Origin of the sequence: Ruegeria sp. HKCCA4633 (assembly GCF_013034605.1) — a bacterium.
GTDB lineage: Bacteria > Pseudomonadota > Alphaproteobacteria > Rhodobacterales > Rhodobacteraceae > Ruegeria.
Genome location: NZ_WQGJ01000001.1, coordinates 225,391 through 454,316, shown reverse-complemented (window position 1 = coordinate 454,316; position 228,926 = coordinate 225,391). Strand labels below are relative to the sequence as shown.

Below are 228,926 nucleotides of genomic sequence, written 5' to 3'. Positions count from 1 at the left end.
AGTTATTCCGGTTGTAGAAAAAGAAAGCGCAAAGGCGGGTTTCATAATCCGGAGGAACCATAATTATCATCGTCAATGCAAACGACTTTGCATTCGCAGACCGACATTAAAGCAGGAACCCGCCGAGGGAAAGAAAAAGGCTGGGTCTGCTCTTGTATGGCGACGGTCCGCTAACCCATCTTAAAGTAGAACAAATTGGAGTGATAACCTTGAAGACATTCGCTTTTCTGGCCGCGATGATGGCGGCAACAGCCGCAGGCGCAGCCCATGCGGAAGAACGTCGCATCACCGTGGACGCCAGCGGGACGGTGCAAATCGCGCCGGATATGGCGACGATTACCTTGGGTGTAACAAACGAAAATGCCGAGGCCGGGGCGGCCATGCAGGCGACCTCGGACGCGGTTGCCAAAGTCCTTGCGCGGCTGGCCGATATGGGCATCGAAGACCGGGACGTTCAAACCCGAGATTTGTCGCTGTCACCAGTTTGGTCGGGACGGCATGGGCAGAATGGCGAAAAGCACGAAATTACAGGGTTCACCGCGTCGAACCGGGTTTTTGTGCGGGTTCGCGATCTGACACAGTTGGGGACGATCATGGATGTGGTCATTCAGGACGGTGCCAATGATTTCGGCGGGCTGAGCTTTGGTGTGCAGGATCCCAAACCGCTTGAGGCGCAGGCCCGTGCGCAAGCCGTAGGAGAAGCCACCGCCAAGGCCGAGCAGTTGGCGCAGGCGGCCGGTGTCACGCTTGGCGCGGTCCAGACAATCTCGGAACGTGTGGCTGGTGTCCGCCCGATGGCCGAGATGCGCGCCATGAGCATGGCTGATGCGGGCGGGGTCCCTGTTGCAGGCGGAGAGGTTTCAGTCTCGGTCAGTGTCTCGATGGAATTCGAGATTTCGGACTAAGATAGTGCCTTCGCACGGGCCATCAGCGGTTTGCGTTGTTGGCCCGCTGCATCGAAATTGTCCGGTGAAAGCCAGGCTTCGAACGCATCCCGAATGCGCGGCCATTCGCTATCAATAGTCGAATACCACGCAGTATCACGGTTGCGTCCTTTGTAATGGGTCGCTTGCCTGAAAATCCCTTCAAAGCTAAAGCCCAGCCGCTCTGCCGCACGGCACGATGGCGCATTGAGTGCGTCGCATTTCCATTCATAGCGGCGATAGCCCAATTCATCGAACACCCGCTTCATCATCAGATACATGACTTCGGTGGATTGTGGTTTGCGCTGAAGCAGAGGTGAGAAGTGGATATGCCCCACCTCAATTGCGCCTGCAGCGGGCTCGATCCGCAGGTATGAGGCCATGCCGACCGGTACGCCTTCGCCGTCCAGAACGGTGTGAAACATCGGGTCCGCATCCATGCAGTTGGTGCGCGCCCAGTCTTCGAACTTTGCCTCACTGTCAAACGGGCCATAGGGCAGGTACGTCCAATTTCGACCATCCCTGTCATTGGCAAACGCCCGGAAAAGTCCGGGCGCATGCCTGTTCACGTCCAAAGGCACGACAGAACAGTACCGTCCTTCCATCGGAGTGTACGGCGGGGTCGGGCGCGGAAACTCGCCCGAAACCGGCAGGCCGATGGGCTGGCCAAGGTCGTTAGTGTCATGCCCGGCCATCGTCAGGCGCTTGCCTTAGCCAGAGCTTGATCAAGATCGGCGATCAGGTCGTTAGCATCTTCGATTCCGATGGACACGCGCACAACACCCGGACCTGCGCCAGCGGCTTCTTGCTGTTCCGGGGTCAGCTGACGGTGGGTGGTCGAGGCCGAGTGGATAATCAACGAGCGTGCATCGCCCAGGTTGGCCACGTGGCTGAAAATCTCGAGCGCGTTGACCAGTTTGATGCAGGCGTCATAGCCACCTTTGACGGCAAAGGTGAACAGCGCACCGGCACCGCGATTGTACTGCGATTTGACCCGGTCGTGATATGGAGACGAGGGCAGACCCGCATAGGTGACATATTCCACGCGGTCATCCGCTTCCAGCCAGGCCGCGATCTTCTGGGCGTTCTCAACGTGGCGTTCCATGCGCAGCGATAGGGTTTCGATCCCCATCAGCGTATAATGCGCGGCTTGCGGGTTCATTGTCATGCCCAGATCGCGCAGACCGATGGCAATACCATGGAAGGTGAATGCCAACGGACCAAAGGTTTCGTGGAACTTCAGCCCGTGATAGGCCAGCTCCGGTTCGCTGAGCGAGGGGAACTTGTCATTTGCCGACCAATCGAACTTGCCCGAATCCACGACGCACCCACCGGTGACAGTTCCGTTGCCGGTCAGATACTTGGTGGTCGAGTGCACAACCAGTGTCGCACCGTGTTCAATGGGACGGCACAGGTAGGGCGTGGCCGAGGTGTTGTCGACGATCAGCGGAATGCCAGCTGCATCAGCAACGTCCGCCAAGGCACGGATATCGGTGACATAACCGCCTGGGTTGGCAATGGATTCGCAGAATACAGCACGGGTGTTTTCGTCGATTGCGTCCTTCACCGCGTCCAGATCATCTGTATCGACAAACTTGGCTGACCAGCCAAAGCGTTTAATGGTTTGGCTGAATTGCGTGACCGTTCCACCGTACAAACGGGTTGAGGCGACAACGTTGCAGCCCGGTCCCATCAAGGGGAACAGCGCCATGATCTGTGCCGCGTGACCAGATGAGCAGCACACGGCCCCAACACCGCCCTCAAGCGTGGCCACGCGTTCCTGCAACACCGCGACGGTTGGGTTGGTCAGGCGCGAATAGATAAAGCCCACTTCTTGTAGGTTGAACAGTGCCGCCGCATGGTCGGCGTCGCGAAAGACATAGGCCGTGGTCTGATAGATCGGTGTCTGGCGCGCTCCGGTCGCCGGGTCGGGGCGGGCGCCCGCGTGAATCTGCAGCGTGTCGAAACCGTAGGTGGGGCCGTCAGACATCTTGAAAATCTCCTGTTGGAACTTGTGTTGCTGAATCTTTAGGTGAATGCGCGCTTGCGCACAACGATCCTGTCAGCGCAGCCACAACCCTTTGCTTTTGATCGTGTTGCGAATGGCCTGTTCGCGCCGCGGAAGATTGTCCTGATCAAACAGAGCCCGGATTCTTGCGCCTTTCCCTTGCAGGACCAACTTTTTCAGCGGGTCATACTGTTTGAGGACCTTCTTGACCTTGTTCGGAGCCACAACGGCCTCCAGAACGTCGATCACATGATCACTTTCGCGGGCGTAGAGCAGTGGGAACAAGCGGTAGTGACAACTGACAGAGCCATCAAGCAGGCCTTCGGGCAGCGCATCCCGACCTCCGCCGAATGAATGTATCACAAGCGGAAGGGCAGCTTGATCCAGCCATGGATCAAGGTTTTGGCCCGTCAGTTCGGGTATGTGTTCATCTCGGATCGCTTTGGCATAGTCCAGATAGCGTTCACCAAAAACCCTCGGGCATTTGTAAAAGAAATAGCCTGCGTTGAAATACAGATACCGCCGCCAGTAATCATGGGGTTGGCTGACATATATTGAGCTTTCAAAATCCAGCCCGAACCGCTGATATAGCGCCCGCCAGATGCCGTCGAGGCCGGGGCCGTAGAGCGTTGGTTTTGGCCATGTCCCCTCAACCTTCAACGATGCGCCAGGACGGTCGAAGTCAAAGGGTACAGTTGTGATGTCACCGGTGATCAGCGTGTCGGTGTCAAAGAACACAAAGGGCTCATTTTCGGGCAAGGCCAAAAGGGCCTCGATCTTGTTGCCGTATGGGTAGCTTTCGCCAAAGACATGCGAATCAAAGGGAAGAACTTCGGCATCCAATTGCGTCAGCGCTTTGAGAACGTCTTCGTCCTGAATGCTGGGGTTCTGGTTCCAACGTGGTCCCGAATTGGGCGTGGCAATAAACAGTTTGCCTTCAAATCGCGGCGAGCTGTGCCGCAATGATGCGGCAAACAGCAGGGCTTCGTATTGCAGGCGATTATTTTGTCCGACAACAGCAATGTTAAATTTCTGTGTATTTGCCTGCATCTGCGCCCGTTCCTGATGTGTGCGCGATCCGGCACCCTTCGTCCCGGAGTACAACACCTGACCCGAACCGTCAAAAGCCGAAAGCTGAATGCACTGCCGGGTAATCTCATTTTTTCAAGGTGGTCATGTGAAACAGCTGAATTGAGCGCTGACCAAGGCACAAAGGCCTTTGTCATTGACGGCAGATCAACCGAAAAGGACGAGATATTCGAGAAATGGATCGGTTGCACTTACCGCCTGGTACGCAAGCGCCGGCCATCGCGGCGCGCGGGTTGGGACCGAGTCCGATCATCTCATCACAATGACTGAGGTTTCTTAGTCTCAAAATTACACAAAGCCGGAGGAAAACCGGCTTTTTGCCCGGGTTTTTCACTTTTTTGACCTTTTGATAAATTTTACCAATTGATAAAAAATTTTTTTGTGGCAAGCTGAGGTCATAACAAACATATCTACAGGGAGTAGAGTGATGGCACAGGGCCAGATGGCACCCGGCATCGTCGCTGGGCGGCTTTCCAGCGATGAGCTGACCTCGAATTTCACCGATCTGCATCCGCCACTGGCCCCGCATGAGGCCGCCGTTGCCGCTGATCGATGCTATTTCTGCTATGACGCACCATGCGTGACAGCCTGTCCGACGGATATCGATATTCCGTTGTTCATTCGCCAAATTCAGGCGGGGCAGCCACAATCGGCAGGGCGGACCATTCTGGAACAGAATATTCTGGGCGGCATGTGCGCTCGGGTCTGTCCAACCGAAACCCTCTGTGAAGAAGCCTGTGTGCGCGAGGCTGCAGAAGGCAAGCCGGTTGAGATCGGTAGACTGCAACGTTTTGCGACCGATGACATCATGGCCTCTGGCGCGCACCCGTTCGAACGGGCGGCGCCTACGGGCAAGACTGTTGCTGTTATCGGGGCAGGGCCTGCAGGGCTGGCTTGCGCCCACCGTCTAGCCATGCTGGGCCATGACGTGGTGATCCACGAAAGCAAGCCCAAGCCGGGCGGTTTGAACGAATATGGGATCGCCGCTTATAAATCGACCAATGATTTTGCGCAGGCCGAGGTGGATTGGCTGCTGAAAATCGGCGGGATTGCGATCGAGACCGGATCGGTGCTGGGCGACAGTGTCTCGCTGGATGGCCTGCTTGAGAATTACGACGCGGTGTTCCTATCCATCGGCCTGGCTGGGGTGAACGCCCTGCGCGCAGGCGGTGTTGAAAAGGATGGCGTTCGTGCTGCCGTTGATTTCATCTCGGATGTGCGGCAGGCAGATGAACTGGTAAACCTGCCCGTTGGTCGCAACGTTGTCGTCATTGGCGGCGGCATGACAGCGGTAGATGCTGCTGTGAAATCCAAGTTGCTGGGCGCGGAACATGTCACCATTGCCTACCGCCGGGGCCGCGACGCCATGGGCGCCAGCCGGTATGAACAGGACCTTGCCGCCTCGCACGGCGTTCGGATCCTGACCAATGTGCAGCCGGTTGCCGTGCATGGAAACGGAACTGCTGCTGAGATCGAACTGGAATATACCTCCAGCCAGAACGGTCAACTCACTGGAACCGGCGAGACAATCCGCCTACCAGCAGATCAGGTGCTCAAAGCCATCGGTCAGACGCTGGATGGCGCGCCTGAAGGGATGACGCTGGACGGCAATAAGATTGCTGTCAGCGGGGCTGGACGCACCTCAATGCCGGGTGTCTGGGCTGGTGGGGACTGTGCGGCGGGGGGTGAAGACCTGACCGTGACAGCGGTTGCCGAAGGGCGGGATGCAGCGATGGACATCCACGCGACACTCGTTTCGTGATAGGGTGGGGTATTCACCCCATTCCTTTCGCTGCTGAGGTATTCTCATGTCCCAGATCGAACAAGCTGTTGCTCAACACTACACCACCGGTGCCCTGACCGAACGCGTCCGCGCGGCGCTTGAGGCCAGCGGTATTGACCCGGACGCGGCCACCGTTGCTGATCTGAAGGCAGGGGATGAGTTCCACACGGGCGGTGTTCTGGCGACCGATAACCTGTTTGCTCAATTGTCGCCGACCCATGCAACCCGCGTTCTGGATGTGGGGTGCGGTATAGGTGGCACCTCGCGTTATATCGTGGATCGTTTTGACTCGTCGGTAACCGGGGTCGATCTGACGCCTGAATTTGTGGAAACGGCCACCGTGTTGAGCGATCTGGTCGGGCATTCGGAAAAGGCCACTTTTCATGTGGGCAGTGCCTTGGACATGCCTGTGCCGGATGCGGGTTTTAACCTTGCAGTCATGATGCATGTGGGCATGAACATCGAAGACAAGGCCGGACTGTTTGCTGAAGTGTCGCGGGTGCTGGCCACGGGCGGAACTTTTGCCTTGTTCGATGTTATGGGCGGAGACGTGGACGAGCCGCTGGCTTTCCCACTCCCTTGGTCCACTTTGCCGGAGACTTCGTTCGTGCACGCGCCGGATGTGTACAAAGACGCAGCAGTGGCGGCGGGGCTGGAACTTGAGACCGAAACCGACCGCACCGATTTCGCGCTTCAGTTCTTCGAAGATGTCTTTGCCAAGATCGCTGAAAGCGGCCCCGCGCCGCTGGGGATCCACCTAATGATGGGCGAGACGGCGCCCGAGAAATTCCAAAACTACGTCACAAACCTCAAAGCCGGGCGCATTCGCCCGACCGAAATGATTTTCAAGAAATCCGGCTGAGCCGGGAAGGGAGAAGCCATGGCCGATCTGACGACAAACTTTCTGGGCATTTCCAGCCCCAACCCGTATTGGCTGGCCTCTGCGCCGCCCACCGACAAGGAATACAACGTCCGCCGCGCCTTCGAGGCCGGGTGGGGCGGTGTTGTCTGGAAAACTCTGGGGGCCGAGGGTCCTCCGGTCGTGAACGTGAACGGCCCGCGCTATGGCGCGATATACGGCGCGGATCGGCGGTTGCTTGGCCTGAACAACATAGAATTGATCACGGACCGACCATTGGAAGTGAACCTTGAAGAAATGGCGCGGGTCAAAGCGGATTACCCGGATCGCGCACTGATCGCTTCGATCATGGTGCCCTGCGAGGAGGAGGCATGGAAGGCCATCCTGCCGCGCGTTGCCGAAACCGGCGCGGATGGGATCGAACTGAACTTTGGCTGCCCGCACGGTATGAGCGAGCGCGGAATGGGCTCGGCTGTGGGACAAGTGCCGGAATACATCGAAATGGTCACACGCTGGTGTAAGCAGTACTACGACCGCCCGGTCATCGTGAAGCTGACGCCGAACATCACCGATATCCGTAAACCGGCAGCTGCGGCAAAGAACGGTGGCGCCGATGCGGTGTCGCTGATCAACACGATCAACTCGATCACAAGCGTCAACCTGGATACGTTCAGCCCCGAACCCTCAATCGACGGCAAGGGCAGCCATGGTGGCTATTGTGGCCCTGCGGTGAAGCCGATTGCACTGTCGATGGTGTCCGAGATCGCGCGGGCCGAGGCCACGCATGGCCTGCCGATTTCCGGTATTGGCGGCGTCACCACATGGCGCGACGCGGCCGAGTTCATCTCATTGGGTTGTGGCACAGTGCAGGTTTGCACCGCTGCGATGACCTATGGTTTCAAGATCATCGACGAACTGACCGCCGGTCTGTCCGAATGGATGGATGAAAAAGGGTACAGCAGCATTGACGAGGTGATCGGTCGAGCCGTGCCCAATGTCACCGACTGGCAGTATCTGAACCTGAATTACATCGCCAAGGCGAAGATCGACCAGGACCAGTGCATCAAATGTGGTCGTTGCTATGCGGCTTGTGAAGATACCAGCCACCAGGCGATTTCGATGTCGGAGGACCGCGTGTTCGAAGTGATCGACGAAGAATGCGTGGCGTGCAACCTGTGCGTTGATGTCTGCCCGGTTGAAGACTGTATCTCGATGGTGCCGATGGCACCGGGTGAGGTAGATCCGCGCACAGGTAAAGAGGTGCAGCCGACCTATGCGAACTGGACGACGCATCCGAACAATCCGATGGCCAAGGCAGCCGAATGAACCGATTTGGAAAGATCATCAAGGGGCCGTTCTTGCGGCCCCTTTTTTCAAGGGGTCAAAAGCTTTCGGTACAGGGTGTCCACAAAAGGGTCGGCCCCTTCAAACGGATCCTCTTCCCCCAAGATCGCACGCACCTGAACTTCGAAATCTGCGTAGTGCTGGGTCAGCGCCCAAATCGAAAACATCAGGTGATAGGGGTGCACCCGCGCGATTTTGCCCTGATCCATCCAGCGCGTCAGGATCACGGTTTTTTCGTCAACCAGTTCCTTGAGATCCTTGGACAAAGCCTCGTGGATACGTGGCGCGCCCTGAACCAGTTCATTGGCAAAAAGGCGGCTTTCGCGTGGTAACTCCTGACTCATTTGCAACTTGCGCCGAATATAGGCCAGGATTTCTTCCATCGGATCGCCATCCTCGTCCAGATCGTGCAAAGGGGCCAGCCAGGTTTCCAGAAGACCCGATAGCAGTTCAGTATGGATCGCCTCTTTCGAAGGGAAATAGTACAGCAGGTTTGGTTTGCTCAGTCCGGCTTCGGCGGCAATCTGATCCACGGTCGATCCGCGAAACCCGTGGGCTGAAAACACGTTCAGGGCGGCCTCGAGGATCGCAGCACGGTTCTTTTTCTGAATGCGAGTCGGTGCGCGGTCTTTCGGCATGTTTTCGGCGTGTCTCTTTTTTCGACTATAGGCGCGGAATTCAGTGAAAATTCAAGCTGTGCCGCGCAATTTCTTGACTGATCTCGAACCCGTGATAGCGTGAGTTTGACCAGATGGTCAAATCAAGACACCAAAAGCGAGCCAAATCGCAAGCAAACAGGGAAGATGAACATGGCAGCTCCGGCGCAGAATCTCAGGATCAATGGCGACAGGTTGTGGGACAGCCTGATAGAGATGGCCAAGATCGGCCCCGGTGTTGCCGGTGGCAACAACCGCCAAACCCTGACGGATGAGGACGCAGAAGGCCGTGCTTTGTTCCAGAAATGGTGCGAGGAAGCTGGTTGCTCCATGGGCTTGGACCAGATGGGCAACATGTTCGCCCACCGTGAAGGGGCGGACCCTGACGCGTTGCCGGTCTATGTCGGTTCGCATCTGGATACGCAGCCGACCGGCGGGAAGTATGACGGTGTCTTGGGTGTTCTGGGGGGGCTCGAGATCATCAGGACCCTCAACGATCTTGGGATCAAAACAAAGCATCCAATCGTGGCGACCAACTGGACCAATGAAGAAGGCACGCGATATGCGCCCGCCATGCTGTCTTCGGGCGTGTTTGCAGGAATGCACACGCAGGATTGGGCGTATGATCGCGAGGATGCCGAGGGCAAAAAGTTTGGGGATGAACTGAACCGCATTGGCTGGCGCGGCGATGAGGAAGTCGGCGCGCGAAAAATGCATGCGTTTTTTGAGCTGCATATCGAACAGGGCCCGATATTGGAGGCCGAGGGCAAGGATATTGGCGTTGTCACGCACGGGCAAGGGCTGAGCTGGACCCAAATCACCGTGACCGGCAAGGATGCCCATACCGGGTCAACCCCGATGCCGATGCGTAAGAACGCGGGCCTTGCGATGGCGCGTATTCTCGAGAAAGTGGACGAGATCGCGTGGTCTCATGCGCCGCACGCAGTGGGAGCGGCTGGTCATATCGATGTCCATCCGAACTCACGTAACGTGATCCCGGGAAAGGCAGTGTTCACGGTCGATTTCCGCTCGCCCGAATTGGATGTGATCACGGACATGGAGAACCGTCTGCGGGTGGCGGCCGAAGACATTGTGGAAGACATGGGCTTGCAGATCGAATTCGAAAAAGTTGGTGGATTCGATCCGGTGAAATTCGATGATAGTTGTGTGTCCGCCGTACGCAACGCGGCCGAGCGGTTGGGATATTCGCATACGGATATCATCTCGGGTGCGGGGCATGACGCCTGTTGGATCAACCGCGTGGCCCCGACCGCGATGATCATGTGCCCATGCGTGGACGGGTTAAGCCATAACGAGGCTGAAGAGATCAGCAAGGAATGGGCTTCGGCTGGGGCGGATGTTCTGTTGCACGCCGTCGTCGAGACGGCTGAAATCGTGGAATAGGGGGCTCTGCCCCCGTCGCCCGATGGGCGACTCCCCCGAGGTATTTTTAGCCAGATGAAGCAAGCGGCGCAGACCGCATCAGGGAGTTTGAAATGAGCACTGTTATCAAGAACGGAACCGTCGTCACTGCGGATTTGTCGTACAAAGCGGACGTGCTGGTCGAAGGTGGTGTGATCACTGAAATCGGAATGGATCTGAAGGGCGACAAGGAGTTGGACGCCACCGGCTGTTATGTGATGCCGGGTGGGATCGATCCTCATACTCACCTCGAGATGCCCTTTATGGGCACCTATTCCAGCGATGACTTCGAAAGCGGCACGCGTGCGGCTTTGGCTGGTGGCACAACAATGGTGGTGGATTTCGCTCTGCCCAACCCCGGTGAAAGTCTGCTGGATGCGTTGAAACGCTGGGACAACAAATCGACGCGTGCGAATTGTGATTATTCGTTCCATATGGCGGTCACCTGGTGGGGCGAGCAGGTGTTCAACGATATCAAGACTGTGATTGAGACGCGTGGCATCAACACGTTCAAGCATTTTATGGCCTATAAAGGCGCGCTGATGGTGAATGATGATGAGCTGTTTGCGTCGTTCAAGCGTCTGGCCGAATTGGGTGGAACCGCAATGGTTCATGCCGAAAACGGCGACGTTGTGGCCGAGTTGAGCGCCAAGCTGTTGGCTGAGGGCAATACAGGACCCGAAGCGCACGCCTATTCCCGTCCGCCGCAGGTCGAGGGTGAGGCTACCAATCGGGCCATCATGATTGCCGATATGGCCGGGGTTCCGCTTTATGTGGTGCATACTTCTTGCGAAGAGGCACATGAGGCTATTCGGCGCGCCAAGATGCAGGGCAAGCGGGTGTGGGGCGAACCACTGATCCAACATCTGACCCTGGATGAGAGCGAGTATTTCCATCACGACTGGGAACACGCTGCGCGGCGGGTCATGAGCCCTCCGTTCCGCAACAAGCAGCATCAGGACAGCCTGTGGAACGGTTTGCAATCTGGAACGCTGAGCGTTGTTGCGACGGACCATTGTGCGTTTACGACTGAGCAAAAACGTTATGGCGTAGGGGATTTCACCAAGATTCCGAACGGGACCGGAGGGTTGGAAGACCGAATGCCCATGCTGTGGACCTATGGTGTGAATACGGGACGACTGACGCCGAACGAATTTGTCGCTGTTACATCAACAAACATCGCCAAGATATTGAATTGCTACCCTAAAAAGGGTGCGGTTCTGGTCGGCGCTGATGCTGATCTGGTGGTTTGGGATCCAAACAAGGCCAAGGTGATTTCGGCTGAGACGCAGCAATCATCGATCGACTACAACGTCTTTGAGGGTAAGGAAGTGCGCGGGTTGCCGCGGTTCACGCTGACCCGTGGTGCGGTAGCGGTGCATGATGGAGAGATCAGGACTCAGGAAGGTCACGGGAAGTTTGTGGCGCGTGACGCCAACACCCATGTCCATAAGGCTCTGAGCACCTGGAAAGAGCTGACGGCACCACGGCCCGTTGAGCGGACGGGTATACCGGCCACCGGTGTTTGATCTGTTTGGGCCGCTTTGCAGGCGGCCCTGACACCACTCTTTTCAAGGCAAAGTAATGAACACTGAAAGCACGACCCAGCCCGTCATCCAGGCAAGGCAGCTGGACCTGACGTTCCAGACCAACGATGGGCCAGTTCACGCGCTCAAGGACGTGAACCTGACAATCGACAAGGGTGACTTTGTCAGTTTTATCGGGCCGTCCGGATGCGGCAAAACCACGTTTCTACGCTGTATCGCGGCGTTGGAAACACCTACGTGTGGCACGCTGACTGTAAATGACATGACCCCCGATGAGGCGCGTCGGAAACGGGCTTATGGGTATGTGTTTCAGGCGGCGGGTTTGTATCCGTGGCGTACCATTTCCAAGAACATCAAGTTGCCGCTTGAGATTATGGGATATTCCGCCGCCGAACAGGATGAGAGGGTGAATAAAGTCCTGGAACTCGTTGATCTTGCTGGCTTTGGGGGGAAGTTTCCCTGGCAACTATCCGGTGGGATGCAGCAACGCGCAAGCATCGCGCGGGCCTTGGCATTCGATGCCGACATCCTGCTGATGGACGAGCCGTTCGGCGCGTTGGATGAGATTGTGCGCGATCACCTGAATGAACAGCTTTTGGCGCTGTGGGCACGGACCGAGAAGACAATTGGCTTCGTGACACACTCGATCCCCGAGGCGGTGTATCTTAGTACCAAGATTGTGGTCATGAGCCCAAGACCGGGGCGGATCACGGATGTAATCGATAGCCCTTTACCCAGAGAACGGCAATTGGACATTCGTGACACGCCGGAATTCATCGAGGTCGCGCATCGCGTGAGGGATGGGCTGCGGGCGGGGCATTCCTATGACGACTGAACTGAACGCAGATAAGATCAGACGCGCCGTGCCAAGTGACGTCAAGTCCTGCGCCAAGGTCGTTCACGACTGGGCGACGCAAACAGATTGGATGCCCGAGGAATTGCCGGTGGAAGAACTGGCGAACCTGATCCGGGATGCATTCGAAAGTCGTGAGATCTGGGTCGCCGGTGATCCGGTCGATTGCTATATGTCGGTTGATCCCGAGCAGCAGAAGATTGGCGCGCTGTATTGCAGCCGAACGGGGCAAGGCATCGGCAAGCGGTTCATCGATATCGCCAAAGAGGGAAGAGGGTTTCTTTGGCTGACGACCCACAGGCCCAACACCGCGGCGCAGCGCTTTTACCGCCGCGAAGGGTTTGAAGTGACCGTAGAGGAGCCTCCGGTACCGCCAGACACTGTGCCCGTCTATCGCATGGAGTGGCACGCATGAAGCAGGTCGTTGCCATACTCACAGTTGTCGCTGCAATCGCCCTGATTTGGTACGCGGCTTGTGTTCCGATGAATATCAAAGGTGTTCTGAGTGAGCTTGAGCGTGGCGGGGCCGAGGTTCAGCCGCCCACTGCAAGCGCGCGCCGCGACTTGGGCGAGTTTGGGCTGGTGGTAAACAACACGTTTGCGATCCCCGCCGCGTGGGAAAAGAAAAAACCCCGTTTGCCTTCGCCCCATCAGGTCGTGATTGAATTGTGGGAAACGACTGTCGAGAAGAAAATCACCTCGAAACGATCGTTGATCTATCATGGTTGGGTGACGCTCAGCGCGACGATGCTTGGCTTTGTGATCGGCACGGGGTTGGGCATCTTGCTGGCTGTGGGGATCGTTCATAGCCGCGTGATGGATTTGTCTGTCATGCCATGGGCCATTGTGAGCCAGACGATCCCCATTATTGCACTGGCACCAATGATCATTGTTGTCCTGTATTCGGTTGGCGTTCAGGGGATAATCCCCAAGGCCATCATATCGGCTTACCTTAGCTTTTTCCCGGTTGTCGTTGGTATGGTCAAAGGGCTGCGCAGCCCCGATGCGATGCAACTGGACCTGTTGCAAACCTATAATGCCAGCCGGTCGCAAGGCTTTTGGAAACTGCGCTTGCCTGCGTCGATGCCTTACCTTTTCACGTCGTTGAAAATCGGTATCGCGGCGTCTTTGGTCGGCGCAATCGTGGGGGAACTGCCGACAGGGGCCGTCGCCGGGCTGGGTGCTCGTTTGCTGGCTGGCAGTTACTATGGCCAGACGGTGCAGATTTGGTCGGCCTTGTTCGCGGCCGCCATTCTGGCTGCCTGTCTGGTTGGATTGCTCGGATTGGTTGAGCGGATGGTCCTGAAGCGGATGGGGATGGCGCAATGATGTTGGTTATCTTTGCTCTGCTGCTGTGGGCTTTTGGCTGGTGGTTGAACAGCCGCCTGGCCAGTGGACCGCAGGCGGACAGTCGGATCGTACGCTTTCTGGCGCCGGTGATTTTCGGGCTGACCGTCGTAGGTGCGTGGGAGCTGTTGGTGCGCGGACTAGAGGTTCCGTTGGTCATCCTGCCAGCACCTTCCGCCATCGCGCTGCGCTTTGCCGGTAGCCTTGACATTCTGTGGGCGGATTTTGTTCAGACAATTCTGAAAGGTGCGCTCAGCGGATATGTCATCGGCTGTGGATCGGCATTTCTTATGGCCATTGCTGTGGATCGGTGGGACTTCCTGCGCCTCGGTCTTTTGCCTGTGGGGAATTTCGTAGCAGCTCTACCCATCGTTGGAACGGCGCCGATCCTGGTCATGTGGTTCGGGTTTGATTGGCATTCCAAAGCGGCGGTGGTCGTTGTGATGGTGTTCTTTCCGATGCTGGTCAACACCGTGGCCGGGTTGCGTGAAGCCACGGCGATGCAGCGCGATCTGATGGAGACTTATGCCGCAACCTATTGGCAGAGTTTTGTGAAACTGCGTTTGCCTGCGGCGATGCCTTTCATTTTCAATGGGTTGAAGATTTCAACAACTTTGGCTTTGATCGGAGCCATTGTGGCAGAGTTCTTTGGCTCGCCAATCGTGGGGATGGGCTTTCGGATTTCTACCAGCGTAGGCCAGCTGTCGCTTGATATGGTCTGGGCCGAGATCGTGGTGGCAGCGCTTGCCGGCACCGCCTTTTATGGCCTCGTCGCAGGCATCGAGAAGGTCGTGACGTTTTGGCATCCGTCACAACGTGGATAAGAAAAGGAATAATTCAACAGACCTCGAAAACGGGGCAACCAAAAGCAACTAGGAGATATGAAGATGAACAAGCTACTTAGCGGGGCGGTTGCCGCCTTCAGTTTGGCAGCCACTACGGCGCTTGCGGCGGACGAAGTGACGTTGCAGTTGAAATGGGTCGGGCAGGCGCAATTTGCTGGCTACTTTGTAGCAGAAGCGAAAGGTTTCTACGACGAAGAAGGGCTTGATGTCACAATCAAACCGGGCGGTCCGGACATCGCACCGGAACAGGTTATTGCTGGAGGTGGTGCCGACGTCATCACCACTTGGATGGCCGCTGGTTTGGCTGCGCGTGAACGCGGTGTTCCGCTGGTAAACATTGCACAGCCGTTCAAAACCGGAGGGCTTCAGGTCAACTGCCTGAAGTCCACCGGCGTTGAAACGCCCGAGGATTTCCCCGGCCGCACCATGGGTGTTTGGTTCTTTGGCAATGAGTATCCCTTCTATGCCTGGATGGCGTCCTTGGGCATCGAAACGGATGGCGCGGACGAGAACGGGGTTACTGTTCTAAAACAGGCGTTTTCCGCAGATCCCCTGATTCAGGGGCAGGCGGATTGCATCTCCACCATGACGTACAACGAGTACCGCCAGATCCTTCAGGCCGGTATCACGCCCGAAGAGCTGGTGACTTTCAACTATCTTCAGATGGGTTTTGGGATGCTCGAGGACGGCCTGTATGTCATGGAAGAGAACCTGAGTGATCCTGAATTTGTCGACAAGATGGAACGGTTCGTTCGTGCCTCGATGAAGGGCTGGAAATATGCAGCTGAAAATCAGGAAGAGGCCGCCGAAATCGTGCTGGAATTCGATGAGACCGGCGCGCAGGAGCTGGACCATCAGGTTTACATGATGGGTGAGGTCGCAAAACTGATTGAAGGATCAGACGGTGCGCTGGATCCCGCTGACTACGAGCAGACAGTGAAAACACTGCTCTCGGCCGTTTCTGCAGAGAACCCGGCAATTACCAAGCAGCCCGAAGGTGCCTGGACGCACCAGATCACGGATGCAGCCTTGAACTGATCCAAGTTGTCAATCCGAACAATTTCAACGCGGTCCCGATTGGGGCCGCGTTTCATATTTCCTATGCCGGATTTGTGTCTGTACTCATTCGAAAAACAGAGTAGTATTAATCTGAAAATAAACGCATTTCGTACGAAACGCAGGCATCACGGTAGAAAATGCAAAGTTTTGCATCAGAATTCAACTCTGCAATTTCTCTGATCCTGCATGGGGACTCAGAGCTTTGGGCGATTGTGCTGTTGTCTCTGAAGGTTTCACTGTTTGCCGTGCTGATTTCCGCGCTGATTGGGATGCCTGTGGGGGCTGCTTTGGCCGTTGCCCGGTTTCCTGGAAGACGCATTTTGATCGTGCTGATGAATGCACTGATGGGGTTCCCGCCCGTGGTCGTGGGCCTGCTGGTCTATCTGATGTTGTCCCGTTCAGGCCCTTTGGGTGTACTGCAACTTTTGTACACGCCGACTGCGATGATTATCGCGCAAGTGGTGCTGGTCACACCAATCGTCGCGGCATTGACGCGGCAGGTGATCGAGATGCTGGCCGAGGAGTATTCGGAACAGTTGCGATCCCTAGGCGTGTCCAGGCTGGCTTCGGTTCCGGTTTTGTTGTGGGACGCAAGGCTGGCCTTGGTTACGGCCTTGCTGGCAGGCTTCGGACGCGCCATCGCCGAGGTTGGCGCGGTGATCATTGTCGGGGGCAACATCAACCACGTGACGCGCGTGATGACCACAACCATCGCGTTGGAAACTTCAAAGGGAAACCTCGCATTGGCGTTGGCATTGGGGGCGATCCTGATCGGGATTGCTGTGGCGGTGAACGCAATGGTCAGCGCCGTAAGCTTGAAGGCCGAGCAAGAGGGGTTGCGCCATGCGTGATGGCATCTGCAACTTGGTGAGCCGCCTTGAGGTCAAAGATCTTCGGATTCGCAGCAAAGGCCGTTCGTTGCTGGATGTGCCGTCGCTGGTTCTGGATGGTCCCGGACCAACCCTCATCCTTGGTCCAAACGGCGCAGGCAAAAGCCTGCTGTTGCGTTGTTTGCATGGTCTGATCGCACCGGATCGTGGGCGCGTCGTCCAGGACGGACTTCCGCTGTGCACGGCACAAAAGGCGCGCCAGGCTATGGTGTTCCAGCAACCGGTTTTGTTGCGTCGTTCGGTCTCTGCAAATCTGGACTTTGTTCTAAAGCGTCAGAGTATGGGGCGCACAGACAGAAAAAAACGCATCGCCGAATTGCTGGTCGAAGGGGGGCTGGACGGCAAGGCGCGACAGCCGGCTCGCTCACTTTCCGGGGGTGAGGCGCAGCGGCTGGCAATCCTGCGCGCCCTGGCGACTGAGCCCGAAACTCTGTTTCTGGATGAACCGACCAGTGCCCTGGACCCGAGCGCCACACAAATGATCGAGCGGATGATCCGGCGCGCCTCGGCACGTGGGGTGCGGATCGTTATGGTGACACATGACATCGGACAGGCGCGACGTTTGGCTGCGGATATTGTCATGATGCAGGGCGGTCAAGTGGTAGAACATGGGCCCGCGAAACAGGTATTGGATGCCCCCGAAAGCGAAGCATCGCGTCGCTATCTGGCGGGTGGGTTGGTTACTTAATAAGAAAAGACGGAGAACATGATGTTCCGGGCATTTATTCGGGCAGCAGCAGTTGCACTTGGCCTATCGGCAGGGGGGGTTTCAGCAGAAACGCCGTTCATTGTTGTTCAATCCACGACATCGACGCAGAATTCTGGACTGTTGGAACACATATTGCCGTGGTTCGAGGCTGAGTCTGGCATAGATGTGCGCGTTGTCGCGGTTGGAACAGGTCAGGCCATTCGCAATGCAGTCAACGGGGACGGGGACGTTCTGCTGGTCCACGCCAAACCAGTCGAAGAGAAATTTGTCGCGGACGGCTGGGGCGTTGAGCGAAAAGACCTGATGTATAACGATTTTGTTCTGGTCGGCCCAAAATCTGACCCGGCCGGTATTCGTGGAGGCACCGATATACTGGTTGCTCTGACGGCCATTGCAGAGGCCGAAGCCCCTTTTGCATCGCGTGGCGATGACAGTGGGACGCATAAGGCCGAGCTGGGCCATTGGTCGTCTGCCGGGCTTGATCCAAAGGGTGCTTCCGGCACGTGGTATCGTGAAACCGGATCGGGTATGGGCGCGACCCTGAACGTGGCCGGGGGCATGGACGCCTATACACTTACAGACCGGGCCACGTGGCTGTCTTTTGGCAACAGAGGCAATCTAGAGGTGTTGGTCGAAGGCGATCCGCGCCTGTTTAATCAATACGGTGTGATCCTTGTGAACCCGGAAAAGCACCAACATGTGCGGGCGGCATCCGGTCAACGCTTTATCGACTGGTTGACGGGGCCGGACGGGCAGGAGGCGATCGCGTCCTTCAGGCTGGAGGGACAGCAGGTGTTTTTCCCCAATGCCCAATAAGTTGGCCTGCAGCCAACACCTGCGGGGCGAGTATTTCTGAAAAGATGAAGCGGTTGGCGGAGGATCAGCCGCTGGCACCATTGTGATGGATCGTACCGAGGCCCGACAGGTCATAACCGCCGAATTCGCGGGCCCGTTGTGTGAAATGATCCGAGCGTAGCAGCGACATCAGTTTTTGCATCGGTGGATCGAAAAACGATCTGCGCCAGATCGCCAGGTCCAGTCTTTCGGAATGGGTGGGGACAAAGCCGAGGTTGTAAAGCCCGGCCAAAGCACCCAGGCCAAAGCCTGCTTCGGCCTTTTGATCGTGCAGGGCGATGGCCAACTCTTCTTCGGTGCGGGCGCGGCCGGGAAAAGTGTCAAAATCGTCGTAAGTTAGGTTATGTGCTTCAAGTTGCGCATTGAACAAGTGCTGGCTGGCTGCACTGTCTTGCCGCAGGATGATGCGTCGCGATTTGAGGTCCTGGAACGATCTGATGTCCAATGCGCCCGGTGCCAGTAACAAACCGCGTTCTCGACGGGCGACTTCATAGAGGATCACCGGGGCTTCGCCCAATGAGTCGCGCAGGGATTTGGTATTGAACCCACCGTCCTCGTGGATGTGCAGCACAGCGGCCTGCGCGCTGCGCTCGCTCAATCGTGTCAATCCGTCGAAAGAGCCATCATAATACGTTGCCAGCCCCGATCCGCTTTCGCGCAATGCCCAGTCCAGAAGGGGATCATGGCTGCCAGCAACGATCGGGGGCAGGGGCGGTTCCGCCACTTGAGGCCCAGACCGTGACGCGTTGAGCCAGGCGATGATCTCGGCCCGTGGGAACAAAAGCTTGCCCATGGCGCGCACACAAGGCACCTCGCCGGATGAGGCAAGGTCATAGGCTTTACGCTCGCCAATGCGCAAAAGATCGGCCAGTTCGCGGGTGGTCAGGTATTGAGACATTCAGTCCAGGCGCACCGCAGAACCAGATGTGCTGTCCGCGGCGCTGAACCCGATCTGGTCCAACGTCGTCGGGGCTGCAACTGTAATCACGACCATCGCGACAACCGCGGCTAAAAAGGCTTTCATAGTCTCCTCCGGTTCAGTTCTGGTCGTCCGTCGCACGGCGCAGAAAAGCGATCAGGTCGTCCCGGTCCTGCTGTTCTGTAATCCGTTGCATCGGCATCTTCGACCCCGGAATGTAATGATCCGGCCCCTTATCGAAAAGGGCATTTATTGTTTGTTCATTCCAAACAATATCAGAGTCTTGCAGCGTATCCGAGTACAAATATCCCGGCAGCGATCCGGCGGGTCGCCCAAAGATACCGTGCAGTGTTGGACCCGCCCGACGTTCGCCTTCGGGTGTCAGGCTGTGGCAGATCGAGCATTTGCGGGCGAATTGACGTTCGCCATTCTCCATTTCGTCGGGATCTTTCAGAAAACTGGGCTCGGTCGAAGCCATTTGCTGTTGATCCGACAGCGCACCCACGGGCCAGCTGTACATCGCCGCGTCTATGCCCCCTGCATGGATGTTCTGGCCATCATCAGAGAATGACAGCGCCCAGACCGGTCCGCGCAGCGTTGCGCGGAAATCCTGCGTGATGCGCCATTCGGTCGTGTCGATCATCATGATATAGCCTTCGCCGTCACCGACCGCCAAAAGGCTTCGGTCCGGGCTGAGCGCAAGGGCCAGGATCGGGCGGCGGTCCAGAGTGAAGTCGCGTTCTTCACCGGTTGTCAGATCGAGGATGCGCGTCACCCCGTCCACCGCGCCATAGGCGATCCAGTTTTCCTGCGCGTTGAAAATCAATTCGTTGATGCCAAATCCGTGCTCAACCAGCCGGTCCGTTTCTTCGCCGGTTGCGACATCCCACACGCGTAAGGACCCATCGACGCCAGCGGAAAAAAGCTTTGATCCATCCGGTGAAAAAGTGACCGCATTCACGCCACTGCCCGTGGGGCCGAACAGGGCGGGGGCAGTGCCATCGACGGGCCATAATCCGATTGTTCCGTCCCAACTGGCCGTTGCGACATGCGTTTTTGAGGCAGCTACAGAAACGATCTTGCCTTTGTGTTGGCCGACGATCTCTCCGCCCGGCCAGCGGCGGAGGGTAAAATCGTCTCCGGCGGAATAAATTGCTGTACCGTTGAAGACGACCGCGTTGACGGCTGCTTCGTGACCTTCCAGCCATTCGGGTGTCTGGTCCGACCATAGCCCGACAGAATTGTCGAAACTGGCTGTTGCGATCCGTCCATCAGGGGCCGTTGCGATACCCATGATCGGCCCGCCATGACCTTTGAGCGTGAAGAACTCCGCCCATGCGGGCAGGGGGATCAACGCACAGGCAAGGATCAGCCAGCGCATCTATTCGGCGGGTGAGGCCGCTGCCTTGCCAGCCTCTTTTTCCTGCACCTCTTCCAGCCACAACGAGTGGTGTTCGCGCGCCCATTGCTCTTCGACTTCACCAGTACCCATTGCATCAAACGCGCCCTCCATCCCGACCGAGCCGAGGTAGATATGCGCGATGATGATGGCGATGAAGACATAAGCGACCATCACGTGCCAGACTTGGGCGTATTGCATCTCTTCCTGAGGCGACATTTGCACGGGCAGGTTCAGACCAAGCGCCTGTGGAATGCCGGTGGCATTGGCAACCGAGAAGGTCTTGGCGAACATCGGCAATTCAAACGGAAACAGCAGCGACAGGCCGGACAGGCTGATCGAGACTCCCAGCAGTATGCAGGCCCAGAAGATGATTTTTTGACCTGCGTTGAATTTCTTGGCGGGTGGGTGGCTGTTTTTGCTGAATAAACCCCCACCGGCAGCCAGCCATTTCAGGTCTGTGCGGTTGGGGATGTTATGGGCAATCCAATTCACCGTGATGATGATCAGCCCCAGCATGAAGGCCCATGCCAGATTGTTGTGAAGCCATTTGCAGCCTTGCGCGATGGTTGCGAAACCTTCCTTGCCGAAGATCGGAATCAGGAAGTCGCGGCCATAGAGTGTCAGCAGGCCGGTGATCGCAAGCACGATGAATGATCCTGCAAACAGCCAATGCCCGAAACGTTCAAAACTGGTGAAGCGCAGAACGGTACGGCCGGTCTTTTCTCCGTCGATGCGAATCTTGCCTCGGATCAGGAAAAACAGAACGATGATGGCCAGCATTCCAGCGATGATGTAACCGCCATATTCGCGTAACGGCCCTGTGCGGAATTCCCACCACCAAATGCCGCCGTCTTGGATCAGCACACTGTCGGCAGGTCCGCGCGAGGACACGGTGACGTCCGCCGAGCCAAAGCGCAGCGCGCGGTATACATCACTGTCGGACGATACGCCGCTGGGTCCAAACTGGCCCAGAAGGCCTTCGACATTGCCTTGGCCAGTGTTTTCCGAGCGATAGGTGTTATCTACTTTTTCGCCGCGTTGACGCGCGAGAATATCCTCAAGCGTGGTCGCACCACCGGTCGAGGCGCGCTCATTCGTGGTGGCTGGTTCCCCAGCTTCGTTTGTTTGCGCAACGGTGGCCTGTGCCAGCCCAATGGTGAACAGCAATGCGATGAGTAAGCGGAACATCTGAACCTCGGTCAAAATCCCTGATCAGGCGACCCACGGATGCGGGTCGCCTGTTTGGTTCATCAAAGACGGTCCTAGCCGTCTTTCTGGTCGTAGGCGGTGCCCCAACCCCATGCGCCGGACCCGAAGCCACGGGCGACAACACGCTCGCGGTAGATGGCCGACACAACGTCGCCGTCACCAGCGAGCAGGGCCTTGGTGGAACACATTTCGGCGCAGATGGGCAGTTTGCCCTCGGCGATCCGGTTGCGACCATATTTGGCGAACTCTGCGGTCGAGTGCGTTTCCTCGGGACCACCAGCGCAGAAGGTACATTTGTCCATCTTTCCACGCGATCCGAAGTTGCCCGCCTGCGGGTATTGCGGCGCGCCGAACGGGCACGCGTAGAAGCAATAACCACAACCAATGCACAGGTCCTTGGAGTGTAGGACGACCCCTTCTTCATTCTGATAGAAGCAGTCGACCGGGCACACCGCCATGCAGGGCGCATCCGAGCAATGCATACAGGCCACCGAAATCGAGCGTTCGCCCGGGTCACCGTCATTGATCGTTACCACCCTGCGGCGGTTCACGCCCCACGGCACCTCGTGTTCGTTCTTACACGCGGTGACGCAGGCATTGCACTCGATGCAGCGTTCGGCGTCGCAGAGAAACTTTGCTCTTGCTGCCATGTTCTCTTCTCCTCCCTTACGCTGACCAGATTTTGCAAAGAGTCGCTTTGGTCTCTTGCATCTGGGTCACGGAATCATAGCCATAGGTCTGGGCGGTGTTGGTACTTTCACCCAGCACATAGGGATCGGCACCTTTCGGGTATTTCTCCCTCAGGTCCTCGCCCTGGAAATGGCCGCCAAAGTGGAACGGCATGAAGGCCACGCCGGCACCGACCCTGTTGGTCAGCATCGCCATCACCTTGACCTTGCCGCCTTCAGGACCTTCGACCCAGACCTGTGATCCGTCGCGAATACCAAGGTTGTTGGCATCGCGTGGATTGATCTCGACGAACATGTCCTGCTGAAGCTCGGCCAGCCACGGGTTCGACCGTGTTTCATCCCCGCCGCCTTCATATTCGACCAGACGACCTGACGTTAGGATTATCGGGTAATCCTTTGAAAAGTCGTTCTTCTGAATCGAAGCATAAAGGGTGGGCAGGCGATATGCGTGCCGGTCCTCGTAGGTCGGATAGTCCTCCACCAGGTCGCGCCGGTTCGTATAAAGCGGCTCGCGATGCAGTGGGATCGGATCCGGGAAGGTCCAGACAACCGCGCGGGCTTTGGCGTTCCCGAAGGGCGCACAGCCATGCTCGATCGCGACCCTCTGGATACCGCCGGACAGGTCGGTTTTCCAGTTGGTCTCTGGTCCCGCAACGGCGTCGATGGCTGCGCGTTCCTCGGCCGTCAGATCGCCATCCCAACCAAGGTCCATCAGCATCTGCATCGTGAACTCGGGATATCCATCCTGAATTTCCGATCCAACGCTATAGACCCCTTCGGCCAACAGGTTGTCGCCATCCCGCTCCACGCCAAAGCGCGCACGGAAGGTCAGGCCACCTTCGGCCACCGGTTTGGACATGTCATAGAGGTTTGGTGTCCCCGTATGACCCATCTCCGGTGTTCCCCAGCAGGGCCAGGGCAGACCGTAATATTCGCCGTCGTTGGGCCCACCAATGGCTTGCAGCGTGGTTCTGTCGAACGTGTGCTGGTTGGCCATATGGCTTTTCAAACGTTCTGGCGATTGACCGGTATATCCGATGGTCCAGAGACCCGCGTTGAACTCACGCGTGATGCTTTCAACATTGGGGGTTTCCGGATCGTCCATCTCGATATTGCGGAACAACCGATCCGCCCAGCCAAACTTGTTGGCGAACTTGGCCATAATGACCTCGTCCGGCAGGCTTTCGAACAGCGGTTCTACCACCTTGTCGCGCCATTGTAGCGACCGGTTCGATGCCGTGACCGAGCCACGGGTTTCGAACTGCGTACAGGCGGGCAACAGGTAGACGCCATCGGTGCGGTCATGCAGCACGGCCGAGACGGTGGGATACGGGTCGATCACGACCAGCATGTCCAGCTTCTCCATCGCCGTCTTCATTTCCGTCATGCGGGTCTGCGAGTTGGGCGCGTGGCCCCACAGAACCATGGCGCGGACATTGTTGTCCTGATCCATGTTGGCCGGGTCTTCCAGAACACCGTCGATCCAGCGGGAGACCGGGATGCCGCGCTCGTTCTGAAGCGGTTTATCCTTGCCTTCCTTGTCCTTGATCGTGGCGAACTGGCCCGCCAGCCATTCGGGATCTTCACCCCAGACACGAGCCCAATGACCCCATGCACCCTTGGACAGGCCGTAATAGCCAGGCAGGGTGTGGGACAGAACACCAAGGTCCGTTGCGCCCTGCACGTTGTCATGACCACGGAAGATGTTGGTGCCACCCCCCGAAGTGCCCATGTTGCCCAAAGCAAGCTGGAGCACGCAGTAAGCGCGGGTGTTGTTGTTGCCGTTGGTGTGCTGCGTACCACCCATACACCAGATGACTGTGCCGGGGCGGTTGTTGACCATGGTCCGGGCAACGCGCTTGAGCTGCGAGCCGGGCACGCCGGTTACACGCTCGGTCTCTTCCGGGTTCCAGTTGGCGACCTCGGTGCGGATCTGGTCCATTCCCCAGACACGGGTGCGGATGAACTCTTTGTCCTCCCAGCCGTTGTCGAAGATGTGCCACAGAATGCCCCAGATCAGAGCAACGTCTGTACCGGGACGGAAGCGGACATATTCATCCGCATGCGCCGCGGTGCGCGTAAAGCGCGGGTCGCAGACGATCAGCGGTGCGTTATTCTGCTCTTTCGCGCGCAGAACATGAAGCAGCGAGACGGGATGCGCCTCGGCCGGGTTGCCGCCGATGATGAAGATGGCCCGTGAGTTGTGGATGTCATTGTACGAATTGGTCATGGCGCCGTAGCCCCATGTATTCGCAACACCCGCAACAGTGGTCGAGTGGCAGATACGGGCCTGATGGTCCACGTTGTTCGTGCCCCAGTAGGCGGCGAACTTGCGGAACAGATAGGCCTGTTCGTTATTGTGCTTGGCCGAGCCCAACCAGTACACGCTGTCCGGCCCGGATTCCTGGCGGATGTTCATCATGCCGTCGCCGATCTCGTTGATCGCCTCTTCCCAGCTGATGCGCTTCCACTCGCCGCCTTCCTTTTTCATCGGATACTTGAGGCGGCGTTCGCCATGGGCGTGCTCGCGGACCGAGGCCCCTTTGGCGCAATGCGCACCCAGGTTGAACGGGCTGTCCCAGCCGGGTTCTTGCCCGACCCAGACACCGTTCTGCACTTCGGCAACAACGGTACAGCCGACCGAACAGTGGGTGCATACGGATTTAATATTCTCAACGGCGGTGTTGGCCGCTGTTTGGGCGCTGGCAGGCGTCACGGTTCCACCCGTGGCGCTGATCGCGGCAAGGCCGCCGATCGTCAGGCCCGAGCCACGCAGGAATGCGCGGCGATCGACGGTTTTCTCGCCGATCTGGGACAGGATACTTGTCCGCTGGGGGCGTCTCGCAACCCCGTTGGTCTTTTTCCTAAGCATTTCTTTCCTCCCTTGCTGGCCATGAGGATCACGGCTGGCTTGGTAACTGCGAAACCGACGTCAGGGCCAATCGCAACCGTCAGTCGGGTAAGTGACATCGTCCGGCTGGTGCGCCGGGCGCAGTCGAGGCGGCTTAGAAGCGCGCGCTTTCCAGATATGCGCGGGTATGCGCTGTATCTTGCATGCGGGTCTCGTCCGTCGGCAGCTCGGCTGCTTCGGCTTGACCGCTCAGGCTGGCGGCGGCAACGGCAGCGGGCGCTGCGGTTCCGGCCAGTTTGAGGAAGTCGCGGCGCGTTGCGCCTTCTTCCTTGGTCTTGCTCATGGGCTTCTCCTCTCCCATTTGCGATCTAGCGCCAATTCAGGCGCTGGCGAGTGGCGGGTTATGCCGCCATCATTCGGAAGGCCTCGCGTTCGATTTCCATGAACACTCGACCGGCGGTGCCGACCGAGGCATAGAGAACCGACGCTTCGGCGGCTTCCAAATCCGAATAGAAATGTGCGGCCCAGGGGCCGATATGTTTGTTCCAGAACGTTTTCTGGTCTTCTAACGTCGCCGGCGATCCGAAACGGCCTACGATCATGCCTGCCATCATCTCCATCAGTGAGGCAACGTTGTCTTCGGGTTCAAAAACGTTCTGCGTACGGGTGATCCCGCGAACAGCCATATCATTGCGCAATTGCGCCAAAGGTTTTTCGTTCAGGAACCCGGTCAGATAAAAACTGGCGTAAGGCAGTAATTCGCCACGTCCCAAACCAATGAATAGCGCGTTGAACTCACGCTCGGCAGCGGCGGGCTTGGTCACCTTGGCAACACGCGCCATAGCCTGAATGGCTTGGCCCAGATCAGTGTCGTCTCCGCTCAGCCCCGACATCTGGTCCAGAAGCAACTGATCAGGCGGGCCGGCCAAAAGCAAACCCAGAAAATTGTAAAAATCCGCGCGCAGCCGGTCTTCGGCTGAAATGTCTAAAGTCTGCGCGTTATCTGCGGTCATGGGTTATCCTTCGAATTCAAATCTCATGCGGCGCGGGGACGGGGGCAGTTCGACCTCTTCCCGCGTGTAGGCTTCGGCCAAATCCACTTCAGGTGTTGTGGGGGCGGCTTCTGTTTCTTCCATGGCGACCGAGGGTTCGGACATTGGTTCATCCTCCGAGGGGGTTTCCTCTTCGGTGTCGTCTTCACTTGCGGCCAAGGCCTCGACATGGGCCAGCATCCCTTTGCCCACCTGGTAGGCGGTCTGAAGGTTTTCGATCACACAAGCTGCGTCGGTATAGTCTTCGCCGTAATCAACCAGACCGTCCACGTTGGCCAGAACCGGATTCAGTCGCCACAACCGGCGCAAGGCCCGGCGACGCAACCGATCAGGCACCGCCTTGGCCATGAACCCCGTGACATCGTCGCCCGCCTGTAATTTATCCGGGTCAGGCAGGTTTAACTCGGCCAGAATGTCGGCGTCAGTCTTTTCTTCCAGTTCGGCGTGTTGTGCGGCTATGACGTGTTCTTCTGCCGCTATGACCTCAGCCTCGGCTTCTGCCTGTACGGCGGCCTTGCGACGGGACCAGAAATCGCGCGCCTGGGTCATTGCACAAGCCTCCGAGGTGCGCGGTAGACATCCGAGGCCTGTCTGATCCGTGGGTCGCCCTTGCCGTCCTCGACCAAATCCGTGCGTTTCTTGTCGCGGCGGCGCTTGATGAAAACTTCGTCTTTATGATGTTTGAGCGCGAAATCCCGCACCCAGGCAATCAGCCCTTCGGTCATGGGGATCTTTTCGACGATCTCTTCACCTGTGTCGGCATAGTCCTGCCCCTCAAAAGGCGAGGCCGTGATAAGCACCGCGTTCAAAGGGACGTCCCCCTTCAATTCATCCCGCAACACCAGATAAAGCGAGGGTTGTCCGTCTGACAGGTTGACCATGTAGGCTTCGGTCTCATCCGCCCAAAGGGTCAGGGGCAGGGTGGCTGCATGGTATTCAACCGCATCGCCTTCACGACGCAATTCCTGCCAAACGGCAGGACCAGCACCCGGCAAAACGGCTATGGCACGCCAACTCCATCGGGCCCAACGTGTGATCCCGGGTTTCTTGCGCACGATGACGCCAACTGGCATTTCGATCTGGCTTGCGGCCTTGGCCACTGGCTCCTCCCCGAAAGGCTCTCCCCTGCCTTTGCATGAACACTATGGTACACATTGTGTCTTTGTGCCAAGCCTGTGTCCTTAGACTTTGGTCGTATGTTTTGGTCGCAACTGCGTGAACGGAGCCGAAAACGCGTTTGTTTCCTTCGATTTTCTGCGCGAATGAGGGGTAAATAACTGCGCACGGCAGGGGGTTGAAGTTGCCGGGATGTGCGTACAGCCTAAGGTTCATGGGATGGGGAGAGCATCCCGCGGGAGGGAAAATGGGCACCAAACTACTGCTATGCGATTGCGCAGGAACTCAGGAATTGGATCCCGACAGGATCGAAAGCGCCTGTGGTGTTAGTTGTTCTAAGGTGCATACGGCGCTTTGCACGACCCAACTGCAATCTGCTGCCGAACTGATGCAAGACGGAGATACCGTGATCGCCTGCCTGCAAGAGCAGGACGTGTTCCAGTCCCTTGCCGAAGATTTGGATATCGACGTGCCTGGCTTCTTCGACCTACGCGACCGTGCGGGTTGGTCTGAACAGGGTACGGATGCAACGCCAAAGATGGCTGCACTGGCGGCTGAGGCGCTGTTGCCGCAGCCCGTCACACCCAGCGTCGATGTTATCAGCGAAGGAACTTGTTTCATCGTTGGCCCCGGCGCGGTGGGTTTTGATCTGGCTGAGAAGTTGGTGGGAACTTTGGCCGTGACTGTTCTGGCTACGGATCAGGCAGAGCCGACCTCGCGCGCTTTCGATGTGGTACGCGGACGGGTGAAGTCCGTGTCAGGGGCGCTGGGCGGGTTTTCACTGCGTCTGGACGCCGTGCAACAGGTCGTGCCGGGCGGGCGTGGTGCCTTTGCCTGGACCGAGCCCAGGAACGGAGCACAATCTGCCTGCGACATTATTCTGGACCTGACAGGCGGCGCGCCGTTCGTCCAGGCCCCCAACAAGCGCGAAGGGTATCTGAGGGCTGATCCAAAAGACGTGGTGGCCGTTGAACGCCTGGCTTTTGAGGCCATTCAGCTTGTTGGTACCTTTGAAAAGCCTTTGTACGTGAGATTGGAAGAATCCTTGTGTGCGCATTCACGGGCGGAACAGGTGGGTTGTACAAACTGTCTGGATATCTGCCCGACCGGGGCGATAACACCAGCGGGTGAGCATGTGAGCATCGACCCGATGGTATGTGCCGGATGCGGTGCGTGTGCCGCACTGTGTCCGTCGACGGCGATCACTTACGAGGATCCGACCGTTTCGGCGCTGTTGTCCCGGATGCACGTCCTGGCGCGCACCTATCGACGAGCAGGAGGGGCCGCGCCCCGGCTTTTGATTCATGATGCGCATGGGGCAGAGATGATCCGGTTGGCTGCGCGCTTTGGTCGTGGTTTGCCTTCGGATGTTATCCCGCTGGAACTAAATGTTATATCCGGTTTTGGCCACGCCGAGATGCTTGCCGCTTTGGCGCATGGTTTTGTCCGTGTGGATGTATTGCTTGCACCCACAACCGAACGGGATTCGCTGGACCACGAGATTGCTCTGGCGCGCGCGATCGCAGGCGCTGATGGGATTGGACTGATTGATGAGGCTGATCCGGACGCCATGTCTGATCTGCTCTATGGTCAAGACGTGCCGCAACCTTTGGCCGAACCGGTTCTTCCATTGGGGAACCGTCGACAGATCACACGCTTGGCCGCGCAGGCGCTAAATCCGCAGGCAGACACTCCATTGCCACTGCCCGATAACGCGCCTTATGGTGCGGTTGCAGTGAACACGGACAGTTGCACCCTGTGCCTCAGCTGTGTGTCGCTGTGTCCATCAGGGGCTTTGATCGACAATCCGGACAAGCCGCAGCTGAACTTTCAGCAGGATGCCTGCCTGCAATGCGGAATGTGCAAGACGATCTGCCCCGAAGAGGCAATCACTTTGGTTCCACAGCTTGATCTGAGCGATGCGGCCCTGTCCCAGCAGGTACTCAACGAAGAAGAACCTTTCGCTTGTGTTGAATGCGGTGCGTTGTTTGGGGTGAAATCCACTGTGGAGCGGATCATGGAAAAGCTTTCGGGCACACACCCGATGTTTGCCAGTTCGGATCAGGCGCGGATGATCCAGATGTGCGACAATTGCCGGGTTAAGGTGCAGTTTCAGCAGCAGGACAATCCCTTCCAGTCAAAGCCTAAACCACGGGTCGTTACGACTGACGATTATTATTCAGATAGAAAAGATCATTGAAGCTGCAGCGGAGCCCCCAAATCTGCGGCTTTCATCCGCGAGACAAACGCGAGGATTGCATCGAGATCGTCCAGAGTCATCTGAACAGGATGGATCGGAGAAGGGCGCTCGGGGTCAAATGGCGGCGTCAGTCCGTCGATCTGTGTAAACGCAGGATGGGGGTTGAGAGCAAAGAAAGCCTCGAACCGTTCGGACCAGTCCGGCATCGCGCGCAGGACGGCAAACGATGGGGTCGAGCCCAGCCCGTTCATTCGGTTTTTGGGTCCGATCACATGGCATCGTCCGCAATGGGTCATCGACAGTTCTTCGCCAAGCACGGTATTACCGTCAACGGTTTCCTCCGACTCAGTGACCGTCAGATCGAAGCTGGCGGTAAAGGGCGCGCCTTGTGCTGGCGCAAAACTTTCAACGGTGCGCTTTCCAATATCCGAACGCAGCCAATCGCGAAAGCGGGCCTGCCGCTTATTGTCTTCGATGGTCAGATGGTAGATCACATCATCGCGGGCAAAGACCGGATCGCCGGGCGGAGCGGGATTCAGGACCATAACACCTGTGTCATCCGCAATAACGCGAATCCCGGTCTTGAGAGAGAAGCGAGGAAGAATATGTTGCAACAGACCCGAGTCTTTCACCTCGGCCGGGGCCGCAAGGCCAATCGCCTCCTGAGACAAGGAGGGGGTGGCAGAGAACGTGAGGCTCAGGCACAAGAGGACAAAGCGCATGGCTCAGCCTAACGGGGCAGGGCGCGGTGCGTCAAATAAACTGAAAGAGACGGAGACACATGCAATGAGCGGCGACCAGAATTTGGTGACACGCACGCCCCTGTCACACGGGCATATCGAAGGGGGCAAGGCATGAGTGTTCGTGACGCGGTTCTGGCGAACCTGAAAAAGATCACTGACCCGGTGTCTGGTCAAGATATTGTCAGCGCAGGTATCGTGCGTGCGCTGAATGTCGAAGGTGATACCGTACGATTTGTGCTTGAGATTGATCCAAAGCACGCGGAAAAGATGGAGCCCGTGCGAGCGACGGCCGAGAAAGCCGCGCAGATGGTCGCCGGTGTGGCCAATGTATCGGCGATGATGACCGCGCATTCCGACAAGGCTCCGCCGGATCTGAAACCGAAACCCAAACCGTCGCAAACCGGGCCGCAGGCCGTTCCGGGTGTTGATCGGATTATTGCTGTTGCTTCGGGTAAGGGCGGTGTCGGTAAGTCCACTGTCTCTGCAAACCTTGCCTGTGCGCTGGCCGCTGAAGGACGGCGCGTCGGTCTGCTGGATGCGGATGTTTACGGTCCGTCGCAGCCCCGGATGCTGGGTGTGTCCGGTCGCCCGGCCAGCCCCGATGGCAAAACCATTCTGCCTTTGCGCAATCACGGCGTGACCATGATGTCCATGGGGTTGATGACCAACGAAGGTCAGGCTGTTGTCTGGCGTGGACCCATGTTGATGGGCGCATTGCAACAGATGATGGGGCAGGTGCAGTGGGGCGCGTTGGACGTTCTGATCGTCGACCTTCCACCGGGAACGGGCGATGTGCAGCTGACGCTGAGCCAGAAGTTCCAGGTGGACGGTGCCATCGTGGTCTCAACCCCGCAGGACGTGGCTTTGATCGACGCCCGCAAGGGGATCGATATGTTCAATCAGCTCAAAACCCCGATCGTGGGCATGATCGAAAACATGTCGACCCATATCTGCTCCAACTGCGGGCACGAAGAACATGTGTTTGGTCATGGCGGTGTTGCGTCCGAGGCGGAATCTCTGGGTGTACCGCTGCTGGGTGAAATCCCACTGCATCTGGACATCCGCGTGGCCGCTGACGGAGGCGCGCCCATCGTGGTCAGCAAGCCCGATAGTCCACAGGCCGAGTCGTTCCGCAAGATCGCACGCGACCTGATCTCAAACGGTTTCGCATGAGCCAGCCGGTCTTTCCCCCTTTGCTGACGGGTCACCCGGTTCAGGGTGGGGAAGACCCGTTTGACAGGGCGCAGGCAATGGCCGCGCTGGGATGCGACGCGGGAACGGTCGTTTACAACATTCAGGCCGACCGTCTGCGCGTTGCCATCGTCTTTGCGCCTGAGGTGCCGTTGCAGGACGCGATGGCAATGCTGCCACTGTGTGCCGTAGGGTTTCAGAACGCGCTGGGCGCTCTGGCCCCGCCAGAGGTTGCTGTGCATTTGGGCTGGGACGGATTGATCTGCGTGAATGGCGCAAAATGCGGGAAGTTTCGGGTGACCTCTTCGGATGTGTCCGCTGATCAGGAGCCGGACTGGTTGATCGTAGGTTGGGAACTGGCGCTGCTGCAAACCAGCGAGGCCCCGGGTGAAACACCAGATGTCACCGCGCTTTACGACGAGGGATGTGCAGACGTATCCGCCACACAATTGGTAGAAAGCTGGTCGCGTCATACTTTGACCTGGCTGAACCGCTGGCAGGAAGATGGTAACGCGCCGCTGCACGCTGAATGGATGGGTTTGCTGCGCGGTGTAGGAGATCCGCTGGATCATGGCGGTGTTTTTTTGGGTACGGATGAACGGTTTGGAATGTTGATCCGGGACGGATCCGAAACGCACCTGCGTCCCCTGACCGAAGTGTTGGAGAACGGAAGATGAAACTGGCCCGAGCAATTCACTTCGACGAAAGCGACATGAACGTGTTTCATTCTCCGGCGCGCACCGGGGAATGGTGTGTGTCTGGCGGGTTCGAGTTCTCGAATTGGAGCGATGCAGATCTTGAAGGCAAGGCGCGTCAGGCCTTTGCGAATGGCTGGCTGGGTCTTGAAACCTTTGGCCGCGTGACATTTGTGGCCGTGACGCAGATCGAACCGGCAGAGAAAGATCAGATCGCCCGCAATCTGGCCGACCATTTTGTGCAGTTCTATGGTGCGCCTTCAGTTGAGGCAGCGCTTGGCGTGGCGCAGGCGGAAGTCGATCATATGTCAGAGCTGTGCGAAGATCATGCGCCCAACACGCTGTTGACCGTGGCCAGAGAACTGTCTGAAACTGGCGTGCACGAAGCCTATCGTGTGATCACGCCGCAGGATGCGCAGCTTGAGGCTTTGGCAGTTCATGGATCCCTCGACGACTAGATCAGATCGACAAACCCGCCGAACTGGCCGCGTTTGAAAATCAGGCCCTTTCCTGTGCGGTACATAACCTGTTCCACTTGTCCCACAATGATCAGATGATCACCAGCGTCGTGCCGCGCGTGCAGACGGCAATCGAACCGCGCCAGACATTGGGTCAATTGCGGGCGACCGGTCTCATCCTCAGTCCAATCTGCATGTGAGAAGTCTGTGCCGTCACGCGCAAAGAGCAGCGCCTGCTCTTGCTGATCCTGTGCCATCACATGAATCGAATAGTGTTCGCAGCTGCTGAAAGCGTCGAAACGGAACGATTCCTTGGCCAGACACCACAACACCAGCGGAGGGTCCAATGAGACCGAGGCAAAGGAATTCACGGTGATCGCGCGCGGTCCACCTTCGGTTTGCGTGGTAATCACAGTGACACCGGTGCCAAAACACCCCAGGGCCTCGCGAAAGGCCGGGCTTTGTTCCGGGGTGGGTATGAAAGTCTTTTCGGTCATTGCGCGCGTATTCCTTGGCCGCGCATCAGGTGCCACGCGAGGCTCGGATTGTCCATGAAAAGCTGACTGCTGCTTGCAATTTAAGCTGTCAGTTCAGGTCTTCCAGCAAGCGCCCGTGTTTTCGTGTTTCGATTATGACTTCACCGAAGGTCGTCATGCCGCGTGCCTGCAGAATCGGCAGCATCTTGACCAGCGCTTCGGCCGTGGCGACCGCATCGCCCAGCGCAGTGTGGCGCAGGGCCTCGGGGATCGTGATTTCCAGCCGTTCACACAGCGCGTCCAGCGTGTGTGTGTCGCTGGCTCCGAACAGCACGGCAGACAGCAGAACCGTGTCGAGGATCGGGTGATCCCATTCGACCTCCATCCGCTTGGCGTGACGACGCAGGAACGCCATATCGAAGGGTGCGTTATGCGCCACGATCACCGCGTCGCGGGCGAACTGATGAAATACGCGCCCGGCCTCAGTGATGTCGGGTGCGCCCTGAACCATACGGTCACTGACCTTGTGCACTTTGGTCGAAGCAGGTGGTATCGGGATGCCCGGATTCACCAGCATGTCCAAATGTTCACCCTGAACGATCTTGCCGTTGAGCACGCGCACCGCGCCGATCTGAACGATTTCATCTTTATGAGGAAGCAGCCCGGTGGTCTCGGTGTCGAAGACGACGAAACACAGATCCGACAAGGTGCGATTTTCAAACGCGTCATCCCCTGGCGTGTCGAGCAGCTCAAAATCGTAAACCAGAGGCCGCGCCTCATCAGGGGACATTTGGGCGGCACTGTCTTCGAAGACCAGCATGTAGCCGGGCGCGTCGCCCAGGGGCTTCATCCGCGCAGAATAGGTTTGCCGGCCATCTACGCTGTTCAGCGTACAATAAACGTCTTTGCCGGTTTTTCCCATTTTGGCATAGGCATCCGTCAGGCCTGTGGCCTCGATGTACTCGAAAAGCGACGCGTTCAGTCGAGGATGTGCAATCTGGGCCAGAACCTCGGCGGCCTGACCATCATACAGCACAATCTGATGCTTTGGGCTGGCCAGCAACATAGCGACCGGTATCTCGGTCAGCAGGGCGGTGAGACGTTGTTTCTCTGCTGCTAAGTACGCGGTTTCCGATGCTACGGCTTCGGCGGTTCGCATGGCGTTTGACGCCAGTTGTTCCGCCAGACCTGCCGCTGCGGGGGCCAGATCCCCCAGATAGCGCGCAGCCTGCATGTCCAGATCCGTACTGACCCCGGCATGCGCTCGGGCCCGTAGTTGGGCCGACAGGCGTTCAATTGGCTTGGCAATATTGTCGTCAAACAGCAGCCAGACACCTGCGATCAAAGCAAGCAGCCCAAACGCGATCAGGATTTCTGCAAAAATGAAGTCACCCAAAAGGTCGGGATTTCCTGCGCGGGCATAGGAAATCCACAGCGCAACTGCGCTGATCGCAATCCCGCCGAATGCCAGCAAGCAGAAGAACAAAAAAATCCTGAGCCTAAGGCTCAAATTGGTGAGCATGATCAGACCCCGCAGGTGGTCTCGATGATTGGATCGTTGGCCTCGGCTGAAATCCAGTCCGCGTTAATCAACAGACCATCATCAGCGAATTCAGCACCGTCTGCTAGATTGGCGCGGCTATTTTCAACACAGTTGACAGCCACCGGCACTTTTGAAACTGGAGCCCAGCGGCCAAAGAAGTATAGGTCGACAAGTCTTTGATCTGGAACATTTTCATTGCTGCGAACCGATATCGTGTCAATGGCGGCAAAACGATCTACGAAGGGCACCGCGTATGTCCAGGGGCGATAGAAAGCACGGCTTTCCACCTCTTGCACGATGGCCATTTCATCCGGCAGTTGATCGCGGGTGCGGTCGTACCAGGAATACTCGCTGGCAATGGTCATGCCGATCATGCCCAGACCCGCCGCAACCGGAGTGGTCCATTTCGGCAAGCGCCCACCGGTCAGCTTGTTCAGCACAAGCACGACGCCCGCAAACGCGAAGCCCGCAAAGATAGTGCCGATCAATTCCAGAAACATGTGGTCTCTCCGTTCTAGGGGGTCTTAGCCCAGCATACCCTTGCCGTGGCCAACCGCCGATTGCATTGTTTTTACCACAACAAATGCATCGCGTAGATGACTTCGCTCAAAGTCCGAAAGATCGGACGGTGGCAGATAATTGTCGGGTTTTTCACCTGACTTAACCAGCCGAACCTGATGCTCCAGGCGGGTTTCAGCGATCAGGTCGTAAGCGTCCAGCAGATCCCGAGCCCCAGACGGGCTGAGGACACCGCTGGCCTCGGCCGCTTTCAGGCGGGCACGGGTGTTGGCTTCGGTCAGCTCGCCCTGCAACGTGTATATCCGGGCCAGATCTACGACGGGCACAACACCATTGTGTTTGAGGTCCAGCGTATTGCGGTGTTCGCCCGAGCGAATGGTGGCGAACCCGCGCAACAGGCCAAGCGGGGGCGTGTGTTTCAGCGAGTTCGAAATCATATGCGCCACAAAGATCGAGTTCGCTCTGGCCGCTGCCAGTGTGTCGGCCTGAAGGTCGGCAAACAGCTCAAACGCGCCGCCGATAGGGCGCAGGTCGAACATGACCGAGGCCAGCATCTGCGCCTCTGGGTTTGGTTTGGCGATCCATCCTGTGAAATAATCGCGCCAGACGCGCACCGGCTGACACCAGCGCGGATTGGTCGCCATCATGTCGCCGGGGCAGTAGAAGTACCCGCAAATGTCCAGCCCGTCCGAGACGAATTTCGCCAACCTGGTGAAATAGGCCATGTCTTCATCGGTCACGCTGTCATCCAGCATCAGACAATTGTCCTGATCCGATACGCCGGTTTGTTCCTGCCGTCCCTGAGACCCGCATGCAAGCCACAGATAGGGTACCGGGGGCGGGCCCAGTTCAGCTTCGGCGAGTGCTAATAGGCGTCGCGTGGCGGTATCCGCGATATCGGTGATCAGTCGGGTGACAATTTCGTGCCGGTTCCCGCCGGCAACCAGCTGCACAAGAAGCTGCGGGATCTCTTCGGTCACGCGTGCCATTTCTTCGGCCGTGTCAGCCTGCGCAATGCGGCGCACCAGCTCGGCCGAGTTCACGGCCTGATAATGGGTCAGATCGGTCTGCGTCACGATCCCGACCAGCCGACCGCCTTCGGAGATCGGGATATGGCCAATGCCGCGCTCCATCATGATGTGCAGCACATCCGACCCGATATCGCTGGGCGACAATGTAACCGGGTTCGCGGTCATGATTTCAGAAATGGGCGTGGAGGCGGGTAGGCCGTCTGCAACGTATTTGCCCGAGATATCCCGCAGGGTCGCAATGCCCTGCAAGCTTTCACCGTCCGTGATGCAGAGCGACGAAATATGTTTGTCGCGCATGATCCGCGCGGCGTCCTGAACCGACGTGTCAGCGGGGCAGGTGGCCGGGTTATGCGCCATCAATACGTCGATCGAACTGGTAGCCAGGCTTTGCGGACCACTGCGGTCGCCACGTGTGCGGTCAAAGAACTTTGCCACAACATCATGGTTATCGATCAAACTCCGGACCAGATCCGGTGGCAGAACCATTAGAACTGACGGCGTATGCGCGCGGGCTTTGGTGGCGGCTTTGCCGTCTTTCAGCAGGCCCCTTTCGCCAAAGGAATTGCGCAGACCCAGATGAGAGACGATGGCACCGTTCTCATCGGTAATTTCGACCTGTCCTTCATAGATCACGAACACCCCGGGTAACTTGTGGCCCAGCTCATAGACCGAGGCGTCTTCCTCAACTTCCCAGACCTCGATCTGTTTGACGATCTGATCCAGGGCGTCGGAAGGCAACGCGTCATAGGGATGAACGGATTTCAGAAACCGGGCTATTTCGTCATGGGACAGGGGCATGTGTCGTCTCCGGTGTTCTGGTTAAAAAATCCCGCCCAGTGATGTGCTGGGCGGGAACAGTGGATCGAAAGACGCGGTCGAAGGCAAGAACCAACGACCGCATCAAGCTCATTTGTTCTGAGCTGCGCCCGCACCACGGGGAATGCGTACGCTTTCGACCAGATCCTTGATCTCCTGCGGAGTCTCTTTGGTCGCGCCTGCAACAACGTAGGCAACCGCAAAGTTGATCATCGCACCGATTGCGCCGAACGAGGTCGACTTGATCGGACCCAGCAGCGGGTCAGCATCGGTGAACGAGTTGGTACCCGGAATGAACAACCAGCCCTTGTGCAGGAAGATGTAGACCAGGGTCACAACCAGACCAGCCAGCATACCTGCAACCGCGCCGGTGTTGTTGATGCGGGTCGAGAAGATCCCCATCATCAGCGCCGGGAAGATCGAGGCTGCCGCAAGACCAAAGGCCAGGGCCACGGTTTGCGCCGCAAATCCGGGTGGGTTCAGACCCAGGTAGGTTGCGACAACGATGGCGACGGCCATTGCGATACGAGCAGCCAGCAATTCACCCTTTTCAGAGATTTGCGGGTTGATCGCACCTTTGACAAGGTCGTGGGACACCGCTGACGAAATCGCTAGCAAAAGACCCGCAGCGGTTGACAGAGCAGCCGCAAGACCACCGGCAGCGACCAGACCGATCACCCAACCCGGCAGGTTGGCGATTTCGGGGTTGGCCAGAACCAGGATGTCACGGTTGAACTTGGTCAGCTCGTTACCGACCCAGCCGTTTTCTTCCGCAATGGAAGCCATGGCTTCGGACTTGTCATTGTAGTACTGGATTTTGCCGTCACCGTTCTTGTCTTCCCAATCCAGAAGACCGGTTTTCTGCCAGGTTTTCATCCAGTCATAGCGCGGATCGGTGTCGATTTCCTCGACCGAGACAGCGCCACCTTCGATGCCACCATTGGGCCACATCATGTCGGTGATGTTCAGACGTGCCATTGCGCCAACCGCAGGGGCGGTCAGGTACAGCAGCGCGATGAAGACCAGAGTCCAGCCAGCCGACCAACGTGCGTCAGATACTTTCGGCACGGTGAAGAAGCGCATGATCACGTGCGGCAGACCGGCGGTACCGATCATCAGCGACAGCGTGAACAGAACCATGTTCAGCGTGTTCGAATGGTGGGCGGTGTACTCGTTGAAGCCCAGCTCGGTCACGATTGCATCCAGCTTGGTCAGCAGGGGCTCACCGCTTGCGGTGTCACCAAACAGACCCAGAGCAGGGATCGGCGTGCCGGTCAGCTGCAGCGAGATGAAGATCGCCGGGATGGTGTAGGCTGTGATCAGCACGCAGTACTGAGCAACCTGGGTGTATGTCACACCTTTCATCCCGCCAAACACCGCGTAGGCAAAGACCACACAAGCACCGATCAGCAGACCGGACGTGTTCGACACCTCAAGGAAGCGGCCAAAGGCCACGCCAACACCGGTCATCTGACCGATAACGTAGGTCACCGACGCAACGATCAGACAGATCACCGCAACAACGCGTGCGGTCTGGCTGTAGAAACGGTCGCCGATGAATTCCGAGACAGTGTATTTGCCGAACTTGCGCAGGTAAGGCGCAAGCAGCAGAGCCAGCAGCACGTAGCCACCGGTCCAACCCATCAGGAATGTCGAGTTGTCATAGCCGGTAAAGGCAATCAGGCCCGCCATCGAGATGAACGAGGCCGCAGACATCCAGTCCGCCGCTGTCGCCATACCGTTGGTGACCGGGTGAACGCCGCGACCGGCGGCGTAGAACTCCGATGTGGAACCCGCGCGGGCCCAGATCGCGATGCCGATGTATAGCGCGAATGATGCGCCAACAAACAGCAGGTTGATGGTAAACTGATCCATAATCCCCGCTCTCCCTTATTCTTCGTCTACGCCGAATTCGGCGTCCAGCTTGTTCATGCGCCAGGCGTAGTTGAAGATCAGCACCAAGAAGACCAGGATCGATCCCTGTTGTGCGAACCAAAAGCCCAGATCGGTTCCGCCAACGGCGATCCCCGACAGCAATGGACGCAGCAGAATGCCGAATCCAAACGACACCAGCGCCCAGATTGCGAGGCTGATGTAAATGAGGCGCAGGTTGGCTTGCCAATAGCCCTTATCGGCTTCGGACGCCTGCGCGGAGTTTGTTGAATGATCCGCCATCGCGGGTTCCTCCTTCGCTTCCTCGTTGGGCGGCCCGTGCCCAATTCCTCCAGTGACGCGGACCGCTTCTCGATTGTACCAAACGCCCCGTGACGTCCGGCAAAACTTCTCTGTTCCGCCAAGGCGGTTCATTGAAGTATTCTTTTAAGGATCAAGGCCTTGCGGCCGATCTCCTCCCCTTACTTCATCGCGCCGCTGACGATTTCCTCCAGGTCGCGGGCGATGTCTTCAATCTTGCCCATGGCGTTGGTGCGTTGCAGCACGCCATGGCCTTTGTAATAGGTGATCAATGGCGCGGTCTGTGCGTGATAAGCTGCCAACCGCGACGCCACGGTTTCGGCATTATCATCCGCACGGCGCTTGAATTCAGTGTGACCACACTTGTCGCATGTGCCGTCTTCGACAGGCTTTTTGAACGTGTCGTGATAGCCTTCGCCACAGCCGGCGCAGGTGTAGCGACCCGAGATGCGGATCACCATTTCGGCGTCTTCGACCTCAAGGCTGATCGCAGCGTTGATCTTCTGATTGTTCGACGCAAGCAGTCCGTCCAGCGCTTCGGCCTGAACCGTAGTGCGGGGGAAGCCGTCCAGAATGACGCCCTTGGCGCAATCTGGCTGGGCCATACGGTCGCGTAGGATGGCGATGACGATGTCGTCACTGACCAGGTCGCCCGCTTCCATGACGGCTTTGGCGGCAAGACCTGCTTCTGTACCAGCCGCGACAGCCTCGCGCAGCAAGTCGCCGGTGCTGAGTTGAACCAGCCCGAATTTCTCTTCCAACATACGGGCCTGTGTGCCCTTCCCGGCGCCCGGAGGGCCGAGAAGGATCAGAACGGCGGGAGTGGTGATCGTGGCAGCGTCCATCACGTCCTCACTTATTCGCACGGTTTTCGATCAGGTCTTCGACAACCGACGGGTCGGCCAGTGTCGACGTGTCACCCAGGCTGCCAAAGTCGTTCTCGGCAATCTTGCGCAGGATACGGCGCATGATTTTGCCCGAACGTGTTTTGGGCAGGCCAGGGGCCCACTGGATCACATCCGGCGAGGCAATCGGGCCGATTTCCGTGCGGACCCAGGTGCGCAGCTCTTTCAACAGCTCATCCGAAGGCTCGCGGTCATTCATCAAGGTGACGTAGCAATAGATGCCTTGCCCTTTGATTTCATGGGGATAGCCGACCACGGCAGCCTCAGCGACTGCGGCATGAGCGACCAGCGCGCTTTCGACCTCGGCCGTGCCCATGCGGTGACCGGACACGTTGATCACGTCATCGACGCGGCCGGTGATCCAATAGTCACCATCTTCGTCACGGCGGCAGCCGTCACCGGTGAAGTAGTAGCCTTTATAGTCCGAGAAATAGGTCTTCTCGAACCGCTCATGATCGCCCCAGACGGTGCGCATCTGACCGGGCCAGCTGTCTTTGATACACAGAACACCCTCGACGCCGTTGCCCTCGATCTCGACACCCGACTGAGGGTCCAGAACGACAGGCTGGATGCCAAAGAACGGCTTCATCGCGGAACCGGGCTTCATCGCATGTGCACCGGGCAGGGGGGTCATCAGGTGACCGCCGGTTTCCGTCTGCCACCAAGTGTCCACGATGGGGCATTTGCCCTTGCCAACGACGTCGTTGTACCAGTTCCAGGCTTCGGGGTTGATCGGCTCACCCACTGTGCCCAGCGTGCGCAGATCGCTCAAGTCGCATTTCTCGACAAACTCGTTGCCCTGTCCCATCAGCGCACGGATCGCGGTTGGCGCGGTGTAGAACTGATTGACTTTGTGCTTTTCACAGACCTGCCAAAAGCGCGAAGCATCTGGGAAGGTCGGAACGCCTTCGAACATCAACGTGGTCGCGCCATTGGCCAGCGGGCCGTAGACGATATAGCTGTGGCCGGTGACCCAACCCACGTCCGCCGTGCACCAGTACACGTCGCCTTCGTGGTAATCGAAGGTGATCTCATGCGTCATCGAGGCATAAACCAGATAGCCGCCAGTGGTGTGCACAACGCCCTTGGGCTGTCCGGTTGAACCGGATGTATAAAGAATGAACAGCGGATCTTCGGCGTTCATCTCGGCGGGCGCGCAGTAGTCGTCCGCCTCAAGCGCCATTTCGTTGTAGTCAAAGTCGCGCCCGTCGATCCAGGTGGTCTGACCACCGGTGCGCTTGACCACCAGACATTTCACACTGTCTTTGCAGTGTAGCAAGGCCGCATCCGCGTTGGACTTCAGCGGTGTCTTGCGACCGCCACGTGGCGCTTCATCCGCTGTGATCACAACCTTGGCGTCGCAGCCATTGATCCGAGCTGCCAGCGCGTCGGGCGAAAAGCCAGCGAAAACAATCGAGTGAATGGCGCCGATCCGTGCGCAGGCTAGCATTGCATAAGCGGCCTCGGGGATCATCGGCAGGTAGATGACAACACGGTCGCCTTTGCGCACGCCCAGCGATTCCAGGATGTTGGCCATCCGGCAGGTACGGCGGTGCAGTTCGGCGTATGAGATATGCTGCGCCGGATCATTTGGATCGTCCGGCTCCCAGATGATGGCTGTTTGGTCGCCACGTGTCTTTAGATGGCGGTCCAGGCAGTTGGCCGAAACGTTTAGCGTGCCATCAGCGTACCAGTTGATCTTGACCGAGCCGAAGTCGTAGTTGACGTCCTTTACCTGTGAGAAGGGCTTGATCCAATCGACGCGCTTGCCTTGCTCACCCCAAAACGTGTCGGGGTCAGAGATTGAGGCGGCGTACATGTCTGCGTATTTCGCAGCATCGACATGTGCACGAGCAACAGTGTCTGCGGATGGCGGATAGGTCTTGGCATCTGCCTGGGCAGCGGTGGTCATCTTTGAGGCTCCTCCCTCTGGACTGGATTACGTTGGGTCGTTTTTGCCCGATTGTTCAGCAAAGTCGATCCCGTTCCTCCCCGGTCAAAGTATTACCGGGTTCAGAAAATAAATAAATAAATTGCCGTAATCTTTGGATTTGTTTGTAAAGAAATTTCGGCGCGTTGCTTATTTTTGTAAAAATTTACGGTCTAAATTGAATAAATTACTATTTAACAGAGACATAAATGTAACGATTACTCCTGGTGGTTTCGCGCGTTTCTACGGTCGGCAAACTTGGCCAGGTGTTCCTTGTGGTCTCGGATCTAGGAACACATGCGACCCTGAGGGTTGGCACATCCGAATGTTGGCGCTAGCTTCGTTGCAAGCGCTTCGGGAAGAGGCGCACCAAAGGGAGACAAAATCATGAAAAATATGTTGAGCGGTGCTGCCGTCGCCGCCTTGAGCTTTGCGTTTGTCAGCGAGGCTGCCGCGACCGAGTGGAATGCATCCGTCTGGGGCAAGCGCCGCGCATTTACGGAACATGTCGAAAAGCTTTCCGAGCTTGTCAGCGAAAAGACAAATGGAGAGTTCACGATCAATGTCAGCTATGGTGGCCTGTCCAAACCACGCGAAAACCTGGATGGTATCGAAATCGGGGCCTTTGAAATGGCTCAGTTCTGCGCTGGCTATCACCGCGACAAGAACCGGGCGATCACCGTTCTGGAACTGCCGTTCCTTGGTGTAAACAATCTTGAAGAAGAGGTTGCTGTAAGCCACGCTGTATATGATCACCCGGCGGTCAAAGATGAGATGGCGCAGTGGAATGCCCGTATCATCATGACCTCGCCCATGCCGCAGTATAATATCGTGGGTACGGGCGAACCCCGCGACCAATTGGCTAAGTTCGACGGAATGCGTGTCCGTGCAACGGGCGGTTTGGGCCAAGCGTTCGAGGCTGTGGGTGGTGTGCCAACTTCAGTCCCGGCAACCGAAGCTTATAATGCAATGGAATCGGGTGTTGTGGATACAGTGGCCTTCGCCCAGCATGCACACTTGTCTTTCGGCACGATCAACGAGGCTGATTGGTGGACGGCCAACCTGAACCCTGGCACGGTGAACTGTCCCGTGGTTGTGAATATCGACGCCTATGAAGCACTGCCTGCCGAGCATCGCGAAGCGCTGGACAGCTCAATTGACGAGGCGATTGATCACTACCTAGCGAACTATGGCGGTCTGCTCGAACAGTGGGACAGCGTCCTCGAAGAAAAGGGTGTGCAGAAGGTGATGATCGACGACGCCGTGATCGAGGAATTCCGCACCAAAGCCGCAGATCCGATCCGAGAGAAATGGATTGCAGACATGACGGAACAGGGGCTGCCGGCGCAAGACCTGTATGATCTGGTTCAAACCACTTTGAAGCAGCAGCGCGGCGGTAACTGATCTTTTAGACCGGGTGCCCCGTCGGGTGCCCGGTTCACTTTCAAGAACAAGGAACCACCGGAATGGCAGGACAGGCCACGGTGCTGGAAGACGGTAGCCGTCTAAGCCAGCTGGACCGGCATTTGTTAAAGCTTGAACGCTTTCTTGCATTGATCAGCGGCATAGCGGTTTTTGGATTGATGGTTCTGGCCGTCGTTTCGGTCAGCGGGCGCAACGCGTTCAACGCGCCGTTGCCCGGTTATGTCGACTGGATCGAACAGGCGATGCCACTGATTGCTTTCCTGGGCATCTCTTTTGTGCAGCGCGACGGCGGGCATATCCGCATGGATATCGTCATCTCGCGGCTTCACGGCCGGGCCTTGTGGCTGTTCGAGCTGATCTCGGTCCTTCTGATCTTGGTGTTGATGCTGGCACTTGTGTGGGGCAGTTGGTCCCATTTCGACCGGTCCTTCGACTTTGGTGCGCCGCTCTGGAGCAGAGACAGTTCCATCGACATCGGTATTCCCTTGTGGCCGGCCAAGCTGTTGGCGCCCGTAGCCTTTTCGGTGTTGTGCGCGCGGCTGGTGCTTCAGGTGTGGGGCTATGGGCGTGCATTTGTGCTGGGGCTCGAGACCCCTGTGGCGGTTCCACTTCTTCAGGATGCTGCGGCCCAAGCGGCGGCTGAGGCCGAACAGTTCGAAGGGCAGGACTAGAACATGGACACGATTGATATTGGCCTTTGGGTCACAGGCGGTCTGCTGGTTCTGGTCGTTGCCGGCATGCGAGTGGCTTTCGCAGCAGGGCTGGCGGGATTGGTTGGGCTGGTCTGGATATTCTGGGCCAAGTTTGGCTATGACCCGGACCGGTTGGGCAAAGCCTTGACGGTTGCGGTCAAGACCGCGGGGCAGGTTCCGCATTCTAAGGTTGCAGCTCATACGCTCAGCCTGATCCCGACCTTTATCCTGATTGGCTATCTGGCCTACTATGCTGGCCTGACGCGCGCATTATTCGAAGCCGCCAAACGCTGGGTGGCCTGGGTTCCGGGTGGGCTCGCCGTGTCCACAATTTTCGCCACCGCCGGTTTTGCTGCCGTATCCGGGGCATCGGTTGCCACATCTGCCGTCTTTGCTCGCATTGCTATCCCTGAGATGTTGAAGGTGGGGTATAACAAACGCTTTGCAGCGGGTGTTGTCGCTGCGGGTGGAACACTGGCCTCGCTTATCCCACCCTCGGCCATTCTGGTGATCTACGCCATCATCGTCGAGCAGGATGTCGGCAAGCTGCTGCTGGCCGGATTCATACCGGGTGCGTTCTCTGCAATCATCTATGGCCTGCTGATTGTCGGGATTGCAGTGATCTTCAAAACCGTCGGTCCACCTGTTACTGGCTTCACCTGGAAAGAGCGTTTTTCCGCTTTACCAGGCGCCATTCCGATTGTGGCCGTGATCCTGATCATCATTTGCTTTGTCTACAACCCGTTCGGAGACAAAGCCTGGGGCACCCCTACGGAAGGCGGCGCAATCGGGGCCTTCATTGTGTTCTGTTTCGCCCTGTTTCATGGAATGCGCTGGAAGGAATTCAAATCCGCGCTTTTGGAAACGGCCAAGCTGACGGCCATGATCTTCTCGATCATCTGGGGCGTTCTGATCTATGTGCGGTTTCTTGGCTTCGCAGACCTTCCTGGTGCGTTTTCCGACTGGATTACCGGGCTTGAGATGTCCCCGATGATGATCCTGATCTGCATCCTTCTGGCCTATGCGGTGCTGGGCATGTTCATGGATGCAATCGGGATGCTGTTGCTGACATTGCCCGTCGTCTATCCAGCGGTCATGGCGCTGAACGGAGGTGAAACTGTGAGCGCAGCCGACAGCGCCTTTGGCATGTCCGGCCCGATGTGCGCCATCTGGTTTGGTATTTTGGTGGTCAAGATGGCCGAGTTCTGCCTGATCACGCCGCCCATTGGGCTGAACTGCTTTGTCGTGGCCGGGGTGCGCCCGGACCTGAGCGTTCAGGATGTGTTTAAAGGCGTGACGCCGTTTTTCATCGCCGATGCGATGACCATCGCATTGCTTGTGGCATTCCCGGGGATTGTTCTCTACCTGCCGTCGCTTGCGGGTTAGCAGGGGAGCGAGGCTCTGCCTCGCGCTCCGAGGTATTTTTGGGCCAGATGAAGCAAGGGATCCGATCTTCATCTGGCCGAAAATACCTCGGGGGAGGCGCGCGCAGCGCGGCGGGGGCAGAGCCCCCATGACTGCGTTTTACCCGGCTCGCATCAGCATTCCGAACAGATCGCGCGGATCATCCGGATCGGCCAGCATGTCCAAAGGCTCAAAGAAACCTGTGCCTTCAATCGCTTGTTTCACATAGCGCAGGGCCGAGAAATCTTCGATCGCGAAACCTACGCTGTCGAACAACGTAATCTGGCGATCATCTACGCGCCCTTTGGCGGTACCGTTGATGACCTGCCACATCTCGGTCACCGGATGATCCTCGTCCAGCGCCTGAATTTCTCCTTCGATACGGGTCTGTTCCGGGTATTCAACGAAAATGTCCGAGCGGAGCAGGATATCGCGGTGCAGTTCTGTTTTGCCCGGACAGTCGCCACCGATGGCATTGATGTGAACACCGGGGCCAACCATGTTGTCGGTCAGGATGGTTGCGTATTTTTTGTCTGCCGTGCAGGTGGTGACGATCTGGGCACCTTCGATGGCCTCCTCTGGCGTCGTGCAGGGAACAACAGTCAAACCCTTGCCCCGCAGGTTTTTCGAACATTTTGCGGTTGCGTTAGGGTCAGTGTCGTAGAGCCGGACTGTACTGATGCCGCACATTGCCTTAAATGCCAGACACTGGAATTCAGACTGCGCGCCGTTGCCGATCATTGCCATGGTGGTTGCGTTTGTCGGGGCGAGATAGCGCCCGACCAGTGCCGAGGTTGCCGCTGTGCGCAGTGCGGTCAGCAGCGTCATTTCGGTCAGCAGTGTTGGATAGCCGGTATAAACATCCGCCAACAGACCAAAGGCCGTGACCGTTTGCAAACCTTCCGAAGTATTTTTGGGATGGCCGTTCACGTATTTGAAGCCGTAGGCCTCACCATCCGAGGTTGGCATCAGCTCGATCACACCATGCGGTGAATGCGCCGGAATGCGTGGGGTTTTGTCGAAGCTCTCCCAACGTTTGAAATCGGCTTCGATCTGTGCGGCGATCTGCGTGATCATCTGTTCGACGCCGATGTGATGAACCAATCGCATCATGTTGTCGACGGATACAAACGGCACGAGGGCCTTGTCAGAAGGTTGGGTCATCAGAAACTCCGGGTGGGGCGGTCAAAGATGCGGCGGCCCATAAGTGAGGCGGCCAGATCGACCATAAGTTTGGCGGTGCGACCGCGTTCATCCAGAAACGGGTTCAATTCAACAAGATCCAGCGAACTGACCAGCCCGCTCTCATGTAGCAGCTCCATCGCCAGATGGGCTTCGCGCTCGGTCGCTCCGCCTGGAACCGTTGTACCTACGGCTGGAGCTATAGCGGGATCGAGGAAGTCGACATCCAGCGACACGTGCAGCAGAGCGTTTTCTGCGCGCACACGGTCCAGAAAGGCCATCAAAGGGGCCTTGATCCCGTGTTCGTCGATGCTGCGCATGTCGGCCAACATCGCGTGATTCTGCTCCAACGCCAGCCGCTCAGCCGGGTCGACAGAGCGTAGGCCGATCATGCCAACGCGATCCGTCGGGACCACCGCAGGCAAGGGCGGGAAAGCGTCAAAACCCGGTCTTCCAGCAAAATATGCCACGGGCGTTCCGTGCAGGTTGCCGCTGCCTGTGCTGTCCGGTGTGTGAAAGTCGCTATGCGCGTCCAACCACAACACAAACAAAGGCCGATCCACCTGATCGGCGTAGGCTGCCATGCCCGCGACAGTGCCCATGGACAGCGCGTGATCACCGCCCATAAAGATGGGCACGCCCCGACCAGCGGCCGCTTGTGCAGCTTGGCTAAGAGCCCGAGTCCAGCCGACACATTCCGGCAGGGCAAAAAGATGCGGGTGTTCGGGCATGCCAGTTTCTTCGGGGGTCACGTCGCCCTGGTCCTGAACAGAATGGCCAAGATCGGTCAAAGCTTCTTGCAGCCCGGCCACACGATAAGCGTCCGGACCCATCCGGCATCCCTGACGACGTTTTCCAGCGTCCATTGGCGCGCCGATGAGAATTATTTTCTTCATGTCCATGTGTCCATTTAGGCTGGCAGAGTGTCTTGCGTGAAGGCAGCAAATTGCTCAAAATGGGTCGAGAAAATCCTTAACGGGAAAAAGATATGGACGATTTGGATAATAGACTGCTCAATGCGTTGCAACGTGATGCGCGTGCCAGTCTGTCCGAGCTTTCGGAAACCCTGGGTGTAACGCGCACCACGGTGCGCAGTCGGTTGCAGCGCCTGAAACAATCCGGAGAAATCGTCGGTTTCACTGTCCTGACTCGCAGGGATCTGGCGCAAAGCCCGGTACGCGGTTTGATGATGCTTGAGATTGAAGGGCGCGGGACAGAACGCGTCATGGCGCGGATAGCAGCCTTGCGGCAGGTGACAGCAATACATTCGACCAATGGCAGCTGGGATCTGATCGCAGAAATCAGTACCGAAACCTTGGCCGAGCTGGATGAGGTCCTGTTTCAAATCCGCCGCTTTGACGGTATCACGCGATCCGAGACGAATTTGCTGCTGTCCACGCGCAAGGGGCGGCTCTAGCACTTTGAGATGAAAACAATTTGTGTCAGAGTTTTAGGGCAGATGATGTCTGAATATTCAGCAGACTGTCTGGCGCGGCAAACAGGCAGGGACGTGCAGGATGACCACTTCGCAGAAAACTGACGAACCTCTGGCTGTGCATTGGGCGGAACGTATGACGGCGATGCTGGAAAAGCCTTGGCTGCGCATCGCAATACCCGTTGTGATCACCGCAATCGCCCTGACTGTTTTGCACGATCTGTCGGCGCATGTGAAATGGTCGGATGTGCAGACCGATATCGCTGGAACGTCATGGAAGCTGATGCTATTCGCGCTTTGCTGGACGGCGTTCAGCTTTCTTTCTCTGTCGCTCTATGATGTTTTTGCGGTGCAAAGCGTGGCAGAGGGCAAAGTGCCCTTGCCTGTGGCTGGAATGGCAGGGGCAAGTGGTTACGCCGTATCAAATTGCCTTGGCTTTTCCTACATCACCGGTACTGCGATCCGGTACCGGATTTATGCGTCGCTGGGGCTGGATCTGGGACGTGTGGCCGGAGTAATCGCGACCTCTTGGGTGGCGTTCTGGATGGGGCTGGTGTTGATACTGGGCCTGCTGTTGACCCTGCATCCTGACGGCATATCCAAGGTGGTGCCGGTCAGCCCGACGGTGGAAACAGCCATCGGGCTGTCGCTGCTGGGGGCATTGGTCGTCCTGTTTATTTGGCTGTCGCGCGGGGGCAGGCGGTTGTCCTTCGCAGGCGTTGGTTTCGATTTGCCGGGTGGAAAGCTTGCCAGCCTTCTGACGCTGGCCGCGATCGGCGATCTGTTTGGCGCGTCCATGGTGCTCTATGTTCTGATGCCGGACGATCTGGGGGTTGGCTATCCGTACTTCTTCACAATCTATATCGCGGCCATTGCTGTGGGCATCCTCAGCCACGCTCCGGGCGGGATTGGCGTGTTCGAGGCTACGCTGATCGCGGGGCTGGGTGCATCGGGGCGGTCGGATGTTATTGCCGCGCTGCTGCTCTATCGTGTGGTTTACACGTTTGTCCCGTTTGTTGTTGCGAGCCTGTCAATTGCGGTAGCGTCGGCGCTGACGCAACGCCAAAGGATAAGTGGGGCCGCGACCTGGGTATACCGGGCCATCCGCCCCATGGTGCCCATTGTTGCCGCCGGAGTCGCAGCGGTGGCCGGGGTGATCCTGCTGGTGTCAGGGGCGTTGCCTGCCGGTTCACAGAACCTTGGTGTTTTGAAAGACGTTTTGCCGCTGTCCTTTGTCGAAGCCTCGCATCTGGTAGGAAGCGCCATCGGAGTTCTGCTTTTGCTGGTGTCACGCGGATTGTTCCGCAAGCTCTACCGCGCTTGGATAGTTGCGATGTTGCTGATGGTGGCAGGATTCTTTGCCTCGCTTGCCAAGGGCTTGGACATGCACGAAGCGGTGTCGATGTTGGGAACGATAGGCGTTTTGGCCTTGTTCCGTGGCGCGTTTTACCGGGTCAGTGGGGCATCAATTTTCCGCCTGAACATCCCATGGCTGATCAGTGTCGTGGTGCTGCTTGCCGTGATCTTCTGGATCGGGCTGTTCGCGTATTCCCATGTGGAATACCAAAACGCTTTGTGGTGGGAGTTTGCATGGAATGGCGACGCCTCTCGCTTTTTACGCTCGAGCCTCGTTGTTGCCGTGATCGTTGGCGTGGTCGCTGTGAACTCATTGTTTGGGCGTGAGATCCCGACACCGCAACGCACCGAAATTCCCGAGGTCGTCGAGCGTCTGGTGATGGAGAGTGATGATACTGAATCCCAGATCTCGTTGACCGGTGACAAGCAATTCCTGATCTCACCGGATGAAACGGCCTTCATCGCTTACGCCGATACCGGCAACGCGGTCATCTCAAAAGGCGAACCGGTGGGGGATGAGGCCGCTGGCCGCCAATTGATCTGGCAGCTTCGGGAAATGGCGGACCGTGAAGGAAAGCTGTGCGCGTTCTATAGTGTCTCGACCAAATACCTGCCGACCTTTTTGGATTTGGGCCTGTCGATCCTGAAAATTGGTGAGGTCGCGCGGGTGCCGCTGCAAGATTTCTCGCTGGACGGAAAGTCGCGCAAACGGTTCCGGCAGGCCAAGAACAGGGCCGAGCGGGAAGGCTATGTGTTCGAGATTATCCCAAAGGAAAACCTGGTACCTGTCTTGCCAGAATTGCGCGAGATTTCAGATCATTGGCTCGAGCAAAAGGCCGGCGCCGAAAAAGGATTTGCGCTTGGGGGCTTTGACGATCAGTACCTGTCTTATTTCGACCACGCGGTATTGCGCGATGGAAACACAGGCAAGATCAAGGCGTTCGCCAACCTATTCCAAGGCGGCAACAAATCCGAACTGTCGCTGGACCTGATGCGGTATGAGCCGGACAGCCCCAGCTTTGTGATGGATGCGCTGTTTGCCGAGATGATGGTTTGGGGTGCAGAGCAGGGTTTTCACTGGTTCTCGCTGGGGGCTGCGCCGTTTTCAGGCATAGAAAACCGGCAACATGCCTCGCTCTGGAACCGGATCGGAGGGTTCGTTTATGAGCACGGCGAACAGTTTTATCATTTCGAAGGCTTGCGCAGCTTCAAGCAGAAGTTCGACCCGGAATGGAGCCCGAATTATCTGGCCAGCCCCGGCGGGTTGGCCGCGCCGCGTATCCTTTATGAGGTCAATATCCTGATCTCAGGCGGGCTGCGCGGTCTGACAAAGTAGGTTCAGTTCAGGCTGGCACCGGTTGGGGTTTTCTGCAGCAGATCCCCCCAGTCGGTACGATAGGCCATTTCGGCCAAGACGGTCTCGGGCAGAAACTCCTGATTTTGACGGATCTGCCAACCGCCGCCTAAACCTTTGTAAACCGCGACCAGATTGCTGGACACTTGCTGACGCGCTTCGATTAGATTGGCTTGTGAGCGTAGCAGCGCGGTTTGCGTGTTCAGAATGCGCGAATAGCTGGCAATGCCGTCCGTGTACTGGCTGACTGCAATCTCAGCCGCCTTGCGCGAAGCGTCGACGCTTTGCTGATAGAACCCAACCTGTTTGCGTGCCTGCGCATAAGCGACCATTGCGCTTTCAACCTCGGAATACGCAGTCAGCACGGTGTTCTGGTAATTGGCGATCAGCGCCTGATAGGCGGCATCCTGCGCGCGGACATTGTTCTTGATGCGGCCATAGTTCAGCACGTTCCAGACCACACCGGCGCTGGCCAGACCGGTGGTGCTGTTGCCACTGAACAGGTCGCGCCCGCCCGAAGCCTGTAGGCCAATCGAGCCGGACAGCACGAATTGCGGATACAGATCCGCCATCGCGATGCCCACCTGCGCCGATTGCGTTGCTGCGGCCAGCTCCGCGGCCCGCACATCCGGGCGGCGGCGCAGCAGTTCGGCGGGTACACCCACAGCCACATTTGTCCGCGCGGACGGGATGCGGCCCGAGTTCCCCAACAGGCTGGTCATCCGGGACGGCGTGACACCCAGCAGCACGGCCAGGGCATTCTTGGTTTGTTGCAGGTCACTTTCCAGCTCGGGCACCAAAGCTTTGGTGTTGTTGAGAAGGGCGGTAGACTCCTGCACGTCCAACTCGGTGGTGACACCGTTGTTGAAACGCAATTGGGTCAGATCTGCAGATTCCTGCTGCAACTTGATGTTTTCGCGGGCGACCGCAAGCGACTCCTGTAACGCACGAATATTGACGTACAAGGCCGCCACATCCCCGGTCAGTGTCACCAAAGCGTCGTCGTAATTGGCCACCTGAAGTGCCAGGTTGGACCGCGCGGCCTGCACCCCGCGCCGCTGCGCGCCCCAGACGTCCAGCTCCCATTGGGCATCGAAACCGACTTGCGAAGTCGAAAATTCCGTATCCAGCGGAATGATGCGGTTGATATCAGCGATGGGTCCAAGATTGTCGCTGATTTGTCGGCGCTGCAACGACCCGCCAATGGCCTGGGATTGCGGGTAAAGCTCACCAAATGCGATGCCCAACTGTGCACGGGCCTGCAACACACGTGCACCCGCAACCTGAAGGGTCAGGTTTTGCGCATAAGCTTCCGCAATCAGCTTGTTGAGGGTGGGGTCATTGAACGTCTCCCACCATTTCACCACGGGCGCGCTGCGCGATGTCAGGCCGCTTTGGCCGGTGCTGGGGGTGTTCACCTCGATCCATTGCTTCACGACCGGAGAGTTCGGGCGCACGAAATCCGGCCCCACTGGCGCACAAGCCACCAGACTAGCAGCGCAAAGGGCAGTTCCCAGCAACCGGCGGAGTGTCATGGCGCGCATCCTCAGATATCCAGCGGGCGGATGAAGTTGGCGAAGGAATAGAGGCGGATATTGATGCGCCTCAGGAACTCAAAGCTTTTGCCCATACCGGTATAGATCGCTACGGCCGCATGGCCACCAGCAGGGAAAGTGTGGCCTTCAGGCAAGTCGACCGTGATCTGTACGGCAATCCGACCGGGCAGTTTGGGCAGTTCAAAACCGGGCAGGCGGCCCGACGGGATGAGTTGCCCTTGCCGGGTGGCCCACCAGATCGCCTCGACCTTGCCTGTCAGGATTTCACCGGGATAGAGGTCCAGCGCTACTTCAACTTCTTGTCCTGGTTCGACAAATTTCAGGTTCTGTTGACGGAAGGTGGCAAGGATATAGGGGTTGCCTTCGGTCACGAAGCTCGCGATTGCGCCCAATCGGACGTCGCCGACAACCAGACCGGGACGTGCCTGCTGTGACACGATCATCCCGTTTTCAGGCGCATAGATGGTGGTGTTTTCCAGAAAGTACTCGGCCTCGGCCAATTGGGCCTGAGCCTGAAGAATACCCGTGTTCACGCCGTCAATCTGCGATTCCACAGCCAGTTGTGCCTTTTCCAGATTGGCCTGCGCTTGTTTGACGGCAGCCAGATCTTCGGTCACCTGCTCGTTCCAACGGTCCAGATCGTCTTGCCGCGCTCCGCCAGCGGGCACCAGGTTCTCATAGCGGGCTTGTTGGGTCTGCGCATAGGCTAGTTGCGCGTTTGCGCGTTCCACAGCTTCGGTCGACGCGATCACATCCTGTTCCAGGATTTTGGCATTCTGCTCGGCCGCGACCAGTTGGGCCTTTGCATTGTCCACCGCCAGAGAAAACACCGTGTCATCAAAGCGATAAAGCGGATCGCCTTTTGTGACTTGAGTGTTCGGCTCGACCAGTACCTCGGTCAATATTGTTGGCTGCGTCAGTTTGGGCACGATCTGTATGGTCGAACGCACCACGTGGCTGTCTGCCGAGAAGGGCTGAAAAAACCGAAGCGCCACCAGAAAGATCAGCAGCAGATGCGCGCCCACCCAGAACGAGACGATGCCCCAGGCAATATTGAATTTCAGAAGTTCCAGCTTGAAGAAGATGAGCCAGACAAAAATGATGTAAAAAAGCGTGATGCCGAGGGCAACGAACATAGGTATTTCTTTCCTTCGGCCTTAGCTTTTCTGCGTGTTGTCTGTCTCCAGACGATCCTTATACTCAGGTCTGACCTTGCCGCCCAGACGTTTGATTTCGTCGCGAATGGCGTCTTTCTCTTCATCCGGGCCCCGGCGAATGTCCACTGTAACGCCATCATGGAACGCCCACATAAAGGCGTGAACCCATGGAACCACGGCCAAAAACCCCATCCATCCCATGATCTTGACGGCTTCGGCATGCGGGTGATTGCGCTTGATAGCGATCCGCCCCGGAAGCCCCATGAGAAACAGAAACACACCCATCACCGCTGCAAGAAGCAGGATCAGCGCAACAAATGTCAGATAGTCGTAATAGCCTAACGGCTGCCCCAATAGTCCCATGCTCGTGCCTCCTCTTCGGGCGAAGGTTGTCTTATCCTCCGTCGTCCGCGTCCAGTTCGTCAATCAATTTGTAGCTTGTAGGCGGGTCAGCGCAGATGCCGGGGCCGCATTCCAGAAGGGTTGACCCGGCATTCAGCACAGCCAGCGCCAGCATGACGAAAAAGGCAGTTTTGGCCAGTTTGTTGCCTCCAAATTTCGGCTCTGCAGACGCGTCGTGGTCGTACTGACGCTCAAACAACAGCATGACTGCCGTGCCCAGCAAGACGAGGAAGAAGGCGATTGCTGCCCATGTGTAATAGTGAAGCCCCAGAACCGGTGATCCGTAATGGCCTGTTCCGGGTACGATATGCAGCAGGATCTGACGGATCGAAACCGAGACCCCATACAGCGCAGCGATCAGAACAATCGCATAATGGTGGGGTCTTGCGCCGTATAGCAGGTTCAGGCCAAGCCCAACCCCCACGGCCACAAAACCGACCCGCTGCAACAGGCAAAGCGGGCAGGGCAGTTCATAGAGCGCAAATTGGTAAACATATGCCAGAACCAGAACGAGGCTGACAGCAAGCATTCCGATCGCATTGAGGGTTCGGGACAGTTCAGGTGTCATAACGGTCCCTTTACAGTTGAATGGTCAATTGGCTGGTGGCGTGGAATTTCAACCAATAGATGCTGAGCGCCAACGTGGCGAAAAACAGCAAACCCCCGGTCTTCGTCAGGTTGAAATAGTTGAGCCCCATTGTGACGGTAAACAGCAGAAACAATAACGCAATCATGGCCCGGTCCTTCCTTCCCGTGCACATTGTAATTACAGTGAATAGTGTCAGGTCGATCGGCATCTGACAAGCTGCGCAATTCACCCAAACGTTGAAGCGTGAAAGCTACTGCGCGCAGAGAACGACCTCTGTTTGCCATTCCCGACAGTGTTGCGGCAGATCACCCGGCAGATGAACGTCTGTGTAAATCCTGTCGATTTCGGACATCGATGTGATCCGCGCAGGGGCTGAACGTTGAAACTTTGAATGATCTGCCACCAGAAAGGTACGCCGGGCTTGTGCGATGATCGTTTGGCTGACCTGAACCTCTTGGAAGTCGAAATCCAACAGATCTCCGTCTCGATCCAGTGCCGAGCATCCGATGACGGCCAGGTCAAACTTGAACTGCTGTATCGTCGAAACAGTCAGATTGCCGATCAGCCCGCCATCCGAACGTCGCAAGACGCCGCCCGCCACGACGATCTCGCAGTCGGGGTTTTCAATCAGGATGTTGGCGACGTTCATGTTATTGGTCACGACCATCAGATTCTTATGGCTCAGCAATTGCCGTGCTACGGCCTCGGTTGAGGTGCCGATATTCATGAAGATTGAGGCACCATCCGGAATATCAGAGGCGCAGGTCTGCGCGATGCGGGTTTTGGCATCCGCATTCAGCGCGCGCCGGTCGTCATAACCGATATTGGACACGCCCGAGCGTAGAACCGCGCCGCCATGAACCCGGTCAAGTTTCCCGGCATCCGCAAGTTCCGTCAGGTCGCGCCGGATCGTCTGTACGGTGACGCCAAACCGCTCGGCCAACCCTTCGACCGTGACGCGCCCTTCAATGCTGGCGATGTCCAGAATGTCGGATTGGCGGAACGAAAGAGACATGGGGCAGATCCAAAGCAATGCGCTCTTTCGTTTTTGTTCTTTTCTAGGGAATTGGCAAGAAGGGCTGTGAAAATTTCATATCAGCGTTGCAAAAAGAAAATAAACGAACATAAATATTGACCATACGAATGGTATTCTGGCTAATACGCCTGATCAGGCCTTGCGAGGAATCAAGGGATATGCAGCCGACGGATAATCAGATCACAGACCTTTTCATCATTGGTGGCGGCATTAATGGCTGTGGCATCGCACGGGACGCTGCTGGGCGGGGCCTGTCCGTTATGCTTGCGGAAATGAACGATTTGGCGTCTGCTACGTCTTCTGCTTCGACTAAGCTGTTTCATGGCGGGCTGCGATATCTGGAGTTTTTTGAAATCCGGCTTGTTCGCGAGGCACTGATCGAACGTGAAACCCTGCTGCGGGCCATGCCTCATATCAGCTGGCCGATGCGCTTTGTATTGCCTTACCACGCGGATATGCGGTTCGATTCCGAGACACCGACATCGCGATTGCTTAGCACAGTTATGCCGTGGATGCGCGGGCGGCGTCCGGCTTGGCTGATCCGGTTGGGGTTGTTCCTCTACGATAATCTGGGCGGGCGCAAAATTCTGCCCGGAACCACGTCGCTGAACTTGCGCACGGCCGCAGAAGGAACCCCTCTACAGGATAGATTCGAAACGGCTTATGAGTATTCCGATTGTTGGATCGAGGATTCCCGCCTGGTGGTTCTGAATGCACGCGACGCTGAGGCGCGTGGTGCGCAGATCATGGTGCGGACCGAGGTGATTTCGGCCGAGCGGGTGGACGATCTGTGGAGGGTAACTGTTCGGGATCGTGACAGCGATCAGACCCGTGTAATTCAGGCCAAAATGCTGATCAACGCCGGTGGCCCGTGGGTCGGCGACATCATACAGACGAAGATCCGCGTGAACTCGCGCGAGGGCGTCAGGCTGGTACGTGGCAGCCATATCGTGACGCCCAGGCTGTACGATCACGACAAGTGCTATTTCTTTCAGGGTGAAGATGGCCGTATTATTTTTGCCATTCCCTATGAACAGGACTTCACCCTGATTGGCACAACCGATCAGGATCATCCGGATCCGTCCACCGCGCCGGTATGTACCGAGGCCGAGCAGGAGTATCTATGCGCCTTCGCTTCGAAATACTTCCAACGCGCCGTGACCCGCGACGATATTGTCTGGACCTATTCCGGCGTGCGCCCGCTGTATGACGATGGGGCCAGCAGCGCGACAGCAGCGACGCGCGACTACACGCTGAAAGTTGACGCTCAGGGTGGGGCACCGGTCCTGAACGTATTTGGCGGTAAGATCACCACCTATCGCAGGCTCGCAGAAAGCGCGTTGGAAAAGGTGGCTGAGTTCTTTCCAGACCTGCCCAAACCCTGGACTGCCGGAGTTGCCTTGCCCGGCGGCGACTTTCCGGTGGATGCCGTAGATGCCCTGAAAAGCAAACTTCTGGCGGAGTATCCTTTTCTGAACGCAGCATGGGCAGCTCGGTTGATCCGCGCCTATGGGACCGAGGCGTCCGCAGTTATTGCTGGCGCTAAACTAGCGTCTGACCTGGGTGAAGATTTTGGCGCAACCCTGACCGCGCAAGAGGTTACTTGGTTGATGGACAAGGAATATGCGCGCACCGCCGAAGACGTCGTCTGGCGACGCAACAAGCTGGGGCTTCGGCTAAACGACGAACAGATCGCGCGGATCGATGGTTGGATGGCCGAGCGCCGCGCCGCGTAACAGGGGCGCATGCCCCTTGGCGATCGACCGCTGTTATGCTAGCCATCGGGCACGGTCGGCAGACACCGAGGCGCCGCTGCTCTGTTTCAGAGCGCTAAACCTGCCTTTAGGACAGGATTGACATCGCAACACTCAGGGCGTTGCTTCGTCAGGTCAGCGGCCAACGAATGCGCAGAACGCCCGATATGGATGTGTGATGAGCAAGACACCAGTACCTTTGCATGTGGATGATCTAACCCCGTTTGTTCGTACCCTGGCCATCCAGTTGGGAGGGGCCAGCCCTTCGCACTTAAAACTGATGAACATGGTGGCACGCGCAGCCGGTTATCAGAATGTGCAACATATGCGAGCCGACAGCGCCGCCAGTCGCCGATTACAGGCGCGCTCGGACCCACCACCACCCAATGCGCGAGCAGTGGAACGCGCACTGCGTTTGTTCGATTCAAACGGCAGGTTGCAGCTTTGGCCTTCGAAACGTTCGGTGCAAAACCTTGCACTCTGGGCTGTTTGGGCCGCTTTACCCTCAGGTGCATCCTTGCATGAGGCCGAGGTTAACGCGTGCCTCAACGCTGAACATTCCTTTGACGATCCGGCCACCTTGCGGCGCACGATGATTTCTTGCGGGCTGCTTACACGGCGCAGGGATGGATCAGAATATCGCAGAATCGAGCAGGAACCTCCAGCCGATGCGAAACAGGTGATCCACGAGGTTACCAGCCGTCGTCGCGCAAGATCACCCTAAGAAAAAACCCCGCCGTTGAGGCGGGGTTTTTGAGGATCAGGTGGCAGTCTCGGTCGGGCCGGGATCGTTTTTGCTGCCCTTCAGCCATTCCCTCATGCTTTGCATGAGGGCATACAGCACCGGAACCACGATCACACCAATCAGCGTCGCCGCCAACATGCCGCCGAACACCGCCACGCCAATCGCTTTCTGGCTTGCAGCACCGGCTCCGTTCGCCGCCAAGAGGGGCACAACACCCAAGAGGAAGGACAGGGCGGTCATCATCACGGCGCGGAACCGCTGATGCGCAGCCTCGGTTGCAGCCTCTTTGATTGACAGGCCATTGGCGCGTTGCTCCATTGCAAACTCAACGATCAGAATACCGTTTTTTGAGGCCAGCCCAACAAGCATAATCATACCGATCTGCGTATAAAGGTTGATGTCACTGCCGACGATAGCGACAGCCGCAACCGCCCCAAATAGGGCCACGACCACAGATAACAGGATCGAAACCGGCAATGTCCAACTTTCGTACTGCCCCACCAGGAACAGGTATCCGAACAGGATTGCGAGGCCCAGGATAATGATCACCAGACTGCCTGAGGCCAGCTGTTGCTGCGCCGTACCGGTCCATTCGAACGTGTAACCAGGGGGCAGGGCGGTGGCCGATTCCTCAGTCATCACTGTGATAGCGTCACCACTGGAAAGGCCTGGTGCGGGCACTGCCGTCACTGTGGCCGAGCGAAACAGGTTATGTCGCTTCAACAGAACCGGCCCCAACACGTTTTCAACGTCAATCAGTGTGCCCAACGGAACCATATCGCCCTTTTGCGAGCGGACATAAAGGTTCGCAATATCATCGACATTGTCCCTATAGGTCCCATCTGCCTGTATCATGACGCGATAGACGCGTCCGAACAGGTTGAAGTCGTTGACATAATACGATCCAAGCTGTGCCTGCATCGTCTGGAATACCTCGGCGACGGACACATCCAGCGTTTTGGCTTTTTCACGATCCAGATCCACGAATAGCTGTGGAACGTTGGCCCTGAAGGTGGTGTAAGCCTGCCCAATCTCGGGCCGCTGGTTCGCAGCATAGACAAAGGACCCCACGGCTGAGGCCAGATCCTGAGGCGAGCCGCCGCCAGTTTGCTGTACCTCCATCTCGACACCAGCCGACATGCCCAAGCCCTGAATAGGCGGTGGGTTGAAGGCCACGATCGAGGCCGCGGATTCGGCATTGGAGATGGCAAGGACCTTGGCCAGGATCGCATCGGCGCTTAGGTCTTCCTCTTGCCGTTCGCTCCAGTTGTCGAGGTTCACGAAGATCGCAGCGCCATTGGTGATCGTGCCGTTCAGCAGCGAAAAGCCATTGACCAGAACCGTGCTGGCCACACCTGGGATTTCGCGCAATTGATCGTCAAGGCGTGCAGTCACGGCCTCGGTCCGTTCTAGCGTGGCGGCGTCGGGCAGTTGGACATCAACAAAGAGATAGCCGTTATCCTCAAGCGGAATGAACCCGGCTGAGGTGTTCGACATGATCGTCCCTGTACCCATGCCAAGTCCAACCACGATGGCCAGCGCAATGGCAGGAAAAACCAGCAGTTTGCGCACAATGGCGACATAGCCGTTGCGCATTGTGCCGATAAAACCTTCGAAGACAGCCAGCAGCCCCTTGGGCGGGCCCGAGCGCGCACGCAAAACCAGCCCACAGAGTGCAGGGGACAAAGTCAGGGCGTTGATGGACGAAATCACAACCGCGGTCGAAATAGTGACAGCAAACTGTGAATACAATCGTCCCGAAATGCCAGGCATGAAAGTTACCGGTACAAACACGGCCAGCAACACCAGTGTGGTTGCAATGACTGGACCGGTGATTTGGCCCATCGCTTTACGCGTTGCCTCGGCAGGGGGCAGACCTTCGTCTGCGATGATGCGCTCTACGTTCTCGACCACGACAATGGCGTCATCCACCACGATTCCAATGGCCAGAACCAGCGCAAACAGAGAGATCGTGTTCAACGACATGCCGAAGGCCAAAAGGAATGCAAAGGTCCCGATCAAAGACACCGGGATTGCGACGGCCGGGATAATCGTGGCGCGCCAACTGCCCAGGAACACAAACACAACCGAAATCACCAGAATAAAGGTCAGGATCAAGGTCGAGACCACGTCACTCAGCGATGCCTCGACAAAATCGGTGGTGTTGAAGGGCACTTCATATTCCACGTCCGTCGGGAAGGAGCGGGACAGGCGTTCCAGTTCTGCTTCCACGCGCTCGGACACGGCCAGCGCATTCGCGCCGGGTGCCTGATAGATACCGATCACAGTAGCTGGAACGGCCTGGAAATAGCCCGAGGCCGAATAGAACTGCGCGCCAAGTTCAGTTCGGGCGATGTCTTTCACGCGCACGATCGCGCCATCTTCACCTGTGCGGATTACGATATCGCTGAACTCTTCGGCGGATGTGAGGCGACCCTTGGACTTGATCGTGTATTGAAACGTCTGCCCTTCGGGCACCGGAGGGGCGCCGATCGAACCCGCCGATACTTCTATGTTCTGTTCGCGGATCGCATTGATCACGTCGCCCGGCGTGATGGACAGAGCGGCCATCTTGTCCGGGTCCATCCAGATCCGCATGGCGTATTCCAGGTTGGTCAGAACGTCCGCCTTACCAACGCCCTGCACACGCGCCAGCGCGTCTCGCAGATTGATCGAGGCGTAGTTGGACAGGAACACGCTGTCATAGGTGCCATCGGGCGACGTCAACGTGACCAGCATTAGCATGTTGGTCGATGATTTCTGTGTGACCACACCCGACGATGTCACTTCGGCTGGCAGCGAAGACATTGCCTGCGCCACCCGGTTTTGCACGTTGACCGATGCGATGTCGGGGTCGGTGCCGACCTCGAAGGTGACATCCAGCGAATAGGATCCGTTATCAGACGATCTGGACGTCATATAGATCATGTCGTCCACACCGTTGACCTGTGCCTCAATGGGCGCGGCGACAGTGTTTTCCACGGTTTCCGCATTTGCACCGGTGTAAGTGGTAGAGACGTTGACCACGGGCGGAGTGATATCCGGGAACTGCGCCACCGGAAGAACCAAATAGCCAATGCCGCCCATGATGGTCAGCACAAGCGAGATGACAAGCGCCAGCTTGGGCCGGCTAATGAACAGGGCTGAGAACATCAGTTATTCTCCTGGCTGTTCAGAGGCAACGACCGCGTCAACAGCCACGCCGGGGCGAACGCGTTGAAGGCCCTCAACAATCACACTTTCACCTTCGCGCAGGCCTTCTTTTACAATGATGGCCGTGCCAACAGCGTCGCCGGTGGTGATGTAGCGTTGCTCAACCATCTGCTTGTCGTTGACCACCAGAACGAACTCGCCGCGCTGATCACGCTGCAAGGCGGCCTGAGGCACCAGAACTTGCAAGGTTGGCTCCAGCGCTTCGATTTGTACGGTCACGAAGGCGCCGTCCAGGATCAGACGGGCGGCATTGTCGAATTGCGCCCGGACCCTGATTGCGCCTGTCAAAGGGTCGATGCGGTTATCGACAAAGACAATTTTTCCGGTTTCATCCAACTCGCTTCCATTTGGCAGGATCACGTGAACATTGGGGCTTTGCGGGCTTTCCGCCAAAGAGGCCGAGTTTTCGCCATAAGATTCCAAAACCGTCGTGAATACTTTTTCATTGAGGGAAAAATTCACGTAAATTGGTGTTTCGCTAACGATATTGACCAATGGAGGGTTGGTTGGACCGACCACGTCACCAACGCTGGTCGTGATGCTGCCGATACGCCCATCAAATGGCGCATGGATCTGCGTATAACTCAGGTCAAGCTCGGCTTGTTGGATCGCGGCATTCGCTGCCTTGACCTCTGCTTCTGCAACCAACTCGTTGGCGCGCGCGATGTCGCGTTCCGACTCTGGTGTGGCATCGCGTTTGTAAAGTTCTTCCTTGCGCGCAAGATCGACTTTGGCGAGTTCCAGATTGGCCTCGGCCCGGTTCAAATCGGCCTTGCGAGCTTCAAGCGTCGCTTCATACAGGTCGGGTTCGATGGTGAAGAGCAGGTCTCCCTCTTTGACTGTAGCGCCATCTTCGACTTCCCTGCTGTTGAGAAACCCGTTCACTCGGGCCACGATGTCGACCTTGTTGATTGCCTGAGCACGCCCGATGAACGAGGCTTCATCCGTGATTTCTTGGGTATAGGCTGCCGCAATTGAGACTTTGGGGGGTGCGCCTTCCTCTTGTGCGACAACCGGATACGCCAATCCGAGAGACAACAGCAGGGACGCTGTGGCCAGAGGCCTGCTGATCCGGTTGGATGAGAAACGTGTTGGGAACATGGCGAAAGCCTCGTGCGTGACAGAAACAAATGATGCCGGGCCCGCCGTATTGGAGGCCCGAGTCGGAAGAACTTCGCATCAGGATGACTTTTTTGACATGGTTTCTCAAGCGTGATGACGCCTGAACCTGTTGGCACTGGTGCGAAAAATTACTTCGCTTTGACCATGTTAGGTGTTCACTTTGATCATGCCCAAAAGCAAAACAGGGGCCACGCGGGCCCCCGAATACTGTCAGCATGCAACAAGATTAGTTGCGTGTGCCAGCGAATTTTTCCTGCCAGTCTTCACGCTGCTCATCCAAGACTTTGGCGAACAGTACATCAGGCACAGTAAACGCGTGACCCGCAGGCAGCGCGTCCAATGCGGCGGCCAAGTCATCGGGCCATCCCGTGTCCAGCGTGTTCATCGCGCTGAGCATTCGGGCCGAGGTATCGGGAATGAACGGCGCGCTGAGAACAGCATAAAGGCGGATCAGGTTCAGCCCCAGACGCACCTGAGCCGCAGCTTGTTCCGGATCTTCCTTGAAGGTTGACCATGGGGCAGCGGCCTGAAGATATTCATTGCCCGCAACCCAGATCGCCCGCAATTCCTGAGCGGATTTGCGAACCTCCATTGTTTCCATGTGGTCCTCATAAGCGCGGACGCGGCGGGTCAATTCGTCGATCAGAGCGTTTTCGCGTTCGCCAAAACTGCCGCCTTCCGGCACGGCTTCACCGAATTTCGAGCGGCAGAATTTGGTGATGCGGCTGACAAAGTTGCCGAGTACATCCGCCAGGTCCTTGTTCACCGATTGCTGGAAGTTTTCCCACGTAAACTCACTGTCGCTGCTTTCAGGCGCATGGCTCAGCAGCCACCAGCGCCAATAGTCGGCGGGCAGGATCTCAAGCGCCTGATCCATGAACACGCCGCGCCCCTGGCTGGTCGAGAACTGGCCACCATCATAGTTCAGGTAGTTGAAAGACTTGATGTAATCGACCAGCTTCCAGCGCTCGGATGATCCGGTGTCTTCATTGTGCGAGTTCGTGCCCAGGATGGTGGCCGGGAAAGACAAGGTGTGGAAGGGGACATTGTCCTTGCCCATGAACTGCACATAACGCACGTCTTCTGCGCCTTTGTCGGTGCGCCACCAGCGCTCCCAATCGGCATCGGTTCTACCGCTGGCATCCGCCCATTCCTTGGCACAGGCGATGTATTCGATGGGGGCGTCGAACCAGACATAGAAGACCTTGCCTTCCATGCCGGGCCAGTCCTGGTCACCCTTTTTGACCGGAACGCCCCAGTCCAGATCGCGGGTGATGCCACGATCTTGAAGACCGTCGCCATCATGCAGCCATTTCTTGGCAATTGATGTGGTCAGGACCGGCCAATCGGTCTTGCTGTCGATCCACGCATCCAGTTGATCCTTCATCGCCGACTGGCGCAGATACAGATGCTTGGTCTCGCGCACCTCAAGATCGGTCGAGTCACTTATCGCGCTGCGTGGCTCAATCAGGTCGGTCGGGTCCAACTGCTTGGTGCAGTTCTCGCACTGATCGCCGCGTGCGCGGTCGTACCCGCAATTGGGGCAGGTACCTTCGATGTAGCGGTCGGGCAGAAACCGACCATCCGCGTTGGAATAGACCTGTTTCTCGCTGACCTCACGGATCAGGCCGGCGTCGTCCAGCTTGCCCGCAAAATGCTGGGTCAGGCGCTTGTTCTGTTCACTGGACGAGCGGCCAAAGTGATCGAAGCTGAGGCCGAACCGGTTGGCGATATCGGCCTGAACCGCGTACATGTCAGCGCAGTATTCGGCCACGGGCTTACCGGCTTTGGCAGCCGCCAGTTCCGCGGGCGTGCCGTGTTCATCCGTGGCACACAGGAACATGACCTCATTCCCCCGGCCACGCTGGTAGCGTGCGTACAGGTCGGCTGGCAGTTGCGAGCCGATCAGGTTGCCGAGGTGCTTGATCCCGTTGATGTAAGGGATCGCCGAGGTGATGAGAATCCGAGCCATTTTGCGTGTCCACGTAACTGTCTGCGCGCTCGTCTACCTTATGTAACCCGCCAGCAAAAGGCCGGGTTTTGCGTGGATGTCCTGAAATGCCACGATCCAGTCAAAAAACGCTTTATCAATTGAGTAGCGATTGCAGTTAAACAGGTGTCTACACTACCCATAGGTTGAAAATAGAATCACGATCTCTTGTATTTTTATTATGACTACCCATATTGAGTGTATACAAAAGTATACAAAAACGAGGGCATATTCCTAATGTTCGACTTCCTGCTTGAGGGTGCATTCGTGCCCTTTACCATGGCGCTTGCGCTGCTGTTTGGCCTGCTGGCCCTGGAGCTGATTGCTCTGGTGCTGGGTGGAAGCCTGCTGGCAGGTGAGGGCGAGGTCGATCTGGATGCTGTGGATGTTCCGGATCTGGCTGTTGCAGACTTCGATCTCGACATAGATGCTGACATTGATCTGGGCGAATTCGAACTGGCCGAGATTGAGACGGACGTGCCTGATGCCGCCGCTGCCGGGCCGATGGCATGGTTGGGGATTGGCAAAGTGCCATTCATGATTTGGCTTGTGGTCCTGCTGGCGGGTTTTGGTCTGTCGGGCATCGGCCTGCAATTGGCGCTGCGTGATTTGTTGGGCTTTGATCTGCCAAGCTGGATGGCTGCGATCCCGGCAGCTGCATTCGGTCTGTGGTTTGCGCGCGGCTTTGGTACCGTGTTCGCCCGCCTGTTGCCGAAGACCGAGACTGAGGCGATGTCCGAAAGGATGCTGGCCCGCCGTCGCGGCGTGATCTCGCAAGGGACGGCGTCTCGCGGACGCGCGGCAGAGGTGAGGGTGATGGACCGGTTCGGAAACACCCATCACCTGCGCGCCGAGCCGCTGCAAGACAAAGACATCCTTGAGCAAGGCACTGACGTTCTGGTGCTGCGCGACAGACAGCGGGACCGGTTCGTTCTGGTCGGCTTGTCGGACTAACCAAATTATCAACTCTTAAATCGGAGGATTTTGCATGGAAGTTTCATTCCTGGCGATTACGGTCGTCACCATTCTGGCCGTCCTGCTATTCATCGGCCTTGTACTTGGCCGCCTTTATAAACGCGCGACCCGCGAAGTGAGCCTGGTGAAAACCGGGGCGGGCGGTAAAAAAGTTATCATGGACGGCGGTGTGGTCATCGTGCCGCTGTTGCACGAGGTCAGCCCCGTCAACATGAAGACCCTCCGCCTTGAAGTGCAACGCAGCGGCGAGGCTGCACTGATCACTCAGGACAGGATGCGCGTGGACGTGGGTGTCGAATTCTACGTCTCGGTCATGGCGACGGAAGAGGGCATCGCGCGCGCCGCGCAGACGCTGGGCTCACGCACGTTTGACGTCGAACAACTGCGCGAGATGATCGAAGGTAAACTGATCGACGGTTTGCGCGCCGTGGCCGCGCAGATGACTATGGACGGGCTGCACGAAAACCGCGCTGACTTTGTGCAAGAGGTGCAGAACGCAGTGTCCGAAGACCTGTTGAAGAACGGCCTGTCGCTGGAATCTGTGTCGCTGACTGCGCTTGACCAGACGCCGTTCGAAGCACTGGATGAGAATAATGCCTTTAACGCGGTGGGTATGCGCAAACTGGCCGAGGTGATTGCAGCCTCGAAAAAAGAGCGCGCGCAGATTGATGCGGATGCCGAGGTTGAAGTACGCCGGGCCGCGATGGAGGCCGAGCGTCAGAAACTGCTGATCGAGCAGGACGAGGCACAGGCGCGGATCGAGCAGACTCAGAAGGTTGAAACCCTGCGCGTGGCGCAAGAGGCCGAGATTGCGGCGCGGACCGAAGATTCGGTGCGCGAAACCGAACGTGCCCGGATCGCCCGTGAAGAAGCCATCCGCGGGGCCGAGATCGAGCGCGAGCGCAAGATCCGCGATGCTGAGATTGCGAAAGAACGTGAGATCGAAGTGGCCGAGCAGGAGCGTCAGATCATCATCGCGCAGAAATCCGAAGAGGAAAGCCGTGCGCGTGCATCTGCTGACCTCGCCCGGGCCGAGGCGACAAAGGCGACCGAAGCCGTCGTGACCGCCCGCGAAGTGGCCGAGGCCGAACGCCAGAAACAGATCGTATTGATCGAAGCGACGCGCGAAGCGGAACGTCAGGCGACCGCGATCCGTCTGGCCGCGCAGGCCGAGAAAGAGGCAGCCGCAGACCGTGCCGAAGCGCGTCGTGAAGAAGCTCAGGCCGAAGCAGATGCGTTGAACATCCGTGCCGAGGCGAAGAAAAATGACATGCTGGCCGAAGCGGAAGGTAAGCGCGCCATTGTTGAAGCCGACAACGCTCTTTCTGCTGCGCAGATCCGCATGAAGGTCGATATGGCCAGGATTGAAACCATGCCGTCGATCATCTCGGAAATGGTGAAACCGGCCGAGAAGATCGATTCGATCAAAATCCATCAGGTTGGTGGGATCGGTGCCGGTGCTTCAGGCGGTGGCGCGGCCAACAGCGACAAGCCGGTGGTCAATCAAGCGTTGGATTCGATCATGGGCATGGCTGTGCAGATGCCCGCGCTCAAGAAGCTGGGCGAGGAGCTGGGTCTGTCGATGGAAAACGGTGTCGGCGGAGTAGTGAACGGCGCGCTAGAGGCGACGCCGGAACCCGCAGAAATGGTCGATGTTGTCGAGGAAGAAACGCTGCCGACTCAATAATATGCGAACAAACAACAAAAGGGCCGGGGATTTCCCGGCCCTTTATTATTCTTCCCGAGAGCGTTTCAGAAGGCGCCCGACGGTAAAGGATGTGCGCGGAGCGTAAACATAGTTCGTCCGCTCTTCTGGCGTTGGGCGAGAGCGCATCCGCGCAAGACCAAAGATGATCAATCCCAGATGTCCGACGGCCACAAATGCAAACAAAGCGCCGGGGCCGAACTGTTCGATCAGTGTCGAGGAAATATAGGGCGATGCAATAGCGCCCAAAGCGTACCAGAACATCAATGCAGCGGACAGTTCGACCCGTTCTTCACTGGTGGCAAAGTCATTCGCGTGGGCCGAAGACAGCGAAAAGATCGGAAAGGTCGTCAGACCAAAGAACCCGGCGGCCAGCATCACCCCAACCGTCCCAGCGCCGCTGGCGGCCATCGTGATCCCGCAGCTCAGTACAGCAGCGGCCGACAGCCAGATCAGAACCCAGCGTCGGTCATACTTGTCAGCCAGCCAGCCTAACGGGTATTGCGCCAGGGCTCCGCCCAAAACAAACGAAGCAAGGAAGAAAGCAATCTGGTCAATGCCCAGACCAACCTCTTGCCCGTAGACCGGGCCAACCATTCGGAAGGACGCAGAGCTGAGCGCTGAAACGATCACACCCGCGACGGCCAGAGGGGAACAGGCCCAAGCCAGCTTGGGCCGCAAGCGCTGTGTGTTGGGTGTTGGCGGCTGGTTCGCTCGGGTCAGCGTCAGCGGCAGCAGCGAGGCACAGCACAGGATCGCCAACAGGTTATAAGACACGTAAGATGCTGGCGGCAGAACCGCGATGATCATCTGTGCGCCAAGCGAGGCGCCCAGGTCAACAAGCCGGTAGATGCCCATCGCCCGTCCGCGTGTTTCATTCGTGACCTTTGCGTTCAGCCAAGCCTCGATCACAGTGTAGCAGCCTGCTATACATGTTCCTGATGCGATCCTGAGGATGGCCCAGATATAGGGATCGTTGGTTAGGGTGTGGCCGATCAGCCCCATCGCGCCCAATGCAGTACAGACGGCGAAGGCGCGGGAATGTCCGACACTGCCCATCAGTCGTGGGGCCCACCAACACCCTACGAAAAAGCCGATAAAATGAGCCGATCCCAGCAGACCGATCTGTTCGGTCGTGAATTCCAGGGTGATGCCGGATATGGCGTCAAGCGGGCCAACCCCGCCTGTCGACAGTTGCAATAGAATGGCTGAAAGGAAAAGGGCGGCAAAGGAAATAATGGTACGCATAGTGATCTCAGATTGGCGTCATTGCCGCACAATGCGCGCACCTATTCGACTTTATCGAGTCGTTTTTGCGCTTTGTGGATCAACTTGCACGACTGATCTCGGCGTGGATGTTCAGACCGACATTGTCCCGAACAAGATCGGGATAACCCGACGCGCCAAAATCATGCCTGTTCAAGGCCCCCGTCAGACCGATAGACAGGTTTGTCAGGTCGTCAACCGTAGTGCCTGCCTTGCGATAGAGATTGGCGTTCAGCGTGATGGGGCGCGTTACACCGCGGACGGTCAAATCGCCGGTTATGCGGGCCCCGTCCGAGATACGCCCTTGCGCGCCAAGCTCAATTTTTGTTGAGACAAAACGGATCGTCGGGTGCTGTTTGGCGTCCAGTACGCTGGGGCTAAGCATGGGCATTCGGGCAAAGGGCAACCGAGTTCTGGCCTTGCTGACATCCAGCACTACGGTGACCTGGCTGTTTTGTAGTTGGCGCGTATCGACCTGGACGTTGGCGAAGCGTATCGGCATGGATCCCGACTGCATCACGCCTGAAAGGTTGAAACTGAAGCCAACCCTGGTGTCCGTTGTCGACAGAACATAGGGGCTAAGTGCGGCAAGCGACGGTCGGGCGAAGGGCAGGGATGCAAGCCCGGCAAGGACAGTACGGCGGTTTACAAACGTCATGCCATGACCTTTTCCCGTCTGGGGCGGGATCGCTTGAGAAGCATCAGAACGATCGCGATGTTCAGCCCGTTCCAGAGAATACCGTTCACGAATGCCAGTTGGTAGCTTCCGGTGAGGTCGTAAATCCAGCCCGACATCCAGCCGCCAAGGGCCATGCCAAGAATGGTCATCATCAAAACAAATCCGACCCGCGCGCCTGCCTCTTGCGGAGGCATGTACTCGCGGACAACCAAGGCATAGCTGGGCACGATGCCGCCCTGGGCCAGCCCGAACATCAGGCTGATAAAATAAAGCGAGACCATCCCGTCATAGGGCAGGAACAAGAACAGCGCGATGCATTGCAGGACTGAGCCAATCAAAAGGGTCATGACCCCACCAAGGTGATCGGCCAGAAGGCCCGAGACCAAGCGGCTTACGACACCACCCAACAACATTAGTGACAGCATCTCGGCGCCCACCGCGGGGCCATATCCCAACCCGACGCAGTAAGAGACGATATGGACCTGCGGCATGGACATAGCTACGCAACAGCCAATGCCAGCCAAGCCAAGAATATATTGCAGTGTGCGAGGTGATACACCTGCACTGCGTGCGTTGATCTGGGCAGAGGCTTCGGCCGTACTGTGTGCCTCGACCGGGACCCGGCGGCGTAGGAGTAGGGACAGTGGGATAACGACGAGCAGTGTTAGAACGGCTAATGTCACATAGACCTGTTGCCATCCATCGCGCGCCAGAATGCCCGACAGCATGGTGGGCCAGATAGCTCCGGACAGGTAATTTCCGCTGGCCACCAACGCAACGGCAATACCGCGTCGTTTCATGAACCAATGCGATATATCGGCGATCAGTGGGCCAAATCCAATTGACGTGCCTAACCCAAGCAGAAGATGCGCGGCAGACAGCAGCATGATATTTGGTGCCAGCGTTGCCAGCACATAGCTTAGGGCACTCAAGATGGCTGCGCCGATCAGGGCCATGGTTACACCCAGCCGGTCTACCAACTGACCCAACCACATATTGCCCAGGGCAAAACCGATCATCGTAAGCGTGTAGGGCATCGAAGCTTCTGCGCGACCAGCGCCGAATTCAACCTCGACTGCGGGCATGACCACTATCACCGCCCACATCCCCACATTCGCCACTGTTGCAATGGCGAGTGTGATCAGAAGGCGAAGCCAGGAATAGCGGCTGTCGTGGATCGGGTGGCTCATGCGGTGACGCTAGGGTGCGGTAGGTGTTTTGACCAGTCACATCTTGCGTGAGCTATTTGTGTTCACGTCACAGCGTCTTCTGTTTCGGTGCGCTTCAGGTGTAAACCGGCGCGGGCCGCAGTCATGGTGGCCTGCCATGTGACCGGGGGCAGGGCGCGGGCCCGGCGGCGGGTCAGGGTCCAGCGTCTTGCTTCGCCCTGATGGGCGGCAGCCATGTGCCAGCGTGTCTCGACCCCTTGCGCGCCACCGTCACCGGGTGTCAGCAGCAGGCCAAGCGGAGCCCGCCCCATCGTGCCGCCCTGTTCGGCGGCCAGATGCATCCGGCGCACCGGTGTCAGATCCGGCGCGCCCGGCAGGTCGCCGATGATCAACGGGATCGCCCCGCTGCGCAGCGCCTCTTCCATGCACCACAACAGATCTTCGGCGCGGGTGGGGTGGACAAAGATGAACCGGGCCGGATCGGCAAAGGGCATCATCCCGTCCGGGTTCAGCTGGCCGGGCTCCCACGCGGGAGAGATCCACAGTACGGGCCCCTGCGCCTGGCCAGCCAGCCACATAGCAAAGCTGCGCCGGGCGGGGCCGCATGCCTCGTGCACGCGGCCCAGTTGCAGGGTGATCTGATTATGCAGGTTTAACCCCGGAGCAGCACGCGCGGGTTTTTGATCGAGAAGATGGGCAGACATGCGGGCAGATTAGCATGTTCTTATTTTGTTCTCAATGATCGAATGCAGCCCTGAAGAGGTCAGCGTGACAGGATCATGCGCCCGTCTGCGAACTGGATGTTCGAAAACCGATGCAGGTAATCCATCCCCAGCAGGGATTTGTGCAGCTCACCCTCATTGACCCAGGCCGAAACGTTTTGATCGGTGATGGGGCCAACCGTCAGGGTTTCCAGCCGGATCGGAGCCGTGCGCACCTCGCCATTGGCAGTCAGGGCGCGCCCGAAATAATTCAGTTGATCAGGATTGATACCTGCACGTTCCGCATCCTGCGCGCTCAGAACAATCTGGCTGGCACCGGTGTCGACAAGAAAGTTGATCGGCTCACCATTCACCAAAACGGGTAGGTAATAATGGCCATCATAGGCGCGGGGCACCTCGATCGTCTCGCCTGAAACGGTCATCTGCGGGGCGGGGCCAACCGAGGACCGGATATCCTCCCACAGGCCGATGACGGCAATGACTCCGACAAAGATGAACACCCAGGCCATTACCTGCTGCAACGTCTTGTTCAGGGACTGGCGGTTTTGCGAGACGAACCAGAAAGCAACCGCCAGGCCAAGCACGACCAGATAGACCAGTTGTCCTATGTTGACGTCTTCCATTCGGGTATCCCCACTTCGGTCAGTACTACGGTATATGGGGGTTTATGCGGCAAAACCAAAGGCTTTGAGGCCATCCAGAATGAACTGTACCGAAAGCGCCGCCAGCAACATCCCCAACAGCCGGGTCAGAACGTTCAGACCGGTCTTGCCCAGAACGCGCGCCACTGCGCCGGATGTCAGATACATCACGAATACCATCGCCAGAACGACCAGCATGACGCCAATAACAACGGCAAGACCCTGAATGCCAGGCTGCTGGCCCGCAAGCAGGATCATCGTTGCAATCGAGCCGGGGCCAGCGATCAGCGGAATGCCCAGTGGGAAGACTGATGGGTCCGGGTGCTCCTCTTCTTCGGCGCTGCTTTCACGGCGTTTGGTGCGGCGCTCAAACAGCATGTCGAGCGCGGTCAGGAACAGCAGAACGCCCCCCGCAACGCGAAACGCCTCCATCGAGATGCCGACAAATCCTAGAAGAGCTTCACCGAAAGCGGCAAACAAAGCCAGAATGAAGCCTGCCGTCAGGCACGCCCGGATCGCAATGGATCGGCGCGTGTGCCAATCCATCCCCTGAGTCAACGCCACAAAGATCGGTGTTTGCGCAGGTGGGTCCAGGACAACGAAGAGCGTTGTGAACGCGGTAATTAAGAATGCACTGTCCATTTTAATTGCTGCTCCGTTGCAGTGCCTGCAGGATTTTCAGGGCGTCTTTCGACCGGTTTGAAGGCACATAGACATGATCGTGGTGATACCCAGCGACCATGTTTGCAGGAATGCCAGCCTGAGTCAGCGCGTCGGATACGGTTGCGGTCAAACCGACACCTTCCAGCGAAGAGTGAACCTGCAATGTGATGCAACGAATTGCGACGGCATCCTGCGGCGCCTGTGCGGTTGGCACGATGAGAGACAACCCCTCAGCCTCGACACAGCTCGCACGCGTGCCTTCTGGCCAGGGTTCGTTTTCTGACCAGACAACAAAGGCAAACTCACCAGGCTGTAAAACAGGATGCATACCGGCAATCATAGCGTTGGTATCCTTGATCGGTGTTGTCATGCTGTTTCTGCCTGTTCCAGCCGTTCTGCCGCAGCAACCCATAGTGCTTCGGCCTTTTGCATCGCCTCGGTCACTTCCGCGAATTTGCGGTTCCAGGTTTCCAGATCGTTGATCCTGTCGTCTTCATACAAAGCCGGGTCCGACAGTTTGGCCGAAAGCTTGTCATGCATATCCGTCAGCTTCTCGATCCGATCCTCGCATTTGCGCAAATCGGCCCGCAAGGCCAGCATAGCCTCGCGCGAGGGGCGTTTGGACTTGCTGACTTGCGGCTTTTCTTTGACCGGTTTGTCCCGCGCCAACAACAAAGATCGGTACGCTTCAAGGTCGCCGTCGAAGGGTTTGACTGTCCCGTCCGAGACCAACCAAAGCCGGTCCGCGACAAGGCTTAGAAGGTGCATGTCGTGGCTGACTAACACGACTGCACCGGAATAGGCGGTCAGTGCTTCGACCAGAGCCTCGCGGCTTTCGATATCGAGGTGGTTGGTCGGTTCATCCAGGATCAGCATATGCGGCGCATCAATCGTGGCGATCAGCAGCGAAAGGCGTGCTTTTTGGCCACCGGACAGACGACCAACCTCGGTTTCGGCCTGATCCGCGTTCAGTCCAAATCCAGCCAGCCGAGAGCGCCACTTGCCCGGCGCTTCGTCAGGACGCAGACGGCGCAGGTGGTCCAATGGCGTTTCGTCCACATAAAGCTCATCCACTTGATGCTGTGCGAAATAGCCGATGCGCAGCTTGTTGGAACGGCTCATCTTGCCCGCCATCAGGGGCAGGCGGTCAGACAAAAGCTTGGACAAGGTTGATTTGCCCTGACCGTTCTTGCCCAACAGGGCAATCCGGTCATCCTGGTCAATCCGCAGGTTCAGGCGGCGCAGAACCTCAGTCTCGCCATAGCCTGTCGCACCGCCCTCGATCTGGATGATCGGCGGCGACAGTTCTTCGGGTTCGGGGAAGGAAAACGCGCGCAGGGCGGCCTCTTGCGGGGTCGAGACAAGTTGAATGCGCTCGATCATCTTCAGGCGGGATTGGGCCTGAACGGCCTTGGACGCCTTATAGCGGAAGCGATCTACAAAGCTTTGCAAATGCGCGATGCGTGCCTTCGCCTTGGCGTTCTCGGATTCCGCCTGCGCCAGACGTTCGGCGCGTCGTTCGGCGAACTTGTCATAAGGCACCGCGTAATAAGTCAGCTTGCGGTCCTCGAGATGCAGGATCGAGCCGACAGCACGGTTCAACAACCCTCGGTCGTGGCTGATGATGATCACCGTGTGCGGATATTTGGCCAAATAGCTTTCCAGCCACAGAGCACCTTCAAGGTCCAGATAGTTGGTCGGTTCGTCCAGCAACAGCAGATCGGGCTGCGAAAACAACACCGCCGCCAAAGCGACACGCATCCGCCAGCCGCCCGAGAAATCGGAACACGGGCGCAACTGGTCTTCTTCGTCAAAACCCAACCCCTTGAGGATTGAGGCTGCGCGCGCCTCGGCGGACCAAGCGTCGATATCGGCAAGGCGGGTCTGGATCTCGGCAATGCGGGCCGGGTCATCCGCCGTCTCAGCCTCGGCCATCAGGGTGCTGCGTTCTGTATCAGCGGCAAGAACCGTGTTGATCAACGAGACGCCAGACGAGGGCACCTCTTGCGCCACACCACCAATCCGAGCGCGTTTGGGGACCAAGATATTGCCGGACTCCAGCGCCAGTTCACCCCGGATCAGGCGGAACAGAGTGGTCTTGCCGGTACCATTCCGGCCCACAAGGCCAACCTTGTGCCCGTCTGGTATGGTCGCGCTTGCGCCGTCAAATAAAGGGCGGCCTTCAACGGCATAGGTGATGTCTTCGATCCGTAGCATGGGCCGCTCTTAGCAGAGGCGTGATGCCGCCGCCAGCGGCTTGGCATGTTCAAGCCTCATTCAATGTGTTAGCGCTGTGTCGTTTGCTTTTCTGATCGGTTTTTCCAATGCGCGCGGCCCAAACGCCCCCTCATCTGATCACGCTGATCTTTGCCACTGCGTTGTCGGTGCTGTCGCTGAACTTGTTCCTGCCGTCGCTGGCCCACATGAGCGAAGATTTCGGCGTGGATTACGGCCTGATGAACCTGTCAGTTGCCGGGTATCTGGCGGTTTCAGCCGTGCTGCAACTGATCATGGGGCCGCTGTCTGATCGCTTCGGGCGCAGACCGATACTGTTGATGTGCATGACCTTCTTCGTCATCGCCTCAATCGGATGCACACTGGCCCAGTCGATCTGGGTGTTCTTGGGGTTCCGTCTTTTGCAGGCCGCAGTGGTGGCCGGGTCGGTTCTGTCCAGCGCATCAATCAGAGACCGGTATCCGCCGAACGAGGCGGCCAGCAAACTGGGTTATGTGACGATGGCCATGGCTTTGGCGCCGATGCTTGGGCCGATGCTGGGCGGCGGGCTGGATGTGCTTTTTGGTTGGCGCTCGGGGTTTGTGCTTTACACGTTGCTGGGTGCAGGGGTGCTGGTTCTGCTGTGGTTTGACATGGGCGAAACCAACACGAACCGTTCTTCTACCTTTACTGCCCAACTGCGCGAATATCCGGATCTGTTTCGCGCCCGCAGGTTTTGGGGTTACGCCTTGTGTGCGTCGTTTTCGATTGGTGGATTCTATAGCTTTATCACTGGCGCGCCTCTGGTCGCGGCTGCTTGGTTCGATCTAAGTCCTGCGATGTTGGGTCTTGGGATTGGCATCATAACCGGTGGGTACATGGTCGGGAATTTCGTCACCGGCCGGATCGCGGCGCGGACACGCCTGACCACGATGATCCTGATCGGCCGGGTTGTGGCTTCGACCGGGCCATTCCTTGGATTACTGCTGTTTCTCACTGGCCTGGGGTCAATCTGGGTGTTCTTCGGATCGGCCATCTGCGTTGGATTCGGCAATGGCCTGACCAATGCAAATGCCACTGCAGGTATCATGTCCGTGCGCCCTAAGTTGGCGGGCAGCGCAGCCGGGCTGTCTGGGGCAATGATCGTGGCGCTTGGGGCTATCCTGACCTCGGTGACGGGTGCATTTGTCAGCCCTGAAAACGGGCCCTTTCTGGTTCTGGGCATGATGTGGGCGTGCAGCTTTGCCGGGTTGTTGGCCGTAGTTTATGTTCGTCGTCTGGATTGGATCGACCCGCTGCCTGACACAATCTGAACCCCAAAGCGGCAAACGGGCCATCATAACACTTTTCATAAGCCAAAGACCGTGATACGCGGCGCGCGATGGATTTCGGCGCGGGCCCCGCGCCACATTGTAAGGAGAGGCCGACATGGCACTGGAACGCACATTCTCGATCATCAAACCCGATGCAACCCGCCGCAACCTGACTGGCAAAATCAATGCCAAGTTCGAAGAGGCCGGCCTGCGCATCGTCGCGCAAAAGCGCATCCACATGACCAAAGAGCAAGCTGGCAAGTTCTACGAAGTGCACGCCGAGCGTCCGTTCTATGACGAACTGTGCGAGTTCATGTCGTCGGCTCCGGTCGTTGTTCAGGTTCTGGAAGGCGAAGGCGCCATTGCAAAGAACCGCGAAGTCATGGGCGCAACCAACCCCGCAGACGCAGCCGCTGGCACCATCCGCGCCGAGTTCGCGGAATCGGTTGGCGAAAACTCGGTCCACGGTTCGGACGCTCCGGAAACCGCAGCGGTTGAGATCGCGTACTTCTTCTCGGGCATCGAACTTGTTGGCTAAGCCAACGCTTCTGCCAAATCATTGGGCCGCTCCAACTGGGGCGGCCTTTTTTGTTCAGATTTGCTTTAGATCTTGTGGTGCAACGCGCACGCCAATGGCATCCAGATCGGCGATCATCTTATTTTCCGGCGCGGCACTGTTGCCTGACTTTATGGCGTCAAAGCGTTGACGCAGGGCCTTCTTTTCTTCACCCTTGCAATCGTTCCACGGACGGCCCTGCAAGCCCATCACCAGCACGTAGTAACCGATGAAGTGGGCCTTAGTGCCTGCTTTGAGCAGGCGGGCATAGGCTTCATCCGGCCCGAGATCACGCAATTCTTCAGCCGAGTGAATACCCGCACGGGCGCAGGCTTGTTCGAAAGCCGGGCCAAGGTTTCGGATCGATGAAACAGGGTCGCTCATTCGTTCGTTTTACGTTTATCCCTGACCCCTGTCACCCGGGGATTACGCATGGTCAAAGCGGAATGTCTTGAAGTTTTTCCAAGCTTGAGATTGCATAAGGCTATGCTATCGCGGAGGGTCGAGTGTCAGAACACAAAAAGACCAGAGGTGGATCAACCGCAAGGAGGATGCCCGGGGCGTCTGAAGACCTGTTTTTTCTGCCCTCTGTGATGGACACGTTCGCTGTTGAAGCCGCCTTGCCGGGGTTCTCTGTTGTTGTTGAACAGGACAGCGAGGCCAAACCTTTTTCATTGCTGGATTGCCATGATCAATCTTTGCGGGCCAAGGGTTGGATGCTGATCGAAATCGGTGATGCGTTGCAATTGCTGCAAAAGGAACAGCGCCCATTGTTCCAGAACTGCTCAGGCAAGGGGCGGTTCATTCAGGATCTGCCGAGCGGTGAAGTGCAGGCGGCGTTGCGTGATTTTCCAAAGCTCAGAGCCCTCATGCAGATTGGGGCCGGTAAGTTAGAAGAAAAAAACTTTGTTGTGCTGGATGAATTGCAAAAGACCCAGGTCAGAGGGGTGATCTGGTCAATGACTTCAACCTCGGGGCAGGCCACGCTTGTCCGGCTTCAGAGGTTGCGCGGGTACGAACGGACATATCAAAAGGTCAGTACAGCCTTTGCCGATCTGCCAGACTGCGCGAAGGATGTTGAAGCGCTGTATGCCGGGTTGTTTCCTGGCATGGAGACCTATCGCGCCAAGCCCGATATCCAATTGGGAAGAGCGGAACCGTCCATCGAAGTCGCAGCAGATATTATTCACACATATCTGAAGGTTGCCCGGCAAAACGAAAGCGGTATGGTTGCCGACATTGATACAGAGTTTTTGCACGATTACCGTGTTTCGCTACGTAAGATCCGGTCTGTGATCAGCCTGTTCAAAGGCGTCTTTTCCGAAGATCAAACCGTCGAGCTTAAACGAGTGTTTTCAGATATTATGGCACCGACCGGGCGCATGCGTGATCTGGACGTGTATCTTTTGGAAAAAGATATGTATTTCAATCTAATACCAGAGCATCTTCATTCTGGTTTGCAAGCGATGTTCGACCGGTTCCAGTCAGAGCGCGGGCAAGAATTGTCGCGCTTGTCTCGCAGATTGCGCAGCAAAGCCTATGCCACCTCGATGAAGCATTTGATCGAAACGTTCGACGGCATCGGTCAACTGCAACCCGGGCCAAATGCGGATCGGGGCGCGTACGACTATGCCTGCGCGCTGATCTGGAAACGCTATCGCAAGGTATGCAAAATCGCACGCGGCATCACCGATGACACCCCGGACGAAACGGTTCATAACCTGCGCATCGACTGTAAGAAACTGCGCTATCTGATGGAATTCTTTGCACCTCTCTTTGACGCAAAGGGATTTAAATTGATCCTCAAGCCTTTGAAAAAGCTTCAGGATAATCTGGGTCTTTTTAATGACTATTCCGTCCAGCAAGAGGCTTTGCTGGCCTTTGTCTCTCAGCAAAGCAACACGCAGGGCCGTGTGGACGCCCAGGTTGGCCTGGCCGTTGGTGGATTGATTGCCGTGCTGGATCAACGCCAAAAATCCGAACGCAGCCGTGTGATCGCCAGTTTCCAACACTTTGACAGCCCCGAAACCCGAAATCTGTTCCGCAGTTTGTTTCACGACAAAGAGGAGTGAGGAATGAAGATCATTGCCTGCTACAGCAACAAGGGCGGTGTCGGCAAAACCGCGACCTCGGTGAACCTGGCTCATGCATATGCACAGGCAGGCAAGCAGGTTTTGCTGTGTGATCTAGACCCTCAGGGCGCGTCGGGTTTTTATTTTCGCGTGAAGCCGTCCAAAAAGTTGACGGACGCGCGGTTTTTCGAGGACGTGGAACGGTTTACCAAAGCGATCCGGGCCAGCGATTTCGAAGGATTGGACGTGTTGCCCGCAAATCTGACCTTCCGCGATTTCGATGTTTTCTTGTCCCGAATGCGCAACAAGCGCTCACGCTTGAAAAAGGCGCTGGTGTCCGCCGGCAGCGATTATGACGTGGTCCTTCTGGATTGTCCGCCGAACTTTTCCACCCTGTCTGAAAACATCTTCAAGGCGGCAGATGAAATCGTTGTTCCCGTCATCCCCACGACTCTGTCCGAGCGAACGTTTGATCAATTGGTGCGCTTTTTCGACGAACACAAGCTGCGCAAGAAGAAGTTGCGTGCGTTCTTTTCGATGGTGCAGAAACGAAAGGTTTTACATCAGGAGACAATGGCCTCGATGCGCAAGCTATATCCTAAACGGTTTTTGCAAACGGCGGTTCCATTTGCTGCGGATATTGAAAAGATGGGTCAGCATCGAGCGCCCGTCAGCACCTATGCCGGGCGCAGTGCAGCCTGTGTGGCCTATCGGGCGCTGTTCGACGAACTGGAAAACGGAGTGGTTTCAACCCAATGAGCAAAGAAATCGAGCGCAAGTTTCTGGTGGCAGCCGCGCCGGACCTGAGCAACGCGCAGAAATCCGTTGTGCGACAGGGTTACTTGACCGCGCCTGACGACTCGACTGAGTTGCGGTTGAGGCAGAAGGACGATGCGTTTTTCCTGACACTGAAAGGCGGCGGTGGTCTGGTCCGTGTTGAGCGCGAGGCACAAATCACAGCGGAACAGTTTGAAACCTTCTGGCCCGAAACAGAAGGCCGCCGTGTCGAGAAAGAGCGTTACACCGGGCGTTTGCCGGATGGGCTCATGTTCGAGCTGGATATTTTTTCCGGTGATCTGGCGCCGTTACGCCTGGTTGAGGTCGAATTCGACTCGGAGGATGATGCCGAAGCTTTTGTACCACCTGATTGGTTCGGGGCGGATGTAACAGAAGACAAACGCTTTAAGAACAAGACGATGGCAACAAACGGTATCCCGATTTAGGGATTCTGCGCCAGATAGATCGTCGCCTTCAGCCCAGGATCACAATTTTGGGCTGCAAACCTTCCGCCATGCATATGCGAAATCGCTGCGACCAATGCCAGACCCAGCCCGGCGTTTCGCTCCGTACGCGCAGGGTCAAGCGTTACGAAAGGCAGTTGCAGGCGATCCAGTTCTTCAGGTGGGACGCCCGGGCCTTGGTCGCGCACGTGCAGACATGCAAAACCGTTTTCGGTATCCAGCGAAATCGTGATGGTCGACTCCGCAGGCGCATATCGCATCGCGTTTTCAAGCAGGTTGGACAGGGCCTGTGACAATAGAGGGCGGTGCCCTTCGATTGGGGGGGCTGAGCCAGTCACCTCGAGTGTTATGCCCTGATCGGCAGCCACCGGGTCGTAAAGTTCGACAACATCGCCGACGAGGTGCTGCAAGTCGATGGTTTCAAACTGTTCGCGCCCAAGCCCGGCTTCGGCGCGCGAAATCTCGGTCAGCTGTGCCAGCACGCGCAGCACGTGGTCAATTTCTGCCGTAGCGCGGGCGACATCGATTTCTCGTTCCAAATCGATTTTTCCCGGCTCTGACAGGGCTTCAACGCGCTGGCGCAGGCGTGACAATGGAGACCGCAGGTCATGCGCGATGGAATTCGACGTGGTGCGCAGGTTGCTGATCAATTCTTCGATCCGGTCCAGCATGTTGTTCAAAGTGCCCGAGACCTGGTCGAATTCGTCGCCGGTTCCGCGCAGGGGCATTCTTTTGGATAGATCGCCTGATACGATGTTTTCTGCTGTGCTAGCTATGTCCGAGAGGCGTGCAAAGACCAGGCGTGTAAACAGCCAGCCGGTAATCACGCTCAGCACAAAGGCAATCCCCAGCGCCAGTGCAACGGATCGGAACAAGACGCGGTCAAACTGCTGACGCGTGGCGGCGTCGCGCCCAACCAGAAGACGCTCTCCGCCGGGCAGGCGGATCGATGCAGCAGAGACCGGAACAAGCTGGTCATTGTCGGCGCGGCGAAGCTCCAGATCGACCCAACCACTGCCTGCTGCAACATTGACAGGCCAGGATTTCAGGTTGCCCACCAGCTTGACCCCAAGCCGGTCGGTCAACAGGTAAAGCGCGTCGCGTTCAGAGGCGCTTGGCAGACGACGTTCGATTGCGGTGATCAGCCCAAGCAGGCCTCGCCGTTCATATTCATCCGCCAACCCGGTCAGCTCGGCCGAGACGACCGAGCGTGTCTCGGCTTCAATGCTTCGGTTCGCGGTGACGTACACCACGGCCAGTACCGACGCAGTCAGAAAGGTGCTGAGAAACATGCTGGTCGCGACCAGCCGTGTTCTGGAATTGTTTAGGGAAAGCCGAAGGTTATCCATCGGACATCATGTAACCCGCGCCGCGAACGGTTTCAATCAGGGGGGCATCGCCGCCTTCATCCAACTGCCGCCGCAGCTTTGAGATATGGACGTCGACAACATTTGTGTTTGGATCGAAGTGATAATCCCAAACGCCTTCAAGCAGCATGGTGCGAGACACCACACGGTTCTTACGGCGCAGAAAATACTCGAGGATCTGGAACTCGCGCGGGGTGAGGGTGATCTCATGCCCGTCGCGGGTAACCTTGCGGGTCAACAGATCCATCTCAAGGTCTTTGCAGGTGAGTGTCGGAGTTTCTTCGGATTCCTGAGGACGACGCAGCAGAGCCTCGATGCGGGCGTGCAACTCCTGAAAGGAAAACGGTTTGACCAGGTAATCGTCTGCGCCCGAGCGCAGGCCCTTGACCCGTTCATCCACCGCGCTCATGGCTGTCAGCATCAGGACGGGTGTTTTCAAACCGGCTGCCCGCAGTGACTTGATCAAGGACAGCCCATCCAAGCCCGGCAGCATCCGGTCCAGTACAATGGCGTCAAACCCGCCATCTGTGGCGTGATACAACCCTTCGCGCCCATCTGCGGCGGTTTCGACCACATAGCCTTCTTCGCCGAACCCTTTGGCGATGAAGTCCCTGGTGTCAGCGTCATCTTCCACGATCAACAGGCGGCGGCTCATGGTCTGGCTCCTTTCTATCGGGATTTAAACACAATTTTCAGGTGATGCACATGGAATTCGGGGGATCTTGCCGGGTGCTGGGCACGCACCCGGCAAGCCCGGCAGACAGTGGACAATTCTGATCTGCCGGGTGAGGCGCGCCGAAAATCCCCATCAAGCGGCGCGCCCGGTTTCCTGATCAGGCGAGTTCGACTGCGACGAAGATCTGACTACCGCCGCGATTGATCAGCACCAGAGCCGGATCGGTCTTTTCGCTGTCCAGCGCCGCCTTCAAAGCATCGGGTGTGAACGTCTCTTGGTTGCCCAGTTTGACGATCACGTCACCACGCTGCAGACCGGCCTTTGCGGCGGGGCTATCGGGTTTCAGATCCGTGACGACAACACCGTCGACAGTCTCGGGAATGCCCGTCTCGGCACGGACCGTTTCAGTCAGCGGGGCTACAGTGACACCCAGTGTCGTACCTGCAACCTCAGCCTCGACCGGTGTATCAGGTTGGGCAGACGCCGCCTGATGCTGACCGACTGTCAGAGTCAGCGTTTCCTGCTTACCATCACGCAAAACCGTCAGAGTGCTGTCCGTGCCAACTTTGGTCGTGCCGACGAGAATGGGCAGGTCACTGCTTGAGTCTACGGCTTCATCGTTGAACGTCAGGATCACATCGCCTTGCTTCAGAACACCATCCGCCGGGCTGTCGGAAACAACATCGGACACCAGCGCGCCAGAGGAAGCATCGATACCCAAAGCGGCTGCAAGTTGTGGGCTGACATTTTGGATCGAAACGCCCAACCAGCCACGGCTGACCTGGCCATCGTCACGCAGGTCGGCTGCGATATGCTGGACGATATTCGAAGTCACCGCAAAGCCCAGGCCAACGGATCCACCGCTGGGCGAATAAATGGCTGAATTCACGCCAATAACTTCGCCTTCCATATTGAACAGGGGGCCGCCCGAGTTGCCCTTGTTGATCGCAGCATCGGTTTGAATGAACTCTGCATAGGGGCCTTCAGAGATGTTTCGCCCTTTTGCCGAGACGATGCCGGTGGTCACTGTGGAGCTGAGGCCAAAAGGATTGCCGATGGCCACGACGTCTTCGCCGACACGGATGACATCGCTGTCGCCCAGTTCAACGGCCTGAAGCGCGGTGTCCGGGTCGATTTTCAAAACGGCGATGTCGGTCAGCGGGTCGGTGCCGACCACCTCGGCTTCATAGCTGCGATCATCACTCAGCCGAACGGTCACGGTAGAGGCGTTGTCTACGACATGATGATTGGTGACGATATATCCCGCCTCATCCAGCACAAAGCCCGAGCCCAAGCCCTGTGCCGGACCGCGCTGGGGTGCATTGAAACCTTCGGGCACACCAAATCGCTTGAAGAACTCGCCAAACGGGTGCCCGTCAAAGTCGAAGTTTTGCCCAGGCGCTGCGCTAGGTACATTGTCCTGCTCCGCGATGATGGTCACCACCGAAGGGGAAACGGTTTCAACCAGATCAGCCAGTGCCTCGTCCGCCACGGACGGAATGGCTGTTGTCGCCAACAGCGCGGCCCCTAGGGCGCTGATGCCCATCCAGTTGGAGGTTCGGGGAAGTAAAAGCGATGATTTGCGGATGCTCATTTCTGTCTCCTGTATGTGTCGCGCAGATTCGACTGCGCGTTAAAGCAAGAGATGCAGCACCAGGATTGGTCTTTCCTGAGGGATACGTGAAGAAATCTTAATTTCGCCACAAAGGCGATGTTCTGTGACGGTCGACGTCAGACTGGATTCGTCGAAATTGACGGGTCGGAGTCGTGCGAATCGGAGGATTGTTGCTGAAATCGACGTCAAACTCTCAAAACCGTTGAATTATTTTTGTTTTGTTGACAATGATTGGTCAGCAGGATGGGGGAAATAGCTGCTCCCTCAATGGTTGTGTGTTTGAAGGCTGCTGGTCGGCCTTGACACCAAAAATGTAACGTGTGCGAGGTGAAATCGCGAATAAGTTTGCGCATAATCTCGAATCGTTATCTTGTGCATAAATTCGAAATCGCCCTAGGGTTGATCGTCGTAAATGGCGTTGTTGCCCAAAAACCATTCAGAGTTGAGCCAAGTTAACCATTCCCTCCAATTTTACATTGTTTTGAACGATCAGATCAGTGAGGATGAACATGCCCAAGTGAGGGGGAGCCAAAAGCGCTAGGGGGCGCTGCTGGTTCACTCGATCACCGAGAGTTTTAGCGGCGTGTTAACGAGGGGGTCTTGTTTAGGTTTGGCGGCTATTTAGTCAGCGTGCTTTGACGGCGCACTGGCCGGACTTTTGGGATTGAGGAAAGTGGTAGTCCTGTTTTGGGCAACGGCCCGGTCTTAACAGACCGGGCCGAGTTTATTCTGGGGCACGGTTTTTTTTCCAAGCGTCCCAGTCTTGGGGTGTATCCAAGTCCAGCAACGCATTTCGGTCGGGCAGGCGGTGCAGGTACACTTTTTGTGCATGTGCCTGGACCACCTTTTGCGCGCCTTCATCGCCCCGTAGGCCCGAGAGTTGATCAAAGAGCGATTGGTCAAAGACGACTGGATGGCCCGGCTTGCCATTTGCAGTGGCCCCGCGCCAGATGAGGTTTTCCGGGTGGGCATCGCGTGCCTGTAAAACCGCGCGCAGATCGAGCTGAGTCAGGTTAGGCAGATCTGCAAGCAATACCATGACAGCTTCTGCACCCGGCGGAACATGTCGCATCGCCGCCCGTAAGCTTGCATTCACTCCCTCTGCGGCTTCAGCGACCGGCACCGGAAGAACGTCCAAACCCTTTAGCGCCTCATATCGAGGATGCGGTTTTGGGGGCAGGGCGACTAATACGGGACCTACAGCTCGCGCCGTGCGTGCGGATCGCTTCAGCAGCGGGGTGTCGTCGATTGGTTGCATCAACTTGTCCTCGCCGCCCATGCGGCTGGATTGACCGGCGGCCAGCAGTATGATGGGAACATCAGTCATGCAGCCACCATGCCGCCGGTAAAGCGCAGTGTCATCCCCTCATGCGTGCCCCGTCCGGATCGAACAAGGGCGTCGAGATCACCCGGGCCTTACGCATCTGCCCCAGGATTTCGATTTCGACCTGAAGCCCGTCTGACACACGCTCAGAAGGCAAGAACCCCATCGCAATGGATTTCTGCGCGAAGTGAGAAAAGCCACCCGACGTGCAGAAGCCAACCACCGAACCGTCCAGCCAGATCGGCTCATAGGCGTTGACGTCTGCATCTTGTGCATCGACTTCAAACGCAACCAATGTGCGGGCGCTTCCGTCCGCGCGGTCTGCCTCGGCGGCGGCGCGGCCGATAAAGTCGCTGTTCTTGCGGAAGGAGATGAAGCGGTCCAACCCGGTTTCCGCAGCGGTGTAATCAGGCGAGAACTCTCGCATCCACGAGCCAAAAAACTTGTCCAACCTCAGGCTCATCATCGCGCGCATCCCAAAGGGAACCATGCCATGTGTTTGCCCGGCTTCCCACAATGCCCACCAGAGTTGTCGTTGGGCCATCGGATCGCAATAGATCTCGTACCCAAGATCGCCGGTATAGCTGACACGTTGAACGATACAATCGGTCATGCCAACTGTCATACGGCGGACATCGAGGAACTGGAAATCACTCAGATCGTCACGCGTGCAGGCGGCCAGCACCTGTGTTGCCTTGGGGCCTGCGATCTGAAACCCGTTCAAGCGGTCGCTGATGTTCTCGATGGATACACCTTCCTGCACATTTTGTAAGAACCAGCGCATGTGGAACGCTTGGCTGCCGTATGAGGCCGTAAGTCGAAACTCGTTTTCGCTCAGACACGACACGGTGAAATCGCCGATCAGTTTGCCTTTGGGCGAGAGCATCGGTGTCAGGGACAGGCGGCCGGGTTTTGGCATACGTCCAGCCATGATCCGGTCCAGCCAATCCCGCGCCGATGGTCCGGTGATCCGGTATTTACCAAAGTTGTGGACCTCGTTGATACCCACGTTCTCGCGCACAGCGCGCACTTCGCGACCTGTCGCATCGAACGCGTCAGACCGTCGGAACGATGGGGTCTCGAACCCCGGCTCCTCTCCTTGGGCAAAGTAGTTGGCGACTTCGAGCCCGTATTGCTGGCCCCAAACCGCGCCCAGATCACTGAAGATGTCGTACATCGGCGTTGTGCGGTTGGGACGCGCTGCGGGCAGTTCCTCGTTCGGGTAGGCGACGCTGAAGCGTTTCTGATAGTTCTCGATCACTTTGGGGCGGGTATAACCGGGGCTGATCCAGTCGCCGAACCGGGCCACGTCCATGGCAAACACGTCGCGTTCGGGCTCGCCTTCGATCATCCATTGCGCCAGCGTCAGGCCAACACCGCCGCCCTGGCTGAACCCGGCCATCACGCCACAAGCCGACCAGTAGTTGCGCATTCCGGGAACCGGCCCGACCAGAGGGTTTCCGTCGGGTGCGAAGGTGAACGGCCCGTGGATTACAGACTTCACACCAGCTTCGGCGAGAACTGGGAAACGTTTGTAGGCAAATTCGATGCTGTCGGTGATCTTGTCATAGTCATCAGGCAGCAGTTCATGGCCGAACTCCCAAGGTGTTCCATCGACGGCCCAGGGTTTACAGGGTTGCTCGTAAAACCCGATGCAAAGGCCGCGCCCTTCCTGCCGGAGATAGCTTTCGCCCGCCGGGTCCATCACATGGGGATGCTCGCCACCGGCGTCGATGATCGCCTCGATCTGAGGGATCGAGTCCGTGACAAGATATTGGTGTTCCATCGGGTGCAGAGGGAAGTAGATACCCGCCATCGCGCCCACCTCGCGCGCCCAGAGACCGCCTGCATTGACCACATGCTCCGTGTGAATCGTCCCCTTGTCGGTCACCACATCCCATGTGCCATCCGGGCGCTGGTTGGTTTCTCGCACCATGCAATGGGTTTCGATCGTGGCCCCACCCATCCGCGCCGCCTTGGCGTAGGCATGTGTGGTGCCCGAGGGGTCAAGATGCCCATCGAGAGGGTCGTAGAGCGCGCCGATGATGCCATCGGTATTGGTGATCGGGGCGATTTTTTTGATCTCGTCCGGCCCGACGATTTCTGTTTCCAACCCCATGAAACGGTGCTTGGCGCGCTCGGCCAGCAGCATGTCAAAACGGTCCTGATTGTCGGCCAGGGTCACGCCGCCGACATGGTGCAACCCGCAGGACATGCCTGTGATTTCTTCCAGCTCTTTATACAGTCGGATGGTATAGCCCTGCAGCGCGGCCATATTGGTGTCGCCGTTGAGGGTGTGAAACCCGCCCGCCGCGTGCCAGGTCGATCCGCTGGTTAACTCGGAGCGTTCCAGCAGCATGACATCCGACCAGCCCAGCTTGGTCAGGTGATACAGGACTGAACAACCGACGACACCGCCGCCAATGACCACCACGCGGGTTTGCAGTTTCATAAAGACCTCCGATTGATTTCCGCCAGTGTGCGCAGGGCGCTACTGAGCGCAATGCCAAACGCGACAAAACTTGTCGTGGAAGTCATTCGTAAGGCTGGATAAACGCACCCAAGGTCGGTCACGCGCCCGTTACAGAATCAATCTAAAGGCGCTGCGACTGCACCTTCGTGAGACTCTCAGTCAGGAAATGAAATGAGTAAATTCGAACTCAACCCCCAAGCGTTGAGCCGCCGTGAGTTCATGGCGAAATCTGCGGCCCTGGGCCTGAGCGCGGCTGTAGCCAGCACCATTTGGGCTGAATCCGGGCTGGCGGATACGCCCAAGAAAGGGGGGCACTTTGTTCTGGGTCTGAAAGGAGGAGAAAGCACCAACACTCTGGACCCGGCCCTGTCGACGTCGCACGTGACTGCGAAGGCTTTGCGCGCCTTTGGCAACACTTTGACGATTGTCACCGCAGATGGCGACATTGCCCCCAGCATTGCTGAAAGCTGGGAAGCGTCCGGGGATGGCAAGGTTTGGACTTTCCGCATTCGCAAGGGAGTAGAGTTCCACAATGGAAAGACCTTGACGCCAGAGGATGTTCAACAGACGTTGGCGCGTCACTCGAACGAGGATGCTCAATCCGGTGCGTTAGGGATCATGCGTGGGATCGAGGATATCCGGGTCGACGGTGACTATGTGGTCGTCACCTTAACCACCCCAAATGCGGACCTGCCGTATCTGATGTCGGATTACCACCTGGTCATGCAACCGGGTGGCGGCATGGACAATCCGGCCGAAGGCATTTCGACCGGGGCATACAAGGTCGTCGCGGACGAACCGGGCGTACGCTATGGGTTCGATAAATTTGCCAACCACTGGGATGACAGCGTCGGCCATTATGACAGCCACGAGATTCTGGTTCTGAATGATGACACCGCTCGTTCGGCGGCTTTGCAGTCAGGTCAGGTTCACGCGATGAACATCGTCCCACCACGGACCGCGAAACTGTTCGGGCGCGCGCCTGGCATCAACATCAACGCCACATCGGGCCGCGGGCACTACATCTTTGTTATGCATTGCGACACCGCTCCGTTCGACAACAAAGACCTGCGTCTGGCGCTGAAATACGCGATCAATCGCGAACAGATGGTCGAGAATGTATTGCGCGGCTACGGCTCGGTCGGGAACGATATACCGATCAATGAAGCCTATCCTTTGTTCGATGATACGATGGAACAGCGCGCTTTTGATCTGGCCAAGGCTTCCGAGCACTACAAAGCGTCGGGCCATGATGGCTCGCCTATCGTACTGCATGTCTCGGATGCCGCTTTTGCAGGTGCCGTTGACGCCGCGCAACTGTTCCAACTGTCAGCGCAAGAGGCGGGTATCCCGCTGGAGATTCAGCGTGAGCCCGCAGATGGGTACTGGTCCGAAGTGTGGAACAACAAGCCGTTCTGCGCGTCCTATTGGGGTGGTCGCCCGGTGCAGGATCAGATGTGGTCGGTTGGTTATCTTTCCACTGCCGACTGGAACGATACGCGTTTCAAAAACGAACAGTTCGACGCGTTGCTCTTGAAGGCGCGTTCCGAGTTGGACGAGACCAAGCGCAAAGAGCTCTATGGTCAGATGGCCCGGATCGTCTGGGAAGAAGGTGGTCTGATCAACCCGATGTTCAACCAGTTCATCGATGGCTACTCGGATAAGGTGACCGGCTGGGGCGCGCACGCCAATGGCGACCTTATGGACGGCTATGTCGCCAGCCGTACCTGGTTCGCCTGAGGTAGAGATTGCGACCGGTGCCCTGATTTGGGGCACCGGTTTTCGCGACGCCTTACAGCGGGCGGACTTTCAAAGCGGTGATACGATTGCCTTCGCGATCGGTCACTTCGAAGCGGAACCCGTGGAACGAAAACACCTGACCCACGACGGGGATCATTTGTGCTTCGTGTATGACCAGCCCAGCAAGTGTATTGGCCTCTTCATCCGGCAGTGACCAGTCCAGCGCCCGGTTGGCATCACGGATGGTCATTGCGCCTTCGACAAGGTACTGCCCGTCTTCGGTGCGGGTGACAGGCACTTCTTCATCAATGTCAAATTCGTCTGCGATTTCGCCTACGATCTCTTCCAGAATGTCTTCCAGCGTGATCAGTCCGCGCAAAGATCCGTATTCGTCGACCACCAGTGCAAAATGGCTGTGCATCCGCAGGAATTCACGCATCTGGTCGTCCAGAGTGGTGGTTTCCGGCACGAAATAGGGGTCATTGGCAACTTTACCGATATCAAAGCTGGCCAGACGGTCAGTGCCGCCATCGCTGCCACCGGCTTGCGCATACATCGCTCGGAAAAGGTCTTTGGCATGCACAACACCCACAATGTTTTCCGGCTCATCCCGAAAGACGGGAAGGCGCGTATGCGGGCTTTCCAGACATTGCTTAAGGATCGCTTCGGGCGCGGCGTCGGCGTCAATCATCTCGATATTCGAGCGGTGCAACATGATCTCTTCCACCGCGCGGTCACCCAAATCCAGTGCGCCCAGAATACGGTCGCGGTCTTCCTTTTCTACCACGCCTTCGGAATGGCCCAGTTGCAGGGCGCCGGCAATTTCTTCACGAACAGCCAGAATGTTGCTGTCGGGGTCGATCTGCACCCCAAACAGGCGCAAGACACCGCGCACCAGCAATCGCACAGCGGCAACGATGGGCGAAAACACCGTCACAACCACGCTGATGATTGGTGCAACCGCAGATGCAGCTTTTTCAGAATTGGTGATGGCGTAGGTCTTCGGCAGCACTTCGGCAAAGATCAGAACCAGCAATGTCATCACCAGTGTCGCCAAGGCCACGCCGCTTTCGCCGAACAAGCGTGTGAACAACGCCGTCGCCAGCGACGCCGCCAAAATGTTGACCAGGTTATTGCCCAGTAGAACCGATCCGATCAGACGTTCGTTGTCATCGGTGATCTCGAGCGCCTTTTTTGCCCCGCGTGATCCTTTGTCGGCCTGCGCCCTGAGTTTTCCGCGAGAAGAGGCCGTAAGCGCTGTTTCCGAGCCAGAAAAGAAGCCGGACAAGACGAGCAAAAGGAGGATAGCACCAGAGGTAAACCAGAAAGTGCTGTCGATCAGAGAAGGTGAGGGTTCCATAGGTCCTTGAAAGCTAGAGTTCTGCATCCGTTATGGGGATGCGACCCCGCCGGATCAAGGGCTTAGCCCTCGTCTTTCTTGGGGTCTTTACTCAGCGGGTGATGCTGCAACACCAGTTCCGCCAGACGTTCGTCCAGAACATGGGTGTAAATCTCGGTTGTTGCGACGTCGGCGTGACCCAACAGTGTCTGGATCGAACGCAGATCAGCGCCATTTGCCAGAAGATGCGTGGCAAAGGCATGTCGCAACGTGTGCGGCGTAACCTTTTCGGGTGAAACACCACCGTGCACGGCCAGTTCCTTGACCAGCAGAAAGAACCTGTGTCGCGTCAGATGGCCCGATTTCCCGCGCGACGGGAACAAAAAGCGGGACCTTTGGCCACCTTTCTCAACGGTCTGCTCTTCGGCTTCATCCCGTTCGGTCAGCCAATCGGCCAATGCATTCCGCGCAGGTGGGGACAATGGCACCATGCGTTCCTTGCCACCTTTGCCCAGCACCAGCAGCATACGCGGATCGCCGCGCGCCGAGGAAACGGGCAGGGACACAAGTTCGGTCACGCGCATTCCCGTGGCGTAAAGCAGTTCCATCAGGCAAGTGTTACGCAACCGGTCCGACTGGGTGCGTCCGGTTTGGCGCGCTGCTTCAAGAAGGCGGTCCACCTCGGGCACACCCAAAGTTTTGGGAAGACGTTTCTGTCGCCCGGGACCTTTGATCTGAATGGCCGGGTTCACATCGTGCCAACCTTCCTCGAAGGCAAATCGATAGAGTTGTTTGATGGCCGAAAGACGTCGCGCTCGGGTGGAACGGGACAAGCCCTGCGCATCGCAGTCGATTAGGTAGGCTTCGATTTGGTCGCGGTCGGCCTGTTCAAACCCTGTGGCTCGGTGCTCCAGCCACGCGGCAAGATCTTTCAGATCACGCCCATAAGCCAGCAACGTGTTTGTCGCCGCGCCAAGTTCAGCCGCCTGCGCTTGCAGGAAGGTTGAGATCCATAGCTCGTTGGATGCTGGGCCGCCCATGGTCACCGCTCTTGCAGGATCAGCAGCGTCAGCGCGGCACGGCGGGCCGTGTCCTCAAGCCCCACCTTTCGGAAGGTTGCGATTGCTCCGGCCAGATCCACCAGATTGCCGCGCGCGCCATGGGCAAACAGTTGCATCGCTTCCAAAATGGCTTCGCCCAACTGACCGTTGGCTAACAACGCGTCGATGTCGCTGGGCACAGGTGCCAACCACTCGAATCCCTGCGCGACGGCATCTGCCAAGGGGGAAGGGGAAACAGCGCGTCCGGGATCGCCTTGCGCAAGTGCCGCAAGGAACAATGTGTCGGTCCCGTTGTTGGGCGTAGCAAGGGCTGCACGCTCATACATGTCGGACAACATGAGGATGCGCCAGCGCAGGTTTTCGGTGGCGGGCACCGGCAAAGTTACCTGCGACAAGCGCTCGGCAAAAAGGTCGGCAAAGGATACTTCAAGTCCCACGCTGCGCATCTGTTGCCAGACTGTAGGCAGAGTCTTTCCGATGGCGTCGGCATTGCCCGTATTCAGCGCGCTTTCAAATTGTTGGATGGCTGCGACACGATCCCAGACTGCACCAGAAGCAGCGGGATCACGTTCGGTATACAGGCCCAAGAGCTGATTTGGGGTCAAAGCACCGATCCGCGTCAACCGTTCTGCGGCTTCGATCTGAGCCTTCCAGCCCGCGACGTCCCGCAGATCTGCATTGGCAAAAGCACGCGGCAAAGGGGCGGATGGCAGGCGTTCCCCGATGGCTTCGAACAGCCGGAAACTCAGCGGGTCCGGGTCTTCGGGCTGCGGCAAATAGGCTGCGCCCTCATAAAGCTCGGGGCTTAGAAACCGATCAAGAACAGCAAGTTCTTCGGGCGGCAGAAGTTCTAGTGCGTGCGCCGCTTCGAGTGTCAGCGCCGCAGACGCCCAATCCCCGCGACGTGCTTTGCAGAATATCTGCACCGCATAGTTCTGCGACAGATGAGGTTGGGCAATCAGGGCGGTGCAGCTGCGATCTTCGTCCCCGGTCAGCAGAGTTGCGTCAAACCAGCGTTGAAACCGCTCCTGGGTATCCGTCGGTCCTGCCAATTGCACAAGGGATTGTACAGGATCTGCTGCACCCAACTGCATCAGCCGATCCAGGCGGGCCAAAAGCAGCACCTCTTGCGCATCAGGCCCGGACGGGGCGCGGGATTCGGACAAGAGCAACGTGAACAGCAAGCGCTGCATGGCAGGATTGTCACGAACAGGGATTTTGGAGATCAGCTCAGCCAGGCGAGCGGGGTCACTGCCTTTCCAAAGGTCGATCGGCAGTCCCGTAACGGTGGACGAAACAAGACCCAACGGCCGCGACAGAGCCTCAAGCGACGTCACCTCGATGTCCGGTAATGCGCCGTTTTGGGCGACCGGGGGCTCTAGCAGAACGGTTCCGGGAAGGTTTTCGGGCGGATTTGACAGCCAATCGATGGCTGACAAAGGGTCCTGCGCCTGTGCCGATCCTGCCAGAAAGACGGCAAAAAGCGCCTGTTTAGTCGACATCCAGCACGACCGGTTCGCGGATTTCACTTTGGGGTGCTGAGAAATCCGCGCCAAAGAAAGGACCGACATAGGCATAAGCCACCAGCCCAATGAAACCCAGGCAAAGAACATATATCACGAATTTGATCAGACGGCCCATGGCCCCACGCTGCCTCAATTTTTGATTTTGGCCAAGTTATAACTGGCATTTTTCCTAAGATCACGTCATTCACAGAGAAATGAGCGAAATTAAGCATAACACGCACATCGCAGACGCACAGGGCAGGTTTGATCTGCACAAAACCGTGGTTTTGGTCGGGATGATGGGGGCAGGCAAGACTGCTGTGGGCCGCGCTTTGGCGGCGCGCTTGGGCGTTCCGTTTCTGGACAGCGACGCCGAGATCGAATCAGCGGCCAACATGACCATCCCGGAAATTTTCGAACGGGACGGAGAACCGTTTTTTCGGGCAAAGGAAGCGCAGGTTATCGGCCGCTTGCTGGAAGAGAAGAAGGGTGTCCTGTCCACTGGCGGCGGGGCATTTCTGCAACCGGGAAACCGGCGAACGATCAGCCAGCAGGGCGCCTCGGTATGGCTACGGGCTGACCTGAACGTGTTGTGGAACCGGGTGCGCCACAAGGACACGCGCCCGTTGCTTCGAACCGCAGATCCGTATGCGACATTAAAAGCCCTCTACGAGGCGCGCGTACCGGTTTACGCCGAGGCGGATTTGACGGTCGAGTCCGATGGCGAAACCTCGATCGAGAATATGGTGGACAGGGTTGTCGCAGCGTTGCTGGCGCGCCCCGATGTTTTGGAACAGAAGTAATGCATCAAACAGTACATGTGGATCTGGGCGACCGTTCGTATGATGTCGAGATCGGCCCGGATCTTCTGGCGCGGGCAGGAGAGTGGATTTCCCCACTATTGCCGCGCCCCAAAGTGGCCGTCCTGACCGATGAGAACGTGGCTGAGTTGCACTTGGACGCTCTGCGTGCGGGTCTCAACGCCGCCGGTGTCGAGATGACTGCCTTGGCCTTGCCTGCGGGCGAGGCCACCAAAAGCTGGCCACATTTTGAACGCGCGGTTGAATGGCTGCTGGCAGAGAAAGTCGAGCGCCGGGATGTGGTTGTGGCTTTGGGTGGTGGGGTCATTGGTGATCTTGCAGGTTTTGCTGCGGCTGTCCTGCGCCGCGGGGTCAGGTTTGTGCAGATCCCTACCTCGCTGCTGGCGCAAGTTGACAGCTCGGTTGGCGGCAAAACCGGGATCAATGCGCCTCAGGGAAAAAACCTGATTGGGGCGTTCCATCAACCATCGCTGGTTTTGGCCGATACCTCGGTCCTGGGAACCATGACCCAGAGGGATTTTCTGTCGGGCTATGGCGAGGTCGTGAAATACGGTCTGCTGGGTGACGCGGAATTCTTTGAATGGCTCGAGCAAAACGGCCCAAGCGTGTCCGCCGGAGACATGGCGGCACGCGTGCGGGCCGTCACCCGTTCAGTGCAGATGAAAGCCGATATCGTTGCACGGGATGAAACCGAACAGGGTGATCGTGCTTTGCTGAACTTGGGGCATACGTTCTGCCACGCGCTTGAGGCGGCAACAGGGTATTCCGACCGGTTGCTGCATGGCGAAGGCGTCGCCATCGGCTGTGCGCTTGCGTTTGAACTGTCCTCGCGTCTTGGCCTGTGTTCGCAGGAAGACCCAAGCCGGGTGCGGGCGCATCTACGCGCGATGGGGATGAAAACCGATCTTGCTGATATTCCTGGAGACCTTCCAAGTGCCAACGCGCTGGTGGAACTGATGGGGCAGGACAAGAAGGTTGTGGATGGGCAATTGCGCTTCATCCTCGCGCGCGGCCTCGGTCAGGCTTTTGTTACGTCTGATGTTCCGAAAGACGCCGTTCTCTCAGTCCTGTCAGACGCTTTGGCAGCGGCGTGAAACAGGGTCCTAGCGGCCCTGAATCACCATGAGTTCACCGATATTCTCACGCGTGATATAGCCCACCATGCGCCCGCCATGGGTGACAACAGCGATGGCCGGAGCGCCTTTGTGAAGATGCTCCAGCACCTCTTCTAGCCCAGTGGTCAGGGCGACTGAGGGAATATCGGCATCCATCACCGAAAGCGCAGAGGTTGATCGGGGCTGATCGCTGGCCAGAGCGGCGAACAGGCGATCCCGGGTTACGAAACCCAGCAGGCCAGGATCATCCTCCAGGACAGGAAATTCGTGCTGTGTCGTATGAATGACGGCTTGCGCCGCCGTGCTGAGCGTGTCGCTGGGGGATAAGGCGTGAAACTCGGTGATCATCGCGTCCCGGGCCAAGACGCGGCGGGCGGCGGACCGCAATGCAACATCCTGGCTTTCTGCGTTGGCTGCGATGAAAACGAACACCGCAATCAGGACAAGGATGGGGTTTGCGGTGCTAAGACCAAGAAAGCCAAGGCCGATGGCGACGATCTGGCCACCTATTGCGGCCAAACGCGTTGCCTTGACCCTGTCCATGCGCAAGCACAACAGGGCCCTGAACACCCGCCCTCCGTCCATGGGAAAGGCGGGGATCATATTGAAAGCGGCCAACAGCAGGTTGATATAGGCCAACCTGTCCAACAACCCGGTACCGGGCGAGTCGATCTGCGCAAAAGTTTCAAATGGCGTCCCTGCGCCAAGGGCAACAAGTACGATCCAGATGACAATATTCACAGCAGGGCCCGCAAGCGCCACATAGACCTCTTGCATGGGTTTTTCCGGCATGCGTTCCAGCCGAGCCAGTCCACCGATTGGCAGCAGAGTTATGTCAGGGGTTTTGATACCATAGCGCCGGGCCATGAGGGCATGGCCAAATTCATGCGCAACCACACAAGCAAAAAGCGCCAGAACAAAAATAAGGTTGTCTATGGCGGCGGGCAGACCGCCCGCGGAATAGGCTGCAAAGCCGACCCATGCTAAAAGCAAAAGAAAAGTGACATGGACCCTCAGTTCGGACCCGAGCAACCGGCCGAGAGAGAAGGACCATGTCATGTCGTGTCTCCGTTTCGATTAGAACGGAATCTCGTCGTCGTCGATTCCACCTGATGCAGGCGCTGGTGAGCTGGACGGGCCACCGTAAGGGTCGCCGTAACCGCCACCAGCTTGGCCGCCGCCATAACCACCGCCACTTCCGCCGCCACCTTCGCCACGGCTGTCCAGAAGGGTCAGTTCACCTCGATAGGGGCGCAGGACAACTTCGGTGGAATAACGATCCTGACCGGATTGATCCTGCCACTTGCGGGTTTCCAGCTGACCTTCGATGTAGACCTTGCTGCCCTTGCGCAAATATTGCTCGGCAATGCGGGCCAAAGGCTCTGAGAAGATGGCAACCGAATGCCATTCTGTACGTTCGCGACGCTCGCCTGTGTTGCGGTCTTTCCAGTTTTCCGAGGTGGCAATGCGCAGATTGCACACTTTGCCGCCGTTCTGAAACGACCGAACCTCGGGGTCGCGGCCAAGATTACCTACCAGAATGACCTTGTTGACTGAACCCGCCATGTAATTCCTCGTTCTGTTTCGCGTATATGCACCGAATCCGGCGCGGCTTGTTTCGTGAGACCCTATACGGCCTGCATCGTGGTTGAAACACAGTTGATACAACAGTGTTCAACAAGAGTCTTACTTTGATGTTTACCAAGCTTTCATTTTTGTCGGGAATACCTATACTCCGACTGGTTTCTGATCGAGCAGGATTGGCATTGATGCGTTCTTGGGTTGCTGGGTTTACTGTTGTCTGCCTTGTGCTGGCTGTTGCGCCCGTGCAGGCGCAAACGCTGTCCACCAAAAGCCGTAAGGATATTTTTCTGAAGCAATCCAAAGTTTTGGATTCACGCGCGGCCACTCAGTATCGGGATTCTGAGCGTCTCAAACCCAAAACGTCCCGCGCGCAGGTCAGCAAACGCTATACCGGAAAGTACCGGGGTCAGTATCTGGACCTGGCGAAGCAAGCTGCGAGGCTTCACAACATCCCCGAGGACTTGTTCCTGCGCCTTGTACAACAGGAAAGCGGATGGAATCCGCAGGCGAAATCTCACAAAGGCGCGCTGGGACTGGCGCAGCTGATGCCTCAGACCGCCGAGCTTTTGGGTGTAAATCCGCTCGATCCCAAACAAAACCTGGAAGGCGGGGCCAGATATCTGTCCTGGCAGTATCGCAAGTTCAAATCCTGGCCACTGGCTTTGGCTGCTTATAATGCGGGTCCCAAAGCGGTTGAAAAACATGGTGGTATTCCGCCGTATAAAGAAACGCAGAACTATGTGAAGGTCATCTGGGGCGGGTAAGCCCGGATGCTGCGACGCAGAGCGTCCAATTCTTGATTCCGTGCGGCTCGTCCAACTAACCTGAGAGGGTACCGCCCAGTAACTGGTGAGGCCCCTCATGCCTGTTGACCACCCGCAAATTCCCAAAGAAACACTGGCCAACTGGCAGCAACTGGTTGATCTGGTCGCCGAGTTGGCAGATGTGCCCGCGAGCCTGATCATGAAAACCGATGCGCCTGACCATGCGGTTCTTATCACCTCAGATCATCCCGAAAACCCCTATCCGGTCGGATTGACCTTCCAGTTGAATCCCAAACTCTATTGTCAGGGCGTTCTGCAGCGGGACGGAGAGCTGGTGGTCGAGGATGCCACCTGTGACCCGGTCTGGTCGGACAATGACGATCTGGAACACGGCATGACGTTTTACATCGGTCTGCCGCTGAAATGGCCCGATGGATCCGTGTTCGGAACAATCTGCGTTCTAGATCGCAAACAAAACCGCCGGGCATTGCTGTTCCGCGAAGGGCTGGCGCAGTTTGCGCGCATGGTCGAGTCGGATTTGGCTTTGTTGCAAGAGGTTTATCTGCGCCGCGCGTTGGAAGAGAAACTGAATGAAACACTTGCGCAGCTTGAAACACGGGTCTCGGATCGCACGCGTGAATTACAGGAAACCAACACGGCGCTGCGCGTGTTACTGTCCAGTCTTGAAGATGATCGCAAGAGCCGTGACATGGAGATTGTCGAACAGGTGCGTAGCCGGGTGCTGCCCTATCTGGATAAGGTTCGAGCGCAGTTGGCAGGTGATGAGGCGCAGAGTGTTTACCTCGACCTGGTTGAGAATAACCTGAACGAGATCACGTCGTCGCTGTCCGACAAATTGACAGATGCGTTTGCGGCGATGACCCCGACCGAGATGGAAATTGCCCAGATGGTGATGTTTGGAAAGACTACCAAGGACATCGCAAAGGCGCTGTCGCGCGAGACTTCGACAATCGACTTTCACCGCAACAACATTCGCCGCAAATTAGGCCTTGATGGGCGCGACCAGAACCTGCGCAGCCATCTTCTCTCAATTTCGTGATGGTGGAATATGGGGATTGCCCCCATATTCCACCCCTAATTTTCCGGTCTGAGCCAACATGCTTTGGCTTGTTACCCTCTGTGATGGGGTGCGGGCAAATCGCACACGTCCAACAGAGAGGTACATTAAATGGATCGCAAAGATCTGAAACCGACCATCCTGAACGGGGACAAGGATCACCTGGCACCTGGGCTTTCACGTCGATCATTTTTTATGGCCGCAGGGGCTGCCGGCGTTGGTGCGACGGCTTCAGTACTGGGCGCAAAACCGGCTGAGGCGCAGTCTCAAGCCTGGTTGCAACCGGGAAACAATAACCACGTCATCGATCTGCAGGGATCGACCGGGCAGGCCAGCACCGGAACGGTAGGGATCGACTATTATGGTCATTGCGCCATCAAAATCACGTCACCCAACGGGGCGACCGTTCTGTTTGACCCGTGGCGCGATGATCCATCAGGGGCGTGGGGTTTGTGGTTCCGCAACGAGTTTCCTCAGATCCCGGTGGATATCACGTTGTCGACCCACGCGCATTTTGACCATGACGCCATCGAACGGCCAAGCTCGACCATGGTGCTGGACCGGATGGTTGGCAAATTTGAGTTCGCCGATCTCAAGATCACTGGTTTTGCAGACAAGCACGCCTGCGTTGCACCCGGGTGGTATGATTGGACCAATGCGCTGGCCGAGTTCGGGGCAGAAGCCTGTCCGCCGAACAATGTGGGTCACATGGATATGGTGGTCTATCTGGTGGAAACCGGTGGAATTCGCACGCTGATCTGGGGCGACAATCGTCACAACCCGCCGCAGGAGTTCTGGGATGCCATTGGACAGGTGGATGTTCTGACATTGCCGGTGGACGGATCGGAACATATTCTCAGCTTTGAGCAAGGCAATGATATCGTTTCTAAACTTAAGCCCAAGGTTATCATTCCCACCCATTACCTGAACGAAGTCACATCCTACACACTGACCACGTTGCAATCGGCTGACGATTGGGTGAAGGGGCAGCAAAGCTACAAAATGCTCGAAAGCGCCAGCTTGCAGCTAGAGGCCGGTGACGTTGCCGGAATGAACCAAGAGTTCATGCATTTCGGCAACAATGTCATGACAGGCTGAGGACAATCGGGGACACCACTCACGCATATTCCTAAGCGCCGCCGGTCTCCCCGCAAAACGTGGCGCTACCAGAAAGGGCCGGTCAATGACCGGCCCTTTCTAAGTCTTATTGGCAAGGTTACTCCGCGGCGACTTTGATCACCGGTTCCATCCGCGCCAGAATGTCTTCGGCCAGATGGCATTTCACCTGATGCCCATCTGCCAAGGTCTGCACCGGCGGAACATGTGACTCGCAACGCCCATCCGGCACTTCGGATTTCCAGCGGCATCGTGTCTGGAACGGGCAGCCCGGCGGCGGGTTCATGGCTGAGGGAATATCACCTTCAAGCACGATATGCTGCTTCTCGACCGAAGTATCGGCGATTGGAACAGCGCTCAAAAGAGCTTCGGTGTAGGGGTGATAGGGCGGGGCAAAAACCTGATCGGTCGTGCCCAATTCGACTACATGACCCAGATACATGACCATGACCCGGTCACTGAGATACCGCACGATGGACAGATCGTGGCTGATGAACAGCAAGGTGGTTTTATGCTCTCGTTGGATTTCCATCAGCAGGTCGGTCACAGCTGCCTGCACCGACACGTCCAGGGCCGAGACAGGCTCGTCCGCAACCACGATACGAGCATCACCCGCAAAGGCGCGCGCAATGCCCACGCGCTGTTTCTGACCACCGGACAACTGGCGCGGCATCCGATCCGCAAATGCACGCGGCAGCTTCACCAGATCCAGAAGCTCCAGCATCCGCTTCTTGCGCTCGGCCTCAGAGTTTCCAACCCCAAAAATCTCGAGCGCTCGAATGATCTGACGCCCGACGGTCATCGAGGGGTTCAAGGTGTCAAACGGGTTCTGGAACACCATCTGAACTTCGCCAACCGTCTTGGCATCCCGTTCTTCGATGGGCACCTGTTCGATATTCCGATTGTCCAACAGGATTTGACCATCCGTGGCCGTTTCCAGCCCCATGAGCACCTTGGCAAAAGTAGATTTGCCGCAACCGGATTCACCCACGATGGCCAGCGTCTCGGATTCATGTGCTTCGAAACTGAGCGTTTCGTTGGCTTTCACAACTTTCGTCTCGCCGCCACCGAACAGAGCGTTTGCCGCAACCTCATAGTATTTCTTGAGGTTGTCCATTTTCAAAACAGTCCGCCCGATTTCGCCTTTCTCTTTCTGTTCGCCTACCGTGATCGGTGCGTTCCAGTCGATCTCTTGGAATTTCAGACAGCGCGTATGGTGCCGGTCATTTCCCGGCACAGCCTCCATCAGAATGTCTTTTGCGTCGCAGCGCCCCTCTTCGAAGTAGTCGCAGCGCGGGCCAAAGTTACACCCCGGAGGCCGCTCATGGGGTAGGGGGAAGTTGCCGGGGATGGCCACCAGCGGACGCGAATTCTTGTCGGCCCCCGGCAGCGGGATCGACCGGAACAACGCCTGTGTATAAGGATGCTGCATCTCGTCGAACACATCCTTGATCGAGCCACGTTCGACCGCTTCGCCCGAATACATCACACACAGCCGGTCGCAGGTTTCCAGAACCAGCCCGAGATTGTGCGAAATGAACAGCATAGAGGTGCCGTATTTCTTGCCCAGATCCTTGACCAGCTCAACAACGGCGGCTTCGACTGTCACGTCCAAAGCTGTTGTTGGCTCATCTAAGATCAGCAGCGCCGGTTTCGACATCAGCGCCATCGCAATCACAATGCGTTGCTGTTGACCGCCAGAAAGCTGATGCGGGAAAGAATTCAGCATTCGCTCCGGGTCAGGCAAGCGCACATCCGTCACCACTTCCAGTGCTCGTGAATATGCTTCTTCCGCACTGACGCCTTCGTGGATCATCGGGACTTCCATCAGCTGTTTGCCGATCTTCATCGCCGGGTTCAGCGATGCCATCGGCTCCTGATAGATCATCGCGATTTCGTTGCCGCGAACATCGCGCAACTCTTCCGCCGACATTTCTGAAAGATCCCTGCCTTTGAACTTGATCGTCCCTCCGACGATCCGACCGTTCTTGCCAAGATCCTGCATGACACCCAACGCCACGGTTGACTTACCGCACCCGGATTCACCGACCAATCCCACAGCCTCGCCGGGCTGCACACTGACTGAGAAATCCATCACGGCGGGAATTTCCCGCAGGCGGGTAAAGAATGAGATAGACAGCTTGTCGATCTCCAGGATCGGGCCGTCATAATCCGCCATTTTGCTCATCTTGTTTACTCCTCACCAAATGCGGGGATCCCCTTCATCTGGCTAAAAATACCTCGGGGGTCCGGGGGCAGAGCCCCCGGCCTCGATCACATCAGTCCTTCAGGCTTTCTTCGCGCAGACCGTCAGCCAGCAGGTTCAGACCCAGAACCAGCGACAGCAGGGCAAAGGCAGGCGGAAGGGCAGGGTGCAGGTAGATCGACAGAAGCTTACGCCCCTCGTTGATCGTCGAACCCCAGTCCGGGCTTTCAGGTGGAAGGCCCAGTCCGAAGAAGCCCAAGGTTCCCAGCAGGATGGTCGTGTAACCGATACGCAGACAGAAATCGACGATCAGTGGACCACGAGCGTTGGGCAGGATTTCCCACAGCATGATGTACCACGGTCCTTCGCCACGAGTTTGCGCCGCCGCGACGTAATCACGGGTTTTGATGTCCAGCGCCAGACCCCGCACGATACGGAACACCGTAGGCGAGTTCACAAAGACCACTGAAACGAACACTACCAGAATACCGCCCGGAATGTCGAACAGATCCAGATATGTCGGCAGGCCCCAGATGCGATAGTCATCGGTATTAATCACATACCCACCGGTCGAAATCAGCGATAGGTACAGCCAGACCGTGATCCCCAGCACCGCCACCAGAAGCGGCGTCCGGAATTTCGGACGTGTATAGAACCGAGAGTTCAGCAAAACTGCCAGGAACAGGATCGGGAATACAAACAGCACCGCGGCCATATAGTTCGGTACCCCAGTCGCGACGATCTCGGGCGTTACCAGAAGGTAGAACAGCAGGATCACTGGGAAGGCAAGGATCAGGTTGGCCAAGAACGACAGGAACGTGTCCAGACGACCGCCATAATATCCTGCGGGCAGACCCAGAGTGATGCCGACCATGAAGGCAAACATCGTGGCAAGCGGCGCGATTTGCACCACGATCCACGCGCCCTTTACCATTCGGCTGAAGACGTCGCGGGCCAGATTGTCACCGCCCAGCAGGTACCAGGCATATTGCCCGTCTTCCAGATTTGGCAGAGGCGTGCCAGGTACCTTGTTCTTCATGCCCGAAAGCTGCGTCAGCGGGTCATGCGTCACAATCATGTCCATTGCGCCGAAGATGCCGGTAAACACCCAGAACATCACAAGACCGAAACCGATCATGCCGATGGGGCTGTCATAGAGTTTGCCGTACAATCCAAGACGCCGTTTAAAGGCGATGGACGACGCAAACATGATGATCAGCGCTACCCAAACAGGCAGGAACTGTTGCGACATCGCGCCGATGATCCCTGCATTGGTCCCCATAAAAATGCCCAGCAGCAGATACGCAACCGACAATCCGACGCTGGCCAGAAAGCTGTAGTGAAGCGCCGTTTGGATGAGGCCTCGCAGCCCACCGCTTGAACTGACAGAGCCATCCGAGTTTACGGTGATCTGCTGTTCAGGCAAAAAGATACTCGCGACGATCCAGACTATGATCGAAAGCGCCAGTGCGGCGAGTGCGAGCAACAGGATTGGATTCAGGAAGGCGATAGAGCCGGTCCAGGTAAGTGGTTCCATAATCTATCCCTCCTTAAGAAATGCGAATGCGCGGGTTAAGGTAGACATAGCCGATATCCGAAATCAGCTGAGTCAACAGAACCACAAAGACCGACACGACCGAGATCGCCAGCAGAAGCTGAATGTCGTTGTTGCCCGCCGCCTGAACCAGTGCCCAGCCAAAGCCCTTGTAGTTGAAAAGGGTCTCGACGATCACGACGCCATTCAGCAGCCACGGGAACTGCAGCATGATGACGGTGAAGGGCGCGATCAGCGCGTTGCGCAGCGCGTGTTTCATGACGATGTTGCTGAAGGACACCCCCTTGAGCCGCGCGGTCCGGATGTATTGCGCGGTCATCACCTCGGTCATCGAGGCGCGGGTCATGCGGGCGATATAGCCCATCCCGTAAAGTGAGATGGTCAGTACCGGCAGGAAGAAGTTCTCGAAAGTCGGGTTTTCCATCGCTGATGTCGCTGTTCCCTTGAACCATTTTAGTCCAACGGTCGACGAGGTGAAAATCGCGATGAAGATCACGCCCGACACGTATTCAGGCGTCGCGGTCGTGATGATAGAGAATGTCGACAGCGACCGGTCCAACGCGGATCCTTCGCGCATCCCAGCCAGAACTCCGACTAAAAGTGCAGACGGAACCATCAGGACCAAAACCCAGAACATGAGATAGCCGGTGTTGCCAAGACGGACGCCGACGATCTTTCCGACCTCATCCTTGAAGACAGTGGAATACCCCCAATCCCCTTGCAGGACGCCGCAATAGCGGGGCGTATCTTCTTCGGTCAAACCGGGACGCACACAGGTGCCCTGGAATGTGCCGTCTTCCAGTGTTTTGGTGAAGCCCGGCATCACGCCAAGCCACTGACCATACTTGATCAGCGTTGGCTGAAGGTAGCCACGATTCCCCAGCCATGTTTCGACCTGCTCGTCAGACATCCGCTGGTTGCCTTGCGTTTTGGCAAGCTTTTCAAGGTTCGGGTAGAGGTTGGTCAAAAAGAAGACCACGAAAGTCAGGCAGAGTGCTGTGAGTAGCATCACGCCAAACCGTCGGAGGATAAAAAGTCCCATGTTGGCCCCTGTTGTTCGGGTGTTCCGCAGATCAGTGGACCATTTTCTGGCCTCGGACATCCGACCCCGTGTCGGCAGGTCTGCGGCTGGAAAGGGGCGCCCAATCAGGCGCCCCTTGTGAGAAGCAGGCTGGCGTTAAGCGGCCCAGCCCCACTTGTAGTGATGATGTTCGAACGACACGTGCATGTCAGTACCGACCAGACCATCTTTCATATGGCGATAGAGCGCACGCCAATAGGGCTGGATGGTTACACCTTCTTCCTGGATCAAGGCCTCGCCCTTGGCGACGACTTCGCGGCGCTTGTCCGCATCTGCGATCGCCAGAGCTTCCGTCAGGATTGAGTCGAACTCGGCGTTGGACCAGCCAAATTCATTCCACGCTTCGCCTGTCCGATAGGCCAGTGCCCAGATTTGAACACCAAGCGGACGGTGGTTCCAGTTGGTCGAGCTGTAGGGGTACTTTGCCCAGTCGTTCCAGAAGGTGTTGCCCGGCAGAACGGTCCGCTTGACCTTGATCCCCGCGTCGCGCAGCTGCGCGGCCACGGCGTCGGTTGTGTTCCGGCGCCAGTCGTCGTCGATCGAGATCAGCTCATGTTCGAAATCGGCCATTCCGGCCTCTTCCATAAGGGCGCGTGCACCCTCAGGATCCACTTTCTGCGGTGGCAGTTCGTAATAATCTGGATGAATCGGGCCGACATGGTGGTTTTCGGCAGGCGTGCCGCGGCCACCAAAGCCCAATTCCAGGCAGACCGAATTGTCAACGGCCATTTGCAAAGCCTTACGCACGCGCTTGTCCGCGTAGACTTGCTTGCCATCAATTTCGGCCAGCTGGTTCGGCCGGATAACAATGGTGTTCATCGTGACCACTTCGGACTTCACATAGCCAAGTCCGTCCATCACGTCGATGAACTCGCCAACTGATTCATACAGCATGTCGACTTCGTCGGACTCCAGTGCCGCCAGCCACGCTGACGGGTCGGTTCCATAGTCGGTGTATACGATGCTGTCCAAAGCAGGGCGACCAAAGACCTCTTCTCCCCACCAGGTGTGATCTTCGTTGCGCGTCAGAACCGCTTTCACACCGACTTCCAGCTCACTCATCAGGTAGGGGCCCGTACCGACGTTGTTCAGCAGGTCAGTTTCGCTGAATGAGCTGTGTACGATCGCAGCCGGATAGTCAGCCATACCTGCGATCAGCGAGATATCAGAAGCAGGCAGGTTCAGCTTAACGGTGTTGGCGTCGACAACTTCGATCCCGCCTTCCACGGCCTGACCTGTATCTGCGTCAACCAGCGTAGCAAAACGACCAGCCATCGAGTTGGTTTCCGAACTCTTGTCACACCAACGTGCGATGTTGCGGGCCACGTCATCAGCGGTGAAATCATCGCCATTGTTCCACTTGACGCCCGAACGGACTTTCAGAGTGTAGACCGTTGCGTCTTCGTTGACTTCCCAGCCTTCCAGCAACATGCCGCGGAATGTCCCGTCCGAGTTGTACTCGACCAGATATTCCAGCGTCCCGCGTGAGACGTTCGCGATTTGCGACCAGTCATAAGTGCGCGGATCTTTCAGTGCGCGTACTTCTTGTTGAACGCGAATGGTTCCGCCTTCTTTCTTGGCGTCTTCGCCTTCGGCTTGAGCAGGAGCGGCAAGGCCGATCATGCCATATGCAGCGGCTGCGGTAACGCCCAGACCGGTGGCACGGGTCAGGAACTCACGGCGGCTCAGCTTGCCGTCACGGTATTCCTGTGCGTGCATCTCGGCCGCCCAGTGTACCTTGTCATTGGTGGTTACGTCATTCGTCATAGATGTCTCCCTGTGACATTAGATTTTGTTGATTGATTATGGTTCTACGCGACCCGGTTTTTACCGGTCGCCAGATTGAAGGGTTTTGATTTTTGGTTTCTGTGCATCCCCATGACGGTATTCGGCACCAGAATTCCGCCAACGTCAATGTTCGAATTCGTCATTAAACGTTCAAAAACGACATTCTCGCCAAGTTGAACACGTGGTCTGTCGTCATTAGACGGTAAAGATTCGAGCGCGGCCGTTGTTAAGGGTCACTTGTGGATTTGAAATAAAATCATTAAAAACAGTGTCTTGACGGCGCTTAAGGAGATCATCCCAGCAACGTTAATGTGCTTGGTATCATGGTGAGATTTCGACGTGATTCCATTCTTTCATGCGCGCCCGAAACCAGGTGCGCTGACGCTTAGCGAATTGCCGTGTCGCAATCGTTGCGCGTTCACGAGCCTGATCCAAGGTCATTGACCCGTTCAGGTAGGCCCTGAGCTCGGGTACGCCGATGGCTTTGCACGCGGGCAAGCTGGGGTCAAAGCGTCCCTGCATGGCGCGCACTTCCTCGATGGCACCTTGATCCAGCATCTGATCGAATCGACGCTCTATTCGCGCCAAAAGCCAAGCCTTATCAACGTCGAAGACAATTGGCACTGTGTCGCTTAGGTTCAAAACCGGTGGTGGCGTGTCGACCTGCCAAGACAGCAGGCTTCGTCCGGTGGCGCGTTGCACTTCCCAGGCGCGTTGCACGCGAGCCCGGTTTTGTGTGTCCAGACCGGATCGCGTGTCGCTGTCTATTCCGTCGATTAACTTTTGCAGCGGTATCTGGTCCGCCTCAGACCGGATCGCTTGGGGCGTGGCCGGGATCTGTGCCATGCCCTCGGTCAACGCGGTAAAGTACAAACCGGTGCCGCCCACGATGATTGGGCGCTTGTCCCCGGTCAGCAAAGGGATCACCTCGCGCAGCCAATGACCTGTTGAATAATCCTGATCATATGCGACATGACCATAAAGGCGATGCGGGGCTCGGGCCTCTTCTTCGGCGGATGGTCGGGCAGAGACAACGCGCCAGCAATCATAAACCTGGCTGGCATCCGCGTTAACGATCACACCGCAAAACCGTTCGGCAATCTCAAGCGCTAAAGCAGACTTTCCTGACGCCGTCGGGCCCGCAATCAGCACCGGTTTGTCGTCGGGGATGGCGGGTAAGTGTCGAAATAATTGCGCTGTTGATTGCTGGGCCATGTGCGGTTGCCTCGATCCTCACCAACCGCATTGAACCTGCGGAGCTTTTGCTTCATTTTGCGCCGGAAATTAACCCCGTGCCAGCCCGGAGCGCAATATGAGCCTTTCCCCTTCATCAGAAACCGCAGAAACCCCGAAAACCAAGTATAACAGAGTTATGCTGAAAATCTCGGGCGAAGCATTGATGGGGGATCAGGGATTCGGCTTGCACCCGCCAACCGTTCAGCGCATCGCGCAAGAGGTGAAATCGGTTCACGATCTGGGCGTTGAGATCTGCATGGTCATCGGCGGCGGCAATATCTTCCGTGGCCTGAGCGGATCAGCTCAGGGCATGGAACGAACCACGGCAGATTATATGGGCATGTTGGCCACGGTTATGAACGCGCTGGGAATGCAGTCGGCACTGGAAGAAATCGGGGTGTTCACGCGTGTGATCTCGGCCATTCGTATGGATGAGGTGTGCGAGCCGTACATTCGTCGCCGCGCCGTGCGCCACCTTGAGAAAAAGCGGGTCTGTATTTTTGCAGCCGGAACCGGTAACCCTTATTTTACTACGGACACCGCCGCCACCCTGCGTGCCAATGAAATGGCGTGTGAGGCGATCTTTATGGGCAAGAACGGTGTTGATGGCGTATACGACAAAGACCCCAAAGAACATGCTGACGCGGTACGCTATGATACCGTCTCATACGATGATGTGCTGGCTAAGCGACTGCGTGTTATGGATGCCTCGGCGATTGCGCTGGCGCGGGACAACAACCTGCCCCTGATCGTTTTCGGCTTGGATGAGCCCGGTGGTTTCCGTGGCATTTTGGCGGGCGAGGGGACGTACACCAAAGTTCAGGGCTAAATCCCGTTCCAACGCGCGATGTAAACCTCGGGTTCTTTCCGGGGTTTTCTTTTTTTTGCAGCGACTTGACGGTTATGGAAGCGGCTGTCTAAGTACTACTGCTCTTTCTTATCAAAGAGCTGCCGTGTGGTGCGCCTTTCTTCGGCGTAACAACAGGCTGGGCTGGAAGACCTGCCATGATTTCTGAGGTGTCTGGAAACATGAGCGGGCATCTCATTGATCTGACTGCAAAAACTAAGGAGCAAAGAGGCATGAGCTCTCTTGATATCGATTTTGTTCGGGCGCAATTCCCAGCTTTTTCCGAACCCAGCTTGCAAGGTCAGGCTTTTTTTGAAAACGCCGGTGGGTCGTACACGTGTCAACCGGTGATTGACCGACTGACGCGGTTCTACACGCAACGCAAAGTTCAGCCTTATGCGCCTTACGAGGTCAGCCGTTTGGCAGGGGCCGAAATGGATGAAGCACGAGCGCGTATGGCCGCAATCCTGGGGGTCGACACCGATGAGCTAAGTTTCGGCCCTTCGACCACGCAAAATACCTATGTTTTGGCGCAGGCGTTCCGGCAATGGATGAAGCCCGGCGAAGCCATCGTCGTGACCAATCAGGATCATGAGGCAAATTCTGGCCCTTGGCGTAGATTGGCCGATGAGGGGATCGAAATTCGCGAATGGCAGATTGACCCTGAAACCGGTTCGTTAAAGCCCGAAGACCTTGAAAATATGCTGGACGAAAGGGTGCGTCTGGTCTGTTTCCCGCATTGTTCAAACGTTGTAGGTGAGATCAATCCAGTGACGGAAATCACCGCAATTGCCCACGCGGCAGGCGCGTTTGTCTGCGTTGACGGCGTTTCGTACGCCCCGCATGGTTTTCCGAATGTTGGTGACCTTGGGCCAGATATCTACCTGTTTTCGACTTATAAAACCTATGGCCCGCATCAGGGCTGCATGGTCATCCGACGCACAATAGGAGAGTTGCTTCCCAATCAGGCGCATTATTTTAACGGTGACGTTTTGTATAAACGGTTCACCCCGGCCGGTCCGGATCACGCGCAGATCGCTGCCTGTGCGGGCATGGCGGATTATGTGGAATTGCTGAGTGCGCACCATGGCGGGCCGATCTCTGATGCCGCCGCACAAGGCGCTTTTGTACATGACCTGATGCGCGGTCAGGAAGTGTCCTTGCTGCAGCCGGTGCTGGACGCGGTCAAGGATCGCAACGCAGTGCGTTTGATCGGCACATCTGACGCCACTCGGCGCGCGCCAACAGTTGCGATGTCGTTAAATCGACCGGCTGAAACTGTTGCCGCAGAGTTGGCGCAACACGGCGTTATGGCAGGTGGCGGAGACTTCTATGCCGTGCGCCCGTTGCAAGCCATGGGGGTTGACCCGGCACAGGGCGTGCTTCGGGTCAGCTTTACGCATTACACATCGCAACAGGAAATTGATCAACTTTTAGAGGCGCTTGAACGCGTTTTGTGATCCATTATCCCTGAGCCTTCGTATACGAAGAAAACAGCAGGGCAAACATGGCACACGGGCAAACTCCGATCATTTTTTGGTTCCGGCGGGATCTGCGCCTGTCGGACCATCCAGCCTTAACAGCAGCGGCTGAGAGTGGTCGCCCGGTTATTCCGGTCTTTGTTTGCGATGACCTTGTTGGACGCCTGGGTTCGGCACCAAAATGGCGTCTTGAGTTAGGATTGGGCGCGCTTGCCGAGGGATTGGCGCGACTGGACAGCCGTTTGATCCTGCGAAGCGGAGATGCGCTGGCTCAATTGCAGAACTTAGTGGCAGAGACCGGCGCCACTTCGGTCTATTGGTCGCGTTCTTATGATCTGGCCTCGATTGAGCGTGACACAGAGATCAAGGCCGCGTTGACCGAGCAAGGTGTGACAGCCAAGTCCTTTGCCGGGCATTTGCTGTTTGAGCCTTGGACAGTCGCAACCAAGGCCGGTCAGCCCTTTCGCGTTTACACCCCCATGTGGCGCGCGGTTCAGGGCCGGGACGTTCCTGCGCCCGCTGCGAAGGTGACGCGTTTGCAATCACCTGACACCTGGCCTGCAACTGAGGATCTGAACGCGTGGCAGATGGGGCGTGCAATGAACCGGGGCGCAGCCGTTGTGCGACCTTTCGTTCAACCTGGCGAGCAGGCCGCCCGCGATCATCTGGACGAGTTTCTGGACCGCGTTTCAAAGTATTCCAGCCAGCGTGACCGGCTGGATCAGGACGGAACATCGAACTTATCTGAATACCTGTCGCTGGGCGAGCTTGGCCCGCGCACGGTTTGGCACCGGGTCCACCAAGCTGCTTTGATGGGGGTTTCGGGCACCGAGGCTTTCTTGCGTCAGTTGGTGTGGCGTGAGTTTGCCTATCACCTTATGTACCACACGCCGCATCTGCTAAGCGACAATTGGAAGCCAGAATGGGATAGTTTTCCGTGGAACACGGACCCCGAACATCCGGACGTTATTGCATGGACACAGGCCAGAACCGGTATCCCTGTGGTCGATGCTGGTTTGCGCCAGATGTATGTGACAGGCCGGATGCACAACCGGGCGCGGATGATCGTGGCCAGCTATTTGACCAAGCATCTGATGACACACTGGAAAATCGGGATGCAATGGTTCGAGGAGTGCCTGATCGACTGGGATCCGGCCTGCAACGCGATGGGATGGCAATGGGTGGCGGGTTCTGGCCCTGATGCCGCGCCGTTTTTCCGGATTTTCAACCCTCAGACGCAGGCTGAGAAATTTGACCCGGACGGCGCTTATCTGAGGCGCTGGATTGCCGAAGGCCATAGAAAACCCAGCGCAACGGCCCGTTCCTATTTTAAAGCGGTCCCCCGGTCCTGGAACCTGCACGAGGACGCAGACTACCCAGCGCCAGTTGTTGCTTTGGCAGAGGGTCGAAGCCGCGCGCTTGGCGCTTATGAAAGCCGAAAAACCCACTAAGGAATTGAAAACTTGCCAGAAACAAAATCGCGGCCTAGCTTAATATCGACACCGCAAAGGGGAGAGCGGATGATCCTGACGACGACTGAAGGGCAAAAAGACTTGCCCAGATATTTTGCTCAAGTTTTCAAGATGCTGACCAAAATGGAATACGGGCGGCTTGATATCGTTTTACCCGATGGTCGCACATTCCGCGCCGAAGGAGCCAAGCCGGGGCCGGTTGCTGAGGTCCACGTTCATGACGGCGATATCTTTGCGCGCCTGGTACGAGAGGGCGAGTTGGGCTTTTCCGATGCCTATCTGGATGGCCACTGGAGCACGCCCGACCTGCGCTCGTTCATGGACCTTGTGCATCTGGGATCCGAGACCGTGTATGACGGGTTTACCGGCAAATTCCTAGTGCAAGCCTACGAGCGGCTTCGGTTCTGGTTGCACCGTAACAACCGGACGCAGGCGAAAAAGAACATCTCGTACCACTACGATCTGGGCAATGATTTCTACAGCCTTTGGCTGGATGAAACCATGACCTATTCCAGTGCGATTTTCGAGACCGGGCAGGAGAGTTTAGAAAAGGCACAGACCGCCAAATATGCAAGCCTTGTGGATGAGATGGGCGTCAAACCCGGCGATCATATTCTGGAAATCGGCTGCGGCTGGGGTGGGTTTGCGGAATATGCGGCCAAAGAGCGTGGTCTGCGTGTGACCTGTCTGACCATCAGCCAGGAACAGTTTAAATTCGCCAAGGAACGCATTGACAACGCAGGATTAAATGGTCAGGTGGAGTTCAAGTTGCAAGACTATCGCGACGAAAAGGGCTTGTATGACGGTATTGCTTCAATCGAGATGTTCGAGGCAGTGGGTCAAAAGTACTGGCCGGTCTATTTCGAAACTGTTCGTGACCGGCTGAAGCCTGGCGCACAAGCGACATTGCAGATCATCACCGTGGGCGATCATCGCTGGGACTATTACAAGAACGGTGTTGATTTCATTCAGAAATATATCTTCCCGGGGGGTATGTTACCGTCCCCCTCGATCCTGCGGCAGCAGATCGACCAAGCCGGATTGAGCGTGGTTAAATCCAAAGAGTTTGGCAAAAGCTATGACCTGACACTGCGCCGCTGGTACGAGACGTTCAATTCCAAGTGGGACCAGATCGCTGAAATGGGTTTTGATGAGCGTTTTCGCCGCATGTGGAATTATTATTTGACCGCATGTGGCGCGGCCTTTGACACAAGCAATTGTGATGTGACACAGATCACCATAGCAAAACCAAGTTAACGAACGGACCGTCATATGCCCACTGCCTCGCGTCTTGTTGCCGCTGTTTGCCTTGTCGTGCTGGCCTTCATCGTCTCAGGGATGATCATCGACAATGGTGAAGAAGGTAAGGACTATGGGTACTTTACCTATGTAAACATGGCGCTTGGCGCGGCCTGTGGCTGGACAATCATGGGCAAGCGCGCCGGACGAGGATGGACGGCGGGCATCAACAACGGCCTGACAGGTGTTGCGTCGTTGGTATTTTGGGCCTTGTTCGTACAGGGCTGCTACGAGATGTTCCGCCTTGCCATGCGCAATAGATATGGCGGTCCGTTTGAGGCGGTCATGGCCATTTTCCAGATTGGTATCGAGTATGGCAAGTTGCTGATGGTCCCCGAAATTTTGATCGCATTTGCCGTTGGAGCAGTTGTCGCTGGTCTGGCCACTGAACAGGCCCATCGCCAATGGCGCTGATGCGAAGTGCCACCTGAGAGATTGAATTTGTCTGATTTGTTTTTCTACGGAACGCTTCGGCATTTACCCTTGCTTGAACGCGTTCTGGGACGTCCGCTACAAGATATTTCCGTTCAATCGGCGGTTCTGCCTGATCACGCTGTTCACGCAGTGAAAGGGCAGGATTTCCCGATGATCCTGCCTTTGTCTGGCGACAGCGCGCATGGCGTGTTTGTTCAGGATTTGTCGTCTGAGGATCTGGCCAGGTTGGCATTTTATGAAGGAGCGTTCGACTACGACCTGACCCCTGTGACAGTTGATCTGCGCGACGGAAACAAGCGTGAGGCAAAGGTCTTTTTTCCCGCACCCGGTAGTTGGGAACCGGATGGACAATGGTCTTTGCAGGGATGGGCAGACAGGCTGGGTGACATCACGGCTTTGGCCGCTGAAGAAGAGATGGCGTATTTTGGCAGGATCGAGCCTGAGGTGATGGCAGGTAACATTCGCGCCATTCAAACCCGGGCTTGGGCCAAAATTCTTGCGGACAAACGGCGCACAGGCGACCCAAGAGATACAAATAAGGATGTCATCGTGCATCGTCACGATCGCGCCTATGTCAACTATTTCGGGATGGAGGAAGTCGACCTTCAACACCGCCAGCATGATGGTTCAATGGGGCCTGTGCTGCATCGGGGCAGCTTGATGCAAGGTAGTGCCGTGTCCGTTCTGCCCTACGACCCGGCGCGGGATACGGTGCTTGTGGTCGAACAATTCAGGCCACCCGCTTTTTTGATTAACGACCCCGAACCGTGGCTTTGGGAGGCCGTGGCAGGGATGATAGACCCGGGCGAAGAACCCGAACAGGCCGCGCATCGTGAAGCAATGGAGGAAGCCGGTGTAAAATTCGATCGGTTGGAATACGCGGGTGGGGCCTATTCCTCAAGCGGGTCATCCACCGGCTTCATGTATCTGTATGTCGGATTGGGAGATTTGACCCATACGACAAACACCGGCGGTCTCGATACCGAAGGCGAAGACATTCGCAGTCAGATCCTGCCTTTCGACGCGTTCATCGACATGGCAGACCGTCATGTTTTCAAGGACGTACAATTGGTTGCTCTGGCTTACTGGCTGGCCCGTCATCGCGACAGGCTGCGTGTATGACTATCACGCTTGTGGTCACGGCGGCGCGGCTGTAAATCTTCTTCGATACCAAACGACAAGAGGGCGCCATGCGCATTGCACGAGACCTTGCCGACGCAGTCGGGAAAACACCGCTGATCCGGTTAAAGCGCATCAGTGAAGAAACCGGTTGCGAAATCCTGGGGAAGGCCGAGTTCATGAACCCTGGCCAGTCCGTCAAGGACCGTGCGGCGCTGTATATTATCCGGGATGCGATTGCGCGGGGCGAATTGAAACCCGGCGGAACAATTGTCGAAGGGACAGCAGGCAACACGGGGATCGGCCTGGCCCTGGTCGGAGCTTCGATGGGGTTCAAGACAGTGATTGTCATCCCCGAAACCCAGTCCGAAGAAAAGAAAGACATGCTGCGTCTGGCAGGCGCTCAGCTTGTGCAGGTTCCTGCCGCGCCTTACCGCAACCCCAACAATTTCGTGCATTACTCGCGCCGTTTGGCCGAGAAGTTGGCCAAGACCGAACCCAATGGCGCGATTTGGGCCAACCAATTTGACAATGTGGCCAACCGTCAGGCGCATGTGGAAACAACAGGCCCTGAAATTTGGGAACAGACGGACGGCAAGGTCGATGGTTTTGTCTGTGCCGTAGGATCTGGTGGAACGTTGGCCGGCGTGGCCGAGGCGCTGCAGCCCAAGGGTGTTAAGATCGGTCTGGTCGATCCGATGGGGGCAGGGCTTTATTCCTATTATACCACCGGCGAAATCGCGATGGAGGGGGGCTCGATTGCCGAAGGCATCGGTCAGGTTCGCATCACAAAGAACCTGGAAGGGTTTAAACCGGACTTCGCATACCAGATGAGCGACAACGAAGCGCTGCCGTATATCTTTAACCTGCTGCGCGAAGAAGGTCTGGTCATGGGGGGCTCGACCGCGATCAACATGGCCGGTGCGGTACGTCTGGCCAAAGAATTGGGGCCGGGCCATACCATCGTTACTATTCTCTGTGACTATGGCACACGCTATCAGTCCAAACTGTTTAATCCGGAATTCCTGCGTGAAAAAGAATTGCCTGTGCCGGATTGGATGACAGAGGCCCCCCGTAGTATTCCCGGCGTATTCGAGGACGTGTGATGCTGGCACAGGTCCGCCTGTTTTTGGTCCTGGTATTTTTGTGCCTTGTTGGGTTCACAAGCAGCGCGAATGCGCAGTTGACCGATCGGCAAAGCGAGTACTACCAGGGGTGGCTAAGAACGGCGGACCGAGCTGAATCCGTGATCGAGGCGAACCGCGCCTCGGACGCGGCGTTAGAGAATTTACGTTCCGAAATAAACAATTACAGGGACGACTTCAATCGAGCACGCGGAGCAAATACTGACCGTATCAACACGTTGCAAAGTCAAATCAAGGCTTTGGGTCCAAAACCCGAAGGGGACGCGCCCGAGCCTGAAGACATAGCTCAGCTTCGGGCCCATCTTGAAGAACAGCTAAACAGCCTCCGTGTGCCGCGTATCATATCTGAAGAGGCTTACAGCCGTGCAAATGGGCTGATCAGCGAAATAGACCAAATCCTGCGCACACGGCAAAAAAAAGAATTCTTTGAGCAGGGTCCATCGCCGATAAACCCGTCACACTGGGGCCCAGCATGGGTGGATATCAAAGAAGCAATCCAGAGCCTGACAAATGAAACGGTAACCAATCTGCGATCAGACGTCGTACGTGAACAGATTCGTGATCGCGGACTGGCGATCTTTGTATTGTTGGTCATTGCGGCTGTACTGCTCATCTTTGGTAAACGTTGGTCTGAACGGGGTGGGGATTATTTGAGGTCCCTGGCTGGTGCCGGTACGGGTGTATGGTCTTTTGCCATATCCCTATTTCGCATTCTGCTGCCTTGGGTTGGGGTGTTGGCCGTGGTCGTAGCAATCAGCCTCACCGGCGTGACCGGGTTGAGGGGAAGCTTGCTTCTGGAAAACGTCCCTTATTGGGCAGCGATCATTTTGTTTTATGACTGGATTGGTCGTCAAGCATATGTGATTGGGGCGTCACAAGGGTTCAAAAGGTTGTCTGCTGCGCGAATTTCCGAACTTCGCGTGTATATCGATCTACTCGCTGTGCTGTTGGTTCTGCACGGAATGGCGCTTTTGTTTGAACGTATTGAAAACGTTTCCGACGCGACCCGTGCCGTCGTAAGTTTTCCGATTATCGTCGCAACAGCGTTGTTGCTTTTGCGAATACGCCAGATTCGATCAACAGACAGCTCAGATCAATCTGCTGCAACCGGCTCTGCGGGTTTCAGTCAAGTCGTAGAGTTCTTGCGTCGGGCGTTGTTCCTCTTGGGCATCAGTTCTCCTGTCCTTGCGATCTTCGGGTACACCAATGCCTCTGAAGCCATCGTGTTTCCAGCGGTGAAAACACTTGTGCTGATCGGCGCGCTGGTCATCCTGCAACGATTTATCAGTCAAGTTTACGGTTGGATCACCGGGCAAGGAGACGCGGCGCGGGATTCGCTGTTTTCGGTATTGGTTGGATTTGCACTGGCCATCATCGCGTTGCCTATTCTGGCGATATACTGGGGCGCGCGTAAAACTGATCTGCTGGAAGCATGGTCGCGGTTGCTGCTTGGATTTGACATTGGTGGCGTCACAATCTCTCCCACCAATTTCCTGACCTTTGTTGCTGTTTTTGCGATCGGCTACACCCTGACGCGACTGTTGCAAAGCGGCTTGCGCAATTCGCTTCTTCCGAAAACCAAAATCGACCCCGGTGGTCAGAACGCAATTGTATCCGGGTCTGGTTATGTCGGGATCACGATAGCCGCGCTGATCGCAATCATGGTGGCAGGCTTTGATTTGTCATCGCTGGCCATTGTTGCGGGTGCACTGTCTGTTGGGATCGGCTTTGGCCTGCAAACGATCGTGTCCAATTTTGTGTCGGGCATCATTCTTCTGGTCGAGCGCCCGATCTCGAAGGGGGACTGGATCGATGTGAACGGGATGATGGGTTATGTCCGTGACATCTCGGTTCGGTCGACCACGATTGAAACCTTTGACCGAACCGATGTTATCGTTCCGAACTCGGATTTGATCAGCGGCGTGGTGACCAACTATACACGTGGCAACACGATCGGACGCGTCATCGTTCCTGTGGGCGTAGCGTATGGCACTGATACGCGACAGGTTGAAACCATTCTGGGCGAGGTTGCTAATAACCACCCGATGGTTTTGGCCAACCCTGCACCCAGCGTTGTTTTCCAAGGGTTTGGTGCGGATTCCCTGGATTTCGAGATCCGCGCAATCTTGCGTGATGTGAACTGGGTATTGTCCGTGAAATCGGACATGAACCATGAAATCAACCGCAGATTCGCAGAAGCCGGGATTGAGATTCCCTTTGCTCAGCGAGATGTTTGGTTGCGCAATCCTGAAGCTCTCCAACCTGCTGAAAATGAAAAGCAGGGGCCTGTTAAGCCTGAGCCAAGCACGCCAAACACTCTTTCGAACAGGCCCGTGGATATGACAGAGGCTGATTTGGATCCCGATACCGGGGATGAGGTGTGATTGCGTAACTGCTGCCTCTGAACGGGCAGGTATTTGCGTTGTGAAAGCCGCGTGAGAACTGAATAACTTATTTGTTCCGTTCCCGATTTTTCGCCACATTGGGGCCTTGCAAATCTAACCGCATTGGTCCAAATAACGCCGACACGGAGAGGTGGCCGAGTGGTCGAAGGCGCACGCCTGGAAAGTGTGTAGGCGGGAAACCGTCTCCAGGGTTCGAATCCCTGTCTCTCCGCCATAACCTTCCTAAAATTGACGGCAGTAGGCGAACTGGTGCTGGTCGAGTTGTTTCACTGTTGGCAAACTTCGAAACTTTCGTGATGAACGAACGGGTGGGAGCGGTCATTAAATCTCGGCGCTTGCGTTTGCTACATCTGCTGCATTGATCCCTTGAAGTTGTTCACCCGCTGAAACCTGTGGCGGTTCTGGTTTGTATTCCCCAAAAGTTCTCCGTCGGCCGGATCGGGTAGATCATAAACGTTAACAAAAATATCAAATTGATATAGACTTGTGGTGTTATTGATCAGTAACGCGCGGGTATTCGTGTGGCACAGACACTTTATGAAAAGTATGGCGGCTTCAAAACAATCAGCCGCGTAGTAATGACCTTCTATGAGATGGCATTGGATTCTGACGAAATCGGCCATTACTTCGAAGACATCGATATGCCCCGTCTGATCGACCATCAGACGAAGTTTGTGTCTTCGTTAATCGGCGGTCCTGCATCCTTCAACGACGACAGAATTGAAGCTGTTCATCGGCATCTGAACATCTCGCACGATGAATTCGACGTCATGGCGGAACTGTTCGGCGATGCGCTGAGCGTTCATGGCATGTCGGACAATGACATCAAAACAGCGCTGGCTGCAATTGAGGGCAAACGGTCCATCATCGTCGTCCGGACAGCGGCATGAGCATACTGGCAATCAATGAGCAACTGTTGCGTGCCATTGGTGTTGGTGTCGCCGTGGTTCGTGCCTCGGATCTGGAGTTTGTGTTTCACAACGGACCTTTCGCGGAATGGTTTGGGGTACCAGAAGAAGGCAATACGCTTACAGACATTCTGCCGGACCTCGACTCCAAAGAGCTGGAGGATGTCAAACAATCTGGCCTTAGGTATTCCGTCGAGCTTCAGATCAAACCAAAACGCCGAACGTTGATCTTTGCGGTGGCAGTGTCTCTGGCCAATGGTCTTTCTGAACAGGTGCTGATTGTCGAATGTCAAAACATCACGCGCATTCGCGAGTTGGAAAGCATGATCGACAGCTATTCCACTATGGTCGAGCGCAATACCCGAGAACTTGAGCGCGAAAAGGAGAGGGTGGAGCGTCTGTTGCTGAACCTGATGCCAAAAGCTGTGTATGAAGAATTTAAGACCTTTGGTGTCGTGACACCGCAGCTGTACCAGCAGGTTTCGGTGGTCATGCTGGATTTTGTCGGGTTCACCGATTTTGCTGCCAAAACGGATCCGACCGTGACCCTTAGTGAGCTGAACGATATTTTCACAGCCTTTGACCGCATCGTCGAGCAATTCGGGTGCGAGCGGATAAAGACAATTGGTGACGCTTATCTGGCGGTGTCCGGCATGCCTGACCCAACCCCGGATCACGCCACGGCCGTTGCACATTGTGCCGTACGTTTTCTGCGTTATCTGGAGCGCCGGAACGAAAGCCACCCGCATAAATGGCAGGCCAGGATCGGTTTGGGGATGGGGGCTGCGGTCGGATCGGTCGTCGGTATTCAAAAATATGTCTATGACGTTTTTGGTCCGGCTGTGAATATTGCTTCCCGCTTGCAAGTATTTGCCAACCCGATGAATATCGTGGCCCCGGAAGAGATGAAATATGCGCTGATCGACGAATTTCAGGTTTCTGACCTTGGGTGTGTCGACATCAAGGGTATCGGCGAGATGGACCTGATCAATGTGACCTCAGGTCTGAGCATGCCACAGGGCAACAGGTTGCTCTGACCTGTTTCAGTCGTCCTGCGGAATGAGGCCAAGACCGCGCAGGTAAATGCCAATTCCACTTTCCAACAATTCTTCGGGTGGGAAAGGTGAAGTCGCGCCCGTGTTGCGCGCGAACAGTTCAACAACACCGTGGCTCATCGCCCAGATATGAGCGCTGAACATTGATGCAGGTGGGCGTTTTTCTGGCGGAATATGTTGAGACAGATCCGCCGCTGCTTTTTCCAAAACCGATTTGGCGCGATTGGCCGCCAGCGAGAGCTCGGTCGTCCGGTTTAACGAAATCCCACTCTCGAACATGGCGATGTAATGGCCGGGGTTCTTGCGGGCAAAGGCCAGATAGGCGCGTCCGGTTGCCTCGAATGCCGCCAGCGCTGACGGTTGCCCCTTGTCATAGGCATATTGCATGAGGTCAGCGAACATCTCGAACCCTTGCCGCGCGGCCTCGGCAATCAGGTCCTCGCGCCCCTGAAAATGGCGATATACAGCTGCGGGCGTCACTCCGGCGGTTTTTGCGGCTTCGGACAGAGTGAAACCGGTCGGGCCTTTTACTTCGATCAGGGACAAGGCGGCCTCGACCAAAGCCTGTTTCAGGTTCCCGTGGTGATAACCGCGTTTCGTCATCCAGCCCTCAGTTGTTTTGATTCAGTGTTAAAAAGCAACGAGATAGCGCATACATGTGCGACCGTCCAACCTTTGCCACCATATGGACGCGATGAAACGAGGGTTTATGCATCCCAAATATCCGGGCCACCGCAAATCTTTGGATCAATCCTTCCGATGCTCTTTTTGTCTTTCTCATCATAGTCCAACGCGTGCAGCACGGTGCGAATGGCAGCGAGACGTGCGCGTTTTTTGTCGTCTGAACGTACAATCGTCCAAGGGCATACGTCGGTGTGCGATCTGGTCAGCGTTTCCGAGATCGACTGTGTATACTCATCCCACTTGTTCAGCCCCGCCACATCGATCGGGCTAAGCTTCCACTGTTTCAGAGGGTCTGTTTCACGCGCCAAAAAGCGGTTCAGCTGCTCTGCACGCCCGACATTGAGCCAGAACTTGAAAAGTTGAATGCCGTCATTCGCCAGACCCATTTCCAGCGGCAAAACCTGACGGAAAAACCGCTCACGTTCCTCCTGTGTACAAAACCCGAAAACATTCTCGACGACACCCCGGTTGTACCAGCTTCGGTCAAAGAACACGATTTCGCCCGCAGCAGGCAGGTGAGAGATATAACGCTGAAAATACCATTGGCTGCGTTCCGCGTCTGAAGGTTTGGCAAGTGCTACGTTGCGCGCGCCGCGCGGGTTCAGGTTTTCACGGAACCGTTTGATGGTGCCACCTTTGCCGGCGGCGTCACGACCTTCAAAGATGATCGCCACCCGCTGGTCGGTTTCTTTCACCCAGGACTGCATCTTGACCAGCTCGATCTGGAGAAGATCCATCTGATCGTCATAGTCCTTGGTCTTCATTTTCTCGCGATAGGGGTAAGAGACGTTCAGAATATCCCCTTTTCCTGATTTTTTGATTTCTTCCCGCACCGCTTTGGGAGCGTCTTTTTGATAATATCTTTCGATTGAACCTTTTTCGGACCGGGCCATATGTCACCTCGCGATAAAATCCATATCTTACTATGGATTAGAGCCCTGACTAACGCAAACCTGCGCGCTGTGCCGCACGATCTATTGCGGCTGCAACTTCCGGGGCGGCGACCACCTGTGGCATATGTCCGATACCGGGCAACTCGATAAGTTCGGCCCCGGGAATCTGGTCAATCAGGCGTTCTGAATGCCATTCAAGACCAACCGTATCGTCAGCGGTTCCGTGGATGATTTCCGTCGGTACGGAAATCTCGCTATATCTTGGCTGTAGGCGTGTGATCTCATCCAACAGATTGGCGCGCTGTTTGGCGTTTGCGTGCATCGAACCCTGCCGGATCGTTAGCCCGGGACCGAAGTGTTCGGCATATCCCTTGGGCGCTGATTGCGGTGCAAACACTTTGTCCAGCGCTTGGGTGACATACCAGTCGGGTATGAACGAGCTGATCAGGGGCAGGGCCAGCGCATTGCCTGCGGTGGTTGAGGCCAGCCGGTTGAACCCATCCAAAGGTGTTTCCCACGGGATAGCAGCGGGGGCGATCAGAACAAGGGCCGAGATGTTATCAGGACGCGTCACAGCCCAGGCAAGCGAGACCGACCCGCCATAGCTTTGGCCTGCAACGATGGGTTTATCCGCCCCAAGCTGAGCCGCTGCACGTTGCAGAATATCTGCTTGTTCGATGATAGTTTCACCGTTGGGGTTAAAGCTTTCAGAATAACCCAGACCAGGACGATCAAACACGATGACACGGAAGTTCTGCGCCAGAATGGGGGCCAGCGCGAAGGTCATGTCACGTGTGTTCCCGCTGGATCCGTGGATCAGAACGACATCCGGGCCTTCTCCCATGACAACGGCATGAACGGCGATGCCGTCGACATCCAGGAAATGACCTTCTGGCGGAAAGGCTGCCTCGGCCATCGCCTCATTCCTGGCGCTGCGCCAAGCGGTCAAAACGGCCAGGCCTAAAACGATAAGACCAATGGATATCAAAGCTTTACTTGCCAATTTCACTCATATCAAAAGGTGTGGACTGATAGATCTCGTTGATCCAGTTGCCATACAGCAGATGCGCATGGCTGCGCCATCGGTTCTGTGGCGTCTTAGAAGGGTCATCATCCGGGTAGTAGTTGACCGGCACGTTGATTGGCGTGCCATTGGCAACGTCCCGGTCATATTCCTGTTTCAACGTATCGCTGTCATATTCGAAATGGTTGAAGATATAGAGTGCACGGTGCTCGGGATCTTCGACCAGACAAGGGCCCACGTCATCGCTACCCAGAAGAGTATTCAGACCAGAGGCGCGATCAATTTCATCTTGTTTCATTTCCGTCCAGCGGCTGACCGGGATCACACAATCATCCGAGAACCCACGCAAGAACGGCGAGGCCGGGTTCAGGTTCCGGTGGCGGAAACAACCAAAGGCCTTGGCATCCAGCATGTGTTTACGCACGCCGTGGAAATGGTTGATCATCGCCATACCGCCCCAGCAGACACCAAAGGTGGAATGAACATTCGTTTGCGTCCATTCGAAGACCTTGCTGATCTCTTCCCAATAGGTGACGTCGTCAAATTCCAGATGCTCGATCGGCGCACCCGTAATGATCAGACCGTCAAACTTCTGGTCTTTGACCTCCTGAAAGGGGCGGTAAAACTCCGACATGTGTTCTGCCGCAGTGTTCCTGGTACGATGTTCCGTCATGCGGATCAGGGACAGGTCGATCTGCAAGGGCGTCGCACCAATCAGGCGGGCGAACTGGTTTTCCGTCTGGATTTTCTTGGGCATCAGATTCAACAACCCGATGCGCAAAGGTCGAATGTCCTGACGCATGGCCTGATCTTCATCCATGACCATGACGCCTTCTTTCGTCAGGACGTCAAAAGCAGGAAGATCAGATGGGATTTTGATGGGCATGTGTTAGACTTCGAAGAGAATAAGGAAAACTGCTAGTTAGGCGTTCTTGGGCTCGGTCTCAAGGGTGCGCTCGATCAACTCATCGAAATCAGCCGCATCGCGGATCTTACCAATGTCATCTGCGGCAATCGTCACGCCCCAGTTTTTGGCCATCGCCTCATAGCGAGGCTGTCGGTGCGCCAGAGCCTGTGCATAGGTCCAGCGGACAAAATCATCGGGGTTTACATCGGATTCTGCGCACCCTTTTTGATCCAGATACTCGGCCCATGTGCGGGTCAGAAAGTCGGCTTGATAAGACATGGGTTTGGGTGCTTTATCGAACCGGCGTACCAATTCGGTTGTGTGTCCTTCATCATCCTTCAGCCAGATCATAAGAGTGTGACGGGACAGCTCTGACAAGATCTGATCCTTGGGGTCTTCGGGGTCGACCCATTCGCAGATCGAACCGCCCGTATCACAAATAAAATGCGGGTATTCATACAAACGTTCAGCACGATCGATGAAATACTCGGTGTCAAGAAGGGCGTGAATTTCCGCCAGGCGGAACTGTTCCTGTCTGCGACGGTACTCTGGCATCTCAAGCCCACCCAGAGCCGGATTGCCTGGTTTGCCAAGATAGGTGGCAACTGGGGTCAGGTTTTCGAACGAAATGTTCGAGCCGATAAAGATCGAATCCGACAACAGCAGTTCTCGTAGAAACGGAACCTTCATAGCCTCGGCCTTGGCGTTGTCGGTGATGTATTCGCCCATGTATCGTGTGCCGATCCGGTAATCGATCGAATAGTGGAACCAGTTCCCAGAATCCCTGAGGATGTTAGAGACATAGGTCTTGCCCAGGCCAGACATGCCAAAGAACAGCACTTTCTTGCGGCGGGCGGTGCGCCAGTCTTCGGCGGAGGTGTAAATCATGGTGAGCTGTCGTCCCTATTTTTGCCTTTGCTAAATCGGGCAACGGACGACGTCAATCACGACGGCTAGAGCGATTGAGTACCAAAAGACCCGTGGCAAGAATGCCAAAGCCCAAATAGGCATTGGGGGGCAGGGCTTCACCGCGCAGTAATGACCCCAGAACGATGGCGACAGGGGGAATAACCAGTGTCACCAACATCAGATTGCCACTGCCGGCCATGGCCAGAACACGGTAGTACAGCAGATAGGCCCCGGCGGTTGCAACGATCGCATAATATGCGATGGCAGCCCAGGTGACGGCTGGCAAAACCAGACTTGGCCAGCCGTCGATCATAAGTGTCAGCGGAAGGACCAAAATGGTCGATCCCGTCAACATGCCAGCCGCAGCAACGATCGGTGGAAGGTCGGACAGAGCGTATCGGGCCCACGCGGCCGCAAAGGCGTACGAAACTGTTCCTGCCAGTACCGCAAGCTGCGCTGTGCTTTGCAGGCTGAACCCAATGAAGTTTTGAATCCCGATGGCAATCGTGACGCCGATAAAGCCTAGACATACGCCAAACAGACGCGACCTTGTCAGGCGTTCATCGCGAAAAAACAGTGCTGCAACCAGCACTCCAAAAACGGCGGTTGTTGCGTTCAGAATCGCGGTCAATCCGGTGTCGATGTAGAGCTGCCCCCAAGCCATGAGGCTGAAGGGGATGGCATTGTTGAGCAGCCCCATGATCAGAAACGCACCCCAAACCCGAGGCGCACGCGGCACTTTGTGCCCTTGGGCCCATACGACAAGCCAAAGCACCAGCATGGCCCAGAAGGTGCGATGCAGAACGGACGTCATGACTGGAATCGTGTCCAGCGCGATTCGGATCGAGACAAAGGACGCGCCCCAGATGATGCCAAGCAGTAAAAGCTCGACCCAGGCGCGGGGTGAGAGGTGTTTTTGAGCACTCATGGCGTCACTGTCTCATCCAGGGGCTTATACCGCGACCCGGTTCTTGCGAAAAAGCCCCGCTGAAACAGCGGGGCTTTGACATGTACTGAGATGGTGGCGATCAGTTCAGAGCGTATGTGATCTGGAACCCAACACTCCAGGCGCTGTTGCCTGTGAATGTTGCGCGCGCACCGGGACCAGCGCCGTCTGCTGTTGCGTCGCCAATATCCGTATAGCGAATGCCGCCAGAAATCTGTGCATTCTCAAGAGAGTAGGTGCCGCCTACGCCGATGCTCCAGAAACCATCGGTCGGACCGAGGTTTGAAACCGGGGTACCTTGAGACGACTCGTAGCCAAGAGTCACAGCGCCGGAGAACTCTTCCGAGAACTGGTAGCCCAAACCCAGCGAGTAGGTGAAGGTGGCATCGTCATAGTCAACAAGGTTGCTGGTCGGTGGATAGTTTGGCGGGTTGTAAACCAGCTGTGGCCAGTCGACCCAACGTACCGATCCGAACAGCAAGGTTTTGGGGGCAACACCTGTCTGGAAGTCCAGATTGATGGACTGGGGCGTTTCAATTTCGCTGTTGGTGTTGAAGGTTGCAACCGTTCCCGGAGGAATTGGGGGAATTGGCGGTGGGTTCAGAGATTCTGTCTGCGAAAGATCATGGCTGATCTTCGAGTTGTAGGTCAGAGAGACGCGGGCCGCGATCTCAGGCTTTTCCCAGGCTACACCAATTACGTACCCAAATGCTGTGTCGGCGTTCGTGTCTACGTTATAGCCCGCAGCAAGTGGTACGGTGACTGACGCTTTTACGCGCTGCGCACGAATGCCGCCGATGGCACTAAAGCCTCCGTCGAACTTATAGCGCAACAATGCGGTGATCGCATCCGTGTCCGCCGTTGCCCTCAGAACGTCCGACCGACCACCGGGAATTGGGTTGATCGACAGTGGATAATTAGCTGCATATTGGATGTCAGCGCCAAAAGGCTGATCATACATGATCGCGAAATCAAGCTGTTCGGTCAGCGCCGCCTTGTAGCCCAGGTGCGGCGTAAAAAAGTCGTTCGCCACCTCGCCAGAGTCTTGAGGTTGACCAATGTTTGGACCTGCTAATGCAGGCATTGTTCCGGTCACGCTTGGATTGGTATATCCAAGACGGAACTGCACGACCGAGCCTTCTTCGAAAATCAAATTGATCCCCTGACCGCTTCGGTCAAGGCCACCTGCATGGGCTGTCGCGGCCCCAACGCACAGCGCGCAGGTTGTGAGTAATGTTCTTTTCATTCTGTCCTCCCTGTAGGTCTCCTGCGGGTTTTATTGGCGACTGTAGTGAGTGAATAGATCGCCTGCCCGTTGTATTCCGCACGATACTTTCTTTTTGGTTACTTTAAGGTCAACTGGTGACGGAGCGTTACTTGGTTCGACTCATGTTTGAAGTTGTTGCCAAATTGCTACGATTTTCAGACCAGGTATTTAAAAAGATGCCAGAGAAAATGACCGCAGCACCGATTAGAACCCAATGGTCGATGGGTTCGTGATAAAGGATCATGCCAACGACCGCTATCGTGGGAAGCCGGGCAAAGTCGAATGGAATGACGACGGTGGCCGGGGCAATGGCCAGCGCATTGGTGATGCAGAAATGGGCCAGCAATCCGGCCAACCCTACAAGTACAAGATAAGGGGCCGTGGTTGCGTTCGGCAGTGAAACCTGACCATCGAAACCCGCCGCTACAGCCCCCAATACAGCCTGCATGGCCGTTAACCAGAAAACGATGCACCCAATGCTGGCGAATCGTGTGAGTTTCTTGGTGGTGATCGTTGTAAAGGCAAAGAAAATCGCCGACAGCGCCGCGGTAACAAGGCCGGGGCTCAGCGGTGCCGAGCCGGGTCGGGTGACGATCAAAACGCCTGCAAATCCGATAAGCGCTGCTACAATCTTAAGCGGGGTCAGGCGTTCTTTGAGAAACAGAGGGGACAGCAGAATGACCCAGAGGGGTTGCGTAAATTCCAGCGCAAAGACCTGCGCCAACGGGGCCACCGCAAGCGCATAGAACCACAGGTTTTGTCCTGTGAAATGCAGTGTGTTGCGTATGGCGTGCAATCCCAAGCGTTCCGTTGAAACCTGCGTCCAGTTGCCTGTGACGGTTAAAACGACAGCCACGGTAAAGAAACCCACGATGCTGCGGTACATCATGATCTCGAAAGTGTCGTGGGTCAGGCTCAACTCGCGCCCGGCAACGGCCATGGATGAAAAAGAGGCAATGGCACCGGTCATCCAGAGTGCAGCTTGAAGTGTTTTTGCTTGTGGCTGTGTCACGATAAATCTGCTGATCCGGGTGCGCCTACACAGCACTCTTAGGCATTCCGAATGTCAACGGGTCAATGGTCGTTTAGGTATGGAAAAGCCCAAATGCGCTACAATAAAAACAATACCGCTGGGCGACAGCAGTTAAATAGCATAACTCACAGAGTTTACGCGGTTTTCCAAAACCCGATCTACTGCGCATCGGCTCTGGTTGCAGGTGCATTCGATTTGCAGAACGTGGATCAAAGCGACCAACGTATCTGCAAATCCGAATTTCCCAACACTATTGGTCCTGAGTGTTGAGTAGAAAACGCCCGTGCTCAATGTGGCTGGTTTATTCCCACTCGATTGTTCCGGGCGGTTTCGATGTGATGTCATAGGTGCATCGGTTGATGCCTTTGACCTCGTTTATGATCCGCGTGGCGGTTTCGCCCAGGAACTCATGGCTGAACGGATAGTAGTCAGCGGTCATACCGTCGACTGAGGTGACGGCCCGCAACGCGCAGGCATAGTCATAGGTACGACCGTCGCCCATGACACCCACGGTGCGTACAGGCAGGATGGCGACAAACGCCTGCCAGATTTCGTCATACAAGCCATGCTTGCGAATCTGGTCGATATAAACGGCATCGGCCTCGCGCAGAATTTCCAGCTTCTCACGGGTGATCTCGCCGGGGCAGCGGATTGCCAAGCCCGGTCCGGGGAAGGGGTGGCGGCCGATGAAGCTCTGCGGCAGTCCGAGTTCACGGCCCAGTGCGCGGACTTCGTCCTTGAAGAGTTCACGCAGCGGTTCGACCAGTTTCAAACCCATCTTTTCCGGCAGGCCACCCACGTTGTGGTGCGACTTGATGGTCACCGAAGGCCCACCCGAGAAGGACACCGACTCGATGACATCCGGATAGAGCGTACCCTGAGCCAGGAATTCAGCACCCTCGATGGTGTCGGCGTGTTTCTGGAACACGTCGATGAACAGCTTGCCGATGATCTTGCGCTTGGTTTCCGGGTCGCTTTGACCTTCGAGTTCGCCCAAGAACAACTCGGTTTCGTCTGCATGGATCAGCTGAATATTATAGTTGTCGCGGAACATGCCCACGACCTCTTCGGCCTCGTTTTTACGTAGCAAACCGTGGTCCACGAAGACACATGTCAGCTGATCCCCGATGGCTTCGTGGATCAGGATCGCCGCGACCGAGCTGTCGACCCCGCCGGACAGACCGCAGATGACCTTCTTGTCGCCGACCTGTTCGCGTATTTTGCGGATCATCTCTTCGCGATAGGCACCCATGGTCCAGTCGCCCTTGAAACCCGCCAGCTTGACGAAATTCTCGTACAGTTTAGCACCTTTGGGCGTGTGATGGACCTCGGGGTGGAATTGCACTGCATAGAAGTGGCGCGATGCGTCAGCCGTGATCGCGTAAGGCGCGTTGGGCGAGGTGCCAAAGACCTCAAACCCGGGCGCGATTTCACTGACGTGATCGCCGTGGCTCATCCAGACCTGCTCATCCCCATCGACGAACCAGCCGTCCAGAACATCCAAGGTGTTTTCAGGGGTGACAAAAGCCCGACCAAATTCAGCAGTGCCGTGGCCGCTTTCCACCTTGCCGCCCAGTTGATGCATCATCACTTGCTGGCCATAACAGATGCCCAGAATTGGTACGCCATAGTCGAAAATCTCTTGCGGTGCGCGAGGCGAACCTTCGCGTGTCACGCTGTCGGGACCACCCGAGAAGATCACGGCGCGCGGGGCCATTTCCCGCACGAAATCCATCGTGACGTTCTGATATGGGTGGATTTCGCAGTAGACATTCAGCTCACGTAGGCGGCGGGCAATGAGCTGCGTTACCTGGCTGCCGAAGTCGATGATCAGAAGGCGGTCATGGGATGTCTGGGTCATGCCTGCGCCTTAGGGCAAGCCCGCTCAATTCGCAAGGGCGACATCCAATTCCTGTGGATTTTCAGGACCGGAAAAAAGCCAATTGTAAAAGTTTTGTAACAAAAATATGACAACCGGATGGAATCCTAGTCTGGATTCGTCTGGATAAGGATCATGAATTGCCGATTTCGATAGAAATTGCTGCGTTGAATCTGGCGCTGGCGTTGTTTTGCGGCGCATTGATCGGGTCGGAACGGCAAGTCCGACAGAGGATGGCGGGTTTGCGCACAAACGCACTGGTGGCCCTGAGCGCTGCGGCCTTTGTTGTGTTTTCTGCGCTGTTTCCGGATGAAGTCAGCCCAACCCGAGTGGCGGCACAGGTCGTATCCGGTATTGGATTTTTAGGGGCTGGGATCATCTTTCGTCACGGCTTCACGATCCACGGTCTGAATACGGCCGCAACCTTATGGTGTTCGGCGGCGGTTGGAATGATGGCGGGGACGGGGGCTTGGCTGTTCGCTTTGATGATGACGGGCTTCGTCATTTTCGTGAACCTGGGTCTCAGGCCATTGGTAAAATGGCTCAAGCGTACAACACGGGCCGGGGTTCCGTTGACGCAAGAATTCAAGATTCTGCTGCAATGCAAGGAAGAGACGCAGGCCGATGCGCGTGTCGCGGTTCTGAAGGCTCTGGCCCAAAATGACATTCGAATTGTGGGGTTCGAAAAAGGAGACGGCGCAGACGGGTCGCAAACAATCGCGGTTTTGGTTTCGATGGAAGTCCACCCCGAAGAGCTTCAGCACAAGGTGGTTGCGCCACTTATGCTGGAACCGAGTATCGAGAGTATTGAGTGGGATAGCGTTTCGGAAGCCTGATGAACTTTGACGTGATGTTCACCGCCAAGTAGGGTGGCAATGTCGCTTTTCCCCCTAGAGCGCCGCAATCCCGATGCCTACGATTCGGTAAACCTGTATCTAAAGCTTCAATCTAACCAACCAGACGGGATTTTCTCATGGCAGAGGCAAACACCCGGCGCAGGGCAAGAGGTGGCGGTGGCGCCGCCCGCCGAGCCGAGCGCACCGCAGTCAGAATAGAGACCGCGAAATACATCGAACGTAACATTCCGAATTTCGAGGTCCTTAATGAAGAGGCGCTTGAAATCATCGAAAACAACGCGGAAACCGTGTTGGAAGAGATCGGTGTTAACTTCGTCGACAACCCCGCTGCGATTGAACGTTGGCGTGAAGTCGGTGCCGATGTTGATGGGGAACGTGTTCGCATCCCGCGCGGCCTTGCGCGCAAGTTGATCAAGACTGCTCCAAGCCAGTTCACACAGCACGCCCGCAACCCCGAGAAATCGGTGGTTATCGGCGGTCGCAACATGGTTCTTGCTCCGGTCTACGGACCTCCGTTTGTGCGCGATGCGCAAGGTGGCCGTCGTTATGCGACCATGGACGACTTCAACAAGTTCGTGAAACTGGCCTATATGTCCAAATGGTTGCATCACTCGGGCGGTACCGTATGCGAACCAACCGACATTCCGGTGAACAAGCGCCACCTGGACATGCTGAAGGCGCATATGACGCTGTCTGACAAACCCTTCATGGGCTCGGTGACCGACCCCAGCCGGGCTCAGGACTCGGTCGAAATGTGCGAGATCCTGTTCGGTAAGGAGTTCGTGCAGGAAAACACAGTGATGACTTCGCTGACCAACATCAACTCACCGATGACCTTCGACGACGTGATGATGGGCTCGCTTGAGGTATATGCCCGCAACAACCAGGCGTGCATCATCTCGCCCTTTATCGTGGGCGGTGCGATGGCTCCGGTTTCGGTTGCCGGTACCCTGACGCAGGTTTTGGCCGAGGTTATGACAGGTGTGGCTTACAGCCAAATTGTCCGTCCAGGCGCACCTGCAATCTTTGGCGCATTTGTCTCGTCGATCGACATGAACTCGGGCGCGCCCACCTTTGGCACGCCTGAAGCAGCCCACATCACCTATGGTGCAGGCCAGTTGGCGCGTCGCCTGAACCTGCCATACCGGTCGTCGGGCTCGTTCTGCGGGTCGAAGCTGCCGGACGCTCAGGCCGCTTATGAAACAGCAAACTCGCTTAACATGGGCCTGTTGTCTGGTGTGAATTTCATGTTGCATTCCTGCGGCTGGCTGGAAGGCGGTCTGGTGGCCGACTTCGAGAAGTTCGTCATGGATGCAGATCAATTGGGCGTTCTGCATTCGCTGGCCAAAGGTATCGCATATGATGACAACGCGCAGGCCATGGACGCGATCCGCGAAGTCGGCCCAGGCGGTCACTATCTTGGCTGTGCCCACACCCAGGCGAACTTCAAGGACGCCTTCTGGAAATCCGAACTGCTGGACTACAAACCTTATGAAACCTGGCAGGAAGAGGGCGCACGGGATACGCGCACGCTGGCAACTGCGCGGGTCGAACATTTGCTGGCCAATTACCAGCAACCGCAGATGGACCCGGATACAGCTGCGGCGTTGGAAGCCTATATTGCTGAGAAAAAAGCTTCCATGCCGGATGCATTCGCCTGATTACTGAAAAGCGTGGGCGCGGCTGGCCTGATACAGCTGCGCCTCACCCAACAATGCAATAAGCAAGTCCAGATGACGCACCAGTGAATAGGCAGCGTCGTCGTCTTTGCGTTGTGCATTCACTTCCTTTTCCATCTCTATCAAACGAAGCAGCGCCTGACCTGAACCCGGCAGCGAACCGTATCCCAAGATACGTTGCAGATGCCGGTCCCGATTGTAATCCTGCGCCCCGAATTTGGCGGCCCGCGTCAGCATACGTGGACGGCGAAGGGTTGTGATCATCGTCATCAGGTCCTGCATGTGGTGTATCCCTTTTCGTGAAGAATTCTGGGGGCTTTGTGACACAACCTAAGCGGGTGTTGCCTGAGTATCAGTCTGGCCGAACGATGGTTTCACGACTGTTTATCTTTTTGAATCAAATCTGGTTCGTGCCTTGGGCGGTTAACGAACGAGTAACGAATGGACCTCTAGTTAGAATTGGTTAACCCGCATTCCGAGGGCGAAAAGTGACAGTTTGTTTTGTCGACGAGGGCAAATAAAGATGGAAAACAACATGGCTTTCACCATTCCGGCATGGGTTCCAGAAGGGGCACAACGATACCTTGCCCATACCGAAACCGGCCGCTCGATCCGCGACATTGCGCGGTCAGCCGGATGCCATGCTTCAACGATCCTCAGGCAAATTCGGCGTATTGAGATGCGTCGCGATGATCCGTTGGTGGATGCGGCTTTGCAATCGCTTGCTGAAACGCATTTTTCGGTGTCGTGTGAGGGCGGCATGTCCTTTGCTGAGCAAGACGAGGCGGCAAAGGAAGGGGAGTTCGAAAACGAAGCCCTACGCATCCTGCGACGTCTGAGCGAGGCTGGATCTGTGCTTGCAGTGGCTGAGGAAATGGACAAGGCCGTTGTTGTCCGCGACACGGGCGATAACGCGGCAACCAGAACAGCGGTTGTCGATTGTAAAATCGCGCAGGCACTGGCTTTGAAAGACTGGATTGCCTGCGACAATCCGGGGCGTATCTCGCGATATCGGATCACGACGGCGGGGCGAACAGCGCTGAGCCACTTGATTGCGCAGGCAGAGAATAAAGCCCGGTCCGGGACAGAACCGGGCTTTGCCGAAGCGCAAAGCGGGTTTCAGACCAAACCGCTCGGTAGTTCCGCGCAGGGCGTCAGTCGCATTCGCTATAGCGCCACGGAAAGCCCCTTGACTGCGTTGGCCCGGCGCAGGGACAGGGACGGAAAACCGTTTCTGGACGACACGCTTGTCAAAGCGGGCGAACGTTTGCGCGAAGATTTTGAGTTGGCGCAAATCGGACCTCAGGTCACGCAGAACTGGGATCGTTTCCTGACGGCTGGGGGGCGAAATAATCACGACAGCGATGCGCATGGGGGGCGGGGCTTTTGCGACGCACGCGATCGTGTGGCACGCGCGTTGTCTGATCTGGGTCCAGGGCTAAGTGATGTTGCCTTGAGATGCTGCTGCTACCTTGAGGGGTTGGAGTTGGCAGAGAAACGTATGGGGTGGTCTGCCCGGTCCGGCAAAATTGTCCTGCGTATCGCCTTACAGCGGCTCAAACGGCATTACCTGGAACAAGCCGAACGCGACCGCATGATTGGTTAGCGTCACTGAAAACGCCAAAGGCCCGCCGAAAGCGGGCCTTTTCATATTCAAACAGTGGTTCAGGCCAGTTCCGGCTCGACCGCCTTTTGCAGATGTTCCATCAGGTTTTCCGGCGACGAGACGCCGTAAGGATCGTCGGGGCAGTTGTCCATCAGGCCGGGCTCTTCGAACCAGGCCTCGACCACGCCATCATTGACGATGGCGGCATAGCGCCACGAACGCATGCCGAAACCCAGATTGTCTTTGTCGACCAGCATACCCATCTTGCGGGTGAACTCTGCCGAACCGTCAGGGATGACTTTGACGTTTTGCAGACCCTGGTCCTGCGCCCATTTGTTCATAACGAAACTGTCGTTGACGGACATACAGTAAATCTCGTCAATTCCGTTGGCGGTGAAATCAGCAAAGCCTTTCTCGAATCCGGGCAATTGGTAGGTCGAGCAGGTCGGTGTGAACGCGCCCGGCAACGAGAACAGGATCACACGCCTTCCAGCAAAATAATCGGCGGTTGTCTTGTCTTCCCAGCGGAAGGGGTTCGACCCCTCGATGTTCTCGTCACGGACGCGGGTGTGAAAGGTCACGTCAGGCAGTTTTGCGCCAGATTTCATGTTCAAGCTCCTGTGATTCACTTGTGATTTTTTCGTGAGTTAAAACAGTTCTAAATCGCATTCAATCGGGGAAATGCTGCAGTCGCGAATTCTTTGGATGCGTGTTAGTTTTTGAAATATCGTATAAAAACCATTAGTGAGGTTGGTTTTGCTGCGGTTGCTTGGATACGGTGCATAGCGGCTATGCGTCGCTGGTGTAACGCTGGTAACAGGTTTATGTTATACGTAACAAAAGTTGACCCAAAGTCAGGACATCTGCCCGTGCGAGATCTCAAGATCCCAGAACAACGCCATCCGGAAAAAGCGCATCGTCCGGATAACACACAACCCAAAAAGCCAAACTGGATCAGGGTCAAGGCGCCGGGTGGCAAGGGCTATGCAGACACGCGAAAGATCATGCGTGACAACAATCTGGTGACGGTATGTGAAGAAGCGGGATGCCCCAATGTTGGCGAGTGCTGGAGCCAGGGTCACGCTACCATGATGATCATGGGCGAGATTTGTACTCGGGGCTGTACCTTCTGCAATATCGCGACCGGTCGTCCTGACGAACTCGATGCTTTTGAACCCGGTCGCGTGGCGCATGCGGTGGAAAAACTGGGGCTGAACCACGTTGTCATTACTTCGGTGGACCGCGACGACCTGAACGATGGCGGGGCTGAACATTTTGCTCAGACTATTCGCGCTGTGCGCCACCGTTCTCCCAAAACCACGATCGAGATTCTGACGCCGGACTTCCTGAAATGTGAGCCCGAGGTGCTTGAGATTGTGGTTCAGGCAAAACCGGACGTGTTCAATCACAACCTGGAAACCGTACCGGGCCTTTATCCCGAGGTGCGTCCGGGCGCTCGGTATTTCCATTCATTGCGTTTGTTGCAGCGCGTGAAAGAACTGGATCCGTCGATCTTCACCAAATCTGGTATCATGGTCGGCTTGGGCGAAGACGAACAGCAGGTTCGTCAGGTTATGGACGACATGCGCGCGGCGGATATCGACTTTTTGACCATCGGTCAGTATCTGCAACCGACTCCAAAGCACCATGGTGTGGATCGTTTTGTCACGCCGGAAGAATTCGCGTCTTACGAAAAGGCGGCCTATGGAAAAGGCTTCCTGATGGTGTCGGCAACACCGTTGACCCGGTCATCGTACCACGCAGGTGATGATTTCGCCCGTCTGCGTGCTGCACGGCAAGAGAAGTTGCAGCAAGCGTGAGCCCGGAACTTTTTGCACGGCTCACCAGCCTGCGCCGCGAGCTGCACCAACATCCCGAGCTTTCGGGGCAGGAGGGTGAAACTGCTGCCCGGATCGCTGCTCTGTTGCGCAACGCCAAAGCTGATTATGTGTTAGCCGGAATCGGGGGCCACGGCGTGGCCGGTGTGTTTGAAAGCGGTCGTCCGGGGCCCACCGTGGGTATCCGATGTGAATTGGACGGGTTGCCGATTCAGGAAGTGTCTGACCTGCCTTATGCTTCAAAAACAAAAGGCAAAGGGCATCTTTGTGGACATGACGGCCATATGACGATGGTGCTGGGCGTGGCCGATGCTTTGAAATCCCAACGCCCGACATCTGGCCGCGTTGTTTTGATTTTCCAACCTGCGGAAGAGACCGGCCATGGGGCCATTGCGTTCCGGGCAGATCCCCAGTTTGGTGAGATTTCGCCTGATATCATACTGTCCCTTCATAACCTGCCGGGATTGGAGCTTGGCACCGTTGAACTTTGCACAGGCCCTGCAAATTGCGCCTCGCGCGGAATGCAGATTGTATTGACAGGCAAAACCTCGCACGCGGCCGCGCCTCAGGATGGGGTGTCACCTGCCGGTGCTCTGGCCAAACTGTTGCCGGCTTTGGCGGGGTTAGGGGCAGGCGGCGACCTGGATGATGACTATGCCCTGACCACGGTCACGCATGCCAAATTGGGTGAGCGCACAGTGGGTGTTGCGCCTGGGCGCGCTGATCTATGGGTGACATTACGAACAGTCTCAGACCGGCGGATGACGCGACTGATGACTGACGCCGAAGCGATGGTCCGTGAGACCGCGCAGGCCGAAGGTTTGTCGATCGAGATTACCTATGACGAGGTGTTCGAAGCCTGCGTCAATCACCCAGAAACGGTCTCAATCCTGAAGCAAGCCTGTGTTGATCAGGGCATTGCCTGCACGCTCGTGGAGCAGCCACAGCGATTTTCAGAAGATTTTGGCCAATTCGGCAAAAGCGCAAAAGCCGCGATGTTCTGGTTGGGATCGGGTCGGGATCACCCACAACTGCACAATCCGGACTATGATTTTCCAGATGCGTTGATACCCGCAGGTGTTGGGGTCTTCCTTAACGCCATTTACGCTATTCTTGGAAGGCGATCGTCAGTTTGAATTCACTCAGTTGGCGAGATCACCAACGATTCCAATCGCTTCTATGACTGTCTTCGTGTCATCTGATATCGACAAAATCTCGTCGTCCACCCGAATATATCTTTGACCCGGGCCCAGTGGCTTGAGCTTCCAATTGTCGAGATCGTCAATGTAGTCAAATCGCAAGTCATCCGGCAACTTTTGGCCGCGCGTATATCTTTTGATTTGGCCGGGTGGCACCGCCTTGCCGTTTGACTTGATGGCTTTTTCCACCTTGTTTTTGTTGGCCCCTTGCCCTTTGCCTTTGTTGTCCTTTGCAGCCCCTGCACTTGCTAGGGCCACGATCGCCATAACCACACCAACCGTCGCGACAATACGCTTCATCAACAGACCTCCATTGTTTAAAGGAACACTAGAGGAAAAGACGAGCTTACGTCTATTTGTATTCTGATAATGAAATGTCTTGTTCGGAATCCGCCCAGCAAGCGGTGAGTGATGGACAACCTATTAACCCGTAAACCGTACCTTGCCGATAAAGGGCAGGTTTCTGTTCCGCTGCGCGTAGTCGATGCCGTAACCGACCACAAATTCGTCTGGAATCTCGAATCCGATCCAGTCTGACCGGAAATCCACTTCACGACGACTGGGCTTGTCGAGCAGGGCGATTGACTTCAGGCGTGCGGGTTTGCGGCTTTGAAGCAGTTTTGTGACGTGATTCAGCGTGTGACCGGTGTCAACAATATCCTCCACAACCAACACATCGCGTCCTTCAATAGCGCCGCGCAAATCTTTGAGAATTCGAACTTCTCGGCTGCTTTCCATAGCGTCTCCGTACGAGGATGCCTCAAGGAAATCTACCTCAATCGGCAAATCCAATTCACGTACTAGATCGGCGATGAAGACAAAACTGCCGCGCAACAAGCCCACGACAACCAGCTTGTCGGTGTTGCCGAATTCTGCTGTGATCTCGCGACAGAGTTCTTCAATTCTGGCAGCGATGGCCTTGGCCGAGATCATCTCATCTATCACATATGCGCGGTCAGTCATCGCAGCCCCCTTGATCTTTGGCGCGCAACATACGACATGACGCGCCATTGTCACCTGCAAATACCGGACGCCATGCCTATCCATTCAGAAACTCGTCACCTGCCATATACCGCCCAGCAGATGTATGATCTGGTGGCTGACGTGGCCAAGTATCCGCAGTTTCTGCCGTGGTGCGCTGCAGCTCGTATCCGCAAGACATATGCTGTGGGCGAGGCCGAAGTAATGGAGGCCGACCTGGTGATCTCGTTCAAAGTGTTCCGCGAACGATTTGGGAGCAGGGTGACACTGTTTGCAGACCAGAAGAAAATCGATACCGAATATCTGGATGGCCCCTTCAAATACATGAAGTCCGACTGGCAGTTCGAGGACGCACCGGATGGGGGCTGCAACGTCTCGTTCCATGTGGATTTCGAGTTCAAGAATGCGATTCTGCAGGGGATCATTGGCGTTGTGTTCAACGAAGCCATGCAACGGATCGTGCGCGCGTTCGAGGCGCGGGCCCAGGAACTCTACGGCTAGGTCTTTACGCGGCAAGGGCGCACGCTAGACTGCGCTCATGAAGGATTTCACAGCATCATTGGCCGCTTTTGCGGCTGGCCCGATTTCAACGACTTCGCAGGCGCGGATTGTCACATCACTGTCTGTTCTGGATTGGGTGGCCGTAGGACGAGCGGGTGCGAACGAACCTGTCTCATCCATCATTCGCAAGATGGTTTTGGACGAGGGTAGCAAGGCACAGGCCCATCTTTTTGGCGGCGACGCAGCGCCAATGCGCGGCGCAGCGCTTGTGAATGGCACCGTGTCTCATGCGCTGGATTATGACGACACGCATTTTGCTCATATCGGGCATCCGTCTGTGGCCATCTTGCCGGCAGCGCTTGCTGTGGCCGAGTGGGATGATCGTATACTGGTCGATTTGCTCGAAGCCGCTTTGATTGGGATGGAATCCTCAATTCGTGTTGGCCTGTGGTTGGGTCGGGGCCACTATCAGGTCGGATTTCATCAGACAGCCACGTCCGGTGCATTTGGGGCCGCCGTCGCCGCAGGGCGATTGTTGGGCTTCGATATAAATCAGATGCGATCCGTTCTGGGGCTGACGGCGACCCGGGCGGCCGGGCTGAAGGCTCAGTTCGGGACGATGGGAAAGCCTTATAACGCAGGTCTTGCGGCGTCTGCCGGGACAGAAACTGCCTTGTTGGTGCATCACGGGTTTGAGGCCAATGCTGATGCACTGGAAGGCCCGTTTGGATTCGGCGCAACCCATCAGGGCGCGTCGGATTTAAGCGCGCTGGATGGTTTGGGTGATGAATGGTTGTTCGAAAGCGTAAGTCACAAATTCCATGCCTGTTGTCATGGCTTGCACGCCGCGCTGGAAGCGGCGCGTGAACTGGACATCGCCGAGCCTGAAGTGGCCGAGATCAAGATCAAAACCCATCCGCGCTGGATGAGTGTGTGCAATCAGCTGACACCTGAAACCGGGTTAGGTGCCAAGTTTTCATACCGTACAGTCATCGCGATGCAGGCACTGGGGTATGATACGGCTTTACCGGGCAGCTATACGGACAAGGTTTGCGCCGACCCGCGGATTAAGTCATTGCGTGACCGCATCACGGTTGAAGCGGATGAAAGCTTGTCAGAAACGCAAGCCAATCTGGCTTTGTTGCGCCGCGATGGTATCCGCCGTGAAGCAACCCATGATCTGCTGACCCCAATGTCGTTGTCTGACCGCGAGGATCGCGTGCGCGCCAAAGCGGCCAAACTGATCGGAGCGGATAAGGCGGACGCGATCTGGTCGATGCTGCGCACCGGAGGTCGAGCCCGCGATCTGGCCGCCAAACTGACAGGTTAAACCACGCGCCAGTGCAATGGAAAGCCGGGGTCAAAAACGGTAACGGGCCCGTCTCCGGTGTCGATCTTGTCGGGGTATTCGACTGGTTCGCCCTTGGTCAGCGTAATGGTGCCTTCGTTCACGGGCAGTCGATAGAACGCGGGTCCATTCAGCGAAACAAAGCCTTCCAGTTTGTCCAATGCACCTTCGCGGTCGAACATCTCAGCCACCAGTGACATGGTGTTGGTTGCCGTGAAGCAACCCGCGCAACCACATGCCATTTCCTTGTTGTCATCCGTATGCGGCGCGCTGTCGGTGCCAAGGAAATAACGCGGATCGCCCGAAGTCGCGGCTTTCAGCAACTCTTGGCGGTGCTCTTCGCGTTTGGCGACGGGCAGGCAATAGTAATGCGGTTTGATTCCACCGACGAGAATATGGTTTCGATTGATGATCAGGTGATGCGCCGTGATTGTCGCGCCCAGGTCTGCCTCATTGGCTTTAACATACTGAACGCCGTCGCGGGTCGTGATATGCTCCATCACCACGCGAAGGCCCGGAGTCGCCTTTCGGATTGGGTCCAGAACGCGATCGATGAACACAGCCTCACGGTCGAAGATGTCGATCTCAGAATCCGTCACTTCACCATGCACGCAGAGCGGCAAGCCAATCTCAGCCATACGCTCAAGCACGGGGCGGACATTGTCGAAGTTCCGCACACCCGAATGCGAATTGGTTGTGGCCCCGGCAGGGTACAGCTTGACCGCTTTGACCAATCCGCTTGCATGAGCAGCAGCCAGATCGTCCGGGTCCGTATCCTCGGTCAGATAGAGGGTCATCAACGGCTCAAACGACATTCCGTCGGGCAGCGCGGCCATGATGCGGTCGCGATAAGCCGCGGCGTGCGCGCCGGTGACAACCGGGGGCACCAGATTGGGCATGATGATCGCACGGCCAAAATGGCGCGCGGTTTCGGGCAGAACGGCCTGCAGCATGGCGCCATCGCGCAAGTGCAAATGCCAGTCGTCGGGGCGGCGGATCGTGAGGGTATCGGTCATGGCTTTCCGCTAGCATAGCTGTTGAAAAAGACCAACCGCGACCGCGCTCATTGGCAAAAAAACTTGTCAACCAACCCGAACGTCGTAGCTGTGTCTTGGCGTGAGGTCTTGACGCACAGGTCTGTGCGTGAACTGTTTGAACGCTAAGGAGAGAGGGTTCCATGACGCAACCAAATTCAATTGACGCCGTGCAGCAGATGTTGGGAGCCCAGGGCTATGTATGCGGACGCGCCCTTGCGACGGTTGTTTTCCTGTCGCTGAAACTGGGCCGACCTTTGTTTCTGGAAGGTGAAGCGGGCGTTGGGAAAACCGAAATCGCCAAAGCCTTGGCCTCGGGTTTGAACCGTCGCCTGATCCGCTTGCAATGCTACGAAGGTCTGGACGCCTCTTCTGCCGTCTATGAATGGAACTTTCCCGCGCAGATGGTTGCGATCCGCACGGCTGAGGCGTCGGGCGGGGCGGATCGGGGTGCATTGCAGTCCGAACTGTTCTCAGACGAATACCTGATCGAACGCCCGTTGTTACAAGCCATGCGGCCAGACGAACATGGCGCGCCGGTCCTGCTGATTGACGAGCTGGACAGGACCGATGAACCTTTCGAAGCCTTCCTGCTAGAGGCTCTCAGTGATTTTCAGGTCACGATCCCCGAGTTGGGCACCGTTAAAGCACCAGAGCCGCCCGTTGTCATAGTCACGTCAAACCGCACGCGCGAGGTGCATGACGCCCTCAAACGCCGCTGCCTTTATCATTGGGTCGACTATCCCGATTTCGAGCGCGAGATCGAAATCCTGCACGCCCGCGCACCCGAAGCCGCGGATGCCCTCAGCCGGGAAGTTGTGGCCTTTGTTCAGCGTTTGCGCACCGAAGATTTGTTCAAGAAGCCCGGCGTGGCCGAGACAATCGACTGGGCCAAATGCCTGTTGGCGCTGGATGTGATGAACCTGAGCCCTGAGGTGATCGGCGACACGCTGGGAGCAATCCTGAAATACCAGGACGACATCCAGAAACTACAGGGGTCCGAGGCGAAGCGCATTCTGGACGAGGCTAAGGCCACCCTCGAACCGGCCTGATGCTTCACCTTTTCCCAAATACTCCGGGGGTATGGGGGCAGAGCCCCCATGGGTGCTGATGGCAGAACAACTCCCGCTGGAAATACCGGACAACCCGAAGCTGGCCCAGAATATCACGCACTTCGCCCGTGCTCTCAGAAAGGCGGGTTTGCCAATCGGTCCGGGGCGCGTGATTGATGCCATCAACGCTGTGCAGGCGGCAGGGTTTACCGAGAAACGGGACTTTTACTGGACGCTGCACGCCTGTTTCGTGAACCGCCCGGAACACCGCACGGTGTTTGCGCAAATCTTTCGAATGTACTGGCGCGATCCGCGATACATGGAACACATGATGGCCATGATGCTGCCCGCCATTCGCGGCGTTCAGGAAGAGCGCAAGGCCGATGCCGGTGAAAAACGCGCAGCCGAGGCGTTGCTGGATGGCGTCGAACAGGATCTGCCGGAACCCGTCATACAAGATGAGGGCGAAACCGAAATCGAGATTGACGCTACTCAGACAGCATCATCCGAAGAACGTTTGCGCAATCTCGATTTTGAGCAGATGAGCACGGCCGAAATCGCGCAAGCCAAACGCGTTTTGGCACGGATGACCCTGCCGGTTAAACCCATCGAGTCGCGCCGTGGGCAGGCCAGCCATCTTGGCCACCGTATCGACCGTGCCCGAACGTTGCGCGCGGCAATGCGACAAGGCGGCGAGCTGCGCACTATAGCCAGGCTTCAGCCCAAGCCGCGCTGGCCTAACCTTGTCGCGCTTTGTGATATTTCTGGATCCATGAGCCAATACAGCCGGATCATCCTTCATTTCCTACACACGGTGTCCAACGCCAAGGGGGCGGGGTGGGCCAAGGTTCACGCCTTCACATTTGGCACCCGTCTGACCAATATAACGCGCCATCTTCATCAAAGAGATGTGGACGCAGCGCTTGCCGCCGCTGGGTCCGAGGCGCAGGATTGGGAAGGAGGCACACGCATCGGCGACTGTTTGCACCAATTCAACCGCGACTGGTCCCGTCGTGTCATGGGGCAAGGGGCGGTGGTTCTGCTGATCACGGACGGTTTGGAACGGGGCGACCCGGAGATTTTGCAGAAAGAGATTGAACGCTTGCATCTGTCCGCAAGACGCTTGATCTGGCTCAATCCGTTGTTACGTTGGGATGGGTTCGCCCCGAAAGCACAGGGCGTTGCGGCAATGCTGCCACACGTGGACAGTTTCCGGGCAGGACATTCGATCGCCTCGCTCGAAGACCTGGCCGACGTGATCTCAGAACTCGACGACCAGGGTCAGAAAGCCCGGCTGATGGCCGCGCTTTCCGGTTAGGCACTTACGACAGCTGTTCTGCGTTGCACTTGCGCGCCATTTCCATGGCTTTGTATGTGCCAGTCAAGTCGACCGTGAACGCATACGCGGTTTCGGGGAACACGATCATGACTTTTTTCTTGGCCAGATCATCAGCGAATTGGGGGTTGTCAGACAGAACGTAACCGCCCGAATAGCCCTTGGTGATATTACCCTTCATTCCGGTGGCTTCACCCAGATAGATATTGTCGCCAATCAGGATAGCGACTTCTTGCGTTTCGCCCCGTTTGATATCGGTGTCGGCTTTGGTGAACACACCGACATAGCCAACGCCGCGGTCTTCGGTCAGACCCATCTGAACGACGTTTTCCGCATCGTCCACAGCCTCGATCAGGCAGGATTTCTTTTCATTGTCGATAAAGACCTTCCAGCCTTCGACTTCACCATAGCGTTCGAACGTATCAGCCCATGCTGCGGTCGCGGTCAAAAGACCAACCGCTGCGCCCAGTGTTAAAAAACGTTTCAACTGCTTGCCTCCGATATATAAATTTTGGATACGCGGTCTGGCAAAATACCAGTTGCGTGGGCAGGCTAAAACGCGGCCTCCAAACAATCAATCCTATGATTTATTGAATGAGGCCGAGGTTTAGCCGGGTTCGGGAAACAACCGGTATAGACCATTTGGCAAGACGGCGGCGCTTTTCATCGCGCCAATCCTGCCTATGTTGGAGTCGGACGACATCTGGAGGGTCTGATGGAGCGATTCGACAACAGCCCGGAAACGGCTCTGGACTGGCACCGCAGCGGGCGTGGCGCGGCCTTGGCTACAGTTGTCGAAACCTGGGGCAGCGCGCCACGGCGTGTGGGATCGCAACTGGTGATCGGTGGAGACGGGCGGATTGAAGGCTCGGTTTCCGGCGGTTGTGTAGAAGGTGCGGTGATCGTTGAAGCGCTTGAAGCCTTGGACGAGGGCGAAGCCCGGCTTTTGGAATTTGGCGTCAGCGATGAGGACGCCTTTGCTGTGGGGCTGGCCTGCGGCGGAACGATCCGTGTTCTGGTCGAACCCATTGGCAAGGTCCTGCCCGAGCCCATGCTGGCAGAATTGGTCGCAGCCCGTGCTGCGCGCGCGCCCGTGGCGTATGAGGTGAACACAAATACTGGACACAGGGCCTTACGTCGCAACGCCTACGCTGATCGGTTGCGCATGGACCGGTCCGGGTTTGAAGAGGACGGCGAAACCTTTGTGGCCGTTCACAACCCGCCTTTGCGGCTGCTCGTTGTGGGTGCCGTCCATATCGCACAGGCACTTGTACCGATGGCGCGCATTGCGGGCTATGATCCGGCCATCATCGATCCGCGCGATGCCTTTGCATCCAGCTCGCGCTTTCCAGGGGAGACAATCCTGACTGATTGGCCGGACGAAGCGGTGGCCAAGCTGGGGCTGGATGCACGCACCGCCATTGTCTTGCTGACCCATGATCCCAAGCTGGACGACCCGGCGCTGCAAGCGGCACTTGATGCAGGAGTATTTTATATCGGCGCTCTGGGCTCGACGCGCACCCATGCCAAACGGGTGGATCGCATGAAAGCCGCAGGGTTCACTGAGGAACAGATTTCCAGAATTCACGGCCCGATCGGATTGGATATTGGTGCTGCGGGACCTGCAGAAATCGCCGTTGCTATTCTGGCTCAGATGACAGCGGTCTTGCGGGGCAAAGCATGAGGTTTGGCCCGGTTCCCGTAGCGCAGGCCGAAGGGGCCATTTTGGCGCATTCGGTGACGGCAGGCGAGCGTAAGCTGCGCAAAGGATTGGCATTGCAGCCCGAAGATATCGTGCAGTTGACGCAAGCTGGGCTAAGCGAAGTCATTGTCGCACGGCTTGATCCCGGTGACTGCCATGAGGACGAGGCCGCACGGGCTTTGGCGGCGGCCCTTGCGCCTGATGCTGCCGCAGCCAACCTGCGCGTGACCGAGGCGTTTACCGGGCGGGTCAACCTTTTGGCCGATGGACCGGGGGTGGCCGTTCTGGATGTCGCCGCGCTCGAACGGTTCAACCAAGTCAATCCGATGATCACAGTGGCCACGGTACCCCAGCATCAGCAAATGGGACCAGGAGGTATGGTGGCGACCATCAAGGTTATCTCTTACGCTGTGCCCGAAGAGGATGTCCAACGCGCCGCCGCTTTGGCACAGGGCGCAATCCGTTTGGCGCGTCCGGTTCACCAAACAGCCGGACTGATCGTGACGGACATTCCGGGCGGGCCACCGAATGAGAAAGGGATTGCCGCTATTCGGGGCCGGGTCGAGTTGCTGGATATGGAGCTGAGTGATGTGCAGATCGTTCCGCACAGGGTCGATGCTCTGGCCAAAGCGGTTTCGCAAAGCGATGGCGATGTTTTGATGATCCTGACAGGGTCTGCGACGTCGGACCCGGAAGATGTGGCGCCGTCGGCTGTGCGTCTGGCTGGCGGGCAGGTGGATCGCTTTGGAATGCCGGTGGATCCGGGAAACTTGCTGTTTTTGGGCGCCTTGCGGGATCGCCCGGTCATTGGATTACCAGGCTGTGCGCGTTCTCCAGCCTTAAACGGTGCCGATTGGGTTCTGTCTCGGATCGCGTGTGGAATTGAGACTACGGGTGCTCACATAGCAGCGATGGGGGTTGGCGGGCTTTTAAAGGAAATTCCGACCAGACCGCAGCCGCGTGCCAAACGCAAAACCTAGACGTATTGACGTGCGCTGGCCGCATCTCAGCAAGGTTGTCAGAGCTTCCTGAGCTTTGGCAAAACACCGGGCCGCCAATAAGCCCCCGTGTCTTCCCGTGCTTTTTGGTACTGTTCCACGCGTGCCCGGGCGTCCTTGCAACCGGCCTCGAACAAATGCCCGAGCAAACATTCCAACACGGCCATCGCGCCGGAAAAGCTTGAAAATGGGTGCAAAGTTCGGGTGCTGACAGACAGGATTACATCCGGTTCGACCCCGGGCGCGATCACCTCGCTATCCGACAGCAACACGATACGCATGGACCGGTCGCGGGCAAAGCGCATCGATTGTATCGTATCGGCGGAATAGGGATGGACGGTGATGGCAAACAGACAATCTTCAGCCGTGGCTTCGACCAAATCGTCAATGGCTGAGCCCATGTGACGGGGCACCAGCTGCAATCCGGGATGGGCCATGCGGCCTGCGTAGTGAAAGTAGTAGGCCAGGGCGTGGCTGGACCGTGTCGCCGTAACGTAACAGCGCCGCGCGGAAACCATGTGCCCAATGGCTTGTTGTGTCAGATGCGGATCCATCAGGCGCAAGGATCGCGAAACCACATTCATCTCGTTCTGAGCGAATTTGACCTGCGCCAGATGAAACGGGTCTTGCCCCGACGGAGCCTCCAACCAGCCTTGCCCCAGCCGGTCTTCGCTGTCAGTTGTCAGAGCGCGGCGAAATGGTTGGCGAAATGCGTCGAAGCTGTCAAAGCCCATGCGCTGCGCAAGCCGTACCAACACGTTTGAACTGATGCCGATTCTGTCCGCTGTTTTACGGATAGGGTTCAGTCCAAAGTCGCCAGGATGATCGACAACATACTTCGCCGCGACCTGCATTTGCGCAGGCATCTGATCAATCTCGCGCCTCAACTGATCCGTGAGTGCCATCAGGGTAGGGGTCATGGTTAAAATAAAACATATGTTTTCTATAGCGTAAATTGAAAACGTATTGAGTGGGGGCTAGCTGCAACCTTGTAAGAGGAAAGAACAGATGAATCCCATCCCTGCCGACGACAGCAAAACCCACTATATTCTAGTCGCGCCCAATGGCGCGCGGCGCACTAAAGCAGATCATCCTGCCCTTCCGGTCACGATAGATCAGATCGTCGAAACCGCGCGGGCCTGCCACCTTGCAGGGGCGCAGGGCATTCATGTTCATGTGCGGGACGCGAATGGTCAGCATTCGCTGGATGCTGGATCGTATCTGGAAACGATCGCCGAGTTGCGCCGCATCGCGCCGGGGTTGGATGTTCAAATAACAACCGAAGCGGCCGGAGTATTTGACGTTCCCGCGCAGCTGGCCTGCTTGGAACAGGTGCGTCCAGACTGGGCCTCGATTTCGGTACGAGAGATTGCGCGCGACCTCAACCTTGCACCGCATGTCTATGCGCTCTGTGCTGATCAGGGAACGCGGGTTCAGCATATACTTTACGATGCAGAAGACGCGCGGCTGTTGGACCAGTGGCAGCAGGATGACATTGTTCGTAAGGATCAGACGGACCGGCTGTTTGTTCTGGGACGCTATAGCGAAGGTCAGCAATCTGTACCGGCAGATCTGGATGCCTTCCCGAAATGTCAAAACTATTGGATGGTCTGCGCGTTTGGCGCACAAGAACACGCCTGTCTGGCCGAAGCAGCGCGGCGCGGGGGTGATGTGCGCGTTGGATTTGAAAACAGCCTGACGGGGCCGGATGGCACGCCGTGGGCGGACAATGCCGCTTCGGTCGCGGCTTTGGTTGAACTGCTTGGAAAGGCCAGAACATGAGTCACGTATTCCCACGCCACACCAAATCGGACCTACCCATCGCAGCAGGTGGGGAAGGCTGCTATCTGATCGACGCCCAAGGCAAGCGGTACCTGGACTGCGGTGACGCGGCCGTGTCTTGCCTGGGGCATTCCAACCCCGCAGTGATTCGCGCCGTGCAGGATCAGGTGGAACAGATCGCCTTTGCCCACAGCGGTTTCATGACCTCTGAACCGGCTGAGGCGCTGGCGGATCTGTTGATCCAGCACGCGCCGGGCGATTTGGACCGGGTCTATTTTGTATCGGGCGGGTCTGAGGCAACCGAGGCGGCAATCAAACTGGCGCGTCAGTACTTTCTCGAGACCGGTCAGCCCGAGCGTCGGCATGTCATCGCGCGAAAACAAAGCTACCACGGCAACACGCTGGGCGCTTTGTCTGCCGGGGGCAACGCCTGGAGGCGTGCTCAGTTCGCACCGATGCTGATTGAGATGACGCATATTTCGGCTTGTTATGAATACGCCGAAAAACCTGAAAGTGAGGGTAGCTTTGACTATGGTCAGCGCGTTGCCAACGAGCTTGAGGCTGAAATACTACGCCTGGGTCCGGACACAGTTATGGCTTTCATGGCAGAACCCGTGGTCGGTGCAACCCTGGGCGCGGTTCCGGCTGTTGAGGGGTATTTCAAACGTATCCGGGAAATCTGCAACCAATACGGGGTGCTGTTGATCCTGGATGAGGTTATGTGCGGTATGGGGCGCACAGGCCATCTGTTTGCCTGCGATCATGACGATGTTGCGCCGGATATTCTGTGCATCGCCAAAGGTTTGGGGGCCGGGTATCAACCGATCGGAGCTATGCTTTGCACCGGGGCGATATATGATGCAATTCGGGATGGGTCAGGTTTTTTTCAACACGGGCACACCTATATCGGTCACCCGGTTGCTACGGCTGCTGCACTCGCGGTGGTCCGTGAACTGACGGAACGGGATTTGCCAGCCCGAGCCGGGGTCATGGGAGACAAAGTGCAATCAGCCCTTGAGGCTGCGTTTGGACAGCACCCGAATGTCGGCGATCTGCGTGGGCGTGGCCTTTTCCGCGGGATCGAGCTGGTGTCCGATCGGGGCACCAAAGCTCCGTTCGATCCGTCTTTGGGCATTGCCGGAAAGGTGAAGAAGGCTGCAATGGCTGAAGGCTTGATCTGTTATCCGATGGTGGGGACACGGGATGGACGTAACGGAGATCACATTCTTCTGGCACCACCTTTTATCATCGGAGACGCGCAGATTGACGAACTTGTCAGCAAATTGGAACGGGCGTTGAGCGCAGTTATCTAACGGCGGTAGAAACGAAAAGGCTCTCGCGGTACTTGCGAGAGCCTTAGATCTTTCAGCCGGTGTTTGGCCTATTTCTGAGGAAGTGGGCCGATCATCATGATCATCTGACGGCCTTCCATCTTTGGCATGTTTTCAATCTTGCCAAGGTCTTTGACGTCCTCAGCAACACGCTCCAGCAATTCGCGTCCCAAGTTCTGGTGCGCCATTTCGCGGCCACGGAAACGCAGGGTCACTTTGACCTTGTCGCCGTTTTCAAGGAACTTGAACACGTTCCGCATCTTTACGTCATAGTCATGGGTGTCGGTGTTGGGCCGGAACTTGACCTCTTTCACCTCGATGACTTTTTGCTTTTTACGGGCTTCGCTTTCGCGCTTTTGTTGTTCGTATTTGTATTTGCCGAAGTCCATGATCTTACAGACCGGTGGGTTCGCGTTGGGCGAAATCTCGACAAGGTCAAGACCGGCATCTGCAGCAAGTTGCATGGCTTTGGCGGGATGAACCACCCCGACGTTTTCACCTTCGGCACCAATTAGCCGAATTTCGGGGGCACGGATTCTGTCATTGACGCGCGGGCCGGTGTCACGTTGAGGCGGCGCGTTGTGAGGTCTGCGAGCTATGGGTTCATTCCTTTGATAATTGCAGAATTTCGAGCCCGGAATTTAAACCGGGCTGCGCCGCACTTCAAGCGGCATAAATACAGGTTGCAGTGAAAAAACTTGTTTTATCGGGTGTTTTTCGCGTTCGAAGCACCAAAGCTTCGAACGCAAATTGGTATTATCCGACAAAGGCTTTCTCGATCACGAATTCCTTTGGCTCGGAATTTGCGCCTTCGCGCAGACCAAACCCTTCAAGGATTTCCTTGATGTCCAGGTTGAAAGCCAAGGAACCGCAAACCATTGCGCGGTCGGTTTCAGGCTTGATGCCGCCTTCGATGCCCAAATCGGCAAACACGGTGCCGTCCTGCAGCAGGGTGGTGATACGGCCCATCTTGGGGCTGTCTTCCCGCGTGGTGGTTGGGTAATAGCGGATTTTGTCAGCGAACCCTTCGCCCATCAGCTCGGACAGCAATTCATCCTGACGGATGTTTTCGATCAGTTGGCGGCCATATTCCAGTTCCGCGACTTCGCGGCAGGTGTGGGTGATTATAACCTCGTTATAATCCTCATAGGTCTGCGGTTCACGCAGTAGCGAGGCAAATGGCGCGAAACCGGTGCCGGTGGCAAAGAACCACAGGCGTTTGCCAGGCAGCAGGGCGTCATGCACCAGTGTGCCAACCGGCTTGGGGCGTAAAATGATCTGATCGCCGGGTTTGATATGTTGCAGCTTCGAAGTCAGCGGGCCGTTCTGTACCTTGATGGAATAGAACTCCAACTCTTCATCCCAGGACGGCGACGCAATCGAATAGGCGCGCAGCAAAGGTTTTCCGTTGTCGCCCAGCAGGCCGATCATCACGAATTCACCCGAGCGGAATCGCAGCGAGGCAGGGCGCGACACCTTGAAAGAGAACAGGCTGTCAGTCCAGTGCTTCACCTCGGTGACAGTCTGGGCATCTGGCAGTACGGGGGCCTTAACGGCGGTTGCTTCACTCACGGATTTCATCTCTGTCATCATTTCACTGCCGGCCAGCTAAACCGACATCTCCGTTTAATCTTTGATCCAAGTCAGGAAAAGGGGACAGATTGCCCCCCTTGTATCACAAGCTTGTGCGTGCAGTCTTATCCGCGCAGGCGGGCCTGATAGTTATTATCTTGCCAATTGGCGCGGGCCAGCCATTGATCTTCGGGCTGTCGGTCCGCAAGCGCATGATCTATTTCAACCTCGTCGAACCCGCTGCGACGGGCCATGGCGTATTGGTCTGCCAGAACATGGCCTTTGGCGCGCAGGCGGCCTGTATACCCTTTCAGGCGTAGAACGCGTGCAATTGTAAAGCCGCGCCCATCCGCAGAGGAGGGGAAGTCCACACGCACCATCTTGGCGCTGCCCAAACGGTCAATCAGCTCATCCGGGTCGGTGTCCGAGGCCACATCAAGGGCCACTACGTCATTGGCGGCATCATCCAGGGTGACAAAGCCGTCGGTCCAGTCATCAGGCGAAAAGCCCTCATCCGTTACGATTACGTTCATGTTTTCTCTCCGATGCGGATCATTTTGCCATCGACAAAATGGATGCCACATTCTTCCTTGTTCTGATCGCGCCAACGTCCGGCGCGTGGGTCTTCGCCCTCTTTGACCGGCGAGGTGCAGGGCGCACATCCGATCGAAGGGTATCCTTTGGCCACCAGCGGGTGCCGGGGCAGATTGTTTTCGTCCATATAGGTGCGCACGTCTTCGGGTGCCCAATGGGCAAGCGGGTTGACTTTGATCCGGCCCGTGCCGTCTTCGACTTCAAAAAACTCGAGCGCGGCGCGTGTGCCCGACTGAAACCGCTTGCGTCCCGTGATCCAGCCACAATAGCCCGACAGGGCTTTTTGCAGTGGGAAGGTTTTGCGCAGGTTGCAGCAGGCATCTGTATCGCGTAGGCGCAGAGCACTGTAAGGGTCGTCTCGTTGAACGTCTTCTTCATCCGCACAAATGATCTTGACGTTCTTCAGGCCCAAACGCTCGCTGACCTCATGTTGGTATTCCAGCGTTTCAGTGAACAGCAACTGAGTGTCCACGAACAGCACCGGGGTCGCCTTGTCGACCACCGCTGCCATATGCAGCAAGACCACCGATTCCGCACCGAAGCTTGAGACAAGAGCAAGATCGTCGATTTCCTCGATGGCACCATGCATGACATCATGCGCAGAATGGTGGCGGAACCGGGCGTTCAGCGCTCCGACCTTTTCGGTCAGTTCGCTGCGGTCTTTGCCCAGTTCCGTCTGGATCAGATCAAGCGGCATTCGCCCGAGCCTCGGGGTAGAGGGCTGCCTTAAACGGAGCCATGCCAACTCGGCGATAGGTCTCCAGGAAAGTTTCTTCGGCGCTCTCCCGCTGGTTCAGATAGGTGTCGACGATGCGCTCTACGGCGGGCACGATTTCACTATAGGCAAAGCCCGGACCCGTGCGGTCGCCCACGGCCGCTGTCTCGGTGCCGTCGCCGCCCAGAGTGATCTGGTAGTTTTCAACGCCCGCGCGATCCAGCCCCAGAATGCCGATATGCCCCACGTGGTGGTGACCACATGCGTTGATGCAGCCCGAGATCTTGATCTTCAGGTGACCGATATCATGCTCCAGCTTCAGCTCGTCAAACCGGGTCGCGATTTCCTGCGCAACCGGGATCGATCGTGCCGTGGCCAGCGCGCAGTAATCCATGCCGGGGCAGGCGATTATGTCGCTGATCAGGCCGATATTGGCGGTGGCCAGTTCGTATTCCTTCAGCTTCGCGTGGATCGCAGGCAGATCCGATTTGTGAACATGCGGCAGGATCACGTTCTGCTCATGGCTGATACGCAGCTCGTCATACGCGAACTCTTCGGCCAGATCGGCCATTATGCGCATCTGCTCGGCCGTTGCATCGCCCGGCGTCGCGCCGTGCTTTTTGATCGAGATCGTGACAATCGCGTGGTCTGCGTTTTTGTGCGGCGCGATGTTGGTGTCGACCCACGAGCGGAAAACCGGATCGTTGGCGTAGGCGCTTTCAAAAGACGCAACCGAACCTTCGCGGAAGGCAGGTGCCGCAAAGTGATCCTTGATCTCTTCGAGAAGGTTCATGTCAGCACCCTTGAACTGCGGGCGGACCTGCAGGAAACGCTCGTTGACCTTGGCGCGGATGGCGTCGATGCCGTGCTCGTGCACGGTGATCTTGATGCGTGCCTTATATTTGTTGTCACGGCGGCCGATCTGGTTCCAGACGGACACAACGGATTCCAAATAGGCCAGCAGATCGTCAAAAGCGACGAAATCGGACAGTTCTTTGCCGATCATTGGCGTACGGCCCAGACCGCCACCAACAATCACACGGGCCCCCAGAACACCGCCACGCTCGACCAGTTGCAGGCCGATATCATGTGCCTTGATGACGGCACGGTCATTTTCCGAACCGGTAATGGCAATCTTGAACTTGCGCGGCATGAACTGGAATTCCGGGTGGTCGGTCGACCACTGGCGCAGAAGTTCTGCATAAGGGCGCGGGTCCGCAACTTCATCCGCGGCTGCGCCAGCAAAATGGTCGGCGGTCACATTGCGGATGGTGTTTCCCGAGGTTTGAATGGCGTGCATGCCAACTTCGGCCAGCGCGTCCAGCATATCCGGCACGTCGTTCAGCTTGGGCCAGTTGTACTGGATGTTCTGACGGGTGGTGAAGTGGCCATAGCCCTTGTCCCACTTTTCGGCCAACAGCGCCAGTTGGCGCATCTGCGCGCTGGACAGGGTGCCATAGGGGATGGCGACGCGCAGCATATAGGCGTGCAGTTGCAGATACAGGCCGTTCATCAGGCGCAGGGGTTTGAATTCGTCTTCGGTCAGCGAACCGTCAATGCGGCGCTCGACCTGCGCACGGAATTGCGCGTTGCGCTCTGCCAGAAACTCGTGGTCAAACTCGGAGTAGCGATACATGTCTAGCTGTCCTTGGTTGCAACCCCGAACCTTGGGGCCATAGAAGGGGAGAGAGAGGGCCTAAGTTCAGGCCCGGGGCTGCGGGGAAGTTTCCTGTTTGCCGTGGGCATAGTTGGACGGACCAGTCCGGCGGAAATCTTCCCGAAAATGTGTGGGCTCAGGGCCGTTTTCGCCTGCAACAGCGTCAGCCAGATATGCACCCACAATCTTGCTGGCCTGCCGGGCGGCGTCCAGCAGACGCACCTGTGCATGCGCTTCGTCAGTGATCAGTTCGGCATCAGACAGATCACGCGACCAGCGGTCATCTTCGGTTTGATAAATCACGTCGCCTTCCAGCAAATCATTTGCGGTGACGACTTTGGGGGTAAAAGCGCGGGCCATCAGGCAAGCTCCTTATTGAATTCGGTCACAGCCTGCGCCGCTTCTCGCGGGGCGAGGCCATAGAAAGTCAGGGCCGGGCCGTTCATTTCGGCGGCGGCCAGATCGGTGGGCAACTGGTCCAAAGTGGTGGCCAGAATGCGTTGGTCAGGGCGCGAGGCGTTCTCGATCAGGGTGACGGGTGTAGCGCGATCTGCACCGTGCATGATCAGGCGGCCTTGAATGAACCGGGCCGACTTCTTGCCCATGTAAATTGCAGCAACCGACCCTGAGCGCGCCAGAGCGGCCCAGTCGTGATCAGCAAAGCCTTTCATGTCGTGCCCGGTCAGAAACCGTACCGAAGAGTTGCGGCCCCGGCGTGTCAGGCTTTGCCCGATGCTTGCTACAGCCGCAGACGCAGCGGTAATTCCGGGAATGATCTGCCAGGAAATACCCGCAGACTGAACCGCTTCGATTTCTTCATCCAGCCGACCAAACACAGTGGGGTCCCCTGATTTCAGGCGCACCACGCGGTTACCCTTTTGGGCACAGTCCACCAAAAGCGCGTCGATATCGCTTTGCTTCCAGGACGGACCAAAACCGGCCTTGCCAACATCAACCAGCTCGGCGTGCTGGCCTGCCATGTCCAGAACAGGTGCGCTGATCAGGCGGTCATGCAAAACGATATCAGCCTGCTCAAACGCGGTGAGCGCCTTGAGCGTCAGCAGATCGGGATCGCCGGGGCCAGCGCCGACAAAGTCGACATGTCCTTTGGATCTGATTGTGAGCATGTCCTGCATTGGATCGTCTCGGGTGTAGTTTGACTTGATCAGCAATATAGGAAATATTCCCGTCAAAGCGCCATATGGGCGTCGAAATAAGAACATTAGTTCCGCATGCGTTGAAAAATGGAACGAAAACCTCGAATTGGAAGGAATACTGGAATGTCGGTTCGAATAGACGAAACGGATCGGAAAATTCTGGCCGAGCTGCAACGTGATGCGGGTCAGTCACTGGACGAAATTGCGGCCCGTGTGGGCAGTTCCAAGACCCCGGTCTGGAATCGAATCCGTAAGCTAAAAGGGGCAGGTATCATTGGGCAGCAAACGGTTTTGCTGGATGCCGAAGCGCTTGGGTTCGAGGCGACATTTTTTGTCTTGATCCGTACGTCGGAGCACGAGGCTGAATGGCAGCGCAAGTTTCTGAAAGCGTTGCGCGATCACCCCGAAGTGCAAGAGGCACACAGGTTGGCTGGCGACATCGACTACATCCTCAAGGTCAGGGTCAAGAATGCACGTGCCTATGACGTGTTCTATCAATCGCTTATCTCTGAAGTGCGGGTCCACAACGTGACGGCGCTTTTGTCGATGGAGGAAATAAAATCCACAACAATGCTGCCGTTGAACGCGTTGGTTGAAAAGGCATAAAAAGGCAAAGGCGTTAAAGCGGCCTCAGATTTGCACCAGAACCTGTTGCAAGCCATGAAAATGGTAACTTTCCGAATAGGCCGGAGGTGCGGCCAACCGCAAGTTCGGGCAGCTTTCGAACAGAATTGGCAGAGCGATGCGTATTTCCAACCGCGCCAAAGGCGCACCAACGCAGAAGTGGATCCCGCCACCAAAGCTGGTGTTCACATCGATGGACCGCGTGGCGCGGAAAGCGTTCGGTTCTTGCCAGACAACGGGGTCGCGGTTCGCGGCCCCCAGCAACAAAGCAACCTGATCGCCGCGCTTGAAGCTATGTCCAAAGGTCTCGACATCCTCGTAGGCACAGCGCGTAAACATGTGCAAGGGCGGGTCATAACGCAGGATTTCTTCGATGGTTGAGTCAATCTTGTCTGGTCGTAAGACGCTTGGGTCTGTTTGCGTTTCCAGTAAGGTTTTGACCCCATTCCCCAAGGAGTGTACCGTCGCTTCATGACCGGCATTCAACAGCAGAATACAGGTCGCGACCAACTCCTCGCGTGACAGTTTCTCGCCTTCTTCTTCTGCAACGATCAATCGTGTAATCAGATCGTCACGCGGGTCACGCCGCCTCTGGTCGATATAGTCTTCCAGAAACGTGGTGAATTCCTGCGCCGATTGTGTAGCCTTGTCTTCGGTGTCCCGCGTTCGATTGGCTTGGTACATTGCCACCATGTCGTGCGACCAGCGCAGCAAGTCCGGTGCCATTTCTTCGGGTACTCCCAGCAGACGACAGATCGTAATCACGGGGACCTGAGTGCAATAGGCATGCAAAAGGTCAAACGGCTCTTGTGGGAAGTCCCGGATCAGATCGTGACAAAGGGTTTCAATCGAAGGCTGCAATGCCGAAATCGCCCGCGAGGTAAAGGCCCGCATGACCAGCGCTCTCAGGCGGGTGTGTCTCGGCGGCTCGGCTTCAAGCAGCGAATGAGCTTCGACTGACAACCACGGGGCCAGATGGGCGGGGCCTTGCGTAGCACATTCGGGTGGAACTTCGCGTCCGAACCGACGATCTTTCAGCAAGGTGCGGACGGATCGGCAGGATACAGCGGCAACCATGCCGTAATCAGTCCAATAGAACAGATCTCCGGCTTGTCGGGCTGTGTCATAAAACGGATAGGGGTTCTGGACGAAATCCGGGTCCGTCGGGGATTGTGAGAGAGACTTCATGCGACGCACACTTGCCACGCGGCGCGTTGAATGCAAGACCCTGTATATGCACAGAGTTTGGGTCATCGCCGGTTTTCTGCTTGCCGTTGGGGTACTGTCCGGATTCGTCTGGTCCTATGGCTACCGTCAAGCTTTGTCTCAGCTGAGTGAAAAGGCCGAGGCCGATCTTGAACTGGCGGCTGACCGGCTGAGCACGCAAATGCAAGTGTATCAAGAACTTGCAGTGCTGATGGCGACCCATCCGATTCTGCATGAATTGGATCAACCAGCCGACATACGACAAGCTGAGGCAATGCTGCTGGACATTGCTGACAAAACAGCAGCAGTCAACATGATGTACCTGGACCGAAAAGGGCAGGTCTTGGTTTCAGCGCAACCGGTGTCTCAGCTTAACATGGCCGAACACCCCGCTTTCCGTCGTGCAATGCAGGGGGCCTTGGGCAGTGCGCATGAGGTTACGCCTGTCGGAGATGATCGGATCTACTCTTACGCTGCGCCTGCTTTTGGCCCATTTGGTCAGATCACAGGTGTACTGATGGTTGTTGCCGATGTTCAGGATGTGGAACAGACATGGCGTGGCAGTACCGAGGCGGTTTTCTTTGTTGATGCAGAAGGCGTTGTGTTCATTTCGAACAGGTCGGACCTGCTATTTTGGTCTCGCGAGGAAGGAGAGGCGGGGCTTACTCCGCCGAATGGCGCGACCGTTGATTTTGCATCAACGCGCGTTGGTGGGCACGAGCTGTGGCAATTGAACTGGGGGCGCTATCTGCCGCGCGATGCTTTGCACCTTACCCTCGAATTGCCAGTACTCGATATGACTGCCGAAGTATTGGTGGACGTAGCCCCAGCCCTGCAACTTGCGCGGCTTCAGGCAGCAGCAGTCGCAGCGATCTGTTTGGCATTTGGTGCAATGCTTTTTCTCGCGATGGAACGGCGGCGGACGCTAGCCGAAGCCAATGCGGTTCTGGAAAGCCGAGTGGCCAAACGGACCCTCGACCTGACGGTTGCAAACGACAGCTTACAAAAAGAAGTCGCGGAACGACAGGAAGCCGAAGCGGCCCTACGTCGCGCACAGGCGGATTTGGTTCAGGCCGGAAAGCTCAGCGCGCTTGGTCAGATGTCAGCAGGGATCAGTCACGAACTGAACCAGCCCCTGATGGCGATCCGGCAGTTTGCGGACAATGGCACAGCTTTCGTGGAACGCGGAAAACCTGAAAAAGCGGCCGAGAACTTGGGCCGTATTTCTGAAATGGCTGTGCGCATGGCGCGGATCATCAAGAACCTGCGCGCCTTTGCCCGCAATGAAAGCGAACCTATGGGGCGGGTTGATCTGGTGCGGGTTCTGAACACAGCCGTTGAACTGACCGAAGCCCGGCTGAACACGGAAAACGTCGCCATGGATTGGCAACCGCCAAACGCGCCTGTTTACGCTTGGGGTGGCGAGGTAAGGCTTGTGCAGGTGTTTGTGAACCTGATCAACAACGCCGCAGATGCGATGAGCCAGCAGGATGAACGCCTCATTCAAATTGTGATCAATAATGGCGAGAGGCTTTCGGTCACTGTGCGTGACATAGGCCCCGGTATCGAAAACACGGAAAAGCTGTTTGAGCCGTTCTACACCACTAAGGCCGTAGGCTCGTCCGAAGGTATGGGTCTGGGGCTTTCGATTTCTTACGGTCTGGTTCAGAGTTTCGGTGGAAACATTCGCGGGACCAACGCGCCCACTGGCGCGATGTTTACTGTGGAACTGGAATACTATCGGGAAGACGAGGCAGCATGACCCGAAAAGTTCTTTTGGTCGACGATGATGCAGCCGTACGCGAGGCTTTGGCACAAACGCTTGAGCTGGCGGATGTTCAACCAACAACGGCAGGCTCTTTTGTGGCAGCCAAGGACCATATCCGAGCGGACTTTCCTGGTGTCATCATCTCGGACATTCGTATGCCGGGTCGGGATGGATTCCATCTGTTGACCTACGCAAAAGAGGTCGATCCCGATCTTCCCGTTATTCTTCTGACCGGCGAAGGGGATATTCCCATGGCCGTTGATGCAATGGGTAAGGGCGCGTTCGACTTTCTGGAAAAACCCTGTGCCGCGTCCGATCTGCTGGATGTGCTGGAGCGTGCGTTCGCAGTCCGAGCCGAGGTTATCGAGCAGAGAGCAATGAGATCCGAACTGGAACGTGGAGACCCGGCCGCACGATTGCTGTTTGGCCTGTCGCCCCAGGCAGAGGCGTTGCGAGAAAGGGTTCGCGCCGTTGCGCCCACACAGGCCGAAGTTCTGGTGACTGGCCCTCCGGGCAGTGGCATCTCAAAAGTGGCTGAGGTTGTGCACCTGATGTCCTCAGTCGGGCAGGGGCCATTTGTGAAAAGACCGGCCTCGACGCTCAGCCCCGAAGATCTGGCCCGCAGTTGTGAGGATGCAGCGGGTGGGTCGTTGTTTCTTGATGAGGTTTCGGCCATGCCGCAGGCCACGCAATTTGCAGCGCTTGAACTGATCGAACAAGGGCCGGGTGGTCGGATCATTGCTGGCACCACCGCTGATCTGTCTGTCTTAAGCGCCGACGGCCGTTTCAATGCCGATCTTTTCTACAGACTGGACGTGATGCGTGTGCGTATTCCGTCGCTGGCAGAGCGGCCTGACGATATTCCCGTAATATTTCGTCACTATGTGGCTCAGGCAGCTGAACAGGCCGGAATTCCGGTTCCTGAAATCTCATCGGAACATCTGGCGGCGTTGATGGCCAGCGATTGGCCTGGGAATGCGCGGTCCCTTATGTCAGCCGCCATGCGCTTTGTTCTGGGGATGCCGGAAGAGGTCGCACAGGCCACAGATCTGGGCCTCAGTGAACAAATGGCGCGCGTTGAACGATCGCTGCTGATCGCGGCGTTAGGGCGTCATAATGGAAAGGCGTCAGATGCGGCAAAGGCGCTGAAGCTTCCGCGAAAGACCTTTTATGACAAGCTGGCGCGTTACCAAATTCGTCCCGAGGATTACCGCAGGTAATCCGACCAGCGAATGTACGCTGGGTAGTGATTCGCATGAATGATTCGAAAATTGTGCGGAAATCCGCACAAGCAGCATTTTTGGCTGTGCGGATTTTCGCACACAGAAGAATAGGTGATTCTGCTTTGTGTGTTTGATGCCATGTAAGGCTTTGTAAACGATTGATTTTAATGCTCAGCCGCGCGTTCAGAGGGAAAAGTTGTTTGGTTGCGGCCGAGTTGCTTCACTGCACGCCATACGGCGCCAACCCGGCGCTGATCGCTTGTTTCTTGGAAGTCTGGGAGGAAAACAGATGAAGATTTTGACAACAGCTGCAACGGCTCTGGCGCTGACGGTCACCGCAACTGCGGGCATGGCGGCCTGTGACGACGGTGAGATTGTTGTGAAGTTCGCGCATGTGACGAACACCGATAAACACCCCAAAGGTATCGCGGCCTCGCTGCTGGAACAGCGCGTCAACGACGAGATGAACGGCGTGATGTGTATGGAGGTCTATCCCAACTCGACCCTGTATAACGACGACAAGGTGCTTGAGGCGATGCTGCAAGGCGACGTTCAACTGGCTGCGCCGTCCTTGTCCAAGTTCGAGAAATTCACCAAGCAGTTCCGCCTGTTCGACCTGCCATTCATGTTCAAGAACATTGACGCGGTGGATGCGTTCCAGGCCTCGGCTGATGGTCAGGCGATGAAGGACAGCATGCAGCGCCGCGGCCTGCAGGGTCTGGCATTCTGGCACAACGGCATGAAGCAGATGTCTGCGAACAAGCCGCTGGAAGATCCGTCAGACGCAAACGGCCTGAAGTTCCGCGTGCAGTCCTCGGACGTGTTGGTTGCGCAGATGGAAGCGATCGGTGGCAGCCCGCAGAAAATGGCGTTCTCGGAAGTTTACGGCGCGCTGCAGCAGGGCGTTGTGGACGGGCAGGAAAACACCTGGTCGAACATCTATGGCAAGAAGTTCTTTGAGGTTCAGGACGGCATCACTGAGACCAACCACGGTATCATCGACTATCTGGTCGTGACCTCGGTTGACTGGTTGGACAGCCTGGACCCCGAAGTGCGTGATCAATTCCTGACCATTCTGGGCGAAGTCACCGAGACTCGGAACAAAGAAGCCTTTGCCGTGAACGAAGCGGCCAAAGCCTCGATCACGGACGCGGGGGGCATCATTCGTGAGCTTAACCCCGAACAGCGTCAGGCCTGGGTCGATGCGATGAAGCCGGTTTGGGACAAATTCGCCGGTGATGTGGGTCAGGACAAGATCGACGCCGCACAGGCCATCAACGCCGGTTTCTAAACCGGATCGAGGCCGCGCGTCAGGGGACTGGGGAGTAATCGACGCGCTGGCCGGGCGGGCTGACATAGCCCGCCCTCATACACTCTCTCATCATCAAAAAATGCGGGGACAGAAAGATGTCTGGTGCGAATTCCGGCCAAGGCGGGCTGGTCGACCATATCGAAGAAACCCTGATTGCGTTGCTGTTGGGCCTTATGACGGTCGTAACATTTGCCAACGTGATTGCACGGTTTGTTTTCAACTCAAATATCCTATGGGCTCTGGAACTGACGGTTTTCACCTTCGGCTGGCTGGTGCTTCTGGGTGCGTCTTATGCAGTGAAAAAACATGCGCATCTGGGTGTAGACGCCATCCTGAACATGCTGGCCCCAGCGCCGCGCCGTATTTTAGCTCTGATTGCGGTGGGCTGCTGTCTGGTTTTTTCGCTGCTTCTGCTGAAAGGCGCCTATGACTATTGGGCCGTCTTTGCCGATCTGCCGCCCACATCTGGGCGCTGGTTCCCTACGGGTTTCAATTTCGACGCCCGCAGTCAGAGCTTTTATGAGGTTGACGACATCCCGATGGTCGCTCCTTTGCGGTTCCTTGAGGACCTGATCAACTACGGCGAGTACTACGAAAAACTACCCAAGGTCGTACCGTATCTGGTTCTGCCGGTTTCGATGCTGTTGCTCGTGATCCGGTTCGCGCAGGTCGCTGTTCAAATTTGGCGGGGCGAAACCGACCGCCTTGTCGCCAGCCACGAAGTCGAGGACGAGATCGAAGAAGTCCGCGCTCAGCAAGGGATGCATGACTGATGGACGTTGTACTTTTATTCTCGATGGTCATCGGACTGCTGCTGATTGGTGTTCCGATTGCGGTTGCGCTTGGCCTTAGCTCGACCTTGTTCCTGCTGATCTATTCAGACAGCTCGTTGGCCTCGGTCGCAGGTACTTTGTTCGAGGCATTCGAGGGTCACTTTACCCTTCTGGCGATCCCGTTCTTCATTCTGGCCTCGTCTTTCATGACAACCGGCGGCGTGGCGCGGCGGATCATCCGATTCTCGATTGCCTGTGTGGGGCATTTGCCCGGCGGTTTGGCAATTGCGGGCGTGTTTGCCTGTATGCTGTTTGCCGCACTTTCGGGGTCGTCCCCGGCAACCGTTGTGGCCATCGGTTCGATCGTCATCGCCGGGATGCGGCAGGTGGGCTATTCCAAGGAATTTGCGGCTGGTGTGATCTGTAACGCGGGGACACTTGGCATCCTGATCCCACCCTCGATCGTGATGGTTGTGTACGCGGCAGCCGTTGAGGTGTCGGTCGGGCGGATGTTCCTGGCGGGTGTCATTCCGGGCCTGATGGCCGGTCTTATGCTGATGATCACAATTTACGTTATGGCCAAGGTCAAGAACCTGCCCAAAGGCGATTGGAAAGGGTGGGGAGAGGTCTTTACCTCGGCCCGCGAAGCCGGTTGGGGCCTGTTCCTGATCGTCATCATTCTTGGCGGCATCTACGGGGGTATATTTACCCCGACAGAAGCCGCTGCTGTTGCCGCTGTCTACGCGTTCTTTATCGCCAGCTTTGTCTACAAAGACATGGGGCCGCTCAGCACAGAAGAATGTCAATCCAACCTGTCATTGCTGAAGAAGCCATATGCGCTGGTGACGGCGTTCTTCCACCCGGACACGAAGCACACGCTGTTTGAGGCGGGTAAGCTGACGGTCACGCTGCTGTTCGTCATTGCCAACGCGCTGATCCTGAAGCACGTGCTGACAGATGAGCAAGTGCCCCAGCATATCGCAAGTGCCATGCTGTCGGCGGGTCTGGGGCCGGTCACTTTCCTGATCGTGGTGAACGTGATCCTGCTGATCGGCGGTCAGTTCATGGAACCCTCGGGTCTGCTGGTCATCGTGGCCCCGTTGGTGTTCCCGATTGCCATCGAACTGGGCATCGACCCGATCCATCTGGGCATCATCATGGTGGTGAACATGGAGATCGGGATGATCACGCCTCCGGTCGGGCTGAACCTGTTCGTGACTTCTGGCGTGGCCGGGATGCCGATGATGGGTGTTGTGAAGGCGGCGCTTCCTTTCCTGGCAGTCCTGTTCGTCTTCCTGATCATGGTGACGTACATACCGTGGATATCGACCTTCCTGCCCAACACCTTCATGGGACCGGAAATCATCACCAACTAGCGGGCCTGACCCGTATCGCCGGGCGGTTGCGACTGCCCGGCCTTTTCATGCCTTGAAACCGCCGCACGGGCGCTTATTTGAAAGGCAGAGGACGACCTCCCCAACACGGGTAGATCATGCGGGACGACCCGCTTTGACAAGAGGTCATCTCATGGCATGGATCATGCTGCTTATTGCTGGAATTCTTGAAGTTGTCTGGGCGGGTGCAATGAAGCAATCCGCCGGGTTCACGCGGCTTTTGCCGACCGCGATCATGGGAGTGTCCATGATCGGGTCTTTCGGTTTGTTGGCGCTGGCGATGCGTGAACTGCCGCTGAGCACCGCCTATACGATCTGGGTTGGTATCGGCGCGGTGGGGGCTTTTGTGGTGGGGGTTACCTTGCTGGGCGAGGCGGTGACGCCGCTTCGGGTTCTGGCAGCGCTGCTGATCATTGCCGGAATTGTCACCATGAAGCTGGCCTGATCCGTTGACGGTCGGGGCGTCATTGGGCAGGCTGCCGGTACACGCCCCAACCAAGGATTTTCCCCATGTTGACCGAGACCGACAGCCGCCTGCTGCGCATCGCCTTTGACGAGGCGAAAGCCGGGTATGATGAGGGCGGCTGTCCCATCGGCTCGGTCCTGGCCCGTGGGGGCGAGGTTGTGGCGCGCGGACGCAATCAAAGAGTTCAGGGCGGTGATCCGATTGCCCATGGCGAGATGGACGCCTTGCGCAAGGCCGGACGGCAGAAAACCTATCGCGACACGGTGCTGTATACGTCGCTGTCGCCCTGCATGATGTGTTCGGGCACCATCGTTCAATTCGGAATCCCGCGCGTCGTGATCGGTGACACGAAGAACTTTGGAGGCAACGAAGACTTCCTGCGCGAGCGCGGGGTCGAAGTGGTGATAGCCGACGACCCCGACTGCATCGCGCTGATGCAACGATTTATCGAAGAAAAACCAGAGCTTTGGGCCGAGGATATTGCCGAATAACGACCGAGGTCAGATGCTTTCCAGCGCCTGAATAATGCCCGAGAAATCCGCAGCCTTCAGACTGGCCCCACCGACCAAAGCGCCATCCACATTCGAGACAGCAAAGATGTCGGCCGCATTGCTGGGTTTGACGGACCCGCCGTAAAGAAGTCGTACTGACCGGCCCACGCCTTCGCCAAAACGACGTTCCAGCCGGGCGCGCATGAAGTCGTGAACCTCGCCGATCTCTTCCAGAGTGGGGACCTTTCCAGTGCCGATCGCCCAGATCGGCTCGTATGCGACGATCAGGTTTTCGCCGGTGGACTGATCCGGGATCGAGCCGGACATCTGCCCGCCGATAATGTCGAGCGTGTTGGCCGCCTCACGCTGTTCCAGACTTTCGCCGACGCAGATGACTGCCTTCAGGCCCGCATCCATTGCGGCGCGGGCTTTGGCGCGTACATCCTCGTCATGCTCTCCGTGATCCACGCGCCGTTCGGAATGGCCCAGAATGACCGAAGTCGCACCGGCATCCAGCAACATATCCGCGCTGATGTCGCCGGTATGAGCGCCAGAATGGCCTGAGTGACAGTCCTGTCCACCAACCGTAACCGCCGATTCTGCCACTGCATCAGCGGCGCGGTGAAGCAATGTCGCAGGGGGGCAGATCAGAATATCGACCGAGGCTTCAGAATAGCTTTGCGACAGCGATGCAAGCTCGCTCAGCGCCGAGCCGGTTCCGTTCATCTTCCAATTTCCAGCCGCCAGCTTGCGCCGCATATCGGTTTCTCCCTGCGTATTCGGTTGTTTAAATCACCGGATAACATCGTTGTCCTCGCCATACAATTCCGGTTACAAGCTCCACGGGTGATTGGCAGGAATGTCGCAAATTCTGGGAGAGCGCCATGATCGACAACCTCGACTTGAAAAAGCTGGACGCCCGAGACGCTTATGAGCTTTCCCGCCTGCGCCAAGCCGTTGGTCAGGTCGGGTTTTTGACCGTTTGCAACACGGGCCTGACGGCTGACCGCATCAACGACGTAATCGCTGCCTACCAGTGTTTCTTCCGTTTACCGGAACACCAGAAGCGTTTGGTGGACATGGCTGCAACGGGATCCAACCGAGGTTGGGGTACGTCACAGTCCGAACAGGTCGACCCAACAGTTAACCCAGACTTCAAGGAAGTGTTCGATTGCGGATACGAACTGCCGCTGGACAACCCCTACCGTGCAAAGAACCTAAGCGTGTACGCCCCAAATCAATGGCCCGAGCAACCCGTTGCTTTCCGTGAAATTGTACAGGCCTATTACGTCGATGCCTGTGGTGTAGCGATGCGTGTGCTGCGTGCGATTGCAGTGGCGCTGGGACGGGAAGCGGACAGTTTCGATCAGGCATTTGATACGCCAATGGCTCTGCTGCGCGGCAACTACTATCCAAAACGGCCCGCCTGGGCCGGAGAGCAGGATTTTGGTATTGGCGCGCATACAGACTATGGCTGCCTGACTTTGCTGGCCACAGACGGCGCTGCCGGGCTGGAAGTGCGGATGCCTGATGGGGCATGGGAAAAGGTTCAGGCCGAACCGGGCGTGTTTATCATCAACTTTGGTGAGATGCTGGAATTTTGGACAGCAGGGCAGGTGAAGGCGACCGAACACAGGGTTGTTGGCGGATCGCACGAGCGAATCTCGGTCCCAATGTTCTTCAACCCGTCTTTTGACACCAATGTCGCGCCACCTGGGTCAGGCCAAGTGATCTCGGCCGGTGATCATCTGACCAAACGGTTCAACGAAACCTATGTTCACCTGCAAACCAGTTAGGACTGCGACGCGAGGTTTGCGTCGAACTTTATTGATTCACCGCAGCCGCAGGAATCAACAACGTTCGGGTTCTTGAACTTGAAGCCTGCTTCCAACAGGGACACTTCGTAGTCGATCTCGGTTCCAAAAAGGAACATCTGCGCCATCGGTGCGATCATCACGCGCGCTCCGTCTTGCTCGACCACCTCATCATGCGGATCTGCCTGGTCTACATATTCCATGGTGTATTCCATGCCTGCACAGCCGCCTTTCTTGACGCCAATGCGCAAACCAGCATGCCCGCCCGAATTCATCAGGCGTGTAATCTGCTCTGCGGCTTTGGGCGTCATGGTCACAGCCTGTTTGCCGGGGATGCCGAACATGTAAATCTCCGTTGTCACGCGTCATTCCCAATTTAGGGCTCAAACGCCTCGGGCTCAAGGTCACGAGTGTTAAAGAGTGCCTTTTGGCTAAACCAACTTGGTATTGGCTTCCTCCTTGAAACCTTGCATTAAACAGGAAAGCGGGTTTAGCTTTGCTGGAATGGGTGCAACGTCCCGTGTTCCGGAATTCATTTTGCAGCAGAAAGATTATAAATATGAATGACTTGATCCGTTTTGTTAAGCTGGTTTTTCAAGGATCTACTCTTACTTTTCTGCTTACCAGTTTAACTGCAACCGGTGCGTTGGCTATCACAGATGCCGAGAGGCACCCGGTAAACTGTGCGACAGCGGCAGGTGATCTGCGCGCTATTCAGGCCGAAAAGGAACATGCCGAGACCAAGCAGCTTGAAAGCATCGCTTCGATCACGCCCGCCGGTGCTCTGCTGGGTCTGGTTACAGGAACCGAACACAAACACCTGCAAATGTTGTCTGGTGATTACATCAATGAACTGGATGCCCGTGCCGCAGAGATCAAAGCAACCTGCGATCTGGAGTAACTGTGTTCGCAGACATGTTAGTCGCGGGTATTTAGTTTACATAAAGCCCAGTTCCAGACGAGCTTCGTCCGACATCATCTCCATACCCCAGGGCGGCTCCCAGGTCAGTTCAACGTCAACTTCTTTGACGCCGGCTACGGGTTCAATCGCTTCCACGATCCATCCGGGCATATCACCGGCCACTGGGCATCCGGGCGCAGTCAGGGTCATGATCACCTTAACTGCGTTATCCGCAGTAATATCAATCGTGTAGATCAAGCCGAGGTCATAGATGTTGACCGGGATTTCAGGATCATAGACCGTGCGGCACGCCTCAACCACGGCGTCGTACAACGGGTGTTCAATTGTTGACGGCGCAATCAGCGGTGTGCCTTCAAACTGTTCGCTCGGGTGAGTCATCTTTGCCTCGGGTCAGTTGCCTGAGTGATTATATAGGGAATAGCCGTATCAGCGTCCAGTGGGGGCGTGGCGCTCAGACAAGCGCCACCGCGATTCAATCATTGATATCATGTTTGAAGGTTTTGACTTGACCATGCGGCAGCGCAAAGAGCTTGCGCAAGACAAGCCACGCGACAAGCGACAGCACCGCAAAGATCAACGCAAGGACGTGAGGCGACATTGTCAGACCCGGAATGATCAAGAGAAGACCCGTGATTGCTGCGCCAATTGCGAAACCAAGAAAGATGAATCCCGGCAGAACAATCTCGAGGATACCGAGCGCCAGTGCGGCCGCCAGCCAAATCCACCATGTCAGCCAGAAGGGGTCTGCCATCACTTTCCTCCTTTGAGCATTTTGAACGCATCGCCAAAGGCTTCAAGGGCGTTCGCTGGCACAACAATGGTCTGTTTGCCAGACCCGTTGCCCAGCGCATTAAGGGCTTCAACCTGCTTCAAAGCAACCTGATACTGGGCGGCCTCGATACCGTTGTCCTGAATGGCCTTGGCCACGACGCCCGTAGCATAGGCTTCAGCTTCAGCCTGAATGCGGCGGGCTTTGGCGGTTTGTTCAGCGGCATAAAGTTCAGCATCAGCGTGCAGTTCAACGGCGCGTTTCTGACCCTCGGCCTCGGTCACTTGCGCGCGGCGGGCACGTTCCGCGTTCAGCTGTTGCAGCATGGCATCGCGGGTCGCTTGATCCAGATTAACATCGAGAATCTCGGCGCGAGTCACTTCGATGCCCCAGTCATCGACTGCGGTTTCAACGCTTTCCTGGATGCGCGTGATCAATTGCGCGCGGTTCGACTGAACCTCGTCCAGATCCATCTTGCCGATTTCGGCGCGCACGATCCCGGCGACAGTGGTCGCAATCGCGCCGTCTACGTCGCGGATGCGGTAAACCGTCTTTTCCGGTTCAAGAATGCGATAGAAGACCGAGGTGTCGATCTGCACCAGCACGTTGTCCTTGGTAATTGCGTCCTGCGTCGCATTCGGCAGTTGGCGTTCCAAGATCGAGATTTTGTGGCGTGCAACATCCAGAAAAGGAACGATGAAATTGATTCCGGGGCCAAGCACCGAATGCAGTCGGCCAAACCGCTCAACCACGTATTTTTCGGACTGCGGTACAATCTTGATGCCTTTGAGAATAACGACAACCACCAGCACAGCTGCCAGCAGGTAAATGATGTTTGACGAAAGCAATCCGATAATCTGATCTTCGGTCATTCTGTCCTCTTATTATTGTGTACTATGGTATACATTTGGGGATTGAGTCGCCCGATTTCAACTCTGGTATGAGTGGGTTGGAGCGTTATGCAAATGCCTGAACGCGTGGGCGCGGCCCGGAATATTGTGGCTGTGACCGGTTTGCATCCCACGGCGTTTGCGGTATCGGGCGGGGATGAAACTGATTATCGACACAGATCCCGGCGTCGACGATGCAATGGCCATCGCGTATGCTGCCGCCGCGCCAGAAATTGACCTGATCGGTCTGACAACGGTTTTTGGCAACACTTATGTGCACCAATCCAGTCGCAACGCGCGGTTTTTGCTTCACAAGCTTGGGTTGGACTTGCCTGTGGCCGAAGGGGCTGCGGTGCCGCTGGGGGCGGACACGCACGCACCGTCGGAGCATGTTCATGGCCCCGAAGGTTTTGGTGATCTGACCGAAATCCCGGAGATTGGACAGAACCACGCGTTGCCAGCAGCCGAGTTTCTGGTTGAAATGGCCCGAGCCCATAAGGGCGAACTTGTGCTCTGCGCCGTGGGTCCCTTGACTAACATTGCAAAGGCAATGCGTCTGGACCCGGAATTTGCAGGCAATCTGCGCGAATTGGTGATCATGGGAGGCGCGGTCTACTGCCCTGGTAACATTACCCAATACGCAGAAGCCAATATCTATCACGACGCTCTTGCCGCTGAAGAGGTCTTTTCCGTCCCGGCCAACACTGTTCTGGTCGGATTGGACGTGACCTTGAAGACGCTTTACGAAACGGCGGACTTCGAAGCATTGGCACAAAAGTCACCCGATATGGGGGCGTTTCTGCGCGACATCTCTCGGTTCTATCTGAAGTTTTACAAAGAGATCGGGGGGCTGGAAGGCTGCGGCCTGCACGATTCAACAGCCGTGATTGCGTGTTCCCATCAAGCCCTGTTCGATATGGTTGAAACCGGGCTGCGGGTTGTCACCGAAGGCGATCAAATGGGGGCGACACAACCAGATCCTGAACGACCCGCGATCCGGGTGTGCCGCGATGTGGACGGGGCAGGGGTTGTACGTCTGTTCACGGACCGCGTGGTCTCGTTGCCCTGACGGGTTGCAAAGACGGAACGGATCGGGCAAAGCCTGCCCGGTTCGGCGATCCGAGGCGATGACATGACGCAGAAATTCTCATTTGAGCTTAAGGCAACAGACGGCAAGGCACGCACGGGTGTGATCAGCACGCCGCGAGGAGAGGTGCGGACGCCAGCCTTCATGCCTGTGGGCACAGCCGCGACGGTCAAAGCGATGATGCCCGAAAGTGTGCGCGCCACCGGGGCGGATATTCTGCTGGGCAACACCTATCACCTGATGCTGCGTCCAACAGCGGAACGGATTGATCGTTTGGGCGGGTTGCACAAGTTCATGAACTGGGACCGCCCCATTCTGACCGACTCGGGCGGGTTTCAGGTCATGTCTTTGGCAGGGCTGCGCAAGCTGACCGAAAAGGGCGTGACCTTCAAATCTCATATCGACGGATCAAAACACGAACTGACGCCCGAGCGGTCAATGGAGATTCAGCGCTTGCTGGGCTCGGACATTGTGATGTGCTTTGACGAATGCCCCGCGCTGCCTGCCGACCGGGATCGCATCGCCGAGTCCATGCGGTTGTCGATGCGATGGGCAGAACGGTCGCGTGACGCGTTTGGGGATCGTCCGGGTCACGCCCTGTTCGGCATTATGCAGGGCGGTTTGGAACAGGACCTGCGCGAAGAAAGCGCAGAAGCGTTGAAATCTATTGGTTTCGAAGGCTACGCGGTGGGCGGCCTGGCTGTGGGTGAGGGGCAGGAGGCCATGTTTGGCTGCCTCGATTACGCCCCCGATTTTCTGCCTGAAGACAAACCGCGTTACCTGATGGGTGTTGGTAAGCCAGACGATATCGTCGGCGCCGTCGCGCGTGGGATCGACATGATGGACTGTGTGTTGCCGTCGCGTTCGGGCCGCACGGGGCAAGTGTTCACACGTCGCGGTGTGGTCAATATCAAGAATGCCCGCCATGCGGATGACCCGCGTCCGCTGGATGAAAACTGCACATGTCCCGCTTGTTCCAACTATTCGCGCGCGTACCTGCACCATGTTTTCCGCGCCAATGAGATGATCTCGGGCATGTTGCTGACCTGGCACAACCTGCATTACTTCCAAGAGATCATGCAGGGGATGCGAGATGCGATTGCTGCGGGCACGTTTGTCGCCTGGCAGGCCGAGTTTCATGCGCAGCGTGCGCAAGGTGATATCGAACCCTTGTAACCTTCCCCTTCGGGTGACAATTGCGTGGCTTTCCGGTAGTCTAGTGCCACTTCAAGCAATGCCATTTTAGTCTGTGACCCGGAGAGTTTATGATGTTTCGCCTTATTCTCGGCGCAGCAATTTTCTGCGCGACACCTGCCATTTCAGATGTCTGGACCTTCGAAACTCCGTCCGAAAACATTCAGTGCTCGGTCGGGGAAAGTGCTTCGTCCTCGGATATACAATGTACGATCATAGAAAAATCCGGCCCACCTGCGATGCCACGCCCCGCGAATTGTCAATCCGACTGGGGGCATGATTTTCTGATGTTCGACACTGGCCAGGTAGAGATGTTGTGCCAGCCGCTGAATCGTAACAAAGACGGATATGACCGTGCGGAATATGGGGTCACTGGTCAGTTCGGAGGATTCACCTGCAGTTCTTCGACAAAAGGTCTGGAATGTCGCAACCAAGACGGTCACGGGTTTTTCCTGTCTCGCGCAGTACAGCGGGTGTTCTGACCTTTGAAGTGCACGTCGCCTATGCTTGTCGTGCTAATTTCGGTGGATATGTTCCTTGGACGTCTTGCAGTCCCGAAAACCTCGGTTCATGCTGAAACACGATACACGGCGGTAAGGTTGAAAAAGGGCGATGAGGCCCCACCTTTATCGTCCAAGACAGGAGATGGCCAAATGTTGCCTCGATGAGGGACACGTGCCGTCTTGCCAACGATAAGGATAGAGCATGCAAGAGCCTCTGAATTCCTCATACCCCGTCCTGCCGCTGCGCGACATTGTGGTGTTCCCGCATATGATTGTGCCGCTCTTTGTGGGCCGCGATAAATCGGTCCGCGCTTTGGAAGAGGTGATGCAGGATGACAAGCAAATTCTGTTGTCCAGCCAGATCGACCCCGGCGTTGATGATCCCGATGAAGAAGGGATTTATCGCGCAGGCGTTTTGGCCAATGTGCTGCAACTGCTGAAGCTGCCCGACGGCACCGTGAAGGTTCTGGTCGAAGGGCAGGCGCGTGTGCAGATCACTGAGTTTCTTGAAAACGAAGAGTTTTTCGAGGCTCGGGCAGAATATCTGACCGAAATCCCCGGCGACGTTACGACAACCGAAGCCCTGTTGCGTACCGTTGCGGATGAGTTTGAACGCTACGCCAAAGTGCGCAAGAACATCCCCGAAGAAGCGCTGGCGGCAGTGGGGGAAACCACCGAGCCTGCAAAGCTGGCCGACCTTGTGTCGGGCCACTTGGGCATCGAGGTCGAACAAAAGCAAGAGCTGCTGGAGACCCTCAGCGTCAGCGAACGGCTTGAGAAAGTCTATGGTCTGATGCAGGGCGAAATGTCGGTTCTGCAGGTCGAGAAAAAGATCAAGACCCGCGTCAAATCCCAGATGGAGAAGACACAGCGCGAATATTATCTGAATGAGCAGATGAAAGCCATTCAGAAGGAACTTGGCGATGGCGAAGACGGATCGAACGAAGTCGCTGAGCTGGAAGAGAAAATCGCCGAGACCAAACTATCCAAAGAAGCGCGTGAAAAGGCCGAAGGAGAGCTGAAAAAGCTCAAGAACATGTCGCCCATGTCGGCCGAGGCGACCGTTGTGCGCAACTATCTGGATTGGATTCTGTCTTTGCCGTGGGGCACCAAATCCCGCGTCAAAAAGGATCTTGGGCGCGCGCAGGACATTCTGGATGCCGATCACTATGGGCTTGAGAAGGTCAAGGAGCGCATCGTCGAGTATCTAGCAGTTCAGCAGCGTTCGAAAAAGCTGAAGGGCCCGATCTTGTGCCTTGTTGGCCCTCCGGGCGTGGGTAAGACCAGCTTGGGTAAATCGGTTGCAAAAGCCACGGGGCGCGAGTTCATTCGCATCTCGTTGGGCGGTGTGCGCGACGAATCCGAGATCAGGGGCCACCGTCGGACCTATATCGGTTCGATGCCGGGTAAGATCATCCAGGCGCTGAAAAAAGCGAAAACCACGAACCCGCTGATCTTGTTGGATGAAATCGACAAGATGGGTCAGGATTTCCGTGGTGATCCGGCCTCGGCAATGCTTGAGGTGCTGGATCCGGAACAGAACAACACTTTCATGGACCACTATTTGGAGGTCGAATATGACCTGTCCAACGTGATGTTCCTGACGACTTCAAACAGTTACAATATGCCAGGGCCTCTGCTGGACCGGATGGAGATCATTCCGCTGGCCGGTTACACCGAAGAGGAAAAGAGCGAGATCGCGAAACAGCACCTGATCGAAAAGCAGGTCAAGAACCATGGTCTGAAGGCCAAGGAATTTGAGCTGACCGATGAGGCGCTGCAGAAGATCATTCGCACTTATACCCGCGAAGCGGGTGTTCGTAACCTTGAACGTGAAATCGCCAAGGTGGCGCGGAAGTCGTTGACCAAGATCATCAAGAAAGAGGCGGAGTCGGTCACCGTAACACCAGACAATCTGGATGATTTCCTGGGTGTGCCAAAGTTCCGTTATGGTCTGGCTGAGCAGGACGATCAGATCGGTGTCGTGACCGGCCTGGCTTGGACGTCCGTGGGTGGCGATCTGCTGCATATCGAGGCGCTGAAACTGCCTGGTAAGGGGCGGATGAAGACCACAGGTAAGCTGGGCGATGTGATGAAGGAATCCATCGATGCGGCTTCGTCATATGTGCGGTCGATTTCACCTCAGATCGGGGTGAAACCGCCAAAGTTCGACACATTGGACATTCACGTTCATGTGCCGGATGGGGCGACGCCCAAAGACGGCCCTAGCGCTGGCCTGGCGATGGTGACATCGATCGTGTCTGTGCTGACCGGCATTCCGGTGCGCAAGGATATTGCCATGACCGGCGAAGTTTCGCTGCGCGGTAATGCAATGCCGATTGGCGGGCTGAAAGAAAAACTGCTGGCGGCTCTTCGTGGTGGCATCAAGACCGTTCTGATCCCGGAAGAGAATGAAAAGGATCTGGCGGACATCCCTGACAATGTGAAGGAAGGGTTGGAGATCATCCCTGTAAAGCACGTCTCGGAAGTTCTGAAGCAGGCGCTGGTGCGTAAGCCTGAGTCGATCGAGTGGGACGAAGCGGCAGAGGAAGCAGCCGCTGCGGCCGCCGCTTCGGCCAAATCTGCGGATGCTTCAGCCACAGCGCATTAAATTGCATAAATAGAAAACGGAAAAAGGCAGAGCAACGCTCTGCCTTTTTTACAGCCCGACAACGGGCAGCTTTGGATCAAGTATCTCTTCTTCCGCTATGTATTTCATGAATTTCTCGTCAGACAGCGCTGAACGTATCGCGAGGGCGAAGATGATCGCGGAAAACACGACACAAAGCAGAATATCCCACCCAAACGGGATCTGCTTCAAAGACCCGGTGCCGAATTGACCCAGAAATGAGATTAACCCGAGTCCGGCAAAATAAGGCATCAACCAAACGGCTTCGGTCAGGTCCATTTCATCAAGGCGCCCTCGGAACCGGATAAGCAGCAGAATTTTTCCAACGATAAGCGCGATCCCAAGGCGCCAGACAGTGTCCCAACCGCTCCAATAGACAATCAGGGTTGCAATGGCGAAGGCAGTCAACGCGACCAGACGCACCGCTGGGATGCGGATTGAACGGGGTTGGTCTGGCAGCAGATCCCGTAGGCAAACGACGGCGATTGGGCCAACTGCGAATGACAAAACAATAGCGGCACCGTTCAGGGCGATGACGGTAGTAAAGGGAACGGTCAAAAGGAACAGAGTCCCGATCAGAAAATTCAACGCCAAAGCCCATACCGGAACCCCAAACGAAGACAAGTTTTGCAAACGTTTTGGTAGAAAACCGTTTTGGGACAGGGCAAGGGCAATACGGGCATTCGACCCGGTTGCGACCAATCCGTTGCCAAAGGGGCCAACGACTGATCCGACATTCAGCAAGCTGATGAACCAGACCAACCCGACCGACATGATTACAGCGTCCAATGGGCCTTCGCCCCCAAAGCTCAGTTGCGACCAGCCATTAGCCAGCAAAGATGGATCCAGCGCGCCGATAAAAGCCACTTGGAGGCCAAGATAGATTGCGGCGCACATGATGATCGACAGGACGAGGGCGGTGGGGATTGCAAATTTCGGATTTCGCACTTCTCCCGCCATATCGACCACATGACGAAATCCTATGAACGAGAAAATGACACCGCCGGTCGAAACTGCAGCCATGATTCCCTGCAAGCCATAAGGTGCAAACCCATCCGGATGTGTAAAATTGTCAGCGTTGAAACGGTTGGAAATTAGTAGAACAGACAGAACGACCGGAATAGCGATCTTGGCCCACGTCAAAGCGGCATTCACATGTGTGAAAAACTTGACCCCAAGCGCGTTGACGGCAACGAAAAGTAGCATGAATACAAGGGCCGCAAATATACCCGCGCCTGTCAGGTCGCCTGTATCGGCGGCATGCAGCCAGGGCGCGTATGGCGCGAGGTATTTCAGCATCGCCTCCACTTCGATGGGGGCAGTGGTGTTGTAGCCAATCCAAGCCGTCCATCCCATGGCCATTGAAACGATATTGCCGTGTGAAAACTGCGGAACCCTGGCAATCCCACCCGGAATAGGCAGCATGGCTGAGATTTCTGCGAAAGTGATTGCCAAAATGAACATCGCAGCCGCGCCGATCACCCACGAGAGGATAGCCGCAGGTCCGGCATGCTGAACCGCCAGAAGGGGGCCGAACAACCAGCCCGAACCGATGATTCCTCCAACCGAAATAAAGGTTAGTCCGATCGGGCCGATGTCTCGCTTTAGCTCTGCCATAACGACCCCTGACTTTGCAATCGGCACACGGTTCGGCCGATGAAGCACGATAGTCGCCGAGGTCGCGCGCTGGCAAGCCCCTCAATTTCAAGCGTAATCTGCGAAAAGGAATGGTGGGTGATAAGAGATTTGAACTCCTGACATCTTCGATGTGAACGAAGCGCTCTACCACTGAGCTAATCACCCATGGGACGCGTTGTTATCTGTCCTGTGGTTCGGCTGCAAGCGAATTTGACGTGGGTCTGCGCGCGAAAATCTGCGGGTAAACAAAAATCTGGATTCTGACAAAAAACTTCAAAACGCCGCTTGACGCTGCCCGAGCGTAGCCATAATACACCCCAACGTTCAGCAATGAACGTGCAGCGGGCGGTTGTAGCTCAGTTGGTTAGAGTACCGGCCTGTCACGCCGGGGGTCGCGGGTTCGAGCCCCGTCAACCGCGCCATCGCTGCTTACCTTGGCCCAGGACAAGGGCCACGAAAATAGATGCGCGGTTGTAGCTCAGTTGGTTAGAGTACCGGCCTGTCACGCCGGGGGTCGCGGGTTCGAGCCCCGTCAACCGCGCCATTTTCCTCTTACTCTCAACCGATCGGCTTAAAAGCTTCGCAGCGAAGATCCCGATTAAGCAGCTGCGGTTTGATTTGCTCGGCTAAAACTCGTATGTTCACTAAATGTTCTAACTTTTCTGTTGGAGACTCAGGCAAGCTCGCCTATCTCTAAACCACTTGTTTCTTGGGGGCCGGAAATGGCTGAGCTGAAGAATATCGAGGTGCGCGGCGCGCGCGAGCATAACCTCAAAGGCATCGATGTTGATATCCCTCGGGATCAGCTGGTGGTGATCACCGGCTTGTCTGGTTCGGGCAAGTCCTCGCTGGCTTTTGATACCATCTATGCCGAAGGGCAGCGTCGCTATGTTGAAAGCCTGTCTGCCTATGCGCGGCAGTTCCTCGACATGATGGAAAAGCCCGATGTCGATCATATCAGCGGTCTGAGTCCGGCAATCTCCATTGAACAGAAGACAACGTCCAAGAACCCGCGTTCAACTGTTGGGACGGTTACGGAAATCTATGACTATATGCGCCTGCTGTTCGCACGCGCTGGAACCCCCTATAGCCCGGCGACCGGACAGCCGATCGAGGCGCAGCAGGTACAAGACATGGTCGACCGGATCATGACGATGGAGGAGGGCACGCGAGGTTACCTGCTGGCCCCCATCGTGCGAGATCGCAAGGGTGAGTACAAAAAAGAATTCCTGGAGTTGCGCAAGCAAGGCTTTCAGCGCGTCAAGGTCGATGGTGAGTTCTACGAACTGGATGAACCGCCGACGCTGGACAAGAAATTCCGCCACGACATCGATGTCGTGGTGGATCGACTGGTTGTCCGAGAGGGTATGGAGACCCGCTTGGCCGACAGCCTGCGCACAGCCTTGGATCTGGCTGACGGTATTGCGATTCTGGAAACTGCCCCGCGTGAGGGTGACCCAGAGCGGATCACCTTTAGCGAGAACTTTGCCTGCCCGGTCAGCGGGTTTACCATCCCCGAGATCGAACCGCGCCTGTTTTCCTTCAACGCGCCATTTGGGGCTTGCCCCGATTGTGATGGCTTGGGGGTCGAGTTGTTCTTTGACGAGCGGCTTGTGGTGCCCGATCAGTCGCTGAAACTCTATGACGGGGCCTTGGCGCCGTGGCGCAAGGGTAAGTCTCCGTATTTCCTTCAGACCATCGAAGCCATTGCGCGGCATTACGAGTTCGACAAGAACACACCATGGAAAGACCTGCCCCAGAAGGTGCAGCAGGTGTTCCTGCGCGGCTCTGGCGATGAAGAGATCCAGTTCCGCTATGACGAAGGCGGACGCGTTTATCAGGTGACGCGCAGTTTCGAAGGCGTGATCCCGAATATGGAGCGCCGCTATCGTGAAACTGACAGCGCTTGGATTCGCGAGGAATTTGAACGGTACCAGAACAACCGTCCATGCGGCACATGTGAGGGGTATCGCCTGCGGCCCGAGGCGCTGGCGGTCAAGATCGCGGGCCTGCATGTGGGGCAAGTGGTGCAGATGTCGATCCGGGAGGCTCTGGCCTGGATTGAGGACGCGCCGAACCATCTGAGCGCCCAGAAGAATGAAATCGCGCGCGCCATTTTGAAGGAGATTCGCGAACGACTTGGGTTTCTGAATAATGTTGGTTTGGAATACCTTACGCTTTCGCGTTCAAGTGGGACACTGTCGGGCGGGGAAAGCCAGCGTATTCGTTTGGCTAGCCAAATTGGCTCGGGTCTGACAGGAGTTCTTTACGTGTTGGACGAGCCTTCTATCGGCTTGCATCAGCGTGACAATGACCGGTTGCTGGGAACGCTCAAGAACCTGCGGGATCAGGGCAACACGGTAATTGTTGTAGAACATGACGAGGAGGCCATCCGAGAGGCCGATTATGTGTTCGACATTGGCCCCGGAGCGGGTGTGCACGGGGGGCAGGTCGTCAGTCACGGTACGCCGGCGGACATTACGGGTGATGCTGCCTCTATCACCGGGCAATATTTGGCCGGGACCCGGGAAATCGCGGTTCCGGCTGAACGGCGCGCGGGCAAGAAGCAGAAAGTGACTGTGGTGAAAGCCACTGGTAACAACCTCAAGAACGTCACGGCTGAATTTCCCTTGGCCAAATTTGTCTGTGTGACAGGGGTGTCTGGCGGCGGCAAGTCCACGCTGACGATTGAGACGTTGTTCAAAACCGCATCGATGCGCCTAAATGGTGCGCGACAGACTCCAGCGCCGTGTGAGACAATCAAGGGGCTTGAGCACTTGGACAAGGTTATCGATATCGACCAACGCCCGATCGGGCGAACTCCGCGTTCGAATCCAGCCACTTACACCGGGGCCTTCACGCCGATCAGAGACTGGTTTGCGGGTTTGCCCGAGGCGAAAGCGCGTGGGTACAAACCTGGTCGTTTCAGTTTCAACGTTAAGGGAGGCCGGTGCGAAGCCTGTCAGGGTGACGGTGTCATCAAGATCGAAATGCACTTTCTGCCTGATGTCTACGTTACCTGCGAGACGTGCAAAGGCGCGCGCTACAACCGCGAGACCCTTGAGATCAAGTTCAAGGGCAAGTCCATCGCTGATGTGCTTGATATGACGGTGGAAGACGCGCAGGAGTTCTTCAAGGCTGTGCCGTCGATCCGCGATAAGATGGACGCTTTGGCCCGCGTTGGGCTGGGCTATATCAAGGTCGGTCAGCAGGCCACCACGCTATCCGGTGGCGAGGCGCAACGCGTGAAGCTGTCCAAGGAATTGTCGAAACGGTCAACCGGGCGAACGCTCTATATCCTAGATGAACCGACCACGGGTTTGCATTTTGAAGACGTACGCAAGCTATTGGAAGTGCTGCATGAGTTGGTCGATCAGGGGAACACGGTTGTTGTGATCGAGCACAATCTGGACGTGGTGAAAACTGCAGATCACATCATCGACATTGGTCCCGAAGGCGGCGATGGCGGAGGTGAGATAGTGGCTACGGGCACACCCGAAGATGTCGCCACAGTCGAGCGCAGTCATACCGGTCGCTATCTGAAATCGATGTTAGACAACGCGCGCGTTGCTGCTGAATAGGCTTAGCGCCTTCAGATCAGTTCAGAATATCGGCAACCGCACCGATCAGGTTCAAGACTTTGCGTGTGTCTGGGTCGACCCGGTACACGTAGTCACCCGCGCGAATGTAGGAATAGTTTCGGTTCAGCCCATAACGGTACGGATTGTCTACCCATCGATAGTCGTTGCGGATGAAATCGCCGTTCCGATAGATCTTTTTTGCTTGCCCGGGAGGCACGCAAGGAATGGACTTCTTGGCTAAACCCGGTGGGCAATGCCCGTTTTTGTTTTTTGCCACGGCTGTAACAGGTACAAGCGTCATCGCCACAAGCATCGCTGTAGTCACCAGGTATCTTGTCATGTCACTTTCCCTTGCGAACAGGCTGAAGACGCCTCGGAACATGACTGGATAGATGGCCCCTTGCCGATTGTCTGTCAAATGGCTGGGCAAGAGGCCGCCGAATTGCCTATTCGCGCCCTCGTTTTTCAAAGCGTGGCAGCATCGCGCTGAAGTCGCGGCCCAATCCGTCTTCATTTTCAACAAATTGTTCATATAGCGAAGTCGCGACCTGACCCATCGGTGTATCCGCATCAGCGCTGTCTGCTGCTTGCTGGCTGAGACGCAGGTCCTTTAGCATGAGCTCGGCGGCGAATCCGGGCGTGTAGTCATTGTCAGCAGGGCTTTGCGGGCCAACGCCGGGGGCAGGGCAATAGGCATTCATCGTCCAGCTATAGCCTGACGATGTACTGACGACATCGAACATCTTTTGCCGGTCCAATCCCAGTTTGTCTGCCAGTGCAAAAGCCTCGCAGGTGGCAATCATGGTGACGCCAAGGATCATATTGTTGCAGATCTTGGCGGCTTGTCCGGCCCCGGCTTCGCCACAGTGAACCGCTTTTTGTCCCATGATCTCGAACAGCGGTGCAGCTTTGGCGAATGCGGCTTCCGATCCGCCGGCCATGAACGTTAACGTACCTGCCGCTGCACCGCCGATACCGCCGGAAACCGGCGCATCCACGGACAAAAGTCCGGCTCCCATAGCCTGATCCGCAACCGCACGCGCGCTGTCCACGTCAACCGTCGAGCAGTCGATTAACACAGCCCCTTTTGACATTGCGGGAATGACCTGATCCGCAACGGCCCTTAGAATAGCGCCGTTTGGCAGCATGGTGATGACCGCATCAGCACCCGCAACCGCGTCAGACGCCGTTTCGACCTGAGTGACACCTTCCACGGTGACGCCAGTCGTATCAAACCCCAGAATCTGATGCCCGGCTTTTGCCAGGTTGGCCGCCATGGGCGCGCCCATATTTCCCAGCCCAATGAAACCGATCTGCATCTTTTAGTCCTCCTCAAATGTCAGGGTATCCGCGCCCAGCGGTTGCAGCATTTTCGAAACGGCCGTCAAAGGGACGTTCATATCGGCAAACTGCCAGTTCGGGCTGCGGTCTTTATCGATGATTTGCGCGCGGATACCTTCCAGAAAGTCACCGTGTTCCATCGACCGGTGGGTGAAACGGTATTCCAACTCCAGGGCGCGCCGTATGGACAAAGCGGGGCCGCGCAGACGGTGCAGCATTTCAACCGTACAGGCCGTGGAAAGTGGGGCGTTTTTTCCCAGAGTCGCTAGGGTTTTCTGCGAAAAATCGTGGTCGCTGTTGCGCAGGCTCGTCACGATGTCGCCAAGTGTTTCGCCCGAGAAATGCTGATCAATGTCGGCCTGCAACTCGGCCAGTTCTCCGGCGGGTGGTGTTTCGGCATGTTGTGAAATCAGCCCTGCGTCGCCAGAGGCCTCAAGCATCTCAGTCAAATCGGACCAGTGTGATTGAGGGATGTAATGGTCCGCGAACCTTGCCAGAATTGCATCCGCAGGGCCCATTCGGAACCCAGTCGTTCCCAAAAACTCGCCCAACCGACCGGGGGCGAGGGCCAGCATAAGCGAGCCGCCCACATCCGGTACCAAACCAATCGAGCATTCTGGCATCGCGATTTTCGAGCTTTCCCCGACAACGCGATGGCTGCCATGGCACCCGATGCCGACACCGCCGCCCATGGTAAAGCCCTGAAGAAAGCTGATGACCGGCTTGGGATATTCGAAGATCATCGCATTCAGACGGTACTCGTCACGCCAGAATGTCTGCCCGTAGGCATAGTCGCCCTTGGTACCGGTTTCGTAGAGCTCGGCGATGTCTCCACCTGCGCAAAAGGCTTTTTCACCTTCGGCGTCCAGAATGATAAGGTCAACGGCATCGTCTTCGCGCCAGTTGCGCATCGCCGCGTCGATGGCCATGCACATCTCGTAGCTCATTGCGTTCAAAGCATGTTGGCGGGTCAGGGTGATGCGTCCGGCACGGCCTGTGGTGCGGATTTCAATGTCTGACATGTGGCCCTCAGCGGTTGGCAAGCATCTGACGCGATACGATCACGCGCATGATCTCATTTGTGCCTTCCAATATCTGATGCACCCGAAGATCGCGCACAAGCTTTTCAATGCCGTAGTCGGCAAGATAGCCATAACCACCATGCAGCTGCAGGCACTGATCCACCACCTTCGATCCGGTTTCGGTCACGAATTTTTTGGCCATGGCGCAGAACTTAGTGGCGTCGGGCGCGCCGTTATCTAGTTTCCAAGCGGCTTGACGCAGAAAGGTCCGTGCGGCTTGTAGTTCAATCTCCATATCCGCCAGGCGGAACTGAAGGGCCTGGAACTGGTCGATGGATTGGCCAAACGCCTTGCGTTCGGACATGTATTGCAACGTCATATCCAAACCGGTCTGCGCGGCACCAAGGGAACAGGCCGCGATGTTCAGTCGCCCGCCGTCGAGGCCCATCATGGCATATTTGAAACCGTCGCCTTCGGTGCCGACAAGATTGCCTGCCGGGATTTTGCAATCATCGAACTGCACCTGCGCGGTGGGCTGACTTTTCCAGCCCATTTTCTCTTCCAGTGCTCCAAAGCTAAGACCCGGAGTTCCGTCCTCGACATAAACGGTTGAAATACCCTTGGGGCCGTCCTGACCGGTGCGCACCATGCATACATAGGCATCGGAATACCCACCGCCCGAGATGAATGCCTTGGTGCCGTTCAACGTATAGCCTTCGTTCGTGCGTACGGCGCGTGTCTTCAAGGCCGCCGCGTCCGAGCCGGAACCGGGCTCGGTCAGGCAATAGCTCAGCACCGTGTTGAGGCTGAGAACATCGGGCATGATGCGTGCCTTGAGGTATTCATCCGCAAAATTGTCCAACATCTTGGCGCACATGTTGTGGATTGACAGGAATGCCGCGACCGAAGGGCAGGCCATCGACAACGCCTCGAATACCAAGGTGGCATCCAGGCGGGTCAGGTTCGAACCGCCGCTGTCCTCGGATACATACAAAGCCCCAAAGCCAAGCTCGCCGATCTGTGGCCACAAGGTTTTTGGAATGGTGCCATCGGATTCCCACTGCCGCGCAAAGGGTGCGATATTTTCCTGCCCAAACGAATATGCCATGTCGAAAATGGCTGTCTGTTCCTCGCTGAGTGCGAAATCCATGGCGTTCCCTCCCGTCGGCAATGAATTGAACGGTTGTTTATTTCCGAATTCTTACAGAAATTTTGCAGGTTCAACAATGGGGCGCAAAACGCTGGAGCAGTCTAGAGATCCGCGTGGAATTCCTCGATCAGATGGCGCACGACTGCTTGCCCGGGATCGTCCCCGCGCGCGACGGCCTCGGCGTGGACACGGCGTTGACGGGTGGCCGAAGTGCCGTTTTCGGCGATCTGCCGTAACCGCGCAAGTTCGGTCATCGTTCCAAGCGCTTCGGTGTCTTCCGCCAACAACCCCATAAGGTCGCCGATCAGTTCGGACATCGGCTTGACCGAGCGGTCGCCGAAGTCAATCAATCCTTCGCCCACGCCATAACGCTGCGCACGCCAACGGTTTTCTCCGATCAGGAAGCGATCATATTGCCGCCAACGCAGGTTGCGGTCTTTCAGTCGACACAACATTCGGGTCAGTGCCTGGACGAGTGCCGCCAGGGACAACGTGTGCTCCAGCCGGGGTTGCACGTCCATGATCCGGGTTTCAAGCGTAGGGAAACGATGCGACGGGCGCAGGTCCCACCATATCTTGGTCGTGTCCTCGATCACGCCCAGTTCGACGAGTATACCTGTGGTGCGTTCATACTCAGCCCAACTGCCAAAAACTGGGGGCAGGCCGGTTCGGGGAAGGTTGTCGAACACGGTCAAGCGATATGAGGATAGGCCGGTATCTTCGCCGTTCCAAAAGGGTGAGGATGTGGACAAGGCCAAAAGATGGGGCAAAAAGTAAGACAGCTGCGGCATCAGATCGGCGCGCAGGGCGGGGTCTTCGACCCCCACGTGTACATGCATCCCGCAGATCAGCATCCGACGTGCTACGCCACCTAACGCGTGTTGCAAGGCGTCATATCGTTCCTTGCGGGTGTGATGTTGATCTTTCCAATTGGCGAAGGGATGACAGGATACAGCGATCGGGGACAGATTGTATTCGGCAGCTCGTTTCGACACGCAGGATCGCAGGCGTTTGAGGTCTTCTCGCGCCGAGGCTATGGTTGTGTGCGGGCGCGTGCCGACTTCAATCTGACATTGCAGGAACTCGGGGCTGACCTGACCTTCGAAATCATTCTGGCAGGCCTCCATCAGCGCTCCGGGGGCCTCTGACAATTGCAGGCTGTCGCGATCCACCAGAAGATACTCTTCTTCAATGCCCAGTGTGAATTCTTGCTGCATGGAGCCCCCTTTGGCTGTCGTAAGTTTCAGTGAATACGGAAATTTGCCTTTTGCCAAGGGTTTGCCCGGCTTGTCCTTGCACTGGTACGGGCGGCAATTGTAAGGAACGGATCAGCACAGAACGTGGAGCCAACGCCGTGAAACCCAGAAAATTCCCAAAGATCAACGCAGCCTTGGATGAGTTGGGAGTGAAACTGGTTGATACAGTCACGGATCAAGATGAACGTGCGAGGCTTGAGTCGTTTGAGGCCGCCGGGGGGTTGACGCGTCCGGCCTATGCCTTGTCACCAGGCATGGAAGGGTTCGACATCTCGCAATTGGTGGCGGAATATAACCGTCACAAGGCGGATTTACAGGCGTTAAAAGACCCTGCGCGTACTCAGACCGGCTATCGCACGGGTAACGGTTATTACGACAGCCCGGATGCGGATGCCCTGTATCTGATGATCCGCCGCTTTCAGCCCAAACGCGTGATCGAGGTGGGGTGCGGGAACTCAACCCGCGTGACCCGGCAAGCGATTATTGACGGCGGGTTGGACACCACGATCACTGCCATTGACCCATACCCTCGTGCCGACATTGCCCATGTCGTGGACCACTTCGAACAAAAACGTCTTGAAGAAGTTGACCCATCGCTTTTTGCCGAGCTTGAAGCCGGAGATGTTCTGTTCATCGATTCAAGCCACGTTGTGCGGATGAGCAATGACGTCGCCCATCTGTTCTGCCGCATCATTCCAGCGCTGAAACCCGGTGTGGTCATTCATGTACACGATGTTTTTCTGCCCTACGAATATCCCAAGCGTTTCTTCTATGATTGTCCGGGCTGGGGCGAGCAGTACATGCTGCACGCATTGTTACAATCTGGTTCGTATTCAATGCTTTGGCCGGGTTATTACCTGCAACAAGACCGCCCTGATGCGGTCGCTGCGTTGCCTTTTCTAACAGAAGGGCGCGCGCAGAGCATTTGGGTTCAGCGCAAAGAAAATTGATCTCAGAGTGATCCAGTGCGGCAAAAGGTCCGTAACCCTTTCCATAACACGCTGGAGAGGAGAAGACAGCTATGTTCCGTCGCACATTCATGGGCGCAGCCGCCGCACTTGCATTTGCCATGCCGCTGAAGGCGCAAGCCGCAGACATCGTCGACACTGCCGTTGCTGCAGGTTCGTTTAACACCCTGGTCGCTGCCGTTCAGGCTGCGGGTCTGGTAGATACCCTGAAAGGCGATGGCCCGTTCACCGTCTTTGCCCCGACGGATGAAGCATTTGCTGCTCTGCCCGAAGGCACCGTTGAGTCACTTCTGCTGCCCGAGAACAAGGATCAGCTTGTGTCGATCCTGACTTATCATGTGGTTCCGGCCAAAGTCATGTCTGGTGACATCGCTGGCAAACGCGCCAAGGTTTTGACCGTTCAGGGCGAACGCTTGAGCGTAAATGCGAAAAATGGCGTAAAAGTAAACGATGCCAAAGTGGTACAGGCTGACATCGAAGCCAGCAATGGCGTCATTCATGTGGTCGATGCAGTGATCCTGCCGGAATAATCTGCACCCAGAAGATACCAAAGCCCCGGCGATTGTCCGGGGCTTTTGCGTTTTACGATCAGCAAATCAGACCAGACGCACCTGAGTCCCAATCTGAACAAGCGGATACAATTCTTCCACGTGTTGATTGTAGAGTCCGATACAGCCGGACGAGCTCTGACGGCCAATTTTGCGCGTGTCATGGGTTCCGTGAACAAGGTAGGCTGGCCAGCCCAGATACATGGCGCGGGTGCCCAATGGGTTTCCGGGGTCGCCACCTTCCATCCGAACCGGCAATGACGGATCCCGCTCGCGCATGGAAGCAGTCGGCGTCCAGCTTGGGAATTCGGTTTTGCGTACGACTTTTGTGTAACCGCGTTTGGTGAGTTCCTCACTCATCGGAACCGAACTTGGGTAAAGCTTATACGTTCCGTCCGGGCTCCAATAATGCACGGCGCGGCTTGTGATATCGGCCAGCAGGCAGCCAACACCAAGCTCATCAAAGTGATCCTGCCAGTTCTGTTGCGAGAACGAGGACACGTTGCGGCGCACTGGCAATTGCGTGCTGATGGCGTCTTCTGTTTCTGGGAAAGCATCTGTGCTTTGTGCCCGAACAAGGGCAGGGGTTGCCACCAATGATGCTGCGCCCAACAGGGCGGAACGACGGGTCATACGGGAATGGGACAAGACTGCCTCCGATAATTTCACTGCTCGGTACACACTTCCCGACAAAATATTTTGCTTTGATGAGTTTTTCCAGAGTATCAAAGCTGAATTTCTCGTGAGATTGGCACGTGAGCCTGCTTATCGGCGGAAAAATGCAAAACCCGGCCCAAGATAAGGCCGGGTTTGTCAGCGTAATGATCGTTCCAATCAGTCCATGGCTTTAAAGTTGAACTCGCCACCTTCTTTGATGCCCGACGGCCAGCGCGAGGTCACGGTTTTGGTTCGGGTGTAGAATTTGAAGCTGTCAGGGCCGTGCTGGTTCAAGTCACCAAACATCGATTTCTTCCAGCCACCAAAGGTGTGATAGGCCAGCGGAACCGGGATCGGCACGTTGATGCCAACCATGCCGATATTGATCCGGCTGGCAAAATCACGCGCGGTGTCACCGTCACGGGTGAAAATCGCGGTTCCGTTGCCATATTCATGGTCCATCGCCAGCTTCAGCGCCTCTTCATACGAACCGGCGCGTACGGTGGACAGGACCGGGCCAAAGATTTCCTGTTTGTAGATGTCCATGTCCGGGGTGACATGGTCGAAGAGGTGGGGGCCAACAAAAAAGCCATCTTCATAGCCCTGCAGGCTGAAGTCACGGTTGTCGACAACCAGCTTGGCGCCTTGCTCAACACCCGAGTTGATCAGACCTAGGATGCGTTCTTTTGCGGCCCCGGTGACGACCGGACCCATATCGACATCATCACCGGCCGTGTAAGGGCCGACTTTCAGCTTTTCGACACGCGGGATCAGCTTTTCGATCAGCTTGTCCGCAGTTTCTTCACCAACGGGAACCGCGACCGAGATTGCCATGCAGCGTTCGCCTGCCGCTCCAAATCCGGCACCAACTAGAGCGTCAGCCGCCTGATCTAAGTCAGCGTCGGGCATGACGATCATGTGGTTCTTGGCACCGCCAAAACACTGGGCGCGTTTGCCGTTGGCGGTTGCGCGGCTGTAGATATATTGCGCAATCGGGGTAGAACCCACAAAGCTGACACCCTGGATGATTTCGCTGTCGAGGATCGTATCAACGGCTTCTTTGTCACCGTTCACGACCTGGAACACACCTTTGGGCAGACCGGCTTCGATGAAGAGTTCAGCCAGCATCAGCGGAACCGACGGGTCACGCTCGGACGGTTTCAGGACCACGGCGTTCCCACAAGCCAGCGCCGGTCCAACATGCCAAAGCGGCATCATGGCGGGGAAGTTGAAGGGCATGATCGAACCCACGACACCCAAAGGCTGGCGCATCGAATACATGTCTATGCCGGGGCCTGCGCTGTCGGTGAACTCGCCCTTAAGCATCTGTGGCGCGCCGATGCAGTATTCAATCACTTCCAGACCACGCTGCAAGTCGCCTTTGGCATCGGGGATGGTTTTACCATGCTCGCGGCTTAGCGCTTCGGCCAGCTTGTCCATGTCGCGGTTCATCAAGCCAACCATGGCCATCATGACGCGCGCACGTTTCTGCGGGTTGGTTGCGCCCCATGCGGGCTGGGCCGCTGCTGCCGCTTCAATTGCTGCCGTGGTTTCTGCCGCGCTGGCCATTGGGCATTTGTATTGAACTTCGCCCGTCGCCGGGTTGTAAACGTCGTCGAAACGACCGGATGTACCGGCGACCATTTCGCCGTTCAGGAAATGGGTCAGATCTTGCATCAATAGCTCCTCCGATAGATTTGCGCGCAGAATAGGCTTGCAGAAATCCCGCGAACAGAGGCAATGTCTCAAAGGAGTTTTGCAAAAATGCAAAAGAGTGTGAGATGACCCCAAACTGGGACGATATGCGGATTTTTCTGGCCGTGGCACGCGAAGAAAGCTTGTCTTCTGCTGGTCGTATCCTGAAAATTGATCCTGCCACTGTCGGGCGTCGTGTTGCGCGGCTCGAATCCACTTTGGATTCTTCGTTGTTTACCAAGTCCCAGCAAGGCTATGTTCTGACACCGGCTGGGCAACGTCTTTTAGAGCACGGGCTACACGCCGAAGAGGCGATGCGTGCCGCTGCCGGAGCTGTCACCGGACCGACCAAATCACTCAGCGGACAAATCAGGATCGGCGCACCGGATGGCAGCGCCAATTACCTGCTGCCGCAGGTCTGCGCAAAAATCAGCGATGCGAACCCTGATCTGGACATTCAGATTCTTGCACTTCCGCGGGTAATCAACTTGTCCCGGCGCGAGGCGGACATGGCTGTGACAGTCAGTGCGCCAACAGCCGGCCAACTGCGTGTGAAAAAGATCAGCGACTATAAACTGCATATGGTTGCGACCGAAAACTATCTGCACCGACATGGTCCGATCCGCTCTGTCACAGACCTGAAAGGGCACAGGTTGATCGGCTATATCCCCGACATGATCTTCGACCGCGAGCTGGATTACCTGAACGACATTGGTATTGACCGTGTCGCGCTTGCATCGAACTCGGTCTCGGTCCAATTGCGGCAGGTCACGCTGGGAACCGGGGTCTGCGTGGCCCATGATTTCACGCTACCCTTCCATCCCGATCTGCGGAAAATCCTGACGGATCAAGTGAGTTTGACGCGCAGTTTCTATCTTGTGCGGCATGAAGGTGACCAACGCAACGAACGGTTGAACCGCTTTGCCGAAGCTCTGACGCGCGGCATTCGCGAGGAAGTGCTTCGTTTGGAAGCAGTGGCCGACGCTTGACAGGTCGCGACAATCGCGCAACGCTTTGGAATAAGTGTGATTATTTCCGGAGGTATTCTTCATGCTAGTACAGGCCATCCTGAAGTCTAAGGCGACCGATGGTGTCGTGACCGTGGCGTCGACAGCGACTGTCTCAGAGGCCTCGAAGATTCTTGCGGAGAAGCGTATCGGTACAGTCGTGGTTTCCGACGATGGTGGCGAAACCGCTGCAGGTATATTGTCGGAACGTGACATCGTTCGAGAATTGGCGGCCAGCGGCAGTGGCTGTCTGAACCAGCCAGTAAAGTCTTACATGACGCAGGACCTTGTGACAGCGACGCGTCAGACCACAGTTGAGGACATCATGTCACAAATGACGGAAGGGCGTTTCCGCCATATGCCGGTTGTTGAAGATGGCAAACTTGTTGGCATCGTAACGTTGGGCGATGTGGTGAAGGCCCAGCTTTCCGAATTGGCCATGGAAAAAGACGCTTTGGAAAGCATGATAATGGGCCACTAGCGGCCAGAGCTGCCAAAGCAATCACTTGCACCTGCAGCAAAGTTGTGTTTGCTTGCGCAGAAATTTTGTTGCGCAGGAGGGCGTGATGCGGGTTGGATTGTATCCTGGAACCTTTGATCCCATCACAATGGGCCACATCGATATCATTCGTCGGGCGGCAGCTTTGGTCGACAAGCTGGTCATTGGTGTTGCCATCAACCGGGATAAAGGACCTTTGTTCTCGTTAGAAGAGCGCGTGGCCATGATTGAAGCCGAATGTTCCCAGCTTTCTGAACAGACCGGGACCGAGATTGTCGCGCATCCGTTTGAAAACCTGCTGATCGATTGCGCGCGGGATGTCGGGGCGCAGATCATTGTGCGTGGCTTGCGCGCTGTTGCCGACTTTGAGTACGAATTTCAGATGGTTGGAATGAACCGTGCATTGGACGATTCAATCGAGACCGTCTTTTTGATGGCAGAAGCGCGCCATCAGGCAATTGCCTCGAAACTGGTCAAGGAAATCGCCCGATTGAATGGGGACGTGTCGAAGTTCGTCACGCCCCGCGTCAACGCCGCGCTGAAAGAACGGTTAGGCTAGGGCGCCCATTGCGGCGGCTGTGTCCAACATCCGGTTCGAGAAGCCCCATTCATTGTCATACCAGGCCAGTACGCGAACAAGTGTGCCATCGGTGACTTTGGTTTCGGCCAGCGACACGGTCGAGCTGTGCGGGTCGTGATTGAAGTCAACGGAAACCAGCGGCCGGTTTTCAGCAGCCAATACGCCGGGGATTTTTGCTGCGGCATCGATGAACAGCTGATTTACCTCTTCTTCGGTGGTTGGGCGGGATACTTCAGCCACCAAGTCAACGACTGAAACGTTCGGGGTAGGGACGCGGATTGCCTGACCCGTCAGTTTGCCTTGCAGTTGCGGCAGCACCAAGCCAACGGCGGCAGCCGCGCCGGTTGTGGTGGGGATCATCGACAACGCCGCGGCGCGTGACAGGTAAGGGTCTTTTCCAACTAAGTCATGTACGGGCTGGCTGGCCGTATAGGCGTGGACAGTCGTCATATTACCATGCTTGATGCCAAGCCCCGCATCCAGGGCAGCAGCGACCGGCGAAAGGCAGTTGGTGGTGCAGGATGCGTTCGACACGACCAGGTCTTCGGCGGTCAGTTCGTGATCATTTACACCAAACACGACGGTCTTGATGTTGCCATCACCGCGGGCCGGGGCCGAGATCAGAACCTTTTTCGAGCCGTTTTTGAAGTGACGCTCAGCGGCCTCTCGCGTACGGAAAACACCGGTGCATTCCAGAACGACATCAATATCCGACCAAGGTAGGTCTTCGGGGTTGCGTTCGCTGGTCAGGCGGATCGGCCCACGACCAACGTCCAAACCTGCGTCGCTGAGTGTAACCGGGTTGGCGTAGCGACCATGCACGCTGTCGAACTCAAACAGATGTGCGTTCATGTCAGGTTTGCCCAGATCGTTGATCGCCACGATTTCAACGTCTGTGCGACCGCTTTCCATCACTGCGCGCAGAACCCCGCGCCCAATCCGTCCAAATCCGTTGATGGCAAGTTTCAGGGTCATGGTCTGCTCCGTCGGAAAACCTATATCAGATTAGTTAGCGCTAACAACTCCAGATCAACGAAAGAGTCAAGAGAAACCTCGATCAGCGCCAGAAGGCGAGCCAGTCCAAAAATTCGTAGAGCTTCTTGGCAAGGAACAGCAGGTGGTCGCCGCCGTACAGGGTCATATCCAGCATTGCGCCCCCAAGCAGTAGGATGCCGAGCCAGATGGCGATAAGATTGGTCATGGCCGTTCCGAACAAAAATGCCCGCCCAGATAACCTGAGCGGGCATTAAGGTACAAGCGAAGTCCGAATGGTCAGTTAAGACGCCCCATCGCCACGGCCACGTCGGCCATACGGACTGAGAAGCCCCATTCGTTGTCATACCAGGCCAGAACACGGACCAGGCGATTGTCTACAACGCGGGTCTGATCCGGTGCGAAGATAGAGCTTTCTTCGGTGTGGTTGAAATCTGTTGAGACCAGCGGTGCGGGCTCAAAACCTAGTACGCGCTGCATTGGGCCTTTGGCAGCTTCTTCGACGATAGCGTTGACTTCCTCGACGGTTACATCGCGCGCGGCACGGAAGGTCAGGTCTACAGCAGAGACATTCGGAGTGGGGACGCGGATCGCGGACCCGTCCAGACGGCCTTTGAGGTTCGGCAGAACTTCGCCCAACGCCTTGGCGGCTCCGGTCGACGTCGGGATCATCGACATAGCTGCGGCACGGGCGCGGTACAGGTCGCTGTGGCGACGGTCCAGTGTCGGCTGGTCGCCGGTATAGGCGTGGATGGTGGTCATAATGCCGTTTTCAATACCGACGCCTTCGTCAAGTACCTTGGCCAACGGGGCCAGGCAGTTGGTGGTGCAAGAGCCGTTCGATACCATGTTGTCATTGGCGGTCAGCGTATTGTGGTTCACGCCGAAGACGATGGTCTTGTCGACATTCTTGCCCGGAGCGGACAGCAGAACCTTTCCGGCACCGCGCTCAAGGTGGGTTTTCGCCTTTGTGCCGTCGTTGAACTTGCCTGTGCATTCCAGAACGACGTCGCAGCCTTCCCAGTCCAGCTCGTTCATGTCGTAGGTCGAGAACATCTGCATCGGGCCGCGACCCAGATCCATCGTGTTTCCGTCAATGGAGACTTCGCGCGGGAAACGCCCGTGAACACTGTCGTATTTCAAAAGGTGCGCCGAGGTTTCCAATGGGCCGGTGGCGTTGACTTTGATCACTTCGATGTCGTTACGCCCCGAAGCGGCGATGTGCGACAGGGTGCAGCGGCCAATGCGGCCAAAACCATTGATACCGACCTTGATGGTCATATGACGTCTCCAGATGCGCTTGCTTTGTGGGCCATATAGCGGCGAAATGGGAATCTCAAAAGGGCAAAAACGGCATATTTTTAAGGTGTTAGCGCAAACCTGCGCCGATTGCGCTAACGCTTGCGCTAGCTGAGAGATCAGGTAGGGTCCCGATGCGGCAGATGGCAGGAAAGGACACGCGATGAGCGGACTGTTGGCCCTTTTGGACGATGTGGCGGGAATTGCCAAAGTGGCGGCGGCTTCGGTCGACGACGTGGTTGCGGCGGCAGGTAAGGCCGGGGCCAAGACTGCCGGGGTGATCATCGACGACGCGGCGGTCACGCCCAAATATGTTCAGGGGTTTGCGCCTGCGCGAGAGTTGCCGATCATCTGGCGCATTGCGCGCGGGTCGATTTTCAACAAGATCATATTGCTGCTGCCGGTGGCGCTGCTACTGGCCAACTTCGCGCCGTGGCTGATCACACCATTACTCATGATTGGAGGGTCTTACCTTTGTTTTGAAGGGGCCGAAAAGATATTCCACGTCTTGTTCCCGCACGGCAGCCACGCCATTGAACAGGACATGGATGTCCGTGACCCCGGTCACCTCGAGGAACAAAAGGTCAAAGGCGCGATCAAGACGGACTTTATCTTGTCGGCCGAGATCATGACGATTGCTTTGGCGGCGATCGAAGCGCCGAACCTGTGGATGCAGGCGGCGACTCTGGCCGTTGTTGGGATCGGGGTGACGGTGGCTGTTTATGGTTCTGTTGCGCTGATCGTAAAAATGGATGATGTCGGGCTTTATCTGGCGCAAAACGCACCGACCCCGATTGGTCGTGGTCTTGGCCGTGGGTTGGTCAAAGCGATGCCCGGCGTGATGAAAACCCTGTCCATTGTTGGGACAGCAGCGATGCTGTGGGTCGGCGGGTCGATTGTGATCCACGGGATGGAGGTGTTGGGCTTCGGATGGTTGGGCCATCACATCCACGATTGGGCCTACGCCATTGGTCATTCGGTTTCCGATCAATGGGTTGGCGCAGTTGAGTGGATGTCCAAGGCCACGATGGATGGCGTATTTGGTTTGGCTTGGGGATTGGTTTTGATCCCGGTGGCGACCAAAGTGATTGGGCCTTTGCTTTCGAAGAAGTCACAAACACATTGAAACCCAAATGAAAAGGGCGGCCTAAGCCGCCCTTTGCTTGATCAGATGCGTCTGTTTTACAGGCCCAGCAGTTCTTTGACTTTGGCTACGGTTGCTTCGGCGGTGATGCCGAAATGCTTGTAAAGCTCTCCTGCCGGGGCTGAAGCACCAAAGCTTGACATGCCGATGAACCCGGCTTTGGCCTCGCGACCACGCTCACCCAGAAGCCAGCGATCCCAGCCTCCGGCGCGAACGGCGGCTTCGATGCCGACGCGAACCGCACCGGCAGGCAGAACGCGTTTGCGGTAGGCTTCGTCTTGTTCAGCGAACAGTTCCATACAGGGCATCGAGACAACACGGGTTCCGATGCCCTCGGCTTCGAGCATCGCTTTGGCTTCCATCGCCAGGGACACTTCGGACCCGGTCGCGATCAGGATGGCCTGACGTTTGCCTTCGGCTTCAGCCAAGACATAAGCACCTTGCGCAACGAGGTTCTTGGTTTTGTGCTGGGTCCGCACGGTCGGCACACCCTGACGGGTCAGAGACAGGACCGACGGGCTGTCCTTGAAGGTCAGCGCCAGCTCCCACGCTTCGGCAGTTTCAACCGTGTCAGCGGGGCGGAACACATAGGTGTTCGGCGTTGCACGTGAGATGGCCAGATGTTCAACCGGCTGGTGGGTCGGGCCGTCTTCGCCCAGGCCGATTGAGTCATGGGTCATCACGAAGACAGATGGGATTTTCATCAGGGCCGCCAAACGCATGGACGGGCGGGCATAGTCGGTGAAGGCCATGAATGTACCGCCATAGGGGCGGATGCCACCATGCAGCGCCATGCCGTTCATCGCAGCGGCCATGCCGTGTTCGCGAATACCGTAGTGGATATAGCGTCCTTTGCGGTTTTCCGGCAGGAACACACCCATATCGGCCGATTTGGTGTTGTTCGAGCCGGTCAGGTCAGCCGAGCCGCCAACGGTTTCGGTCATGATCGGGTTCACGACGTTCAGTACTTTTTCTGACGAGGCGCGGGTAGCCAGCTTTGGTTGATCTTCCGAAACTTGCTTTTTGAAAGAACGAATGGCGCCAGCCAGCTTTTTAGGGGCTTCAAACGCGTAGGCACGGTTGAACTCGGCCTGCTTGCGTTCAGAAAGTTGCGCGAAACGCTCTTCCCAGGCCGCTCGTTCGGCAGCACCACGTGCGCCAATGGCTTCCCACGCGGATTTAACATTGGCCGGGATTTCAAATGCGTCATGCGGCCAGCCATAGCCTTCCTTGGCGGCTTTCAACTGATCCTGATCGGTCAGAGCACCATGGCCTTTTGATGTATCCTGTGCTGCGTGACCCAAGGCGATGTGGCTTTCGCATGCGATCATGGTCGGCTTGCTGGACTTCTTCGCGTCCACAATCGCTGCGTCGATCGCATTTGGATCGTGGCCGTCAATCTCGATTACATGCCAGCCTGAGGCCGCAAAACGGCGCACCTGATCAGTGCGGTCGGCAATATCGACGGTACCGTCGATGGTGATGTTGTTGTTGTCCCAAAAGACGATTAGTTTGCTCAGTTCGTGGCGACCGGCCAGCGTGATCGCCTCTTGGCTGACGCCTTCCATCAGACAGCCGTCGCCAGCAATCACATAGGTATAGTGATCGACGACCTTCTTGCCGTACTGCGCGCGCTGAATCTCTTCGGCCATGGCAAAGCCCACGGCGTTCGAAATGCCCTGACCCAGCGGGCCGGTTGTTGTTTCAACACCTTCAATCAAAAAGTTTTCCGGGTGACCGGCGGTTTTTGCCCCCAATTGGCGGAAGTTTTTGATCTCGTTGAGGGTCACGTCAGCGTGGCCGGTGAGGTACAGCAGCGAGTAAACAAGCATCGAGCCGTGTCCGGCGGACAGGATGAACCGGTCGCGGTCCGGCCAGCTTGGGTTTGAAGCGTCGAATTTCAGGTGCTTTTCGAACAGTACGGTCGCAACATCGGCCATGCCCATGGGCATACCGGAATGGCCGGAATTGGCGGCGGCGACGGCATCAAGGGTCAGAGTGCGGATGGCCGCAGCTTTGTCCCAGTGTTCGGGGTTGGCTTTGCGCAGCGCAGTCAGGTCCACGGGCGTTGTTCCTTTGGGTTTGAAGCAGATTGCGGGCTCAATACCACTCAGTACCCAAAGTGCAAGCGGAACCGGGGTGAATCGGGCCGCACTGCATGAAGAGCGGAGCTCAAGTGTTTGAAAGCAAACAGTGGGTATTTTCTGTCGCATTCCGCTAGACTGTCTGCAGGCGGGATTCGGTTTTGATTCGGATCGCATCGAAACAGAATGAACCTTGATAAAGAGGTGACAGGGGCATGAGCCAGATAGAAGACTTACAGCACCGCATAATTGCCGCGATGGACCGTATTAGCGTGGGGGTCGAGGCATTGGGCGCTGAATCTCGGGGCACCGGGCCGGATGACGGACTTCAGACTGCGCTGGAAGATGAACGCATTGCCAACGCGCAACTTCAGGAACGGCTGAAATCTCTGAAACAGCAGCACGAAGAGCAAATGGATGGCTTACGCGCTGATCTGGAAGAGCTGCGTGCGGCACCGTCTGACGGTTCGGAAATCGACGCACTGCGCGCAGAGTTGGAAGAAGCCCGCGCCAAGATCGCCTCGGTCGAGGCTGCGCGCGCCGAGCTGGCCGAAGCCAAGGCGGCACTGGACAACAGCACCGAGTTGGACGCATTGAAAGCCGAAAACGAAGAAATGCGGGCAGAGCTTGATGGAAAGGAAGATCCCGAGCCACTGAAAGCCGAGTTGGAAGAGCTGCGTGGCATGTTGGATCAGGCTAAAGCAGTGGAGGCTGAAAACAGCCGCCTCAAGGCCGAGTTAGAAGACACGGAACGTGTCGGTGACCTGAGCGCCGAGTTGGAAATGCTGCGTGCTGAACGCGCAAGCCATGGTGCCGCAATGTCTCGTTTGGACGACGATCTTCAACGTATGCGAAAGGCAAATGAACAATTGCGCCATGCCGTTGACGAGTTGCGCGCGGCCGCAACTGAGGGCCTGACGGATGCAGAGCTTCTCAACAAGGCCACGGTCGCCGAACTTGAAGCCACGCGAGCAGCGCAAGCCTCGGACGCGGCCGAGGCGCAGGCCGTTCTTGCGCGTCTTGAGCCGCTGCTGTCGCAGGCGAAACTTGTAGAAGGTGAGGTAGAATAATGCCCGAAGTGACCATAAATATCGGCGGTCGCGGCTTTGACGTCTCGTGCAGGGACGGTGAGGAGCCCTTTCTGCATTCCGCAGCCAAAATGCTGGACGATGAAGCCCAGGTTTTGTCCGATCAGATCGGCAGGATGCCTGAATCCCGCATGCTTTTGATGGCCGGGCTCATGCTTGCTGACAAGACTGCAGCAACGGAAGACAAGGTCAAATCGCTTGAGGCAAAGTTGGCCGAGGTCGAGGCCCAGCTTCAGAACCTCAGGAACGCTCCTCCGCCGGAACCAGAACGCGTCGAAGTGGCAGTTGTTCCGCCATCTGTCACCGATACACTGGCAGAGCTGGCCGCGCGGGCAGAAGCGCTTGCGGCCGTTGTCGAGGAGAAGAAAGCCTGATGACTGTGTTGCGAAACGCCTTGTTTGCGGCTGCACTGGCTGTGCCTGCGACTTCCGCTTTGGCAGAGATTGACATTCTGTCAGTCACATTCACTTGCGAAAACGGAATACCCTTGCCGGTGACCTATTTCAACGCGTCCGACGGTTCAGGCGCTGCGGCGACGATCGTGGACAATATTCTGGTTGCTATGCGCCAAGTGGAAAGCGGGTCAGGTATCCGCTATGAATCCAGCGGAGATCAAGGAACCTATATTCTGCGCTCAAAAGGCTGGAAGGCATCGATCAGCTATTTGGCGGCGGGCGCCGCCAATGAGCAGGCAATTTTTCAGGACTGTTCCAGCCGATAAGCAGGCTTACGCGTTTGCTTCACGAATTTTGTCGGCTGCATCTTTGTTGTAGCCGACACCGTTTTCGTCAAACAGAGTGTCCAGCTCACCCGACAGGGTCATTTCGGTGATGATGTCGCAACCGCCGACAAATTCGCCTTTGACGTAAAGCTGAGGTACGGTCGGCCAGTCAGAGTAGTCCTTGATACCCTGACGAACTTCCTCGTCGGCCAAAACGTTCACGTCAGCGTAGTCAACGCCCATATAGTTCAGCACACCGGCCACGCGGGAGGAGAAGCCACACTGAGGCATCTCCTTGGTGCCTTTCATGTACAGCACCACATCATTGGCTTTGACGGTTTCGTCGATCTGGGTCTTCACATCGGTCATTTCGCGTTTCCTTCAAAGATCGCGTCTTTGGCTGTCGATTACTACTTGCCGCCACGCGTGTCGTCGTTTGTTTTCTTTACTAGATTTAGGTCAGTTGCTTCCATTCCCAATGGTGGTTTCTCATTAGGTTGGGGCGGTTGCCATCCACCCATTGATTTAAGCACATTCCTAAGAAATTTATTATTCCGGTACTTTGGTGGTCAGCGCCAGCGCGTGCAGTTCACCATCTGGGCCGTCCATTTTGCCTTTCAAGGCCGCGTAGACAGCGCGCTGCTGCTGTACGCGGTTCTTGCCGCGAAAGCTTTCGTCCACGACCATGGCGGACATGTGAACGCCATCGCTGCCGCCAACCTGAATTTCCGCGTTGGGAAAGCTCTCGCGCAGCAGGGTTTCAATTTCGTGGGCGCTCATCGGCATGTAGGTTTACTCCTAAAGGTCTTTATCAAGATGTAGAGCGGTGGGGCGGGGCGTGCAAGATGGCACGTGCGGACAAATCCGGTAAATCCTGCGCCTTTTTAGACGCGCAGGATTTCCGTATTTGGGACGAGAAGAAGCCTGTATTTTAAGCCACGGCCGCGGCAAAGCTGGTGCGGAAGGTCTCTGTAAGCTCGGCCAGCGGTGCCTCGGAACTGCCGACCTTCACGCAATCACCTGTAAATCGACCGACAGAGACCAGCGGTACACCGGCTTGGCCGGCTGCAATCATAAGTGCCTCTGCCTGGTCAAAGTTGCAGGCGATCAGATAACGCGCCTGATCTTCGCCAAACAGGAATTCGGTTGGGGCTTCGTCGAGATGGACACCAACGCCAGCCGCTTCGGCCAGTTCGAAGGCGGCCAATGCAAGACCGCCATCGCCAAGGTCGGTACAGGCTTTGATCATCTCGCGGTTGGCGCGAATGAAGTCACCGTTGCGCTTTTCAGCATCCAGATCAACACGCGGCGCATCACCGTCTTCACGGTTGAACACCTCGGCCAATAGTGCGGACTGGCCCAGATGGCCCTTGGTTTCACCGATGACCAGGGCGACGTGACCCTCACGGACTTCATTGCCGATAATCTCATCTGAATGGTTCAGCAGGCCAACCGCACCGATTGTTGGGGTGGGTAGGATCGCCTGACCATCGGTTTCATTGTAAAGCGACACATTGCCCGAAACGATCGGCATATCCAACGCGCCAACGGCGGCACCGATGCCTTGAATGGCACCGACGAACTGGCCCATGATTTCGGGCTTTTCGGGGTTTCCGAAGTTCAGGTTATCAGTGGTGGCCAGAGGTTTGGCACCAACAGCGGTCAAGTTGCGATAGGCTTCGGCAACAGCTTGTTTGCCGCCTTCAACCGGGTTTGCGCGTACATAGCGCGGTGTCACGTCTGAGGTAAAGGCAAGCACCTTGTCGGTGCCGTGGACACGCACCATGCCAGCGCCCAGACCCGGTGTGCGGGCGCTGTCCGCCATCACCATGGTGTCGTACTGTTCGTACACCCACTGCTTTCCAGCGTAGTTGGGCGAAGAGAGCAGGGCGCGCAGCCCATCGATCGGGTCGATCTGAGGCACATCGGCCAATTCTTCGGCAGCAGGCGTCGGCTCCCACGGACGGTCATATTCTGGCGCGGTGGAGGAGAGCTTGGACAAGACAAGGTCCGCCTTGACTTCGCCGTTATGCATGATCAGGAAGCGGTCTTCGGCGATGGTTTCACCGACGATGGCGAAGTCCAGATCCCATTTTTCGAAAACAGCGCGGGCCTCGGCCTCAAGTTCCGGCTTGAGAACCATCAACATACGTTCCTGAGATTCCGACAGCATCATCTCATAGGCTGTCATATTCTCTTCGCGCTGGGGTACGCTTTCCAGATCGAGGCGTACGCCCAGACCACCCTTGTCACCCATTTCCACGGCAGAACAGGTCAGACCCGCCGCGCCCATATCCTGGATCGAGATCACTGCTCCGGTCCGCATCAGTTCGAGCGTCGCTTCCATCAGGCGTTTTTCGGTGAAGGGGTCGCCAACCTGTACTGTCGGGCGCTTTTCTTCGATGGTGTCGTCGAATTCAGCAGAGGCCATCGTCGCGCCGCCAACGCCGTCTCGACCGGTTTTAGCGCCCAGATAGACGACGGGCATCCCGACGCCGGACGCGGCGGAGTAGAAAATCTTGTCGCTGTCGGCCAGACCAGCAGCAAATGCGTTCACCAGACAGTTGCCGTTATAGGCCGGATGGAATCGGACTTCGCCGCCGACGCATGGCACGCCAAAACAGTTGCCATAGCCGCCGATGCCTTCGACCACGCCATTCACCAGCTGACGGGTCTTGTGGTGGTCGGGTTCGCCGAATGACAACGCGTTCATCGATGCAATGGGGCGCGCGCCCATGGTGAAGACGTCGCGAAGAATGCCACCAACGCCCGTTGCCGCACCCTGATAGGGTTCGATGTATGACGGGTGGTTATGGCTTTCCATTTTGAAAACAACAGCCTGGCCGTCGCCAATATCAACAACGCCTGCGTTTTCACCAGGTCCGCAAATCACCTGAGGCCCCGATGTAGGCAGGGTGCGCAGCCATTTCTTGGACGACTTGTACGAGCAATGCTCGTTCCACATCGCGGAAAAGATGCCCAGTTCGGTAAAGGTCGGTTCACGCCCGATGATCTCGAGGATCATGTCGTATTCCTCGGGCTTGAGCCCGTGTGCAGCAATCAGATCGGGTGTGATGGCGGGCTCTTGCATCTTCTGTCCTGTGTCCAAGTGGGCCGAGATTTCGCGCCTTGTAGGGCAAGCGCGCGCGTGTGGAAAGGGTCAAGACGGCGCAGGCTGCGTCTTTCAAAGAAAAACGGAACCGACGGCGGCGCCGGTTCCGTATGAAAGCACCGAAGCTTTGGTGCAGATCGCAGGAACAAACCGCGAAGGTTACGCCTGTCCCTGGTCCTTGTTGAGTTCAGCTGCCGCGGCGGCACCAACAGCTGTTTTCTGTTCGGGGGTCAGGTTTTCAGCATCATCCAGGCCCGGGATTGCAACGCGCACCTCACGGCGGGCAAAGTCGATGCCGTTCTCCTTGAAGGCGGCCTTGACCCGGTTGAAGATTTCCTTGCGCAGGGTGAACTGCTTGCCCGGCTTTGCCATGAACTTGCCGCGGATGATCATGCCGACATCGTCAAAGTCGAACACGCCCTGAGACTTGAAGGGCTGAAGGAAACCATCCTTGTGAGTTTCGTCTTCCATCATCTCGGCACCGATCTTCTTGAAGATCTTTTTGACCTTGTTGGGGTCAGTGTCGAAAGGCACGGTGAACTTCAGCTTCATGATCACCCAGTCGCGACTGAAATTGGTCAGTTTCTGAATCTCACCATAGGGAATGGTGTGAACGGGACCGCGGTGGTGGCGTAGTTGCATCGAGCGGATCGAGATTTTCTCAACCGTGCCCATTGTGCCGCCCACATCCACATACTCACCTACGCGGAAGGCATCGTCGATCAGGAAGAAAATCCCGCCCACGATATCGGCGACCAGTTTCTGTGCGCCAAAACCGATGGCCAGACCCAGAACACCGGCACCGGCCAACAGAGGTGTGATGTTGATACCCAACGCACCCAAAGCCAGAAGAACAAAGATAACGGCAATGGCTACTTGTGCAGTAACGCGTAGCAGTGGCAGAACAGTCGCCAGACGTGATCCGCCGGAACCTCCGCCTTCACCGGCTTCTTCATCCGGGCTTTGTTCGGCGGCTGTTTGTTCTTTTGCGAGGCGGCGGTTTATCCAAAGTGAAACGATTTCGTTCAGGATGTACCCGACCGCGATTATAATAAAGAACTGGATCACTTTGCTGCCGGACTCAGTTCCACCGCCTGCGATTTCCTGAAGGTCAAGGTCCCACGCATTGGCGATCATAAGAATGACCAAAACACCGGCCAGAACCCGCCCGATACGAATGTAGCTTCGCTTGGTGGACTTATAGGCGCGCTCTGCGACAGGGCCGTCGCCAAGCATAGGTGGTTGAAGGTGACGTACCAGGCCACGGATCAGCGTATCCAAAGCAGGAGCGATCAGCAGCCAGAACATGGTGACGAAGTGTGCTCCATGTGCCAGAAGGCCAAATACCACCGGGTTGTTCTGCGCTGCGAGATACTCGACCAGCAGCCAAGTGCCGGCGGAAACACCGATAGCAATGTAAGGGTAGAGCCTCGCTACCTCTTCATCAAACCGTGTACGATCAGGGTCTGAACCACGCATCATGTCGGACAATCCATCACGTGCCGTCCAGGCAATCACCGCGATGTAGATGTGAATCGCTGTATTCAGCCAGAAACCCAAACGGGATTCACCCGGTGGGACGCCGTTGATGGCGTTGAAGTCCAAAATGAACATGGTGAACCCAATCAGCAGGAATAAGCCGATCAAGTTGCGATGCAGGTAACTCGCCCAGTGGTCGCTAACATTGACCATACGAAGATCGTGCTGTTGCGGGGCTAGAATGAAACGCGAAATGGCTGCACCCAAACGAGGGAACCAAATTAGGAAGAAAACAAATGGTGCAGCCTGCGCGATCTGAGGCTCGTCCAAAAGCCGACGCCCTACAAAAACCAGAGTGTAATAAAAGACCAGAAGGCCAAGAAACTCACCGCAAAAGCGTTTGAACAAATAGGTGGCCGCACCTCGAAGGTTTGTAGAAGCATCTCCATCAACTACTTTAAGCCATCGGCGCGTCCACAGCCCAACGATCTTCTCGGCGGCAAAACCAACCGCTAGGGCGATGAAAGTGAAGCCAAAAAGACTAACTAGCCCGCTGGACCCAAAGCTACTTCCGAAATTCGAGAATGCTTGAACCTGAGCTGAAATTAACAGAGGGATCTTTCTGATAACATCCATCCAGGACGCGGCCATGGTGCTAACGGTGTCCGAGATGGCCTGAAATATACCCTTTTCGGTCGTGCCACTTTCGGCCCGCTTTTCTGCAACAGCATCAAGCCGCTCCAACAGAATCGCGCGCACCTGGTCGTCAGACATCCGCGCAACAAGGTCGTCGACCTGTTCGGGTGTCAGATCTTCGGGAATCGTCACTGAGGACGGCGTGCTGGTGCCTTGTGCCAGAAGTGGGGTCGCTAAAAATAAAGCGGAAATGATCGCCAGCATGAGGCGGAGTGGGTGGAACATTGATTTTCCCTCGAACACGAAATTGTTTCGTTTTTTGGGGATCATATGCCTATGCGTGTATTTTTCCCAGAGCTTTCGCTGGCTAAATGCTTTTGGCCGCGCAAAAAAAAGGCCGAGCTATAAGCTCGGCCGTAGTCCAACAGGGAGGTATGAAGATGATGAGCGTTTCAGCATCACCGCCTTCGAGTGCTCATTTAGGTGTCAGTTTGTGAAGGTTCAAGGAGTTTAACCCTGTTAAGACCTCATGCCCGATATGCTATGGGTGCATATCTAGAGTTTACCCATCTGTTTCAATTGCTTGCGCTGCGCAATGATCTCATCCTGAACGAAATCACGGAACGCGCCGACGCGCTTCGAATGCCTGAGCTCTTCGGGATAGGCCAAGTATACAGGAACATCAGCGGTTTCGATGTCGGACAGTACCGGCACCAGATGCGGAAAATCCTGCGTTACATAATCAGGAAGAACCCCAATACCCAGATTGTGCAGAACGCCCTGAAGTACTCCGAAATAGTTGTTCACGGTCAGTAACGACCCTGGATTGTAGGTCATCAGGTGGCGCACCATCGCTGCGCTGGCTCCGACTTGCGGTGCTGCGGGGGTTTGGCAAATCAGTCGATGGTCTTTGATTTCGTCCAACGAATTCAACGTTCCACCATGAGCCTCGATATAGTCCTGCGTCGCGTACAGCATCATTTGCACCGTCATCAAACGCTTGCGAACCAAGTCGGCTTGACTGGGTTCTTTCATGCGAATGGCGACGTCCGCCTCACGCATGGGAAGGTCCAAAACGCGTTCTTCCAGCATCAAGTCGATGTTGAGATCGGGGTACTGCTCGTACAGTTTAGGCAGGCGCGGGGCCAGCCAGAGAGTTCCGAAGCCGAATGTGGTCGTAACCCGCAGGACGCCAAAGACCTCTTCTTCGCTGTCCCGAATGCGCGCGGCTGCAGCATCCAGCCGTTTCGACATTGCGGATGTGGCGTCAAACAGCAATTCACCTTGTTCGGTAAGAATCAGTCCCCGCGCATGACGATGAAAAAGGGTCGCATCCAGCGATTCTTCCAATGCACGGATCTGTCTGCTCACGGCGGATTGAGACAGATTGAGCTTGTCACCTGCGTGGGTCAGGCTGCCTGCATCGGCCACTGCGTGAAATATTCTAAGCTTGTCCCAATCCATCACCGCAACTTTCGTTATCCTTTTGGATGCCTATATGAAAGAGGTGACAAGTTCCACATTCAAAGGGCGAAATCGTTACTTATCAGTGGATAAATCCTATACAGGTCAGAAATTATGACCTAAAATGCATCGAAATGAAGCACACTGATCTGACGAGGGGAGACGTCTGATGAGTCAGCCACAGATAACGTTAAACGACCGGTTTGATCTTGAGAAAAACCCCGTTCTTTTGAACGGAACTCAGGCGCTTGTCCGGTTGATGCTGATGCAGAAAGCAAGGGACCGGCAAGCGGGCCTGAACACGGCGGGCCTAGTTACCGGTTATCGAGGTTCGCCCCTTGGTGCGGTCGATCAGCAGATGATGCGCGCCCAAAAGCCGCTGGCTGAAAACGATGTGACGTTTCAGTTCGGATTGAACGAAGATCTGGCTGCAACTGCGCTTTGGGGCAGTCAGCAGGCGGGATTGCGCGCGGATGGCAAGTTCGATGGCGTTTTCGGGCTTTGGTACGGCAAAGGTCCTGGCGTTGACCGGTCCGGCGACGTTATGCGCCACGCGAACATGGCCGGAACGGCCAAACATGGCGGCGTCCTTATGGCGATGGGTGATGACCATACCGGTGAAAGCTCGACGGTTTTGCATCAGTCCGAATGGTCGCTGGTTGACATGTATATGCCGATTGTCAGCCCCGCTGGCGTTCAGGAAATTCTGGACTACGGCATATACGGCTTCGCACTCAGTCGCTTTGCTGGGGTCTGGGTCGGTTTGAAAACGATGAAAGACACAATCGAGGTCACTTCGGTTGTGGATGGCAGCCCGAACCGGATGCAGGTCGTTGTGCCTGAATTCGACATGCCGGAAGGTGGGTTGAACATTCGGTTGGGTGACACTCCGCACCTGCAGGAAACGCGCGTCATCGACTACAAAAGGTTCGCGGCCGAAACGTTTTCCCATGCCAATAAGCTCGACAAGCGGATGTGGGGCAAACCCGGTGCCAAGATCGGCTTTGTGGCTGCAGGCAAGAACTGGCTAGATCTGACACATGCTCTTTCGCTTTTGAATATCGACGAGGCCGAGGCCGAACGGCTGGGGATCACCACTTACAAGGTGGGGCAGACTTTCCCGTTGGATATGGCCGGGTTCCATGACTGGGCCGAAGGGCTGGACCTGATCGTGATCGTCGAGGAAAAGCGCAAGCTGATTGAGGTTCAGGTCAAGGAGGCCATCTTTGACGATCGGCGCGGCCGCAGGGTTTATGGCTGGTACAAAGGTGGGGCAGGGGCGCTGCACCGGGAAGAACTGTTCCCGACGCGTGGTGCGCTTGATCCGATCATGATCGCCGAAAAACTGGGTGAAATCCTGATCGAAGAGGGGCGCGAAACCGATGGTATTCGGGCTGGGCTGTCATCATTGTCCGAAGCGCGTCGGGCCGATAACGCGCAGGAAATCGCGACACGGCTTCCGTATTTCTGCTCGGGCTGTCCGCATAACAGTTCGACGAAAGTGCCTGATGGCAGCCGCGCTTATGCCGGTATCGGCTGTCACTACATGGTTCAGTGGATGGACCGCGAGACGACAGGTTTCACCCAAATGGGCGGTGAAGGCGCGAACTGGATTGGTGAAGCTCCGTTTTCGACCACCAAACACGTGTTCCAGAACCTTGGCGACGGCACTTATAACCATTCGGGCGTTCAAGCGATCCGGGCGGCGTTGTCTGCAGGAACGAACATCACCTTCAAAATCCTGTTCAACGACGCGGTCGCCATGACCGGTGGGCAGGACAACGAAGGCGACCTGACCGCAGAACGGATCGTTGCAGAGGTCAAAGCGATGGGCGTCCGTGAGGTCGCTCTGGTTTATGACGAAAAGGAAGACGTTAACTTCAAGGCTCTGCCAGCCAGCGTTCAAACATATGAGCGCGCGGATCTTATGCAAGTGCAGGAGAAATTCCGCGAGATCGAAGGCGTTTCGGTCATTGTCTATGTTCAGACCTGCGCGGCTGAAAAGCGCCGCCGTCGCAAGCGGGGCACGTTCCCGGACCCGGACAAACGAGTGTTCATCAACACTGATGTCTGCGAAGGCTGTGGCGATTGTGGGGTGCAGTCGAACTGCGTATCGATCGTGCCGAAACAGACCGAACTGGGCCGTAAGCGAGCCATTGATCAGTCAAGTTGCAACAAGGACTTTTCCTGCCTGAACGGGTTCTGTCCCTCGTTCGTGACACTTGAGGGTGCGAAAATCCGCAAAGAGGCAACGACCGAGATCGATCTGCCGGACCTACCAATGCCCGAGCTTCCCGAGATCAAGGGAACGCATAACGTGGTCATCACGGGTGTAGGGGGTACTGGCGTCGTTACCCTTGGCGCAATTCTTGCTCAGGCGGCGCAGATCGATGGCAAAGGCGCGGGCATGATGGAAATGGCGGGCTTGGCGCAGAAAGGTGGTGCGGTTCATATCCACTGCCGTCTGGCCAATCGCCCCGAAGATATCAGCGCGATCCGCGTTGCCACCGGTGAAGCCCACGCCCTGATCGGCGGCGATTTGGTGGTTTCCGCCGGGGCGAAGACCTTGGGCCTGACGCGCACCGGACGCACCGGCGCAGTCGTAAACAGCCATGAAACGGTCACGGGCGACTTCACACGCGATACGGAATTCCGCATTCCAGCCGATCAGCTGGAACTGGCCTTGCAGGCGCGGCTGAAAGAAGATGTCTCATTGTTTGACGCAACCGATCTGTCGCGCGCCGTGATGGGGGATTCGATCTATTCCAACATGATGATCTTTGGCGCGACCTGGCAGCGCGGGTTGTTGCCCGTCAGCCATCAGGCGATCTTTGACGCCATTGAGTTGAACGGAACGGCGGTCGAACGAAACAAGCGTGCGTTTGATATCGGCCGCTGGGCGGTGCTGCATCCGGATGAGGTACAGTCCATACTGTCCCCAACCGTGGCGGAGATGCCGAAAACGCTGGACCAGATCATCGAGTTCCGTGCACAGCACCTGACCGAATACCAAAGCGCCCGGTTGGCGAAACGGTATCGTAAGTTGGTTGACAGCGTTGAGGACGCTGAGGTGCGCGAAGCAGTCGCAAAGGGTTATCACAAGCTTTTGTCATACAAGGATGAATACGAGGTTGCCCGCCTTCTGCTGACCAGTCGGGAAAAGGCGGCGGCCGAGTTTGATGGCGATTTCAAGATGACGTTTCATCTGGCGCCGCCGATTTTCGGAGGATCGGGCAGCAACGGCAGGCCCAAGAAGCGCGCATTCAGCGAATCTGTCATAGGCCCATTGAAGCTGCTGACAAAGTTGAAGGCGCTGCGCGGCACACCGTTCGATGTCTTCGGGTATTCGTCCGAACGCAAAATGGAGCGTGCTTTGATCCGGCAGTACGAAAAGGACATGCGCGAAGTGTTGCCGTTATTGTCGCAGGACACACGTGATGCGATCTCTGCCTTGGCTCGACTGCCATTGGATATCCGTGGTTTCGGACCTGTTTTGCAGGAAAACGAGGCCAAGGCAGCCAAACGGCGCGAGGAGTTGCTGGCATCCATCCGCAGCGGCGGGCCCGAGTTGCAGGCAGCGGCGGAGTAAATCGTCACAAGGGCGTCACGATAGCTAGGCAAAATTGTTACTTGCACCTATTTTGCAGGCAACAAACCGGAGACCCACATGCCATCGCGTCGTGATGCCGTTCGTGACATTTCTTATGCCCATTCTGCCGAGACCAAAGGCGGGCGAATGGTTATTAAGCTTATGGAGAATACGACTGGCCGTATGCGCCTGATCAAACGCGCCGACGGATACGAAAAAGACGTTGCCAACGGGCGCGACTTTTGGGCCGTTATGGTCGAACGCTATGGGCTGACATTGGATGTTGTGGGGGGATCGCTTGCAAACATTCCGACGGATGGCTCCCTGATCCTGATTGCCAATCATCCCTATGGCATTCTGGATGGTCTAATAATGGGTCACATTCTGTCTGAGGCGCGCGGAGATTTCCGAATTCTGGCGCATCGCGTGTTCCGCAAGGCTGAAGATCTGAACCGCATCATCCTGCCCATTTCGTTTGATGAAACGAAAGAAGCGATGAAGCTGAATTTGGAGACTCGCAAAACGGCTCTCAACTATCTGGGCGAGGGTGGGGCGATTGGCATTTTTCCGGGCGGGACAGTCAGCACCGGGGTCAAGCCGTTTGCGCACCCTATGGATCCGGGCTGGCGTGGCTTCACGGCTCGAATGGTGGCGAAATCCAATGCAACGGTTGTGCCGGTTTTCTTCGACGGGCACACATCGCGCTTGTTCCAGATCGCAAGCCATCTGCACAACACCCTGCGTATGGGTCTGCTCATCAAAGAATTCAAAAAGCGCGTCGATACCCCTGTGAAAGTGGTGATCGGAGAGCCTATTGGGCGCGATGTTTTGGACCCGCTTGGCAAGGATACGCGCAAGATGATGGATTTCCTGCGCAAAGCCACGTATGAGCTGTCTCCGAAGCCGTTGGAGTCCTATGACTACGGCTATGAATTTGAGGAACGGCATCGCGCCTGAAGGGGCTAATGGCAGTAGGTATCTTTGATTCCGGTTTGGGCGGTCTGACCGTCCTGAATGCCGCGCAGCAACGGCTGCCCGACGTGGATTTCCTGTATTTCGCGGACAGTGCGCATGCGCCCTACGGTGTACGCGACGCCGAGGATATCTATCAGCTGACCCGCAAGGCCGTGCACGAACTGTGGAATCGCGGGTGCAATCTGGTGATTCTGGCATGCAACACCGCAAGCGCTGCCGCCCTGCGCAGGATGCAGGAAGAGGGCGTGCCCGAGGGTAAGAGAGTGCTAGGCGTCTTTGTTCCCTTGATCGAAGCGCTGACCGAGCGGCAATGGGGGGACAACTCTCCACCACGCGAAGTGGCCGTTAAGCATGTGGCCTTGTTCGCGACGCCTGCCACTGTGTCCAGCCGGGCCTTTCAGCGGGAACTGGCATTCCGCGCGATTGGCGTGGACGTCGAAGCGCAGGCATGTGGTGGTGTGGTTGATGCTATTGAAGATGGCGATATGATCTTGGCCGAGGCGCTGGTGCGGAGCCATGTTGATGCGTTGAAACGCAAAATGCCGGACCCGCAGGCCGCAATTCTGGGCTGTACGCATTACCCGTTGATGGCCGAGACGTTTCAGGCGGCCCTGGGTTCGGATGTTCAGGTCTTTAGCCAAGGGGATCTGGTGGCCGAAAGTCTGGCCGATTACCTGCAACGTCACCCCAACATGCTGGGCGACGGCGGCGGTGGTTTTCTGACCACGGGCAAGCCAGGGTTTGTCAGTGACCGAGCGACGCAGTTCCTCCGACGACAAATATCGTTCGAGGCGGCCTGATTTAGGTCAAGGACGCACTTCCCCGAATTTTCTAGTTCAAAGACCGTCACATCGGCGGTCGTGATATGTGACACACGTAAAGAAGAGGTCTGACATGACCCATAAAATCGCAATTCTGGGCGCTTCTGGTTACACCGGCGCTGAACTGGTGCGGCTGATCGCCGAGCACCCGAACATGGACATCGTTGCTTTGGCCGCCGAACGTAAGGCTGGGATGAGTATGACGCAGGTCTTTCCGCATCTGCGGCACATGGACTTGCCGGATCTGTGCAAGATTTCCGAGATCGATTTTTCCAATGTTGATCTGTGTTTCTGTGCTTTGCCGCACAAAACCAGCCAAGAGGTGATCCGGGACCTGCCGAAAGACTTGAAGATCATTGATTTGTCAGCGGATTTCCGGCTGCAAGACCCGGATGAATATGAGAAGTGGTATGGCAACCCGCACAGCGCTTTGGAACAGCAGGGCGAGGCCGTTTATGGCCTAACTGAGTTCTATAGGGATGAGATAAGGTCGGCGCGCTTGGTCGCCGGTACAGGCTGCAACGCCGCGACAGGGCAATATGTGCTGCGGCCGTTGATCTCGGCCGGGGTTATTGATCTTGATGACATCATTCTGGACCTGAAATGCGCAGTTTCCGGGGCCGGGCGGTCGCTCAAGGAAAACCTGCTGCACGCTGAGTTGAGTGAAGGGTACAATGCCTATGCGGTCGGCGGTGCACACCGGCATCTGGGTGAATTCGATCAGGAATTTTCGAAGCTGGCCGGGCGGACAGTGCATGTGCAATTCACACCGCATCTGGTCCCGGCTAACCGGGGCATTCTGGCAACGACCTACGTCAAGGGCGACCCGCAAAGCGTCTATGAAACGTTGGCAAAGACCTATGTGGATGAGCCTTTCATCCAGATGCTGCCGATGGGACAGGCGCCGTCGACCCATCATGTACGCGGGTCGAATTTCTGTCATATCGGTGTGGTGGCTGACCGGATCGAACGGCGCGCGATTGTGATTGCCGCGCTGGATAACCTGACAAAAGGTAGCAGTGGCCAAGCCTTGCAGAACGCCAACCTGATGTTAGGTGAAGATGAAACTGTGGGTCTGATGATGGCCCCTCTATTTCCGTGAGGACGGTATGAAAACGCTTAAGAAACGTCGTCGAGTACAAGTCATTTTGGTAGCGGTCGTTGCCTTGGTGGCATCGACGGCGTTGATTGGGTGGGCCTTGCAGGATGGCATCAATTTCTTCCGTTCGCCCAGCGAGGTAATTGCGGAGCCGCCCAAACCGACCGAGGTGTTCCGCATAGGCGGGCTTGTTGAAGAAGGCTCGATCATTCGTGGGCAGGGCGAAACCGTTCATTTTGTGGTTACGGATGGGGGGGAGAGTGTCCCGGTCTCGTTCACGGGCGTTCTGCCGGATCTGTTTACCGAGAACCAAGGCATGGTTGGCACCGGAAGCTACGTAAACGGCGTGTTTGAAGCAACTGAAATCCTTGCCAAACATGACGAAACTTACATGCCGAAAGAGGTAATGGACGCGCTGAAAGAGCAAGGTGTTTACAAAGAAGCGGAAGGCAGCTGATCGTCGGGCTTCTCGGGCAAATGTAGCCATTGAACAAAAGAATAAAGGGCGTTGCACGTATTCAAACTGCAGCGCCCTTTGTCGTTTCTGGATGTTAACAGGTTTGTCGGACCGTTGCCGCGATTGTTAAAATTGGGGGATGTCATGCAAACGGTTCGGCAGATCGCAGAAGACATCGTTGCACGAGAAGGCGGGTTTGTGGATGATCCGGACGACCCCGGCGGTGCCACGAAATACGGTGTGACCATTCACACAATGCGACGTCTGGGATTGGATTTGACTGGCGATGGTGCTGTGGATGTTGCCGACGTGCGGTTGCTCACGCGGCAAAAAGCGGTCGACATCTTTGTTCAGCATTACTTTGATAAGCCACGTGTTTCGTCGTTGCCGAATGTGCTGCACGCTTCGGTCTTTGACATGTATGTGAACGCCGGATCTCAGGCAGTGAAAATCTTGCAACGACTTTTGCGAGACATGGGCTTCAATGTGGCAGTGGATGGCGTGATTGGTCCAAAGACCGCAGCAGCTTGTGTAAGTGCAGCCCAGCCGGACCCATCCACACTGCGGGATGCATACGGGATTGCGCGGCGGAATTACTACTTTCGTCTGGCGGATCGACGACCGGCGTTAAGAAAATATGCGCAAAGCCGGTCAGGGGGCAAAGGTGGCTGGATTAAACGCGCCGAAGAATTTCTGTCGCACCGCTATCACATGTCAGATGACGCGTTTCAAAGAAGGGTGGAAGCATGGGATTGATCTCGGGCGTCTTGGCGCTGTTGTTTGGGAATGGACGCAATGGGGTAAGAGAAACCGTTGAGCTTTACCGCGAAAACGCCGAAGCAGGCGCGCAGAGAGGAGCCGAGGTTCAAGCGCAAGCCATGTTGCAATTTGGTGGTGAATTCCAAACTGCGCAAAAAGGTTCATTTGACCGGTTTATGGATGGTGTGAATCGACTGCCACGTCCGGCTTTGGCCTTGGGGACGCTGGGGTTGTTCATCGCGGCCATGGTCGATCCGCTGTGGTTTGCGGCTAGGATGCAAGGCATGGCTTTGGTGCCGGAACCTTTATGGTGGTTGTTGGGCGTTATCGTTTCCTTTTACTTTGGAGCACGGCATCAGGTGAAGATGCAGGAGTTTCAAAGGGATATCGGTGTTTCAATGCTGCGATTGCCTGCCGTCCTGAACAATATCGAGCAGTTGCGCGCCCTGCGAGCCGACAGCCCGGGGGCTGCGGATCCTGGCCCGGATTCAGCTTTGACGCAAGACATCACGCGCCCTGATGCCAACCCTGCGCTGGAAGACTGGCGCAAGCGTCGTGGGACCTGACCCGCGACACTATGTGCCCCCGGATCTGGCGAAAGTTATTGGCCCCCGGATTGGCCCCGGAGTATATTCCGGGGCATGATTACAGAACTCGGCCACTTTGCCCTAATTCTCGCCTTCTTTGTCGCTATCGTGCAAAGCGTGGTGCCCCTGATCGGTGCCTCGAAACGTTGGACCGGATGGATGGCATTTGCCGAGCCTTCGGCCATTGTTCAGTTCCTGCTAACGGCATTTTCCTTCGGTGCTCTGATCTGGGCTTTCGTCGTGTCCGACTTTTCCCTGAGGATCGTGGTTGAGAACAGCCACTCGGCCAAGCCGATGATCTACAAGATAAGTGGGACATGGGGGAACCACGAAGGGTCCATGTTGCTTTGGGTGCTGATTGTCACCTTGTTCGGTGCGATGGCTGCGTTTTTTGGGGGCGGTTTGCCGCCAACGCTTAAGGCACGTGTGTTGGCCGTGCAGTCTTCAATTGCTGTCGCATTTTTTGCCTTCATTTTGTTCACGTCAAACCCGTTTGACCGGCTTGCAATTGCGCCGTTTGACGGGCGCGACCTGAACCCACTGCTTCAAGACCCCGGTTTGGCCTTCCATCCACCGTTTCTCTATCTCGGATATGTGGGGCTGAGTATGGCGTTCAGCTTTGCCGTTGCCGCCCTGATCGAAGGCCGCGTCGACGCCGCATGGGGGCGGTGGGTGCGGCCTTGGACACTGGCAGCATGGGTCTTTTTGACGATCGGGATCGCGTTGGGGTCCTGGTGGGCGTACTACGAACTCGGCTGGGGCGGTTTCTGGTTCTGGGACCCGGTTGAGAACGCCTCTTTCATGCCGTGGCTTCTGGCAGCCGCGCTGTTGCACTCGGCTATCGTTGTGGAAAAGCGCGAGGCGCTGAAAAGTTGGACCATTTTGCTGGCAATCATCGCATTCGGATTTTCACTGATCGGCACATTCATTGTGCGGTCTGGGCTTCTCACGTCTGTTCATGCCTTTGCAACCGATCCCGAACGTGGCGTGTTTATCCTGATGATCCTGGTGTTCTTTATCGGCGGGGCATTGACGCTGTTTGCCGCGCGCGCCCAAGCGATGGAGGCCAAGGGTGTGTTTGGTATGGTCAGCCGCGAAAGCGCTTTGGTGGCGAACAACGTGCTGCTGGCTGTCAGCTGTTTTGTTGTGTTCGTAGGCACCATGTGGCCGATGGTGGCTGAGATGATGTTCGACCGGAAGCTCTCGGTCGGTGCTCCGTTCTTCAATGCGGCGTTCTCTCCGTTCATGGTGCTGCTTGGGTTGATCCTGCCGATTGGGTCAATGTTGCCTTGGAAGCGGGGAAGGATTGGCAAGACCGCGTGGTCGCTGCGCTATGCCTTTGGCCTTGCGCTGGCAATTGCTCTGCTGGTTTGGGCGATGCAAACCGGACGCAGCGCGCTTGGGCCGGTTGGGCTGTTCCTTGGGGCCTGGATCACCTTTGGTGCAGCGCTTGATTTGTGGAGCCGCACAGGCCGCAATGGCAGCCTTAAGCGCCTGTTCCGTTTGCCGGGCGCGGATTGGGGAAAAGCGGTTGCTCATACCGGTTTGGGCGTCACCATCTTCGCGGTCGCTGGTCTGACTGCGTGGGAGGCCGAAGATATTCGCGTGGCGCAACCCAACAAGCCGTTCGTGGTGGGGCAGTTCACGCTGACCCTGCAAGATGTGCGGCAGGTTGAGGGGCCGAACTATTTCTCGACCACGGCAGATGTCCTGGTTGAAAAGAATGGACGTCTGATTGGCACCCTGCACCCGGAAAAACGCGACTATCCGGTGGCGCGTATGCCCACGACTGAGGCTGCGATCGACTATCGTTTCCTGGGCGACCTTTACGTCGTGATCGGCGATCAGCAGGCCGATGGGGGCTGGGTCATGCGGACCTATATCAAACCGCTCGCAAACTGGATCTGGGGTGGCTGCATTCTAATGTCGCTAGGCGGTATCCTAAGCCTATGTGACAGACGATTCCGTGTTGCGGCTGGGGCCAGAAAAACCCCGGTTGGCGGAGTGCCCGCAGAATGAAACGCCTTGTACTGATCCTAATGCTGCTGGCGACACCCGTGTTTTCGGTGCAGCCCGACGAGGTGCTGGATGATCCGGTCCTCGAACAGCGGGCGCGCGACCTCAGCACTGGCCTACGCTGCCTTGTTTGCCGGAACGAGAGCATCGACGAAAGCAATGCAGATCTTGCGCGTGACTTGCGCCTGTTGCTGCGTGAGCGTTTGGTCGCGGGTGACAGCGATGAAGAGGCAATTGCCTTTATCGTAGATCGCTATGGCGAATACGTTCTGCTGAAGCCGACGACCAGCGGTTCGAACCTGTTTCTTTGGCTCGCCGGACCCATCATGTTGCTGATTGCAGCCGGGGTCGGGCTGAACTTTCTGCGCAACCGCGCCAAAGCCCACGCTTCAGTTGAGAGCACGACGCTGAGTGAGGACGAAAAGGAACGCCTGCGCCGAATTCTTGAAGACTGACGTTTGGTTCTGCTTTTCCCATCCCGTTTGGGTCAGTAAGTGTGCAAAAACGCAAGGCGCGACGGGAGGGTTTTCATGAAATACGAAACGGTTGTTCTGGATATTTCTGACGGGCTGGCAGTTCTGACATTGAACAGACCTGACAAGATGAACGCTCTGACAACTCAGATGCGAGCTGAAATCACTCACGCAATGAAAGATGCGGCGACCCGAGCCCGGTGCATCGTGATCACCGGCGCTGGACCTGCTTTTTGCTCGGGACAGGATTTGGGTGATGCGTCGTCAACCGGCAAGATTGACTTGGAACGTTCGTTGCGGGACGAATATGAGCCGATGCTGGAGACGATTCACAGCTGTCCGGTGCCAACGATTGCGGCCGTGAACGGAGCTGCGGCTGGGGCAGGAGCCAACCTTGCCCTGTGCGCGGATGTAGTGATTGCTGCCGAGAGCGCCTATTTCCTGCAGGCCTTTGCTCGGATCGGGTTGCTGCCCGACGCTGGCGGAACCTGGTTCATGCCACGTCAAATGGGGCTGGCCAAGGCGATGGGGGCGGCTTTGTTTGCTGACAAGATCAGCGCACGGCAGGCAGATGATTGGGGTCTGATCTGGGAGGCCATCCCTGATGAAGACTTCGCTGCGCATTGGCGCAAACGGGCGGAATACCTGGCCAAAGGTCCGACCGCCGCCTATGGCGCGATCAAGCAAGCTGTTCGTGGGACATATGAAAACACCCTGCCTCAGCAGCTTGCGACCGAAGCGCATCTGCAAGGCGAATGCGGTCGCTCGCGCGATTTCGCCGAAGGTGTGGTGGCATTCATGGAAAAACGCCCTCCGAAATTCGAAGGGCGCTGAATAGGTCGAATTTAGGCGCGGCGGCGGCGGCGCGCTCGGCGCTCGGGTGCAGCATCATCGCCGGTTCCGTCCGAGGCCGAAGTAAACGGACCAAGCGCATCAGTGATTTGTTCCAGGGTGGGGCGCTCGCCGCGGGATGTGGTGTCCAGCGCCTCGCGCATCTTGCGCAGGTGATCGGGCATGGTCCCGCAGCAACCGCCAATGATCGTAGCACCTGCGTCGCGCGCCATAGCTGCATACTGCCCCATCAATTCGGGTGTACCGTCATAGTGGATGTGGCCATCCACGTATTTCGGAATGCCCGCGTTACCTTTTGAGATCAGAGGACGTTCCGTGCCCTGTGCGCCAAAGCCCAGAACAGTGCGCAGAATATCCGATGCGCCGGTTCCACAATTGGCTCCGAATGCAATGGGCGGGTTTGGCAGCGTTTCAACCAGTTGCGCCAGATCAGCCGAGGTGACACCCATCATTGTGCGACCCGCTGTGTCAAAGCTCATGGTGCCACACCAGGGCATATCGGCCAGCGCAAACGCTTCGGCGGCGGCGCGGAATTCTTCGGGCGCGCTGATGGTTTCGACCCACAGCACATCCACTCCGCCTTCTTTCAGTGCTGCGGCTTGTTCGTGGAACATTTCCACCGCTTCGGAATGAGACAAGCTTCCGACGGGTTCCATGATCTCGCCGGTCGGGCCAACGGATCCAGCGACCACAACGGGGCGTCCCGCCTTGTCCGCAACTTCACGCCCAAGTTCCGCACCGATGCGGTTCAGTTCGCCCACGCGATTCTGTGCGTCATGCAATTTGAGCCGCGCCGATGTGCCACCGAACGTATTGGTCAAGAAAAGATCGCTGCCCGCATCGACGGAACCCTGATACAGGGCTTTGATTTTTTCGGGAGCGTCCACGTTCCAGAGTTCAGGCGCATCGCCGGATTGCAGGCCCATGTTGAACAGGTTTGTTCCAGTCGCTCCATCCGCCAGAATGGCATCATTGGTGTCCAGAAGCTTGCTCAGCGCATTTGTCATTGGGGTATTCCAGAAAAAGGCGCAAATCGCCGTTAAAAAATAGAGACGCCCCATGTCACACGACAGGGGCGTCAAATCAAATTCATAAAACTCATGAAGATCATGAGTCAGGCGCTAATCGCTTAGTCGGTCTCGCTCAGAACCTGCGCTTTGGCCTCTGGCAAAAGCTCGGCCATTTTCGCCCGAATTTCGTCATCCGAGGACAAGCTACCCAAATCGCCTGAAACCTTGCGCACAACATCCTCGTGCCCGGCTTCTTCAAAATCGGCGATTACAACCGTCTTTGCGTATTCTTCGGCATCGGCACCGGTTTTTCCCAGTTTCTCTGCCGCCCATAGGCCCAGTAGTTTGTTGCAGCGGGCTTGGGCCTTGAACTGCATTTCTTCGTCATGAGCAAATTTGGCTTCAAAGGCGTTTTCGCGTTCGTCGAACGTGGTCATTGGGTGAGGACCTCTTGGGTTACATCTTGTTTCCTGATGATATGACCATACGACGTCCCGTGCGCAAGGTATTTGCGCTGCGTCAAAGCCTCTCGGGTACATGAACTTGCGAGAAAAGGGGGCTTGCACTATGAGGACGCCAACGAGAGGGGACTCAATCCCTCTGCTCAGACTGGAAAGGTCGCTTATGGCGCGTCGCAAGAAAATTTACGAAGGTAAGGCCAAGATTCTGTATGAAGGTCCCGAACCGGGCACAATCGTGCAGTATTTCAAGGATGACGCCACCGCGTTCAACGCGGAAAAGAAGGACGTTATTGACGGCAAAGGCGTATTGAACAATCGCCTGTCCGAGTTCTTTATGAACGGCCTGACCCAAATCGGTATCCCGAACCACTTTATTCGCCGCCTGAACATGCGCGAACAACTGGTGCGCAATTGCGAAATCGTTCCGTTGGAAGTGATCGTTCGAAACTATGCCGCCGGATCGATGACAAAACGTCTGGGCATAGCAGAAGGCACTCAACTGCCGCGCCCGATCGTCGAATATTGTTACAAGGACGACGCGCTGGGTGATCCTCTGGTTACAGAAGAACATATCGCAGCCTTTGGTTGGGCCAGCCAGCAGGACATGGACGACATCCTCAGCATTGCTCTGCGGGTGAACGATTTCATGAGCGGCGTGATGCTGGCAGTTGGTATTCGGCTGGTGGACTTCAAGATCGAAATCGGACGCGTGTTCGACGGCGACTATCAGCGCCTGATCGTGGCTGACGAAATCAGCCCCGACAGCTGCCGCCTGTGGGATATTGAGACCGGCCAGAAGCTGGACAAGGATGTGTTCCGCCGCGATCTGGGCAATCTGACCGATGCATATTCAGAAGTCGCGCGCCGGTTGGGTGTGCTTCCGAATACCAATGTCACCAAGCCGACACTGATCAACTGATCCGTTCCGGAGACTTATGTTTCAACTAAACTGCGCTGCGGCAAAAACCGCGGCGCAGTTTGGTTTTTGCGTTATCGGAAGGTTCATCTCTTGGTGATTAACCGAAAGAGTCGCTTCGCTTGATGACAACTGCGGCAAACTGCTTGGGAAACAGGGTTGTCGAAAACGGTCAGGCACGCTATCCCCCGCGCAACGAAATGGGCCATGGATTGCGGCCCGAAGGTGGAGTTGCCAAAATGAAAGCACGGGTGCATGTGATGCTCAAGAACGGGGTACTGGACCCGCAGGGCGAAGCTGTTCGGCACGCATTGGGCGCAATGGGCTTTGATAAGGTCGAAGGTGTACGTCAAGGCAAGGTGATCGACCTTGAACTGACCGAAAGTGCAACCGAAGCGGATGTCACCGAAATGTGCGAAAAGCTGTTGGCCAACACGGTCATTGAACGCTACGAGATCGAACTGGTCTGACCGAATGCGGGCCGCGCGTCTGATCACCTATCGCCAACCACTTGAGGTTACGACGGTACCCGACCCCGAACCCGCCGAAGATGGTGTTGTGGTTCGGGTTTTGGCGTGTGGCGTGTGCCGATCCGATTGGCATGCGTGGTCAGGCGCGGACCCGGACGTAATCCTTCCGATGACACCCGGTCACGAATACTGTGGCGAGGTTGTTGCGGTTGGCCCCCGCGTCACCCGGTGGCGGGTTGGCGACAGGGTGATTGCTCCCTTCATTCTGGCTTGCGGACATTGCGCGGATTGTGCGCAGGGGCATCAGACAATCTGCAACGATCAGATTGTGCCTGGGTTCACCTGCGATGGCGCCTTTGCCGAATACATTGCTGTAGCCCATGCGGATGCTAACCTTACATTGTTGCCCGACAGCATTGCGCCCGAAGTGGCGGCCGCCCTTGGGTGCCGGGTGACGACAGCATGGCAGGCATTGGTCGGACGGGCGCAGGTTCAGGGTGGGGAATGGATTGCGGTCTTTGGTGGCGGTGGCGTTGGAATCTCGACCCTGCTGTTGGGCAAGGCCCTTGGTACACGGGTTGTGGTGGTCGATATCGCAGACGACAAGCTGGATTATGCCATGTCTCTGGGCGCGGACGCGGTCGTGAATGCGACGACCTGTGATGCGTCGCAAGCCGTGAAGGACATCACTGGCGGCGGCGCGCACGTTGCAATTGAAGCCTTGGGCATTGAAGTGACGACTGTCTCCGCGATGCGGTCCCTTCGCAAACTGGGGCGCATGGTGCAGATCGGAATGCCTGCGGGGGATCACACCCAGATGGCACTGCCAATGGATGTGCTGTACTCTGGCCAGCTTTCTGTTTTCGGTACACGGGGAATGCCAAGCTGGCGTTATCCGTCCTTGTTGTCGATGATCGCAGGGGGCGGGATCGACCTGAGCCCACTGGTCACGCGTAAAATATCTCTCAACCAGGTAAGCGCTGAGCTTGCCGCCTTTGATCATCCGACCCCTCCGGGCGTTGCGGTGGTTACTGATTTTGTCTCGTAGGAGGGCCCGCCATGCGCGCAGCCGTAATCGTATTCCCCGGATCCAACTGTGACCGAGACCTCGCCGTCGCTTTTGAGCAGGCCGGTTTCAAGGTTGATATGGTCTGGCACAAAGACGCAGCGTTGCCCGACGGTGTAGATATCGTGGGCGTACCGGGCGGCTTTTCGTATGGCGACTATCTGCGCTGCGGGGCCATCGCTGCCAAGTCACCGATCTGCAAAGCGGTTGTGGATCATACCGAACGTGGTGGATATGCAGTTGGTATCTGTAACGGTTTCCAGGTTTTGACAGAAACGGGTATCCTGCCAGGCGCGTTGCTGCGCAATGCCGGGCTGAAGTACATTTGTAAATCAGTGGGCCTGAAGGTTGAAACCAGCGATAGCGTGTTTACCGCCGGCTACAATGCGGGTGACGTGATCGGCATTCCGATTGCGCATCACGACGGCAATTACTTTGCGGACGACGAAACGCTGTCGGCATTGCAGGATCAAGACCGTATCGCGTTCACCTATACCGAGAATCCCAACGGTTCGGTGGGTGATATTGCAGGCATTCTGTCGGAAAACCGCCGTGTGCTGGGAATGATGCCGCACCCCGAACGGGCCGCTGACGAAGGTCACGGTGGCACCGACGGGGCGGCGCTGTTCCGCGCATTGTCGGGCGTGTTTGAAGCGGCGTGACTTGAGGTCACGCGCGCCCGCGCGTAACGTCTGGACATGAACTCGGACGTGCGATCAGCCTGGTCAAATCTGTTGAAACCGTTTCGTGGTGCGCCACTGGGCTGGCGGCTGCGCCTGTCTGTGCTGGTGTTGCTAGTCGCAACAATCGCAACGGTCTGGATTACCAACCGCCTGTTGACTGACAGGTTCACGGAATCCACCCGAAACCGGGCTGAACTACGGCTGGCCTTGTATTCCGGAAACTTGCTCAGCGAATTGCGACGAAACTCAATCGTGCCGCAGTTGCTGGCTCGTGACCCAACCTTGATTTCCGCCCTCCAATCCAGTGACTACACGCTTTCAACGCAGCGGTTGATCTCTTTTGTAGAAGAAATAGGCGCCGCATCCTTGATGCTGCTGGACAGCGACGGTCGGACAGTCGCGGCGACCGATCGGAACAGACTAGGCGAAGGGCACAGAAATACCGCATATTTTGTGGACGCCGTCCGATCGAACGCGACAATTTTTTCCGTCATTCCGAAGGAATCCGGCGGATACAGTTTTGTGTATTCCCGGCGACTGGAAAATGGATCGGAAATTCTGGGTGTCATCGTTGTTGAGGTGGATCTTCAGAAATTCGAGCGCGCATGGGCCGGTATATCAGACGCGGTGATGGTCACGGACAGCACCGGAACGATCATCCTGTCCACCGAGCCACGTTGGCGCGGCTTGGAAGAAAGCACGGCAATGCTGCGCCAACCGCCACAGGGCGCAATTCAACGCGCCATTCGGGCCACAACCGACTGGACGGCTTTGCCACCTGACGCGTACCTGCAAGGCGAGGCGGTGATGCGGATGGAAACACGCATCCCATTTCGCGGTTGGCAAATGACGTCGTTCACCACCTTTGAGTCGATCCGCGAAAAGGTGAACAGCGTGCTCGCGCTGGAAATCATGGGGTTTGCGATTCTTCTGGCGCTTACGTTTTATGCGCTCAGCCGTCGGGCCACCTTGCGCATGGCCTTGTTTCAGCGCGAGTCGGCAGAGCTTCGCGCATTGAACGCGCGGCTACAGCGAGAAATTGCTGAGCGGGAACGGGTTGAAAAGACGCTGGATTTGGCAGAACAGACCCTCGCGCAAAGCTCGAAATTGGCGGCGTTGGGCGAGATGTCGGCTGCGGTCAGTCACGAGCTCAATCAACCTCTGGCTGCAATGAAAACATATCTCGCCGGGGCGCGTCTGTTGTTGCGGCGCAACCGACCGGAAGAGGCGCTGGCCAGCTTTGGGCGCATCGATGGCCTGATCGAACGGATGGGTGCGATCACGCGCCAGCTTAAGTCTTATGCCCGCAAAGGGGCGGATGCGTTTTCGCCTGTAAATCTTGGTGAAGCGCTGGCCTCGGCCTTGTCCATGATGGAGCCGCAACTGCGTCAGCGTCATGTGAAGATCACTCAGATCCTGCCGGAAGAACCTGTGATGGTGATGGGGGACCGGATGCGGATCGAGCAGGTGATGGTCAACCTCTTGCGAAATGCGCTGGATGCCACCAAATCAGTAGCAGAGCCGGATGTGGAAATCATCCTGGCGGCGGGCGACATGGCGGTCCTGACCGTGCGTGACAACGGGCACGGCATCGAGGACATCGAGAACCTGTTCGAGCCGTTCTATACCACCAAACAGCCTGGAGATGGCGTAGGTCTGGGGCTTGCTATCTCGTCTGGGATCGTGAACGACCATGGAGGACGGCTGACTGCGCGCAATGCACAATACGGCGGCGCGGTGTTTGAAATGCAGTTGCCAGCACTGGGAAGCGACGGCCTTGAGGCCGCGGAATAACGAGGAATGACTATGGCACAGGCCATGAAAATTGCCATTGTGGATGACGAACAGGACATGCGCCAGTCGATCAGCCAGTGGCTTGCTTTGTCCGGATATGACACTGAAACCTTTGCCAGTGCGGAAGATGCGCTCAAGGTTTTGGGGCCGGATTACCCGGGGATCGTGATTTCGGATATCAAAATGCCGGGGATGGATGGCATCCAGCTTCTGAAAAAATTGATGGGCGCCGACAGCACCCTGCCTGTGATCATGATCACCGGACATGGTGATGTTCCAATGGCGGTCGAGGCGATGCGTGTCGGTGCGTTCGATTTCCTCGAAAAGCCATTCAATCCCGATCGCATGTCCGAACTGGCCAAGCGCGCCAGCAATGCCCGTCGCCTGACATTGGACAACCGTGCACTGCGACGCGAGCTGTCGGGTGGCACGCAGATCATGAATAAGCTGATCGGTGCCAGCCCGGTGATGGAGCGGTTGCGAGAGGATATTCTGGACCTTGGGCAGGCCGACGGACATGTGTTGATCGACGGCGAGACCGGAACCGGCAAGACGCTGGTGGCGCATGCGCTGCATGCGGTGGGCAGCCGCGCGGGCAAGAAGTTTGTTTTGGTATCCTGCGCAGCGCTCGAGGAAGATGCGCTGGCCAAACGGTTGTTTGGCCCGATGATGCCCGAGGATGCGCAATTGCCCGCAATCGAAGAAGCGCGCGGTGGCACGCTGGTGCTGGAAGATGTTGAGGCGCTGAGCGATACGTTACAGGCCAAGCTGCTGAGCGTGATGAACGAGCAGGGCACGCCTGCCGAGACCCGGATCGTTGCGATTTCGAATCTGCAGGAAGCGGGAAAAACCTCTGAGGATGTTCTGCGCCCTGATCTGTTTTACCGACTGGCCGCGTTGCGGATCACGATGCCGCCACTGCGTCAGCGAGGTGAGGACATTCTGACCCTCTTCACGCGCCTCAGCGAGCAGTTTGCCGAGGAATACGGTTGTGATGCGCCTCAGGTCAGCGCTCAGGAAGCAGCGCAGCTGTTGCAAGCGCCCTGGCCGGGCAACGTGCGCCAATTGATCAATATTGCCGAGCGCGCCGTGCTGCAATCGCGCCGTGGATCGGGAACGATTGCGTCGCTGTTGATGTCGGACCATGAAGAGATGCAGCCGGTGATGACCACCGAAGGTAAGCCGCTGAAGGAATATGTCGAAGCGTTCGAGCGGATGCTGATCGACAATACGATGCGCCGCCACAAAGGCTCGATTGCGTCTGTTATGGACGAACTCTGCCTGCCGCGCCGGACGCTGAATGAAAAAATGGCCAAATATGGTCTTCAGCGTTCAGACTATCTTTAAGTGACGCGAATGGGGGCGCTGCCCCCGTCGCCTTGGGCGACTCCCCCGAGGTATTTTTAGCCAGATGAAAGGGATCCGCCCGCGCGCATTTTCGCGGAATGCAGTTTGCCCATTGTCTTTTCCACAGGGTTGCTTTTATGGTGTGTGAACGGGCCAGGCGAATTTGACGCCCATAAGACCCGAATTTTTGAGTTTCGCTGCTGATCTGTTGATGAGGATCAAGCCCTCGCGGTTCAGCAGGCCGATTGTGCCCCGAACGGGGCAGTGTAGTACCTGAGCCCAGGACCCTTGGGCGAAAGGAATAAATGGGCAGGCAGCGGTCATACGCGCCTGTCGGAGAAGAACCGCGATGACGCGCGCGCAACGATTGAGAGAACGGGCAGGGGGCCACAGCGCCAGACCTTGCCGCGCGCCGTCCGAAATCGCCCTGACAAGACACCTCCCCAAATGCGCCTGTCCGCCTGGACAGGTCAGGACAACGCGTTTGGCGCGGTGCACCAAGGAAACATGGCTAAGAAAATGCTTATCGATGCCACCCACTCGGAGGAAACCCGCGTCGTGGTGGTCGACGGAAACAAGGTCGAGGAGTTCGATTTTGAGTCCGAAAACAAGCGCCAGCTTGCTGGCAACATCTATCTTGCAAAAGTAACACGGGTTGAGCCGTCGCTTCAGGCGGCGTTTGTCGATTATGGCGGGAACCGGCATGGATTCCTGGCGTTTTCGGAAATTCATCCGGACTATTACCAGATCCCCGTCGCCGACCGTGAGGCATTGATGGAGGAAGAACGCGCCTACGCCGAGGCGATGAAGGCGCGTGATGAAGCCGAAGAATCCAAGCCCAAGAAACGGCGGTCTCGGTCGCGGTCCAAGGCGGCCGATGTGAAATCGGACGATCCGGTTGAAACGATGGAAGTTTCATCCGAGCCGACTGGTATGGAAACCATCGATCTGGCCGACGGCGAAGATACGGATGCAGAGGTGCCCGAGGGAACCTCGCCCATGGAGATTGTCGCGGAAACACCGGTAGAAGAGCCGGAAGACAGCGATGCGACCCCGTCGGACGCTGTATCTGACGACGCTGAGCAAGCGGCTGTTGTTGAGGTCGATGACGCGACTGATGAAGCTGAAGGGGTCAACGACGCTGCTGGTGAGACCACCGAAGAGCCTGCTGAAACCTCGGATGAGGCGTCAGCAGATGTCGTAGATCAAGCCGAGGAAGCTTCGGACAAAGCGAATGAGGAAGCGGCAGAGGCTTCGGCTGTTGAAGATAATGATACCTCGGCTGAAACCTCCTCAGACTCCGCCGATGATCAGGACGCGGATGAAGAAGGTGCCGAAGGCACGGGGGCCGATGCGTCTTCGAAGGATGATTCAATTGAATCCGTAGCGGATGAGGATGACAGCGAAGACATCCGTCCACCGCGCAAACCTCGACCGCGTCGCTATAAGATTCAGGAAGTTATCAAGGTTCGTCAGGTCCTGCTGGTGCAGGTGGTCAAGGAAGAGCGCGGCAACAAGGGCGCTGCACTGACAACCTACCTGTCTTTGGCCGGTCGCTATTGCGTATTGATGCCGAACACTGCGCGCGGTGGCGGTATCAGCCGCAAAATCACCAACGCCGCCGACCGCAAGAAACTGAAAGAAATTGCCGCGGACATTGATGTCCCGACCGGGGCCGGTTTGATCATTCGTACAGCGGGCGCCAAGCGCACCAAGTCCGAGATCAAGCGCGACTACGAATACCTGCAGCGCTTGTGGGAGCAGATCCGCGCCCTGACACTGGAATCGATTGCGCCTGCAAAGATCTATGAAGAAGGCGACCTGATCAAACGGTCGATCCGCGATCTTTATAACCGCGATATCGACGAGGTCCTGGTCGAGGGTGAGGGCGGATACCGCATCGCCAAGGACTTCATGAAAATGATCATGCCGTCTCACGCTAAGAACGTGAAACGGTATGAGGATGCCCTGCCTCTGTTCGCGCGGTATCAGGTCGAAAGCTATCTGGCAGGGATGTTCAACCCGACGGTTCAGCTGAAATCCGGTGGCTACATTGTGATCGGTGTCACTGAGGCTTTGGTGGCGATCGACGTGAACTCGGGTCGGGCGACCAAGGAAGGCTCGATCGAGGAAACCGCGCTGAAGACCAACCTGGAGGCCGCCGAAGAAGTTGCCCGTCAATTGCGTCTGCGTGACTTGGCCGGTCTGATTGTCATCGATTTCATCGACATGGACGAGCGCAAGAACAACGCAGCGGTTGAAAAGCGTCTGAAGGATAAGCTGAAAACTGATCGGGCGCGTATTCAGGTTGGCCGGATTTCGGGCTTTGGTCTGTTGGAGATGAGCCGTCAGCGCCTGCGCCCTGGTATGATCGAGGCCACGACTCAGCCATGCCCGGCCTGTCATGGAACCGGCTTGATCCGTTCGGACGACAATATGGCCCTGTCGATTCTGCGTCAGATCGAAGAGGAAGGAACCCGCCGTAGGTCGCGTGAGGTTCTGGTGCGCTGCCCTGTCAGCATCGCCAACTTCCTTATGAATCAAAAGCGCGAGCACATTGCACAGATTGAGGCGCGGTACGGTCTGTCGGTGCGGATCGAGGGTGACGTTCATTTGGTCAGCCCCGATTTCTCGATGGAGAAATTCAAGACCGCCAGTCGGATTGTGCCGGAAGCCACTGCGCCTGTTGTATCCGTCGATGCATCACTGATGGATTTGGTGGATTCGTCGGACGAAGAAGTCGCCGAAGACGAAGTTGCCCAGGCAGAGGAGGAATCCAAGCCCAAGCGCAAGCGCCGTCGTCGTCGCCGCAAGAAGGGCGGGGGCAATGGGGATGCGACAGAGCAATCCAGCGACGGCAATGACGACGAGACACAGGAGGCTTCTGAGGGCGAGGCCACCGATGAAGAAGCTGCGACTGAGGTTGTCGAGGCAGAAGCCGCTGACGAAGAAAAACCTGCCAAGCCCAAGCGCAAGCGCGCGCCACGTCGTCGGAAGAAAGACGTAATAGCAGAAGAAACGGTCGAACAGGCTGAAACAGCAGTTGCCGAAGCTGAGACGGTAACGGATGCACCTGCGGCTGAAAAAGTTGCCGAAACCCCTGAGGGCGACGTAACAGAGGTCGCTCGGGAGCAAGGCGTGGCGGTTGATGCGGCATCTGAAGCTGCGGTTGAAGAACCGGTGATTGCCGAAGAGGCCAGCGTTGCGGATGCGGCCGACAAAGCCATCGGTGCGAATGCAAACGTCGAAGAACCCGCTGCGGATGTAGAATCAACCGCAGCAAAAGCGGTTGAAGAACCTACTGCGAATGAGGTTGAGCCCGCCGCAGAAGCGCCAGTGGAAGAAACGCCCGAACCCGTGCTGGAAACCGTAGCGGAAGAACCGGAACCGGGACCTGCCAAGCCGAAACGGCGCGGATGGTGGTCGTTGGGTAAATAATGAAAGGCGGGCTGATGGGCCCGCCTTTTTTCGTTGGGGCAGGGGTTTTCAGACAGATTTTTGAATCAAATAAATCTGATGCGCCCCATCAAGATCTTGCGACAACAATGTATGCCCAGCCTCGGCGCAGAAATGCGGGACATCGACGATAGCCGCCGGGTCATCGGCCAAAACACGCAGTACGGCCCCTGCAGGCAAGGATTTAAGCCGTTTGCGGGCTTTGAGGACGGGCAGAGGACACAAAAGCCCAAGGGCGTCCAACGTTTCTGTAATCTCGGTCATGTCATTCGGGATAGGACCAAGTTGAAATATTGTCCAGATTCCAACCACGAGGATGTGACTGAATGGCCCCGTGACGGATCGACCTTCATCACTTATGTGCAGAGACATGTTCGGAATTGAAATCATAGACGCGGGATTGATCCCCGCCATGTTCGTCGCCCTTCTGGGCGGCTTGATCAGCTTTCTATCGCCTTGCGTGCTGCCCATTGTGCCGCCCTATCTGGCGTATATGAGCGGCGTCACAATCAACGAGATGCAGGATGAAGCCCGCGCGCGGCGTAAGGCAACCCTGTCGGCGTTGTTTTTTGTGATGGGGCTGTCGACCGTCTTTCTGCTTTTGGGCTTCACCGCGTCGGCCTTTGGGGCGTTTGTTCTGCAAAATCAGGTGCTTTTCGCCAAGCTCTCGGGCGCAGTGGTGATCGTGTTCGGTCTGCATTTTCTGAACGTATTCCGAATTCCGTTTTTGGACCGCGAAGCGCGGATCGAAACAGGTGATTCCGGTGGCTCGGTCTTTGGCGCCTATATTCTGGGTCTGGCGTTTGCTTTTGGCTGGACGCCCTGCATTGGGCCTCAGTTAGGTGCAATCCTTTCGCTAGCAGCAAATGAGGCGTCAGTGGCGCGTGGTACAGTGTTGCTGGGCGTCTATGCGGCAGGCTTGGGCATTCCATTCCTTCTGGCGGCCATGTTCCTGAATCGCTCTATGACCGTTATGAACCGCATCAAGCCTTACATGGGCACGATCGAAAAGGTTATGGGCGGCTTGCTGTTGTTCGTGGGTATCATGTTGATCACAGGCCTCTTTACCCGGTTCAGCTGGTGGTTACTGGAAACCTTCCCGGCTTTGGCAAATTTTGGATGAGCCGCTGACCCCCTTACCTTGACCTCAAGCCTGCGTTAACCTGCACGACAGAAGGTAAGGGCATGAGCAGTCAGACAAATCAGCCTCGGGTGCGCAAACGTCGGGTGTTTTACATACCCGGTTATGATCCCTTTCCGCCCCGACGATATCGCGAGTTGTATCGGTCTGAGTCACAGGCCCAAGCCGAGATTTCCGGCTACGAGATTTCTGTCTCAGCCAAGCAGCGGTCCGAAGTTTTTGGCTGGCGTGTCACCTCGGTTCAGGATGGTGAACGGGTGCACACGGATGTCGATGTGCTGGTCTGGTCGGACATCGTGCGGGACAGCATGACGGGATCGATCCTGTCCACCTATCTGCAACTGGCTCGAACCGCTTGGACCTACATCTCAACGGGTACTCTGCGTCGGTTGATGGGGCTGAGGAAAGGGCCGGTGATTGCTGCACTGTATCCGGTAGGCATGCTGCTTTTGCAACTGCTGGCCGCGCTGCTGGTTGCGTGGGCGACGGCGAAACTGCTTGCCCCAATGGTCGGGCCGTGGGCTTTGGTTCCGGTGGGTGTCCTAGCTTATGCCGTGTTGCGTTGGTTTCGCACAATCGACAACCGGCTGTTTGCCTATTACCTGATGCATGACTACGCGTATTCTGCGCAGTTGAAGGGGGAAACTCCGCCGCAGTTGCAGGCGCGGCTGGACACATTCCAAGACCTGATCAAAGACGCTTTGACTGAAAAGGTAGACGAGGTTTTGGTGATCGGCCACAGCTCTGGCGCGCATCTGGGTGTGTCGGTGCTGGCCGATCTGATCCGCGATTGTGGCGTGTATGACCGAGGCCCGGTTTTGTCGTTTCTGACTTTGGGGCAGGTGGTTCCCATGGTTTCGTTCCTGCCAAACGCACACCGTTTACGCGCGGATTTGCTGTTTCTATCCCAGCAACCCACCGTGGCATGGGTCGATATAACCGCACCCGGCGATGGCTGCGCCTTTGCGCTATGCGACCCGGTTGCGGTCAGCGGTGTGGGCAGCCCAGAAAAGAAATGGCCCTTGGTTTTGTCCGCAGCGTTTACACAAACACTGTCACCTGAGCGCTGGAAGGCGGATCGCTGGCGGTTCTTCAAGCTGCATTTTCAGTATCTCTGCGCCTTTGACCGTCCGGGTGCATACGATTATTTTCGGATCACCGCGGGCCCCCAAACCTTGGCTGCACGATTTGCCGGGCGCGCGCCTTCACCGTCACGTATTGATCAGCCCGTTTCAAAATACACTACGGTTCACGCATGATCCCGCCAAAACCGACCCCACGCCCAGACAAAGTTTCGCTGTGGCAGTATCTGAGACTGTTTCGGAAAGACCTGCTTTCAGCACAGCCCCAACGGCTCTATCGCGCATGGATGGCGGAATTTCGAACGCCGTTCTTTATATCTTACATGATCAATCAGCCGGAACTGGTTGATCTGGTTTTGAAAAAGAGGCCCGAAGATTTCCCGAAGTCTAACCGGATCAGCGAAGGTTTGCGGCCGCTTTTGGGTGAGTCTGTATTTCTGACAAACGGTGAGGCATGGAGGCGACAACGTCGTATCATTGATCCAGCGTTTGAAGGCGGGCGGTTAAAAGACACGTTTCCAGCGATGCGAGATGCCTCACAAGCCTGCGCCAATCGGCTGCATTCGAGTGTTGGAACGGAGGTTGAAGTAGAGGAAATCACCAGCCATGTCGCCGCTGATGTCATTTTCAGAACACTGTTTTCGGTGCCTATCGAACATGAAATCGCAGCCGAAGTATTCCAGAAATTCCGCGCCTATCAAAGGCGGCAACCGCTTTTGAACCTTGCGGCTTTTTTGCCTCTGCCACGTTGGGTTCCTCGTCTACATGCCGGCGACACGCGGCGGAATGCGCATGATATCAGGCGTTTGATCCAGAAACTTACAGCGGATCGCGCTGCGGCCATTGCTGATGGAACGGCACCAAACGATCTGGCCACAAAAATCATGACAACACCCGATCCCGCCACGGGGAAGTGTTTTGAAACCGACGAGATGATTGATCAGGTCGCGATCTTCTTTCTGGCGGGCCATGAAACCAGCGCTTCGGCCCTGGCCTGGA

Annotated in this window: 215 protein-coding genes and 4 tRNA genes (2 of these 219 only partly in view); 109 read left to right on the top strand and 110 right to left on the bottom strand. The window is 56.7% G+C overall.

The features are described 5' to 3' along the window. Positions 1-45, bottom strand: partial view of a hypothetical protein gene (locus GOV85_RS02255; RefSeq protein ID WP_171174609.1) — the 5' portion only. The gene continues 1,971 nt to the left of window position 1, outside the view; only the first 45 of its 2,016 coding nucleotides appear in the window; the start codon lies at positions 43-45; its stop codon lies off the left edge, out of view. A gap of 155 nt (positions 46-200) precedes the next feature. Here GOV85_RS02255 and GOV85_RS02250 point away from each other — a divergent pair, with 155 nt between their 5' ends. After that, a complete protein-coding gene (locus GOV85_RS02250) occupies positions 201-905 on the top strand; it encodes an SIMPL domain-containing protein (RefSeq protein WP_371810780.1) in 705 nt (234 codons plus the stop codon). Here GOV85_RS02250 and GOV85_RS02245 read toward each other — a convergent pair. From GOV85_RS02245 to GOV85_RS02235, 3 genes are all read right to left on the bottom strand, one after another. Next, the gene (locus GOV85_RS02245; RefSeq protein WP_171174605.1) at positions 902-1,618 is read right to left on the bottom strand and encodes a GNAT family N-acetyltransferase; all 717 of its coding nucleotides are present in this window, start codon (positions 1,616-1,618) and stop codon (positions 902-904) included. The two genes, GOV85_RS02250 and GOV85_RS02245, sit on opposite strands and share 4 nt — an antisense overlap. A 2-nt stretch (positions 1,619-1,620) precedes the next feature. Further along, on the bottom strand, positions 1,621-2,913 hold the full coding sequence (locus tag GOV85_RS02240) for an O-acetylhomoserine aminocarboxypropyltransferase/cysteine synthase family protein (protein ID WP_171174604.1): 1,293 nt from the start codon (positions 2,911-2,913) through the stop codon (positions 1,621-1,623). A gap of 72 nt (positions 2,914-2,985) precedes the next feature. After that, positions 2,986-3,981: a hypothetical protein gene (locus tag GOV85_RS02235; protein ID WP_171174601.1), complete on the bottom strand. Its 996-nt coding sequence runs from the start codon at positions 3,979-3,981 to the stop codon at positions 2,986-2,988. Between the two features lie 466 nt (positions 3,982-4,447). Between GOV85_RS02235 and GOV85_RS02230 the strand changes: the two genes are divergently transcribed. Genes GOV85_RS02230 through preA form a run of 3 tightly spaced genes read left to right on the top strand, consistent with a single transcriptional unit; the run spans position 4,448 to position 7,988 of the window. Further along, a complete protein-coding gene (locus tag GOV85_RS02230) occupies positions 4,448-5,782 on the top strand; it encodes an NAD(P)-dependent oxidoreductase (RefSeq protein ID WP_171174599.1) in 1,335 nt (444 codons plus the stop codon). A gap of 46 nt (positions 5,783-5,828) precedes the next feature. Further along, a complete protein-coding gene (locus GOV85_RS02225) occupies positions 5,829-6,665 on the top strand; it encodes a methyltransferase domain-containing protein (protein WP_171174597.1) in 837 nt (278 codons plus the stop codon). Positions 6,666-6,683: 18 nt separating this feature from the next. Then, positions 6,684-7,988 carry an NAD-dependent dihydropyrimidine dehydrogenase subunit PreA gene (preA, locus tag GOV85_RS02220; protein ID WP_171174595.1) on the top strand — a complete coding sequence of 435 codons (1,305 nt, stop codon included), beginning with the start codon at positions 6,684-6,686 and terminating at the stop codon, positions 7,986-7,988. A gap of 47 nt (positions 7,989-8,035) precedes the next feature. Here the strand turns inward: preA and GOV85_RS02215 are convergent, their stop codons facing one another. After that, the gene (locus tag GOV85_RS02215; protein ID WP_171174593.1) at positions 8,036-8,644 is read right to left on the bottom strand and encodes a TetR family transcriptional regulator C-terminal domain-containing protein; all 609 of its coding nucleotides are present in this window, start codon (positions 8,642-8,644) and stop codon (positions 8,036-8,038) included. A gap of 171 nt (positions 8,645-8,815) precedes the next feature. Between GOV85_RS02215 and GOV85_RS02210 the strand changes: the two genes are divergently transcribed. The 10 genes from GOV85_RS02210 to GOV85_RS02165 all read left to right on the top strand — a co-directional run bounded on the left by GOV85_RS02210 (position 8,816) and on the right by GOV85_RS02165 (position 18,150). Beyond that, positions 8,816-10,066: a Zn-dependent hydrolase gene (locus GOV85_RS02210; RefSeq protein ID WP_171174591.1), complete on the top strand. Its 1,251-nt coding sequence runs from the start codon at positions 8,816-8,818 to the stop codon at positions 10,064-10,066. A gap of 92 nt (positions 10,067-10,158) precedes the next feature. Further along, a complete protein-coding gene (gene hydA, locus GOV85_RS02205; protein ID WP_171174589.1) occupies positions 10,159-11,613 on the top strand; it encodes a dihydropyrimidinase in 1,455 nt (484 codons plus the stop codon). A gap of 55 nt (positions 11,614-11,668) precedes the next feature. Further along, positions 11,669-12,466, top strand: a complete 798-nt coding sequence (locus GOV85_RS02200; RefSeq protein ID WP_171174587.1) for an ABC transporter ATP-binding protein — start codon at positions 11,669-11,671, stop codon at positions 12,464-12,466. Next, complete coding sequence (locus GOV85_RS02195) at positions 12,456-12,899, top strand: GNAT family N-acetyltransferase (protein WP_171174585.1); 444 nt, start codon at positions 12,456-12,458, stop codon at positions 12,897-12,899. The genes GOV85_RS02200 and GOV85_RS02195 overlap by 11 nt, the downstream gene beginning before the upstream one ends. Then, on the top strand, positions 12,896-13,813 hold the full coding sequence (locus GOV85_RS02190; RefSeq protein WP_171174583.1) for an ABC transporter permease: 918 nt from the start codon (positions 12,896-12,898) through the stop codon (positions 13,811-13,813). Before GOV85_RS02195 ends, GOV85_RS02190 begins: the two co-directional genes overlap by 4 nt. After that, complete coding sequence (locus GOV85_RS02185; RefSeq protein ID WP_171174581.1) at positions 13,810-14,655, top strand: ABC transporter permease; 846 nt, start codon at positions 13,810-13,812, stop codon at positions 14,653-14,655. The genes GOV85_RS02190 and GOV85_RS02185 overlap by 4 nt, the downstream gene beginning before the upstream one ends. Positions 14,656-14,718: 63 nt before the next feature. Then, the gene (locus tag GOV85_RS02180; protein ID WP_171174578.1) at positions 14,719-15,714 is read left to right on the top strand and encodes an ABC transporter substrate-binding protein; all 996 of its coding nucleotides are present in this window, start codon (positions 14,719-14,721) and stop codon (positions 15,712-15,714) included. A 158-nt stretch (positions 15,715-15,872) separates the two neighbouring features. Beyond that, positions 15,873-16,586, top strand: coding sequence for an ABC transporter permease (locus GOV85_RS02175; protein WP_171174576.1), 714 nt, complete (start codon positions 15,873-15,875; stop codon positions 16,584-16,586). Further along, complete coding sequence (locus GOV85_RS02170) at positions 16,579-17,313, top strand: ATP-binding cassette domain-containing protein (protein ID WP_171174573.1); 735 nt, start codon at positions 16,579-16,581, stop codon at positions 17,311-17,313. The genes GOV85_RS02175 and GOV85_RS02170 overlap by 8 nt, the downstream gene beginning before the upstream one ends. A 21-nt stretch (positions 17,314-17,334) precedes the next feature. Further along, entirely contained in the window at positions 17,335-18,150 is an 816-nt protein-coding gene (locus GOV85_RS02165; protein WP_171174571.1) for a substrate-binding domain-containing protein, read from the top strand. 64 nt (positions 18,151-18,214) lie between these two features. On the opposite strand, the gene GOV85_RS02160 is transcribed toward GOV85_RS02165, so the two are convergent. The 10 genes from GOV85_RS02160 to GOV85_RS02120 all read right to left on the bottom strand — a co-directional run bounded on the left by GOV85_RS02160 (position 18,215) and on the right by GOV85_RS02120 (position 27,411). After that, positions 18,215-19,087: a helix-turn-helix transcriptional regulator gene (locus tag GOV85_RS02160; RefSeq protein WP_171174569.1), complete on the bottom strand. Its 873-nt coding sequence runs from the start codon at positions 19,085-19,087 to the stop codon at positions 18,215-18,217. Beyond that, positions 19,088-19,213: a hypothetical protein gene (locus GOV85_RS21670; RefSeq protein ID WP_256368496.1), complete on the bottom strand. Its 126-nt coding sequence runs from the start codon at positions 19,211-19,213 to the stop codon at positions 19,088-19,090. Positions 19,214-19,226: 13 nt separating this feature from the next. Continuing rightward, entirely contained in the window at positions 19,227-20,489 is a 1,263-nt protein-coding gene (locus GOV85_RS02155; RefSeq protein WP_171174567.1) for a c-type cytochrome, read from the bottom strand. Next, a complete protein-coding gene (locus tag GOV85_RS02150; protein WP_171174565.1) occupies positions 20,490-21,698 on the bottom strand; it encodes a formate dehydrogenase subunit gamma in 1,209 nt (402 codons plus the stop codon). Between the two features lie 74 nt (positions 21,699-21,772). After that, entirely contained in the window at positions 21,773-22,369 is a 597-nt protein-coding gene (fdh3B, locus tag GOV85_RS02145) for a formate dehydrogenase FDH3 subunit beta (RefSeq protein WP_039530246.1), read from the bottom strand. Between the two features lie 16 nt (positions 22,370-22,385). Continuing rightward, on the bottom strand, positions 22,386-25,280 hold the full coding sequence (locus GOV85_RS02140; RefSeq protein ID WP_171174563.1) for a formate dehydrogenase subunit alpha: 2,895 nt from the start codon (positions 25,278-25,280) through the stop codon (positions 22,386-22,388). A gap of 133 nt (positions 25,281-25,413) precedes the next feature. Next, complete coding sequence (locus GOV85_RS02135; protein WP_170376587.1) at positions 25,414-25,602, bottom strand: ubiquinol-cytochrome c reductase iron-sulfur subunit N-terminal domain-containing protein; 189 nt, start codon at positions 25,600-25,602, stop codon at positions 25,414-25,416. Positions 25,603-25,660: 58 nt separating this feature from the next. Continuing rightward, positions 25,661-26,272 (bottom strand): molecular chaperone, encoded by a 612-nt coding sequence (locus GOV85_RS02130; protein WP_171174561.1) that lies wholly within the window; start codon positions 26,270-26,272, stop codon positions 25,661-25,663. A 3-nt stretch (positions 26,273-26,275) separates the two neighbouring features. After that, positions 26,276-26,860, bottom strand: a complete 585-nt coding sequence (locus tag GOV85_RS02125; protein WP_171174559.1) for a DUF3306 domain-containing protein — start codon at positions 26,858-26,860, stop codon at positions 26,276-26,278. Beyond that, entirely contained in the window at positions 26,857-27,411 is a 555-nt protein-coding gene (locus GOV85_RS02120; protein WP_171174557.1) for a DUF3305 domain-containing protein, read from the bottom strand. Before GOV85_RS02120 ends, GOV85_RS02125 begins: the two co-directional genes overlap by 4 nt. A 263-nt stretch (positions 27,412-27,674) precedes the next feature. On the opposite strand from GOV85_RS02120, the gene GOV85_RS02115 reads away from it, so the two are divergent. Beyond that, positions 27,675-29,627 carry a 4Fe-4S binding protein gene (locus GOV85_RS02115; protein ID WP_171174555.1) on the top strand — a complete coding sequence of 651 codons (1,953 nt, stop codon included), beginning with the start codon at positions 27,675-27,677 and terminating at the stop codon, positions 29,625-29,627. On the opposite strand, the gene GOV85_RS02110 is transcribed toward GOV85_RS02115, so the two are convergent. After that, on the bottom strand, positions 29,621-30,349 hold the full coding sequence (locus GOV85_RS02110; RefSeq protein ID WP_171174553.1) for a hypothetical protein: 729 nt from the start codon (positions 30,347-30,349) through the stop codon (positions 29,621-29,623). The genes GOV85_RS02115 and GOV85_RS02110 overlap by 7 nt on opposite strands. On the opposite strand from GOV85_RS02110, the gene GOV85_RS02105 reads away from it, so the two are divergent. From GOV85_RS02105 to GOV85_RS02090, 4 genes are read left to right on the top strand one after another with little or no spacing between them, the layout of a single operon-like run. After that, the gene (locus GOV85_RS02105; protein ID WP_171174551.1) at positions 30,348-30,485 is read left to right on the top strand and encodes a hypothetical protein; all 138 of its coding nucleotides are present in this window, start codon (positions 30,348-30,350) and stop codon (positions 30,483-30,485) included. The genes GOV85_RS02110 and GOV85_RS02105 overlap by 2 nt on opposite strands. Then, positions 30,482-31,543: an Mrp/NBP35 family ATP-binding protein gene (locus GOV85_RS02100; protein ID WP_171174549.1), complete on the top strand. Its 1,062-nt coding sequence runs from the start codon at positions 30,482-30,484 to the stop codon at positions 31,541-31,543. The genes GOV85_RS02105 and GOV85_RS02100 overlap by 4 nt, the downstream gene beginning before the upstream one ends. Continuing rightward, positions 31,540-32,238, top strand: coding sequence for a biotin/lipoate--protein ligase family protein (locus GOV85_RS02095; RefSeq protein WP_171174547.1), 699 nt, complete (start codon positions 31,540-31,542; stop codon positions 32,236-32,238). The genes GOV85_RS02100 and GOV85_RS02095 overlap by 4 nt, the downstream gene beginning before the upstream one ends. Continuing rightward, the gene (locus GOV85_RS02090) at positions 32,235-32,714 is read left to right on the top strand and encodes a DUF6505 family protein (RefSeq protein ID WP_171174545.1); all 480 of its coding nucleotides are present in this window, start codon (positions 32,235-32,237) and stop codon (positions 32,712-32,714) included. The genes GOV85_RS02095 and GOV85_RS02090 overlap by 4 nt, the downstream gene beginning before the upstream one ends. On the opposite strand, the gene GOV85_RS02085 is transcribed toward GOV85_RS02090, so the two are convergent. The 8 genes from GOV85_RS02085 to acs all read right to left on the bottom strand — a co-directional run bounded on the left by GOV85_RS02085 (position 32,711) and on the right by acs (position 42,109). Further along, entirely contained in the window at positions 32,711-33,211 is a 501-nt protein-coding gene (locus tag GOV85_RS02085; protein ID WP_171174543.1) for a flavin reductase family protein, read from the bottom strand. The genes GOV85_RS02090 and GOV85_RS02085 overlap by 4 nt on opposite strands. Before the next feature lie 88 nt (positions 33,212-33,299). Next, positions 33,300-34,712, bottom strand: a complete 1,413-nt coding sequence (locus tag GOV85_RS02080) for an exonuclease domain-containing protein (RefSeq protein ID WP_171174541.1) — start codon at positions 34,710-34,712, stop codon at positions 33,300-33,302. A gap of 2 nt (positions 34,713-34,714) precedes the next feature. Beyond that, entirely contained in the window at positions 34,715-35,233 is a 519-nt protein-coding gene (locus tag GOV85_RS02075; RefSeq protein WP_171174539.1) for a hypothetical protein, read from the bottom strand. Positions 35,234-35,257: 24 nt separating this feature from the next. Further along, positions 35,258-37,081: a DUF294 nucleotidyltransferase-like domain-containing protein gene (locus tag GOV85_RS02070; RefSeq protein WP_171174537.1), complete on the bottom strand. Its 1,824-nt coding sequence runs from the start codon at positions 37,079-37,081 to the stop codon at positions 35,258-35,260. A gap of 108 nt (positions 37,082-37,189) precedes the next feature. Beyond that, positions 37,190-38,974, bottom strand: coding sequence for a sodium:solute symporter family protein (locus GOV85_RS02065; protein WP_171174535.1), 1,785 nt, complete (start codon positions 38,972-38,974; stop codon positions 37,190-37,192). 15 nt (positions 38,975-38,989) lie between these two features. Then, positions 38,990-39,274: a DUF4212 domain-containing protein gene (locus GOV85_RS02060; RefSeq protein ID WP_171174533.1), complete on the bottom strand. Its 285-nt coding sequence runs from the start codon at positions 39,272-39,274 to the stop codon at positions 38,990-38,992. Positions 39,275-39,453: 179 nt separating this feature from the next. After that, positions 39,454-40,137 carry an adenylate kinase gene (locus tag GOV85_RS02055; RefSeq protein ID WP_171174531.1) on the bottom strand — a complete coding sequence of 228 codons (684 nt, stop codon included), beginning with the start codon at positions 40,135-40,137 and terminating at the stop codon, positions 39,454-39,456. A gap of 7 nt (positions 40,138-40,144) precedes the next feature. Then, positions 40,145-42,109: an acetate--CoA ligase gene (gene acs, locus GOV85_RS02050; protein WP_171174529.1), complete on the bottom strand. Its 1,965-nt coding sequence runs from the start codon at positions 42,107-42,109 to the stop codon at positions 40,145-40,147. Positions 42,110-42,514: 405 nt separating this feature from the next. Here acs and dctP point away from each other — a divergent pair, with 405 nt between their 5' ends. The 3 genes from dctP to GOV85_RS02035 all read left to right on the top strand — a co-directional run bounded on the left by dctP (position 42,515) and on the right by GOV85_RS02035 (position 45,630). After that, entirely contained in the window at positions 42,515-43,531 is a 1,017-nt protein-coding gene (dctP, locus tag GOV85_RS02045; RefSeq protein WP_171174527.1) for a TRAP transporter substrate-binding protein DctP, read from the top strand. Between the two features lie 62 nt (positions 43,532-43,593). Next, complete coding sequence (locus tag GOV85_RS02040) at positions 43,594-44,223, top strand: TRAP transporter small permease (RefSeq protein WP_171174525.1); 630 nt, start codon at positions 43,594-43,596, stop codon at positions 44,221-44,223. Between the two features lie 3 nt (positions 44,224-44,226). Next, on the top strand, positions 44,227-45,630 hold the full coding sequence (locus GOV85_RS02035; RefSeq protein WP_171174523.1) for a TRAP transporter large permease: 1,404 nt from the start codon (positions 44,227-44,229) through the stop codon (positions 45,628-45,630). A gap of 138 nt (positions 45,631-45,768) precedes the next feature. Here GOV85_RS02035 and GOV85_RS02030 read toward each other — a convergent pair whose 3' ends face one another. Beyond that, a complete protein-coding gene (locus GOV85_RS02030) occupies positions 45,769-46,812 on the bottom strand; it encodes an ornithine cyclodeaminase (RefSeq protein ID WP_171174521.1) in 1,044 nt (347 codons plus the stop codon). Then, complete coding sequence (rocF, locus tag GOV85_RS02025) at positions 46,812-47,732, bottom strand: arginase (RefSeq protein ID WP_171174519.1); 921 nt, start codon at positions 47,730-47,732, stop codon at positions 46,812-46,814. Before rocF ends, GOV85_RS02030 begins: the two co-directional genes overlap by 1 nt. A gap of 86 nt (positions 47,733-47,818) precedes the next feature. Here rocF and GOV85_RS02020 point away from each other — a divergent pair, with 86 nt between their 5' ends. Beyond that, the gene (locus GOV85_RS02020) at positions 47,819-48,247 is read left to right on the top strand and encodes an Lrp/AsnC family transcriptional regulator (RefSeq protein ID WP_171174517.1); all 429 of its coding nucleotides are present in this window, start codon (positions 47,819-47,821) and stop codon (positions 48,245-48,247) included. Between the two features lie 100 nt (positions 48,248-48,347). Next, on the top strand, positions 48,348-50,957 hold the full coding sequence (gene mprF, locus GOV85_RS02015) for a bifunctional lysylphosphatidylglycerol flippase/synthetase MprF (RefSeq protein WP_171174515.1): 2,610 nt from the start codon (positions 48,348-48,350) through the stop codon (positions 50,955-50,957). A gap of 2 nt (positions 50,958-50,959) precedes the next feature. On the opposite strand, the gene GOV85_RS02010 is transcribed toward mprF, so the two are convergent. The 6 genes from GOV85_RS02010 to GOV85_RS01985 all read right to left on the bottom strand — a co-directional run bounded on the left by GOV85_RS02010 (position 50,960) and on the right by GOV85_RS01985 (position 55,694). After that, positions 50,960-52,510, bottom strand: coding sequence for an efflux transporter outer membrane subunit (locus GOV85_RS02010; RefSeq protein WP_245223146.1), 1,551 nt, complete (start codon positions 52,508-52,510; stop codon positions 50,960-50,962). An 11-nt stretch (positions 52,511-52,521) separates the two neighbouring features. After that, positions 52,522-53,667 (bottom strand): HlyD family secretion protein, encoded by a 1,146-nt coding sequence (locus GOV85_RS02005; protein WP_171174511.1) that lies wholly within the window; start codon positions 53,665-53,667, stop codon positions 52,522-52,524. A gap of 21 nt (positions 53,668-53,688) precedes the next feature. Continuing rightward, complete coding sequence (locus tag GOV85_RS02000) at positions 53,689-54,051, bottom strand: DUF3302 domain-containing protein (protein ID WP_171174509.1); 363 nt, start codon at positions 54,049-54,051, stop codon at positions 53,689-53,691. A 31-nt stretch (positions 54,052-54,082) separates the two neighbouring features. Continuing rightward, on the bottom strand, positions 54,083-54,658 hold the full coding sequence (locus GOV85_RS01995) for a disulfide bond formation protein B (RefSeq protein WP_171174507.1): 576 nt from the start codon (positions 54,656-54,658) through the stop codon (positions 54,083-54,085). A gap of 10 nt (positions 54,659-54,668) precedes the next feature. Further along, positions 54,669-54,824 (bottom strand): DUF5993 family protein, encoded by a 156-nt coding sequence (locus GOV85_RS01990; protein WP_171174506.1) that lies wholly within the window; start codon positions 54,822-54,824, stop codon positions 54,669-54,671. 105 nt (positions 54,825-54,929) lie between these two features. Beyond that, positions 54,930-55,694 carry a DeoR/GlpR family DNA-binding transcription regulator gene (locus GOV85_RS01985; RefSeq protein ID WP_171174504.1) on the bottom strand — a complete coding sequence of 255 codons (765 nt, stop codon included), beginning with the start codon at positions 55,692-55,694 and terminating at the stop codon, positions 54,930-54,932. Positions 55,695-55,873: 179 nt separating this feature from the next. Between GOV85_RS01985 and glpD the strand changes: the two genes are divergently transcribed. Both glpD and GOV85_RS01975 read left to right on the top strand, forming a co-directional pair. Further along, positions 55,874-57,451, top strand: coding sequence for a glycerol-3-phosphate dehydrogenase (gene glpD, locus GOV85_RS01980; protein ID WP_171174502.1), 1,578 nt, complete (start codon positions 55,874-55,876; stop codon positions 57,449-57,451). A gap of 196 nt (positions 57,452-57,647) precedes the next feature. Then, on the top strand, positions 57,648-58,193 hold the full coding sequence (locus tag GOV85_RS01975) for a DUF2087 domain-containing protein (protein WP_171174499.1): 546 nt from the start codon (positions 57,648-57,650) through the stop codon (positions 58,191-58,193). Positions 58,194-58,229: 36 nt separating this feature from the next. Here GOV85_RS01975 and GOV85_RS01970 read toward each other — a convergent pair whose 3' ends face one another. The 3 genes from GOV85_RS01970 to metG form a co-directional block, all read right to left on the bottom strand. Further along, positions 58,230-61,367 carry an efflux RND transporter permease subunit gene (locus GOV85_RS01970; protein ID WP_171174498.1) on the bottom strand — a complete coding sequence of 1,046 codons (3,138 nt, stop codon included), beginning with the start codon at positions 61,365-61,367 and terminating at the stop codon, positions 58,230-58,232. A 3-nt stretch (positions 61,368-61,370) separates the two neighbouring features. Beyond that, the gene (locus GOV85_RS01965) at positions 61,371-62,528 is read right to left on the bottom strand and encodes an efflux RND transporter periplasmic adaptor subunit (RefSeq protein WP_171174496.1); all 1,158 of its coding nucleotides are present in this window, start codon (positions 62,526-62,528) and stop codon (positions 61,371-61,373) included. 247 nt (positions 62,529-62,775) lie between these two features. Then, positions 62,776-64,521: a methionine--tRNA ligase gene (gene metG / locus GOV85_RS01960; protein WP_171174494.1), complete on the bottom strand. Its 1,746-nt coding sequence runs from the start codon at positions 64,519-64,521 to the stop codon at positions 62,776-62,778. Positions 64,522-64,776: 255 nt separating this feature from the next. Between metG and GOV85_RS01955 the strand changes: the two genes are divergently transcribed. Then, positions 64,777-65,493: an OB-fold-containig protein gene (locus tag GOV85_RS01955; protein ID WP_171174492.1), complete on the top strand. Its 717-nt coding sequence runs from the start codon at positions 64,777-64,779 to the stop codon at positions 65,491-65,493. Positions 65,494-65,527: 34 nt separating this feature from the next. Further along, complete coding sequence (locus GOV85_RS01950; protein ID WP_171174491.1) at positions 65,528-67,201, top strand: flotillin family protein; 1,674 nt, start codon at positions 65,528-65,530, stop codon at positions 67,199-67,201. Between the two features lie 45 nt (positions 67,202-67,246). On the opposite strand, the gene GOV85_RS01945 is transcribed toward GOV85_RS01950, so the two are convergent. From GOV85_RS01945 to GOV85_RS01910, 8 genes are all read right to left on the bottom strand, one after another. Further along, the gene (locus GOV85_RS01945; protein ID WP_171174489.1) at positions 67,247-68,467 is read right to left on the bottom strand and encodes an MFS transporter; all 1,221 of its coding nucleotides are present in this window, start codon (positions 68,465-68,467) and stop codon (positions 67,247-67,249) included. 79 nt (positions 68,468-68,546) lie between these two features. After that, entirely contained in the window at positions 68,547-69,143 is a 597-nt protein-coding gene (locus GOV85_RS01940; protein WP_171174487.1) for a YceI family protein, read from the bottom strand. Then, positions 69,140-70,354 (bottom strand): CynX/NimT family MFS transporter, encoded by a 1,215-nt coding sequence (locus GOV85_RS01935; RefSeq protein ID WP_171174485.1) that lies wholly within the window; start codon positions 70,352-70,354, stop codon positions 69,140-69,142. The genes GOV85_RS01940 and GOV85_RS01935 overlap by 4 nt, the downstream gene beginning before the upstream one ends. 62 nt (positions 70,355-70,416) lie before the next feature. Then, the gene (locus tag GOV85_RS01930; RefSeq protein ID WP_171174483.1) at positions 70,417-71,037 is read right to left on the bottom strand and encodes an ImuA family protein; all 621 of its coding nucleotides are present in this window, start codon (positions 71,035-71,037) and stop codon (positions 70,417-70,419) included. A 59-nt stretch (positions 71,038-71,096) separates the two neighbouring features. Next, positions 71,097-71,678, bottom strand: a complete 582-nt coding sequence (locus tag GOV85_RS01925) for a TIGR02281 family clan AA aspartic protease (RefSeq protein ID WP_171174481.1) — start codon at positions 71,676-71,678, stop codon at positions 71,097-71,099. Positions 71,679-71,720: 42 nt separating this feature from the next. Continuing rightward, positions 71,721-72,338 (bottom strand): MarC family protein, encoded by a 618-nt coding sequence (locus GOV85_RS01920; RefSeq protein ID WP_171174478.1) that lies wholly within the window; start codon positions 72,336-72,338, stop codon positions 71,721-71,723. 1 nt (position 72,339) lies between these two features. Then, positions 72,340-72,729, bottom strand: a complete 390-nt coding sequence (locus tag GOV85_RS01915; RefSeq protein ID WP_171174476.1) for an ACT domain-containing protein — start codon at positions 72,727-72,729, stop codon at positions 72,340-72,342. Then, positions 72,726-74,576: an ABC-F family ATP-binding cassette domain-containing protein gene (locus GOV85_RS01910; protein ID WP_171174474.1), complete on the bottom strand. Its 1,851-nt coding sequence runs from the start codon at positions 74,574-74,576 to the stop codon at positions 72,726-72,728. The genes GOV85_RS01915 and GOV85_RS01910 overlap by 4 nt, the downstream gene beginning before the upstream one ends. A gap of 107 nt (positions 74,577-74,683) precedes the next feature. Here GOV85_RS01910 and GOV85_RS01905 point away from each other — a divergent pair, with 107 nt between their 5' ends. Both GOV85_RS01905 and ndk read left to right on the top strand, forming a co-directional pair. After that, on the top strand, positions 74,684-75,886 hold the full coding sequence (locus GOV85_RS01905; protein WP_171174472.1) for a multidrug effflux MFS transporter: 1,203 nt from the start codon (positions 74,684-74,686) through the stop codon (positions 75,884-75,886). 115 nt (positions 75,887-76,001) lie between these two features. Beyond that, positions 76,002-76,424, top strand: a complete 423-nt coding sequence (gene ndk, locus GOV85_RS01900) for a nucleoside-diphosphate kinase (RefSeq protein WP_155143779.1) — start codon at positions 76,002-76,004, stop codon at positions 76,422-76,424. 54 nt (positions 76,425-76,478) lie between these two features. Here ndk and GOV85_RS01895 read toward each other — a convergent pair whose 3' ends face one another. Beyond that, positions 76,479-76,826: a TfoX/Sxy family protein gene (locus GOV85_RS01895; protein ID WP_171174470.1), complete on the bottom strand. Its 348-nt coding sequence runs from the start codon at positions 76,824-76,826 to the stop codon at positions 76,479-76,481. A gap of 167 nt (positions 76,827-76,993) precedes the next feature. Here GOV85_RS01895 and GOV85_RS01890 point away from each other — a divergent pair, with 167 nt between their 5' ends. From GOV85_RS01890 to GOV85_RS01880, 3 genes are read left to right on the top strand one after another with little or no spacing between them, the layout of a single operon-like run. Continuing rightward, on the top strand, positions 76,994-78,514 hold the full coding sequence (locus GOV85_RS01890; RefSeq protein WP_171174468.1) for a CHAD domain-containing protein: 1,521 nt from the start codon (positions 76,994-76,996) through the stop codon (positions 78,512-78,514). Positions 78,515-78,517: 3 nt separating this feature from the next. Next, positions 78,518-79,273, top strand: a complete 756-nt coding sequence (locus GOV85_RS01885; RefSeq protein WP_171174466.1) for a ParA family protein — start codon at positions 78,518-78,520, stop codon at positions 79,271-79,273. Next, positions 79,270-79,737 (top strand): CYTH domain-containing protein, encoded by a 468-nt coding sequence (locus GOV85_RS01880; protein WP_171174464.1) that lies wholly within the window; start codon positions 79,270-79,272, stop codon positions 79,735-79,737. The genes GOV85_RS01885 and GOV85_RS01880 overlap by 4 nt, the downstream gene beginning before the upstream one ends. On the opposite strand, the gene GOV85_RS01875 is transcribed toward GOV85_RS01880, so the two are convergent. The 5 genes from GOV85_RS01875 to GOV85_RS01855 all read right to left on the bottom strand — a co-directional run bounded on the left by GOV85_RS01875 (position 79,734) and on the right by GOV85_RS01855 (position 87,189). Continuing rightward, on the bottom strand, positions 79,734-81,047 hold the full coding sequence (locus tag GOV85_RS01875) for a HAMP domain-containing sensor histidine kinase (RefSeq protein ID WP_254442947.1): 1,314 nt from the start codon (positions 81,045-81,047) through the stop codon (positions 79,734-79,736). The two genes, GOV85_RS01880 and GOV85_RS01875, sit on opposite strands and share 4 nt — an antisense overlap. Positions 81,048-81,096: 49 nt before the next feature. Then, positions 81,097-81,777, bottom strand: a complete 681-nt coding sequence (locus GOV85_RS01870) for a response regulator transcription factor (RefSeq protein ID WP_171174460.1) — start codon at positions 81,775-81,777, stop codon at positions 81,097-81,099. A gap of 178 nt (positions 81,778-81,955) precedes the next feature. Further along, on the bottom strand, positions 81,956-83,392 hold the full coding sequence (locus GOV85_RS01865; protein ID WP_171174458.1) for a Do family serine endopeptidase: 1,437 nt from the start codon (positions 83,390-83,392) through the stop codon (positions 81,956-81,958). A gap of 745 nt (positions 83,393-84,137) precedes the next feature. Next, on the bottom strand, positions 84,138-84,740 hold the full coding sequence (locus GOV85_RS01860; RefSeq protein WP_171174456.1) for an NTP transferase domain-containing protein: 603 nt from the start codon (positions 84,738-84,740) through the stop codon (positions 84,138-84,140). A gap of 31 nt (positions 84,741-84,771) precedes the next feature. Then, positions 84,772-87,189, bottom strand: a complete 2,418-nt coding sequence (locus tag GOV85_RS01855) for an FAD-dependent oxidoreductase (RefSeq protein ID WP_171174454.1) — start codon at positions 87,187-87,189, stop codon at positions 84,772-84,774. Between the two features lie 192 nt (positions 87,190-87,381). Here GOV85_RS01855 and GOV85_RS01850 point away from each other — a divergent pair, with 192 nt between their 5' ends. Beyond that, positions 87,382-88,950, top strand: a complete 1,569-nt coding sequence (locus GOV85_RS01850) for an ABC transporter substrate-binding protein (RefSeq protein WP_171174452.1) — start codon at positions 87,382-87,384, stop codon at positions 88,948-88,950. Between the two features lie 52 nt (positions 88,951-89,002). Here the strand turns inward: GOV85_RS01850 and GOV85_RS01845 are convergent, their stop codons facing one another. The 4 genes from GOV85_RS01845 to GOV85_RS01830 all read right to left on the bottom strand — a co-directional run bounded on the left by GOV85_RS01845 (position 89,003) and on the right by GOV85_RS01830 (position 92,991). Continuing rightward, positions 89,003-90,310, bottom strand: a complete 1,308-nt coding sequence (locus GOV85_RS01845; protein WP_171174450.1) for an HlyC/CorC family transporter — start codon at positions 90,308-90,310, stop codon at positions 89,003-89,005. 62 nt (positions 90,311-90,372) lie between these two features. Continuing rightward, on the bottom strand, positions 90,373-91,329 hold the full coding sequence (locus GOV85_RS01840; protein ID WP_171174448.1) for a site-specific tyrosine recombinase XerD: 957 nt from the start codon (positions 91,327-91,329) through the stop codon (positions 90,373-90,375). 2 nt (positions 91,330-91,331) lie between these two features. Next, positions 91,332-92,852: a hypothetical protein gene (locus tag GOV85_RS01835; RefSeq protein ID WP_171174446.1), complete on the bottom strand. Its 1,521-nt coding sequence runs from the start codon at positions 92,850-92,852 to the stop codon at positions 91,332-91,334. Further along, complete coding sequence (locus tag GOV85_RS01830; RefSeq protein ID WP_171174444.1) at positions 92,842-92,991, bottom strand: hypothetical protein; 150 nt, start codon at positions 92,989-92,991, stop codon at positions 92,842-92,844. The genes GOV85_RS01835 and GOV85_RS01830 overlap by 11 nt, the downstream gene beginning before the upstream one ends. 79 nt (positions 92,992-93,070) lie before the next feature. On the opposite strand from GOV85_RS01830, the gene GOV85_RS01825 reads away from it, so the two are divergent. Together GOV85_RS01825 and aroB are read left to right on the top strand one after the other, a co-directional pair. Further along, the gene (locus tag GOV85_RS01825) at positions 93,071-93,658 is read left to right on the top strand and encodes a shikimate kinase (RefSeq protein ID WP_171174443.1); all 588 of its coding nucleotides are present in this window, start codon (positions 93,071-93,073) and stop codon (positions 93,656-93,658) included. Beyond that, positions 93,658-94,770, top strand: coding sequence for a 3-dehydroquinate synthase (gene aroB, locus GOV85_RS01820; protein WP_171174441.1), 1,113 nt, complete (start codon positions 93,658-93,660; stop codon positions 94,768-94,770). Before GOV85_RS01825 ends, aroB begins: the two co-directional genes overlap by 1 nt. Before the next feature lie 9 nt (positions 94,771-94,779). On the opposite strand, the gene GOV85_RS01815 is transcribed toward aroB, so the two are convergent. Next, positions 94,780-95,850: a site-2 protease family protein gene (locus tag GOV85_RS01815; RefSeq protein ID WP_171174439.1), complete on the bottom strand. Its 1,071-nt coding sequence runs from the start codon at positions 95,848-95,850 to the stop codon at positions 94,780-94,782. Positions 95,851-95,868: 18 nt separating this feature from the next. After that, positions 95,869-96,357 (bottom strand): single-stranded DNA-binding protein, encoded by a 489-nt coding sequence (gene ssb / locus GOV85_RS01810; protein WP_171174437.1) that lies wholly within the window; start codon positions 96,355-96,357, stop codon positions 95,869-95,871. A 203-nt stretch (positions 96,358-96,560) separates the two neighbouring features. On the opposite strand from ssb, the gene GOV85_RS01805 reads away from it, so the two are divergent. From GOV85_RS01805 to GOV85_RS01795, 3 genes are all read left to right on the top strand, one after another. Next, positions 96,561-97,139, top strand: coding sequence for a lytic transglycosylase domain-containing protein (locus GOV85_RS01805; RefSeq protein WP_171174435.1), 579 nt, complete (start codon positions 96,561-96,563; stop codon positions 97,137-97,139). 97 nt (positions 97,140-97,236) lie between these two features. Continuing rightward, positions 97,237-98,199 (top strand): LuxR C-terminal-related transcriptional regulator, encoded by a 963-nt coding sequence (locus GOV85_RS01800; RefSeq protein WP_171174432.1) that lies wholly within the window; start codon positions 97,237-97,239, stop codon positions 98,197-98,199. Positions 98,200-98,328: 129 nt separating this feature from the next. Continuing rightward, positions 98,329-99,315: an MBL fold metallo-hydrolase gene (locus GOV85_RS01795; protein WP_171174424.1), complete on the top strand. Its 987-nt coding sequence runs from the start codon at positions 98,329-98,331 to the stop codon at positions 99,313-99,315. 118 nt (positions 99,316-99,433) lie between these two features. On the opposite strand, the gene GOV85_RS01790 is transcribed toward GOV85_RS01795, so the two are convergent. From GOV85_RS01790 to miaA, 5 genes are all read right to left on the bottom strand, one after another. Next, the gene (locus GOV85_RS01790) at positions 99,434-101,521 is read right to left on the bottom strand and encodes an ABC transporter ATP-binding protein (RefSeq protein WP_171174422.1); all 2,088 of its coding nucleotides are present in this window, start codon (positions 101,519-101,521) and stop codon (positions 99,434-99,436) included. 91 nt (positions 101,522-101,612) lie between these two features. Further along, on the bottom strand, positions 101,613-103,076 hold the full coding sequence (locus GOV85_RS01785; RefSeq protein ID WP_171174420.1) for an ABC transporter permease: 1,464 nt from the start codon (positions 103,074-103,076) through the stop codon (positions 101,613-101,615). Positions 103,077-103,089: 13 nt separating this feature from the next. Continuing rightward, entirely contained in the window at positions 103,090-104,136 is a 1,047-nt protein-coding gene (locus GOV85_RS01780) for an ABC transporter permease (protein ID WP_171174417.1), read from the bottom strand. A 135-nt stretch (positions 104,137-104,271) separates the two neighbouring features. Beyond that, positions 104,272-105,942 (bottom strand): ABC transporter substrate-binding protein, encoded by a 1,671-nt coding sequence (locus GOV85_RS01775; RefSeq protein WP_171174416.1) that lies wholly within the window; start codon positions 105,940-105,942, stop codon positions 104,272-104,274. A gap of 342 nt (positions 105,943-106,284) precedes the next feature. Further along, positions 106,285-107,178 carry a tRNA (adenosine(37)-N6)-dimethylallyltransferase MiaA gene (gene miaA, locus GOV85_RS01770; protein ID WP_171174414.1) on the bottom strand — a complete coding sequence of 298 codons (894 nt, stop codon included), beginning with the start codon at positions 107,176-107,178 and terminating at the stop codon, positions 106,285-106,287. A 97-nt stretch (positions 107,179-107,275) separates the two neighbouring features. Between miaA and pyrH the strand changes: the two genes are divergently transcribed. The 11 genes from pyrH to GOV85_RS01715 all read left to right on the top strand — a co-directional run bounded on the left by pyrH (position 107,276) and on the right by GOV85_RS01715 (position 119,347). Beyond that, positions 107,276-108,028, top strand: a complete 753-nt coding sequence (gene pyrH, locus GOV85_RS01765) for a UMP kinase (protein ID WP_171174412.1) — start codon at positions 107,276-107,278, stop codon at positions 108,026-108,028. 251 nt (positions 108,029-108,279) lie between these two features. Beyond that, the gene (locus GOV85_RS01760) at positions 108,280-109,506 is read left to right on the top strand and encodes an aminotransferase class V-fold PLP-dependent enzyme (protein ID WP_171174409.1); all 1,227 of its coding nucleotides are present in this window, start codon (positions 108,280-108,282) and stop codon (positions 109,504-109,506) included. A 47-nt stretch (positions 109,507-109,553) separates the two neighbouring features. Further along, the gene (locus GOV85_RS01755) at positions 109,554-110,978 is read left to right on the top strand and encodes a deoxyribodipyrimidine photo-lyase (RefSeq protein WP_171174407.1); all 1,425 of its coding nucleotides are present in this window, start codon (positions 109,554-109,556) and stop codon (positions 110,976-110,978) included. Between the two features lie 69 nt (positions 110,979-111,047). After that, positions 111,048-112,256, top strand: a complete 1,209-nt coding sequence (locus GOV85_RS01750) for a cyclopropane-fatty-acyl-phospholipid synthase family protein (protein ID WP_171174405.1) — start codon at positions 111,048-111,050, stop codon at positions 112,254-112,256. Between the two features lie 15 nt (positions 112,257-112,271). Next, positions 112,272-112,712, top strand: a complete 441-nt coding sequence (locus GOV85_RS01745) for a TrgA family protein (protein ID WP_171174403.1) — start codon at positions 112,272-112,274, stop codon at positions 112,710-112,712. Between the two features lie 27 nt (positions 112,713-112,739). Further along, positions 112,740-113,855 (top strand): NUDIX domain-containing protein, encoded by a 1,116-nt coding sequence (locus GOV85_RS01740; protein WP_171174401.1) that lies wholly within the window; start codon positions 112,740-112,742, stop codon positions 113,853-113,855. A gap of 68 nt (positions 113,856-113,923) precedes the next feature. Next, complete coding sequence (locus GOV85_RS01735) at positions 113,924-114,958, top strand: cysteine synthase A (RefSeq protein WP_171174399.1); 1,035 nt, start codon at positions 113,924-113,926, stop codon at positions 114,956-114,958. Further along, entirely contained in the window at positions 114,958-117,381 is a 2,424-nt protein-coding gene (locus GOV85_RS01730) for a DUF3772 domain-containing protein (protein WP_171174397.1), read from the top strand. The genes GOV85_RS01735 and GOV85_RS01730 overlap by 1 nt, the downstream gene beginning before the upstream one ends. Positions 117,382-117,526: 145 nt before the next feature. After that, positions 117,527-117,616 (top strand) — tRNA-Ser (locus GOV85_RS01725). Between the two features lie 307 nt (positions 117,617-117,923). Continuing rightward, the gene (locus GOV85_RS01720; protein WP_171174395.1) at positions 117,924-118,292 is read left to right on the top strand and encodes a group 1 truncated hemoglobin; all 369 of its coding nucleotides are present in this window, start codon (positions 117,924-117,926) and stop codon (positions 118,290-118,292) included. Then, entirely contained in the window at positions 118,289-119,347 is a 1,059-nt protein-coding gene (locus tag GOV85_RS01715) for an adenylate/guanylate cyclase domain-containing protein (protein WP_171174393.1), read from the top strand. Before GOV85_RS01720 ends, GOV85_RS01715 begins: the two co-directional genes overlap by 4 nt. Positions 119,348-119,353: 6 nt before the next feature. Here the strand turns inward: GOV85_RS01715 and GOV85_RS01710 are convergent, their stop codons facing one another. From GOV85_RS01710 to guaA, 9 genes are all read right to left on the bottom strand, one after another. Then, the gene (locus tag GOV85_RS01710) at positions 119,354-119,968 is read right to left on the bottom strand and encodes a TetR/AcrR family transcriptional regulator (protein ID WP_171174391.1); all 615 of its coding nucleotides are present in this window, start codon (positions 119,966-119,968) and stop codon (positions 119,354-119,356) included. A 104-nt stretch (positions 119,969-120,072) separates the two neighbouring features. Next, positions 120,073-120,942 (bottom strand): polyphosphate kinase 2, encoded by an 870-nt coding sequence (ppk2, locus tag GOV85_RS01705; protein WP_171174389.1) that lies wholly within the window; start codon positions 120,940-120,942, stop codon positions 120,073-120,075. A gap of 49 nt (positions 120,943-120,991) precedes the next feature. Next, positions 120,992-121,945 (bottom strand): alpha/beta fold hydrolase, encoded by a 954-nt coding sequence (locus tag GOV85_RS01700; protein WP_171174387.1) that lies wholly within the window; start codon positions 121,943-121,945, stop codon positions 120,992-120,994. Then, on the bottom strand, positions 121,935-122,852 hold the full coding sequence (gene metA, locus GOV85_RS01695; RefSeq protein WP_171174384.1) for a homoserine O-succinyltransferase: 918 nt from the start codon (positions 122,850-122,852) through the stop codon (positions 121,935-121,937). The genes GOV85_RS01700 and metA overlap by 11 nt, the downstream gene beginning before the upstream one ends. 36 nt (positions 122,853-122,888) lie before the next feature. Further along, positions 122,889-123,761 carry an ATPase gene (locus GOV85_RS01690; protein WP_171174382.1) on the bottom strand — a complete coding sequence of 291 codons (873 nt, stop codon included), beginning with the start codon at positions 123,759-123,761 and terminating at the stop codon, positions 122,889-122,891. 52 nt (positions 123,762-123,813) lie between these two features. After that, entirely contained in the window at positions 123,814-124,710 is an 897-nt protein-coding gene (locus tag GOV85_RS01685) for a DMT family transporter (RefSeq protein ID WP_171174380.1), read from the bottom strand. A gap of 100 nt (positions 124,711-124,810) precedes the next feature. Beyond that, entirely contained in the window at positions 124,811-125,974 is a 1,164-nt protein-coding gene (locus GOV85_RS01680; RefSeq protein WP_171174378.1) for an OmpP1/FadL family transporter, read from the bottom strand. A gap of 127 nt (positions 125,975-126,101) precedes the next feature. Next, positions 126,102-126,965, bottom strand: a complete 864-nt coding sequence (locus GOV85_RS01675) for a DMT family transporter (RefSeq protein ID WP_171176193.1) — start codon at positions 126,963-126,965, stop codon at positions 126,102-126,104. A 364-nt stretch (positions 126,966-127,329) separates the two neighbouring features. Then, entirely contained in the window at positions 127,330-128,889 is a 1,560-nt protein-coding gene (gene guaA / locus GOV85_RS01670) for a glutamine-hydrolyzing GMP synthase (protein ID WP_171174376.1), read from the bottom strand. Positions 128,890-129,047: 158 nt separating this feature from the next. On the opposite strand from guaA, the gene GOV85_RS01665 reads away from it, so the two are divergent. Continuing rightward, positions 129,048-129,743: an MgtC/SapB family protein gene (locus GOV85_RS01665; protein WP_171174373.1), complete on the top strand. Its 696-nt coding sequence runs from the start codon at positions 129,048-129,050 to the stop codon at positions 129,741-129,743. A gap of 137 nt (positions 129,744-129,880) precedes the next feature. Then, positions 129,881-131,425 (top strand): trimethylamine methyltransferase family protein, encoded by a 1,545-nt coding sequence (locus GOV85_RS01660; protein ID WP_171174371.1) that lies wholly within the window; start codon positions 129,881-129,883, stop codon positions 131,423-131,425. Here the strand turns inward: GOV85_RS01660 and GOV85_RS01655 are convergent, their stop codons facing one another. Beyond that, positions 131,426-131,725 (bottom strand): DUF6477 family protein, encoded by a 300-nt coding sequence (locus GOV85_RS01655; protein WP_171174369.1) that lies wholly within the window; start codon positions 131,723-131,725, stop codon positions 131,426-131,428. 241 nt (positions 131,726-131,966) lie between these two features. Between GOV85_RS01655 and GOV85_RS01650 the strand changes: the two genes are divergently transcribed. Continuing rightward, positions 131,967-133,049: a DUF6456 domain-containing protein gene (locus tag GOV85_RS01650; protein ID WP_171174367.1), complete on the top strand. Its 1,083-nt coding sequence runs from the start codon at positions 131,967-131,969 to the stop codon at positions 133,047-133,049. A 59-nt stretch (positions 133,050-133,108) separates the two neighbouring features. Here GOV85_RS01650 and GOV85_RS01645 read toward each other — a convergent pair whose 3' ends face one another. Then, positions 133,109-133,657: a peroxiredoxin gene (locus tag GOV85_RS01645; protein ID WP_171174365.1), complete on the bottom strand. Its 549-nt coding sequence runs from the start codon at positions 133,655-133,657 to the stop codon at positions 133,109-133,111. 261 nt (positions 133,658-133,918) lie between these two features. Here GOV85_RS01645 and lipA point away from each other — a divergent pair, with 261 nt between their 5' ends. After that, positions 133,919-134,869, top strand: coding sequence for a lipoyl synthase (lipA, locus tag GOV85_RS01640; RefSeq protein WP_171174363.1), 951 nt, complete (start codon positions 133,919-133,921; stop codon positions 134,867-134,869). Then, a complete protein-coding gene (locus tag GOV85_RS01635; RefSeq protein WP_171174361.1) occupies positions 134,866-136,023 on the top strand; it encodes an amidohydrolase in 1,158 nt (385 codons plus the stop codon). Before lipA ends, GOV85_RS01635 begins: the two co-directional genes overlap by 4 nt. Positions 136,024-136,029: 6 nt before the next feature. Here GOV85_RS01635 and GOV85_RS01630 read toward each other — a convergent pair whose 3' ends face one another. Then, the gene (locus GOV85_RS01630) at positions 136,030-136,386 is read right to left on the bottom strand and encodes a hypothetical protein (RefSeq protein ID WP_171174359.1); all 357 of its coding nucleotides are present in this window, start codon (positions 136,384-136,386) and stop codon (positions 136,030-136,032) included. A 123-nt stretch (positions 136,387-136,509) separates the two neighbouring features. Continuing rightward, positions 136,510-137,049, bottom strand: a complete 540-nt coding sequence (gene hpt, locus GOV85_RS01625; protein WP_171174357.1) for a hypoxanthine phosphoribosyltransferase — start codon at positions 137,047-137,049, stop codon at positions 136,510-136,512. Between the two features lie 72 nt (positions 137,050-137,121). Between hpt and GOV85_RS01620 the strand changes: the two genes are divergently transcribed. Next, positions 137,122-137,568 carry a type II toxin-antitoxin system RatA family toxin gene (locus GOV85_RS01620; RefSeq protein WP_171174355.1) on the top strand — a complete coding sequence of 149 codons (447 nt, stop codon included), beginning with the start codon at positions 137,122-137,124 and terminating at the stop codon, positions 137,566-137,568. Positions 137,569-137,605: 37 nt separating this feature from the next. Then, positions 137,606-138,898 carry an MmgE/PrpD family protein gene (locus GOV85_RS01615; RefSeq protein ID WP_171174353.1) on the top strand — a complete coding sequence of 431 codons (1,293 nt, stop codon included), beginning with the start codon at positions 137,606-137,608 and terminating at the stop codon, positions 138,896-138,898. On the opposite strand, the gene pyrC is transcribed toward GOV85_RS01615, so the two are convergent. Next, positions 138,895-139,932: a dihydroorotase gene (pyrC, locus tag GOV85_RS01610; RefSeq protein ID WP_171174351.1), complete on the bottom strand. Its 1,038-nt coding sequence runs from the start codon at positions 139,930-139,932 to the stop codon at positions 138,895-138,897. The genes GOV85_RS01615 and pyrC overlap by 4 nt on opposite strands. 161 nt (positions 139,933-140,093) lie before the next feature. Here pyrC and GOV85_RS01605 point away from each other — a divergent pair, with 161 nt between their 5' ends. Both GOV85_RS01605 and GOV85_RS01600 read left to right on the top strand, forming a co-directional pair. Then, positions 140,094-141,002, top strand: a complete 909-nt coding sequence (locus GOV85_RS01605; RefSeq protein WP_171174349.1) for a MoxR family ATPase — start codon at positions 140,094-140,096, stop codon at positions 141,000-141,002. A gap of 58 nt (positions 141,003-141,060) precedes the next feature. Next, a complete protein-coding gene (locus tag GOV85_RS01600; protein WP_171174347.1) occupies positions 141,061-142,320 on the top strand; it encodes a VWA domain-containing protein in 1,260 nt (419 codons plus the stop codon). A gap of 4 nt (positions 142,321-142,324) precedes the next feature. Here GOV85_RS01600 and GOV85_RS01595 read toward each other — a convergent pair whose 3' ends face one another. After that, positions 142,325-142,825 carry a hypothetical protein gene (locus GOV85_RS01595; RefSeq protein WP_171174345.1) on the bottom strand — a complete coding sequence of 167 codons (501 nt, stop codon included), beginning with the start codon at positions 142,823-142,825 and terminating at the stop codon, positions 142,325-142,327. Positions 142,826-143,053: 228 nt separating this feature from the next. Between GOV85_RS01595 and GOV85_RS01590 the strand changes: the two genes are divergently transcribed. Further along, complete coding sequence (locus GOV85_RS01590; protein ID WP_171174343.1) at positions 143,054-144,022, top strand: XdhC family protein; 969 nt, start codon at positions 143,054-143,056, stop codon at positions 144,020-144,022. Continuing rightward, the gene (locus GOV85_RS01585; protein WP_171174341.1) at positions 144,019-145,020 is read left to right on the top strand and encodes a molybdopterin-binding protein; all 1,002 of its coding nucleotides are present in this window, start codon (positions 144,019-144,021) and stop codon (positions 145,018-145,020) included. Before GOV85_RS01590 ends, GOV85_RS01585 begins: the two co-directional genes overlap by 4 nt. Before the next feature lie 38 nt (positions 145,021-145,058). On the opposite strand, the gene GOV85_RS01580 is transcribed toward GOV85_RS01585, so the two are convergent. Then, a complete protein-coding gene (locus tag GOV85_RS01580) occupies positions 145,059-145,958 on the bottom strand; it encodes a MurR/RpiR family transcriptional regulator (protein ID WP_171174339.1) in 900 nt (299 codons plus the stop codon). 88 nt (positions 145,959-146,046) lie between these two features. On the opposite strand from GOV85_RS01580, the gene GOV85_RS01575 reads away from it, so the two are divergent. Both GOV85_RS01575 and GOV85_RS01570 read left to right on the top strand, forming a co-directional pair. Beyond that, positions 146,047-146,820 carry a 3-keto-5-aminohexanoate cleavage protein gene (locus tag GOV85_RS01575; protein ID WP_171174336.1) on the top strand — a complete coding sequence of 258 codons (774 nt, stop codon included), beginning with the start codon at positions 146,047-146,049 and terminating at the stop codon, positions 146,818-146,820. Next, positions 146,817-148,133, top strand: coding sequence for an aspartate aminotransferase family protein (locus GOV85_RS01570; protein WP_171174334.1), 1,317 nt, complete (start codon positions 146,817-146,819; stop codon positions 148,131-148,133). Before GOV85_RS01575 ends, GOV85_RS01570 begins: the two co-directional genes overlap by 4 nt. 68 nt (positions 148,134-148,201) lie before the next feature. On the opposite strand, the gene infC is transcribed toward GOV85_RS01570, so the two are convergent. The 7 genes from infC to cobA all read right to left on the bottom strand — a co-directional run bounded on the left by infC (position 148,202) and on the right by cobA (position 153,912). Next, a complete protein-coding gene (gene infC / locus GOV85_RS01565) occupies positions 148,202-148,750 on the bottom strand; it encodes a translation initiation factor IF-3 (RefSeq protein ID WP_171176191.1) in 549 nt (182 codons plus the stop codon). 157 nt (positions 148,751-148,907) lie between these two features. Next, positions 148,908-149,741, bottom strand: a complete 834-nt coding sequence (locus GOV85_RS01560; protein ID WP_171174332.1) for a ferredoxin--NADP reductase — start codon at positions 149,739-149,741, stop codon at positions 148,908-148,910. Positions 149,742-149,848: 107 nt separating this feature from the next. Beyond that, complete coding sequence (locus GOV85_RS01555) at positions 149,849-150,256, bottom strand: DUF934 domain-containing protein (protein ID WP_171174330.1); 408 nt, start codon at positions 150,254-150,256, stop codon at positions 149,849-149,851. Then, on the bottom strand, positions 150,253-151,014 hold the full coding sequence (locus tag GOV85_RS01550; protein ID WP_171174328.1) for a phosphoadenylyl-sulfate reductase: 762 nt from the start codon (positions 151,012-151,014) through the stop codon (positions 150,253-150,255). Before GOV85_RS01550 ends, GOV85_RS01555 begins: the two co-directional genes overlap by 4 nt. Then, the gene (locus GOV85_RS01545; RefSeq protein WP_171174326.1) at positions 151,004-152,668 is read right to left on the bottom strand and encodes a nitrite/sulfite reductase; all 1,665 of its coding nucleotides are present in this window, start codon (positions 152,666-152,668) and stop codon (positions 151,004-151,006) included. Before GOV85_RS01545 ends, GOV85_RS01550 begins: the two co-directional genes overlap by 11 nt. Positions 152,669-152,734: 66 nt before the next feature. After that, positions 152,735-153,049: a DUF2849 domain-containing protein gene (locus GOV85_RS01540; RefSeq protein WP_171174325.1), complete on the bottom strand. Its 315-nt coding sequence runs from the start codon at positions 153,047-153,049 to the stop codon at positions 152,735-152,737. Further along, a complete protein-coding gene (gene cobA, locus GOV85_RS01535) occupies positions 153,049-153,912 on the bottom strand; it encodes a uroporphyrinogen-III C-methyltransferase (RefSeq protein ID WP_253285851.1) in 864 nt (287 codons plus the stop codon). The genes GOV85_RS01540 and cobA overlap by 1 nt, the downstream gene beginning before the upstream one ends. 57 nt (positions 153,913-153,969) lie before the next feature. Here cobA and GOV85_RS01530 point away from each other — a divergent pair, with 57 nt between their 5' ends. Then, positions 153,970-154,452 carry an Lrp/AsnC family transcriptional regulator gene (locus GOV85_RS01530; RefSeq protein ID WP_171174323.1) on the top strand — a complete coding sequence of 161 codons (483 nt, stop codon included), beginning with the start codon at positions 153,970-153,972 and terminating at the stop codon, positions 154,450-154,452. A gap of 24 nt (positions 154,453-154,476) precedes the next feature. Here GOV85_RS01530 and GOV85_RS01525 read toward each other — a convergent pair whose 3' ends face one another. Next, a complete protein-coding gene (locus GOV85_RS01525) occupies positions 154,477-155,658 on the bottom strand; it encodes a cytochrome P450 (RefSeq protein WP_171174320.1) in 1,182 nt (393 codons plus the stop codon). Here GOV85_RS01525 and GOV85_RS01520 point away from each other — a divergent pair. The 7 genes from GOV85_RS01520 (at position 155,657) to GOV85_RS01490 (ending at position 163,103) form a co-directional block, all read left to right on the top strand. Next, a complete protein-coding gene (locus GOV85_RS01520) occupies positions 155,657-157,438 on the top strand; it encodes an ATP-binding protein (RefSeq protein WP_254442946.1) in 1,782 nt (593 codons plus the stop codon). The two genes, GOV85_RS01525 and GOV85_RS01520, sit on opposite strands and share 2 nt — an antisense overlap. Continuing rightward, positions 157,435-158,664 carry a sigma-54 dependent transcriptional regulator gene (locus tag GOV85_RS01515; protein WP_171174318.1) on the top strand — a complete coding sequence of 410 codons (1,230 nt, stop codon included), beginning with the start codon at positions 157,435-157,437 and terminating at the stop codon, positions 158,662-158,664. The genes GOV85_RS01520 and GOV85_RS01515 overlap by 4 nt, the downstream gene beginning before the upstream one ends. 292 nt (positions 158,665-158,956) lie before the next feature. Further along, the gene (locus GOV85_RS01510; protein ID WP_171174316.1) at positions 158,957-159,958 is read left to right on the top strand and encodes a DctP family TRAP transporter solute-binding subunit; all 1,002 of its coding nucleotides are present in this window, start codon (positions 158,957-158,959) and stop codon (positions 159,956-159,958) included. Between the two features lie 116 nt (positions 159,959-160,074). After that, positions 160,075-160,752, top strand: a complete 678-nt coding sequence (locus GOV85_RS01505) for a TRAP transporter small permease (RefSeq protein WP_171174314.1) — start codon at positions 160,075-160,077, stop codon at positions 160,750-160,752. Beyond that, a complete protein-coding gene (locus GOV85_RS01500; RefSeq protein ID WP_171174312.1) occupies positions 160,752-162,128 on the top strand; it encodes a TRAP transporter large permease in 1,377 nt (458 codons plus the stop codon). Before GOV85_RS01505 ends, GOV85_RS01500 begins: the two co-directional genes overlap by 1 nt. Before the next feature lie 151 nt (positions 162,129-162,279). Further along, positions 162,280-162,591 (top strand): multidrug efflux SMR transporter, encoded by a 312-nt coding sequence (locus GOV85_RS01495; protein WP_171174310.1) that lies wholly within the window; start codon positions 162,280-162,282, stop codon positions 162,589-162,591. A gap of 65 nt (positions 162,592-162,656) precedes the next feature. Further along, the gene (locus GOV85_RS01490) at positions 162,657-163,103 is read left to right on the top strand and encodes a nucleoside deaminase (RefSeq protein ID WP_171174308.1); all 447 of its coding nucleotides are present in this window, start codon (positions 162,657-162,659) and stop codon (positions 163,101-163,103) included. Positions 163,104-163,112: 9 nt separating this feature from the next. Here the strand turns inward: GOV85_RS01490 and tpiA are convergent, their stop codons facing one another. After that, positions 163,113-163,862, bottom strand: a complete 750-nt coding sequence (gene tpiA, locus GOV85_RS01485) for a triose-phosphate isomerase (RefSeq protein ID WP_171174306.1) — start codon at positions 163,860-163,862, stop codon at positions 163,113-163,115. Positions 163,863-163,987: 125 nt separating this feature from the next. Between tpiA and GOV85_RS01480 the strand changes: the two genes are divergently transcribed. Beyond that, a complete protein-coding gene (locus GOV85_RS01480) occupies positions 163,988-164,899 on the top strand; it encodes an isopenicillin N synthase family oxygenase (protein WP_171174304.1) in 912 nt (303 codons plus the stop codon). Here GOV85_RS01480 and GOV85_RS01475 read toward each other — a convergent pair. Then, positions 164,896-165,261: an iron-sulfur cluster assembly accessory protein gene (locus GOV85_RS01475; RefSeq protein WP_171176184.1), complete on the bottom strand. Its 366-nt coding sequence runs from the start codon at positions 165,259-165,261 to the stop codon at positions 164,896-164,898. The two genes, GOV85_RS01480 and GOV85_RS01475, sit on opposite strands and share 4 nt — an antisense overlap. Positions 165,262-165,476: 215 nt before the next feature. Here GOV85_RS01475 and GOV85_RS01470 point away from each other — a divergent pair, with 215 nt between their 5' ends. After that, positions 165,477-165,818, top strand: a complete 342-nt coding sequence (locus tag GOV85_RS01470; RefSeq protein ID WP_245223150.1) for a hypothetical protein — start codon at positions 165,477-165,479, stop codon at positions 165,816-165,818. Positions 165,819-165,854: 36 nt separating this feature from the next. Here the strand turns inward: GOV85_RS01470 and GOV85_RS01465 are convergent, their stop codons facing one another. The 3 genes from GOV85_RS01465 to GOV85_RS01455 form a co-directional block, all read right to left on the bottom strand. Further along, complete coding sequence (locus GOV85_RS01465) at positions 165,855-166,217, bottom strand: SUF system Fe-S cluster assembly protein (RefSeq protein WP_171174302.1); 363 nt, start codon at positions 166,215-166,217, stop codon at positions 165,855-165,857. A gap of 94 nt (positions 166,218-166,311) precedes the next feature. Next, positions 166,312-166,590 carry an NfeD family protein gene (locus tag GOV85_RS01460; protein WP_171174300.1) on the bottom strand — a complete coding sequence of 93 codons (279 nt, stop codon included), beginning with the start codon at positions 166,588-166,590 and terminating at the stop codon, positions 166,312-166,314. Beyond that, entirely contained in the window at positions 166,590-167,480 is an 891-nt protein-coding gene (locus tag GOV85_RS01455; RefSeq protein ID WP_171174297.1) for an SPFH domain-containing protein, read from the bottom strand. Before GOV85_RS01455 ends, GOV85_RS01460 begins: the two co-directional genes overlap by 1 nt. Positions 167,481-167,655: 175 nt before the next feature. On the opposite strand from GOV85_RS01455, the gene GOV85_RS01450 reads away from it, so the two are divergent. The 4 genes from GOV85_RS01450 to lon all read left to right on the top strand — a co-directional run bounded on the left by GOV85_RS01450 (position 167,656) and on the right by lon (position 172,893). Further along, the gene (locus tag GOV85_RS01450) at positions 167,656-168,567 is read left to right on the top strand and encodes a nucleoside hydrolase (RefSeq protein WP_171174295.1); all 912 of its coding nucleotides are present in this window, start codon (positions 167,656-167,658) and stop codon (positions 168,565-168,567) included. A gap of 63 nt (positions 168,568-168,630) precedes the next feature. Continuing rightward, the gene (gene tgt / locus GOV85_RS01445; protein WP_171174293.1) at positions 168,631-169,761 is read left to right on the top strand and encodes a tRNA guanosine(34) transglycosylase Tgt; all 1,131 of its coding nucleotides are present in this window, start codon (positions 168,631-168,633) and stop codon (positions 169,759-169,761) included. Positions 169,762-169,853: 92 nt separating this feature from the next. Next, entirely contained in the window at positions 169,854-170,261 is a 408-nt protein-coding gene (locus GOV85_RS01440) for a DUF6636 domain-containing protein (RefSeq protein WP_171174288.1), read from the top strand. A gap of 223 nt (positions 170,262-170,484) precedes the next feature. Then, a complete protein-coding gene (gene lon, locus GOV85_RS01435; protein ID WP_171174286.1) occupies positions 170,485-172,893 on the top strand; it encodes an endopeptidase La in 2,409 nt (802 codons plus the stop codon). 48 nt (positions 172,894-172,941) lie between these two features. Here the strand turns inward: lon and GOV85_RS01430 are convergent, their stop codons facing one another. Beyond that, on the bottom strand, positions 172,942-174,528 hold the full coding sequence (locus GOV85_RS01430) for an APC family permease (protein WP_171174284.1): 1,587 nt from the start codon (positions 174,526-174,528) through the stop codon (positions 172,942-172,944). A gap of 111 nt (positions 174,529-174,639) precedes the next feature. Continuing rightward, positions 174,640-174,714, bottom strand: a tRNA-Val gene (locus GOV85_RS01425). A gap of 180 nt (positions 174,715-174,894) precedes the next feature. Between GOV85_RS01425 and GOV85_RS01420 the strand changes: the two genes are divergently transcribed. The 3 genes from GOV85_RS01420 (at position 174,895) to uvrA (ending at position 178,130) form a co-directional block, all read left to right on the top strand. Further along, a tRNA-Asp gene (locus GOV85_RS01420) sits at positions 174,895-174,971 on the top strand. A gap of 45 nt (positions 174,972-175,016) precedes the next feature. After that, a tRNA-Asp gene (locus GOV85_RS01415) sits at positions 175,017-175,093 on the top strand. 178 nt (positions 175,094-175,271) lie between these two features. Then, entirely contained in the window at positions 175,272-178,130 is a 2,859-nt protein-coding gene (gene uvrA, locus GOV85_RS01410) for an excinuclease ABC subunit UvrA (protein ID WP_171174282.1), read from the top strand. 16 nt (positions 178,131-178,146) lie between these two features. Here the strand turns inward: uvrA and GOV85_RS01405 are convergent, their stop codons facing one another. From GOV85_RS01405 to GOV85_RS01385, 5 genes are all read right to left on the bottom strand, one after another. Beyond that, positions 178,147-178,470 (bottom strand): hypothetical protein, encoded by a 324-nt coding sequence (locus GOV85_RS01405; RefSeq protein ID WP_245223152.1) that lies wholly within the window; start codon positions 178,468-178,470, stop codon positions 178,147-178,149. Positions 178,471-178,576: 106 nt separating this feature from the next. Next, positions 178,577-179,449 carry a 3-hydroxyisobutyrate dehydrogenase gene (gene mmsB / locus GOV85_RS01400; RefSeq protein WP_171174281.1) on the bottom strand — a complete coding sequence of 291 codons (873 nt, stop codon included), beginning with the start codon at positions 179,447-179,449 and terminating at the stop codon, positions 178,577-178,579. Between the two features lie 3 nt (positions 179,450-179,452). Next, positions 179,453-180,493, bottom strand: coding sequence for an enoyl-CoA hydratase/isomerase family protein (locus GOV85_RS01395; RefSeq protein WP_171174279.1), 1,041 nt, complete (start codon positions 180,491-180,493; stop codon positions 179,453-179,455). A 7-nt stretch (positions 180,494-180,500) separates the two neighbouring features. Next, positions 180,501-181,643: an acyl-CoA dehydrogenase family protein gene (locus tag GOV85_RS01390; protein ID WP_171174277.1), complete on the bottom strand. Its 1,143-nt coding sequence runs from the start codon at positions 181,641-181,643 to the stop codon at positions 180,501-180,503. A gap of 101 nt (positions 181,644-181,744) precedes the next feature. After that, positions 181,745-182,860, bottom strand: coding sequence for a carboxylate-amine ligase (locus GOV85_RS01385; RefSeq protein WP_171174274.1), 1,116 nt, complete (start codon positions 182,858-182,860; stop codon positions 181,745-181,747). 137 nt (positions 182,861-182,997) lie between these two features. Between GOV85_RS01385 and GOV85_RS01380 the strand changes: the two genes are divergently transcribed. Further along, positions 182,998-183,849, top strand: coding sequence for a class I SAM-dependent methyltransferase (locus GOV85_RS01380; RefSeq protein WP_171174272.1), 852 nt, complete (start codon positions 182,998-183,000; stop codon positions 183,847-183,849). Between the two features lie 71 nt (positions 183,850-183,920). Beyond that, positions 183,921-184,397, top strand: coding sequence for a fasciclin domain-containing protein (locus tag GOV85_RS01375; RefSeq protein ID WP_050603486.1), 477 nt, complete (start codon positions 183,921-183,923; stop codon positions 184,395-184,397). A 66-nt stretch (positions 184,398-184,463) separates the two neighbouring features. Here the strand turns inward: GOV85_RS01375 and GOV85_RS01370 are convergent, their stop codons facing one another. Further along, positions 184,464-185,048 (bottom strand): L,D-transpeptidase, encoded by a 585-nt coding sequence (locus GOV85_RS01370; RefSeq protein ID WP_171089788.1) that lies wholly within the window; start codon positions 185,046-185,048, stop codon positions 184,464-184,466. Positions 185,049-185,249: 201 nt separating this feature from the next. Continuing rightward, on the bottom strand, positions 185,250-186,749 hold the full coding sequence (locus tag GOV85_RS01365; RefSeq protein WP_171174270.1) for a CoA-acylating methylmalonate-semialdehyde dehydrogenase: 1,500 nt from the start codon (positions 186,747-186,749) through the stop codon (positions 185,250-185,252). Positions 186,750-186,853: 104 nt separating this feature from the next. Between GOV85_RS01365 and GOV85_RS01360 the strand changes: the two genes are divergently transcribed. The 3 genes from GOV85_RS01360 to coaD all read left to right on the top strand — a co-directional run bounded on the left by GOV85_RS01360 (position 186,854) and on the right by coaD (position 188,832). Further along, entirely contained in the window at positions 186,854-187,756 is a 903-nt protein-coding gene (locus GOV85_RS01360; RefSeq protein ID WP_171174268.1) for a LysR family transcriptional regulator, read from the top strand. Between the two features lie 61 nt (positions 187,757-187,817). Then, positions 187,818-188,255, top strand: coding sequence for a CBS domain-containing protein (locus GOV85_RS01355; protein ID WP_171174266.1), 438 nt, complete (start codon positions 187,818-187,820; stop codon positions 188,253-188,255). A gap of 85 nt (positions 188,256-188,340) precedes the next feature. Next, entirely contained in the window at positions 188,341-188,832 is a 492-nt protein-coding gene (gene coaD, locus GOV85_RS01350; protein WP_171174264.1) for a pantetheine-phosphate adenylyltransferase, read from the top strand. On the opposite strand, the gene gap (GOV85_RS01345) is transcribed toward coaD, so the two are convergent. The 3 genes from gap (GOV85_RS01345) to gap (GOV85_RS01335) all read right to left on the bottom strand — a co-directional run bounded on the left by gap (GOV85_RS01345) (position 188,824) and on the right by gap (GOV85_RS01335) (position 191,127). Further along, positions 188,824-189,828, bottom strand: a complete 1,005-nt coding sequence (gene gap / locus GOV85_RS01345) for a type I glyceraldehyde-3-phosphate dehydrogenase (RefSeq protein WP_171174262.1) — start codon at positions 189,826-189,828, stop codon at positions 188,824-188,826. The genes coaD and gap (GOV85_RS01345) overlap by 9 nt on opposite strands. An 82-nt stretch (positions 189,829-189,910) precedes the next feature. Next, entirely contained in the window at positions 189,911-190,054 is a 144-nt protein-coding gene (locus tag GOV85_RS01340) for a hypothetical protein (protein WP_171174254.1), read from the bottom strand. Between the two features lie 71 nt (positions 190,055-190,125). After that, a complete protein-coding gene (gene gap, locus GOV85_RS01335; protein ID WP_171174252.1) occupies positions 190,126-191,127 on the bottom strand; it encodes a type I glyceraldehyde-3-phosphate dehydrogenase in 1,002 nt (333 codons plus the stop codon). Positions 191,128-191,308: 181 nt separating this feature from the next. Between gap (GOV85_RS01335) and GOV85_RS01330 the strand changes: the two genes are divergently transcribed. Beyond that, a complete protein-coding gene (locus GOV85_RS01330) occupies positions 191,309-192,271 on the top strand; it encodes a DUF808 domain-containing protein (RefSeq protein WP_171174242.1) in 963 nt (320 codons plus the stop codon). 56 nt (positions 192,272-192,327) lie between these two features. Here GOV85_RS01330 and tkt read toward each other — a convergent pair whose 3' ends face one another. After that, on the bottom strand, positions 192,328-194,352 hold the full coding sequence (gene tkt, locus GOV85_RS01325) for a transketolase (RefSeq protein WP_171174240.1): 2,025 nt from the start codon (positions 194,350-194,352) through the stop codon (positions 192,328-192,330). A 236-nt stretch (positions 194,353-194,588) separates the two neighbouring features. Between tkt and GOV85_RS01320 the strand changes: the two genes are divergently transcribed. The 3 genes from GOV85_RS01320 to GOV85_RS01310 are packed head-to-tail and all read left to right on the top strand — an operon-like array spanning position 194,589 to position 196,182. Further along, complete coding sequence (locus GOV85_RS01320) at positions 194,589-195,443, top strand: hypothetical protein (RefSeq protein WP_171174238.1); 855 nt, start codon at positions 194,589-194,591, stop codon at positions 195,441-195,443. Beyond that, entirely contained in the window at positions 195,443-195,835 is a 393-nt protein-coding gene (locus GOV85_RS01315; protein WP_171174235.1) for a cell division protein ZapA, read from the top strand. Before GOV85_RS01320 ends, GOV85_RS01315 begins: the two co-directional genes overlap by 1 nt. Then, the gene (locus GOV85_RS01310; RefSeq protein ID WP_171174233.1) at positions 195,835-196,182 is read left to right on the top strand and encodes an MliC family protein; all 348 of its coding nucleotides are present in this window, start codon (positions 195,835-195,837) and stop codon (positions 196,180-196,182) included. The genes GOV85_RS01315 and GOV85_RS01310 overlap by 1 nt, the downstream gene beginning before the upstream one ends. Positions 196,183-196,188: 6 nt before the next feature. On the opposite strand, the gene grxD is transcribed toward GOV85_RS01310, so the two are convergent. The 5 genes from grxD to GOV85_RS01285 form a co-directional block, all read right to left on the bottom strand. Then, positions 196,189-196,551 carry a Grx4 family monothiol glutaredoxin gene (gene grxD, locus GOV85_RS01305; protein ID WP_171174231.1) on the bottom strand — a complete coding sequence of 121 codons (363 nt, stop codon included), beginning with the start codon at positions 196,549-196,551 and terminating at the stop codon, positions 196,189-196,191. A 180-nt stretch (positions 196,552-196,731) separates the two neighbouring features. After that, positions 196,732-196,968 carry a BolA/IbaG family iron-sulfur metabolism protein gene (locus GOV85_RS01300; protein ID WP_039530494.1) on the bottom strand — a complete coding sequence of 79 codons (237 nt, stop codon included), beginning with the start codon at positions 196,966-196,968 and terminating at the stop codon, positions 196,732-196,734. 145 nt (positions 196,969-197,113) lie between these two features. After that, positions 197,114-199,273: a phosphoribosylformylglycinamidine synthase subunit PurL gene (purL, locus tag GOV85_RS01295; protein WP_171174229.1), complete on the bottom strand. Its 2,160-nt coding sequence runs from the start codon at positions 199,271-199,273 to the stop codon at positions 197,114-197,116. A 180-nt stretch (positions 199,274-199,453) separates the two neighbouring features. After that, positions 199,454-201,694 carry a mechanosensitive ion channel family protein gene (locus GOV85_RS01290; protein ID WP_171174227.1) on the bottom strand — a complete coding sequence of 747 codons (2,241 nt, stop codon included), beginning with the start codon at positions 201,692-201,694 and terminating at the stop codon, positions 199,454-199,456. Between the two features lie 270 nt (positions 201,695-201,964). Next, positions 201,965-202,873 (bottom strand): LysR family transcriptional regulator, encoded by a 909-nt coding sequence (locus GOV85_RS01285; protein ID WP_171174225.1) that lies wholly within the window; start codon positions 202,871-202,873, stop codon positions 201,965-201,967. Between the two features lie 169 nt (positions 202,874-203,042). On the opposite strand from GOV85_RS01285, the gene GOV85_RS01280 reads away from it, so the two are divergent. The 10 genes from GOV85_RS01280 to GOV85_RS01235 all read left to right on the top strand — a co-directional run bounded on the left by GOV85_RS01280 (position 203,043) and on the right by GOV85_RS01235 (position 214,483). Beyond that, positions 203,043-206,462, top strand: a complete 3,420-nt coding sequence (locus GOV85_RS01280; protein WP_171174223.1) for an indolepyruvate ferredoxin oxidoreductase family protein — start codon at positions 203,043-203,045, stop codon at positions 206,460-206,462. 78 nt (positions 206,463-206,540) lie between these two features. Continuing rightward, positions 206,541-207,419 (top strand): lysophospholipid acyltransferase family protein, encoded by an 879-nt coding sequence (locus tag GOV85_RS01275; protein WP_171174221.1) that lies wholly within the window; start codon positions 206,541-206,543, stop codon positions 207,417-207,419. An 8-nt stretch (positions 207,420-207,427) separates the two neighbouring features. Further along, a complete protein-coding gene (locus tag GOV85_RS01270) occupies positions 207,428-208,237 on the top strand; it encodes a glutamate racemase (RefSeq protein ID WP_171174219.1) in 810 nt (269 codons plus the stop codon). Between the two features lie 94 nt (positions 208,238-208,331). Further along, positions 208,332-209,360 (top strand): N-acetyl-gamma-glutamyl-phosphate reductase, encoded by a 1,029-nt coding sequence (gene argC / locus GOV85_RS01265; protein ID WP_171174217.1) that lies wholly within the window; start codon positions 208,332-208,334, stop codon positions 209,358-209,360. Between the two features lie 7 nt (positions 209,361-209,367). Further along, on the top strand, positions 209,368-209,814 hold the full coding sequence (gene ccmE, locus GOV85_RS01260; protein ID WP_171089834.1) for a cytochrome c maturation protein CcmE: 447 nt from the start codon (positions 209,368-209,370) through the stop codon (positions 209,812-209,814). A 144-nt stretch (positions 209,815-209,958) separates the two neighbouring features. Then, entirely contained in the window at positions 209,959-210,570 is a 612-nt protein-coding gene (locus GOV85_RS01255) for a holin-associated N-acetylmuramidase (protein ID WP_171174215.1), read from the top strand. Further along, positions 210,561-211,139, top strand: a complete 579-nt coding sequence (locus tag GOV85_RS01250) for a holin family protein (RefSeq protein ID WP_171174212.1) — start codon at positions 210,561-210,563, stop codon at positions 211,137-211,139. Before GOV85_RS01255 ends, GOV85_RS01250 begins: the two co-directional genes overlap by 10 nt. Before the next feature lie 75 nt (positions 211,140-211,214). Next, positions 211,215-213,179 carry a heme lyase CcmF/NrfE family subunit gene (locus tag GOV85_RS01245; RefSeq protein WP_171174210.1) on the top strand — a complete coding sequence of 655 codons (1,965 nt, stop codon included), beginning with the start codon at positions 211,215-211,217 and terminating at the stop codon, positions 213,177-213,179. Further along, complete coding sequence (locus tag GOV85_RS01240; protein WP_171174208.1) at positions 213,176-213,631, top strand: cytochrome c-type biogenesis protein; 456 nt, start codon at positions 213,176-213,178, stop codon at positions 213,629-213,631. Before GOV85_RS01245 ends, GOV85_RS01240 begins: the two co-directional genes overlap by 4 nt. A gap of 75 nt (positions 213,632-213,706) precedes the next feature. After that, positions 213,707-214,483, top strand: a complete 777-nt coding sequence (locus tag GOV85_RS01235; RefSeq protein WP_171174206.1) for an enoyl-CoA hydratase-related protein — start codon at positions 213,707-213,709, stop codon at positions 214,481-214,483. Between the two features lie 11 nt (positions 214,484-214,494). Here GOV85_RS01235 and bmt read toward each other — a convergent pair whose 3' ends face one another. Together bmt and GOV85_RS01225 are read right to left on the bottom strand one after the other, a co-directional pair. Next, complete coding sequence (gene bmt / locus GOV85_RS01230) at positions 214,495-215,508, bottom strand: betaine--homocysteine S-methyltransferase (RefSeq protein WP_171174204.1); 1,014 nt, start codon at positions 215,506-215,508, stop codon at positions 214,495-214,497. A 122-nt stretch (positions 215,509-215,630) separates the two neighbouring features. Beyond that, on the bottom strand, positions 215,631-215,948 hold the full coding sequence (locus GOV85_RS01225) for a DUF1476 domain-containing protein (protein ID WP_171174201.1): 318 nt from the start codon (positions 215,946-215,948) through the stop codon (positions 215,631-215,633). Positions 215,949-216,135: 187 nt separating this feature from the next. On the opposite strand from GOV85_RS01225, the gene purC reads away from it, so the two are divergent. The 7 genes from purC to GOV85_RS01190 all read left to right on the top strand — a co-directional run bounded on the left by purC (position 216,136) and on the right by GOV85_RS01190 (position 225,686). After that, positions 216,136-216,891 carry a phosphoribosylaminoimidazolesuccinocarboxamide synthase gene (gene purC / locus GOV85_RS01220; protein WP_171174200.1) on the top strand — a complete coding sequence of 252 codons (756 nt, stop codon included), beginning with the start codon at positions 216,136-216,138 and terminating at the stop codon, positions 216,889-216,891. Between the two features lie 236 nt (positions 216,892-217,127). Then, a complete protein-coding gene (gene purS / locus GOV85_RS01215; RefSeq protein ID WP_171176178.1) occupies positions 217,128-217,358 on the top strand; it encodes a phosphoribosylformylglycinamidine synthase subunit PurS in 231 nt (76 codons plus the stop codon). A gap of 4 nt (positions 217,359-217,362) precedes the next feature. Further along, the gene (locus GOV85_RS01210; RefSeq protein WP_171176176.1) at positions 217,363-218,406 is read left to right on the top strand and encodes a zinc-dependent alcohol dehydrogenase family protein; all 1,044 of its coding nucleotides are present in this window, start codon (positions 217,363-217,365) and stop codon (positions 218,404-218,406) included. Between the two features lie 11 nt (positions 218,407-218,417). Continuing rightward, positions 218,418-219,086 (top strand): phosphoribosylformylglycinamidine synthase subunit PurQ, encoded by a 669-nt coding sequence (gene purQ, locus GOV85_RS01205; RefSeq protein WP_171174198.1) that lies wholly within the window; start codon positions 218,418-218,420, stop codon positions 219,084-219,086. Positions 219,087-219,122: 36 nt separating this feature from the next. After that, on the top strand, positions 219,123-220,901 hold the full coding sequence (locus tag GOV85_RS01200) for an ATP-binding protein (protein WP_171174196.1): 1,779 nt from the start codon (positions 219,123-219,125) through the stop codon (positions 220,899-220,901). A 12-nt stretch (positions 220,902-220,913) separates the two neighbouring features. After that, the gene (locus tag GOV85_RS01195) at positions 220,914-222,248 is read left to right on the top strand and encodes a sigma-54 dependent transcriptional regulator (RefSeq protein WP_050603452.1); all 1,335 of its coding nucleotides are present in this window, start codon (positions 220,914-220,916) and stop codon (positions 222,246-222,248) included. 507 nt (positions 222,249-222,755) lie between these two features. Then, positions 222,756-225,686, top strand: coding sequence for a ribonuclease E/G (locus GOV85_RS01190; RefSeq protein WP_171176174.1), 2,931 nt, complete (start codon positions 222,756-222,758; stop codon positions 225,684-225,686). Between the two features lie 48 nt (positions 225,687-225,734). Here the strand turns inward: GOV85_RS01190 and GOV85_RS01185 are convergent, their stop codons facing one another. Next, positions 225,735-225,968 carry a sulfurtransferase TusA family protein gene (locus tag GOV85_RS01185; RefSeq protein ID WP_171174194.1) on the bottom strand — a complete coding sequence of 78 codons (234 nt, stop codon included), beginning with the start codon at positions 225,966-225,968 and terminating at the stop codon, positions 225,735-225,737. A 106-nt stretch (positions 225,969-226,074) separates the two neighbouring features. Here GOV85_RS01185 and GOV85_RS01180 point away from each other — a divergent pair, with 106 nt between their 5' ends. From GOV85_RS01180 to GOV85_RS01170, 3 genes are all read left to right on the top strand, one after another. After that, complete coding sequence (locus GOV85_RS01180) at positions 226,075-226,827, top strand: cytochrome c biogenesis CcdA family protein (protein WP_171174191.1); 753 nt, start codon at positions 226,075-226,077, stop codon at positions 226,825-226,827. A gap of 62 nt (positions 226,828-226,889) precedes the next feature. After that, positions 226,890-228,104: a hypothetical protein gene (locus GOV85_RS01175; RefSeq protein ID WP_171174189.1), complete on the top strand. Its 1,215-nt coding sequence runs from the start codon at positions 226,890-226,892 to the stop codon at positions 228,102-228,104. Continuing rightward, a protein-coding gene (locus GOV85_RS01170) for a cytochrome P450 (RefSeq protein ID WP_171174187.1) crosses the window boundary here: on the top strand, positions 228,101-228,926 show its 5' portion. The gene runs 524 nt beyond the window's last position; the window shows 826 of its 1,350 coding nt (coding positions 1-826); its start codon is at positions 228,101-228,103; the stop codon falls past the right edge of the window. The genes GOV85_RS01175 and GOV85_RS01170 overlap by 4 nt, the downstream gene beginning before the upstream one ends.

Coding starts and splice junctions, on each gene's coding strand:
- GOV85_RS02245 (WP_171174605.1), bottom strand. CDS start 1,618: ATGGCCGGGCATGACACTAACGACCTTGGCCAGCCCATCGGCCTGCCG.
- GOV85_RS02240 (WP_171174604.1), bottom strand. CDS start 2,913: ATGTCTGACGGCCCCACCTACGGTTTCGACACGCTGCAGATTCACGCG.
- GOV85_RS02235 (WP_171174601.1), bottom strand. CDS start 3,981: ATGCAGGCAAATACACAGAAATTTAACATTGCTGTTGTCGGACAAAAT.
- GOV85_RS02230 (WP_171174599.1), top strand. CDS start 4,448: ATGGCACAGGGCCAGATGGCACCCGGCATCGTCGCTGGGCGGCTTTCC.
- GOV85_RS02225 (WP_171174597.1), top strand. CDS start 5,829: ATGTCCCAGATCGAACAAGCTGTTGCTCAACACTACACCACCGGTGCC.
- preA (WP_171174595.1), top strand. CDS start 6,684: ATGGCCGATCTGACGACAAACTTTCTGGGCATTTCCAGCCCCAACCCG.
- GOV85_RS02215 (WP_171174593.1), bottom strand. CDS start 8,644: ATGCCGAAAGACCGCGCACCGACTCGCATTCAGAAAAAGAACCGTGCT.
- GOV85_RS02210 (WP_171174591.1), top strand. CDS start 8,816: ATGGCAGCTCCGGCGCAGAATCTCAGGATCAATGGCGACAGGTTGTGG.
- hydA (WP_171174589.1), top strand. CDS start 10,159: ATGAGCACTGTTATCAAGAACGGAACCGTCGTCACTGCGGATTTGTCG.
- GOV85_RS02200 (WP_171174587.1), top strand. CDS start 11,669: ATGAACACTGAAAGCACGACCCAGCCCGTCATCCAGGCAAGGCAGCTG.
- GOV85_RS02195 (WP_171174585.1), top strand. CDS start 12,456: ATGACGACTGAACTGAACGCAGATAAGATCAGACGCGCCGTGCCAAGT.
- GOV85_RS02190 (WP_171174583.1), top strand. CDS start 12,896: ATGAAGCAGGTCGTTGCCATACTCACAGTTGTCGCTGCAATCGCCCTG.
- GOV85_RS02185 (WP_171174581.1), top strand. CDS start 13,810: ATGATGTTGGTTATCTTTGCTCTGCTGCTGTGGGCTTTTGGCTGGTGG.
- GOV85_RS02180 (WP_171174578.1), top strand. CDS start 14,719: ATGAACAAGCTACTTAGCGGGGCGGTTGCCGCCTTCAGTTTGGCAGCC.
- GOV85_RS02175 (WP_171174576.1), top strand. CDS start 15,873: ATGCAAAGTTTTGCATCAGAATTCAACTCTGCAATTTCTCTGATCCTG.
- GOV85_RS02170 (WP_171174573.1), top strand. CDS start 16,579: ATGCGTGATGGCATCTGCAACTTGGTGAGCCGCCTTGAGGTCAAAGAT.
- GOV85_RS02165 (WP_171174571.1), top strand. CDS start 17,335: ATGTTCCGGGCATTTATTCGGGCAGCAGCAGTTGCACTTGGCCTATCG.
- GOV85_RS02160 (WP_171174569.1), bottom strand. CDS start 19,087: ATGTCTCAATACCTGACCACCCGCGAACTGGCCGATCTTTTGCGCATT.
- GOV85_RS21670 (WP_256368496.1), bottom strand. CDS start 19,213: ATGAAAGCCTTTTTAGCCGCGGTTGTCGCGATGGTCGTGATTACAGTT.
- GOV85_RS02155 (WP_171174567.1), bottom strand. CDS start 20,489: ATGCGCTGGCTGATCCTTGCCTGTGCGTTGATCCCCCTGCCCGCATGG.
- GOV85_RS02150 (WP_171174565.1), bottom strand. CDS start 21,698: ATGTTCCGCTTACTCATCGCATTGCTGTTCACCATTGGGCTGGCACAG.
- fdh3B (WP_039530246.1), bottom strand. CDS start 22,369: ATGGCAGCAAGAGCAAAGTTTCTCTGCGACGCCGAACGCTGCATCGAG.
- GOV85_RS02140 (WP_171174563.1), bottom strand. CDS start 25,280: ATGCTTAGGAAAAAGACCAACGGGGTTGCGAGACGCCCCCAGCGGACA.
- GOV85_RS02135 (WP_170376587.1), bottom strand. CDS start 25,602: ATGAGCAAGACCAAGGAAGAAGGCGCAACGCGCCGCGACTTCCTCAAA.
- GOV85_RS02130 (WP_171174561.1), bottom strand. CDS start 26,272: ATGACCGCAGATAACGCGCAGACTTTAGACATTTCAGCCGAAGACCGG.
- GOV85_RS02125 (WP_171174559.1), bottom strand. CDS start 26,860: ATGACCCAGGCGCGCGATTTCTGGTCCCGTCGCAAGGCCGCCGTACAG.
- GOV85_RS02115 (WP_171174555.1), top strand. CDS start 27,675: ATGGGCACCAAACTACTGCTATGCGATTGCGCAGGAACTCAGGAATTG.
- GOV85_RS02105 (WP_171174551.1), top strand. CDS start 30,348: ATGGCTCAGCCTAACGGGGCAGGGCGCGGTGCGTCAAATAAACTGAAA.
- GOV85_RS02110 (WP_171174553.1), bottom strand. CDS start 30,349: ATGCGCTTTGTCCTCTTGTGCCTGAGCCTCACGTTCTCTGCCACCCCC.
- GOV85_RS02100 (WP_171174549.1), top strand. CDS start 30,482: ATGAGTGTTCGTGACGCGGTTCTGGCGAACCTGAAAAAGATCACTGAC.
- GOV85_RS02095 (WP_171174547.1), top strand. CDS start 31,540: ATGAGCCAGCCGGTCTTTCCCCCTTTGCTGACGGGTCACCCGGTTCAG.
- GOV85_RS02090 (WP_171174545.1), top strand. CDS start 32,235: ATGAAACTGGCCCGAGCAATTCACTTCGACGAAAGCGACATGAACGTG.
- GOV85_RS02085 (WP_171174543.1), bottom strand. CDS start 33,211: ATGACCGAAAAGACTTTCATACCCACCCCGGAACAAAGCCCGGCCTTT.
- GOV85_RS02080 (WP_171174541.1), bottom strand. CDS start 34,712: ATGCTCACCAATTTGAGCCTTAGGCTCAGGATTTTTTTGTTCTTCTGC.
- GOV85_RS02075 (WP_171174539.1), bottom strand. CDS start 35,233: ATGTTTCTGGAATTGATCGGCACTATCTTTGCGGGCTTCGCGTTTGCG.
- GOV85_RS02070 (WP_171174537.1), bottom strand. CDS start 37,081: ATGCCCCTGTCCCATGACGAAATAGCCCGGTTTCTGAAATCCGTTCAT.
- GOV85_RS02065 (WP_171174535.1), bottom strand. CDS start 38,974: ATGGATCAGTTTACCATCAACCTGCTGTTTGTTGGCGCATCATTCGCG.
- GOV85_RS02060 (WP_171174533.1), bottom strand. CDS start 39,274: ATGGCGGATCATTCAACAAACTCCGCGCAGGCGTCCGAAGCCGATAAG.
- GOV85_RS02055 (WP_171174531.1), bottom strand. CDS start 40,137: ATGGACGCTGCCACGATCACCACTCCCGCCGTTCTGATCCTTCTCGGC.
- acs (WP_171174529.1), bottom strand. CDS start 42,109: ATGACCACCGCTGCCCAGGCAGATGCCAAGACCTATCCGCCATCCGCA.
- dctP (WP_171174527.1), top strand. CDS start 42,515: ATGAAAAATATGTTGAGCGGTGCTGCCGTCGCCGCCTTGAGCTTTGCG.
- GOV85_RS02040 (WP_171174525.1), top strand. CDS start 43,594: ATGGCAGGACAGGCCACGGTGCTGGAAGACGGTAGCCGTCTAAGCCAG.
- GOV85_RS02035 (WP_171174523.1), top strand. CDS start 44,227: ATGGACACGATTGATATTGGCCTTTGGGTCACAGGCGGTCTGCTGGTT.
- GOV85_RS02030 (WP_171174521.1), bottom strand. CDS start 46,812: ATGACCCAACCTTCTGACAAGGCCCTCGTGCCGTTTGTATCCGTCGAC.
- rocF (WP_171174519.1), bottom strand. CDS start 47,732: ATGGACATGAAGAAAATAATTCTCATCGGCGCGCCAATGGACGCTGGA.
- GOV85_RS02020 (WP_171174517.1), top strand. CDS start 47,819: ATGGACGATTTGGATAATAGACTGCTCAATGCGTTGCAACGTGATGCG.
- mprF (WP_171174515.1), top strand. CDS start 48,348: ATGACCACTTCGCAGAAAACTGACGAACCTCTGGCTGTGCATTGGGCG.
- GOV85_RS02010 (WP_245223146.1), bottom strand. CDS start 52,510: ATGACACTCCGCCGGTTGCTGGGAACTGCCCTTTGCGCTGCTAGTCTG.
- GOV85_RS02005 (WP_171174511.1), bottom strand. CDS start 53,667: ATGTTCGTTGCCCTCGGCATCACGCTTTTTTACATCATTTTTGTCTGG.
- GOV85_RS02000 (WP_171174509.1), bottom strand. CDS start 54,051: ATGGGACTATTGGGGCAGCCGTTAGGCTATTACGACTATCTGACATTT.
- GOV85_RS01995 (WP_171174507.1), bottom strand. CDS start 54,658: ATGACACCTGAACTGTCCCGAACCCTCAATGCGATCGGAATGCTTGCT.
- GOV85_RS01990 (WP_171174506.1), bottom strand. CDS start 54,824: ATGATTGCGTTATTGTTTCTGCTGTTTACCGTCACAATGGGGCTCAAC.
- GOV85_RS01985 (WP_171174504.1), bottom strand. CDS start 55,694: ATGTCTCTTTCGTTCCGCCAATCCGACATTCTGGACATCGCCAGCATT.
- glpD (WP_171174502.1), top strand. CDS start 55,874: ATGCAGCCGACGGATAATCAGATCACAGACCTTTTCATCATTGGTGGC.
- GOV85_RS01975 (WP_171174499.1), top strand. CDS start 57,648: ATGAGCAAGACACCAGTACCTTTGCATGTGGATGATCTAACCCCGTTT.
- GOV85_RS01970 (WP_171174498.1), bottom strand. CDS start 61,367: ATGTTCTCAGCCCTGTTCATTAGCCGGCCCAAGCTGGCGCTTGTCATC.
- GOV85_RS01965 (WP_171174496.1), bottom strand. CDS start 62,528: ATGTTCCCAACACGTTTCTCATCCAACCGGATCAGCAGGCCTCTGGCC.
- metG (WP_171174494.1), bottom strand. CDS start 64,521: ATGGCTCGGATTCTCATCACCTCGGCGATCCCTTACATCAACGGGATC.
- GOV85_RS01955 (WP_171174492.1), top strand. CDS start 64,777: ATGTTCGACTTCCTGCTTGAGGGTGCATTCGTGCCCTTTACCATGGCG.
- GOV85_RS01950 (WP_171174491.1), top strand. CDS start 65,528: ATGGAAGTTTCATTCCTGGCGATTACGGTCGTCACCATTCTGGCCGTC.
- GOV85_RS01945 (WP_171174489.1), bottom strand. CDS start 68,467: ATGCGTACCATTATTTCCTTTGCCGCCCTTTTCCTTTCAGCCATTCTA.
- GOV85_RS01940 (WP_171174487.1), bottom strand. CDS start 69,143: ATGACGTTTGTAAACCGCCGTACTGTCCTTGCCGGGCTTGCATCCCTG.
- GOV85_RS01935 (WP_171174485.1), bottom strand. CDS start 70,354: ATGAGCCACCCGATCCACGACAGCCGCTATTCCTGGCTTCGCCTTCTG.
- GOV85_RS01930 (WP_171174483.1), bottom strand. CDS start 71,037: ATGTCTGCCCATCTTCTCGATCAAAAACCCGCGCGTGCTGCTCCGGGG.
- GOV85_RS01925 (WP_171174481.1), bottom strand. CDS start 71,678: ATGGAAGACGTCAACATAGGACAACTGGTCTATCTGGTCGTGCTTGGC.
- GOV85_RS01920 (WP_171174478.1), bottom strand. CDS start 72,338: ATGGACAGTGCATTCTTAATTACCGCGTTCACAACGCTCTTCGTTGTC.
- GOV85_RS01915 (WP_171174476.1), bottom strand. CDS start 72,729: ATGACAACACCGATCAAGGATACCAACGCTATGATTGCCGGTATGCAT.
- GOV85_RS01910 (WP_171174474.1), bottom strand. CDS start 74,576: ATGCTACGGATCGAAGACATCACCTATGCCGTTGAAGGCCGCCCTTTA.
- GOV85_RS01905 (WP_171174472.1), top strand. CDS start 74,684: ATGCGCGCGGCCCAAACGCCCCCTCATCTGATCACGCTGATCTTTGCC.
- ndk (WP_155143779.1), top strand. CDS start 76,002: ATGGCACTGGAACGCACATTCTCGATCATCAAACCCGATGCAACCCGC.
- GOV85_RS01895 (WP_171174470.1), bottom strand. CDS start 76,826: ATGAGCGACCCTGTTTCATCGATCCGAAACCTTGGCCCGGCTTTCGAA.
- GOV85_RS01890 (WP_171174468.1), top strand. CDS start 76,994: ATGCCCGGGGCGTCTGAAGACCTGTTTTTTCTGCCCTCTGTGATGGAC.
- GOV85_RS01885 (WP_171174466.1), top strand. CDS start 78,518: ATGAAGATCATTGCCTGCTACAGCAACAAGGGCGGTGTCGGCAAAACC.
- GOV85_RS01880 (WP_171174464.1), top strand. CDS start 79,270: ATGAGCAAAGAAATCGAGCGCAAGTTTCTGGTGGCAGCCGCGCCGGAC.
- GOV85_RS01875 (WP_254442947.1), bottom strand. CDS start 81,047: ATGTTTCTCAGCACCTTTCTGACTGCGTCGGTACTGGCCGTGGTGTAC.
- GOV85_RS01870 (WP_171174460.1), bottom strand. CDS start 81,777: ATGAGCCGCCGCCTGTTGATCGTGGAAGATGACGCTGACACCAGGGAC.
- GOV85_RS01865 (WP_171174458.1), bottom strand. CDS start 83,392: ATGAGCATCCGCAAATCATCGCTTTTACTTCCCCGAACCTCCAACTGG.
- GOV85_RS01860 (WP_171174456.1), bottom strand. CDS start 84,740: ATGACTGATGTTCCCATCATACTGCTGGCCGCCGGTCAATCCAGCCGC.
- GOV85_RS01855 (WP_171174454.1), bottom strand. CDS start 87,189: ATGAAACTGCAAACCCGCGTGGTGGTCATTGGCGGCGGTGTCGTCGGT.
- GOV85_RS01850 (WP_171174452.1), top strand. CDS start 87,382: ATGAGTAAATTCGAACTCAACCCCCAAGCGTTGAGCCGCCGTGAGTTC.
- GOV85_RS01845 (WP_171174450.1), bottom strand. CDS start 90,310: ATGGAACCCTCACCTTCTCTGATCGACAGCACTTTCTGGTTTACCTCT.
- GOV85_RS01840 (WP_171174448.1), bottom strand. CDS start 91,329: ATGGGCGGCCCAGCATCCAACGAGCTATGGATCTCAACCTTCCTGCAA.
- GOV85_RS01835 (WP_171174446.1), bottom strand. CDS start 92,852: ATGTCGACTAAACAGGCGCTTTTTGCCGTCTTTCTGGCAGGATCGGCA.
- GOV85_RS01830 (WP_171174444.1), bottom strand. CDS start 92,991: ATGGGCCGTCTGATCAAATTCGTGATATATGTTCTTTGCCTGGGTTTC.
- GOV85_RS01825 (WP_171174443.1), top strand. CDS start 93,071: ATGAGCGAAATTAAGCATAACACGCACATCGCAGACGCACAGGGCAGG.
- aroB (WP_171174441.1), top strand. CDS start 93,658: ATGCATCAAACAGTACATGTGGATCTGGGCGACCGTTCGTATGATGTC.
- GOV85_RS01815 (WP_171174439.1), bottom strand. CDS start 95,850: ATGACATGGTCCTTCTCTCTCGGCCGGTTGCTCGGGTCCGAACTGAGG.
- ssb (WP_171174437.1), bottom strand. CDS start 96,357: ATGGCGGGTTCAGTCAACAAGGTCATTCTGGTAGGTAATCTTGGCCGC.
- GOV85_RS01805 (WP_171174435.1), top strand. CDS start 96,561: ATGCGTTCTTGGGTTGCTGGGTTTACTGTTGTCTGCCTTGTGCTGGCT.
- GOV85_RS01800 (WP_171174432.1), top strand. CDS start 97,237: ATGCCTGTTGACCACCCGCAAATTCCCAAAGAAACACTGGCCAACTGG.
- GOV85_RS01795 (WP_171174424.1), top strand. CDS start 98,329: ATGGATCGCAAAGATCTGAAACCGACCATCCTGAACGGGGACAAGGAT.
- GOV85_RS01790 (WP_171174422.1), bottom strand. CDS start 101,521: ATGAGCAAAATGGCGGATTATGACGGCCCGATCCTGGAGATCGACAAG.
- GOV85_RS01785 (WP_171174420.1), bottom strand. CDS start 103,076: ATGGAACCACTTACCTGGACCGGCTCTATCGCCTTCCTGAATCCAATC.
- GOV85_RS01780 (WP_171174417.1), bottom strand. CDS start 104,136: ATGGGACTTTTTATCCTCCGACGGTTTGGCGTGATGCTACTCACAGCA.
- GOV85_RS01775 (WP_171174416.1), bottom strand. CDS start 105,942: ATGACGAATGACGTAACCACCAATGACAAGGTACACTGGGCGGCCGAG.
- miaA (WP_171174414.1), bottom strand. CDS start 107,178: ATGGCCCAGCAATCAACAGCGCAATTATTTCGACACTTACCCGCCATC.
- pyrH (WP_171174412.1), top strand. CDS start 107,276: ATGAGCCTTTCCCCTTCATCAGAAACCGCAGAAACCCCGAAAACCAAG.
- GOV85_RS01760 (WP_171174409.1), top strand. CDS start 108,280: ATGAGCTCTCTTGATATCGATTTTGTTCGGGCGCAATTCCCAGCTTTT.
- GOV85_RS01755 (WP_171174407.1), top strand. CDS start 109,554: ATGGCACACGGGCAAACTCCGATCATTTTTTGGTTCCGGCGGGATCTG.
- GOV85_RS01750 (WP_171174405.1), top strand. CDS start 111,048: ATGATCCTGACGACGACTGAAGGGCAAAAAGACTTGCCCAGATATTTT.
- GOV85_RS01745 (WP_171174403.1), top strand. CDS start 112,272: ATGCCCACTGCCTCGCGTCTTGTTGCCGCTGTTTGCCTTGTCGTGCTG.
- GOV85_RS01735 (WP_171174399.1), top strand. CDS start 113,924: ATGCGCATTGCACGAGACCTTGCCGACGCAGTCGGGAAAACACCGCTG.
- GOV85_RS01730 (WP_171174397.1), top strand. CDS start 114,958: ATGCTGGCACAGGTCCGCCTGTTTTTGGTCCTGGTATTTTTGTGCCTT.
- GOV85_RS01715 (WP_171174393.1), top strand. CDS start 118,289: ATGAGCATACTGGCAATCAATGAGCAACTGTTGCGTGCCATTGGTGTT.
- GOV85_RS01710 (WP_171174391.1), bottom strand. CDS start 119,968: ATGACGAAACGCGGTTATCACCACGGGAACCTGAAACAGGCTTTGGTC.
- ppk2 (WP_171174389.1), bottom strand. CDS start 120,942: ATGGCCCGGTCCGAAAAAGGTTCAATCGAAAGATATTATCAAAAAGAC.
- metA (WP_171174384.1), bottom strand. CDS start 122,852: ATGCCCATCAAAATCCCATCTGATCTTCCTGCTTTTGACGTCCTGACG.
- GOV85_RS01690 (WP_171174382.1), bottom strand. CDS start 123,761: ATGATTTACACCTCCGCCGAAGACTGGCGCACCGCCCGCCGCAAGAAA.
- GOV85_RS01685 (WP_171174380.1), bottom strand. CDS start 124,710: ATGAGTGCTCAAAAACACCTCTCACCCCGCGCCTGGGTCGAGCTTTTA.
- GOV85_RS01680 (WP_171174378.1), bottom strand. CDS start 125,974: ATGAAAAGAACATTACTCACAACCTGCGCGCTGTGCGTTGGGGCCGCG.
- GOV85_RS01675 (WP_171176193.1), bottom strand. CDS start 126,965: ATGACCGGTGCCATTGCCTCTTTTTCATCCATGGCCGTTGCCGGGCGC.
- guaA (WP_171174376.1), bottom strand. CDS start 128,889: ATGACCCAGACATCCCATGACCGCCTTCTGATCATCGACTTCGGCAGC.
- GOV85_RS01660 (WP_171174371.1), top strand. CDS start 129,881: ATGGCAGAGGCAAACACCCGGCGCAGGGCAAGAGGTGGCGGTGGCGCC.
- GOV85_RS01655 (WP_171174369.1), bottom strand. CDS start 131,725: ATGCAGGACCTGATGACGATGATCACAACCCTTCGCCGTCCACGTATG.
- GOV85_RS01650 (WP_171174367.1), top strand. CDS start 131,967: ATGGAAAACAACATGGCTTTCACCATTCCGGCATGGGTTCCAGAAGGG.
- GOV85_RS01645 (WP_171174365.1), bottom strand. CDS start 133,657: ATGAAATCTGGCGCAAAACTGCCTGACGTGACCTTTCACACCCGCGTC.
- GOV85_RS01630 (WP_171174359.1), bottom strand. CDS start 136,386: ATGAAGCGTATTGTCGCGACGGTTGGTGTGGTTATGGCGATCGTGGCC.
- hpt (WP_171174357.1), bottom strand. CDS start 137,049: ATGACTGACCGCGCATATGTGATAGATGAGATGATCTCGGCCAAGGCC.
- GOV85_RS01620 (WP_171174355.1), top strand. CDS start 137,122: ATGCCTATCCATTCAGAAACTCGTCACCTGCCATATACCGCCCAGCAG.
- GOV85_RS01615 (WP_171174353.1), top strand. CDS start 137,606: ATGAAGGATTTCACAGCATCATTGGCCGCTTTTGCGGCTGGCCCGATT.
- pyrC (WP_171174351.1), bottom strand. CDS start 139,932: ATGACCGATACCCTCACGATCCGCCGCCCCGACGACTGGCATTTGCAC.
- GOV85_RS01605 (WP_171174349.1), top strand. CDS start 140,094: ATGACGCAACCAAATTCAATTGACGCCGTGCAGCAGATGTTGGGAGCC.
- GOV85_RS01600 (WP_171174347.1), top strand. CDS start 141,061: ATGGCAGAACAACTCCCGCTGGAAATACCGGACAACCCGAAGCTGGCC.
- GOV85_RS01590 (WP_171174343.1), top strand. CDS start 143,054: ATGGAGCGATTCGACAACAGCCCGGAAACGGCTCTGGACTGGCACCGC.
- GOV85_RS01585 (WP_171174341.1), top strand. CDS start 144,019: ATGAGGTTTGGCCCGGTTCCCGTAGCGCAGGCCGAAGGGGCCATTTTG.
- GOV85_RS01580 (WP_171174339.1), bottom strand. CDS start 145,958: ATGACCCCTACCCTGATGGCACTCACGGATCAGTTGAGGCGCGAGATT.
- GOV85_RS01575 (WP_171174336.1), top strand. CDS start 146,047: ATGAATCCCATCCCTGCCGACGACAGCAAAACCCACTATATTCTAGTC.
- GOV85_RS01570 (WP_171174334.1), top strand. CDS start 146,817: ATGAGTCACGTATTCCCACGCCACACCAAATCGGACCTACCCATCGCA.
- GOV85_RS01560 (WP_171174332.1), bottom strand. CDS start 149,741: ATGACAGAGATGAAATCCGTGAGTGAAGCAACCGCCGTTAAGGCCCCC.
- GOV85_RS01555 (WP_171174330.1), bottom strand. CDS start 150,256: ATGAACGTAATCGTAACGGATGAGGGCTTTTCGCCTGATGACTGGACC.
- GOV85_RS01550 (WP_171174328.1), bottom strand. CDS start 151,014: ATGCCGCTTGATCTGATCCAGACGGAACTGGGCAAAGACCGCAGCGAA.
- GOV85_RS01545 (WP_171174326.1), bottom strand. CDS start 152,668: ATGTATCGCTACTCCGAGTTTGACCACGAGTTTCTGGCAGAGCGCAAC.
- GOV85_RS01540 (WP_171174325.1), bottom strand. CDS start 153,049: ATGGCCCGCGCTTTTACCCCCAAAGTCGTCACCGCAAATGATTTGCTG.
- cobA (WP_253285851.1), bottom strand. CDS start 153,912: ATGTTCTTATTTCGACGCCCATATGGCGCTTTGACGGGAATATTTCCT.
- GOV85_RS01530 (WP_171174323.1), top strand. CDS start 153,970: ATGTCGGTTCGAATAGACGAAACGGATCGGAAAATTCTGGCCGAGCTG.
- GOV85_RS01520 (WP_254442946.1), top strand. CDS start 155,657: ATGCGACGCACACTTGCCACGCGGCGCGTTGAATGCAAGACCCTGTAT.
- GOV85_RS01525 (WP_171174320.1), bottom strand. CDS start 155,658: ATGAAGTCTCTCTCACAATCCCCGACGGACCCGGATTTCGTCCAGAAC.
- GOV85_RS01515 (WP_171174318.1), top strand. CDS start 157,435: ATGACCCGAAAAGTTCTTTTGGTCGACGATGATGCAGCCGTACGCGAG.
- GOV85_RS01510 (WP_171174316.1), top strand. CDS start 158,957: ATGAAGATTTTGACAACAGCTGCAACGGCTCTGGCGCTGACGGTCACC.
- GOV85_RS01505 (WP_171174314.1), top strand. CDS start 160,075: ATGTCTGGTGCGAATTCCGGCCAAGGCGGGCTGGTCGACCATATCGAA.
- GOV85_RS01500 (WP_171174312.1), top strand. CDS start 160,752: ATGGACGTTGTACTTTTATTCTCGATGGTCATCGGACTGCTGCTGATT.
- GOV85_RS01495 (WP_171174310.1), top strand. CDS start 162,280: ATGGCATGGATCATGCTGCTTATTGCTGGAATTCTTGAAGTTGTCTGG.
- GOV85_RS01490 (WP_171174308.1), top strand. CDS start 162,657: ATGTTGACCGAGACCGACAGCCGCCTGCTGCGCATCGCCTTTGACGAG.
- tpiA (WP_171174306.1), bottom strand. CDS start 163,862: ATGCGGCGCAAGCTGGCGGCTGGAAATTGGAAGATGAACGGAACCGGC.
- GOV85_RS01480 (WP_171174304.1), top strand. CDS start 163,988: ATGATCGACAACCTCGACTTGAAAAAGCTGGACGCCCGAGACGCTTAT.
- GOV85_RS01475 (WP_171176184.1), bottom strand. CDS start 165,261: ATGTTCGGCATCCCCGGCAAACAGGCTGTGACCATGACGCCCAAAGCC.
- GOV85_RS01470 (WP_245223150.1), top strand. CDS start 165,477: ATGAATGACTTGATCCGTTTTGTTAAGCTGGTTTTTCAAGGATCTACT.
- GOV85_RS01465 (WP_171174302.1), bottom strand. CDS start 166,217: ATGACTCACCCGAGCGAACAGTTTGAAGGCACACCGCTGATTGCGCCG.
- GOV85_RS01460 (WP_171174300.1), bottom strand. CDS start 166,590: ATGGCAGACCCCTTCTGGCTGACATGGTGGATTTGGCTGGCGGCCGCA.
- GOV85_RS01455 (WP_171174297.1), bottom strand. CDS start 167,480: ATGACCGAAGATCAGATTATCGGATTGCTTTCGTCAAACATCATTTAC.
- GOV85_RS01450 (WP_171174295.1), top strand. CDS start 167,656: ATGAAACTGATTATCGACACAGATCCCGGCGTCGACGATGCAATGGCC.
- tgt (WP_171174293.1), top strand. CDS start 168,631: ATGACGCAGAAATTCTCATTTGAGCTTAAGGCAACAGACGGCAAGGCA.
- GOV85_RS01440 (WP_171174288.1), top strand. CDS start 169,854: ATGTTTCGCCTTATTCTCGGCGCAGCAATTTTCTGCGCGACACCTGCC.
- lon (WP_171174286.1), top strand. CDS start 170,485: ATGCAAGAGCCTCTGAATTCCTCATACCCCGTCCTGCCGCTGCGCGAC.
- GOV85_RS01430 (WP_171174284.1), bottom strand. CDS start 174,528: ATGGCAGAGCTAAAGCGAGACATCGGCCCGATCGGACTAACCTTTATT.
- uvrA (WP_171174282.1), top strand. CDS start 175,272: ATGGCTGAGCTGAAGAATATCGAGGTGCGCGGCGCGCGCGAGCATAAC.
- GOV85_RS01405 (WP_245223152.1), bottom strand. CDS start 178,470: ATGACAAGATACCTGGTGACTACAGCGATGCTTGTGGCGATGACGCTT.
- mmsB (WP_171174281.1), bottom strand. CDS start 179,449: ATGCAGATCGGTTTCATTGGGCTGGGAAATATGGGCGCGCCCATGGCG.
- GOV85_RS01395 (WP_171174279.1), bottom strand. CDS start 180,493: ATGTCAGACATTGAAATCCGCACCACAGGCCGTGCCGGACGCATCACC.
- GOV85_RS01390 (WP_171174277.1), bottom strand. CDS start 181,643: ATGGATTTCGCACTCAGCGAGGAACAGACAGCCATTTTCGACATGGCA.
- GOV85_RS01385 (WP_171174274.1), bottom strand. CDS start 182,860: ATGCAGCAAGAATTCACACTGGGCATTGAAGAAGAGTATCTTCTGGTG.
- GOV85_RS01375 (WP_050603486.1), top strand. CDS start 183,921: ATGTTCCGTCGCACATTCATGGGCGCAGCCGCCGCACTTGCATTTGCC.
- GOV85_RS01370 (WP_171089788.1), bottom strand. CDS start 185,048: ATGACCCGTCGTTCCGCCCTGTTGGGCGCAGCATCATTGGTGGCAACC.
- GOV85_RS01365 (WP_171174270.1), bottom strand. CDS start 186,749: ATGCAAGATCTGACCCATTTCCTGAACGGCGAAATGGTCGCCGGTACA.
- GOV85_RS01360 (WP_171174268.1), top strand. CDS start 186,854: ATGACCCCAAACTGGGACGATATGCGGATTTTTCTGGCCGTGGCACGC.
- GOV85_RS01355 (WP_171174266.1), top strand. CDS start 187,818: ATGCTAGTACAGGCCATCCTGAAGTCTAAGGCGACCGATGGTGTCGTG.
- coaD (WP_171174264.1), top strand. CDS start 188,341: ATGCGGGTTGGATTGTATCCTGGAACCTTTGATCCCATCACAATGGGC.
- gap (WP_171174262.1), bottom strand. CDS start 189,828: ATGACCCTGAAACTTGCCATCAACGGATTTGGACGGATTGGGCGCGGG.
- GOV85_RS01340 (WP_171174254.1), bottom strand. CDS start 190,054: ATGACCAATCTTATCGCCATCTGGCTCGGCATCCTACTGCTTGGGGGC.
- gap (WP_171174252.1), bottom strand. CDS start 191,127: ATGACCATCAAGGTCGGTATCAATGGTTTTGGCCGCATTGGCCGCTGC.
- GOV85_RS01330 (WP_171174242.1), top strand. CDS start 191,309: ATGAGCGGACTGTTGGCCCTTTTGGACGATGTGGCGGGAATTGCCAAA.
- GOV85_RS01320 (WP_171174238.1), top strand. CDS start 194,589: ATGAGCCAGATAGAAGACTTACAGCACCGCATAATTGCCGCGATGGAC.
- GOV85_RS01315 (WP_171174235.1), top strand. CDS start 195,443: ATGCCCGAAGTGACCATAAATATCGGCGGTCGCGGCTTTGACGTCTCG.
- GOV85_RS01310 (WP_171174233.1), top strand. CDS start 195,835: ATGACTGTGTTGCGAAACGCCTTGTTTGCGGCTGCACTGGCTGTGCCT.
- grxD (WP_171174231.1), bottom strand. CDS start 196,551: ATGACCGATGTGAAGACCCAGATCGACGAAACCGTCAAAGCCAATGAT.
- GOV85_RS01300 (WP_039530494.1), bottom strand. CDS start 196,968: ATGCCGATGAGCGCCCACGAAATTGAAACCCTGCTGCGCGAGAGCTTT.
- purL (WP_171174229.1), bottom strand. CDS start 199,273: ATGCAAGAGCCCGCCATCACACCCGATCTGATTGCTGCACACGGGCTC.
- GOV85_RS01290 (WP_171174227.1), bottom strand. CDS start 201,694: ATGTTCCACCCACTCCGCCTCATGCTGGCGATCATTTCCGCTTTATTT.
- GOV85_RS01285 (WP_171174225.1), bottom strand. CDS start 202,873: ATGGATTGGGACAAGCTTAGAATATTTCACGCAGTGGCCGATGCAGGC.
- GOV85_RS01280 (WP_171174223.1), top strand. CDS start 203,043: ATGAGTCAGCCACAGATAACGTTAAACGACCGGTTTGATCTTGAGAAA.
- GOV85_RS01275 (WP_171174221.1), top strand. CDS start 206,541: ATGCCATCGCGTCGTGATGCCGTTCGTGACATTTCTTATGCCCATTCT.
- GOV85_RS01270 (WP_171174219.1), top strand. CDS start 207,428: ATGGCAGTAGGTATCTTTGATTCCGGTTTGGGCGGTCTGACCGTCCTG.
- argC (WP_171174217.1), top strand. CDS start 208,332: ATGACCCATAAAATCGCAATTCTGGGCGCTTCTGGTTACACCGGCGCT.
- ccmE (WP_171089834.1), top strand. CDS start 209,368: ATGAAAACGCTTAAGAAACGTCGTCGAGTACAAGTCATTTTGGTAGCG.
- GOV85_RS01255 (WP_171174215.1), top strand. CDS start 209,959: ATGCAAACGGTTCGGCAGATCGCAGAAGACATCGTTGCACGAGAAGGC.
- GOV85_RS01250 (WP_171174212.1), top strand. CDS start 210,561: ATGGGATTGATCTCGGGCGTCTTGGCGCTGTTGTTTGGGAATGGACGC.
- GOV85_RS01245 (WP_171174210.1), top strand. CDS start 211,215: ATGATTACAGAACTCGGCCACTTTGCCCTAATTCTCGCCTTCTTTGTC.
- GOV85_RS01240 (WP_171174208.1), top strand. CDS start 213,176: ATGAAACGCCTTGTACTGATCCTAATGCTGCTGGCGACACCCGTGTTT.
- GOV85_RS01235 (WP_171174206.1), top strand. CDS start 213,707: ATGAAATACGAAACGGTTGTTCTGGATATTTCTGACGGGCTGGCAGTT.
- bmt (WP_171174204.1), bottom strand. CDS start 215,508: ATGACAAATGCGCTGAGCAAGCTTCTGGACACCAATGATGCCATTCTG.
- GOV85_RS01225 (WP_171174201.1), bottom strand. CDS start 215,948: ATGACCACGTTCGACGAACGCGAAAACGCCTTTGAAGCCAAATTTGCT.
- purC (WP_171174200.1), top strand. CDS start 216,136: ATGGCGCGTCGCAAGAAAATTTACGAAGGTAAGGCCAAGATTCTGTAT.
- purS (WP_171176178.1), top strand. CDS start 217,128: ATGAAAGCACGGGTGCATGTGATGCTCAAGAACGGGGTACTGGACCCG.
- GOV85_RS01210 (WP_171176176.1), top strand. CDS start 217,363: ATGCGGGCCGCGCGTCTGATCACCTATCGCCAACCACTTGAGGTTACG.
- purQ (WP_171174198.1), top strand. CDS start 218,418: ATGCGCGCAGCCGTAATCGTATTCCCCGGATCCAACTGTGACCGAGAC.
- GOV85_RS01200 (WP_171174196.1), top strand. CDS start 219,123: ATGAACTCGGACGTGCGATCAGCCTGGTCAAATCTGTTGAAACCGTTT.
- GOV85_RS01195 (WP_050603452.1), top strand. CDS start 220,914: ATGGCACAGGCCATGAAAATTGCCATTGTGGATGACGAACAGGACATG.
- GOV85_RS01190 (WP_171176174.1), top strand. CDS start 222,756: ATGGCTAAGAAAATGCTTATCGATGCCACCCACTCGGAGGAAACCCGC.
- GOV85_RS01185 (WP_171174194.1), bottom strand. CDS start 225,968: ATGACCGAGATTACAGAAACGTTGGACGCCCTTGGGCTTTTGTGTCCT.
- GOV85_RS01180 (WP_171174191.1), top strand. CDS start 226,075: ATGTTCGGAATTGAAATCATAGACGCGGGATTGATCCCCGCCATGTTC.
- GOV85_RS01175 (WP_171174189.1), top strand. CDS start 226,890: ATGAGCAGTCAGACAAATCAGCCTCGGGTGCGCAAACGTCGGGTGTTT.